Annotated in this window: 187 protein-coding genes, 2 tRNA genes, 3 rRNA genes, 1 pseudogene and 2 riboswitches (2 of these 195 only partly in view); of the genes and pseudogenes, 111 read left to right on the top strand and 82 right to left on the bottom strand. The window is 60.8% G+C overall.

Going from position 1 to position 230,686, the window contains the following annotated elements; genetic code table 11:
• Positions 1–604 carry the start of a type II toxin-antitoxin system HipA family toxin gene (locus ACOSV0_RS31370; protein ID WP_434111234.1) on the bottom strand. It extends 737 nt beyond the left edge of the window, so only the first 604 of its 1,341 coding nucleotides appear in the window; its start codon is at positions 602–604; the stop codon falls past the left edge of the window.
• Between the two features lie 2 nt (positions 605–606).
• Entirely contained in the window at positions 607–861 is a 255-nt protein-coding gene (locus tag ACOSV0_RS31365; RefSeq protein WP_434111232.1) for a helix-turn-helix transcriptional regulator, read from the bottom strand.
• Positions 862–1,068: 207 nt separating this feature from the next.
• Here ACOSV0_RS31365 and ACOSV0_RS31360 point away from each other — a divergent pair, with 207 nt between their 5' ends.
• From ACOSV0_RS31360 to zwf, 3 genes are all read left to right on the top strand, one after another.
• Positions 1,069–1,701: a C39 family peptidase gene (locus tag ACOSV0_RS31360; protein WP_434111231.1), complete on the top strand. Its 633-nt coding sequence runs from the start codon at positions 1,069–1,071 to the stop codon at positions 1,699–1,701.
• A 69-nt stretch (positions 1,702–1,770) separates the two neighbouring features.
• Positions 1,771–2,706: a bifunctional Delta(1)-pyrroline-2-carboxylate/Delta(1)-piperideine-2-carboxylate reductase gene (gene lhpI / locus ACOSV0_RS31355; RefSeq protein ID WP_434111230.1), complete on the top strand. Its 936-nt coding sequence runs from the start codon at positions 1,771–1,773 to the stop codon at positions 2,704–2,706.
• A 198-nt stretch (positions 2,707–2,904) separates the two neighbouring features.
• Positions 2,905–4,392, top strand: coding sequence for a glucose-6-phosphate dehydrogenase (gene zwf, locus ACOSV0_RS31350; protein ID WP_434111228.1), 1,488 nt, complete (start codon positions 2,905–2,907; stop codon positions 4,390–4,392).
• A 123-nt stretch (positions 4,393–4,515) separates the two neighbouring features.
• Here zwf and icmH read toward each other — a convergent pair whose 3' ends face one another.
• The 3 genes from icmH to tssJ all read right to left on the bottom strand — a co-directional run bounded on the left by icmH (position 4,516) and on the right by tssJ (position 7,373).
• Entirely contained in the window at positions 4,516–5,295 is a 780-nt protein-coding gene (gene icmH / locus ACOSV0_RS31345) for a type IVB secretion system protein IcmH/DotU (RefSeq protein ID WP_434111225.1), read from the bottom strand.
• Complete coding sequence (tssK, locus tag ACOSV0_RS31340; RefSeq protein WP_408230263.1) at positions 5,292–6,638, bottom strand: type VI secretion system baseplate subunit TssK; 1,347 nt, start codon at positions 6,636–6,638, stop codon at positions 5,292–5,294. The genes icmH and tssK overlap by 4 nt, the downstream gene beginning before the upstream one ends.
• Positions 6,639–6,746: 108 nt before the next feature.
• Positions 6,747–7,373 (bottom strand): type VI secretion system lipoprotein TssJ, encoded by a 627-nt coding sequence (tssJ, locus tag ACOSV0_RS31335; protein WP_434111223.1) that lies wholly within the window; start codon positions 7,371–7,373, stop codon positions 6,747–6,749.
• A gap of 364 nt (positions 7,374–7,737) precedes the next feature.
• On the opposite strand from tssJ, the gene ACOSV0_RS31330 reads away from it, so the two are divergent.
• The 9 genes from ACOSV0_RS31330 (at position 7,738) to tssA (ending at position 18,562) form a co-directional block, all read left to right on the top strand.
• Positions 7,738–8,424 (top strand): tetratricopeptide repeat protein, encoded by a 687-nt coding sequence (locus ACOSV0_RS31330; protein ID WP_434111222.1) that lies wholly within the window; start codon positions 7,738–7,740, stop codon positions 8,422–8,424.
• A gap of 34 nt (positions 8,425–8,458) precedes the next feature.
• The gene (gene tssB / locus ACOSV0_RS31325) at positions 8,459–9,007 is read left to right on the top strand and encodes a type VI secretion system contractile sheath small subunit (RefSeq protein ID WP_434111220.1); all 549 of its coding nucleotides are present in this window, start codon (positions 8,459–8,461) and stop codon (positions 9,005–9,007) included.
• Positions 9,008–9,025: 18 nt separating this feature from the next.
• The gene (tssC, locus tag ACOSV0_RS31320) at positions 9,026–10,516 is read left to right on the top strand and encodes a type VI secretion system contractile sheath large subunit (protein WP_434111219.1); all 1,491 of its coding nucleotides are present in this window, start codon (positions 9,026–9,028) and stop codon (positions 10,514–10,516) included.
• A gap of 72 nt (positions 10,517–10,588) precedes the next feature.
• The gene (locus ACOSV0_RS31315; RefSeq protein ID WP_054036475.1) at positions 10,589–11,092 is read left to right on the top strand and encodes an Hcp family type VI secretion system effector; all 504 of its coding nucleotides are present in this window, start codon (positions 10,589–10,591) and stop codon (positions 11,090–11,092) included.
• 80 nt (positions 11,093–11,172) lie between these two features.
• Positions 11,173–11,652 carry a type VI secretion system baseplate subunit TssE gene (gene tssE, locus ACOSV0_RS31310; protein WP_054036473.1) on the top strand — a complete coding sequence of 160 codons (480 nt, stop codon included), beginning with the start codon at positions 11,173–11,175 and terminating at the stop codon, positions 11,650–11,652.
• A 122-nt stretch (positions 11,653–11,774) separates the two neighbouring features.
• Complete coding sequence (gene tssF / locus ACOSV0_RS31305) at positions 11,775–13,613, top strand: type VI secretion system baseplate subunit TssF (protein ID WP_434111216.1); 1,839 nt, start codon at positions 11,775–11,777, stop codon at positions 13,611–13,613.
• Positions 13,577–14,671, top strand: coding sequence for a type VI secretion system baseplate subunit TssG (tssG, locus tag ACOSV0_RS31300; RefSeq protein ID WP_434111214.1), 1,095 nt, complete (start codon positions 13,577–13,579; stop codon positions 14,669–14,671). The genes tssF and tssG overlap by 37 nt, the downstream gene beginning before the upstream one ends.
• A 35-nt stretch (positions 14,672–14,706) precedes the next feature.
• Complete coding sequence (tssH, locus tag ACOSV0_RS31295; RefSeq protein ID WP_434111213.1) at positions 14,707–17,382, top strand: type VI secretion system ATPase TssH; 2,676 nt, start codon at positions 14,707–14,709, stop codon at positions 17,380–17,382.
• 67 nt (positions 17,383–17,449) lie between these two features.
• The gene (gene tssA / locus ACOSV0_RS31290) at positions 17,450–18,562 is read left to right on the top strand and encodes a type VI secretion system protein TssA (protein ID WP_434111212.1); all 1,113 of its coding nucleotides are present in this window, start codon (positions 17,450–17,452) and stop codon (positions 18,560–18,562) included.
• Positions 18,563–18,655: 93 nt separating this feature from the next.
• On the opposite strand, the gene ACOSV0_RS31285 is transcribed toward tssA, so the two are convergent.
• The 4 genes from ACOSV0_RS31285 to ACOSV0_RS31270 all read right to left on the bottom strand — a co-directional run bounded on the left by ACOSV0_RS31285 (position 18,656) and on the right by ACOSV0_RS31270 (position 25,600).
• Positions 18,656–19,606 (bottom strand): OmpA family protein, encoded by a 951-nt coding sequence (locus ACOSV0_RS31285; RefSeq protein WP_434111209.1) that lies wholly within the window; start codon positions 19,604–19,606, stop codon positions 18,656–18,658.
• Positions 19,607–19,610: 4 nt separating this feature from the next.
• Positions 19,611–20,603 (bottom strand): type VI secretion system-associated protein TagF, encoded by a 993-nt coding sequence (gene tagF, locus ACOSV0_RS31280; protein ID WP_434111207.1) that lies wholly within the window; start codon positions 20,601–20,603, stop codon positions 19,611–19,613.
• Positions 20,600–24,487 (bottom strand): type VI secretion system membrane subunit TssM, encoded by a 3,888-nt coding sequence (gene tssM, locus ACOSV0_RS31275; RefSeq protein ID WP_434111206.1) that lies wholly within the window; start codon positions 24,485–24,487, stop codon positions 20,600–20,602. Before tssM ends, tagF begins: the two co-directional genes overlap by 4 nt.
• A 267-nt stretch (positions 24,488–24,754) precedes the next feature.
• The gene (locus ACOSV0_RS31270) at positions 24,755–25,600 is read right to left on the bottom strand and encodes a M15 family metallopeptidase (protein ID WP_434111203.1); all 846 of its coding nucleotides are present in this window, start codon (positions 25,598–25,600) and stop codon (positions 24,755–24,757) included.
• A gap of 126 nt (positions 25,601–25,726) precedes the next feature.
• Here ACOSV0_RS31270 and ACOSV0_RS31265 point away from each other — a divergent pair, with 126 nt between their 5' ends.
• A complete protein-coding gene (locus tag ACOSV0_RS31265; RefSeq protein WP_434111202.1) occupies positions 25,727–26,689 on the top strand; it encodes a hypothetical protein in 963 nt (320 codons plus the stop codon).
• 123 nt (positions 26,690–26,812) lie between these two features.
• Here the strand turns inward: ACOSV0_RS31265 and ACOSV0_RS31260 are convergent, their stop codons facing one another.
• Positions 26,813–27,721, bottom strand: a complete 909-nt coding sequence (locus ACOSV0_RS31260) for a LysR family transcriptional regulator (RefSeq protein ID WP_434111200.1) — start codon at positions 27,719–27,721, stop codon at positions 26,813–26,815.
• Positions 27,722–27,845: 124 nt separating this feature from the next.
• On the opposite strand from ACOSV0_RS31260, the gene ACOSV0_RS31255 reads away from it, so the two are divergent.
• Both ACOSV0_RS31255 and ACOSV0_RS31250 read left to right on the top strand, forming a co-directional pair.
• Entirely contained in the window at positions 27,846–28,904 is a 1,059-nt protein-coding gene (locus tag ACOSV0_RS31255) for an SDR family oxidoreductase (RefSeq protein WP_434111199.1), read from the top strand.
• Between the two features lie 97 nt (positions 28,905–29,001).
• Positions 29,002–30,147 (top strand): nucleoside hydrolase, encoded by a 1,146-nt coding sequence (locus tag ACOSV0_RS31250; protein WP_434111197.1) that lies wholly within the window; start codon positions 29,002–29,004, stop codon positions 30,145–30,147.
• A gap of 37 nt (positions 30,148–30,184) precedes the next feature.
• Here ACOSV0_RS31250 and ACOSV0_RS31245 read toward each other — a convergent pair whose 3' ends face one another.
• Positions 30,185–31,141 (bottom strand): LysR family transcriptional regulator, encoded by a 957-nt coding sequence (locus ACOSV0_RS31245; RefSeq protein ID WP_434111196.1) that lies wholly within the window; start codon positions 31,139–31,141, stop codon positions 30,185–30,187.
• Between the two features lie 1,006 nt (positions 31,142–32,147).
• Complete coding sequence (locus ACOSV0_RS31240) at positions 32,148–33,200, bottom strand: NAD(P)-dependent alcohol dehydrogenase (protein WP_434111194.1); 1,053 nt, start codon at positions 33,198–33,200, stop codon at positions 32,148–32,150.
• A gap of 320 nt (positions 33,201–33,520) precedes the next feature.
• On the opposite strand from ACOSV0_RS31240, the gene ACOSV0_RS31235 reads away from it, so the two are divergent.
• Entirely contained in the window at positions 33,521–34,549 is a 1,029-nt protein-coding gene (locus tag ACOSV0_RS31235) for an AraC family transcriptional regulator (protein ID WP_434111192.1), read from the top strand.
• A gap of 27 nt (positions 34,550–34,576) precedes the next feature.
• Here the strand turns inward: ACOSV0_RS31235 and ACOSV0_RS31230 are convergent, their stop codons facing one another.
• The 3 genes from ACOSV0_RS31230 to ACOSV0_RS31220 all read right to left on the bottom strand — a co-directional run bounded on the left by ACOSV0_RS31230 (position 34,577) and on the right by ACOSV0_RS31220 (position 36,699).
• The gene (locus ACOSV0_RS31230) at positions 34,577–35,350 is read right to left on the bottom strand and encodes a molybdopterin-dependent oxidoreductase (protein WP_434111190.1); all 774 of its coding nucleotides are present in this window, start codon (positions 35,348–35,350) and stop codon (positions 34,577–34,579) included.
• Complete coding sequence (locus ACOSV0_RS31225; protein WP_434111189.1) at positions 35,347–35,979, bottom strand: cytochrome b/b6 domain-containing protein; 633 nt, start codon at positions 35,977–35,979, stop codon at positions 35,347–35,349. The genes ACOSV0_RS31230 and ACOSV0_RS31225 overlap by 4 nt, the downstream gene beginning before the upstream one ends.
• An 87-nt stretch (positions 35,980–36,066) precedes the next feature.
• Complete coding sequence (locus ACOSV0_RS31220; protein ID WP_434111188.1) at positions 36,067–36,699, bottom strand: hypothetical protein; 633 nt, start codon at positions 36,697–36,699, stop codon at positions 36,067–36,069.
• A 185-nt stretch (positions 36,700–36,884) separates the two neighbouring features.
• On the opposite strand from ACOSV0_RS31220, the gene ACOSV0_RS31215 reads away from it, so the two are divergent.
• Together ACOSV0_RS31215 and ACOSV0_RS31210 are read left to right on the top strand one after the other, a co-directional pair.
• Positions 36,885–37,556, top strand: coding sequence for a heavy metal response regulator transcription factor (locus ACOSV0_RS31215; RefSeq protein ID WP_408236167.1), 672 nt, complete (start codon positions 36,885–36,887; stop codon positions 37,554–37,556).
• Positions 37,553–38,953 carry a heavy metal sensor histidine kinase gene (locus ACOSV0_RS31210; protein WP_434111184.1) on the top strand — a complete coding sequence of 467 codons (1,401 nt, stop codon included), beginning with the start codon at positions 37,553–37,555 and terminating at the stop codon, positions 38,951–38,953. The genes ACOSV0_RS31215 and ACOSV0_RS31210 overlap by 4 nt, the downstream gene beginning before the upstream one ends.
• Here the strand turns inward: ACOSV0_RS31210 and ACOSV0_RS31205 are convergent.
• Positions 38,950–39,369 (bottom strand): VOC family protein, encoded by a 420-nt coding sequence (locus ACOSV0_RS31205; protein ID WP_434111182.1) that lies wholly within the window; start codon positions 39,367–39,369, stop codon positions 38,950–38,952. The genes ACOSV0_RS31210 and ACOSV0_RS31205 overlap by 4 nt on opposite strands.
• 134 nt (positions 39,370–39,503) lie before the next feature.
• Here ACOSV0_RS31205 and ACOSV0_RS31200 point away from each other — a divergent pair, with 134 nt between their 5' ends.
• The gene (locus ACOSV0_RS31200) at positions 39,504–39,827 is read left to right on the top strand and encodes a hypothetical protein (protein ID WP_434111181.1); all 324 of its coding nucleotides are present in this window, start codon (positions 39,504–39,506) and stop codon (positions 39,825–39,827) included.
• 140 nt (positions 39,828–39,967) lie between these two features.
• Here the strand turns inward: ACOSV0_RS31200 and ACOSV0_RS31195 are convergent, their stop codons facing one another.
• The gene (locus tag ACOSV0_RS31195) at positions 39,968–41,473 is read right to left on the bottom strand and encodes a diguanylate cyclase domain-containing protein (protein ID WP_434111179.1); all 1,506 of its coding nucleotides are present in this window, start codon (positions 41,471–41,473) and stop codon (positions 39,968–39,970) included.
• Positions 41,474–41,765: 292 nt separating this feature from the next.
• Between ACOSV0_RS31195 and ACOSV0_RS31190 the strand changes: the two genes are divergently transcribed.
• The 4 genes from ACOSV0_RS31190 to ACOSV0_RS31175 all read left to right on the top strand — a co-directional run bounded on the left by ACOSV0_RS31190 (position 41,766) and on the right by ACOSV0_RS31175 (position 47,709).
• Entirely contained in the window at positions 41,766–42,698 is a 933-nt protein-coding gene (locus ACOSV0_RS31190; protein WP_434111177.1) for a 2-hydroxyacid dehydrogenase, read from the top strand.
• Between the two features lie 145 nt (positions 42,699–42,843).
• Positions 42,844–45,765 (top strand): molybdopterin-dependent oxidoreductase, encoded by a 2,922-nt coding sequence (locus ACOSV0_RS31185; protein ID WP_434111175.1) that lies wholly within the window; start codon positions 42,844–42,846, stop codon positions 45,763–45,765.
• 235 nt (positions 45,766–46,000) lie between these two features.
• A complete protein-coding gene (locus ACOSV0_RS31180) occupies positions 46,001–46,747 on the top strand; it encodes a 4Fe-4S dicluster domain-containing protein (protein WP_434111173.1) in 747 nt (248 codons plus the stop codon).
• Between the two features lie 11 nt (positions 46,748–46,758).
• Positions 46,759–47,709 (top strand): dimethyl sulfoxide reductase anchor subunit family protein, encoded by a 951-nt coding sequence (locus ACOSV0_RS31175; RefSeq protein ID WP_434111171.1) that lies wholly within the window; start codon positions 46,759–46,761, stop codon positions 47,707–47,709.
• A gap of 173 nt (positions 47,710–47,882) precedes the next feature.
• On the opposite strand, the gene ACOSV0_RS31170 is transcribed toward ACOSV0_RS31175, so the two are convergent.
• Together ACOSV0_RS31170 and ACOSV0_RS31165 are read right to left on the bottom strand one after the other, a co-directional pair.
• Positions 47,883–50,447 carry an adenosylcobalamin-dependent ribonucleoside-diphosphate reductase gene (locus ACOSV0_RS31170; protein ID WP_434111169.1) on the bottom strand — a complete coding sequence of 855 codons (2,565 nt, stop codon included), beginning with the start codon at positions 50,445–50,447 and terminating at the stop codon, positions 47,883–47,885.
• 359 nt (positions 50,448–50,806) lie between these two features.
• Complete coding sequence (locus ACOSV0_RS31165; RefSeq protein WP_434115928.1) at positions 50,807–51,091, bottom strand: DUF3331 domain-containing protein; 285 nt, start codon at positions 51,089–51,091, stop codon at positions 50,807–50,809.
• 345 nt (positions 51,092–51,436) lie between these two features.
• Here ACOSV0_RS31165 and ACOSV0_RS31160 point away from each other — a divergent pair, with 345 nt between their 5' ends.
• Positions 51,437–52,519, top strand: coding sequence for an AI-2E family transporter (locus tag ACOSV0_RS31160; RefSeq protein WP_434111167.1), 1,083 nt, complete (start codon positions 51,437–51,439; stop codon positions 52,517–52,519).
• Positions 52,520–52,563: 44 nt separating this feature from the next.
• Here ACOSV0_RS31160 and ACOSV0_RS31155 read toward each other — a convergent pair whose 3' ends face one another.
• Together ACOSV0_RS31155 and ACOSV0_RS31150 are read right to left on the bottom strand one after the other, a co-directional pair.
• Positions 52,564–53,424, bottom strand: coding sequence for an alpha/beta hydrolase (locus ACOSV0_RS31155; protein ID WP_434111165.1), 861 nt, complete (start codon positions 53,422–53,424; stop codon positions 52,564–52,566).
• Between the two features lie 392 nt (positions 53,425–53,816).
• Entirely contained in the window at positions 53,817–54,926 is a 1,110-nt protein-coding gene (locus tag ACOSV0_RS31150) for an OpgC domain-containing protein (RefSeq protein WP_434111163.1), read from the bottom strand.
• 545 nt (positions 54,927–55,471) lie between these two features.
• Between ACOSV0_RS31150 and ACOSV0_RS31145 the strand changes: the two genes are divergently transcribed.
• The gene (locus ACOSV0_RS31145) at positions 55,472–56,644 is read left to right on the top strand and encodes a porin (protein ID WP_434111161.1); all 1,173 of its coding nucleotides are present in this window, start codon (positions 55,472–55,474) and stop codon (positions 56,642–56,644) included.
• 84 nt (positions 56,645–56,728) lie between these two features.
• On the opposite strand, the gene ACOSV0_RS31140 is transcribed toward ACOSV0_RS31145, so the two are convergent.
• Complete coding sequence (locus ACOSV0_RS31140; RefSeq protein WP_434111158.1) at positions 56,729–57,028, bottom strand: hypothetical protein; 300 nt, start codon at positions 57,026–57,028, stop codon at positions 56,729–56,731.
• Positions 57,029–57,714: 686 nt separating this feature from the next.
• Here ACOSV0_RS31140 and ACOSV0_RS31135 point away from each other — a divergent pair.
• The 4 genes from ACOSV0_RS31135 to ACOSV0_RS31120 all read left to right on the top strand — a co-directional run bounded on the left by ACOSV0_RS31135 (position 57,715) and on the right by ACOSV0_RS31120 (position 63,329).
• Positions 57,715–60,543, top strand: coding sequence for a xanthine dehydrogenase family protein molybdopterin-binding subunit (locus ACOSV0_RS31135; protein WP_434111156.1), 2,829 nt, complete (start codon positions 57,715–57,717; stop codon positions 60,541–60,543).
• Between the two features lie 56 nt (positions 60,544–60,599).
• On the top strand, positions 60,600–61,322 hold the full coding sequence (locus ACOSV0_RS31130) for a (2Fe-2S)-binding protein (protein ID WP_434115926.1): 723 nt from the start codon (positions 60,600–60,602) through the stop codon (positions 61,320–61,322).
• Positions 61,319–62,608: a c-type cytochrome gene (locus ACOSV0_RS31125; RefSeq protein WP_434111154.1), complete on the top strand. Its 1,290-nt coding sequence runs from the start codon at positions 61,319–61,321 to the stop codon at positions 62,606–62,608. The genes ACOSV0_RS31130 and ACOSV0_RS31125 overlap by 4 nt, the downstream gene beginning before the upstream one ends.
• A gap of 304 nt (positions 62,609–62,912) precedes the next feature.
• Entirely contained in the window at positions 62,913–63,329 is a 417-nt protein-coding gene (locus ACOSV0_RS31120) for a hypothetical protein (RefSeq protein WP_434111153.1), read from the top strand.
• Here the strand turns inward: ACOSV0_RS31120 and ACOSV0_RS31115 are convergent.
• Positions 63,326–63,529: a hypothetical protein gene (locus ACOSV0_RS31115; RefSeq protein WP_434111151.1), complete on the bottom strand. Its 204-nt coding sequence runs from the start codon at positions 63,527–63,529 to the stop codon at positions 63,326–63,328. The two genes, ACOSV0_RS31120 and ACOSV0_RS31115, sit on opposite strands and share 4 nt — an antisense overlap.
• Positions 63,530–63,951: 422 nt before the next feature.
• On the opposite strand from ACOSV0_RS31115, the gene ACOSV0_RS31110 reads away from it, so the two are divergent.
• On the top strand, positions 63,952–64,938 hold the full coding sequence (locus tag ACOSV0_RS31110; protein ID WP_434111149.1) for a peptidoglycan DD-metalloendopeptidase family protein: 987 nt from the start codon (positions 63,952–63,954) through the stop codon (positions 64,936–64,938).
• A 140-nt stretch (positions 64,939–65,078) separates the two neighbouring features.
• Here the strand turns inward: ACOSV0_RS31110 and ACOSV0_RS31105 are convergent, their stop codons facing one another.
• The 3 genes from ACOSV0_RS31105 to ACOSV0_RS31095 form a co-directional block, all read right to left on the bottom strand.
• Positions 65,079–65,897: an alpha/beta fold hydrolase gene (locus ACOSV0_RS31105; RefSeq protein ID WP_434111146.1), complete on the bottom strand. Its 819-nt coding sequence runs from the start codon at positions 65,895–65,897 to the stop codon at positions 65,079–65,081.
• Between the two features lie 461 nt (positions 65,898–66,358).
• Positions 66,359–66,757, bottom strand: coding sequence for a hypothetical protein (locus ACOSV0_RS31100; protein ID WP_434111144.1), 399 nt, complete (start codon positions 66,755–66,757; stop codon positions 66,359–66,361).
• A 125-nt stretch (positions 66,758–66,882) separates the two neighbouring features.
• Entirely contained in the window at positions 66,883–67,074 is a 192-nt protein-coding gene (locus tag ACOSV0_RS31095) for a hypothetical protein (protein ID WP_434111142.1), read from the bottom strand.
• A gap of 123 nt (positions 67,075–67,197) precedes the next feature.
• On the opposite strand from ACOSV0_RS31095, the gene ACOSV0_RS31090 reads away from it, so the two are divergent.
• Genes ACOSV0_RS31090 through ACOSV0_RS31080 form a run of 3 tightly spaced genes read left to right on the top strand, consistent with a single transcriptional unit; the run spans position 67,198 to position 71,193 of the window.
• Positions 67,198–67,653 (top strand): (2Fe-2S)-binding protein, encoded by a 456-nt coding sequence (locus ACOSV0_RS31090; protein ID WP_054036421.1) that lies wholly within the window; start codon positions 67,198–67,200, stop codon positions 67,651–67,653.
• A 1-nt stretch (position 67,654) separates the two neighbouring features.
• Complete coding sequence (locus ACOSV0_RS31085; protein WP_434111140.1) at positions 67,655–69,898, top strand: molybdopterin cofactor-binding domain-containing protein; 2,244 nt, start codon at positions 67,655–67,657, stop codon at positions 69,896–69,898.
• A gap of 14 nt (positions 69,899–69,912) precedes the next feature.
• Positions 69,913–71,193 (top strand): c-type cytochrome, encoded by a 1,281-nt coding sequence (locus tag ACOSV0_RS31080; RefSeq protein ID WP_434111138.1) that lies wholly within the window; start codon positions 69,913–69,915, stop codon positions 71,191–71,193.
• 133 nt (positions 71,194–71,326) lie between these two features.
• Here ACOSV0_RS31080 and ACOSV0_RS31075 read toward each other — a convergent pair whose 3' ends face one another.
• The 7 genes from ACOSV0_RS31075 to ACOSV0_RS31045 all read right to left on the bottom strand — a co-directional run bounded on the left by ACOSV0_RS31075 (position 71,327) and on the right by ACOSV0_RS31045 (position 77,924).
• The gene (locus tag ACOSV0_RS31075; protein ID WP_434111135.1) at positions 71,327–71,983 is read right to left on the bottom strand and encodes an amino acid ABC transporter permease; all 657 of its coding nucleotides are present in this window, start codon (positions 71,981–71,983) and stop codon (positions 71,327–71,329) included.
• Between the two features lie 2 nt (positions 71,984–71,985).
• A complete protein-coding gene (locus ACOSV0_RS31070) occupies positions 71,986–72,738 on the bottom strand; it encodes an amino acid ABC transporter permease (RefSeq protein ID WP_434111133.1) in 753 nt (250 codons plus the stop codon).
• A 119-nt stretch (positions 72,739–72,857) separates the two neighbouring features.
• The gene (locus ACOSV0_RS31065; RefSeq protein ID WP_434111131.1) at positions 72,858–73,682 is read right to left on the bottom strand and encodes a transporter substrate-binding domain-containing protein; all 825 of its coding nucleotides are present in this window, start codon (positions 73,680–73,682) and stop codon (positions 72,858–72,860) included.
• Between the two features lie 142 nt (positions 73,683–73,824).
• A complete protein-coding gene (locus ACOSV0_RS31060; RefSeq protein WP_434111129.1) occupies positions 73,825–74,898 on the bottom strand; it encodes an ABC transporter ATP-binding protein in 1,074 nt (357 codons plus the stop codon).
• Positions 74,899–74,947: 49 nt separating this feature from the next.
• Positions 74,948–75,835, bottom strand: a complete 888-nt coding sequence (locus tag ACOSV0_RS31055) for an ABC transporter permease (protein WP_434111126.1) — start codon at positions 75,833–75,835, stop codon at positions 74,948–74,950.
• Positions 75,832–76,824, bottom strand: a complete 993-nt coding sequence (locus ACOSV0_RS31050; protein WP_434115924.1) for an ABC transporter permease — start codon at positions 76,822–76,824, stop codon at positions 75,832–75,834. The genes ACOSV0_RS31055 and ACOSV0_RS31050 overlap by 4 nt, the downstream gene beginning before the upstream one ends.
• A gap of 5 nt (positions 76,825–76,829) precedes the next feature.
• Entirely contained in the window at positions 76,830–77,924 is a 1,095-nt protein-coding gene (locus ACOSV0_RS31045) for an ABC transporter substrate-binding protein (RefSeq protein WP_434111124.1), read from the bottom strand.
• Positions 77,925–78,482: 558 nt separating this feature from the next.
• Between ACOSV0_RS31045 and ACOSV0_RS31040 the strand changes: the two genes are divergently transcribed.
• Entirely contained in the window at positions 78,483–79,376 is an 894-nt protein-coding gene (locus ACOSV0_RS31040; RefSeq protein ID WP_434111122.1) for a LysR substrate-binding domain-containing protein, read from the top strand.
• 45 nt (positions 79,377–79,421) lie between these two features.
• Here ACOSV0_RS31040 and ACOSV0_RS31035 read toward each other — a convergent pair whose 3' ends face one another.
• Both ACOSV0_RS31035 and ACOSV0_RS31030 read right to left on the bottom strand, forming a co-directional pair.
• Positions 79,422–80,504: a calcium:proton antiporter gene (locus tag ACOSV0_RS31035; RefSeq protein ID WP_434111120.1), complete on the bottom strand. Its 1,083-nt coding sequence runs from the start codon at positions 80,502–80,504 to the stop codon at positions 79,422–79,424.
• Between the two features lie 184 nt (positions 80,505–80,688).
• On the bottom strand, positions 80,689–81,057 hold the full coding sequence (locus tag ACOSV0_RS31030; RefSeq protein ID WP_434111118.1) for a BON domain-containing protein: 369 nt from the start codon (positions 81,055–81,057) through the stop codon (positions 80,689–80,691).
• A gap of 391 nt (positions 81,058–81,448) precedes the next feature.
• Between ACOSV0_RS31030 and ACOSV0_RS31025 the strand changes: the two genes are divergently transcribed.
• A complete protein-coding gene (locus ACOSV0_RS31025) occupies positions 81,449–82,096 on the top strand; it encodes a DNA-3-methyladenine glycosylase (protein ID WP_434111116.1) in 648 nt (215 codons plus the stop codon).
• A gap of 280 nt (positions 82,097–82,376) precedes the next feature.
• On the top strand, positions 82,377–82,721 hold the full coding sequence (locus ACOSV0_RS31020; protein ID WP_434111114.1) for a DUF4148 domain-containing protein: 345 nt from the start codon (positions 82,377–82,379) through the stop codon (positions 82,719–82,721).
• A gap of 368 nt (positions 82,722–83,089) precedes the next feature.
• On the opposite strand, the gene ACOSV0_RS31015 is transcribed toward ACOSV0_RS31020, so the two are convergent.
• On the bottom strand, positions 83,090–83,533 hold the full coding sequence (locus ACOSV0_RS31015) for a CBS domain-containing protein (protein WP_434111112.1): 444 nt from the start codon (positions 83,531–83,533) through the stop codon (positions 83,090–83,092).
• 270 nt (positions 83,534–83,803) lie between these two features.
• Here ACOSV0_RS31015 and ribA point away from each other — a divergent pair, with 270 nt between their 5' ends.
• Entirely contained in the window at positions 83,804–84,454 is a 651-nt protein-coding gene (ribA, locus tag ACOSV0_RS31010; RefSeq protein ID WP_434115922.1) for a GTP cyclohydrolase II, read from the top strand.
• 412 nt (positions 84,455–84,866) lie between these two features.
• Here the strand turns inward: ribA and ACOSV0_RS31005 are convergent, their stop codons facing one another.
• Positions 84,867–85,787, bottom strand: a complete 921-nt coding sequence (locus tag ACOSV0_RS31005; protein ID WP_434111110.1) for an NAD(P)H-binding protein — start codon at positions 85,785–85,787, stop codon at positions 84,867–84,869.
• Between the two features lie 208 nt (positions 85,788–85,995).
• On the opposite strand from ACOSV0_RS31005, the gene ACOSV0_RS31000 reads away from it, so the two are divergent.
• The 3 genes from ACOSV0_RS31000 (at position 85,996) to ACOSV0_RS30990 (ending at position 89,188) form a co-directional block, all read left to right on the top strand.
• Entirely contained in the window at positions 85,996–86,931 is a 936-nt protein-coding gene (locus tag ACOSV0_RS31000) for a helix-turn-helix domain-containing protein (RefSeq protein WP_434111108.1), read from the top strand.
• Between the two features lie 105 nt (positions 86,932–87,036).
• Positions 87,037–88,131 (top strand): triacylglycerol lipase, encoded by a 1,095-nt coding sequence (locus ACOSV0_RS30995; protein WP_434111107.1) that lies wholly within the window; start codon positions 87,037–87,039, stop codon positions 88,129–88,131.
• A 4-nt stretch (positions 88,132–88,135) separates the two neighbouring features.
• Positions 88,136–89,188 (top strand): lipase secretion chaperone, encoded by a 1,053-nt coding sequence (locus ACOSV0_RS30990; protein WP_434111105.1) that lies wholly within the window; start codon positions 88,136–88,138, stop codon positions 89,186–89,188.
• Positions 89,189–89,216: 28 nt separating this feature from the next.
• On the opposite strand, the gene ACOSV0_RS30985 is transcribed toward ACOSV0_RS30990, so the two are convergent.
• The 3 genes from ACOSV0_RS30985 to ACOSV0_RS30975 all read right to left on the bottom strand — a co-directional run bounded on the left by ACOSV0_RS30985 (position 89,217) and on the right by ACOSV0_RS30975 (position 91,430).
• Entirely contained in the window at positions 89,217–90,047 is an 831-nt protein-coding gene (locus tag ACOSV0_RS30985; protein WP_434111103.1) for an anti-sigma factor family protein, read from the bottom strand.
• Positions 90,044–90,562, bottom strand: coding sequence for a sigma-70 family RNA polymerase sigma factor (locus ACOSV0_RS30980; protein WP_054036380.1), 519 nt, complete (start codon positions 90,560–90,562; stop codon positions 90,044–90,046). The genes ACOSV0_RS30985 and ACOSV0_RS30980 overlap by 4 nt, the downstream gene beginning before the upstream one ends.
• A gap of 142 nt (positions 90,563–90,704) precedes the next feature.
• The gene (locus ACOSV0_RS30975) at positions 90,705–91,430 is read right to left on the bottom strand and encodes an anti-sigma factor family protein (protein ID WP_434111100.1); all 726 of its coding nucleotides are present in this window, start codon (positions 91,428–91,430) and stop codon (positions 90,705–90,707) included.
• A 259-nt stretch (positions 91,431–91,689) separates the two neighbouring features.
• Between ACOSV0_RS30975 and ACOSV0_RS30970 the strand changes: the two genes are divergently transcribed.
• The 3 genes from ACOSV0_RS30970 to ACOSV0_RS30960 all read left to right on the top strand — a co-directional run bounded on the left by ACOSV0_RS30970 (position 91,690) and on the right by ACOSV0_RS30960 (position 93,701).
• Positions 91,690–91,959 (top strand): DUF4148 domain-containing protein, encoded by a 270-nt coding sequence (locus ACOSV0_RS30970; RefSeq protein WP_434111099.1) that lies wholly within the window; start codon positions 91,690–91,692, stop codon positions 91,957–91,959.
• Between the two features lie 114 nt (positions 91,960–92,073).
• Positions 92,074–93,165, top strand: coding sequence for a catalase family peroxidase (locus ACOSV0_RS30965; RefSeq protein ID WP_434111097.1), 1,092 nt, complete (start codon positions 92,074–92,076; stop codon positions 93,163–93,165).
• Positions 93,162–93,701, top strand: coding sequence for a cytochrome b (locus ACOSV0_RS30960; RefSeq protein ID WP_434111095.1), 540 nt, complete (start codon positions 93,162–93,164; stop codon positions 93,699–93,701). Before ACOSV0_RS30965 ends, ACOSV0_RS30960 begins: the two co-directional genes overlap by 4 nt.
• Here ACOSV0_RS30960 and ACOSV0_RS30955 read toward each other — a convergent pair.
• Entirely contained in the window at positions 93,698–96,202 is a 2,505-nt protein-coding gene (locus ACOSV0_RS30955) for a GcvT family protein (RefSeq protein WP_434111093.1), read from the bottom strand. The genes ACOSV0_RS30960 and ACOSV0_RS30955 overlap by 4 nt on opposite strands.
• Before the next feature lie 166 nt (positions 96,203–96,368).
• Between ACOSV0_RS30955 and ACOSV0_RS30950 the strand changes: the two genes are divergently transcribed.
• The 5 genes from ACOSV0_RS30950 (at position 96,369) to ACOSV0_RS30930 (ending at position 102,373) form a co-directional block, all read left to right on the top strand.
• Complete coding sequence (locus ACOSV0_RS30950) at positions 96,369–96,665, top strand: type II toxin-antitoxin system MqsR family toxin (RefSeq protein ID WP_434111092.1); 297 nt, start codon at positions 96,369–96,371, stop codon at positions 96,663–96,665.
• Positions 96,666–96,667: 2 nt separating this feature from the next.
• Positions 96,668–97,069 (top strand): type II toxin-antitoxin system MqsA family antitoxin, encoded by a 402-nt coding sequence (locus ACOSV0_RS30945; RefSeq protein WP_434111091.1) that lies wholly within the window; start codon positions 96,668–96,670, stop codon positions 97,067–97,069.
• 104 nt (positions 97,070–97,173) lie between these two features.
• Positions 97,174–97,968: a DeoR/GlpR family DNA-binding transcription regulator gene (locus tag ACOSV0_RS30940; RefSeq protein ID WP_434111089.1), complete on the top strand. Its 795-nt coding sequence runs from the start codon at positions 97,174–97,176 to the stop codon at positions 97,966–97,968.
• A 233-nt stretch (positions 97,969–98,201) separates the two neighbouring features.
• Positions 98,202–101,690 carry an SNF2-related protein gene (locus ACOSV0_RS30935; RefSeq protein ID WP_434111087.1) on the top strand — a complete coding sequence of 1,163 codons (3,489 nt, stop codon included), beginning with the start codon at positions 98,202–98,204 and terminating at the stop codon, positions 101,688–101,690.
• Between the two features lie 380 nt (positions 101,691–102,070).
• Positions 102,071–102,373: a hypothetical protein gene (locus ACOSV0_RS30930; protein WP_434111085.1), complete on the top strand. Its 303-nt coding sequence runs from the start codon at positions 102,071–102,073 to the stop codon at positions 102,371–102,373.
• A 339-nt stretch (positions 102,374–102,712) separates the two neighbouring features.
• On the opposite strand, the gene ACOSV0_RS30925 is transcribed toward ACOSV0_RS30930, so the two are convergent.
• The 12 genes from ACOSV0_RS30925 to arcD form a co-directional block, all read right to left on the bottom strand.
• The gene (locus tag ACOSV0_RS30925) at positions 102,713–103,087 is read right to left on the bottom strand and encodes a DUF3564 domain-containing protein (protein ID WP_434111083.1); all 375 of its coding nucleotides are present in this window, start codon (positions 103,085–103,087) and stop codon (positions 102,713–102,715) included.
• 46 nt (positions 103,088–103,133) lie between these two features.
• On the bottom strand, positions 103,134–103,460 hold the full coding sequence (locus tag ACOSV0_RS30920; protein WP_434115920.1) for a c-type cytochrome: 327 nt from the start codon (positions 103,458–103,460) through the stop codon (positions 103,134–103,136).
• Between the two features lie 468 nt (positions 103,461–103,928).
• Positions 103,929–104,711 (bottom strand): fumarate/nitrate reduction transcriptional regulator Fnr, encoded by a 783-nt coding sequence (gene fnr / locus ACOSV0_RS30915; protein ID WP_434111081.1) that lies wholly within the window; start codon positions 104,709–104,711, stop codon positions 103,929–103,931.
• Complete coding sequence (locus ACOSV0_RS30910) at positions 104,704–105,135, bottom strand: response regulator (RefSeq protein WP_434111079.1); 432 nt, start codon at positions 105,133–105,135, stop codon at positions 104,704–104,706. Before ACOSV0_RS30910 ends, fnr begins: the two co-directional genes overlap by 8 nt.
• A 182-nt stretch (positions 105,136–105,317) precedes the next feature.
• Positions 105,318–105,965 (bottom strand): response regulator, encoded by a 648-nt coding sequence (locus ACOSV0_RS30905; RefSeq protein WP_434111077.1) that lies wholly within the window; start codon positions 105,963–105,965, stop codon positions 105,318–105,320.
• A complete protein-coding gene (locus ACOSV0_RS30900) occupies positions 105,962–108,106 on the bottom strand; it encodes a sensor histidine kinase (protein WP_434111075.1) in 2,145 nt (714 codons plus the stop codon). Before ACOSV0_RS30900 ends, ACOSV0_RS30905 begins: the two co-directional genes overlap by 4 nt.
• 301 nt (positions 108,107–108,407) lie before the next feature.
• The gene (locus tag ACOSV0_RS30895; RefSeq protein ID WP_434111074.1) at positions 108,408–109,244 is read right to left on the bottom strand and encodes a universal stress protein; all 837 of its coding nucleotides are present in this window, start codon (positions 109,242–109,244) and stop codon (positions 108,408–108,410) included.
• Positions 109,245–109,327: 83 nt separating this feature from the next.
• Positions 109,328–109,474 carry a hypothetical protein gene (locus tag ACOSV0_RS30890; RefSeq protein WP_434111072.1) on the bottom strand — a complete coding sequence of 49 codons (147 nt, stop codon included), beginning with the start codon at positions 109,472–109,474 and terminating at the stop codon, positions 109,328–109,330.
• Between the two features lie 28 nt (positions 109,475–109,502).
• Complete coding sequence (gene arcC, locus ACOSV0_RS30885) at positions 109,503–110,414, bottom strand: carbamate kinase (protein WP_434111070.1); 912 nt, start codon at positions 110,412–110,414, stop codon at positions 109,503–109,505.
• 9 nt (positions 110,415–110,423) lie between these two features.
• Positions 110,424–111,422: an ornithine carbamoyltransferase gene (argF, locus tag ACOSV0_RS30880; protein ID WP_434111068.1), complete on the bottom strand. Its 999-nt coding sequence runs from the start codon at positions 111,420–111,422 to the stop codon at positions 110,424–110,426.
• A gap of 36 nt (positions 111,423–111,458) precedes the next feature.
• Complete coding sequence (locus ACOSV0_RS30875; protein WP_434111067.1) at positions 111,459–112,676, bottom strand: arginine deiminase; 1,218 nt, start codon at positions 112,674–112,676, stop codon at positions 111,459–111,461.
• Between the two features lie 25 nt (positions 112,677–112,701).
• The gene (gene arcD, locus ACOSV0_RS30870; protein ID WP_434111066.1) at positions 112,702–114,183 is read right to left on the bottom strand and encodes an arginine-ornithine antiporter; all 1,482 of its coding nucleotides are present in this window, start codon (positions 114,181–114,183) and stop codon (positions 112,702–112,704) included.
• A 161-nt stretch (positions 114,184–114,344) separates the two neighbouring features.
• On the opposite strand from arcD, the gene ACOSV0_RS30865 reads away from it, so the two are divergent.
• The 10 genes from ACOSV0_RS30865 (at position 114,345) to ACOSV0_RS30820 (ending at position 121,315) form a co-directional block, all read left to right on the top strand.
• Positions 114,345–114,590, top strand: a complete 246-nt coding sequence (locus ACOSV0_RS30865) for a hypothetical protein (RefSeq protein ID WP_434111064.1) — start codon at positions 114,345–114,347, stop codon at positions 114,588–114,590.
• Between the two features lie 110 nt (positions 114,591–114,700).
• Positions 114,701–116,176 carry a F0F1 ATP synthase subunit beta gene (atpD, locus tag ACOSV0_RS30860; protein WP_434111062.1) on the top strand — a complete coding sequence of 492 codons (1,476 nt, stop codon included), beginning with the start codon at positions 114,701–114,703 and terminating at the stop codon, positions 116,174–116,176.
• On the top strand, positions 116,173–116,631 hold the full coding sequence (locus tag ACOSV0_RS30855; RefSeq protein WP_434111060.1) for a F0F1 ATP synthase subunit epsilon: 459 nt from the start codon (positions 116,173–116,175) through the stop codon (positions 116,629–116,631). Before atpD ends, ACOSV0_RS30855 begins: the two co-directional genes overlap by 4 nt.
• Entirely contained in the window at positions 116,628–116,945 is a 318-nt protein-coding gene (locus ACOSV0_RS30850) for an AtpZ/AtpI family protein (protein ID WP_434111058.1), read from the top strand. Before ACOSV0_RS30855 ends, ACOSV0_RS30850 begins: the two co-directional genes overlap by 4 nt.
• A complete protein-coding gene (locus ACOSV0_RS30845; protein WP_434111056.1) occupies positions 116,938–117,219 on the top strand; it encodes an ATP synthase subunit I in 282 nt (93 codons plus the stop codon). Before ACOSV0_RS30850 ends, ACOSV0_RS30845 begins: the two co-directional genes overlap by 8 nt.
• The gene (locus tag ACOSV0_RS30840) at positions 117,216–117,914 is read left to right on the top strand and encodes a F0F1 ATP synthase subunit A (protein WP_434111054.1); all 699 of its coding nucleotides are present in this window, start codon (positions 117,216–117,218) and stop codon (positions 117,912–117,914) included. Before ACOSV0_RS30845 ends, ACOSV0_RS30840 begins: the two co-directional genes overlap by 4 nt.
• Positions 117,911–118,159 (top strand): F0F1 ATP synthase subunit C, encoded by a 249-nt coding sequence (locus ACOSV0_RS30835; RefSeq protein ID WP_054037454.1) that lies wholly within the window; start codon positions 117,911–117,913, stop codon positions 118,157–118,159. Before ACOSV0_RS30840 ends, ACOSV0_RS30835 begins: the two co-directional genes overlap by 4 nt.
• Before the next feature lie 9 nt (positions 118,160–118,168).
• Entirely contained in the window at positions 118,169–118,918 is a 750-nt protein-coding gene (locus ACOSV0_RS30830) for a F0F1 ATP synthase subunit delta (protein WP_434111051.1), read from the top strand.
• Between the two features lies 1 nt (position 118,919).
• Positions 118,920–120,473 (top strand): F0F1 ATP synthase subunit alpha, encoded by a 1,554-nt coding sequence (locus ACOSV0_RS30825; RefSeq protein WP_434111049.1) that lies wholly within the window; start codon positions 118,920–118,922, stop codon positions 120,471–120,473.
• Positions 120,470–121,315, top strand: coding sequence for a F0F1 ATP synthase subunit gamma (locus ACOSV0_RS30820; RefSeq protein ID WP_434111048.1), 846 nt, complete (start codon positions 120,470–120,472; stop codon positions 121,313–121,315). Before ACOSV0_RS30825 ends, ACOSV0_RS30820 begins: the two co-directional genes overlap by 4 nt.
• A gap of 37 nt (positions 121,316–121,352) precedes the next feature.
• Here the strand turns inward: ACOSV0_RS30820 and ACOSV0_RS30815 are convergent, their stop codons facing one another.
• Positions 121,353–122,654 carry an NRAMP family divalent metal transporter gene (locus ACOSV0_RS30815; RefSeq protein ID WP_434111047.1) on the bottom strand — a complete coding sequence of 434 codons (1,302 nt, stop codon included), beginning with the start codon at positions 122,652–122,654 and terminating at the stop codon, positions 121,353–121,355.
• 91 nt (positions 122,655–122,745) lie between these two features.
• Positions 122,746–124,359 (bottom strand): oleate hydratase, encoded by a 1,614-nt coding sequence (locus tag ACOSV0_RS30810; RefSeq protein WP_434115918.1) that lies wholly within the window; start codon positions 124,357–124,359, stop codon positions 122,746–122,748.
• A gap of 384 nt (positions 124,360–124,743) precedes the next feature.
• Between ACOSV0_RS30810 and ACOSV0_RS30805 the strand changes: the two genes are divergently transcribed.
• The 7 genes from ACOSV0_RS30805 (at position 124,744) to ACOSV0_RS30775 (ending at position 130,247) form a co-directional block, all read left to right on the top strand.
• The gene (locus ACOSV0_RS30805) at positions 124,744–125,577 is read left to right on the top strand and encodes a potassium channel family protein (protein WP_434111045.1); all 834 of its coding nucleotides are present in this window, start codon (positions 124,744–124,746) and stop codon (positions 125,575–125,577) included.
• 313 nt (positions 125,578–125,890) lie between these two features.
• Positions 125,891–126,145 carry a hypothetical protein gene (locus tag ACOSV0_RS30800; protein ID WP_434111044.1) on the top strand — a complete coding sequence of 85 codons (255 nt, stop codon included), beginning with the start codon at positions 125,891–125,893 and terminating at the stop codon, positions 126,143–126,145.
• Positions 126,135–126,881: a beta-ketoacyl-ACP reductase gene (locus ACOSV0_RS30795; protein WP_434111042.1), complete on the top strand. Its 747-nt coding sequence runs from the start codon at positions 126,135–126,137 to the stop codon at positions 126,879–126,881. The genes ACOSV0_RS30800 and ACOSV0_RS30795 overlap by 11 nt, the downstream gene beginning before the upstream one ends.
• Positions 126,882–127,144: 263 nt before the next feature.
• The gene (locus tag ACOSV0_RS30790; RefSeq protein WP_434111040.1) at positions 127,145–128,185 is read left to right on the top strand and encodes a zinc-dependent alcohol dehydrogenase family protein; all 1,041 of its coding nucleotides are present in this window, start codon (positions 127,145–127,147) and stop codon (positions 128,183–128,185) included.
• 82 nt (positions 128,186–128,267) lie between these two features.
• The gene (locus ACOSV0_RS30785; RefSeq protein WP_434111038.1) at positions 128,268–128,918 is read left to right on the top strand and encodes a BON domain-containing protein; all 651 of its coding nucleotides are present in this window, start codon (positions 128,268–128,270) and stop codon (positions 128,916–128,918) included.
• A 73-nt stretch (positions 128,919–128,991) separates the two neighbouring features.
• Positions 128,992–129,261 carry a UDP-glucose 4-epimerase gene (locus ACOSV0_RS30780; RefSeq protein WP_434111036.1) on the top strand — a complete coding sequence of 90 codons (270 nt, stop codon included), beginning with the start codon at positions 128,992–128,994 and terminating at the stop codon, positions 129,259–129,261.
• 296 nt (positions 129,262–129,557) lie between these two features.
• Complete coding sequence (locus ACOSV0_RS30775) at positions 129,558–130,247, top strand: CBS domain-containing protein (RefSeq protein WP_434111034.1); 690 nt, start codon at positions 129,558–129,560, stop codon at positions 130,245–130,247.
• A gap of 147 nt (positions 130,248–130,394) precedes the next feature.
• On the opposite strand, the gene fabI is transcribed toward ACOSV0_RS30775, so the two are convergent.
• From fabI to ACOSV0_RS30755, 4 genes are read right to left on the bottom strand one after another with little or no spacing between them, the layout of a single operon-like run.
• Positions 130,395–131,156 (bottom strand): enoyl-ACP reductase FabI, encoded by a 762-nt coding sequence (gene fabI, locus ACOSV0_RS30770; protein ID WP_434115916.1) that lies wholly within the window; start codon positions 131,154–131,156, stop codon positions 130,395–130,397.
• Between the two features lie 8 nt (positions 131,157–131,164).
• Positions 131,165–132,358: an acetate/propionate family kinase gene (locus ACOSV0_RS30765; protein ID WP_434111032.1), complete on the bottom strand. Its 1,194-nt coding sequence runs from the start codon at positions 132,356–132,358 to the stop codon at positions 131,165–131,167.
• Positions 132,355–133,758, bottom strand: a complete 1,404-nt coding sequence (locus ACOSV0_RS30760; protein ID WP_434111030.1) for a bifunctional enoyl-CoA hydratase/phosphate acetyltransferase — start codon at positions 133,756–133,758, stop codon at positions 132,355–132,357. The genes ACOSV0_RS30765 and ACOSV0_RS30760 overlap by 4 nt, the downstream gene beginning before the upstream one ends.
• A 9-nt stretch (positions 133,759–133,767) precedes the next feature.
• Positions 133,768–135,579: a PHA/PHB synthase family protein gene (locus tag ACOSV0_RS30755; protein WP_434111028.1), complete on the bottom strand. Its 1,812-nt coding sequence runs from the start codon at positions 135,577–135,579 to the stop codon at positions 133,768–133,770.
• 221 nt (positions 135,580–135,800) lie between these two features.
• Between ACOSV0_RS30755 and ACOSV0_RS30750 the strand changes: the two genes are divergently transcribed.
• From ACOSV0_RS30750 to ACOSV0_RS30735, 4 genes are all read left to right on the top strand, one after another.
• Positions 135,801–135,992, top strand: coding sequence for a hypothetical protein (locus ACOSV0_RS30750; RefSeq protein ID WP_434111027.1), 192 nt, complete (start codon positions 135,801–135,803; stop codon positions 135,990–135,992).
• A gap of 217 nt (positions 135,993–136,209) precedes the next feature.
• Entirely contained in the window at positions 136,210–136,674 is a 465-nt protein-coding gene (locus ACOSV0_RS30745) for a hypothetical protein (protein ID WP_434111025.1), read from the top strand.
• 308 nt (positions 136,675–136,982) lie between these two features.
• Complete coding sequence (locus tag ACOSV0_RS30740) at positions 136,983–137,258, top strand: DUF1488 domain-containing protein (protein ID WP_434115914.1); 276 nt, start codon at positions 136,983–136,985, stop codon at positions 137,256–137,258.
• 172 nt (positions 137,259–137,430) lie between these two features.
• Positions 137,431–138,417 carry a zinc-dependent alcohol dehydrogenase family protein gene (locus ACOSV0_RS30735; RefSeq protein WP_434115912.1) on the top strand — a complete coding sequence of 329 codons (987 nt, stop codon included), beginning with the start codon at positions 137,431–137,433 and terminating at the stop codon, positions 138,415–138,417.
• Positions 138,418–138,584: 167 nt separating this feature from the next.
• On the opposite strand, the gene ACOSV0_RS30730 is transcribed toward ACOSV0_RS30735, so the two are convergent.
• Positions 138,585–139,097: a universal stress protein gene (locus ACOSV0_RS30730; RefSeq protein WP_434115910.1), complete on the bottom strand. Its 513-nt coding sequence runs from the start codon at positions 139,095–139,097 to the stop codon at positions 138,585–138,587.
• Positions 139,098–139,517: 420 nt separating this feature from the next.
• Here ACOSV0_RS30730 and ACOSV0_RS30725 point away from each other — a divergent pair, with 420 nt between their 5' ends.
• Complete coding sequence (locus ACOSV0_RS30725; protein ID WP_434111023.1) at positions 139,518–139,952, top strand: Hsp20/alpha crystallin family protein; 435 nt, start codon at positions 139,518–139,520, stop codon at positions 139,950–139,952.
• Between the two features lie 113 nt (positions 139,953–140,065).
• Here ACOSV0_RS30725 and ACOSV0_RS30720 read toward each other — a convergent pair.
• Positions 140,066–140,173: pseudogene (locus tag ACOSV0_RS30720) on the bottom strand (SagB/ThcOx family dehydrogenase); the annotation flags it as partial.
• Positions 140,174–140,448: 275 nt separating this feature from the next.
• On the opposite strand from ACOSV0_RS30720, the gene ACOSV0_RS30715 reads away from it, so the two are divergent.
• Complete coding sequence (locus ACOSV0_RS30715; RefSeq protein ID WP_434111021.1) at positions 140,449–140,853, top strand: VOC family protein; 405 nt, start codon at positions 140,449–140,451, stop codon at positions 140,851–140,853.
• An 869-nt stretch (positions 140,854–141,722) separates the two neighbouring features.
• On the top strand, positions 141,723–143,282 hold the full coding sequence (locus tag ACOSV0_RS30710) for a hypothetical protein (protein ID WP_434111019.1): 1,560 nt from the start codon (positions 141,723–141,725) through the stop codon (positions 143,280–143,282).
• A gap of 105 nt (positions 143,283–143,387) precedes the next feature.
• Here ACOSV0_RS30710 and ACOSV0_RS30705 read toward each other — a convergent pair whose 3' ends face one another.
• The 4 genes from ACOSV0_RS30705 to ACOSV0_RS30690 all read right to left on the bottom strand — a co-directional run bounded on the left by ACOSV0_RS30705 (position 143,388) and on the right by ACOSV0_RS30690 (position 147,510).
• On the bottom strand, positions 143,388–144,329 hold the full coding sequence (locus tag ACOSV0_RS30705) for a hypothetical protein (protein WP_434111017.1): 942 nt from the start codon (positions 144,327–144,329) through the stop codon (positions 143,388–143,390).
• Between the two features lie 18 nt (positions 144,330–144,347).
• Positions 144,348–145,460, bottom strand: a complete 1,113-nt coding sequence (locus tag ACOSV0_RS30700) for a glycosyltransferase (protein ID WP_434111016.1) — start codon at positions 145,458–145,460, stop codon at positions 144,348–144,350.
• Between the two features lie 74 nt (positions 145,461–145,534).
• On the bottom strand, positions 145,535–146,542 hold the full coding sequence (locus ACOSV0_RS30695) for an ATP-grasp fold amidoligase family protein (protein WP_434111014.1): 1,008 nt from the start codon (positions 146,540–146,542) through the stop codon (positions 145,535–145,537).
• A gap of 53 nt (positions 146,543–146,595) precedes the next feature.
• On the bottom strand, positions 146,596–147,510 hold the full coding sequence (locus ACOSV0_RS30690) for a GlxA family transcriptional regulator (protein WP_434115908.1): 915 nt from the start codon (positions 147,508–147,510) through the stop codon (positions 146,596–146,598).
• A gap of 1,357 nt (positions 147,511–148,867) precedes the next feature.
• Here ACOSV0_RS30690 and ACOSV0_RS30685 point away from each other — a divergent pair.
• From ACOSV0_RS30685 to ACOSV0_RS30660, 6 genes are all read left to right on the top strand, one after another.
• Entirely contained in the window at positions 148,868–151,204 is a 2,337-nt protein-coding gene (locus ACOSV0_RS30685) for a polysaccharide biosynthesis tyrosine autokinase (RefSeq protein ID WP_434111012.1), read from the top strand.
• Positions 151,205–151,266: 62 nt separating this feature from the next.
• Entirely contained in the window at positions 151,267–152,382 is a 1,116-nt protein-coding gene (locus ACOSV0_RS30680) for a glycosyltransferase family 4 protein (RefSeq protein ID WP_434111010.1), read from the top strand.
• Positions 152,383–152,403: 21 nt separating this feature from the next.
• Positions 152,404–153,846, top strand: a complete 1,443-nt coding sequence (locus tag ACOSV0_RS30675) for a hypothetical protein (protein WP_434111009.1) — start codon at positions 152,404–152,406, stop codon at positions 153,844–153,846.
• A 121-nt stretch (positions 153,847–153,967) separates the two neighbouring features.
• The gene (locus ACOSV0_RS30670; RefSeq protein WP_434111007.1) at positions 153,968–154,978 is read left to right on the top strand and encodes a glycosyltransferase family 2 protein; all 1,011 of its coding nucleotides are present in this window, start codon (positions 153,968–153,970) and stop codon (positions 154,976–154,978) included.
• A 28-nt stretch (positions 154,979–155,006) separates the two neighbouring features.
• The gene (locus tag ACOSV0_RS30665; RefSeq protein ID WP_434111006.1) at positions 155,007–156,323 is read left to right on the top strand and encodes a lipopolysaccharide biosynthesis protein; all 1,317 of its coding nucleotides are present in this window, start codon (positions 155,007–155,009) and stop codon (positions 156,321–156,323) included.
• Between the two features lie 53 nt (positions 156,324–156,376).
• Positions 156,377–157,567 (top strand): glycosyltransferase family 4 protein, encoded by a 1,191-nt coding sequence (locus ACOSV0_RS30660; RefSeq protein ID WP_434111004.1) that lies wholly within the window; start codon positions 156,377–156,379, stop codon positions 157,565–157,567.
• Between the two features lie 15 nt (positions 157,568–157,582).
• Here the strand turns inward: ACOSV0_RS30660 and ACOSV0_RS30655 are convergent, their stop codons facing one another.
• Together ACOSV0_RS30655 and ACOSV0_RS30650 are read right to left on the bottom strand one after the other, a co-directional pair.
• Positions 157,583–158,182 carry a phosphatase PAP2 family protein gene (locus ACOSV0_RS30655; RefSeq protein WP_434111002.1) on the bottom strand — a complete coding sequence of 200 codons (600 nt, stop codon included), beginning with the start codon at positions 158,180–158,182 and terminating at the stop codon, positions 157,583–157,585.
• Between the two features lie 41 nt (positions 158,183–158,223).
• Positions 158,224–159,471, bottom strand: a complete 1,248-nt coding sequence (locus ACOSV0_RS30650) for an O-antigen ligase family protein (protein WP_434111000.1) — start codon at positions 159,469–159,471, stop codon at positions 158,224–158,226.
• A gap of 649 nt (positions 159,472–160,120) precedes the next feature.
• Between ACOSV0_RS30650 and ACOSV0_RS30645 the strand changes: the two genes are divergently transcribed.
• The 4 genes from ACOSV0_RS30645 (at position 160,121) to ACOSV0_RS30630 (ending at position 164,672) form a co-directional block, all read left to right on the top strand.
• The gene (locus ACOSV0_RS30645; protein ID WP_434110999.1) at positions 160,121–161,635 is read left to right on the top strand and encodes a mannose-1-phosphate guanylyltransferase/mannose-6-phosphate isomerase; all 1,515 of its coding nucleotides are present in this window, start codon (positions 160,121–160,123) and stop codon (positions 161,633–161,635) included.
• 41 nt (positions 161,636–161,676) lie between these two features.
• On the top strand, positions 161,677–163,059 hold the full coding sequence (locus ACOSV0_RS30640; protein ID WP_434110998.1) for an undecaprenyl-phosphate glucose phosphotransferase: 1,383 nt from the start codon (positions 161,677–161,679) through the stop codon (positions 163,057–163,059).
• Positions 163,060–163,129: 70 nt separating this feature from the next.
• A complete protein-coding gene (locus ACOSV0_RS30635; RefSeq protein ID WP_434115906.1) occupies positions 163,130–164,188 on the top strand; it encodes a sugar-transfer associated ATP-grasp domain-containing protein in 1,059 nt (352 codons plus the stop codon).
• 160 nt (positions 164,189–164,348) lie between these two features.
• Entirely contained in the window at positions 164,349–164,672 is a 324-nt protein-coding gene (locus ACOSV0_RS30630) for a hypothetical protein (protein WP_434110997.1), read from the top strand.
• A 33-nt stretch (positions 164,673–164,705) separates the two neighbouring features.
• On the opposite strand, the gene ACOSV0_RS30625 is transcribed toward ACOSV0_RS30630, so the two are convergent.
• Entirely contained in the window at positions 164,706–164,885 is a 180-nt protein-coding gene (locus ACOSV0_RS30625; RefSeq protein ID WP_434110995.1) for a hypothetical protein, read from the bottom strand.
• Between the two features lie 806 nt (positions 164,886–165,691).
• Between ACOSV0_RS30625 and ACOSV0_RS30620 the strand changes: the two genes are divergently transcribed.
• The 4 genes from ACOSV0_RS30620 (at position 165,692) to ACOSV0_RS30605 (ending at position 171,092) form a co-directional block, all read left to right on the top strand.
• Complete coding sequence (locus ACOSV0_RS30620) at positions 165,692–166,429, top strand: response regulator transcription factor (RefSeq protein WP_434110993.1); 738 nt, start codon at positions 165,692–165,694, stop codon at positions 166,427–166,429.
• On the top strand, positions 166,426–167,880 hold the full coding sequence (locus ACOSV0_RS30615) for a FecR domain-containing protein (RefSeq protein WP_434110991.1): 1,455 nt from the start codon (positions 166,426–166,428) through the stop codon (positions 167,878–167,880). Before ACOSV0_RS30620 ends, ACOSV0_RS30615 begins: the two co-directional genes overlap by 4 nt.
• A 66-nt stretch (positions 167,881–167,946) precedes the next feature.
• Complete coding sequence (locus ACOSV0_RS30610) at positions 167,947–170,451, top strand: CHASE2 domain-containing protein (protein ID WP_434110990.1); 2,505 nt, start codon at positions 167,947–167,949, stop codon at positions 170,449–170,451.
• Positions 170,452–170,486: 35 nt separating this feature from the next.
• A complete protein-coding gene (locus ACOSV0_RS30605; protein ID WP_434115904.1) occupies positions 170,487–171,092 on the top strand; it encodes a DUF4136 domain-containing protein in 606 nt (201 codons plus the stop codon).
• A gap of 16 nt (positions 171,093–171,108) precedes the next feature.
• Here ACOSV0_RS30605 and bluB read toward each other — a convergent pair whose 3' ends face one another.
• The 5 genes from bluB to cobA are packed head-to-tail and all read right to left on the bottom strand — an operon-like array spanning position 171,109 to position 175,043.
• Entirely contained in the window at positions 171,109–171,768 is a 660-nt protein-coding gene (gene bluB, locus ACOSV0_RS30600) for a 5,6-dimethylbenzimidazole synthase (RefSeq protein WP_434110988.1), read from the bottom strand.
• Positions 171,752–173,161, bottom strand: a complete 1,410-nt coding sequence (locus tag ACOSV0_RS30595) for a cobyrinate a,c-diamide synthase (protein ID WP_434110986.1) — start codon at positions 173,159–173,161, stop codon at positions 171,752–171,754. The genes bluB and ACOSV0_RS30595 overlap by 17 nt, the downstream gene beginning before the upstream one ends.
• 3 nt (positions 173,162–173,164) lie before the next feature.
• Entirely contained in the window at positions 173,165–173,767 is a 603-nt protein-coding gene (gene cobO / locus ACOSV0_RS30590; protein ID WP_074287655.1) for a cob(I)yrinic acid a,c-diamide adenosyltransferase, read from the bottom strand.
• Positions 173,764–174,285, bottom strand: coding sequence for a cobalamin biosynthesis protein (locus ACOSV0_RS30585; protein WP_434110984.1), 522 nt, complete (start codon positions 174,283–174,285; stop codon positions 173,764–173,766). Before ACOSV0_RS30585 ends, cobO begins: the two co-directional genes overlap by 4 nt.
• A complete protein-coding gene (gene cobA, locus ACOSV0_RS30580) occupies positions 174,282–175,043 on the bottom strand; it encodes a uroporphyrinogen-III C-methyltransferase (RefSeq protein WP_434115902.1) in 762 nt (253 codons plus the stop codon). The genes ACOSV0_RS30585 and cobA overlap by 4 nt, the downstream gene beginning before the upstream one ends.
• A 231-nt stretch (positions 175,044–175,274) precedes the next feature.
• Positions 175,275–175,502: riboswitch (cobalamin riboswitch) on the bottom strand.
• Positions 175,503–175,581: 79 nt separating this feature from the next.
• Positions 175,582–175,861, top strand: a riboswitch (cobalamin riboswitch).
• Between the two features lie 203 nt (positions 175,862–176,064).
• Here cobA and cobW point away from each other — a divergent pair.
• From cobW to rrf, 9 genes are all read left to right on the top strand, one after another.
• Complete coding sequence (cobW, locus tag ACOSV0_RS30575; protein ID WP_434110982.1) at positions 176,065–177,165, top strand: cobalamin biosynthesis protein CobW; 1,101 nt, start codon at positions 176,065–176,067, stop codon at positions 177,163–177,165.
• 6 nt (positions 177,166–177,171) lie between these two features.
• Positions 177,172–180,972, top strand: coding sequence for a cobaltochelatase subunit CobN (cobN, locus tag ACOSV0_RS30570; RefSeq protein WP_434110980.1), 3,801 nt, complete (start codon positions 177,172–177,174; stop codon positions 180,970–180,972).
• Positions 180,969–182,036, top strand: coding sequence for an ATP-binding protein (locus tag ACOSV0_RS30565; protein WP_434110979.1), 1,068 nt, complete (start codon positions 180,969–180,971; stop codon positions 182,034–182,036). Before cobN ends, ACOSV0_RS30565 begins: the two co-directional genes overlap by 4 nt.
• Positions 182,037–182,167: 131 nt before the next feature.
• Positions 182,168–182,707, top strand: coding sequence for a vWA domain-containing protein (locus ACOSV0_RS30560; RefSeq protein WP_434110977.1), 540 nt, complete (start codon positions 182,168–182,170; stop codon positions 182,705–182,707).
• Positions 182,708–183,853: 1,146 nt separating this feature from the next.
• Positions 183,854–185,384: ribosomal RNA gene (locus ACOSV0_RS30555) — 16S ribosomal RNA — on the top strand.
• Positions 185,385–185,461: 77 nt separating this feature from the next.
• Positions 185,462–185,538 (top strand) — tRNA-Ile (locus ACOSV0_RS30550).
• Positions 185,539–185,607: 69 nt separating this feature from the next.
• Positions 185,608–185,683 (top strand) — tRNA-Ala (locus ACOSV0_RS30545).
• 340 nt (positions 185,684–186,023) lie between these two features.
• A 23S ribosomal RNA gene (locus ACOSV0_RS30540) occupies positions 186,024–188,902 on the top strand.
• Positions 188,903–189,098: 196 nt separating this feature from the next.
• A 5S ribosomal RNA gene (gene rrf, locus ACOSV0_RS30535) occupies positions 189,099–189,211 on the top strand.
• The 16S, 23S and 5S rRNA genes sit together here with 2 tRNA genes alongside, the layout of an rRNA operon.
• A 269-nt stretch (positions 189,212–189,480) precedes the next feature.
• On the opposite strand, the gene ACOSV0_RS30530 is transcribed toward rrf, so the two are convergent.
• The 3 genes from ACOSV0_RS30530 to ACOSV0_RS30520 form a co-directional block, all read right to left on the bottom strand.
• Entirely contained in the window at positions 189,481–190,557 is a 1,077-nt protein-coding gene (locus ACOSV0_RS30530; protein ID WP_434110975.1) for a lipocalin-like domain-containing protein, read from the bottom strand.
• A 260-nt stretch (positions 190,558–190,817) separates the two neighbouring features.
• Positions 190,818–193,388 (bottom strand): FtsX-like permease family protein, encoded by a 2,571-nt coding sequence (locus ACOSV0_RS30525; protein ID WP_434115900.1) that lies wholly within the window; start codon positions 193,386–193,388, stop codon positions 190,818–190,820.
• Entirely contained in the window at positions 193,378–194,130 is a 753-nt protein-coding gene (locus tag ACOSV0_RS30520; protein ID WP_434110973.1) for an ABC transporter ATP-binding protein, read from the bottom strand. Before ACOSV0_RS30520 ends, ACOSV0_RS30525 begins: the two co-directional genes overlap by 11 nt.
• A 686-nt stretch (positions 194,131–194,816) precedes the next feature.
• Between ACOSV0_RS30520 and ACOSV0_RS30515 the strand changes: the two genes are divergently transcribed.
• The 5 genes from ACOSV0_RS30515 (at position 194,817) to cyoD (ending at position 200,596) form a co-directional block, all read left to right on the top strand.
• Positions 194,817–196,370, top strand: coding sequence for an NADH-quinone oxidoreductase subunit M (locus ACOSV0_RS30515; protein ID WP_434110971.1), 1,554 nt, complete (start codon positions 194,817–194,819; stop codon positions 196,368–196,370).
• Between the two features lie 372 nt (positions 196,371–196,742).
• Positions 196,743–197,642: a ubiquinol oxidase subunit II gene (gene cyoA / locus ACOSV0_RS30510; protein WP_434110970.1), complete on the top strand. Its 900-nt coding sequence runs from the start codon at positions 196,743–196,745 to the stop codon at positions 197,640–197,642.
• A 3-nt stretch (positions 197,643–197,645) separates the two neighbouring features.
• Positions 197,646–199,634: a cytochrome o ubiquinol oxidase subunit I gene (gene cyoB, locus ACOSV0_RS30505; RefSeq protein ID WP_434110968.1), complete on the top strand. Its 1,989-nt coding sequence runs from the start codon at positions 197,646–197,648 to the stop codon at positions 199,632–199,634.
• Positions 199,634–200,239, top strand: a complete 606-nt coding sequence (gene cyoC, locus ACOSV0_RS30500) for a cytochrome o ubiquinol oxidase subunit III (RefSeq protein WP_434110966.1) — start codon at positions 199,634–199,636, stop codon at positions 200,237–200,239. Before cyoB ends, cyoC begins: the two co-directional genes overlap by 1 nt.
• Positions 200,240–200,596, top strand: a complete 357-nt coding sequence (cyoD, locus tag ACOSV0_RS30495) for a cytochrome o ubiquinol oxidase subunit IV (RefSeq protein ID WP_434110965.1) — start codon at positions 200,240–200,242, stop codon at positions 200,594–200,596.
• 78 nt (positions 200,597–200,674) lie between these two features.
• Here cyoD and ACOSV0_RS30490 read toward each other — a convergent pair whose 3' ends face one another.
• Both ACOSV0_RS30490 and ACOSV0_RS30485 read right to left on the bottom strand, forming a co-directional pair.
• A complete protein-coding gene (locus ACOSV0_RS30490; RefSeq protein ID WP_434110963.1) occupies positions 200,675–202,753 on the bottom strand; it encodes a capsular polysaccharide biosynthesis protein in 2,079 nt (692 codons plus the stop codon).
• Positions 202,754–203,902, bottom strand: a complete 1,149-nt coding sequence (locus ACOSV0_RS30485; RefSeq protein ID WP_434115898.1) for a glycosyltransferase family 4 protein — start codon at positions 203,900–203,902, stop codon at positions 202,754–202,756.
• Positions 203,903–204,368: 466 nt separating this feature from the next.
• Here ACOSV0_RS30485 and cysC point away from each other — a divergent pair, with 466 nt between their 5' ends.
• From cysC to ACOSV0_RS30450, 7 genes are all read left to right on the top strand, one after another.
• Positions 204,369–205,007, top strand: coding sequence for an adenylyl-sulfate kinase (cysC, locus tag ACOSV0_RS30480; RefSeq protein ID WP_434110962.1), 639 nt, complete (start codon positions 204,369–204,371; stop codon positions 205,005–205,007).
• A 556-nt stretch (positions 205,008–205,563) separates the two neighbouring features.
• A complete protein-coding gene (locus tag ACOSV0_RS30475; protein WP_434110960.1) occupies positions 205,564–206,730 on the top strand; it encodes a polysaccharide biosynthesis/export family protein in 1,167 nt (388 codons plus the stop codon).
• A gap of 749 nt (positions 206,731–207,479) precedes the next feature.
• On the top strand, positions 207,480–210,227 hold the full coding sequence (locus tag ACOSV0_RS30470; RefSeq protein WP_434115896.1) for an FkbM family methyltransferase: 2,748 nt from the start codon (positions 207,480–207,482) through the stop codon (positions 210,225–210,227).
• A complete protein-coding gene (locus ACOSV0_RS30465; RefSeq protein ID WP_434110959.1) occupies positions 210,228–214,526 on the top strand; it encodes a glycosyltransferase in 4,299 nt (1,432 codons plus the stop codon).
• Between the two features lie 16 nt (positions 214,527–214,542).
• A complete protein-coding gene (gene gmd, locus ACOSV0_RS30460) occupies positions 214,543–215,577 on the top strand; it encodes a GDP-mannose 4,6-dehydratase (RefSeq protein ID WP_434110957.1) in 1,035 nt (344 codons plus the stop codon).
• 21 nt (positions 215,578–215,598) lie between these two features.
• Complete coding sequence (locus ACOSV0_RS30455) at positions 215,599–217,326, top strand: Wzt carbohydrate-binding domain-containing protein (RefSeq protein ID WP_434110956.1); 1,728 nt, start codon at positions 215,599–215,601, stop codon at positions 217,324–217,326.
• A 304-nt stretch (positions 217,327–217,630) separates the two neighbouring features.
• Entirely contained in the window at positions 217,631–218,743 is a 1,113-nt protein-coding gene (locus tag ACOSV0_RS30450) for a glycosyltransferase family 4 protein (RefSeq protein WP_434110955.1), read from the top strand.
• A 1-nt stretch (position 218,744) separates the two neighbouring features.
• Here the strand turns inward: ACOSV0_RS30450 and ACOSV0_RS30445 are convergent, their stop codons facing one another.
• Genes ACOSV0_RS30445 through ACOSV0_RS30430 form a run of 4 tightly spaced genes read right to left on the bottom strand, consistent with a single transcriptional unit; the run spans position 218,745 to position 222,635 of the window.
• Positions 218,745–220,034, bottom strand: a complete 1,290-nt coding sequence (locus tag ACOSV0_RS30445; RefSeq protein WP_434110954.1) for a glycosyltransferase family 4 protein — start codon at positions 220,032–220,034, stop codon at positions 218,745–218,747.
• 22 nt (positions 220,035–220,056) lie between these two features.
• The gene (locus ACOSV0_RS30440; RefSeq protein ID WP_434110952.1) at positions 220,057–220,710 is read right to left on the bottom strand and encodes an ABC transporter ATP-binding protein; all 654 of its coding nucleotides are present in this window, start codon (positions 220,708–220,710) and stop codon (positions 220,057–220,059) included.
• Positions 220,707–221,456: an ABC transporter permease gene (locus tag ACOSV0_RS30435; protein ID WP_434115894.1), complete on the bottom strand. Its 750-nt coding sequence runs from the start codon at positions 221,454–221,456 to the stop codon at positions 220,707–220,709. Before ACOSV0_RS30435 ends, ACOSV0_RS30440 begins: the two co-directional genes overlap by 4 nt.
• A gap of 54 nt (positions 221,457–221,510) precedes the next feature.
• The gene (locus ACOSV0_RS30430) at positions 221,511–222,635 is read right to left on the bottom strand and encodes a hypothetical protein (protein WP_434115892.1); all 1,125 of its coding nucleotides are present in this window, start codon (positions 222,633–222,635) and stop codon (positions 221,511–221,513) included.
• A gap of 490 nt (positions 222,636–223,125) precedes the next feature.
• On the opposite strand from ACOSV0_RS30430, the gene ACOSV0_RS30425 reads away from it, so the two are divergent.
• The 4 genes in view from ACOSV0_RS30425 to ACOSV0_RS30410 are tightly spaced (each overlapping or abutting the next) and all read left to right on the top strand, a layout consistent with a single transcriptional unit that may run on beyond the window.
• Positions 223,126–224,334 carry a capsule biosynthesis protein gene (locus tag ACOSV0_RS30425; RefSeq protein WP_434110950.1) on the top strand — a complete coding sequence of 403 codons (1,209 nt, stop codon included), beginning with the start codon at positions 223,126–223,128 and terminating at the stop codon, positions 224,332–224,334.
• A complete protein-coding gene (locus tag ACOSV0_RS30420) occupies positions 224,327–225,112 on the top strand; it encodes an SDR family NAD(P)-dependent oxidoreductase (RefSeq protein WP_434110948.1) in 786 nt (261 codons plus the stop codon). The genes ACOSV0_RS30425 and ACOSV0_RS30420 overlap by 8 nt, the downstream gene beginning before the upstream one ends.
• On the top strand, positions 225,113–226,648 hold the full coding sequence (locus ACOSV0_RS30415) for an LTA synthase family protein (protein WP_434110946.1): 1,536 nt from the start codon (positions 225,113–225,115) through the stop codon (positions 226,646–226,648). It begins immediately after the preceding gene.
• A protein-coding gene (locus ACOSV0_RS30410; protein WP_434110944.1) for an SDR family NAD(P)-dependent oxidoreductase crosses the window boundary here: on the top strand, positions 226,645–230,686 show its 5' portion. Its footprint extends 3,605 nt past the window's final position; only the first 4,042 of its 7,647 coding nucleotides appear in the window; it begins with the start codon at positions 226,645–226,647; the stop codon falls past the right edge of the window. The genes ACOSV0_RS30415 and ACOSV0_RS30410 overlap by 4 nt, the downstream gene beginning before the upstream one ends.

Genomic DNA, 230,686 nt, shown 5'->3' with positions numbered 1-230,686 from the left:
CGGCGAGCTTGTTGCCGACCAGCCCGAGCGGCAGCTTGAAAATGTGCGTGGTGGGCGTGGCGCCATGCGGACGTTGCCACTTGCCCTCGTGCCACAGCAGGGCGGTTTTCTCCTGCGCGCCGGCGAGCGAGATGCGGAAATCGTCCGCTTCGTCGCGTGCGCCCAGGGCGGGGCTGCTGACGGTGCGCGCCAGCATGGCCTCGATCTCGCTGTCGGAGAGCGGTGTGCCGTCGATGCGTTCGACGCCGTCCGGCGTGTCGTCTTCGGCCAGCAGTTGAACGGCGCCCACGCAATCGCGGCCGATGGCTTGCAGCAGGTCGAATGTATCGAGCGTATCGGTCTGGTAGCGCTGGGCGATGCGCTTTCTGATCGCCTCGCTGTCGGGCAGCAGATTGTCGAAGTAATTGAGCACCCGTGGCCCTTTGTGCGCCGCGTTGCTCGGTGTGAACGGCAGCGAGAGCGAAAGCGGCCGGCCCGCGGTCGAGGCGACCCACGCGGGATCGTAGGCGAACTCCATGGGGCCGCGGGTGGGCAGACGCCAGACGCCGACGCGTTCGCCGTTAGCCCATACCGAAAGCGCCCGCGAATGAGTTTGACGGCCCATGCTTACCACTCGATCAAAGGCGCCGGCTCAGGCACCGGCTGGTTCTTGTCGCGTACCTGCAATTGCAGGCCGTAGGCGCCGCACAGCGCCAGCAATTGTGCGAGAGTGAGGGCGGTGGCGTCGGTTTCCAGCGCCGAGATGCGGCTCTGGCTGACGCCGATGCGCGCGGCGGCTTCGGCCTGGGTGAGACCGGCCTGACGCCGGCCGGCGGCAAGCAGTTGGGCCATCTGGTTCGGCGTGGCGACGAAGTGGATCATGGCGAATTATCCGCGAGACGAATAAATGCACTTTATGCGTCTCACAGATATTTGTCAAATATTCGTATGACGCATATTTCCCAAATATCTGTCTGGCGAATAAATGCACAATATCTGTATTGCGAATAAATTCCGTCCGCCTGCGCTTCCGCCAGGATGGCCGTGTAGCATGTTGTGAAAACATGTTCTACCGACTCCGCCCGACTCATGAATCCACCGACGCTACGCCACACCGCTGTGCCGTACTACACGCAATGGGGCAGCCCCGACTGGGTGCGCCACATCGTCGAACAACAGGGCGATCCGTGTGACGATCCACACTGGCAACGCAGCGGTTTTGCCGACCCGGAACGTTACCGCTTCTGGGCCAAACGCCTGTGCGGTCTGACCTGCCTCGAATCCGCGCTCGACTACTGGCGCATCGAACATGCGCCGCGCGCCGCGCTGCTCGATGAAGCATTGCGTCACGGCGTATACCGGTTGCGCGACGACGGCGGCGTCGACGGTTTGATCTACCGGCCGTTCGCCGACTGGGTTGGCGAGGCATTCGGCATTCAGGTCGAAGTGCGGCCGCAGGTGCTGCTCGAAGAGATCGCTGTACGCATTGACGGCGACACGCTGGTGATCGTCTCGGTAAGCCCCGAGATCCGCTATCCGGAGCGGCCGAATCAAAGCCAGGGCGGTCATCTGATCCTGTTGCACGGGCGCGATCGCGATGGCGCATGGTTTCATAACCCGTCGGGCATTGCGCCTCACCAGGCGGACGCCTATTTGCCGTTCGCAACGATGGCGCGTTTCTACGCGGGGCGTGGCATGACGCTTACCCGTATCGTGCGTTAGGGCAGGTAGCGCGCGAGTCCACACATTGAATCGAACGCATCATTTCGCAAGGACAGGAAAAGCCCGCTTATGACTCACCCGACCACGCAGATCTTCGACGCTGCCGCCACCGCGCGGCTGATCCCATACGCGACGCTCGTCGACGCGTTGAAGCGCGCGAGCATTGACTACGCGCAGCAGCGCATTACGAGCCCCGAACGGCTTGTCGTGCCGCTCAACGAAGGCGGCATCATGCTGTCGATGCCGGCCACCGCGCCTGATCTCGCGATTCACAAACTGGTCAACGTGTGCGCGAGCAATCGACCGCGCGGCATCCCGACGATCCACGGCAAGGTGATGGCTTTCGACGCCGATACCGGCGAGACGCTCTTCATCCTCGACGGCCCGACGGTAACCGGACGGCGCACGGCGGCGATGTCGATGCTCGGCGTACACACTTTCGCGCCGGCAGGGCCGCGCGAATTCCTGCTGATCGGCACCGGTACGCAGGCCGTGAACCATCTGGAAGCGATTGGCGAATTGTTCCCCGACGCACGCGTGTGGGTGAAGGGCAGTGCGCCCGCGCGGGCCGAAGCGTTTTGCGCCGCGCACCGCGGCAAGGCGCACGAGCTGCGAGCGCTGCCGCAGCCCGACGCTGCGCTGCCCGATTCGATCGACGTGGTAATCGCGCTGACCACCAGCAAACAGGCCGTCTACGACGAAGCAGCACGGGCGGACCGGCTCGTGATCGGCGTTGGCGCGTTCACGCCGGCCATGGTCGAGATCGGCGCGCACACGATTGCAGGCAGCGCGCTGTTCGTCGACGACGAAGCCGGCGCGCGGCATGAAGCCGGCGATTTCATCCAGGCCGGCGTCGATTGGGCACAGGTCGGCGGAATTGCCGCAGTGGTGGAAAACGTCGCTTTGTTGCCGCAGGAAAAACCGGTCGTCTTTAAAAGCGTCGGTTGCGCGGCCTGGGATCTGGCGGCCTGCCGCGTGGCGCGCGAAGCCTTGTCAGGCGGCTGATCGCGGACCGTTTGTAGCGCCCGGCGCCCGCCGGTTCGCCGGTCCTGGTTGGCATCTTGCGACAACCTGCGGCACATGTTGCCGTGCAAACAATCTCAAAACGTTGCACCATAGGCGTTTGCCAGAAAAAGCGCCGGTCCGCCGGCGTTTTTTGCCCTTTGTCCTTGACGACGCCTATCACCACGCTGCGACCGCGCTATGACGACCCACCACGCTTCTGCCACCCCCGACCTGCCGCTCGACATGATCATCTTCGGCGGCACCGGCGATCTGTCGTTCCGCAAGCTGCTGCCCGCGCTTTACATGGCGCATCTGCACTGCAATCTGCCGCCGGACACCCGCATTCTCACGATCGGCCGCAAGCCGTGGTCGCGTGAGGAATACATCAACGAATTCATGGAAGCGAAGGCGAAGCCCTTCATCGAAAAGAAAGCGTTCGATAGTGCCGCCTGGGACAAATTCCTGGCGCTGTTCGAGTACGTGCGCATGGATGTCGACTCGGTCGAGGACTACCAGCGTCTGAAGGACGTGTCGCGCGAAGGTGTGCGGCGCGTGTTCTATCTCGCGACTTCGCCGGATCTGTTCACGAACATTTGCGACAACCTGTCGGCGGCGGGCCTGGTCGACGGGAATTCGCGGGTGGTGCTGGAGAAACCGCTGGGTCACGATCTGGCGTCCGCGCAGGAGATCAATACGGCGGTCGGCAAGCATTTCAGCGAAGCGCAGATCTACCGGATCGACCACTACCTCGGCAAGGAAACCGTGCAGAACCTGATGGTGCTGCGCTTCGGCAATCCGATTTTCGGCCCGCTGTGGCAGGCGCCGTATATCAAGAGCGTGCAGATCACGGTGGCGGAAACGGTCGGCGTGGGCAGCCGCGCGGGTTTCTACGACAAGACCGGCGCGCTGCGCGACATGGTGCAGAACCACTTGCTGCAATTGCTGTGCATCGTTGCCATGGAACCGCCGGTATCGCTCGATCCGGATGCGGTGCGTGACGAAAAGCTCAAGGTGCTGCGTTCGCTGCGGCCCATGACGCCCGAGGACATCGCGCGCGATACCGTACGCGGTCAATACACCGCGGGCGCCGTGGACGGCGAGGCTGTGAAGGGCTATCAGGAAGAAGACAACGTGCCGGCCGGCAGCCGCGCCGAGACTTTCGTCGCGTTGCGCGCGCATATCAACAACTGGCGCTGGGCCCACGTGCCGTTTTTCCTGCGCACCGGCAAGCGGATGCAGAAGAAGGTGTCGGAGATCGTCATCGAGTTTTCCGAGTTGCCTTTCTCGATCATCCCGAACGGCAATAGCGGGCGCAACTACGGCAACCGGCTCGTGATCCAGTTGCAGCCCGAAGAGTCGATCCAGTTGCAGGTGCTGGCGAAAGAACCGGGCAGCGGCATGCACATGTTGCCGGTGAATCTGAATCTGGACTTGCAGCAGGCGTTCACCGAGCGTCGCGCGGAAGCGTACGAGCGTTTGCTGATCGACGTCATTCGCGGACGCCTCACGCACTTCATGCGCCGCGACGAACTCGAAGCGGCATGGGCTTGGGCCGAACCGATTCTGGAAGGCTGGAGCAAGTCGGGCGATAAGCCGCGTGCTTATACGGCAGGCTCGTTTGGCCCGGCTGCGTCGACGGCGCTGATGGCGCGTGAAAACGCCGTGTGGGCGGAAGAATCGCAGTAAGCGGAGCAGGCAGGCAAGTCAGGCGTCGGCGGTATGTCGACGCTTCGGAGTGTTTGTCCTGCACGAAAAAAGGCGGCCCGTTTTCACGGGCCGCCTTTTTTCGTTACGCGTTGCCGTTCTGATTTACGGCAACGAAATCGTCAGCGTGGCCGATTGCGGGCCGAGCTTGACCACTTGCGAATATGGCGCGAGCGTGCGCAATGTTTGATCGCGCAGATAGGTGTTCAGACCGAGATAGGCGAGCAGCCCGACCAGCGCGAACACCGCGCCGATCGACCACAACGGCACCTCGCGCTTGAGCCGGTGAGCGACCTGGTCCGGCAGCGGCCAATGCGGCGCGAACGGGGCGCGCTTGCCCTTCATATGCGCGATTTCATCGCCGATCCGCGCGGTCAGATAGGCGAGCTTCTCCGGCCCTTCGAGCAGATACTTGCCCTGGAAGCCGAGCAGCAGGCACATGTGGAACACTTCGAGCGACTGCAGACGCGCAGCGCCCTGGGCGCGGCACTCCTCCAGATACTGGAAGAACTTCTCGCCCGCCAGTTGCTCGCCGAACAGCACCAGTTGCAGCGGCCGGCGCTCCCATTCAGTGCGAATCTTGAACGTGGACGACAACACCGATTCGTCGATGGCCGCGCAAAACGCAAACTTCGACGCGTAGACGTCTTCCGCCGACGCGTTCAGCTTTTTCGCACCGCGCTCGAAGTCGCCGAGAAACTGCTGGATACGCTGACTGAATTCGTTCGCGTCGCCGGGCTCACGGCCGTTCTTCAACAGAAACAGCATGAAGAAACCGTCGTACAGCAGATCGAGCAGCGAGCGGACCTGGTAGGTCGGCTCGGTCATGGGGGCGGGCGTCGCGGCAGGCGTGCTGCCGCCAAACAGGGAAGGCGCGTAGCTCATGATGTGACGGCGATCAGTTCGAGTTGAAGATCGTTGATGCCCGACGGCGCGTAGATCATTGCCGATTGGGCCTGCAACATGCGGTCATACAATGCGCCGCGCGATTCGCACGAGAAGTAGCATGCGCCCGGCCGAACCGGAATGGCGGGCGGTACCTGCGGCGTGTAAACGAGGCGCACGCCCGGCATGGCCGAGAGCACCAGCTTGTCGACGTCGTCCGGCGCGCCGACCTTGAAGCGCGCGGGTACGGCTTCGACGAGTTCCGCGGTCGGCATGTCCGCGGAGACGGCGATGTAGAACATGGTCTTGTCGTCGATCTTGCCCGAGTCGAGACGGCCGGCATGGAACGACGGACGCACTTCTTCGAGCGCGATCGCGAAGTAACGCGTGGAGATTACGGTTTCGAGCAGATCGCGCAGGATCGTGTCGAGGCGCGCAAAGCCGGGCCCCGGATCGTCATGCCGGTAAGCTGGCAGGTCGGACAGTGCATAGCCCTTCGAAAACGTCATCAACTGGCCGGCCAGACGCAGCAATTCCTGAAACAGACGTTCAGGATGCAGCGCCGAATGCTGATAGAGATGCGCAAGCGAGGCAAACGCGGCGCTCGCGGTGTGCAGCAGCCAGAACGACGCGATGTCGCCCGAACGGAACTCGATGATGTTCTTGGTCGGCTCGCGGTGAAAACCGTACAGCGCGTTGACCTTGGCCTGCAGTGCGTCGATCAGTTGACGCAGGCGTTGATGCAGGATCGGCGACGCGTCGATCGCGAGGCAGGGCGGCACGAACGTGTCGTCGATTTCAAAACCCGAGGTGGCGGTGCGGCGCACGCGTACGAGCGGCACCGACAGCAACTGGTCGCGCGGCTCGCTATGCGCAATGAGTTTGACGCTGGTCTTCAGGAAGGTGATGTCGGCTTCGGCGGCGTCCGTGAAATGATCGGCCACCGGCGTCTGCTCGCTGACATAGCGCGACACGAAGCCCGCGTTGCTGTCTTGAGAATAGTTTGCGCCGGCTTCCCGCAGCGGATGCAGCGCCAGATAAAAGGTGAATTCATTGATGCCGTCGGGCAGCGTGTCGAGCGCGATCGGCGGGGGCAGGTCGTCGGCTTGCGGCGCGGAGTAGAGCGCGCCATCCGGAAACACCAGCGAGAGCTCGCTCACACGCAGCACGTTGCTGCCGAGCGCGTCGCGGTCGAAACGCGCCGAACGCACGCCCCAGTTGTATGGCTGGATCGCCTGAATCGATTCGAACAGGCGCGCCTCATGATAGGCGTCCTGACGCTGAAAATGCTGCGGCCTCAGAAACAGGCCTTCCCCCCAGAGCACTTTTGCCGAATAACTCATCTCAAACCTGTTATATACGTTCAGCGTGTGGCGCGCCCGGAGATAACCGATTCGAACGCCGTATTGTTAATTCTCTAAAAACTGTTAAATCGTATTTGACCGGCATCTTTAACCACAGCTTACCGAAGAAAGCATATTCAACGGCTGGGCGGGCAGTCCCTGTTCAGGTGGGATCACAGTGCCGTTGGTCACCGTCATTGCACAGTTATGCAGGCCGATCATTATGCCGGATTTCTCCGACTTCGCCGGGTCGAAGGCGAATTTCCAACGCTGCATGGCCGGGTCGCGGAATAGAGCGACGATACCGAATGCCTGAGCTTCACGCGAGACTTTTTCGGTAACGACGTAACGTTGACCGGGGATCAGCGTCACTTCGCGCACGCCCAGCAGATCACCGCCGAGTACAGTCTTTTCCTTGGCCGGATCGGTAAAAGCGTCGAATGGCGCCTGCTGGAATGAAGTGGGGTCTTTCAGAACGTAAAGCCGCACGACCAGTGCCAATGGGCGCTGGTCATTGGCGGCATTGAGATTCTGTGCGGCGTATAACGTGAGGCCGACATTACGGGGTGGCTTTTGCGCATCCGGCACGTCGGGCTTGCCGAGGCCGCTCGCCTGCAAAACCGCGTTGGCAGCGGCTCCCAGCGCCGGCACGGCGGCCGCGCAGCCGCCCAGCAGCGCGCCCACGGCGGCACTTGCAATCAATAGCGATGCATAGCGAACAAGACGCGAATTCATATACATCGATCGGCTTGGCGCCGTCCCCCGTCAAAACATCAATAACGAAATCAATCAGGAAAATTTTCAGCAACGCTATGCCGCGTAATGCCGCTTTATGCAAAGCGCATTGCTCTCCGGTACTCGCCTGTTTGTGGCCTCGCGTGCGGAAATTTTTTCCGCTCTCCGCATTACGGCTATTGCACCAGGAAACAATTTCTGCATGTTTCGTTTAAATCATCCACATGCATTTTTTTTTGTGCAATCCTTCTTCACACGAAAGTTGAATTATCGAAAATTGGCCTGTACTATACCCGCGCAGTTGAAGCAAAGCAAAACTCCGGTTTTCCCTTGAATTAAAAAAATCGCACGTCGGTGAAAAACGATGAATGAGCGTCTGTTAGTAAAACTATCTGGGGTAGTGTTGGCATGCGGCGTGATTGCCGGTTGCGCGACACAGGGCAACAACACAGCGACCACACCGGAGGCTTTTAATAAGCAACTCGCGGACGCGGATACCGTCGCCAAGGGCGGTGATCAGGATCGCGCGATCTCGCTTTATCAACAATTGTCAAAATCCGATCCGACCCGTGAAGAGCCGTGGTCGCGTATTGCACAGATCCAGTTCACACAGGGTCATTACGGTCAGGCCATTGTCGCCGCGCAAGAAGCGTTGCAGCGCGACCAGACGGATCGTCAGGCCAAGAGTGTGCTGGCTGTAGCCGGCCTGCGCGTGGCCACGCAATCGCTCGGCGAATTGCGTCAGGACGCGTCGCTCGCGGGTGACGCGAAGTCGGACGCACAAGCGCTCGCCAAGCAGTTGCGCGACACGCTCGGCGAAGCCACGTTGTTCCCGCCTGATCCGAACGACAAGCCCGTCGTGAAGAAGAAGCGCGTTATTCACCGTGTCGTCAAGGGCAAGCCAGCGGATACGCCGGAGGCAACCACCAGCGCCGCGGCTCCGGCCGCTACGCCGGCTGCGGCTCCCGCAGCGCCCGCGCCGGCGCCCGCAGCACCCGCCAAAGCCGCACAAAGCGGCGGCGCGTCCGATCCGTTCAGCGCGCTGCGCTAATCAGGCCTGATTCATCTGCATCCGGGAGCCGACGATGGCGAAGAAAGAAAGTATTCAAAAACGTTTGCAAAAAGTGCGACCGCCACGCGTTCAACTGACGTACGAAGTTGAGCGTGGCGATGCGATCGAGATCAAGGAGCTGCCGTTCGTCGTCGGTGTGGTTGCCGATCTGGCAGGGCAGTCCGAAGTCGAGCAGCCGAAGTTGCGCGATCGCAAGTTCGTCAATATCGACCGCGACAATTTTGACGACGTGATGAAAGCGATCGAACCGCGCGCCGCATTTCAGGTGGAAAACCGCCTGAGCGAGGCCGGCGGCAAATTCGCTGTCGATCTGCGTTTCAAGTCGATGGCCGATTTCAGCCCGGATGAAGTGGTTGCACAGATCGAGCCGCTGCGCCGTCTGCTCGATGCGCGTTCGAAGCTGGCCGACCTGCGCAACAAGCTGGCCGGCAACGACAAGCTCGAAGACCTGCTGAGCGAAGTGCTCAACAACACGCAGCAGTTGCAGACGCTGGCGAAAGATCAGGGCAACGCAGCAGACCAGCACGCCGGCGCGCCGGATCACGACAAGCAGGGCGAATAAGTACGTACGGGGTGTGAGATGAACCAGCAAACGGCAGCAGCCCAACTCGCCAGCGCGCAGAGCGGCACGGAATCCACGCTGCTCGACGAAATCGTCGAGAAAAGCCGCGTGGCCAAATCCGAGTCCGAACACGCGCGTGCGAAAGACCTGATCGGCGAACTCGTACACCAGGTGCTCGACGGCACGGTGGTGATGTCCGACAACCTGTCGGCCACTATCGACGCGCGCGTCGCGGAACTCGACCGCCTGATCTCCGCGCAACTGAGCGCGGTGATGCATGCACCGCAATTCCAGCGCATGGAAAGCACGTGGCGCGGTCTGGACTACCTGTGCAAGGAAAGCAATACCGGCTCGACGGTCAAGATCAAGGCGCTGCACGCGCCGAAGCGCGACCTCGTGCGCGACTTCAAGAACGCCATCGAATTCGATCAAAGCGCGCTCTTCAAGAAGGTTTATGAAGAAGAGTTCGGCACGTTCGGCGGCGCGCCGTTCGGCACGATCATTGGCGACTTCGAAGTGACGCGTCAGCCTGAAGACGTGTACTTCATCGAGCAGATGGCGCACGTCGCGGCCGCGGCGCACGCGCCGTTCATCGCATCGGCGTCGCCTGAACTGATGGGTCTCGAAACGTTTGCCGATCTCGGCAAGCCGCGCGATCTCGGCAAGGTGTTCGATACCGTCGAATACGCAAAGTGGAAGTCGTTCCGCGATTCCGAAGACTCGCGCTATGTCGGCCTGACTTTGCCGCGTTTCCTCGGCCGCCTGCCTTTCAATCCGAAAGACGGTGCGACGGCGGAAGGCTTCAATTTTGTCGAAGACGTAGACGGCACCGATCACAGCAAATACCTGTGGTGTAACGCAGCGTGGGCCTTTGCGGCGCGCCTGACGGCCGCATTCGACGACTTCGGCTGGTGCGCGGCGATTCGCGGCGTGGAAGGCGGCGGTCTGGTGGAAGATCTGCCCACCCACACGTTCAAGACGGACGACGGCGAAGTCGCGCTGAAATGCCCGACGGAAATCGCGATTACCGATCGCCGCGAAAAGGAACTGAGCGACCTCGGCTTCATTCCGCTCGTGCACTGCAAGAACTCGGATTACGCCGCGTTCTTCGCCGCGCAATCGGTGCAGAAGCCCAAGAAATACAGCACCGATAGCGCGAATGCGAACGCCGTGCTCTCCGCGCAGTTGCAGTACATCTTCTCGGTGTCGCGCGTGGCGCACTACCTGAAGGCGATGATGCGCGACAAGATCGGCAGCTTCGCATCGGCGCAGAACGTTGAAGTATTCCTGAACCGTTGGATCTCGCAGTACGTGCTGCTGGACGACAACGCGACCCAGGAGCAGAAAGCGCAGTTTCCGCTGCGCGAGGCATCAATACAGGTCTCGGAGATTCCGGGCAAGCCTGGTGCGTATCGTTCGGTCGCGTTCCTGCGCCCGCACTTTCAACTGGACGAGCTTTCGATCTCTTTGCGGCTTGTCGCTGACCTGCCGAAACCGGCAAATTCATAAACGAAGTCAGAAAGCCCGTGCCGGCCGCACGGGTTAGCTGTTAAAACCACCTCTTTGGGGAGTCGATGAGTTATGAAGGACATCTATTTAAAATTCGGCAATCCGGCGATCAAAGGCGAGTCTGCCGATAAAGATCACGCTGGCTGGATCGAAATCGATTCGTGGAGCCACTCGATTACGCAACCGCGTTCGGCAACCGCTTCGACGGCGGGTGGTCACACGTCCGAGCGTTGCGAGCACGCCGACATGCAGTTCACGAAAGATATCGACGTGGTCAGCCCGCTGATCTATCAACACGCGTCGGGCGGCACGACGTTCGACGAAGTGACGATCGACTTCATGCGTTCGGACGGCGAAGGCAACCGCATCAAGTACCTGGAAGTGAAACTCAAGTACGTGATCATCTCGAGCGCCACGCCGAGCGTGGTGGGCGAAGGCCTGCCGACCGAACAGTTCTCGCTGAAGTACGCTGCCGTGCAGTGGAAGTACACGCAGCAGAAGATCGGCGGCAACCAGGGCGGCAACGCGCAAGGCGCGTGGAGCCTGACGAAGAACGACAAGACGTACGCGGTCTGATGCCGGGGCGCACGCGGCGTGCGGCCTGAAAAGGCCGGCACCCGCGCGTGCCTCGCGTCGAACCGGTTCTTCGGACGCTGATGAAACGCTTCGAACCCAGCTTTCTCGACAAGCTGTTCGACGACGAACCGCATCTGCCGGCTTCCCCGGCGATGCGGCAATTGTCGTTGGATGAGCTGAAGGCCACCGTCGCGCGCGATGTCGAGGCGATCCTGAACACGCGGATCGCCCTGACTGAGCACGAGCTGGCGGCGCTGCCGGAATGTCAGCGCTCGGTGCTCACATACGGTCTGAACGATTTCGCCGGCCTGAGTCTCGCGAGTCACTATGACCGCACGTTTATCTGCAAGTCGATTCAACAGGCAATCGCACGGCATGAGCCGCGTTTGCAGCAGGTGGCGGTTACGCTCGAATTGAACGAACAATCCACCAATGCGCTGAATTTTGCGATTCAGGCCTTGCTGGTTGTGCACCCGGCAGAAGAACCGGTGAGTTTCGATGCAATGCTGCAGCCTTCTACACTGCAATATTCGGTGACGCGCGCACGCGCGAAGCTTTAGTACCTGATTTTGGCGGCTGAGTTTTAGTACCTGCGTTTAAGTGTTTTTAGTACCGCTTTGCCGCCGTTAACGCGCAACGGTGGCATGGATTGGGCGGAGAGGATTCAGGTCCGGGGATATCGATGGAAGAATTGCTGCCGTATTACGAGCGCGAATTATCATTTCTGCGGCGCTATTCGCGCGATTTCGCCGAACGCTATCCGAAGATTGCGGCGCGTCTGGCGATGTCCGGCGAGCACTGCGAAGATCCGCACGTCGAGCGGATGATCGAATCGTTCGCGTTGCTGGGCGCGCGCATCAACAAGAAGCTCGACGACGATTACCCCGAGTTCACGGAAGCGCTGCTGGAAGTGCTGTATCCGCACTACCTGCGGCCGTTTCCGTCGTGCTCGATCGCACAGTTGGGCACCTCGGCTGCGCTCAGTCACCTGACCGAACCGGTGCTGGTCGAGCGCGGTACCGAACTCAAATCGCGCCCGATTCGCGGCGTGCAATGCCGTTTCCGAACCGCGTACGACGTGACGCTGGCGCCGATCCGCATCTCGGAGGCGAAGTACACGTCGGTGGCGATGGCCCCGAGCGCGACCGTCCTGCCGGGCAATGCCACGGCGATCGTGTCGATCACGTTCGAATCGACGGCCGCGCAGCTCGATCTCTCCGCATTGAAAGTCGGCACGTTGCGCACGCATCTGCACGGCGAGCAATCGTTTATCGCGGCGCTGGCGGACTGCCTGTTCGTCAACGCAATGGCCACCTATGTCGAAGCCGACCGCCGCGGCGTGTGGACGCAACTGCGTGAATCGCCCGTCGTACAGGCCGGTTTCGATGAAGACGATGCGCTGATCGACTATCCGGCCAAATCGCATCCGGCCTACCGGTTGCTGACCGAATACTTCGCGTTCCCCGAGAAGTTCAATTTCACCGATTTCGATCTGGCGGCAATGACACGCGCGAGCGGCCGCTGCCAGCGTCTGACGCTGCACGTCGTGCTCAAGGAAGTGCGCAGCGATTCGCACATCGCGCGTTTGCTGGATTCGTTGTCCGCGCATCATTTCCGGTTGTTCTGCACGCCGGTGGTGAACCTGTTCGAACAGCACGGCGAGCCGATCCGCGTCAGCCATCAGGCGGTTTCCTACCCGGTGATCGCCGAGGCGCGTCGTGCATTCGCGTACGAGGTCTATTCGATCGACTCGGTGAAACTCGTCCGGCAGAAGGCGCATGAAGAATCGGTGATCGAATTCCGGCCGTTCTATTCGCTGCATCACGGCGAAGCGGCGCGTGCGGGGCACTACTGGTTCGCGCGGCGTAACGACTGGGTTGCGCAGAAAAGCCCGGGTTACGAGACCGAGATATCGATCGTCGATATCGACTTCGAACCGGCAGCCCCGCAAACCGATACGCTGAGTCTCGATCTGACGTGTACCAATCGCGACTTGCCGGCCGGCCTCGCCGTGGGTCTCGAAGGCGGCGACCTGTTTCTGGAAGGCGGCTCGCTGACCGGCAGCATTTCGATGCTGCGCCGGCCGACGCCGAGCGTGCGTTTCGAACGCGGGCGCGCCTCGCACTGGCGGCTGATTTCGCATCTGGCGTTGAATCATGTGTCGCTTGCCAATAGCGGTCTGTCGGCGCTCAAGGAAATGCTGGTGCTGTACGATTTGCGGCGCACGGCGGTGTCGGCGCGGCATATCGACGGTCTGGTCGGCATCGAGCAGCGCGCAGCGGTGCAGTGGCTGCCGGGCAAGCCGTTCGCGACCTTCGTGCGCGGCATCGAGATTCGTTTGACGATCGACGAAGAGCACTTTGTCGGCACGAGTCTCGCGTCGTTCGTGCGGGTGATCGATACGTTTTTCGGGCTGTACGTGCATCTGAACAGCTTTGTGCAACTGGTCGTCGTGTCGAAGCGCACCGGCGAGGAGATTCTGCGATGCAAACCGCGCAGCGGCGAATCGATCCTGGCGTAGTCGAGCAACTTCTCGACGAACCGCATCGCTTCGAATTTTTTCAGGCGGTGCGGATTCTCGAGAAGTGGTTCGCGCAACAGGCGCCATCGAGCAACGGACGCCCAGGCGAAATCGTCGCGCAGCGGATTGCTTTTCGCAATTCACTGTCGATGTCGTTTCCGCCGAGCGAGATTCACAGCGCGCAGCCGTACGACGATGACGGCGCGGTGCTGAAAGAGAAGCCGCAGCGTACCGCCGCGCTCGAAGCGGGTTCGCTCCACAAGGTCGATATCACGCCGGCATTTTTCGGTTTGCTCGGCGGGCAGGGTGCATTGCCGCTGCATTACACCGAGCAGATCATCGCGCGCGAGCAGATTCAGCGTGACCGGGCCGCGCGTGAATTCTTCGACGTATTTTCGAATCGCGCGACCGCGCTGTTCTACGCGGCGTGGAAGAAATACAGGCTGCCGTTTCATTACGAACTGGATCGCGACGAACGCTATCTGCCGCTGTTGCTCGCGCTGGCCGGCGTCGCCGACGACGACACGCGCAACAGTCTGCAAAGCGGCGACGGCGCGCTGTTCGACGAAGCGATTGCCGGTTACGCGTTGGCCGCACGGCACCGGCCGGTATCAGCAGCCTATTTGCAACGCACGCTGTCCGAGTACTTCAAGGTGCGAGTGCGCGTCGAGCAGTTCGTCGGCAAATGGTATGACGTGCCGCGCGATCAATTGACGGTGCTCGGCGGTGTCAACGCGACGCTCGGCGCCACGGCGCTGGCGGGCGAGCGTGTCTGGCAGCGCGACATGCGCGCGCGGCTCGTGATCGGACCGCTCAACAAAGCCGACTACGAAGCGTTTTTACCTGGCGCCGACCGCGCCGTGGCGCTCGAACGCATGTTGACGCTGCTCGCCGGCGTGACGCTCGAATACGAGATCTCGCTGGTGCTGCGCCGCGCGGAAGTGGGGCCGAGCATGCTGAGCGGCGGCGCGCGCCTGGGCTGGGACGCCTTCCTGTGCACCAAGGCAGCCGACCGCGACCGCGCGGATGCCCGCTACGAATTGCACGTGATTCACTGACCACAACGATAGAAACTGGACCCGGATCGCACGACATGAGCACGTCCCTCAATACCCTGATCGCCAAACTGAATCCGACCTGCCGGCAGGCGGCTTTGCTCGCGGCGAACAACTGTCTCGCGCGCGGTCACTATGAGGTCGACCTCGAGCATCTGTTGCTGGCGCTGCTGGAAGAACCCGCGAGCGACGTCACGCTGGCGCTGCGCGCGAGCCGGGTCGACGCGCATGCTTTGCGCGCGGATGTCGAGCGTGAATTGCAGCGGTTGAAGACCGGCAATACGCGCACGCCGGTGTTTTCGAAGCATCTGATCGACCTGCTCGAACAGGCGTGGCTGATCGCATCGCTCGATTCGCAGATTGGACGGATTCGTTCGGGGCATTTGCTGCTTGCGCTGTTGACGGCGCCGGATCTCGCGCAGTTTGCCGAGCGCATGTCGCCGCTGCTGCGCGATGTACGGGTGACGGATCTGAAGCACAAGTTCGACGAATTGACCGCGGGCTCGCGTGAAATCGAACGGAGCAGCGCTGCGGAGAATGCAGCGGAAGGCGTGAGCGATACAAGCACGGCCGAATCGGCACCCGGTGCGCCTTCCAAAACCCCCGCGCTCGATACGTACACCAGCAATCTCACGCAGCGCGCGCGTGAAGGCAAGATCGATCCGGTGATCGGCCGCGAAGGCGAAATTCGCCAGACCATCGACATCCTGATGCGCCGCCGGCAGAACAATCCGATCATGACGGGCGAGGCGGGCGTCGGTAAGACGGCCGTGGTCGAAGGTCTCGCGCTGCGCATTGCAGCCGACGATGTACCCGCGCCGCTGAAAGGCGTCGCGCTGCATGTGCTCGATATGGGGCTGCTGCAAGCCGGCGCCAGCGTCAAAGGCGAGTTCGAGAACCGCCTGAAGAACGTGATCGACGAGGTGAAGAAGAGCCCGCATCCGATCATTCTGTTTATCGACGAAGCGCATACGATCATCGGCGCCGGTGGCCAGGCCGGGCAAAACGATGCAGCGAATCTGCTGAAGCCGGCTTTGGCGCGCGGCGAATTGCGCACCATCGCGGCGACCACGTGGAGCGAGTACAAGAAGTACTTCGAGAAAGACGCGGCGCTGGCGCGGCGTTTCCAGGTCGTCAAGATCGAAGAGCCGAGCGAGACGCTCGCGGCGGCGATGTTGCGCGGCATGGCCGCGTTGATGGAAAAGCACTTCAATGTCCGCGTGCTGGACGATGCGATCACCGAAGCGGTGCGCCTGTCGCATCGCTACATTAGCGGCCGTCAACTGCCGGACAAGGCGATCAGCGTGCTCGACACCGCTTGCGCCAAAGTTGCGCTCGCCCATAGCTCGACACCGGCCGCGATCGACGACACGAAGAAACGCCTCGAACGCATCGACGCCGAAATCGCCGCGCTGGAGCGCGAAGTGGCGAGCGGCGCGCTGCACGATGAGCGGCTCGCGGAATTGCGCAGTCTGCGCGAAGAGGATGTGAAAGATCTGGCCGAAGATGAGGCGCGCTACGACAAGGAACGCGCACTGGTGACGGAGATCGTCGGCTTGCGTGCGGAAATCGACGCCGCGCGCGTGAGCAGCGCGGACGCCGCGCAGGCCGACAAGGCGCAGCAGGCGCGCGAAACGTTGGCCACGCGCGTGGCGGAATTGCATGCCTTGCAGGGCGGTCAGCCGATGGTCCCGTTGCAGGTTGACGGCCACGTGGTCGCTGAAATCGTCGCTTCATGGACCGGTATTCCGCTCGGCCGCATGATCAAGGACGAAATCCAGACCGTGCTGAATCTGCAGCCGCTGCTGGCCGCTCGCGTGATCGGACAGGACCATGCGCTCGATGCGATCGCACAACGTGTGCGTACCGCCAGCGCGAGTCTCGAAGACCCGAATAAACCGCGTGGCGTGTTCATGTTCGTCGGACCGTCGGGTGTCGGCAAGACCGAAACCGCGCTGGCGCTCGCCGATGTGCTCTACGGCGGCGAACGCAAGATGGTCACGATCAACATGAGCGAGTATCAGGAAGCGCACAGCGTGTCGGGCCTGAAGGGTTCGCCGCCGGGCTACGTCGGTTACGGCGAGGGCGGTGTGCTGACCGAGGCGGTGCGTCGCAATCCGTATTCGGTGGTGCTGCTCGACGAAGTGGAAAAGGCGCACCCCGACGTGCTGGAAATGTTTTTCCAGGTGTTCGACAAAGGCACGATGGACGACGCCGAAGGGCGCGAGATCGATTTCCGCAACACGCTGATCATTTTGACCTCGAACGTCGGCTCGCAGGCGGTGATGCAGGCCTGCCTGAACAAGAGCGCCGAAGAACTGCCGGATGCGGACGAGCTCGCGGAGACGTTGCGCCCGCAGTTGTACAAGACGTTCAAGCCGGCGTTTCTCGGCCGTCTGAAAGTGGTGCCGTACTATCCGATTTCCGACGACGTGCTCGCCGAAATCATCGAACTGAAGCTGGAGCGGATTCGCCGCCGCATCGAGTCGAATCACAAGGCCGTGTTCGAGTGGGACGAGTCGCTGGTCGATGCAGTGCTCGCGCGCTGTACCGAAGTGGACTCGGGTGCGCGCAATGTCGACCACATTCTGAACGGCACATTGTTGCCCGAAGTCGCGCAGCAGGTGCTGGAGCGCATCGCCAACGGCACCACGATCGAACGCATCGCAGTGCGCGCGAGCGAAGCGGGCGAGTTCGAATACACGGTTGCGTGAACAGGCAAGTCCCCGCCTGCTTGCCAATCTGTTTTAATGCCGTACCGGACACTTATTGCTTTCTGTCATGCCGACTAATCTGAACACGCTGCTGGCCCCGATCAGCGAAACCTCGCCTTGCGGCGAAGACCTGCTGTTTTCAGCGGATTTCGACGCGATCCAGCACGCGCGTCGATTCGAAGACCCGTCGCTGGATCAGGGCGAATGGGTCACGGATATCAAAGAGGCGGACTGGCCATTCGTGGTCGAACGTTCCAGCAGCCTGCTGCAGACGCAGACGAAAGACTTGCGCCTCGCTGTCTGGCTCACCGAGGCGCTTGCCATTGAAGAGGGCGTGACCGGTCTCACGCAAGGGTATGCGCTGTTGACGGGGCTGTGCGAAAAGTACTGGGATTACGTGCATCCGCTGCCGGAAGGCGATGACACCGAGTATCGCCTCGGCAACGTCGCGTGGCTGGTCGGCCGCACCGGCGATCTGCTGCGGGCCATGCCGCTCACGTCGTCGCAAGGCAACTCGTACAGCACGATCGATTGGGACGTGGCCACGCATGTCGCGCAAGCGGTCAAGCGCGATCCGGATCACGCCGACGATATCGCGCGCGGCAAGCCTTCCATCGAGCAGATCGAGGCGTCGAAACGCGCCACGCCGCCGGCGTTCTATTCGACGCTGCTGGTCGATCTGAAAGCGTTCGAAGCGGCGATGCTCGCGCTCGAACAGGAACTGGACCAGCGTGCTCCCGATTCGGCGCCGAGTTTCCGGCAGGCGAAAGATGGGTATGAAGGCGTCTACCGGTTGGCGGAACGCTTTGCACGCGAACTGGGCGTAAGCGCTGAAGCGTCGCCGCCAAAAGCGCCGAATCCGGTTGAGCACGAACGCGCCGAGCCTACCTTCAAGACTTCACCGCAACGCGAGGAACCCGTGTTGACGACCAGCCAGACTATCCCGAGCGCTCCGGTTGCAGGAATTCAGAGCCGTGCGCAGGCCGTCGCGCAATTGCGCGCAGTGGCCAAATTCTTCCACAGCACCGAGCCGCACAATCCGGCTGCGTACTTCGCCGAGAAGGCGGCGGAGTGCGCGGATATGCCTTTGCATCAGTGGCTTTCCTCGGTAGTGAAGGACGATGGCTCGCTCGCGCATATTCGCGAGTTGCTGGGCGTGAAGCCTGACGAAAAGAGCTAAAACTTCCATCGTGCAAACAGAAAAGCCTGGCATCGACGATCGGTGCCAGGCTTTTTTTTGATCACGCTACGGTCAGGTCAGGCAAGCAACGACTCAGGACCCTGCACGAAACTCGATACGCCGGTTACGCGCCCGCCCATCGGTCGTGTCGTTCGACGCGATCGGCTGATCCGGACCCACGCCCGTCGTGGTCATCTGCTCGGGCGGGATGCCCTTGGCGACCAGATAACCCTTCACTGCATCCGCACGCGCCTGGCTCAGCGCGATGTTCGAGGTGCGATTGCCCGAGTTGTCGGTATGGCCGATGATCGCCACCGTCTTCGTCTGCATCTTCGACAACACGGCCGCCATCTGATCGAGAATCGCGCGGCCTTGCGGCGTGAGCGTCGCGCTACCGGTCTCGAACTCGATCGTGCGATTCGCCAGCGTCTGGTCGAGCACGCCCTGTTCGGACGCACTCACGCGAAGGCCGTTCTTGATCGTGTAGGTCGGATTCAGTGCGTTCGCCATATCGCTTGCGAGCTGCTGACGCTGCGATTCGTTGTGCACTTCACCCTTCACGTCGATCTGCGTGCCGTCGATCTTCAACTGGCCCTTGCTGATCTGCTTCAATTGCGGGCCGATCAGCTTTTGCACGTTGGCGGACCAGTTCGGCGGCGTCGCGACGTCGGCGACTTCGATCTGATCGACCACGTTGGACGCACCGTAGGTGTCTCGCAGACGCGCCAGCACGGCGGCCTTGGTCGCTTCATCCGGCACCTTGCCGCCCACGACGACCTGGCCCGGCATGGCATTGGCGGGCGGCGGCGATGCGCTGATCGCACCGGTGCCGGCGCCCGTGGTGCCGCTGGCGAGCCCGGCCGTGCTGACCGCAGGGCCGCCTGCATTGCCCGGCTGCGCCGAAGGCAGAACCGTCGTGCGAATCGCCATGCCGCTGTTGTCGACCGGCGTGACGCGTGCCGGGCCGTCATTGTCCGCATGGGCGAGCGTGCCGATCAGAAGACCGGCCAGCAGCGAGGCCATGCGCGTGTGTTTGCTCAACATCGTGTCACGCTCCCGTGAAGGCTTCGCGGAACGTGTCGATGCTGACACGCAACGACAGTTGCGGTTGGTCGAGGTAGCTGACGAGCTTGCTGATGCCATGGTCGTTTTGTGCGTGTTCGTCGATCCACTCGGGATCGTCGATATCGATGTTATGCGCCGCGTACGCCTGCGGATCGACCACGCTATGCAGCGTTTTTGCCGAGGCGCCGTTAAAGCCGATGATGAGCCGCTCGCGCTCGGCAATCGTGCCGATAAAAATCGCCAGTTCGAAATCGGCCTGCGAGACGAACGGTGCGATCAGTTCGAGCCAGAATGCGGCAACGAGCGAGCGATAGAACGGATCGTTCGGCAGCGGCAGGGTCAGTCCGCGTTCCAGATGCGACGAACCGCTTTGCATCACCGGACGCAGCAGCGAACCGAGCGCCAGCATCGCGCCGCGCAGACGCACCGGATGACCGCTTGCGAGCAGCATCTGTTCGAGGCCTGAGAGGGTCTGATGCTCGACGAAGTCGTTGAAGGTGCCGTCGTGCGGATTGCCCGGGCCGCCGCCGATTTCGATCTGCACTTGTGTTTCACCGAGCGCCTGAAGCGCGCCGGCCGGCTCGCTCACACCGAGCAGCGGCTTCATCTGTGAGGCGACGCGCGACCACAGGCGCGCGAAGGCGAGCGGACTGCGCGCGAGGAACGTCAGCGGCTTTTCGACTTCCAGCGCGGTCGCGGCAAGAAATGGAAAGCGCCGCGACGACTGATCCTGACTCGCCACCATATGCCCCGCGATCGCCAGCTTGCTGCGCGAACCGAGGAACGCGAAGTGCATCGGCTGGGCGCTTTCGTAGACGATCTTCCAGCGCGGGTCGTCGGTGAGCAGTTCCATCGCCTCGGCGATCCAGCGGTCGAGCGTGGCCAGCAACTGCGGGTTATGCGGGCTTTTGACGAAGTCGCCGCGCGACGGAATCTTGCCGAAGTAGGCGATCTGCGCCTGCACGGTTTGTGTCATTGCGCACCCCCTGTGTTCGAAACCGCGGCGGCGGCCGTTGCCGGCCGTGCCGTTTGCAACGCCGGCGTGGCGGCGGGCACGGCGCCCGGTGCTCCACCCGCGGCCGTCGCATTGACTGAATTTGCCGCCGCGCTCACATCCGCCACCGAAGAAGGCAGCCGCAAGCCGCGCAGGCTCTGTTGTTGAGGCGCATCGCTGCTGGCGCTGCCCGACGCCTGCGACGTGCTGATGATGCGCATGCTGACCGCCACCGTCACGTTGCCTTGCGTCCACGACAGATCGAAGGTGCCGTCCGGACGGCGCTTGCGTTGCGCCGAGTTGATCAGCTTCTCCAGACCGTAGCGGCCCGGCTCGTTGACCAGTTGCAGCGTGCGGCCGTCGAAGGTCGTGGCATTCAGCGTCGCGCCAGGCGAGCCCGACGGGTTCGGCCACACGAAGTTGGTCCACTGCGGCGGCGTATTGCGGTAACGCATCTGCTGGCCGTCGATGGCAAGCGTGTATTCCGTGGTGCCGCTACTCGGCTGCGGCAGGATCTGGAACACGGTCTGCGGTTCGGCCGAGCTTTGACCCGACGAGGCCGCTGCGCCGCCGGCAAGCGGCGCCACCCAGCGCGCGAAACCGCTGGTGAAGTCAGGCGTCAGCGCGAGACCCATATCGCCCCAGGTACGTGAGGTCAGCGTGTCGCCGCGACGCACCGCGAGCGGCCCGAGCGTCGTGCCGACGAACTTGGCGATCGCGCCGTCCGGCCCGAACACCTGGGCGATTTCGCCGGCGCCGGCTTCGACCTTCGCGTCGCCTGCAAACGGATACTTGTTCGCGAGCGAGCTCTGGAAGGTCTGGTAGACCTGCGCATTCCACACCTTGTTGACTTCGACGCTGGCCGGCTGGATCACCACCGCATACGCGGCCATCAGCGGACGCACCAGCAGCGGACGCAGCGCCTTGCGTTGCGAATCGGTGAGGCCCGTCAGCATCTGCTCGTCGACGTACTTCAGCGAATCGGCCAACTCGGACCCGCTGCCGTCGAGCGTTTGTTGCATCAACTGACGCGCGCCCGGTCCCGGATCGCCCTGGTTCTTGATCACGTTAAAGCGGGTACGGACCTTCGAGAGCGTATCCATGTAGCCCTTCAACATCGAGCCGTTGTCGCCGGAGACGACGATGCGGCCCAACGCCGAGAACTCCTGCCCGATCGGGCCCATCGGCACTTCGGCCGGATTGCCGTTGATGTCGATATTGGCGCTCAGCTGGCCGGTCGGCGCACGCGAGAACCAGTTCTTGAACCAGCTGGTCACGCCGGTTTGCGCGCGCTTCAGGTTCGCGTTGAAGAGCGAAGGGTTGTCCCACGAGGTCTGGTCGTACGCGGTTTCGAGCACCTTGCGGATCGGCGAGTCTTGCGGATCGCCGAGACGGTTCATCGCATCCACCGCCTGGCCGAAGCTGCCGAAACTCTGCACGGCAATGCCCTGCATGAACTTCTGCCAGTGCATTGCGTACTCGGTCTTGTACATCGCCACGAGCGCTTTCTGGATCTGCTCGGGGCTGCCTTCCAGCGTCAGATCGTCGTGCGCGGAGGTGTTGAGCACCCAGTCCTTGGCCTGCAATTCCTTGGTGGCGGCGTCACGGATTGCCGGCTGCACGTACTGGAACCACGCTTCACGCGTGAAGGTGCCGGGAATCGCGTAGCTGCCGGCCACCAGCGCCGTATTGTTTTCGCCGACGATGCGCGCGATCGTCATCGGCGCGAAGCGGGTCGACGCACGCGCCTTGATTTCTTCGTAGACGCGCTGGCGGGCCGGCATGCCGCGCACCACGCGGCGCAGATTTTCACGCGTCTGGTCGACGAGGCCGAGGTTCTGGTCGATCATCGGCCAGTCGTTGTCGGACACGCGCGACAGATAGAAGGTGATCATGCGCTCGGCGCTGCGGATCATCTCGTCGCGGGGCATGTTGCCACGATTCGTTTCGAGCCAGCCGCGCCAGAAGCGGGCGACCTGATCGGTCAGGTGAGCGGTTTCCACGTGACGCTTGTCGCTGAGCATCAGGTAGGTCTTGAGCGCGTTGTAAGCATCTTCGACATTGGTCGGCGACGCGTCGCTATACAGGCCGCCCTGGCTGTTCGCCGCCATCGCCGCGTGCGCCGACACTGGAATCGCAGCGGCGTCCGGTGTGCGGTTCAGCGGCGCGAGCTGATCGGGGTGCGCGTTGACGTCTTTCAGGAACGAGGCGAGATTCTGCGAGACCGGGTCGAGCAGGATCTGGCGCACACCGTTGTAATACTCGGTGAGCAAGTGCTGCTCGAGACGGTCGCCTTGATACAGCCCGAGCGACACTGCCAGCGGCTTGTCGCGGCGGAACTGCTCGAGCTGGTCGATGCGGTCTTCCAGAATGTCCATGGCCTGCAAACGCGATTGCAGGTCGTTGCGGTTCTGCTGCAGGCGTACCACGTTGTCGAGGTCGGCCTTCACATTCTCGGCGAGCTGCTGATTGCCGATCGTCGACCACGTCCAGCCGCCGAGCGCCAACGCAAGCACCGCGACGAAGCCGAAGAACGTCGCATAACGCATGCGCGTCTTGGCGGGGCTGGCGAATTGCTTGACGGTCTGCCGGTCGGCGAAGATCACCTTGGAGAACAGATCGCGCAGGAAGAAGCCGTTCTTCGAGAACGCGCTATGCGGCTTGGGCAGGCTATCGGCGGAAAGGCCGAAACGGTTGGCGATGCGCGTAGCGGCGGCGCTGTTGGTTTCGCCTTCCTGCAATGCGCTGGTGAAGTAGAAGCCGCGGAAAATCGGTTTGTGCTGGAACGGGTTGGTTTCGAACAGCGTGGCGAGAAACGCGCGCAACGCGGGCTTGATCGTCGAGAATTCGAGCGGGAAGCTCAACTGACCCGGCGAGAGCTTGTTGCCACGGTTGATCGACATCTGCGCGACGCTGATTTCTTTCAGGCCGTCGTAGAGCTCTTCGAAGTGCTCGTCAAAGAGGCCTACCACATCGCGCTTTTCGTCCGGCTCGTAGGGCAGGGTGGCGCCCCACACGCGGTCGTATTCCTGACGATCGCTGCCGCTGAAGAATTCGGTGAAGCCCGTGATCAGGTCGGCCTTGGTGAACATCACATACACCGGCGCGAACACTTCGAGCTTCTCGGTCAGTTCCTGCACCCGTTGGCGCAGATTCTTCGCGAGATTGATCGCGAATTCGGGCTTGCTGCTGGTCAACTCGGCAATGCTTGCCGTCACGATGATGCCGTTGATCGGCGCCTTCGGCCGGAAACGCTTGAGCAGGCCGAGGAAGCCGAGCCATTCGGTGCGGTCCTCTTCGTGTACGGAATAGCGGCCGGCGGTGTCGAGCAGAATGCCTTCGGTTGTAAAGAACCAGTCGCAATTCCGCGTACCGCCGATGCCATGAATCACCGCATTGTTCTTGTCGGCGAAAGGAAACTGCAGGCCCGAATTCAGCACGGCGCTGCTCTTGCCCGCAGCGGGGTTGCCGATCACGATGTACCAGGGCAATTCATACAGTGCCGAGCCGCCGGACATCTGGCCGATCTTCGAGGTCTTGATCGTTTTCACCGCGTCGACGAGGCGCGTGCGCAGCACGTCGAGTTCGGCCTGGCGCGCGGGCGTCGGGGCGGGGCCGGTTTCGGTCTGCTTTTCGGCCTGCTGCTCGAGCATCTCGCCGAGCTTGTTGTTCGCGCGCCGCGCGCGTAACCGGCGCACCACCCAGACCAGCAGCCAGAGTGCGATCACCGCGCCGAGCACGATGGCTGGCCACATCAGGTCGATCTGCAGGGTATCGGCGCCGATGAACAAAACAGCAGCGAGCGCGAGCAAGCCGATGATCGAGAGCGTGCGTGTATGGGTCAACACGTTAAGAATGCGTCGCATAAGCCGTTCAGGTCTTGGTGATGTGTGTTGTGGCGCGTGTGTGGCAAACAGCATGACGCGAGCGCGGGCAAAGTCTGCCTATGCCGCGTTTGAAACAAAACGAAAGCATATTCAGGTAGAGGTGAATGCGGCTGGATTGTTAAATCCGCCATGAAATGGCGCGCCAATGGCGATTGGGCGAATGCCGTTATGCATATGACATTGCCGACTTTTGCCAGAAAATTTGATTGAACGCCCCATTGCAACCTCTTTATTGCCCACTTCGTCTTAATGACCACGCCCCATGACGAAGCCCGGTTTGTGATATTCAACGTGCCCGAGATCCATCATTTTCCAGCGCCCACCCCACGTCAGGCCGACCTGTTCGGCCGTCTGTCCGTATAGCTGATAACCTCGCATGGCCCAGGGATCTTTTTCTGAAATGACGAGCTTGCCGTCGCGCAAAAACGCGTTATCCGCGGCAAGACCGTATTGGTGATAGCTCTGAAACGCAGCGGCATTGGTGACGTTACCCCCCATTTGCGCAAGCCGGTTTTGCCGCTCCGGACTGCGATAACCTTCCAGCAATGCCATCTCATACCCGTATTGCTCGTGCATGATTTTGTAAACGAGCAATAAACGTGTTCTGAAATCGGCGTCGAGCAAATTCCAGTCGCGGCTCGCGTCTTTCAGCGCGGGCCGAATCTGCTCCACTTCCTGCGTTGCAAATACTTCGGGCGGCAGCGGCGGCGGGGGTACGAGCTGTTCGCCATTCAATAATGCGGCAATTTTCTCATCCGGTACCCGTGCGGTGTCATCGAATTGGAATAATTGCCGGCCGCGTAAAGCCAATGCCACCAATGGCGGCGTCGCAAGAATACCTGTGGTGGTAAAAATCAGCAAGCGCCGCTTTGCCAGTAACTTTTGCATATCGACTGCAGTCGATTGCGAAATTTTTGCCGAACGCGCTAATTGACCACGAGCGCGAGAAGCACCCTGCGATGCCCCGCGCATAACGCGGCCATGAATAGCGAGTGCGGCGCCCAATAAAGAGGCGCGTACCGCCGGCAATAGCAGCATTGCGGCGATCACAACAGCGATGGCGAAATAGGCGAGAAGTACTACGGCAATCAAAGTCGACCCCGGAAAATTGGAAACAATTGTATTTTGTAATGCTTGCTCTTAGAATCAGGCCTGCTCGGAGAGGAGCCGGAACGGTATTATCACGGCGAAATAATCCAGGATTCAATGAGACAGTGAATGAGTGCGCCGGAAAATTCGAATTCCAAAGCCCCGCCTAGCCTGTTATCCGATAAGGCTAAGGGCGCCGATGGCAATGGTTCGCGAATTCTCGCGAACCTGGAAGGCCGCGTCGAGCAGCCTGCAGATAAACCACGCCGGTCGAAGGCACCGCTTGTGCTGGTTGCGTTGTTAGTGATCGCAGCCGGCAGTTGGGGCGCGTGGCATATGCAGCAGCGTGTGAAGACAGAGGCGTTGGCGTCAACCGCGCCCGCCAGCGCGGAGAAAGTTGCCGTGCCGGCGTCCGCCGCCAGCGGTGCGCCGCAGGTCACCGCGAAAGCGGAGGCCCCGGCCGCGGCGTCGTCACAAGCGGCTACGATCGTTGCCGACGACAGCGACAGCAAGTCACCCGCGGCATCCGCGACATCCGCGACATCCGCGAGTGCGCCCGCAAGCGGTGATGACAACCGCTTGTCGCGTGCGCTCGCCGATGGCGCCGAGCCGAGCAATGCTTCGGCACCGGTTGCGTCCGCAACGGCTGCGTCGGCGGTAACGGTGCCGGCGGAAAAGCATGGCAAAAGCGCGACGGCTGTCGCCAGCAATGCGAAACGCGACACGGCGGCTCACGGCAAGAAGGAAAGCGTGGCCGCAAGCAATCGTCACGCAAGTGCACCGGCCACGGTCGCGCAAACGAAGAAATCGCGTGCGCCCGGTAATGCTTCGAAAGATGATTCGGATGCCGATCTATTGGCCGCGCTCGTGGCGCGGACCAAACCGGCCGACGCGAAAGCGGCGGACGGCAATACGGCGACCAAGGTCAGTGCATCGGCTACCCCCGGGGACGCCAAGCTGGCCGAACGCGTGAAAGAGTGCGGACAACGCGGCTTCTTCGAAGACCAGTTGTGCCGCTGGCGCGTGTGCGACGGACATTGGGGTAAAGACCCCGCCTGTCCGGGTTCGGCGCCGCAGGCACGCCAGCCGTAAGGTCAGGTAAGGCGCGGCGTGTTCGCGTCGCGTGATTCGCATCGCGATGCCGCGTGGTCCGTGGCGACTGCATCCGCAGTCGCCGTGTTCACGGATCTGCGGTTGGGTCGCTAGCCATGCGCGTCAATCGACGCGCATCCGCTCCACCAGAAAGTCGAGCAACGCGCGCACACGGGCGGGCAGGTGGCCGCCCTGGCCCAGATAGAGCGCGTTGACCGGCTCGGTCTCGCCGGAATCGAACGCGTCGAGCAGCACGATGAGGCGGCCGGCGGCCACGTCTTCACGCACCTGAAAGGCGGCGAGCCGCGCCAACCCCACGCCCGCGAGCGCGAGTTCGCGCAGCGTCTCGCCATCGCTGACTTGCGCATTACCTTCCACCGGTACCTCGATCCTGCGTTGCTCCGCGTCGAGCAACGGCCAGCCGCTCGTCGCCCTTGCAAAGCCGAATCCGAGCCGGTTGTGCGCGGCAAGATCCGCGGGCGTTTGCGGCGTACCGTTACGCGCCAGATAGGCAGGCGCGCCGACAATCATCATTTTCGCATCGCCCAGCTTGCGTGCCACCAGTTGCGAATCCTTCAGCGGGCCGCTGCGCAGGGCGATATCGGTGCGCTGCTCGAGCAGGTCGACTACCTGATCCGTCAACACGATATCGAGCGTAATGTCGGGATGGGCGGCGAGAAACTCAGGCACCAGTGGCAGCAGATAGTGCCGTCCGAGCGGCACGTTCGCATGCACGCGCAGGCGGCCGCGTGGCACCGCACCGGTGGCCGCGCCGCGTTCCGTTTCATCGAGTTCGGCGAGCACGCGTACGCCGCGCTCGTAGAACACGCAGCCTTCCGGCGTGAGTTGCAGATTGCGCGTCGAGCGGTTTACCAGCCGCGCGCCCAGCCGGGCTTCGAGACGCGCCACCAGTTTGCTGACTGCCGACGGTGTCATTCCCAGCGCGCGTGCCGCTGCCGAAAACCCGCCTAGCTCGACCGCGCGCACGAACACTTCGAGTTCACCGGAACGGTTCACATCCAGACGTGCCATCGTGAGTTCAATTCACAGGTGATATGCCATCCGGCAGTCTACCGAAAGCACTGTCGCGCCGATATCTTTCAGTTACCGAACGGCGTGGGCCGTCGCAACGAAAAGAGTGATTGGGAGCATGGCAATGGACGCAGCGAAGAAGGTGGCTTTGGTTGTGGGCGCGCAGGGCGTAATCGGCCGCAATCTGGCCGATCATCTGGCCACGCTCGACGATTGGACAGTCATCGGCCTCGCGCGCCGCGGCGGTGAAGCAAGAGGACGGGTGCAATACATCGCGGTCGATCTGCTGGATCCGGCCGACGCCCGGTCGAAACTGCGCACTCTGGATCACGTCACGCATGTGTTCTATGCCGCGTATCAGGACCGTCCGAGCTGGGCCGAACTGGTGCCGCCGAATCTGGCGATGCTGGTCAACGTGCTCGATGCCATCGAGCCGGTCGCAGCGGGCTTGCAACATGTGAGCCTGATGCAGGGCTACAAAGTGTACGGCGGTCATCTCGGCCCGTTCAAGACGCCCGCACGTGAGGACGACGCGCATTTCATGCCGCCCGAGTTCATGTTCGATCAGCAAACTTTCCTCGAGTCGCGCCAGCAGGGTAAGCCGTGGAGCTGGTCGGCGATCCGGCCTTCGGTGGTGGGCGGCTTTGCGTTGGGTAACCCGATGAATCTGGCGATGGCGATCGCCGTGTACGCATCGATGTCGAAAGAGCTCGGCTTGCCCTTGCGCTTTCCCGGCAAACCCGGTGCTTACGACAAGCTGCTGGAAATGACCGATGCCGGCTTGCTTGCGCGCGCAACCATCTGGGCCGCGACGGAGCCGCGCGCCGCGAATCAGGCGTTCAACATCAACAATGGCGACCTGTTCCGCTGGAACGACATGTGGCCGAAAATTGCCCGCTATTTCGCACTCGACGTGGCGCCGCCGCTGCCCATGTCGCTCGATACGATCATGGCTGACAAGGCGTTGTTGTGGAAGGCGATGGCAGCCAGGCACGGCCTGCAGCCCGTTCCCTATCAGGACGTTTCTTCATGGCGGTTTGCGGATTTCGTGTTCTCGTGGGATTACGATATGTTTGGCGACGGCTCGAAGGCGCGGCGCTTCGGCTTTCATGAATTTACCGATACGGAGACGATGTTTATCGGCATTTTCGACGATCTACGGCGCAGAAGGATAATTCCATGAATTACGCATTAAATCTGACAATTTTATTTCGTTAGGTTTACGTCTATGATGAGCCTCCTTATTCGAGCAATACGATTGCACATAACGGGAGATATCGGTGAAGAGGCTCTTCGTGGCATTGACATATGCAGCAGGCGTGGTGGCCGTCTCGGCCTTGTCGGCGTGCGGCGGCAACGATCTCAATGCGCAGACCGATCCGCCCAAAGTGATTATCGACAGCGACTACAACACGCTGAGCGACGACGGCCAGCTCGGCGTAATGGCCGCGCAATTGCAGGCGCAAGGTTCGCTGAAAGTATTGGGTATTACGGTGGTCTCCGGGAATCAATGGTTGAAGCAGGGCGTATCGGACGCATTGAAATCGGTTGAGCGCCTTGGCGTTGAAAAGCAGATTGGTGTATATGCGGGCGCCAATTATGCGCTGTCGCACGATTTCGCCACTATCCAGGCCGAGCAGAAGCAATTCCCCGGTGGCGACGGTTATCTCGGCGCATGGGGTACGCCTGAGCCGAAATCGGACAGCGACCTCGTTGCACCGCCGGACGGCTTTGCCACGCACACCAAAGTGCAGAGCAAAAGTGCGGTGGACTTCATCGTCGATTCGGTGAAGCAATATCCCGGGGAGGTGACGATTCTCGCGATCGGCCCGCTGACCAACATCGCGCTCGCCACGCGCCAGCATCCCGAGATCGTGCCGCTGATCAAGCAGATCATCTACATGGGCGGTGCGATCGATGTGCCTGGCAACACTACGCCGACAGCCGAATTCAACTGGTGGTTCGATCCGGAAGCGGCGAAAACCGTGTTGCGTCTGCCGATCAAACAGGTGGTGATCCCACTCGACGTGACCGACACCGTGAAGATGGACAAAGCGCTATACGACCGCGTCGCGCATGATCCGGCGAAGCAGACCATCATCACGCAACTGTTCAAGACGCTGAACGGCTATGGTTTCGACGGCAAGAACGGTTTCGAAACGAATCCGAACTACACCACGAACATCTGGGACACGTTGACGCTGGCCTATCTGATGCGTCCGTCGTTTGCCACGCAGACGGTGGATGAGTGGGTGGATGTGGATACGAGCTTCGGCGCCAATGACGGCAAGTCGACGGGTTACACCAGTTCACCGCCGGCGGGTTTGCAGAAGATGACGATCGTCAAACGCTTCGACAACCCGAGTTTCTTTAATTTTTACGTTGACCTGCTGACGCGTCCGGTGCCGGTGACGCTACCGAACTAACGCGCCCTTTGCGTTGCGCGACTGCACGAAACCCGCCTCAGGCGGGATGCAGGCCGCGCAACAGTTGACGGACTCGCGACAGGTCCTGATCGACGTGTTCGGTCTGCTCGAACAACTCCGCGAGCCAGTCGACGAAGGCTCGCACGCGGGGCGACACCCGGCGGTTCTTCACGTACGCGACCGAGACCGGCATCGGCACGGGTTTCCATTGCGGCAGCACTTCGCGCAGCAGTCCTGAATCGAGGTAGGGTTGCGCGGCGATCCGCGCCGGTTGAATCAGCCCGAGGCCTTGCAATCCGCAGGTGAGATAAGCCTGCTCGTCGCTGACTTTGACGAAGCCTCTGACCTTGACGTTCTGCGCTTCGCCGTCCACTTCAAAATCGAAATCGACTTCGCGGCCGTTATGCGGCGACATGCAATTGACGGCTGCGTGTCCGCGCAGGTCGTCGAGGTCGAAGGGTGTGCCGTGGCGGGCCAGGTAGGCCGGGCTTGCGCATGTCACGTGCTCGAGCGTGCCTAATTGCCGCGCGACCAGATTTGAATCCGGCAATTCGCCTAGCTGGATACTGCAGTCGATGGCATCCGAGACCAGGTCGACTGCCCGGTTGCTGATGCCGATCGCCAGGTCGAGATTCGGATAGCGGGTGTGGAAATCGTCCAGTGCCGGCAGCACGATGGCGCTCGCTACCGCGCCGGGCATTTCAATGCGAAGGCGGCCGGTCAGGTTATCCGTCGAGTGACGGAGGCTGGCTTCCATCTCGTCGATGTCGGCGAGGATTTGCGCGCAGCGCTCGTAATAGGCTGCGCCTTCTGGCGTGATGCTCAGGCGCCGCGTTGTGCGGGTCAGGAGGGCGGTGCCTAGCAGGGCTTCCAGGTTCTGGACGATCGTTGTCGCTGTCGCGCGAGGGATGTCGAGGGATTCCGCTGCACGGGTGAAGCTGTTTGTGTCCACGATTCGGATGAATGTCCGCATTGCCGTTATTCTGTCAATCACGATTCAAACTCCAGTTGGGGTTGGGGGCTGCTTTTTTTTTGCCTACGGCGTTGGTGGTTTTTTTGGGGCTTGTTTGTCTTTGTGGTGCTCGTTTGTTTGTGTGCTTAGGGTGTTGGGCTTTCCTTGATCTGGGTTCTTTGGTCTTTGGCCTTTCCTTGAATTCTTATTGGTTTATTAGCGTCGCCCCTGTGCGGGGCGGGCACCTACTTTTCTTTGCATGCCGCAAAGAAAAGTAGGCAAAAGAAAGCGGCTCACACCGCTAACTCTTAAGCGGGTCCCTCGCGCAGCCACGGTAGTGGTGCATCTGGAATCTGTGTTTTCGCAGACTCGACGCTAGTGACAAGGGCGTCATACTTCCGGCGGCGCTGCGCGCGCCGAAGAGTGATTCATAAAACCGTGTGATGGCACGACCCGCCAGCAGTTTCAGAGTCAATGCAGCATCCTGGACGCAGGGCACATTTCGACATTCCGCCGGGCGAAGCCGAGGGTTCCCACTGTGTCCACACGAAGCCGTTGGTTTTTCATGCAACTCCGTCATCGCCGAGGCGAAGCCGATGGCCCCCACCGCGCTCAAACGAAGCCTCCAGGTTTCCTTGGCGGACCCGTCCGCGACGCACGTAGTGCGGAGTGGGGGCTGATGAGTGCGTTGTCACTTACGCGAAGTGTGCGGGGGCACGGATTCCAGATGCACCACTACCGTGGCTGCGCGAGGGACCCGCTTAAGAGTTAGCGGTGTGAGCCGCTTTCTTTTGCCTACTTTTCTTTGCGGCAGGCAAAGAAAAGTAGGTGCCCGCCCTGCACAGGGGCGACGCTAATAAACCAATAACAAAACAAGGAAAGGCCAAAAACAAAAGACCAATGACCGAAAAATCCAGATCAAGGAAAAACACCAAACCCCAATCGGACAGAACAAAAAAACACCATAGCTGCAACCAGCAAAACCAAAAAAACAGCCGCCTGCAAGGCACCCAAAACCCTCAGCGCCTCACAGGCAAAAAAACCAAAATCACTTCCGCATGGAATCCAGATCAACCACAAACCGATACTTAACATCACTCTTAAGCATCCGTTCATAAGCCTCATTAATCCCCTGCATGGGAATCACTTCAATATCCGAAGTAATCCCGTGCTCGCCGCAGAAATCGAGCATCTCCTGCGTCTCGGCGATTCCGCCGATCAACGACCCAGCCAGACGGCGACGTTTGAAGATCAGATTGAACACCTGTGGCGACGGATGATCATGCTCCGGAGCACCGACCAGCGTCATCGTCCCATCACGCTTCAGCAGATTCAGAAACGGATTCAAATCATGCTGTGCAGCCACGGTATTCAGAATGAAATCGAAGCTATTGGCATGCGCGCCCATCTCGTCAGCATTCTTCGAGATGACAACTTCATGCGCACCCAGCCGCTTCGCATCTTCAATCTTCGACGGCGAAGTCGTAAACAACACCACATGCGCGCCCATCGCACGGGCCAACTTCACACCCATGTGACCCAGGCCGCCAAGACCGACAATCCCGACCTTCTTGCCAGGACCGGCACCCCACGTGCGCAGCGGCGAATACGTCGTGATACCCGCGCACAGCAACGGCGCCACACCCGCCGGGTCCAGATTCTCCGGTACCCGCAGCGTGAATTCCTCATCCACGACCAGTTGCGTCGAATAACCGCCGTAAGTGATCTGACCGTCAACCCGGTCCACACCGTTGTACGTGCCGACAAAACCGTTTTCGCAATACTGCTCGAGACCTTCCTCGCAACTCGCACACGTACGGCACGAATCGACCAGACATCCCACGCCTACCAGGTCGCCTGTCTTGTACTTCGTCACGTTCGGGCCGACTGCAGTCACACGGCCGACAATCTCATGGCCCGGCACAACCGGAAAAACCGTGTTCTTCCATTCGTTGCGCGCCTGATGCAAATCGGAATGGCACACGCCGCAAAACAGGACTTCCATCTGCACGTCATGGGCGCGCAGTTCGCGGCGCTGGATTTCGAACGGGGCGAGCGGCGTGGTAGCGTCGGTCGCTGCATAGGCATAAGTCGTGCTCATGGGTAGCTCCAGCAAAGAGGGTGATGTCGCAAGGCGCCGACGATGGGCAACGCGCGTTACCGATGCAGGCAAACCTCGTTGTGAACCGGGATCTCGGCGCAGGCGGTGGTCGACGTTTTCACCGACATGGTGAACAGGCAACCGAGCCCGGCGCAGCGCGGAAAAAGATGATCCGGAAGGGTTCCCATAGTAGGAGCCGGGAGCGAATGGGGGAATACCTGAATATCTTGAAGGTTTGCCTAAAACTCCTGGCGATGAGCGCAGTAGTTCGTTTGATGCTAAATTTCAAGCATTATTCTCTTGTGCGTCACTATACCGTCATGTCAACCCGTTCTATCGAACCCGTGTCTGTCGAACGCGACCCGGTCGAACGCGACCCGGTCGAGCGCGCCCCGGTCGAGCTTGCCCCGGCCGATGCGGCCCAGCAACGCCTGATCGAATTGTTCGACGCGCTCGCGCCCAATCCCGGTTTCACGCACTCGAGTCTGGAAGGTGTCAGCCTGATGCGGGCCAACCAGCCAATGCCACGTATGCCCGTGATGTACGAGCCGAGCATCGTGATCGTGTGCCAGGGCCGCAAGCGCGGGTTTCTCGGCGGTCAGGTGTTCCAGTACGACGCGCAGCAATACCTGGTGCTATCGGTGCCGCTGCCGTTCGAATGTGAAACGGAGGCGAGCCCGGAAGAGCCGTTCCTCGGCATCTCGGTGCGTGTCGATTTGAGCATGGTGGCCGAGTTGCTGATGGCGTTGAATGAAACGCAGGGCACCACGCACGACGAACCGCTAGGCATCTATTCGACGCCGCTCGATCCCGCCTTGAGCAATGCCGTGCAGCGTTTGATGGAAGCGTTGGCCTCGCCGCTCGACGCACGCATTCTCGCGCCGAGCGTGGTACGGGAAATCTGCTATCGCGTATTGACGGGCGAGCAGGGCGATGCGATTCGCGCGGCGCTCACGCATCAGAATCATTTTGGCCGCATCGCCAAGGCGCTACGGCGTATCCATGCCGACTATCACGGGCAACTCGACGTCGATACGCTCGCCTCCGAAGCGGGCATGAGTCTCGCCGTTTTTCATGCGCAATTCAAGGCGGTGACGGCGACCTCGCCGATGCAATACGTGAAGACCACGCGTTTGCATCACGCGCGTTTGCTGATGGTGCAGGACGGTTTGAGTGCAGGCGCGGCCGCGGCCCGCGTCGGTTACGAAAGCGCGTCGCAATTCAGCCGCGAGTTCAAGCGTCTGTTCGGTCTGAGCCCGGTCGATGAAGTCAAGCGCATGCGCGCCATATACGATGCGCCGCCGCCGCGCGTGGTGAAGCCGGTCGCGCGTTACGTGACCGCGGTATGAGCGCGCGTGCCGCAAGCTCGCGGCAGCTTATAGACCGCTAAACCAGTTGTATCCCTGGTCTTCCCAATAGCCTCCGGGGTTCGTGTTGGTCACGAAGATCGCCGCGATGTGCTTCGGATTCTTGAAGCCGAGTTTGGTCGGTACCCGCAGTTTCAGCGGGTAGCCGTATTTGGCCGGCAGCGGCGCGTCGCGGAAGTCGAGCGTCAATTGGGTCTGCGGATGCAAGGCTGTCGCCATGTCGAGGCTCGAGTAATAACGGTCCGCGCATTTGAAGCCCACGTAGCGTGCGCTCAGATCTGCGCCGATGCGCTCGAGAAACGTGCGAAACGGCACACCGCGCCATTGCCCGATCGCGCTCCATCCTTCAATGCAGATGTGCCGCGTAATCTGTGAAGCCTGCGGTAAGGCGCGCAGTTGATCGAGATTCCATGTGCGCTTGTCCGACACCAGGCCCGATACTTCCAGTTGATACGTCGAACCGTCGATATCCGGCGCGTCGAACTCCGGATAGAACGCGTTGAATGGGAACGGGTCGGTGATCTCGCTCGCCGCGTAGGTCGGCGCGAGTTTGTTTCGATCGAATAGCCATCCCTGCACGCGATCGTTCCAGCGCGACATGGCCCACAGCACCTTGTCGACCGAATCGCCGTCCTGCATGTTGCAACCCGAGAGCATCGCCAGCGCGCCGATCGAAAGCGACGAACGCAGGAACAGCCGACGCTGCAGGCGTTCGATCTGCGGTTTATGGTCGGCGAGGACAATACGGGGGCCGCGCGAGTCCTTGCGTTTTGATTCGCTCATGCCTCGCTCCTTTCGTGCGTGACATGCCGGGCGCGGCCGGTCAACATGGGCAGCAGCGTGCGCGGCACCAGCAGCACCAGGGCCAGATGCACGGCGACAAACCCCACCACGCCGGCCATGGCGGCAAAATGCACGCGGCGCGCGAAATCGAAGCCGCCGAATAGCGCGGTAAGCCACGAAAATTGCACCGGCTTCCAGATCGACAGCCCTGACGCGACCAGCAGCACGCCGAGGAACAAGACGAAGAGATAGAGCGCGCGCTGCACCGCGTTGTATTTGCCGGTATCGTGCGGCAGCCTGAACTGCATGGCTAATCTGGCATCGTGTACGACATCGCGTGGAGAGACAGGCAATAGCTTGCGACGAAAATGCCCACGCCCGATGCCATACGCCAGATACAGCAGGCCGTTCGCGCACAGCAGCCACATCGCCGCGAAATGCCATGCAATGGAACCGCCCAGCCAGCCGCCGACAGTCGCCCACACAGGAAATCTGAATGGAAAGAAGGGCGACGCGTTATAGATCGCCCAGCCGCTCATTACCATACAGACCATCGCAAACGCGTTGATCCAGTGCGTGATGCGGACGACGAGTGGGTGAACGATGAAACGTGCTTGCGGTTCGGGCATGGTGAGCGGAGTCGAATCGAGGAACAACAATCGGAAAGCCGCGTCATTGAGGCACGCGGCTGTTCGAACGGCTGAAAAAATGCCGTATTACATTGGCGGCGTTACGCCATGCTCGCCTGCCGAGATGAAGTTCGCCGCCATCGAGCCGTCGGTGTCCTTGTGGGCGAACAGCACGACCTTCGCGCCCGGCACCAGCAGCGAACGGTCACCCGATTCGAGGGCGACGATAGGCACGTCTTGCGGAATCACGATCTTCTTCTCGCCGTCCTTGTACTTGACGGTAATCGTGCGGCCGTTGCTGACCACGAGCGAGCCGACCGTGCCGTTGGTCATCGTGCTGTTCGAGCCCAGATCCCACGGGCGGTGGCCTTCGCCCGAGCCGCGCATGCTGGCGGGGAATACGTGCACTTCGAGCGCTTTCAGCGTGCCGTCGGCCTGCGGGATCGCGGCGGTGCCGACATAGCTGTCCGGCTTGATGTCGTTGACATTGGCGATTGTGACGCCGCGAATCGGCGTGTCCTTGCTGAGCTTCACATCGACATCTTTGCCGTCGCGCGTGTGGACCTTGAGCAGATCGCCCGAGAACGAGGTCACGGTGCCGCGCACGCCGGTGGGCATGGCGGTTTGGGCCTGTACGGCGGATCCTGCGGCAAACAATGTTGCGGCGACGAGCGCGGGGGTGACGAAGGTGCGTATCGCTTTAGCTGAAACAATCTTCATGAGTTTGCTCTGGGTGGGTGAAGGATAGGGGCAGATTAGGCGCGTGAACGGCTCCGGCGGGTGACAGACGGATGACAAAAACGTCATGAACGGCGCGGCGCGGCCACGTAGAATGACCGCCATATCCACGTCCCCATCCATGACCCACGCCCGCGACGGCGCGCGGGATTGGAGCACCAGGCACCATGAGCATCCTCGTCATCGAAGACGACCCGAAAACCGGCGACTACCTGAAGAAGGGGTTGCGCGAGAGCGGCTATGCAGTCGACCTCGCGCGTACCGGCACGGATGGCCTGCATATGGCGCTCGAACACGCGTACGACCTCGTGGTGCTGGACGTGATGCTGCCGGGCATCGACGGTTGGGAAATCATGCGTGCGCTGCGCGCGCGGCGCGATCTGCCAGTGATTTTTCTGACCGCGCGCGATCACGTCAGCGATCGCATCCGCGGCCTCGAGCTCGGCGCCGACGATTACCTGGTCAAGCCGTTTTCCTTCACCGAGCTGGTGCTGCGCATCCGCACGCTGCTGCGTCGTGGCGTGATCCGCGAGAGCGATGTGTTCGAGATCGCCGACCTCAAGCTCGACGTCCTGCGTCGCAAGGTCACGCGCGAAGGTGTTGAGATTCCACTGACCAATAAGGAATTCATGCTGTTGCACTTGCTGGTGCGCCGGCAGGGCGAAGCGCTGTCGCGCACGCAGATCGCCTCGGAAGTGTGGGACATGAACTTCGACAGCGACACGAATGTGGTCGACGTGGCCGTCAAGCGGCTGCGCGCCAAGGTCGATCATCCGTTCGAGAAGAAGCTGATTCATACGGTGCGCAGCATCGGTTATACCTTCGGTGACGGCTCATGAAGCTGTGGACCGAACGTTCGTTGACGGCTCGCACCACGGTGCTGTTCGCTTCGATTGCGTGCCTGGTGATCGGCACGCTGGGCGCGTATTTCTATCATTCCGCCGAGTTGTCGCTGCAGCGCCGCGCGGACGTGGTGCTCACCGGCCGTGTCGAGCATTTCAGCCGCATCGTGCGCGATCTTTATTCGGTTAGCGAGTTGAAGAACCGGCCTTTGCTGTTCGAAAGCATGCTCGGCGCGGAGGAAGACGTGCTGCTGTTTCGCCGTCCGGGCGAAGCGCCGTTCATCGACGTGAATCCCGGCAACGTGGCGGTGCCTGCTGTGGAGGCCGGCACGGAGGACCGCTTGCCGACGCTCCAGGACATCCGCCAGACCATGTTGCCGGACGGTGTGCCGGTTCACTGGGCGATCGCCACAGTCAAGGCGCGCGAGGACGGCAGCGAGGTCGAAGTGATCGCCGCCCATCCGATGACTCAGGAAATGCAAATGCTGGCCGCGTACCGCAATCGCATCCTGCTGGCCACGCTGACCTGCATGCTTGCGGCCACGTTGCTCGCCTACTGCGTGCTGCGCCGCGCGTTCCGGCCGGTGCGCGAGATCGCCACGCGGGCGGCGCAGATCAGTCCGGCGAGTCTGTCGGTACGGCTCGACAGCGGGGCGGCGCCGGTCGAACTGCGCCAGCTTACGGACGCGTTCAACGCGATGCTCGACCGTCTTGCCGAAGGGTATCAGCGTCTCTCACAGTTTTCCGCCGATCTGGCGCACGAAATTCGCACGCCGGTGGGCGCCCTGATCGGCCAGACCCAGGTGGCGCTCACCAAACCGCGCGACGCCGATGAATATCAGCAACTGCTCGAATCGAATCTCGAAGAGCTGAACCGTTTGAGCCACATCGCGGAAAACATCCTGTTTCTCGCGCATGCGGATCATGCGGCGCTGTCCATCGACCGTGAGCCGGTCGATCTGCACGGCGAACTCGTCAGGATCGCAGACTATTTCGAAGGTCCCGCCGACGAACGCGGCATGCGTTTTGCCGTTGAGGCGCATGGCGTGGCGTCGGTCAATCCGATGCTGTGCCGGCGGGCGATCAACAATCTCGTCGTCAATGCCGTGCGATACGGTGCGGGAGATACGCTGGTGCGTTTGAGCGGCACGCAGGACGCAGAGGGCGCGACGGTGGTGGTGGAAAACGACGGCCCGCCGATTCCCGGCGAGCAACTGGACCGCCTGTTCGATCGCTTCTACCGTGGCGATGCGGCACGCAGCGAATTCACCGAATCAAGCGGGCTGGGGCTCGCGATTGTGAAAGCGATCATGCATCTGCACGGCGGCACGGCGCGCGTGGTGTGTCCGGTGCCGGGCGTGGTGCGCTTCGAATTGCGTTTTCCGGGCACCTAGCGGATTGCCTGCGTGATTACTGCCGCGTCGGGCTCGTGGCAACACACGCAGAGCTTGTTGCCGTCGGGGTCGCGAAAATACGCACCGTAATAGTCGGCGTGATAGTGCGGGCGCAAACCGGGCGGCCCTTCACAGGCGCCGCCGTGAGCGAGCGCCGCAGCGTGTGCACGATCGACGGTCAGACGGTTCGGGGCGAGCAGGGCCAACATCTGACCGTTGCCGACGGTGGCGGGTCCACCGTCGTAGGGCTTGCTGATCACGAACAGCGGCCGCGGTGCATCGGCCGCCATCCAGCCGGCCCAGCACGCATCGCCGTCGCGGAACTTGAGCCGCAACCCTAATGTGTCCATCAGCGCGCTATAAAAGTTGAACGCGCGCTCGAAATCCGAAATGCCGACGAATACATGGGAAAGCATTCGTTTCGCTCCTCGTCTGAAGAGGGTTTAACGCAAACCGGTAATAGCGATACCGGGATGATTGCGTAACTGGTTGCGGCGGTGCTTCGTCGATACGATGAAAACACCTCGTTCCAACTGTCAGGACAATCGCCATGAAACGCTTCCATATCGCCTTGGCTGTCGCCAGCCTCGATGCCTCGATCGAAGATTACACCCGCCGTCTCGATCAACCGCCCACTGCGGTGGTACCCGGCCGTTACGCAATGTGGCGCACCGATCTGCTCAATTTCTCGATCAACGAAATGCCGGATAAAGCCGGACAATTGCGGCACGTCGGTTTCGAAGATGACGAGGTGGACGGCTACTCGAGCAGCAAGGACGTCAACGGGCTCGAATGGGAGCTGTTTTCGGTGGAGGAGCAGGATCGGCGGATCGTCAGCACGTACGGCGAGGCGGTGAGGACCGACAAGGGCTGAGGCTTCTGTTTACTTCCGACTACCGCCAACACGTGGCAAGAGTGCTTGCGCCTGCCTTTATCTCGCGTGGCACGGTGTTTTCAACAATCGAAAATTCAACAATCGAACAACACCGCGCCGATATACGACTTGCACAGGCATCACTCGCCCGGCGCGTCCGCAGCCGGACGGTTCGCATAGTGCGCGTGTTTTTCCTCGTACATCAGCAAGTCGGCGCGTTGCACGCCGGCTTCGAGCCGGTCGCCACGCTGGCACGTCGCCGCACCCATCGAAAGACTCAGCAGCGAGCCCGGATAAAACTGGTTGTTCAGTTCGACCAGTTGGCGGATCGCGTCGACCATCGCGGCGCCGCCGCGCTCGTCGGTGTTGGGCAACAGGATGGCGAACTCGTCGCCGCCAATGCGCGCTGCATGAAAAGGTGCGTCCGTCGCCTTGGCAAGGACTTCGCCGGCCCGCCGTAACAAGGCGTCGCCGGCTGCGTGGCCGAGCTGGTCGTTCACGCGTTTCAGGCCGTTCAGATCGGCCATGATGATCGTCACCGGCCACGGACCCTTGCGCTCCAGCCGGTTCAGTTCGTCCACGTAGAACGAGCGGTTGCGCAGCTTGGTCAGCACGTCATGCTTGCCCAGGAACTCTAGGTAAGCCTCCGCTTTCTTGCGTGCCGTGATGTCGGTGAGGGCCACCAGCACCAGATCCCAATTGTGTTCGTGGCCCGGCAGGACGGAGAACTGCAGGTGCACGTGCACCTCGTTGCCGTCGAGCGAATAGTTGAGCACCTCGCGCTGCTGGAACAGCTTGCCGTCCCACAGATCGATCAACTGCTCGCGAAAATGCGCGCGCATGTCGTCGCGGAACACCTCGGACAAGCGCGACAGCAGCATTTTTTTGTCTTTCGCCGCGAACATCTCCAGCGTGTGCTGGTTCACGTCGAGCACGTGAATTTCCTGCATGCAGCGCTCGACAAACTCGGGATGCACGTCGGTGAACACGCGAAAATCGCTGATGCCGGCCGCCCGCGCTTCGTCGAGCAACCGCTTGACCGCGCTGAAATCTTCCACCCACAGCGACACCGGTGAATATTCAAACAGGCCGCGCACATACTGTTCGGCCAGTGTCACGCGATGCCGCGCGCCTTCCAGTTCGGTGATGTCTTCGACGGACACGAGCACGCGATCCCAGTGTGCTTCATGGCCGGGCAGTACGGCGCCCTTGAGCAGCACGTCGAGCCGGCGCCCGCCGAGCGTGTAGTTGACCGTCTGGCTCGTGAACTGGGCTTGCCCGGCCCACAACTGGCATAGCTCTTCGAGGTGCGTCTTGAGCATATCGTCGCGGAACACCGAGGCGAGATTGCCGGTGAGCGCGTCGAAATCGGCGGCCTCGAACTGCGCCAGCGTTTTCTGATTGACCTTGATGACGCGGATGCTATGCGCGCAATCGGCGACGAGGCCCGGATTCGCAGCGAAATGGGCGCGCAGATCCGTCACGCCTTGTTCCCGCCATGCCTCGAATAGCGTGCGCACGCCGCTGAAGTCTTCGAGCCAGAGCGAGACAGGGGCGAGTTCGAACATTTCGGAATCGTCCCGCAACGGGACTGCCTGCGAGGCGTCGTGGGCGGCCGCTGAGCCGCGCGGGAGGGTGTCCTGCATGAGATTCCCGTGGTCGGAGTTCCGGCTATTCTAAGACGGCTTGGGTTTGACGAGGAAGAAAGACGTGCGACGCGTTCGGTTTGCGTCGGTCCATTCAATAAGATAACGGCGTGGTTCAGATGGACTTTAGGCAGCATGGCCGGCGGCGGTTTGCCGCAGGGCGTGCTCGCCCGCCGGTGCTTCCGACGCTTTGAGACCGCCGGTAACCGGCTCCCAGCAGGGCTGCGGGAGGCTTGCTACACTGGCTCGTCGTGTCTCCCGTCCGTCACCGTCCGAAGAAAAAACGCCCGCTATGAAGCCATCCCTGCTGGTTTTAATCGCCTTGAAAGAGGCAAACCGCGCCAATGTCGAGACGGTTTTCGACGTCGTCTATGCGCCCGACGCCACCCAGCGGGCCGCCGCGATCGCCGAGCATGGCGGGACGATCCGCGCCGTGCTGACCAACGGCACGAACGGGCTGACGGCTGCTGAAATCGACCGGATGCCGCAGCTTGAGTTTGTCAGCGCACTCGGCGCGGGCTATGAAAACCTGGCCATCGACCACGCCCGCTCGCGTGGCATCGTGCTCGCCAATGGCGCGGGCACCAACGATCATTGCGTGGCCGATCACGCGTTCGCCTTACTGCTGGCGGCGGTGCGCGACGTGCCGCAACTCGACCAGGCCACCCGCGAGGGCGTCTTGCGCGACACCTTGCCGATGCGCCCGAACGTTTCCGGCAAGCGGCTCGGCATCGTCGGGCTCGGCCATATCGGCGAGAAGATCGCGCGGCGCGGCACCGGCTTCGATATGGAAATCGGCTATCACAATCGCCAGCCGCGGGAAGACTCGTCGCTGCGCTATTTCGACAGCGTGCAGGGTCTTGCGCAGTGGTGCGATTTTCTGATGGTGGCGACGCCCGGCGGCGCCAGTACGCGTCATCTGATCGGCCGGGCAGTGCTGGACGCGCTCGGGCCGGGCGGTTTCGTGGTCAACGTCTCGCGCGGCAGTGTGGTCGATACCGCCGCGTTGGCCGAAGCGCTCGCCGCCGGCACGATCGCCGGTGCGGGCCTGGATGTCTATGAGGGCGAGCCGGAGCCGCCGGAAGCCTTGCGGACGCTGCGCAATGTGGTTTTGACGCCGCATGTGGGCGGCCGCTCGCCGGAGGCGATCACGGCCTCCGTGGGTAATTTCCTTGCCAACGCCCGGCGCCATTTTGCGGGCGAGGCCGTGTTGACGCCGATCTGACATCTGAAGGCAAACCGAAACCATCGGCGCAGCGGATAGTTTCTGTCACAAATCGCGATTTCCCTTGTGGACCCACGGCGGATAGGATGGCCGGTATCGAACCCACACCGCTTCGGCACAGCCGGAGCCGCGACGGAGATCCCGCATGGAACACCACGCCCGTACGCAGGACGAACGGCTCGAGATCAAGACGACCACCTGCTATATGTGCGCCTGCCGCTGCGGCATTCGGGTGCATCTGCGTGAAGGCGAGGTGCGCTATATCGACGGCAACCCGGAACATCCGCTGAACCAGGGCGTGATCTGTGCGAAGGGCGCCTCGGGCATCATGAAGCAGTACTCGCCCGCGCGCCTGACCCAGCCGTTGATGCGCAAGGCGGGCGCGGAGCGGGGCAGCGCGCAGTTCGAGCCGGTGTCGTGGGAGGTCGCGTTCGACATGCTCGAAAAACGTCTGGCCACGATTCGCGCCACCGACCCAAAGAAATTCGCGCTCTTCACCGGCCGCGACCAGATGCAGGCGCTTACCGGCCTCTTCGCCAAACAGTTCGGCACGCCCAATTACGCGGCGCATGGCGGCTTCTGCTCGGCCAATATGGCGGCCGGCATGATCTATACGATCGGCGGCTCGTTCTGGGAGTTTGGCGGCCCGGATCTCGACAGCGCCAAACTTTTCTTCATGATCGGCACGGCGGAAGATCACCATTCGAATCCGCTCAAGATCGCGATTTCAAAATTCAAGCGCGCGGGCGGACGCTTCATCGCGATCAATCCGATTCGCACCGGTTACGCCGCGATTGCGGACGAATGGGTACCCATCAAGCCAGGCACCGACGGCGCGCTGTTCATGGCGTTTCTGCACGAACTGATCGCGGCCGACGCCTGGGATCACGAGTTCGTGCAGCGTTATACGAACGCGGCGGAGCTTGTCGATCTCGACGAAGCCAGCGAAAACTTCGGCCTGTTCGTGTGCGATCCGGATCGGCCGGTCGGCAATCCCATGTTTCCGCAAAACCATCTCTGGTGGGACGCCGCAACCGCGCGCGCCGTGCCGCATCATGCGCCCGGCGTGACGCCCGCGCTCGACGGCCGCTATACGCTCGCGGACGGCACGCCGGTCACACCGTCGTTCGCCCTGCTGCGCGAGCGCGTGGCCGACTGCACACCCGAGTGGGCCGCTGGGATCACCGGCATTGCAGCGGACACGATTCGCCGCCTCGCCGGCGAAATGATCCAGACCAGCCGCGACCACCGCATCACGCTGCCGATCCGCTGGACCGACGCATGGGGCGAAACGCATGAGACCGTCACCGGCAACCCGGTCGCTTTTCACGCGATGCGCGGGCTGGCCGCGCATTCCAACGGTTTCCAGTCGATCCGCGCACTGGCCGTGCTGATGTCGATGCTGGGCACGATCGACCGCCCGGGCGGCTTTCGTCACAAGTCGCCGTTTCCCCGCGCGGTGCCGCCATCGGCCAAACCGCCGAACAGCCCCGACGCCGTCAAGCCGAACACGCCGCTTGCCACCGGGCCGCTCGGCTGGCCCGCCGCGCCCGAAGATCTGTTCATCGACGAACACGGCGGCCCGGTTCGCATCGACAAAGCCTTCTCCTGGGAATATCCGCTCGCCGTGCACGGCCTGATGCATAGCGTGATCACCAACGCGTGGCGCGGCGATCCCTATCCCATCGACACGCTGCTGATTTTCATGGCCAACATGGCCTGGAATTCGTCGATGAATACGGTGAAGGTGCGCGAGATGCTCGCCGACAAACACGCGAACGGCGAGTACAAGATCCCGTTTCTTGTGGTGTGCGATGCGTTCCAGTCGGAGATGACGGCATTTGCCGATCTGATCCTGCCGGACACGACGTATCTCGAGCGGCACGACGCGATGTCGATGCTCGACCGGCCGATTTCCGAATTCGACGGTCCGGTGGATTCCGTGCGCATACCGGTCGTGCCGCCGACGGGCGAGTGCAAACCGTTCCAGGAAGTGCTGATCGAACTTGCCTCGCGCCTCAAGTTTCCCGCCTTCACGACAGCGGACGGCGCGCGCCGCTTTCGCGACTATCCCGACTTCATCGTCAATCACACGACGACGCCCGATTCCGGCGTGGGCTTTCTGATCGGCTGGCGCGGCAAGGACGGCGACAAGGCGCTGGTGGGCGAGCCGAATCCGCAGCAGTGGGAACAGTACGCAAAGAACAACTGCGTGTTCCATTACCGCTTGCCGGAGACGCTCCAGTACATGCGCAACTGTAATGGGCCGTATCTCGACTGGGCGGTGGAAAAGGGCTTCCGCAAATTCAGGGAGCCGATCCTGATCCAGTTGTACTCCGACGTCATGCAGAAGTTCAGACTCGCCGCGCAAGGCCGCACGAGCGGCAGGCAACCGCCGGCGCACCTGCGGGCACGGGTCGAAAAATATTTCGATCCGCTGCCGTTCTGGTATGCGCCGCTCGAAAGCGATTCCACCGATCTCGCGCGTTTTCCGCTCGCCGCCGTGACGCAACGGCCCATGGCGATGTATCACTCGTGGGATTCGCAAAATGCCTGGCTGCGGCAGATTCATGGCGAGAACTATCTCTACATGAACCCGCTGATGGCGGCCGAAAACGGTATCGCCGACGGCAGCTGGATCTATGCCGAATCGCAATGGGGCCGCGTGCGCTGCATGGCGCGCTTCAGCGAGACCGTTGAGCCGGGCACGGTGTGGACCTGGAATGCGATAGGTAAGGCGTCTGGCGCATGGAACCTTGGCGCGGGTGCGAACGAATCGCAGCGCGGCTTCCTGCTCAATCACCTCATCACCGACGAGTTACCCGGTCGCGACGAGGCGGCCGCGTGCCTCTCGAATTCGGACCCGGTGACCGGGCAGGCCGCATGGTACGACGTGCGCGTGCGCATCTATCCGGCGGAAGCGGACGCGCGTCATACGCTGCCGCAGTTCGACGCGATGCCGGCGCTGCCGGGATCGAACGGGGTGATATCGAGAATCGTGCAGACCTATTTCGCGGGGCGTGGCGAATTCGCGGCGCGGCTGCGTGGCTCGGCTGGACGCAAGTGATGCAGGATTCGCACGCGAGCAAGGCGAAACCTGGGCACCGCAGAACCGCGGGTAGTGCGCGAGCAGAGAACAGGCAGCACGCGAGCGGCGCGCACATAGCGTAGAGATAGCGCAGAAGGGGCGTGCAGAAATAGCGAACACGCAGGCGAGTAACGCACCAGCAGCGCACCCGCAACGCACCCGCAACGAATAGGTAGTGGGCAAATCACACAAGGAAAGCAGCAAGGAGCAATTCATGACTCAGATGGCCTTAGTGATCGACCTGAACGTGTGTGTGGGCTGTCAGGCTTGCGTCACGAGTTGCAAGGAGTGGAATACGTCGGGCGAATCGGGCAGTCTCGCCGACCTGAATCCGTACGATGCCGATCCGTCCGGCACGTTCTTCAATCGCGTGCAGAGCTTTGAGGCCGGCAGCTATCCGGACGCCGAGACGATCCACTTCCCGAAGTCGTGCCTGCACTGCGAGGACCCGCCGTGTGTGCCGGTGTGTCCGACCGGCGCCAGTTACAAGCGCAAGGAAGACGGTCTCGTGCTGGTCGATTTCGACAAGTGCATCGGTTGCAAATACTGCGCCTGGGCGTGTCCATACGGCGCGCGCGAACTCGACGAAGCGCGCAAGGAGATGACCAAGTGCACGCTGTGCGTCGATCGTATTCACGATGAAAACCTCTCCGAGCGCGATCGCCAGCCGGCATGCGTGCTCGCGTGCCCGACCTCCGCGCGGCTGTTCGGCGATATCCACGATCCGGAGTCGGTGGTGTCGAAGGCGATCGAGGAGCGTGGCGGCTATCAGTTGATGCCCGAGTGGAACACGCGGCCGGCGAACCATTATTTGCCGCGCGTCACCACCTCGGCATCGGGTTGCGGCAGCGGCGCCTGCTCGTGCAAAGGCGCGGATACGGCGCTGAAGACACCCGAATCGGCCGATGCGCAGCTCGAGCGCGGCGAACTGCATCTTGCGTCGATGGCGACGCGTATTTAAAGGACCTCGCGATGAATCCGGCTTTTTCGGTGGTTTTTCTCACGACCTTAAGCGGCGCGGCACAGGGGCTGCTGATCGCGCTCGTCGGCGTGGAGACGGCTGCGCATCTGGGACTCGTCACGGCGCCTGCGGATGTGTTCTATGTCACGGGCGCGGGCTTGTCGGTCGTGTTGGGCGGCCTCGGGCTGATCGCCTCGTTCTTCCATCTCGGGCATCCGGAGCGCGCATGGCGCGCAGTCGCAATGTGGCGGACGTCGTGGTTGTCGCGCGAATGTTTGTGCCTGCCGGCGTTTCTCGCCTGTGCTTTTTTCTACGGTGTCGCGCACGGGTTCGGCTCGCCGTGGTCGCTCGCGATAGGCTGGCTCGGCGTGGTGGCGAGCGCGCTGTTGTTCGTTTGTTCTGCGATGATTTACGCGTGCCTGCGCTTCCTGCAGGAATGGGCCACGCCGCTGACGCTGGTCAACTTCGTGCTGCTCGGCTGCGCGTCCGGCTTTACGCTGGCGACGGCGCTGACCGCGTGGTTCGCACCCGCGCTGACAGTGGGGCTCGCGATTTGTGCCTGCGTGTTGACGCTCGCGGGCTGTGCGAGCCGCTCGGCATCACTCGTGCGTAATGCGCGATTGCGGCCGAAGTCCACCGTGCAGAGCGCAACGGGTATCAGGAACCCCAAGCTCGTGCAGGTCTCGCGCGGCTTCACCGCCGGCGCGTTCAATCTGCGCGAGTTCTTTCACGGCAAATCGGCGGGGACGCTGCGTGGTGTCAAGTGGGGATTTCTTGCAGCAGCGTTTGTTGCGCCTGTCGTGTTGATCGTGCTGGGCGCAGGCCTGCATTCCATTGGCGTTTCGCTCGGCTTGCTGGCGGCTGCGTGTCTCGTGCAATACGCGGGTTTGGTCGCGGAGCGGTGGTTCTTCTTCGCTGAAGCGAAGCATCCGCAGAATCTGTATTACGCGCGAGTGGGGTGATAAGCCGGAAGCTGCACGGGTTCGCGAGGCCGTGCGGCCGTGCCTCGCACGATCAAGTTGACCGGCAGGCGTTGGTGCGGCGGCGTGTTGCCGTGCGCGAGCCAACCTGAAGGGGAGTCGGGTGAGCTTAACCGCCCACCCGGTCGCCGCGGAGGGCTGCTCTCATTAGTCGCTCACCCACACGCGCCGACCTCGCCACACGCAGTACAGAAGTCGCACCCATCCTTGCGAATTACCGCATTCGCTCCGCACGAGCCGCATTTGCGGCCGAGCATGGTGTGCAAGCCTTGCATACCGCCGGGTTGCAGCAAAGCGGCTTCGTCAGCCTCGCCAGGCGGCGGCCGGATGCCGAAATCCGCCGGCAACGCCGTCTCGGCCTTCATCTGACCGCGCGGCAAACGCGCCAGCATGCGCGACGGCACCTGGTTGCCTTCGGCGTCGAGAAAACCGCGCCGATGCAAAATCTGCTGGATCGCAAAAGCGAGCGCCGCCACTTCGGAATCGTGCCAGCGCGGCGTGCGATGACCGTCGAGACGCTGCACCTCGCCGAGCCGCACCTGCCCGCGATCCCACGACACCTTGCGCATATCCTGCAGGTTACGCGCGACAAAGCCACCGCGTGCCGCGAGCGACAGCGAACGCATCGTCGCCGTGATCCATTGCTGCGATTCGTCGCGCTGGCCGGTCGGAATGAAGAACTCGATGGGGCGCTCGATCGTGACTTCTTCACCGCCGAGGCGTCCCGTCACCTCGATGAACGACACCGCCACGTAAAGCGACTTCTTGCCGGCTTGCGTCAGGTATTCGACCTTTTCGATAATCGCCGGCAACTCGCCCTTGGGCCGATGGTCGATCGCAATGCGCAGCGGATCCTGATCGGTTTCGGCCAGCGTATCGTCTGCTTGCGGCGGCGGGCTCACGCTTAGCACTGCGCCGAGCGTTTCGTTCGGGCGGTACGTGGCGAGACCCTTGAGGCCGTTTTTCCATGCATCGAAATAGAGGCTCTCGAACGCTTCGAACGGATAGTCCGCCGGCACGTTCACGGTCTTCGAGATCGACGTGTCCACGTAAGGCTGTACGGCGGCCATCATGTCGAGATGGTCGCGTGCCGACATTTCGAGCGCGCTAACGAAGTAGTCGGGCAGATTTTTCACATCGCCACCGAGCTCGCGGTAGAGGCGATATGCGTAGTCTTCGACATCGAACGATTCGCGGCCGCCGTCGGCCATGACCTTCATGCGCGTGTAGGTCCACGAGAAGGCCGGTTCGATGCCGTTCGACGCGTTGTCGGCGAATGCGAGGCTGACGGTGCCGGTCGGCGCGATCGACAGCAAATGACTGTTGCGGATGCCGTCCTGCCGGATTGCATCCTTGATGTCGTCGGGCAGGCGCGAGGCGAAGGTGCCCGCTTCCAGATAACGCGCGGCGTCGAACAACTCGAACGCGCCGCGCTCGCGCGCCAGTTCCACCGAGGCCCGGTAAGCTTCGTCACGCATCAGACGGGCAATGCGGACCGCGAAGTCGCGACCTTCCTGGGAGTTGTAGCGCAGGCCGAGCATCACGAGCGTGTCGCCAAGGCCGGTAAAGCCCACGCCGATCCGCCGTTTGGCGCGCGACTCGTCATATTGCTGTTGCAGCGGCCATAGCGTGACGTCGAGCACGTCGTCGAGAAAACGCACCTGGATGCGGGTGCGCCTGGCGAGACCGTCCCAGTCGAACGAAGGCTTGCGGCCTTTCATTTGCGCGAACGGATCGAGCACGAAACGCGTGAGGTTCAGCGGTCCGAGGTTGCAGCAGCCGTAGGCCGGCAGCGGTTGCTCGCCGCACGGATTGGTGGCGCGGATCGTTTCGACCGCGCGTAGGTTGTTGTCCTCGTTCATGCGCGAGATGAACACGATGCCGGGTTCGGCGACATCGTAGGTCGAGCGCATGATGCGATCCCAGATCTCGCGAGCGGGCCGTTCGCTGTACACCCATAGACCGTCTTCGCGTTGCCGCACATCGCCTGCCGCGCGCAGCGCCGGCGACGGCTCGGCGCGGTGCACGAGCGGCCAGGGCTGATCGTCTTCGACTGCGCGCATGAATTCGTCGGTGACGCCTACCGATACGTTGAAGTTGTTCCAGCGGCCTTTCGAATGCTTCGCCTCGATGAACTCGATCAGATCGGGGTGGTTGCAGTCGAGCACGGCCATTTGCGCGCCGCGCCGCGAGCCGGCGCTTTCGACGGTCCGGCACGAGGCGTCGAACACGTCCATATAACTGCACGGTCCGGATGCCGACGAACTGGTGGTATGAACGCGGGCACCCTTAGGCCGGATCGCGGAGAAGTTGTAGCCGACGCCGCCGCCGCGGCGCATTGTTTCGGCGGCTTGCAGCAGCGCCACGTAGATGCCGGGCAGGCCTTGTTCGTCGACACCCTGAATGGCGTCGCCAACCGGTTGCACGAAGCAATTGATGAGTGTGGCGGCGATGCCCGTGCCGGCCGCGCTCATGATGCGCCCGGCGCCGAGCGCGCCGTGCCGCAGATTGTCGGCAAAAAGCGCTTCCACCGATTCGCGCAACGCTTCCGGCTCCGCCTGGGCAACGCCGCGGGCGACACGCTGGAAGACATCGTCGGCGGATTGCTCGTCACCTTTCGCATATTTCTCGAGCAGGACGTCCAGCGAGAATTGTTGCGGTGCAACTAACTGGACGGGCGGAACCGCTGCGGCGCGGGTTTCCGGGGTGTCTTCTGCCATGGTGTCGCCTCTCGTTTGCCGCCAGACGGGCGCGGCGCGTTCGAATGGGATGGAGGACATGCATTTAACAGTGCGCGTCTGGCAGGTGTGGTGACCGGGCGCAACGGGAATCACCTTAACGCACGTGGCGAAGGGCCGCAATCAGGCTTTTGGGGCTGGGATACCAATCGGCTGTTCGCCGGCCGCAGCGGCCTTTTGCCGTGGCGTGTAGGAGGCAGGAAGTGGATGAGCGGCGCCGGGCGGCGTGCAGGTGCGGCGGGGAAAGGCGGTCCGCAGAGAATCAGCTGAAAATAATAAAGGGGGCAACGACGGCAACTGCCCTAAGCGCACATCGGCAAATTGCCGCCCAGGCAAAAACCTCAGGCCTCGACCAGCTCGCAAAAGACCTCGGCGCAAATCATCGCGGAAGCATTCGAAGGCGCCGGCCGTTCAGCCGGTTTGAAGACCGCATCGCCGCGGCGAATCTTGCGCCGCGTGACCGCACACGTTCCCGACGTATGCGCCGAGCGCCGCCGCCACCGCTGCTCGCCGTAATGACAACGCCCCGGTTCGACCCAGCGGATCACCAGCGTGGTGTCGGAGCGCTCGAGAATTTCGATGCGCACGCCATTGGTACCGTCAAGGGGGATGGACTCTAAGGTCATCATCGTCGGCTCCGTATTGTGGTGTGCCGAATGTAGTCCCGCGCGCGCTGGATAGCCATTGTGCCGGAGTTGAAACACTGTTCTCGAATTAGCAACAATGAAACTTGACATTCACGCTTACACGAAACGGCGGGGCTTTGCGGGCCATATGCGATGTGAATTTGCGATAGCGTGGATTTTTGCAACGCAGTGTTGTACGCAGCGCGACGAAAATGCCGACTGCAAAGGGCTTCGGCGCTTCCTTTAAGATGTGGTTATGGTTGAGCGACCGTGCGATGCAAGTGTAGCGGGTTTGCATTTTTCAGGTCGGCTCGCGCGCATATCCTCAAGACCCCAAGAGCCCACATGATTTCACGCCCCCCCGTAGCGCCGCCGGAATCGCCGACACCGCCTGATTGCCTGAAAAAGCAGAAAACGGCTTCGCTCGTCCTCTATATCGGGCTCGTGCTGCTCGCGCTGTGGGTCGTGCGCGATTTCATCGCGGTGGTGGCCTGGGCCGGCGTCATTGCAATTGCACTGTGGCCGTTTTTGAAGAAGGTGGAGGGTAGCCGCTGGTTCACGGGCCGCACGACGCTGATCGCCGCGGTGCTGACGCTCGCGATCGCGTTGCTGGTGGTGCTGCCGGTCGGTATCGGCATTGCCCAGGCGCTGCACGAAGCTCATGACATGAACGAGTGGTTCAAGACGGCGCAGGAAAACGGTATTCCGATGCCGGACCTCGTCGAGCGCTTGCCGTTCGGCGTGCAACAGATTTCCGCCTGGTGGCAGGCCAATCTCGCTCAGCCGCTGCGCGATTCGGCGGCCATGAAGGGGCTGCACAGCACCACGGTCATGACGCTCGGCCGCCACTTCGGCGCGCGCGCGGCGCACGGCGTGATGGTGTTCGCCTTCATGCTGGTCACGCTGTTCGTGATTTTTCAGGCGGGGCCGCTTCTGTCGGGCTCGCTGATGAAAGGCGTGCGGCGCGGCTTCGGCGACGACGGCGCGCAGCTGCTCGAGCGCATGGCCGCGGCAGTGCGCGGCACGGTGTCGGGGCTGGTGGTGGTCGGACTCGGCGAAGGCGTCTTGATGGGCGTTGCCTATTTCGTGACCGGCTTGCCGCACGTCGCGCTGCTCGCGTTCATCACGGCGATCGCCGCGATGCTGCCATTCTGCGCACCGATCACGTTCGGTCTCGCGGCCTTGTGGCTGTTTTCGCAAGGTTCGGTTGCGGGGGCCATCGGGCTTGCGGTTTTCGGCTCGATCGTGGTGTTCGTCGCCGAGCATTTCGTGCGGCCGGTGCTGATCGGCAACTCGACGCGATTGCCTTTCCTGCTGGTGCTATTCGGCATTCTCGGCGGAGCGGAGACGTTCGGTTTGCTCGGCCTCTTCATCGGGCCCGCGCTCATGACCGTGCTGGTGGTGCTGTGGACCGATCTCGTGCAATAGTTGCACGTAAATTTCGGTGCAATCAGGACTGCTGATTCGCCGGCTTACCTGTCCCGATCGTGCGCGGACTGTTTGACGCAACCCAGCGTGTATTTCAGCGCGGCGGGCAGTAGCGCGCTCCAGACATCCCAGGTGTGACCGCCGTCGATGATGCGCAGCGCCGCCGGATTGCCCGCCAGCCGAAGATGCGTGTAAAGCGATGACGCATCGGCCTGGATTGCGAGGTCGTCGTCACCGGCGGCGATGAACATCGGCAGGCGGTACGGCTGGTTCATGTACCGTTCCCATTGCGCCGGATAGTTGAGCGCGTGCCAGACATGCGGATCGAACTGACGGTCGCCGAACACACCGACGCGGCGCGCCGCTGAAGCGAGCGGCGGCTCGTTGGCATAGATCGCGGGGCTTAGCAGCAGCGCGCCGCAAAAGAGATCCGGCTGTGTCATGGCGTAGCGCAGCGCGCCGAAACCGCCCATTGAAACGCCGCCGATCATCCGCCCGTCGCGCTGCGACGCGACCGCGTAGCGCGTTTCGATCTCGGGCAGCAGATCGCGGAAGAACGCGGTCTCCATTTTCTCCTTGCGATCGACATACCAGTCGGTGCCGCCCTGCGGCATGACGATCGCGACCGGTGGCATGTCCTTGTGGTCGATCAGTGCGTCGGCAGTGGTTTGCAGGTGGCCTTGCGTGAGCCAGTCGTTGGCGTCGCCGTTATTGCCGTGCAGGAGGTAGAGCACGGGAATGCGCGCGGCGTCGTGGCGATAGCCGGTGGGCAGATAGATCGTGTAGGCCCAGTCGCGGCCTAGCGCTTCGGAATGGAAGCTTCGGCTGATGACGGTGCTGGCGCTCGCCGGTACGCCGACAGCAGCACACAGCGCGAGGAGTGCGGAATGGAGGAATAGACGCATGTCAGGGTAGGAGGCCGCCGCGCAGATCGCGCGCGGTCGTCATGCTATCAGTATCGACGGTGGAAATTGGCAGGTGAGAGTGGGGCAAGCGAGAACGCGGTAACTTAGTAGGGATGCAAGCGACAACGCGGCAACTGAGCGACCAGGCAACTGAGCGACCAGGCAACCGAGCAACCCGGCGATCCGGCAACTGGCAAGCGACAACCGGCAAGTGGCGATCCGCCAACCAGCAACCAGCAACCAGCAACCAGCAACCAGCAACCAGCAACCAGCAACCAGCAACCAGCAACCAGCAACCAGCAACCAGCAACCAGCAACCAGCAACCAGCAACCAGCAACCAGCAACCCGGCAACCCGGCAAAAGCTCGCGCGTGCATGCGCACGCTGCTCACTCAGGGCGAGGTTCTGAGCCGCAAGCTCCAGAGGCGCGCCGTGACACGCTTCAGCGGCTCCGACGCCCTGGCCACGGCGAACAGTGCGCCGACCGCAAATGCATCCGCCACGAGGCCGAGGGGATAGTTCAGATAGCCGTCGGTCGCGGCATACAGCACCGAATCGACAACCAGCGAAATCACGGCGCCCGCGATAAAACACAGCAGCCCTTTGCGCCCGATCATGCCGACCCACGGCATCCATTGAGCGAGCTTTCGTGCCCAGCCGAGCTGGATCAGGTTCGCGACGAGCCAGGCAATCGCCAGAAAATTGACCGCGCGCAGATAGGAGAGGTTCTGCTTGAAACTGCCATCGAGCGGCTCGCGTTCGATAAACAGCTTGTAGTAGGCCGCGGCGGCGACCACGGCGAACGCCAGTAGGCTGACCAGCCAGCCGAGACGGTGCGTGCTGATCCGCTGATAGACCGGCTGGCAACGCGCCAGCGCGCCGAGCACGAACAGCAGCTGCCAGGCAAACGGGTTGAAGTCCCAGTGCATGTCCGGCGCGGCGGGCAGGTAGGCGTCGATCGCCGGTGCGCCCGCCCACAGCGCGACGCTGCCGGCCAGCAGCAGCCACGGCTTGCTGCGCGCGAGCGGCAGGATCATCGGCACCAGCAGCGCGAAGAACGCGTACATCGGCAGCACGGACGCGAGATACGGCTGACGGCGGAACAGCAGGATGTCGCGCAGGGCGGCCACCGGGGCGTCCATCAGATCGTCGAGGTCGGTGGTGGCAAGGTTCGGGCCGTCGATACTGAACGCAGTCAGCACCGCGCTGACCAGCAGCATCAATCCGGCAGTGATGAGGAAGGCGCGATAGATTTCCAGCGAGCGCCGCAGGAAACGGCTGCGCGCGCTCGCCTCGCTACGCCGTTCGGCGAGCGCCGCGTAGGCCGTCGCGGTGGCGAAACCGCCGAGGAACACGAAGACCTCAGCGGCGTCGCACAGCGCATAGGCATGCAGCGTGACGCGCGACAGAATGCTGCCGCCAATGTGATCGACGACGATGATCAGGAGGACCAGCCCGCGGAAAAAATCGAGCTCGATCAAACGGGATTGCGACTTTTGCATTGTGTGGTGCCAAAAGCAGCCCCGTGTGACGGCGCGCTAGTCCAGCGCGGCAGGCGTCTCACAAAGCTTTTTGAAATTGGATCGGGTTGCGGCGGGCGGCCGCTCTGCGAAAGGCCTTCCGCGGGGCGGCCAGCCGCGTCACCGCTTGAAACGGCCGCGCGATATGCGGTTGTCGAGGCCAGTAAAAATGACCCGTTTGACGCCGGGGAGTTCCGCTGCGGCGCCGCAAAAGCTTTCGATTATATTTCTTTCTATGACAAAGCCACTACGAGACGTGCAGGGCTGACGCGTCCAATGCGGCAGCCGGCTTAAGTCCGGGTAACGCGGCGCCGTTTACCTGAATAAGCGTCGCAAAAAAAGAGGGGCCCGATACAGTGGAGATTTCGCAACGTTTTGACCTATGGACGCGACACCTGATAGACGGCGACGTAACGGCGTGTGAGGATTTCTTCAAAGCGCGTCGGGGTCGATAAACGCCTCGAGAAGCGTTAAGAAAAAAGCGGTCGGATCGAGTTGTCCCATTACTCGAGTTCTGGGAGATCTTCATGAACAAGCAAGTGTTCGCGCTGGCTGTCTCCACCGCTTTGTCCGCCACCTCGTTAGCCCTTTTCTCCGCGCCTGCTTGTGCCCAGACGAGCGTGACGCTGTACGGCGTGCTCGATGAGGGTATCAACTACACCAACAATGTCGGCCGCGGCCACGTCTATGAACTCGCCAGCGGCGATGTGCAAGGCAGCCGCTGGGGCTTGAGGGGCGCCGAGGAACTCGGCGGCGGCCTGAAGGCGATCTTCCAGCTGGAAAACGGCTTCGACGTCAGTTCCGGGCGGCTCAACCAGGGCGGCCGGATGTTTGGCCGCCAGGCGTTCGTCGGCTTGAGTTCGGAGTCCTACGGCACATTGACGTTCGGCCGCCAGTACGACTCGGTGGTCGACTATCTGGCGCAGACCACGGCCAACGGCAACTGGGCCGGCGCGTTGTTCTCGCACCCATACGATAACGACAACACCGACAACTCATTCCGCCTCGATAACAGCGTCAAGTACGCGAGCCCGTCTATCTCGGGTTTCCAGTTCGGCGGCGTCTACAGCTTCAGCAACGATACCGGTTTCGCCAACAATCGCGCATACAGTTTCGGCGGACAGTACGCCTATGGTGGACTGCTGGTGGCCGCGGCATATTTGCAGGCCGATAACCCCGGCAACGGCACAATCGGCGCGATCACGGCGAACGACGCCAGTTTTATCGCCGCCCGCATGCGCGTGTTCGGCGGCGGCATCACCTATACCTTCGGGCCGGCCACTGCCGGCTTCGTGTACACCAACTCGAACTACCTGGACCCGACCGGCAACGGCTATCTCGGCGTGACGCCGCTTGTGCCGCCAGGGGTGTTGTTGAACTCGCTGAAGTATCAGAACTTCGAGGTGAACGGCAAGTATCAGATTTCGCCGATGCTGTTCGTCGGCGCGCAGTACGTGTACACGATGGAAACCTACGACGCCTCGAGCGGCGGCGTGAAGCCGAAGATTCATTCGTTCGGCCTGATGGCGGACTACAACCTGTCCAAACGCACCGACGTGTACATTCAAGGCGAGTATCAGCAGGTGACCGGCGACGCTACCTATTCGATTCTGGACGATGCCTTTACACCGGGCACCCAGTCGCCGTCATCGACGTCGAAGCAGGTTGTGGTGCGCGCGGCGATACGGCATAAGTTCTAGAGACGGCGGGGCGCGCCGGTTGCGTGCTGAATGACGGCGACAAGGTCAGGCGCGACGGATGTTGCTTTCCCGTGCGAAGGGAAATCAGCTCACCACGTAATTCTGAATCAGAATCCCGATTATCACGCCGGCGGGAATGCCGAAGGTTCTGCCGCGAAGGGTCGCGCTCAGATCTTCATCGAGTACGAAGCTGCAACGGCGTTCACGCCAGACGGTTTTATAGGCCAATGGCTTTGCATCGACAATAACGAGGGAAACGAGTGCGGTCACGATGACCTGTTCCAAAGCATGCAGCTTCGCCATAAACGGCGAAAATTCACCAGCATTGCACAGCAATACCATGATGACTGCAGCGATCAGGGCGCCGAAAAAGAAGCCGCCCATGAATCTGTTTGCTGAATTAAGAGAGTCCACTTAAACCTCAAATCATCCGCCGGACTTTATCGGGCTGGCGAAGTAGAAAATATATTAACGGAAAGGGCTTTCCCGTTTAAAGACGCGCAACGCTCTGACTGCGAGGCAGGCGGACTTCAAAGGGACGCTTAAGAATATTTTCTTGACGTTCTTCAACATATCGTCCTTTTCCTAAACTCGTCTGAGAGTAGTCCGAAAACTTGGGCGCGCGATCAGGCTGCCGGCAGCATGCCGCCCACGCGTTCGAGGCATTGAGCAACGCAATCTTGCGCACGTGATCAAGCGTCATAAACCCGCTGTTACAACGATGCATACACAATCCGTTATTTCTGAGATAGCGGACAAAAATTGACGCACCGTATGTCTAAACAGCGAGATAATCCCGGCCCTTGCCCTTTGTAGGGCAGGGAAAAAGGCAACTCACGGTAGTTCAAGGTAGATCAGATCGACTGCGGCATCGCCGAAGTGATGGCCGCTGCTCGTCGCCGGTACGTCCGGGCGCATGCAAGCGCCCGCGGTTCGAACACCTCCCTCGTGGTTGACAGCCGTTCAGCGCAGGTCCGTCGCGTGTAAGCTCGTGTGTGGCCGCGCGCCGTCCTGTGTTCCGCGTTTGTCCTGCTATCGGGTTGCCGCTGTGTTCACTAAAGGAGAAGTCCATGGGGAAACTCGACCTTTCGCGTCGTAGTTTTCTGAAGGCCAGCGTGTTGGCGGGTGTGTCGGTGTATATCGCGCCGATGGGCAGCCGTGCATTCGCTGCGTTGTTCGAAGAAAAAATTCTGACGCCGGTTCAGTGGGACGCCGCCAACGGGCAGGCAAAATTCCGCATCGACGGGATCGCCAAAGTAACGGGCTCGAAAGTGTTCGCGCGCGACATCCGCGCCGCCGACATGCCGCACTGGCCGCAGCAGCAGTCGCACGCTTTCATCCTGCGCACGACGCAAGCCGACCGCAGCTATGAAGGCTTCGACCTGACGCTGCTCGGCGACGAGCTGAAGCCCGACCGCGTGGTGACGGCAGACGATCTCGCGCGCGACGGCCTGATTTTCCCGGCCTTCTACGGCGACGACATGTTGCTGCCGCCGGGCAAGACGCCCGCGTATCTCGGCCAGGCAGTCGCGATCCTGATTTATCACGACTTCGCGCGCTTCCGCTTCGCGAAAGACAAGCTCAAGTTCCAGGATCAGATCATCCGTTATGGCGCGCAGACCGGGCCGCTCGAACGCGATCCGTGGGGCACGTTCCGCTTCGTGCGCGTCGGCGGCAAGACGCCGTATGACGACGACATCTTCTCCAGTCTGAAAGACGCGCCGGTGTTCCCGAGCATGATGCGCAAGCATCAGCCGGTGTGGCCGGACGGTGTCGAACACGGCAAGCTCGACGAGCAGGGCATGTTCCACGCCGGGCAGATCCAGCAGGAGCTGGATCATCCGCCGGCGGACTGGCTGGTGATGGAACGCGAGTACAACACGCAGTCGATCGACACGGCCGCGCTCGAACCCGACAACGCGAACTGCTGGTACGACGCGGCGACGCAATCGCTGCATATGGTCGTGCCGACCCAGGCGCCTTCCGAGGTCGCCGACAGCGCGGCCGGCATGGTCGCGAAGTGCGCGTTCCCGGTGAAGAACCTGTTCATTCACCCGTGCTACACGGTGGGCTACGGTTCGAAGGACCACTTCAACGTGCCGTTCTACGGCCTTGTCTGCGCGATGTATGCGGACGGCCGTCCGGTGCGTCTCGCCAACGATCGCTACGAGCAGTTCCAGACGTCGTTGAAGCGTCACGCGTTCAAGATGCATTACCGGATCGCGGTCGATAAAAACACCGGTCTGCTGCAATCGTTCAAGGCCGAGATGGAAGCAAACGGCGGCGGGCGGTGCAACTTCTCGCCCTCGGTGGCAATGGTCGGCGCGACTGCGGCGCAGTCGATCTACTACTTCCCGAAGAACGATCTGTCGGCGGTGGCGGTCGCCTCGCGCGCAATCGACGCGGGCTCCGCGCGTGGCTACGGCACGCTGCAAAGCATGGCCGCGACCGAGATGATGATCGACGAAATCGCCGCGCAACTGAATGTCGATCCGATCGACTTCCGCCTGAAAAACGGGCTGCGTTCGGGCATGAAGAACACGCAGGGCGCGGTGCCCGCCGGTGCGATTCGTGTCGACGACGTGTTGCAGAAGGCGAAGGGTCATCCGCTGTGGGTGAATCGCGCGAAGCGTAAGGCCGAGTTCGAAGCCGCGCATCCGGGCAAGCGTTACGGTGTCGGTTTTGCCTGTGTGCAAAAGGACTTCGGCACGGGCGCGGAAACCTCGTTCGCGAAGGTGGAGTTCAGCGCCGACGGCAAGGTCAGCCTGCAACACACGGCGGCTGAAATCGGCACGGGCATGTCGACCTCGCAGGCGATCGCGGTTGCGAAGTGGCTCGGCAAGCCGGCCACCGACGTGCACGTCGCGATCACCGATTGGCCCGATCTGCCGGTCGTCACGAGCGGCGATCCGTACATGATGTCGCAAGCGGACCAGGACAAACTGGCCGCGAATCCGCGCTGGTCACCGGGTTATGCGTCGCCGTCGAGCGCGACGAACTCCGCGTTCTATTTCACGCACAGCACGCGCGAAGCGGCGCGCGTCGTTTTCGCGCACGGCTTGTGGCCGGCGGCGATGGCGATCTGGAGTCAGGGCAGCGGCGGTGGGCAAGCCGCGCCGCTCGTGGTGCGTATCGAGGACGCGCGTTGGGTCGACGGCAAGCTGTCCGCGGCGGGGCTCGAGGCGTTGCCGTTCGAACAGCTCGCGAAGAAGGCGCATGAGTTGGGTCTGGTCACCGGCGCGACCGTGCACGTGTTCAATCGCTGGCAATGGACCGAGTCGGACTTCGAGATCGACGGCAGCGTCGAGCGTCTGCCGCTCGATGGGCTCGCGCTTCGCTATGGCGACAACGCTTCCGCCGATAAAAAGAAACTGCAAACCACGCCGAACCATTATCGCGTGCTCGACCGTCAGCGCGTGTTCATTCCGCCGGTTCAGCGTAACAACGCGGCGGTGACGTATTACAGCGCGGTCGGCACGCTGGTCGAGCTGTCGGTGCATGAAGCGAGCGGCAAGGTCGACTTGCTCGCGCATCACTCGATCATGGAATGCGGCAATCAGATCTCGCCGCAACTTGTTTCGGGCCAGTTGCAAGGCGGTCTCGCCATGGGTATCGGCCATGCCTTGCACGAGTACCTGCCGCTATACGAAGACGGTCCGGGCAACGGTACGTGGAACTTCAACCGGTACCGCCTGCCGCGTGCGACCGACGTCGCCGTCTGGAACCAGACTGGCGAAGTGCTGCCGCCGCTCACCGAAACCGATCCGCCGAAGGGCATTGCCGAAGTGGTGATGATTCCGGTGGTCGGCGCTATCGTGAACGGTATCGCGCACGCGATCGGCCATCGCTTTACCGACCTGCCGGTCACCCCGCAACGTATTCAGGAGGTGCTCGCATGACGGCCCCCACTCAAACTTCCGCTAATGCGGCGAGCGCCGCCGTTGCCTCAGGCAAAATTTCTGGCGCTTCCGCTTCCGCTTCCGCTTCCGCTTCCGCTTCCGCTTCCGCGGCGGCATCCGCTACCACCAGTGCCTCGGGCGCTGCAGCCGCCAACCCGGCTTCCGCTGCCTCGGGCGTGACGGCATCCGCCGGCGCCCCGGCCGCTGCCGTGGTCGAACATCCGTTGACGCATTTCCGCACGCTGCCGGTGTCGGTCAAGGTGAACGGCGAGATCGTCGGCCCGACCGACGTCCCCGCCGGTCTGATGATGATCGACTTCCTGCACGAGTACCTGCACCTGACGGGCTCGCGGCTCGGCTGCGGCCAGGGCATCTGCCATACGTGCGTGGTGATCGTCGACAAGCCCGACGGCACCAGCGAAGAAGTGCGCACCTGCATCACGGGCGCGAATTTTTTCCACGGCAAAACGATCCGCACGATCGAAGGCCACGCGAAGCGCAACGAAGCCGGCGAAGTCGTCGAACTGTCGCCGATCCAGCAGAAGTTTCTCGAGCACTTCAGTTTTCAGTGCGGCTACTGTACGCCCGGTTTCGTCAACGCGGCGACCGTGCTGATCGAACGTCTGAAGCGTCAGCCGATCGCGAAAGACCAGGTGGAGCAAACCATCACCGAAGGGCTGAACGATCACATCTGCCGGTGCACGGGCTACGTGCGCTACTACGAAGCCGTGAAGGAAGTCGTGATGACCACGCCCGGCCTCGTAAAGGATGCCGCATGATGAGCCTCTCGATGAATGTGCGGCGTGCGCTGCTATTGCTCGGCACGGCCGCTTTGCTGAGTGCTTGCGGCAAACACGACGACTCCGCTGCTGCGATGCAGGCAGCCGCCGCGTTGGGGCCGCAATCCACCGCCGCCGATCCGCTCGCGCGTGGCCGTTATCTCGTCAAAGCCGCCGATTGCGCCGCCTGCCACACCACGGCAGATGGCGCGCCGTTCGCCGGCGGCGTGAAGCTGGCCTCGCCGTTCGGCACCTTCTACGGCACCAACATCACACCGGACAAGGATCACGGCATTGGCAACTGGAGTGCGGACGATCTGTACAAGGCGCTGCACGACGGCGTCACGCCGGCCAAACAGTTGTATCCGGCCATGCCGTACACGTCCTACCGTCAGCTGTCGCGCGCGGATAGCGACGCTATCTACGCGTATCTGATGGCGCAGAAACCGGCAGCCGTGGCGAACCACGAACCCGAACTGTCGTTCCCGTTCAACATGCGTTTCGGCGTGCGCTTCTGGGACTGGATGTTCCTGACGGACACGTTGCCGGATGCATCGAAAGGGCAATCCGCCAATGGGACTTCCTCCGGAGCATCCGCGGACTGGAATCGCGGACGCTATCTGGTGAGCGCGCTTGGCCATTGCGCCGAATGCCATACGCCGCGTGGCAAGTTCGGCCAGCTCGACGGTGCGAAGCCGTTGACGGGCGCGGCGCTCGGCCGGATCGCCGCGCCGGACATCACGCCGCATGGTCTTGCGGCGCGTGGCTGGACGGCCGCCGACCTGCAGACGTTCTTCGCCACCGGCATCGCGCCACAAGGCTCGGCGTTCGGCGAGATGTATCCGGTTGTGCATCTGAGCACGCAGTACCTGACGCATGACGATCTGCGCGCGATGTCGACGTATCTGCTCGGCGACCAGGCGCCGGCGCCGCAACCATTAGTGTCGGTCTCCGCCGATGCCGCGCAACTCGAAGCGGGGCGCAATGTGTATCTCGCGGTGTGCGCCGGCTGTCATGGTTCTGGTGGTGAAGGCAAGCCGCACGTCGCGGTGCCGATGCATGCCAACTCGACGGTGCGTCAAAGCGATCCACACAACCTGATTGCGGTAATGCTCGACGGCATTGGCGCGCAGGATTTCCCCGGTCTCGAACGGATGCAGGACATGCCGGGATTCGCTACGCAACTCAGCGACACGGAACTCGCGCAGCTCGCGAATTATCTGCGCGCGACGTATGGCGGCCAACCTGCCGACGTGACGGCCGACGCGGTGAAAGCACTGCGTTAAAGCGTGTCACGCGCCGGGCGCTGCAAGTCCGGCGTCAAGGGGGATGTAAGGAGGAGCCGGTGCCGCCAAAGGCATCGGCTTTTTTATGCGCGGGTTGCGATGCGCAATATCAGCACACGTCAGCCGCGCGCGATATGGACGCTGACGATTTGCGCTTGTGAAGGCGCGGTCATTGTGTCTCCTGTGAATGGCGCGTAATGAACTCGCGCGCATAGGTCCGCTCAAAGGGTATCGCGCCGCTGCCGCCTAGCGGCGCGGCCTACGTTTCGCCGTAGACCACTCGGATTCCCTTCACGGAGACTTCATGAATAATCTCGCGACGCAGACTCTGCCTCATCATAGTTCCCCTCATTCGCTGGGTGCGCCGCTCGCCTGTGTGCAAGCCACGATCAGCAAGGTGTTCCTCAGCCCGGAATTTCACCATACCGCCGATCATCAGCAATTCGTCATCAAGATCGACACGGTCGTGAAGTTCGAAGGCGGCACGCAGAACCTCGTCGGCACGGAAGTATTCGTGGCGGTGCGCTTCGGCGACAGCGAGGGGCTTGCGCAGCAGATCCCCGGATTGCAGGTGGGGCAACCAATCGAAGTGCAAGGCGAATACATCTCCGAAGCCAGCGCCTATCCAACCGCGGATAACAGCAACCCCGTTCTGCCGGTGCTGCACTTCACGCATCATCCGGTCGGCTATGTGAAGTATCAAGGCCACACCTACAGCTAGTCGGCTGCTGTCTTATCGAGCGGGTTGGGCGAAGGCCCGTCCGCTCGCCAACGCATTTTTTCCTCCACGCTCACCGCTGCGGCGACCGCCGATTCAAGTTTTGGTGACGTTTTGCCGTTAAAGAAAACGTTATCGTCCGGCCGTTCGGCGGCGTAGCCATTACGGTCTTTGCGACGGCGCGTGTAGAGGCTGCCGCGCATGAGGCGCGAACGGATCCGGGGCGCGAGGCTATACCGCCAGGGTAGCGGTAAGCGGGCCTGCGCGGAGCAGTGGTTGCTCGAGCGCGTGCCGCGCTGGACAGGTTGCACGCGCAACCGTGTCCGCAACACCGTACGTAAGGTTTGTATCAGATTGTGTGTGGCAGTCCGTTTTTTGCAAAACGCACTTTACAATTCCGCGTGAATTTTAATCGGCAATCTGGCCCTTTTCACGGAAGATAGCCTGTTATCGCGTATCAGGCATCAGGCTGCGCGTAAGGGATTGGGTTGCACGGCAGGGCATGGGTGGGCGTCGCACGAGGCGGCCTCGCCGTGTCGCGAAAGAAAGCAGCGCTTCATAAGAATGCGCGCATCGCACGCGACAGGGCAGCACTCATCCCGCCAATAAAAAGCAGGAGTCGAACATGTTGGGAAAGCGTTTCGACAGAACGATGATGGCCAGTCTGGCTGGCGTGTGGGTCGCGCTGGCGGTCAGTGGTTGTGCGAATGTGGGGCAGCAGGACGCGCAGACCGGCGCGGCCGTGGGCGCATCGGGTACATCGGCCGCGTCGGCTGTGCCGGCGGTGGCCATAGCGTCGGCTTCCAATGTTGTTGCAGGTACGTCGGTTCCGCCGGCGGCTGACGACGGCACGCCGCTGAAAAAGGCGCCGCCTTTGGTGTATCGCGTCAAGCGTGGCGACACGTTGGCTCGTGTCGCGCAGCGTCATCATTGCAGTGTCAGGCAGTTGCAGGCGTGGAACGGTCTGAAGCCTTCCTCGCGGTTGAAGCAGGGGCAGGTGTTGCACGTCGCTTCGCCGGAGACGGTGCGGGCAGTCAATGCGGCCAACGCTGCAGCGGCCGCTGCAAAGGCTGCTTCGGCATCTGCGCCCGCTGGTCCGCTTGCAGCGCAGCAGGCGTCGGCGGCAACCGCATCGCAGGCAACCACTTCGCAGGCAACGGCGCAGTCCGCCACCTCCTCACCCGCGCCTAACGCTGCCGAGGTGCGCGAAGTCACGCAAGAGACTTCCCGGCATGCGAACGGAATGTCGCTCGCATGGCCCGCGGGCGGTCGCGTAGTCGAAGCTTTCCAGCCGGGTGAAACGCGCGGCATCGAAATCGGCGGCAAGGCGGGCGATCCGGTGCGGGCCGCGGCCGACGGCAAGGTGATGTACGCCGGCACCGGTCTGAATAGCTATGGCAGTCTGATCATCGTCCAGCACAACAAGGACTTTCTGACCGCGTACTCGCATAACCGCAAGCTGCTGGTCAAGATCGGCGACATCGTGCGGCAAGGTCAGCAGATTGCCGAGATGGGCGACGAAAACAACTCGCGCGTTTCCGTGGGCTTCGAGTTGCGCCGCGACGGCAAGCCGATCGATCCGATGCCGTATTTGCCGCAAGGCCGCGGCTAGCGATATCAGCGCGTGTTTCGTTTCTATTGCGTCTGTACAAACAGGCAGCGATCCCGGTAAATCATTTGCCGGGGCCGCTGTTTTTTCACGTCCTGGCGTCCGCATCCTGCACTGAATCGATCCCGCTAACGGGCGCGCTTTCAGTCGAGCCAGCGCAGTGCCGCCGCGACGATCGCTTCGGGCGCATCTTCCTGCATCAGATGCCCGGACGCAGGCACTGCCTGAAAGCTGGCCTCGGGTACGGCCGCCGCCAGGTGCCGGCCGCGTTCGAGCGGAATCCACTGGTCTTCTTCACCCCACAGGATTTGCGTCGGGCAACGTATCTGCGAATAGCGTGCTTCGACCTCGTCGGTGTAGCGCTGATCCATTTGGGCGATCTGGCGGTAGAACGCGGCTTGTCCCGTCGCGCCGAGCCATGGCGTCACATAACGCGCGAGTTCCTCGTCCGGAATGTTGCGAGCAATGGCGCCACGCACGTATGCCTTCACCACGGCTTCATGGATATAGGGCGGCAGCCCGGCGAACGCCGCGCCGTGTTCGCGCACGTGCCGCACAAACGGCGAACCCCACGGCGCGACGGCGACTGGATCGATTAGCGTGAGGCTGCGATAGTCGCACCCGTCGATGAGATGGGCGCGCAAGGACGTTGCACCGCCGAAATCGTGCGCGATGACGTCCGGATTCTTCAGTTGCCAATGCGCGAGCAGTTCCGCCAGCAGCACGTTCTGTACCCCGAGCGAGACGTCCTGAGCATCGCGCTGCTCGGATTGGCCGTAGCCGAGCAGATCGTAGTAATAGACGGTGCGAATTTGCGCGAGATGCGCGGCGATGCGATGCCACACATACGAAGAAAACGGTGTGCCATGAACCAGCACCAGCGGCGGACCGTCACCGGTCACGCGAAAGCGCACGGTCTGATCGCGGAAGGTATAGCTTTCGGGAAGAGGCCAGTTTTTCATGACGGCGAGTGTCGTGAGAGAACCTGCTTACCTTAGCAGGGTGCTCCAAAGCGTGCTGACTGGTTTTTCGTAGCATCCGCTGAAGGCGTCCCGCAAAAGCTCACCTTTGTTTTATTCAGCAAAGCCAGGCAAATTCAAAAAATTGTGGCCGACGGCATCGCTGGATTGAGCAGTGAATGGAGCACTATTACGAATCGAGCATAAATCACCTTGAAATAAGGTGTTGTTGCGTTAGCTGGATGCGGAAAGCCTGGTAATCGTCGTGGACGCGCCGACCCGGTATTCAACGGGACGACGCGTGATTGACCAAAATACGCGTCTGGCAATGGTGAGTAAATTCGGGAGCCCAAGGCACAACCATCGCCGGCACGTCGCGCTGCCGCGTTCAGCTACAGCGACGACGTTTCATCTTGCGCCAACGAAGCACCAACGAAGTACCAGGCGAAATAACGCGCCGCCGGCTACTTCGATTCAATGCCGCGTAGCAACTGCGAAACCTGCCCATGGTGATGCAGGATCGCCGGGTCGGCTTGCAGAAGCGGCAGATAGCGCGGCAGGAATGCGTTGTCGGGCTGGTCGGGAGAAAAGAGGCCGGTGATTGCTTCGGCCGCGGCGAGCCGATCGGCTGCGTCCGCTTCCTTGTCGTCGAGAATTTCGTCGACGTTCGCGATCACCGTGGAGAGCGGCGTGAGCCAGCGGAACCCCGAGCCGTTGATCAGCACTTGCAGGAAGGCCGCCGGCGTCACGGGGCCGAATTCCTTTTCGTACGATGCACGCTCGTGATCGAGAATCGACTTATGCAGCGCCAATAGCGGTCTGCGAATCTCCGAGAGGAATTGGGTGCATTGCTGGTCGTTCATCTTGCCGCTCCTTCGGATAGTCATGCCGGATCAGGCCGGGCGATCGGGTCAAGCCAGATCCATGCTAACAAAATCGCTCGAGGTTGCACCAATAAGAATGATGCGCGTACACGAAGCACGTCGGATCAAATCAATGCGGCAATGGTAACGCATTGATTTGAATCCCGTTTCACTTCCAGAAAGGGCAGCGGCTGCGTCTTTTTCGGCGCGTGGGCGCCGTGGACATGCGCGCTTCGTCGGCGAACTTCTTTATCCGCGACTACAATTTCCAGGTCTTCTCCAGCGCACTCACGCGGCGCGTGATCCGCTGTCTTCATTGAACTGTAGCCGCATTGCGCATTAGCACGACCTGTTGAATAAACACGGCAAGTCTTTGCGTTTTGGTTCAACGTCTCTGCCTAAACAGCCTGACAAACAATAAACCCCACCCGGAGCCGCCCATGACAACGTTCAACATCAACGGCCAGACTCATACTGTCGACGCACCGCCCGACATGCCCCTGCTGTGGGTCTTACGCGACCTCGTCGGCTTGACCGGCACCAAGTTCGGTTGTGGCATTGCGCAATGCGGCGCATGCACCGTGCATCTCGATGGCGTCGCGGTACGCTCGTGCGTGCTGCCGGCCGCGGCTGTCGGCGACAAGAAAATCACCACCATCGAAGCAGTCGGCAGCACGCCGGCCGGGCAGAAGGTGCAGCAGGCGTGGCGCCAACTGGACGTCGTGCAGTGCGGCTACTGTCAGTCGGGGCAGGTGATGTCGGCGGCCTCGCTGATCGCGAGCAATCCCAATCCGACCGACGCGGATATCGACGCCGCCATGGCCGGCAACATCTGCCGCTGTGGGACGTACAACCGCATCCGCGCGGCGATCAAGCAAGCCGCGAAGGGAGCCTGACATGTCCCAGGGATTGCTCGATGCACAAAACGGCGCGCAGCCGCCGAAGGGCGGCAAGGGCGGCATCTCGCGCCGCACGTTCCTGAAGTTCAGCGTAACGGTAGGCGCGGCAACGGGCGGCGGCTTGCTGCTCGGCTTCAGCATGCCGGCCGCGAGTCAGGACCAGAAGGCCGGCAAATCGGTGATTGGCGGCGACGCCGACGAAGCGCCTCAGAACGGCGTGTTCGCGCCGAACGCCTTTATCCAGATCGACACGGCGGGCAAGGTCACGCTGGTGATTCCCAAGGTCGAAATGGGGCAGGGCGTCTACACGTCGATCCCGATGCTGATCGCCGAAGAGCTCGAAGTGCCGCTCGACTCGGTCACGCTCGACCACGCGCCACCGAACGAAAAGCTCTTCATGGACCCGCTGCTCGGCGGCCAGCTCACCGGCGGTTCGACGTCGATCCGCTTTGCCTGGGAACCGATGCGCCGTGCCGGCGCCGCCGCACGCACCGTGCTGATCGGCGCCGCGGCACAGCAATGGCAGGTCGATCCGGCAAGCTGTCACGCAGAAGCCGGGCAGGTGATTCATGCGGCGAGCAATCGCAGCATCGGTTACGGCCAACTGGTGAACGCCGCGGCGAAACTGCCCGCGCCGCAGAACGTCAAGTTGAAAGACCCGAAAGACTTCAAGCTGATCGGCACCGCGGTCAAGCGTCTCGATTCGCCGGAGAAGGTGGACGGCACGGCGATGTTCGGACTGGACGTGCGCGTGCCCGACATGGTCTACGCGGCCATCGCGAACTGCCCGGTGTTCGGCGGCACGCTCGCGAGCGTCGACGATACCAACGCGAAGAAAATTCCCGGCGTGCGCCAGGTCGTCAAAGTCGATAACGCGGTCGCCGTGATCGGCGATCACACGTGGGCCGCCAAACGCGGTTTGCAGGCGCTCGATATCAAATGGAACGAAGGTGCGGGCGCGCAGATCGGCATGAAGCAGATCGTCGACGATCTCGCCAATGCATCGCAGCGCAATGGCGCGGTGGCGCGTAAAGATGGCGACGTGAACAACGCGTTTTCAAACGCAAAGACACGCGTCGATGCCGTGTATCAGCAACCGTTCCTCGCGCACGCCACGATGGAGCCGATCAACTGCACGGTGCATGTTCGCCCCGACGGCTGCGATATCTGGCTCGGCTCGCAAGTGCCGACGCGAGTGGTGGACGCGGCGGTCGCCGTCACCGGCTTGCCCGCGGACAAGATCGTGGTGCACAACCATCTGCTCGGCGGCGGATTCGGCCGGCGGCTCGAGTTCGATATGGTCACGCAGGCGGTCAAGATCGGTAAACAGGTGTCGACGCCGGTGAAGGTGCTATGGACGCGTGAAGAAGACATCCAGCACGACATGTACCGGCCGTACTACTACGACAAAATCTCCGCCGGACTCGACGCGAACGGCAAGCCGATCGCGTGGCAGCACCGGATTGTCGGCTCCTCGATCATGGCGCGCTTCGCACCGCCCGCGTTCAAGAATGGACTCGACCCGGATGCGGTGGAGGTCGCCTCTGACCTGCCGTACGACCTGCCGAATCAACTGATCGACTACGTGCGCCAGGAACCGCATGCTGTTCCCACCGCGTTCTGGCGCGGCGTGGGCCCGACGCGCGGCACCTTCGTGGTCGAGAGTTTCATCGACGAACTCGCCGCGCAGGCGAAAGTCGATCCGGTCAAATACCGTCAGGATCTGCTGGGCAAGACGCCGCGCGCGCTGAATGTGCTCAACACCGCCGCGCAGGCGGCGAATTGGGGCAGCGCGGTGCCGAAGGGCCAGGGGCGCGGCGTCTCGGTGATGCATGCGTTCGGCAGCTTCTTCGGGATCGTTGTCGACGTCGCGGTCGATCAGGGCGAGGTGGCTGTCAAGCGCGTGGTGTGCGCGGTCGATTGCGGCATGGTGGTGAATCCGAACACGATCGAAGCCCAGGTGCAGGGCGGCATCATTTTCGGTATCACGGCCGCGCTCTATAGCGAGATCACGATCAAGGACGGTCGCGTCGAGCAGAACAATTTCACCGACTACCGGATGCTGCGGATCGATCAAACGCCGCCTATCGAGGTGCATATCGTGAAGAGCAGTGAGGCGCCGGGCGGCATCGGCGAACCGGGCACGGCGGCGCTCGCCCCCGCGCTGACGAACGCGATTTACGCGGCGACCGGCAAGCGGCTGCGGCAATTGCCGGTTGGCAGCCAACTGCAAACCGCTTAACTGGAGCCCCCAACATGAACAACACACTCAAGGGTTTCAGCGCGGCGCTGTGCGTGGCATGGCCATTCATGACGCAAGCCCCGGCGCAGGCAGCCGACCAGGCGCTGGTGCAACGCGGCGCCTATCTGGCGAAGGCCGGCGATTGCGTTGCCTGTCATACCGCGCCGAAGGGCAAACCGTTCGCAGGCGGCCTGCCGATGACCACGCCGATGGGCCGGATCTACACCACCAACATCACGCCGGATCAGCAAACCGGCATCGGCACATACACGGAAGAGGACTTTGCAAAAGCGATGCGTGAAGGCGTCGCGAAAGACGGGCACAACCTGTATCCGGCGATGCCGTATCCGTCGTATGCAAAGGTCAACGACGACGACATGAAAGCGCTGTACGCGTATTTCATGAGCGGCGTGGCGCCGGTGCAGCAGGCGAACCGCGAGCCGGACATCAAATGGCCGTTGAACATGCGCTGGCCGTTGAAGTTCTGGAACATGGTGTTCCTGGAGAAGGGCGTCTATCAGGACAAGCCGGGCAAGGATGTCGCGTGGAATCGCGGCGCGTATCTGATCCAGGGGCTGGGGCACTGCGGTTCGTGTCATACGCCGCGCGGTATCGCGTTCCAGGAGAAGGCGCTCGATGAAAGCGGCAGCGCGTTCCTCACCGGCGGCCTGCTCGACGGCTGGTTCGCAGCGAACCTGACCGGCGAGCATAACGTTGGCCTCGGCCGCTGGAACGATCAGGATCTGCAGGCGTTCCTGAAAACCGGCGCCAATCGTCATGCGTCGGCATTCGGTTCGATGACCAGCGTGATCAACAACAGCACGCAGGCCCTGAACGATGCCGACATCGCGGCGATGTCCACGTACCTGAAGTCGCTGCCGCCGGCGGGCGGCAACGGTGCGTCGCCTTATACGTACGATCCACAGGCGACGAAGGTGTCGCTGAACCGTCCCGCGAACGATGCCGGTGCGCGCGTTTATACGGCGTATTGCATGCACTGCCATGGCGTGGATGGACGCGGCTTTGCGCCGATGCTGGCGCCCTTGGCCGGGAATCCGAACGTGCTGGAGAAGGACCCGTCGTCGCTGATCAACGTGACGCTGAACGGCACGGAGGACCTGGTGATCGGCGGTATTCCCGCGCCGTATCCGATGCCGAAGTACGCGCCGGTGCTCAACGATCAGCAGATCGCCGATGTGCTGACCTTCGTGCGGGCCGGGTGGAATAACGGCGGGCCAGCGGTGACGCCGGGTGACGTGGCGAAGTTGCGGAAGTCGACGCAGGCGGCTCGATAGACGCATCGGGTCGGCAACAAAAAAACGGCAACCGTGCAAAACGGTTGCCGTTTTTTATGAATGCTTGTGAGGGGCCGCTAGGCGTTTTGGGCAGCGTTCAACGCAGTGCAGAACAGATCAAGCCAGCAGCAAGTCACCGGTGCTGCCCCACCTTCTGCCGCTTTTCCAGCACGCGCGCATACCACGTCAGCGGGAAACACATCGCGAAGTAAATCATCGCGACCATGCCGTAGATCGGGAACGGGCGGAATGCGGCGTTCGTGATCATCGTGCCGGTCTTGGTCAATTCCGTGAAGCCGATGATCGACGCGAGCGCCGTGCTCTTCACCACCTGCACGAGGAAGCCGACCGTCGGCGCCACGGCGATCTTCAGCGCCTGCGGCCAGATGATATAGCGCAACTGCTGGCTGAACGTCATGCCCAGACTCGCGCCCGCAGCCCACTGACCACGCGGCACGGCTTCCACGCAACCGCGCCAGATGTCGACCAGATACGCGCTGGTATAAAGCGTCAGCGTGACGGTTGCCGCAACCCACGGCGACACATCGACACCCAGCAACGGCAGGCCGAAGAACGCCAGAAACAGCTGCATCAGCAACGGCGTGCCCTGAAACACTTCCACATACACCACCACGATCCGCCGCAGCCACGGCAACGGCGACACGCGCATGGCGAGCAGAATCAGCCCGACCATGCCGCCGCCGACAAACGCGATCAGCGACAACAGCACCGTCCAGCGGGCGGCGAGCAACAGATTGCGGGCGATGTCCCACAGTGTGAATTCGACCATGATCAACGCTCCGTCGGCAGAGTGCGGGCGCCACGCCACATCAGGCGGGTGCGCCAGTTGCGCGGCGCGGCGTCGGTGCTGACGCTGCGAGCCGCGCGGCCCGCAAAGAGGCCGCGGCCGAGCCGGTTCATGAGTTGCCGCAACACGATCGACAACACCAGATACGTCGCGGTGATAATCACGTAGCTCTCGAACGAACGGAAATTGCGCGACTGGATAAAGTTGGCCGCGTAGGTCAGATCGGGCACCGAGATCTGCGAGACCACCGCCGAGCCGAGCATCACGATCAGCACCTGGCTCAGCAGCGCGGGAAACACATTGGCGATCGCCTGCGGCAGCACGACGAAACGAAACACCTGCCGACCATGCAGGCCGAGCGCTTGCGCCGCCTGCACCTGGCCGCGCGGGATCGAATCGATACCGGCGCGCACGATTTCGATCGCGTACGCGCCGAGATTGACGGTCATCGCCAGGATCGCGGCCTGCACCTCGTCGATATGAATGCCGAGGCTCGGCAAACCGAAGAAGACGAAAAACAACTGCACGATGAAGGGCGTATTGCGGATCAACTCGACGTAAGTCGCGACCACCCAGCGCGCCCACTTCGGCCCGGCCACCGCAATGCTCGCGCCGGCAATGCCGACGAGCCCGCCGAGCACGGTGGACACGGCGGTCAACCCCAGCGTGACGGCGACGCCGCGCGCGAGCAGCCCCGCATAGAGGCCGAAGCCGCTGAAATCGAACGCATAAGTCATGACGTGGCGCTCATCGTGAAGTCAAACTCCGGCGCAGACGCCCCGAAAAGTCCCCCTGGAGGGCGCCTCGCAGGACGCCCCCTTGAGGAACCGGCCTGGCCAGTCCGCGCAAAAAAGGTTTAGAGATCGGCCGGCAGCGGCGCACGCAGCCACTTCTGCGAAATGGCGTTCATGGTGCCGTCCTTGCGGGCCTTGGCAATCGTTTCGTCGACTTTCTGCTTCAGACGCGGCTCATTCTTGTTCAAACCGACATGATCCGGCGAGCTGAACAGCGAAAATTTCTGCTCGGGATCGTTCGCCGGATGACGCGCGAGAATGGTTGCGCCGACGTCGTTGCCGACTACCATCAACTGTACCTGACCAGAAAGAAACGCCGAAATTGCGCCGTTAGGATCGTCGAATCTTTTGATGGTCGCCGTGGGCGGGGCGATCTTCGTCACGCTCAGGTCTTCCAGCGTGCCGCGCGCCACCGAAATCGACTTGCCGGCAAGGTCGGCGGCGTTCTTCACGGGCAGCGTTTTCGGACCGAACACGGCGAGGTAGTAGGGCGCGTAGGGCTGCGAGAAGTCGATCACCTTTTCGCGTTCCGGCGTCTGGCCGACTGAAAGGAGCATGTCAGCCTTGTGATCGGCGAGGTAGGCCATGCGGTTGTCGCCGGTCACCTGCACGAGTTCGACCTTCGCGTTGAGCGCCTTGCCGATCAGGTTGGCGACGTCGATGTCGTAGCCCATCGGCTTCATGTCCGGACCGATCGAGCCGAACGGCGGATAGTCCTCGAATACGCCGATGCGTACCGTGCCGGACTTGGCGATCGTGTCGAGTGCGTCGGCGTGCGCGGCCGACGGAAACGCGCACAGTGCGCCGAGGCCGGTGAAGGCGAGCGTCGCGGCGAGGGTCGCGAAGACGCGGCGTGCGTTCGATTGAGCAACTTGGGGCTGATTCATGGTCTTTCCTCTGTCGAAAACTCGGTATTGGAATGGGTTTCTGTGAACGCCTCAGTGGCGCGGTTCAAGGGTGTGCGTCAGTGGCGTGCCTCGGTGACGTGCCTGTGAGCCATGGCTCGGCGGCGCTCTTCAGCGACGCGTTTCAATGTGCCGCGCGGGCGGCAATCAGTTTGCACGCGTGCGGTGGCAATTCCGCGAGCACCGGCATGCCGAGCGTCAATCCCGGCGTTTCACGCGGCGTAGTCGCGGCAGTCAGCGTGAAGCCCGCGCAATCGATCGTCGCTTCGAGCGACGCCCCCACGTCGCGGATAAAAGTCACCGTGCCGGCAAGCCGGTTCTGCCCGGCAGCGTCGGACGCCGATTTGACGCACACGTCTTCCGGCCGGATCAGCAGACGGATGTCGCTGTTGGACGCCGGCACCCGCGCCGGTTGCGCAACCGCAATGCGCCTGCCGCCCGGCAGACTGACGCCGCCCGTGCCGTCGTAAGTGACCGGCAGGATGTTGCCGAGCCCGATAAAGTCAGCGACGAATTCGCTGACCGGGTCGCGATAAATATCGAGCGGTTTGCCGACTTGTGCAATCCGGCCTTTCTCCATCACCACGATCTCGTCGGCCATCGTCATCGCTTCGCGTTGGTCGTGCGTGACCATGATCGTCGTGATGCCGAGGCGCTGTTGCAGCAGGCGGATTTCGACCTGCATCGCTTCGCGCAATTTGGCGTCGAGCGCGGAGAGCGGTTCGTCGAGCAGCAGCAGTTTCGGTTGCGAGGCGATCGCGCGGGCAATCGCCACGCGTTGCCGCTGGCCGCCGGAGAGTTGCGTGACCGGCCGGTTCGCCATATGCGGCAACTGGATCAGCTCCAGCAATTCAGCCACGCGGCGCGCCTGCGCGTCTTTCGCGGTCTTGCGCAGCTTGAGCGGATACGCGACGTTCTGCGCGACCGTCATATGCGGAAACAGCGCGAGCGACTGGAACACCATGCCGAAGTCGCGCTGGTTGGCGGGCAGATGCGTGATGTCGCGGCCGGCAAAATCGATGCGCCCCGAGCTCGGCGTTTCCAGCCCGGCGATCATCCGCAACAGCGTGGTCTTGCCGCAGCCGGACGGTCCGAGAAAGCACACCAGCTTGCCGTCGGGCACGCTCAGATCGACGCTGTCGACGGCATAGGCCGCATTGAAGCGCTTGGTCACGGCCTGCAAGGTCAGATGGGTCATCGAATGCTCCAGCAAGAAGGCGTCATCGCAGCGCGAATCGAACGGGTGGTCAAAGCGCCACCCCTTCGTCGCCGATCAGCTTTTCGAGCAGCCAGATCAGCGCGAAGTCGATCGCGACGATGAATACGGCGAAACAGAACACGGTCGGATCGAGCGACGACACTGTGCGGCTATAGAGCCACACCGGCAGCGTCATCGTGTCGATGCCGTACAGGAAGAAGGTCACCGTGAACTCGTTGAACGAGACGATGAACGCGAACAGCATGCCGGCGAGAATGCCGGGGCGCATCAGCGGCAGGATCACGTCGATCAGCGCGCGAGTCGGGCTTGCGCCCATCACGTAGGCGGCTTCCTCGAACTCCGGGCCGATCGAGGCCACCGACGCCGCGCAATTTTTCACGGTGAACGGCAGCGCCAGAATCACGTGCGCGATGATCAGGCGGAATACGCCGAGTTCGACCGGCAGCACGTTGAACACCAGCAGCAACGACAAGCCGAGCATCACCAGTGGATAGACGAGCGGCAACGCGACCAGTTGTTCGACAGCGGGTTTGCCGCGAAAACGGTAGCGGCTCAACGCATAGGCGGCGGGCACCGAGACGAGCGTGGCGATGACCATTGTCGAGAGCGCGACGATCAGGCTCGTGCTGAGCGCGGCGCCCATTGAGAGCGTGTCGCTCGCGTCCGGCGAGACGAAGCTGTGCCACGCCGCGCGGTACCAGTGCAGGCCGTAGGCGTGCGGCGGGAATTCGAGCGTGTCGGCCGCGCTGAACGACATCGTGATCATCGTCAGGATCGGCAACGCGGCGAGAAACAGCACGACGGCGGCGAGCAGCGCGGTGGCCTTGCCGAGCTGGCCGGGCATGGCCGTCGGCAAACGCGGCAGGCGCGGTGAACCCGGCGGACGCGTCAGGGGAGTCTGGATCGGCGTGCTCATGCGTGAGGCTCCTCGGCGAGACGTTGCGTACGGCGCACGAGGCGCTGCGACAGCGCCATCACGGTGAGCGTCGCGACCATCAAGACGACGCCCGATGCGGACGCAGCAGGCCAGTTCAGCAGGGGCGCGACCTGGTCGTGGACCAGCACGGCGAGCATCGGCACGCGGCGTCCGCCGAGCAGCAGGGGCACGGCGAAGGCGCTGGCGTTGTACGCAAACACCAGCAGCGCGCCGGACACGAGACCCGGCATGGCGAGCGGCAACAACACGTGACGCAGCGTTTGCCAGCGCGTCGCGCCGAGCGTGGCCGCGGCTTCTTCATACGAGCTCGAGACCGCGCGCATCGCACTCGACAACGGCAGCACGGCCAAAGGAAACGCCGTCTGAATCAAGCCGAGCAACACACCGTGTTCGCGATACAGCCACATCACCGGGCGCTCCACAAGGCCGCTGCCGAGCAGTGCGTGATTGAGCAGGCCGGCCGGGCCGAGAATGATCAGCCAGCCATAACCTTGCAGCAGCAGATTGACGAGCAAGGGCAGCAGCACGCCCGCGAGCAACAGCCGCCGCGCGAGCCGCGACTTGGTGCGCGCCATCGCCAACGCGACGGGAATGGCCAGCAGCACGGCGCAGATCATGCTTTGAAACGCGAGCTTCAACGTGAGCCACAACGACTTCATGAAATAGCCGTCGAGGAGGTCGGCGTAGTTCTGCAGCGTGAAGCCGTGCCATTCGTTGCCCTGGGTGCCGAAGCTCATGCGCAGCACGACGAGCGCGGCCGCGCCGAGTATGGCGAGAAATAGCAGGATTGGCGTGAGCAGAAGCCAGGGGCGCGCTTTCGCGAGTGCCGTTTTCACGGGCTCGTCCGGTTCCGGTGTGCCGGAAGTGCCGCCGGGCGAGCCGGAAGCCGTGCCCGGCGCATCACTCGGCGCGGTGTCGGACGCAGCGTCCGACACCGATGAGGCACGCCGCGAAAAGCGCGCGAGCATCGCGGTCATGCCGAGAAAATTTCGGTGTAGCGCTTGATCCACGCCGGTTGCACGACGGCGAGCGCCTTGTCGTCATGCAGGATCGCTTTCTCGGCGATCTGCTGCGGGCTCGGCACGAACGCGCGGCTCTCGGCGGGAATCACCGCTTTCGAATTGACCGGGCCGTTCAGCACGTCGGCAGCCATGCGGCCTTGCACGCCGGCATCGAGCGAATGGTTGATGAAGGCGTGGATCAGATCGCTTTCGGCGGGATGCGACTTCGGGATCACCGTGAACATCAACTGCGTGGCGAAGCCTTCCTTCATGCCGTAGGTCACGCCCATTTTGTACTCGGGCTTGCGGATCTGGTCAGGGAAAAAAGCCGGCGAATAGATGCCGCCGATATCGAGCGAGCCGGTGCGAAACAGATCGGCCACCTGATTCGGGTTCTCGCCGAGCGTCATCACGTGCTCTTTCAACTGCATCAGCTTCTTGAAGCCCGGCTCGATGTTCTGCTGCGAGCCGCCGTTCATTTTCGCGGCGATGATTGCGAGGTCCACGGCTTCGGCCCATTCGGGCGGCGGCAGGAACAGGCGTCCGGCGTACTTCGGGTCCCATAGTGCTTCGTACGACGACGGCGCCGTTTTGACCGTCGACGTGTTGTAGATCAAACCGTCCGACCACAGCAGATACCCCACGCCGAAGCCGTTCGCCCCGGTGCGGTATTGCGGCGCGACTTCCTTGAGGTTCGGCAGCTTGTCGAGATCGGGCTTCATCAGGAGACCCGCGTCGCCGAGACCCGCCGCGCCGACGCCGGCCAGCGTGATGACGTCGTAAGTGGGGCGATCGCCCGCGGCCTTGACCTTGGCGACCATGCCGGAGGTGCCGTCGGCGCGGTCGGCGATCACCTTGGCGCCGGTTTTCGCCGTGAACGTGGCGGCGATGTTGCGCAAGGCGGCGGCGCCCGTGTCGTCCGACCAGGTCAGCAAGCGCAGCGTCTTGCCGGAGAAGTTGTGCTCCTGCGCGCGCAGATTGATAAACGGCATCGGCAAGGTGGATGCCGCGAGTGCCGCGCCGATCGTCTTGATGGCCTGCCTTCTACCCCGTTTGATCTCTTGCATGGCGGTCTCCTGTGTTGAACGCCTGTTGCCTGATGAGTTTCGCTCTGACCGCTGCCGCTGCATCGCCCATGTGCGCTGCCTGTGGTGCCTGTGGTGCCCAATCGCACGCAATGCCCGATGCGTTGCGTGTGGATGCACTCTAGGTTTGCCAAAATCCTCCAACAAACGAAATATGCGCATGGAGCGCATGACAGAATCTCATGGCCCGGCTGTCGCGCGACGCTAGCGACGGCTTTGCTGCGGTCCGTGGGAACGCCGGGACAGTGGCGTATCGGGGTTAACGTCCATGATTTTTTGGTCTGGACGAGCGCGTGGGAGGTATGAGGAAAGCTCGGTTCTGGTGCGATGACCGGCGGGCTTTGCCCTGAATCGGTGCGAGCGGGTGCGGCCACGCTGGAATGGGAGCGCGCGTCATGAGCGAAATGCATGCGTGTTTGCCCGCGTGCAACTCGTGCAGGACATTCTGATCGCGTATCCTGTGGGCTTACCGGGTATGACGGCACGCAACGCCGCCTATCCGGGCAATGACTTTTTCTGATCCCGAACCGGACTACCCCGATGCGACGTCTTCCGCCGCTCAACGCGCTGCAGATTTTCGAAACCGTTGCGCGGCATCGCAGCTTCACGCGTGCCGCCGATCATCTATGCCTGACGCAAGGCGCGGTGAGCCGGCAAATCATCGCGCTCGAGGATTACTACAAGTTTCCCCTCTTCAAACGCCATGCAAAAGGCTTGACGCTGACCGCCGAAGGCGAATTGCTGTTGCCGGCCGTGAAGGAGAGCTTCGCGCGTATCGAGGAGATATCGCTGCGCCTCACGCGTCAACGCACCGACCTCGCACTGAAGGTGCCGACCTGCGTGATGCGCTGGATGCTGCCGAAGATCATGCGCTTCCAGTCCGAATACCCCGAGCTGCACGTCCAGATCACGACCACCTGGCAGCACGACGTCGACTTTCAGCTCGAGCCGTTCGATGCGGCGATTATCTATGGTTCGTCGCCGGGCGCGGACGTGCAGGCGGTGCCGCTATTCGAGGAGCGTTTGACACCGGTGTGCGCGCCGGATCTGCTGAAAGACAAACCGTTGAACGAAGTGGCGGATCTGGCGCGCCACACGCTGCTGCATCCCACGCGCGATCATCGTGACTGGAAGATGTGGCTCGCCAAAGTGACCGAAGTGGATGCCGCGAACACACACGGTATCGACGCCGGCCACGGCCCGAGCTTCGACACGCTCGACATGGCGACTAACGCCGCGTTGCAGGGCTTCGGTGTCGCCATCAGCGACCTTGCATTGATCGACGAAGATGTTGCGGCCAAGCGCCTTGTGCGGCCGTTCGATACGGTGCTCAAGACCGGCTGGCGCTATTACTTCGTGTATCCGGATTCGGTCGCGCATCAGCAGAAGCTGAATCTGTTTCGCGACTGGATCGCGGAGCATTGGGAAGAGTAAGAAGGGGGCCGTTGTTCCGGTAGAACGCGGACCCTTCGCTTATCGTCAGGGCGCGAAGGACAGAAACAGATACGCCGCGAATAACGACAGATGCACGGCGCCTTGCAGGATCGTCGTGCGCCCGGTACTGAGCGTCAGGGTGCCGACAACCAGCGTGAGCATCAGCAGCACGGTTTCCTTGCCGTCGATACCGAGGATGAGCGGCTGACCGGTCCACAAAAACACCGCGGCGACCGTTGGAATGGTCAGCCCGATACTGGCCAGCGCCGAGCCGAGCGCGAGATTCAGGCTGTTCTGCAAGCGGTCGGCGCGCGCCGCGCGCACGGCGGCGAGTCCTTCGGGCAGCAGCACCAGCGCGGCGATGATAATGCCGACCACTGCCGGTGGCGCGCCCGCGTTCTTCACCGCTGTTTCAACCACCGGCGAGAGCACTTTCGCCAGCAACACGACGGCAACCAGGCACACCACCAGCAAGCCGCCTGCGGCCAGCGCGACACCGACACTCGGCGGGGCGGCATGGACGTCCTCGTCGGGGACGCCGGCAAGAAAGTAATCGCGATGCCGCACGGTCTGGACGAACACGAACACCCCATACAGCACCAGCGACGACACCCCCGCGAACGCCAGTTGCGACGACGACAAAAGCGGGCCGGCGCTGGTCGTCGTGTAGTTCGGCATGACCAGCGTCAGCACGGACAATGACGCGAGCACCGCCAGCGCGGCCGCCGCGCCCCGGCTCTGAAAATCCTGCTCGCGATGCCGGATGCCGCCCACCAGCAGGCAAATGCCCACGATCCCATTGCAGACGATCATCACCGCGGCGAACACGGTGTCGCGCGCGAGACCGGCCTTCTCGGGACCGGATGTCAACATCACCGAAACGATCAGCGCGACCTCGATCACCGTCACGGCCACCGCCAGCACCAGGGTGCCGAACGGCTCGCCGACCCGATGCGCGACCACTTCCGCATGGTGCACCGCTGTGAACACGGCTGCGCACAGCGCCACGCCGATTAGCGCGAGAAGCAGTCCGTTGCCCGGCAGGGCATATGCCACACCCAGCACGATCCAGGCGACGAAGGGCGCGGCGATGGTCCAGCGGGGCAAAACGGTCGCGGGTGTGGTCATTCAGGGTTTCCTTTCGGTGCTTGTTCTGTTTGCGTGGGGCTGATGCGGACGGGCGCCGCCGAAACCTGGGCGCTGGCGCGAATGCTAACAAATCAAGGGGAAGAAACCGGATGTTCCGGTCCGGACGCGCCGCCTTCTGATGAAGCGTTGCGCCCGGATGTAGCGCTACGACTGGCTGATGCGGTTACTGTCCGACCGGACGGATCGTCAGGGCGTTCTTGACCGAGGTCACGCCCGCCACGCCTTGCGCGGTCTGGGTTGCCAGGTCGATTTGCGTTTGCTCAGGCACCGTGCCGGCCAGCGTCACCGCGCCGCTACGCGAGCGTACGGTGATGTTGGCCACGCTCAGGCCCTTGGTCTTCGCCAGTGCGGTACGCACTTTACGTCCCAACGCACGGTCGGCTTTCTTGACCGCCTTGGCACCGGCAGGCGCCGACGCAGCGGCCATGGGCGCTGCCGCAGCCGCCGCATCGCTGCTTTGGGCGTATGCATTGACGGACGCCAGAACGATCAGCGCGCCGCCGACCATCTTGATTGCCTGGAATGCTTTCATTCAACTCTCTCCTATTGTCATGAATACGACGGCCCCCGGATGGGGCCGGTGTACTACACCAGCGGGTACTTCGGGATCAAATCTGAATGGAACGCTGCTGCGGGTCGTGCAACTTCTCTCGATCTGCAAGATGATGGGCGGGCCTGAGCACACCACACCGGCAAAGGCTGTCCTGCAGACCGGAAACACACGATACTCCAATTAGTGCCATGGTGAATGCAACCCTGCCCGGAAATGAGGTTCAGGTACAACGAATGGGCGTGGAATACAGGTGCGATGGCGCTTTATCGCTTGCCGCCGCATGTCGACGCATGGGGGGTATGTCTGTTCATGCGTCCGCGGCGCATCCCCCGAACCCTGCGCGTTGCGCTTCACAACCAGTCCGGACCGCATGCCGACCCAGCCATTGCCCATCCTCCCCTTGCTTCGTGACGAATTGCCGCTCGATACGGTCGCGCTGGCGCGCTTCATGGTCGGCAAATACCTGGTGCACGATCTTCCTGAAGGGCGCATCAGCGGCCGGATTGTCGAAACCGAAGCCTATCCGCTCGGCGATTCGACCAGCCACGCGTTTTTTGGGCGCCGCTCCTATAACGGCTCGATGTTTCTCGCTCCCGGCCACGCTTATGTCCGGCTGACCTACGGGCTTTCGTACATGCTGAACATGTCCGCGGAAGCCGAGGGGATTGGCGCCGGCATTCTGCTTCGCGCTATCGAGCCGCTTGAAGGCTTGCCCCTGATGGAGGCGCGGCGGCCTGGTGTGCCGCTGCGCGACCTCGCGCGCGGTCCCGGCCGGCTCACCATGGCCTTGGGCATCGGTCCGTCGTTCGACGGCCTCGATCTGTGCGCCGGGCGCGATCTGTGGATCGGTGTGATAGAGCGGGGGGACGTGCCGATCGGCGTCACGACGCGCATCGGCTTGTCGCGCGAGATGCATCGGCCGCTACGATTTTTCGAACCGGGCAGTGCGTTCGTCAGCGGGCCGCGAAAACTGCTGCTCCCACCGCATACCGACGCTGTGGCGAGCGCGAAAATCTGACTACCGGCGGCAAAGCGAAGCAATTCGGTAAAACGTGCTCAGTGACGCGCATTTTTTAAACGTCAGACACAAAGGGTTACGATCCCGACAATTATTACGGTAAAGATATCCCTTCAATCTATGCAAGCCGCAAATTCCGATGCACTCTTGCGATTTCAACAATTATGTATCTCCTAATTAAGGGTTTTCCCTCGACAATCGGGTGACTAGACTGAACTCAATCGCTTCCCACATGGTGTGGCTAGCGAATGAAAAAAACCAGGTCTGGAGGTAAGTCATCATGAAATCGATTATCAAGGCAGTCGCTATTGCAGCCATTCTCGCCGCCCCTGTCGCTTCGTTCGCTCAATCGAGCGACCAGCCTGCGACCCGCGCGGAAGTTCGCAATCAGTTGATCCAGTTGGAGCAAGCCGGCTACAACCCGGGCAGGAGCAACGACACGAGCTATCCGGCTGACGTTCAAGCTGCCGAAAGCCGTGTCCAGGCGCAAAATCCGGCCGTCGCACAGACGCAGGAACCGGTCGCGGATACCAGTGGTTACGGTGGCGCGGTCAACGGCTCGTCGCAGGCGGGTGGCGTAGTCCAGCCGATGTCCGGCCCGAAGTCGGTTTATTTCGGTAACTGATTTCGACGATAGCCGGTGAGTCTCGCCGACAGTTGATCGAAGCGGGGCGTGTGAGGAATATCCCGGCGCACGTTTCGCGATCAGCAAGCAGTTTTGATGGAAGCACGGAAATGCGCACCTTATGCGGTGCGCATTGAAGAACGTTGTGTTTTACCGATGGCTGTGGCGGGCGGTTTGTGCCGTTTATGCCGCCAGTTGAACGAATCCGCCGTGCCGCGCAGGGTTGCGGCTCACAATTCAGGAACCTCCGCTGCCGCAAGGTAGCTTCGCCCAACCTTTTTCAAGGATTGGGCTTTTTTTGCGCCCTGTTTCGACCGCGTCGCGTACGGCGCCCGGCATGCAGCGCGGCGTGCGATAGGCGGCGAAGCTCAGGGCCGTTCGCCGTGGATATAGAACTCCAGTTGCTGAATCGTGAACTGCTGTTCGGCGATGATGTTCTTCACCAGATCGCCGATCGATACCATGCCCACCAGGCGGTCGTTTTCGATCACCGGCAAGTGGCGCATGCGCCGTTCGGTCATGAGGGCCATGCAGTCGTCGGTGGTCTGGTCGGGACGGACGAAGCGCACGGCCTTGCTCATGATGTCGCGCACCGGCGTGTCCTTCGACGAACGGTCCATCAGGACGACCTTACGCGCATAGTCGCGCTCCGTGATGATCCCGGCGATGCTGTCGCCGTCCGTTACGACCAGTGCGCCGATGCCCTTTTCGGCCATCAGCTTGATCGCCTCGTAGACGGAATCGTCGGCCCTGACCGTGAAGACGACGGTGTGATCGGGTTTCGTTTTAAGAAGTTGTGCAACGCTTGTCATGGAGCGGCTCCGTTTCGCAGTGCAGCACGCCGATGCGGCGCGCTGTCGTGAGGGACAGGCCATTCCAGTATAGGCGCGACGGCGTAGCCAAAGTACCTCGGGAATACCTGTGGCGCGCGGCACGTTGAGTCCGGATACGGCGCGGCGCCGCACCGGTTCCGTGCGCGGCGCATGGACATCCGGGTGCATCGCGCCGATTAGCGGTAAACTCCCAGTCCGTACCTTATTCCCGGTTTGATCGGGTTCATGTCAGCACCATTGTCTAAAGCCATGCTCACGTCTCACGATCCGTCGCCCGCAGCAGACGGCGCAATCAACGGCGAATGCGTCATCCTCGACGCCACCGCCACGCTCCCCACGCGCTACGGCACGTTCACGTCCTACGTGTTTCGCGTGTGCGAAAGCGGCGCCGAACATCTCGCGCTCGTGATGGGCGACGTCGCCAACAAGTCGTCCGTGTTGACGCGCCTGCACTCCGAGTGTCTGACGGGCGACGTGCTCGGCTCGTATCGCTGCGATTGCGGCGAGCAGCTCGATCTGGCGCTGCGCTATATCGCGGCCGAAGGCTGCGGCGTGCTGCTTTATCTACGAGGCCACGAAGGGCGCGGCATCGGCCTGTCGAACAAGATTCGCGCGTATGCGCTGCAGGAGCAGGGCCGCGACACCGTCGAGGCGAATCTCGATCTCGGCTTGCCCGACGACTCGCGCGAATACGATTCGGCGGCGGGCATTTTGCGCACGCTGAAGGTTACCTCGGTGCGCCTGATGAGCAACAATCCGGAGAAATTCGACACGCTGTCGAAGCACGGCATCCCGGTATGCGAGCGGGTCGCGCTAGCGATTCCGATGCGCGAGGAAAACGAGCGCTATATCCGCACCAAGCAGGTGAAGTTCGGGCATTACTTCGACGAGAACGAATAAGCGGCGTGTAGGCGCAGGCCGCCTTTTGCAAACGGCGGCCTGGGCTGAAGCGTCGATTTCGGCAATTTATTGAATGGTTGTGCCGGCGGGCTTTGCTGTGGGTATGGCGAATCTGCGGCGGATCTATGGCGAATTCATGATGTATCGAAGCCAAGTCACGTCACGCCAGGCCACCCCGCGGCGAATCAGAACAAGCCAAAATCGTCGTTGCTGTCGGGAATCGCGTTGAGCACGTCCCGAAGTGCTCGCCAGCCGATCCGTTCCGCAAAACTTGCCGGGATTGCCATCCAGTAGCGAGCGCTTGTATTCGCGCGCGCTGGCGGCGTTCGACGCGCCGCGGTTTTCCGCGATTCCATCGATACGCGCAGTAAAGGGCAGGTATGCATGCCGTTTCTCCTGTCACGAGCGCTGCTTACTGCGCAGCTGAAGTTGCAGTTGCGCTCGACATTACCGCAGCGCGCGCCAGGATCGACGCAAACACACCCGCTAGCGGGGTCGCACCGAAGCGCCGTTCGCTGATCTCCGTTTCCACGTCGATGCGGCCCGCGTTGTGCGCGTCGTACAGATCCGTGATGAGTCGCGCGTGGTTCTCGCCGAGTCCCGCGCCCTGGAGCATGGCGGCCCACTCGCTACGCGGTACTTCGTAGGCCGTGATCTGACGGTGTGCCAATTCACCGAGCGTGCGTGCGACATCCAATGCGCTGACGCGCGTCTCACCTTCGATACTCACCACCCGCGGTGACACTTTTGGCGGTCTGTCATCGAGTAATAGTTCGGCCGCCAGCAGGCCGACGTCCTGCGCGGCAACCGTCGGAAACAACTTGCTCAACGGATGATGCAGACTCGGCAGCACGCCCTTTGCGAGCGCGATGGGCAACACGCGAGCCCAGTTGTGCATGTGTTCCGCTGCGCGCAGAAACGTCAACTGTGAGGCAATGGGCGCGAGCTGCGTTTCGAGCGTGTGGAACAGCGTCGTGATGCCCGTGCCGCTCGCGTGTTCGGCGCCATAGTCGGAGAGGGCGAGTACACGTTGCGGCGGGTTGGCGCGTAAGGCGTCGGCGCTCACGTCGATCATGCGACGCATCGTGTTCGCGGGATCGGCATCTGCGTGCGGCACCGGACACAGTAGTTGTACCGCGTACGCGCCTTCGATAGCGCGCGCTACCGAGATTGGATCGAGCAGATCGGCGACGGCGATTTCACAGCCGATTTCCGCTAGCACCGCACCTTGCTTGCCATCGCGCACGACCGCGCGCACTTCACGGCCCGCCCGGCGCAAGGCCGCCGCACTCACTCTGCCTACATTGCCTGCTGCTCCAAAGATGACGAACACGTTGGGCTCCTTCCCGGGTCTGTATGTCGCCATCTTAGGGAGGCGAGGTTAGGGAAACGCGCGGGCGTGGATTGTCGTGCGCAGATTTGGATGATTGTTTTGCTTTGTGGCGGCGCAACATGCGGGTTGAGGCGGTGCGAGCCCAAGCAAAGCCAGGAAAAACGCAGCACAATGCACACACATTGGCCGCCATCCACGAGGGGAAGCAATGAATGCCGTGACACCGATTCCGCAGCCGCACAGCGGTTCCCGCATTGCGTTGCGCTCAAGCAAGGCACTCGGCTGGCGAGGCTTTGGCGCGGAGCTGGTCAACGTGTCGGCAGGATTGCACCGGATTCCTGCGTTCAAGCATCATCGCGTGGGCGTGCATGTCGGTGCGCCGGTCAAGGCGCGTTGCATGTGCAACGAGCGCCGCTATTCGCGGATTCAGGCGCATGGCGACGCGGATGTGATTCCTGCCGGTGTGGACGGGCAGTGGACCGACGAATCCGCCTGCACGATTTTCAGCGTGTGGATCGCGGAAGAGTTTGCGCAACGGACTATCGAACAATTGGAATTGAAGACGGGCGACGCGCAGCTTCGCCCGCAATTCCAGATGCGCGATCCGCGCTTTCAGCATCTGGCCTGGGCTTTACGCGCCGAACTCGAAGCGGATGATGCGTCTGATCCGCTGTATGCAGAGAGTCTGTGTACGGCGATGGTGGTGCGGCTGATTGGCGGCGCGCCGGTGCTCGACAGGCTCGAGAACAGGCGCCGTACGCTTGCGCCGAAGACCGCCGCTCGCGTGATCGAGTTTATCGAAGCGCACCTCGATCAACGTCTCACACTCGATGAACTGGCCGCGCTCGCCGAGTTGAGCGTGCCGCATTTCAAGGTGCTGTTTCGCGAGACGCTGGGTATGCCGGTGCATCGGTATGTGGTGCAGCGGCGCGTGGAGCAGGCGAGAGCGCTATTGCTTCAAGGCAGGCTGAGCGCGAGTCAGATTGCGCTGGAAACAGGCTTCGCGCATCAGAGTCATATGGCGCATTGGATGGGACGATTGCTTGGCGTTACGCCGCGGGAGCTGGTCAGGTCAAGCTCGAATCCAGATAGCATTGTCGAACTCGAGACCTTCAATGCTCACCGCATTGCAACACTGCGATAAACCCTCAACTCGCACTGCAGCATAAGCTGTTTGGAGTTCACGCTCTATTGCCCTTCATCGATTTGTATAGCTAAATACGCGGACTTCGCAACCGGAGGCCGTTACATGTCGAAATCGAAGGGTTCTCGCATCGTTGCCTGGGCGATCGCTGCTGCTGTTGCCAATGCTCCGCTCGCCGTTCTTCTGACGCTCGCCACACCAGCCGGTATCGATCGCGCAGTCGCCGCGACCTCGAACACCGGCACCGACGATTACGCGGCAACCCGTTATCCGATCATCCTCGTACATGGCCTCACAGGGACCGACAAATATCTCGGCGTGCTCGACTACTGGTACGGCATTCAGTCCGATCTCCAGCAGCACGGCGCAACCGTGTATGTGGCGAACCTGTCGGGCTTTCAAAGCGACGACGGTCCAAACGGCCGTGGCGAACAGTTGCTTGCTTATGTGAAGCAGGTCATGGCCGCAACCGGCGCGCAGAAAGTGAACCTGATCGGCCACAGCCAGGGTGGCTTGACCTCGCGCTACGTCGCGGCGGTGGCGCCGGAACTCGTGGCTTCAGTCACCACGATCGGCACGCCGCACCGTGGCTCGGAGCTCGCCGACTTCGTGGAGGACGCCTTGCAAAAAGATCCGACCGGTCTGTCGACACCGATCATCGGCGCTTTTGCGAATATATTCGGTATCCTGACGAGTAGCAATCACAACACCAACCAGAATGCGGTAGCGGCGCTGCAAACGCTGACCACGGCGAACGCCGCGGCATACAACTTGCGCTATCCGAGCGCCGGTCTCGGTGCGCCGGGTTCGTGTCAAACCGGCGCGGCGACTGAAACCGTCAACGGTAACACGCATCTGTTGTACTCGTGGGCAGGCAGTGCGATCCAGCCGACTTCCGTGCTCGGCATTCCGGGCGCCACCGACACCAGCGTCGCGCCAATCGATCCGGCCAACGTTCTTGATCCGTCGACACTCGTTCTGTACGGCACCGGCGCGATCATGCTGAGCCGTCAGTCGGGACAGAACGACGGCCTTGTCTCGGTGTGCAGTGCGCTCTATGGCAAAGTGCTAGGCACCAGTTACAAGTGGAATCACCTCGACGAGATCAACCAGTTGCTCGGTGTGCGCGGCGCGAATGCGGCGGACCCGGTGGCGGTGATCCGCACGCAGGCCAACCGGTTGAAGACACAAGGCGTGTGAACGGATGTGGCAATGGGATCGGCAGCGCGGCAGCGCACGGAGTCAGTGGCTGATTTTTGTGGCGGTGGGCGCGGTGTCGGCCGGGGCTGCGTTGTGGCTGAACCGGCCGCCGTGGGCGCGTGATGCGTCAGCGCTGCACGCGGCGAATGCAGCGGGTTCCGCACAAACCACGCTCGCTTCGAACAAGGACCCGGCCGCGAGCATGTCGATGGCCGGTGCATTGCCCGCTTCGCTCGACGGTTCGTCGCCACCGCATCTGCCAACCGATGGCCACGGCCACCTCGCGCGCACGCGTGCGGTCCGCGACTTCTTCGATTATTTCCTGACGACGCAAAACGAAATCTCCGCGGCGGCGCTCGATGCATTGGTGCGACGCCAGATCGCCGCGCAACTCGACGGCACACCGGCCACCGATGAAGCGATAGCCGTCTGGCAGCGCTACAACGCGTATCTCATGGCGCTTGCACAAGTGCCGCAAAACGCTCCGGCTCAAAGCGGCGCAAAGCTGGACCTCGACGCGCTGCAACTCTCGCTCGACCAGCGCGACGCGTTAGGCACCCGATTGATGGGCGAATGGAACGAACCATTTTTCGGCGCTGAATCGCAGCAGCAACACACGGATCTGGCGCGCTTGCGCATCGCATCGGATGGCTCGTTGAGCGGTGCGCAAAAAACGGCGCGTCTTGCTGCACTAGACGCGGCATTGCCGCCGGAAACCCGCGCGGCTCACGAGCGCGCGCGCCAGCAACAGGCAGCACTCGATGCGATCGGTCAGGCGCAGAAGCAGGGCGGTTCGCTCGATACGCTGCGCGCGCAGATCACGCAGACACTTGGGCCGGAAGCGGCCCAACGCGTCGTACAGATGCAGCAAGCCGACGACGCCTGGCAAGCGCGCTATGCGGACTACTCGAGCCAGCGCGCGCAGATCGACAAGCAGGATTTGCCGCCTCAACAACGTGACGCGCAGATCGCGCAGCTACGCCAGCAGTTCTTCACCAATCCGAGCGACGCAATGCGTGCAGCGTCGCTCGATCGCGGCAGCGGTTCGGCAAACTGAACGCGCTGGCGCGGCGCGATGTGGCATCTCAACCCGGTGCTGCACCCGTCAACTGCGAATACACGTCATGCGACAGTTGCAACAGCACCTTGCGATCGATACCGCCTGACACCGCATAGCCAAAATCGCCGTCCACCCAGTAGAACACGTTCACTGGCCCGTCCTGATACAGCTTGAACGCGGTGGTATTCGAGTTCACCTGACGATGCGAAATGCACAGCGTCACGCGTTCGCCGTTCGGCCCGCGATACATGAATTGCGCGGTCGGCCCATCGGCGCCGGGCAAGAGGCGGCCGCCCGACAAATTGAAACCGCTCTTCGAAAGAATCGGCGGATGCACGTTCGTGCCGAGCCGGTTGGAGAGCCACTGCACGAAATCCTGTTCGTGATCGGCATTCATGTCTGCCGGACGGTCGACGGCAGGCATATAAACCACATGCGCCAGCGCGGCTTGCCGTGCGAAACCTTCCGAGCTATCCGCGCTAACGGGCCGCGTGTCCGACGCGTGGCTGGCGACCGGCGCAATGACGTCCTGCCCCATGTGCGTGCCCACGCCGATGCCCACGCCCATCACGAGCGCGGCAGCCATTCCCGCGAACTGCGGCCAGTTGGCGGCAATGCGCCAACGGCGCCCACGGGCTGGGGATGCCTGCAGGCGTTTCGGCACGGGCTCGCTCAGCACGCGGTCATAGCGTTCATGGAACATGTTGTTCAGCGAGAAATAATCGCTGACGCGTGCGGCCAACTCGGGGTTCTGTTCGAGCGCGCGCTCCACCTCGACGCGCCGTTCGTCGGACAGCGTGCCGTCCACGTATGCGTGCAGGTCTTCTTCGCCGATCGGCGTGTGTTGGTCGCTCATCGCACCACCTGTAATTTTGCACCGGGCTGCGTGCCCGCCATCAATGCCCGAAGCCGCTCGCGTCCGCGCGAAAGGCGCGACATCACCGTGCCGATCGGAATGTTCAGCGCAAGGGCCACGTCGGCGTAGCTCATTTCCTCGAGACCGACCAGCAGCACGACTTCGCGCTGTTCCATCGGCAGCCGCTGCAACGCGTAGTCGAGGTCGCGCATTTCCAGCGAACGGGTCTGATCGGACGGCACGGCAAATTCGCTTTCGTGGACGCTGTCGTCGTCGACCGCTACGTGGACGGCACGCGCCGACGCTTTGCGCGCCTGATTGGCGAACACGTTGTGCATGATCGTGAACAGCCACGCGCGCAGGTCGGTGCCGGGCTGAAACATGCCGGTGCGGCCGAGCGCGCGTTCGAGCGTGTCCTGCACCAGATCGTCGGCGAGATCGCGATTGTTGATCAGCGCTCGCGCATAGCGCCGCAAGCGCGGCACATGCTCCATCAACTCGTCACGGACATCCATTGTTTATCCCAATCGTGGGGCTTCTCGTGGGCGCCGGGTGGGCGGCCGTCGATTGAACCACCACGCGCATTCGAAGTGCAAACACACGTGGGCGCATTTTATTCCGTTGTTTTTTGCCGCGTTGCGGAAATCTGGAGAGGGCCTACCGCATGGTCATCACGTCGGCGGCGCGCATCAGGCCGTGAGTGCGGGCGTTGCCGGCCACCACGAAGCGCTGCCACCGGGCCGTCCAGGTCAGCAAGCGGATCTCGCCGATGCGATGAGCGGTCCACTGCGGCTGCGCCGGCGCCAGCAGCGCCAGCGTGGAAATCAGCACCACCGGACGGTTGTCGCCGTTCAGATAGACGAATTCGCTGGCGCGTTGGAACGGCCCGAGCGATAGCACCCTTTGATCGACCAGTCGCAAGCCGATTGCAGCCAGGTTGGGCGCGGACACGTCGGTTCGCGTCGGCGATGCGGCGGAAAACTGTGCGTCGGCGGTTTCTGCCAGCGCCATCACGGCGGCATTGTCGAGTGCCTCACGGGACACCTGGGTGGCGGCAAGCCAGCCGCTCGCGGCTGCCAGCGTCAGAACGAGCGCCCCGAATGCCTTCACCGCTTTGCCGGGGCGCCTTGCGGCCTTCAATCGGTCGAGTGCGCCGCGCCATCCTTCGGCATGGCTCGAGACGGGCTCCTCCGTGGTCTGGAAGGCTTGCTGCATCTGCGCGTTCAGCCTGCCATAGAACGCCACGCGGCGCGCCTCCGCCGGGTCTTTGCCGAGGTAGTCCCGCAGAAACGCGGCGCGTTCCGGGGTCAGCGTGCCATCGGCATAGGCCTGAATGTCGGCTTCGGAAAGCGGCGAGTCGGAGGGGGCGTCGGTCGAGGTCATGGTGTCGGCGGTCGTCGGATTTCAGCTATCGAGTGGCGAACACGCGCGGGTGTGGGTTTATTCCATATTGTCGAAGCGCGATTTACGGCGCTGTCGTCACACCGCCATGACACCGCTGAACGGCCAGGCAAACCCATCCGCGCGCTGCTTTATTCCGGGTTCGAAATATGTTTTTTCTGAGGCGGGAAAGCAGGAATAAAAGCCGCCGACTCGTGGTTTTCCTTCATGCAAACCCGCACAAAACTCTCTGGAGTTCATCATGAAGAAGATCGCTTTTGCCGCATTGTCCGTCATCGTTCTGGCCGCTTCGTCGAGCGCTTTCGCAGAAGGCAAGACACGTGCTCAGGTCTACCAGGAATTGATCGAGGCACAACAGAACGGACTCAATTACGTGACCGATTCATCGTATCCGGATGTCAATCCCGTCTTCGCACGGCAGGTCGAGCAGCACAAGCAGGCGCTCGCCGCGCAGGCGGCCGCAGCGAGCCACGTCGCGAGCGGCAGCACGACGGCAGGCAGTGCCAATTGACGATGCCGATATCCGGCGCGCACAAGGAACGGACGCGCCGGATATCGAATGGAATAGATCGCTGAATTGGGTGTTAGCCGATGAGTGCATCTTTCCGAGAGTCGAGGAGCCGTTGTGACAAAACCATCCGTTCCCAATACCGGGCCTATATGCGTGCCGTGCCGGCTCGCCGCGATCGGCGCGGTCGTGGCAGTCCTGGCAGGCGGCTTTGCTTATACGGCGGGCTGGCTGACACCGGGGCGGCTCACTGCACCGCGTTTCATCAATACGTTCGAAGCGGTGGCTGGCCAGCCGCATCCGGGCTATCGCCGTAACCACGCAAAGGGCCTGTGCGTAGCGGGCTATTTCGACAGTAACGGCGACGGTGCAGTGCTATCGCGCGCCGCGGTGTTCGCCACTGGCCGCACGCCGGTCACGGGCCGTTTTGCTGTGCCGGGCGGCAACCCGTCGGCACCCGACACCAGTTCTCCGGTGCGAAGTATGGCCTTGCTGTTCCAGTTGCAGAACGGCGAGCAATGGCGCACTGGGATGAATTCGACGCCTGTTTTTGCCGTGCATACGCCCGAGCAGTTTTATCAGCAACTGGTTGCGGCCAAACCCGATGCCGCGACCGGCAAACCGGATCCGGCGAAGCTGAAAGCGTTTTACGCCGCGAATCCGGAAACCAGGCCGTTTCAGACATGGGTGAAAGCGCATCCGCCGTCATCGAGTCTGGCGAACGCCGCGTACTACAGCATCAATGCGTTTCGTTTTACCGACAGCGCCGGCAATACCCGCGCGGTGCGCTGGGCGATGGTGCCCGAAACGCCGTATGCGCCGATCACCGACGCGCAAAAGGCCGAGAAGAATTTCCTCGCGGCCGACCTCGATCAACGTCTGCAAAGCGGGCCGTTGCGCTGGCATCTGATCCTGACGGTCGCGCAACCCGGCGACCCCACCGACGACGCAACGATGCAATGGCCCGACGATCGTCAGCAGATCGACGCGGGCACGCTGGTGATTGACCACACGACGTCGCAGGAAGACGGCGCCTGCCGCGATGTCAATTTCGATCCCACCATTTTGCCGGCCGGGATCAAACCGTCGGACGATCCATTGCTCGCCGCGCGCTCAGCGGCCTACGCGCTGTCGTACAAGCGCCGCACGCGAGAAGAAGCGCTGCATCCGGCGATTCATGAAATGCAAACAAACGGAGGTCGGTCATGAAGCCGGCGCACGCACATTTCACCCCGCTCGCGCGCATCCTGCATTGGGCGATGGCGCCGCTGATCATCGCCATGCTGTTCATCGGCGTGGGCATGGTTACGACCGTGGCGCATGCGCATAACACGCTGATCGCGATTCACAAGCCGCTCGGCATTGCGCTGCTGTTGCTGGTGATACTGCGCGCGAGCGTGCGGATCCAGCGCGGCACGCCGCCGTTGCCGGACGATATGCCGGCGCCGCAACGCATCGCTGCCAAGGCTTCGCATCTTGTCCTCTACGCGCTGATGGCGGCCATGCCGTTGATCGGCTGGGCGATGCTATCCGCAGCGGGATATCCGATCACGCTATATGGCCCGCTGCATTTGCCGCCGATCGCTCCGCATAACGTCGAGTTGTTCGCGATACTGCGCGCATTGCATACCTGGCTCGCATTCGCGCTGTTCGCCACGGTGCTGTTGCATCTCGCGGCGGCGCTGTTTCATGGTTTGATCCGCCGCGATGGCGTGTTTTCGAGTATGGCGCGCGGCGGACGTTAGCGCTTCACCCGTTCCGAGCGCGGATCGTAGGGCGCTTTGAGATGTACGGTGGCCGGCAGCAGGTCGCCGGCCACGTCGAACTCGTAGCGGCCGCTGCTCAAATATGCGGTGTCCGCCGCGCCTTCCGGATTGTTGATGTAGCCCATCGCCACCGGGCAGCCGAACGTATGGCCGAAGGCCGCCGAGCTGACGAAGCCGACCGGTTTGCCGTCGCGCAGGATCGCCTCGCCGCCCCACAGCATGCGATCGGCGGCGCCGTCGGCGGTGAGCACGACCATGCGTCGGCGCAGCGGTTCCGCGCGCAGTTTCAGCAAGGCCTCGCGGCCACGGAACGGAATGTCTTTATCGAGCTTGCAGGCGAACGAGAGACCCGCTTCGAACGGGTTCGAGTCCGGCGTCAGTTCGCGGCCCCATGCGCGATAGCCTTTCTCGATACGCAGCGAATCGATGGCGTAATAGCCCGCATTGACGAGGCCGAACGGTTGGCCCGCTGCCTGCAGCGTCTCGTAGACGCCCGCCGCGAACTCGACCGGCACGTACAGTTCCCAGCCTAGTTCGCCGACGTAAGTGAGCCGCGTGGCGCGCACCGTTGCATAGCCGATGTCCACTTCACGGCTCTGGCCGAACGGAAATGTCGCATTGTTCCAGTCTGCCTTCGAGACGCTCTGCAGCAGTTCGCGCGAGCGCGGACCCATCACCGCCAGCACCGCGGTTTGGCCGGTGACGTCGACCAGCGTGCAGTGCTTGTCGTGCGGGATCGATTTTTCGATGTAGTCGAAATCGCGTGTGGTCTGGGCCGAGCCGGAGACGATGAGGTATTGATCGTCGGCGAGGCGGGTCAGCGTGAAATCGGACTCGTAGGTGCCGCGTTCGTTGAGCATGCCGGTGTAGACGGTGGTGCCGGTCGGCACGGCCACATCGTTGGTGACGATGCCTTGCAGCACGCTTTGCGCGTCACGTCCCTTTACGAGGAATTTCGAAAACGAGGTCATGTCGAACAGCGCCACGCCTTCGCGGCAGGCACGATGCTCGGCGCCGCTCCACGGCAGCCAGTTCTGCTGACCGAAGGCGTAGTCGATCTTCGCTTCAGCCACGCTTGGCGCGAAAAAATTCGGACGCTCCCAGCCCATCTTGCTGCCAAAGCTCGCGCCCTGGTCGCGCAGCATCGGGTAAAGCGGCGAGCGGCGAAACGGGCGTGCGGTATCGAGTTCGCGGTTCGGCCAGGGCATGGCGTAGTGCAGACCAAGCGTTTCCTTCACGCGGTCGTGTAGCCAGGTGTCGTTGCCATTGAAGCGCGCGAAACGGCGAATGTCGACCGGCCACAGGTCCATGGTCGGCGTGCCGGCCACGATCCATTCGGCGAGCGCCATGCCGGCGCCGCCGGCCGACGCGATGCCCATCGAATTGAAACCCGCGCCGACGAAAAAGCGCCGCAATTCCGGCGCTTCGCCGAGCATGAAGTTGTTGTCCGGCGTGAACGACTCCGGGCCGTTGTAGAACTGCTTCACTTGCGCGGTTTCGAGTGCGGGCACGCGCCGAAGTGCATTTTCCATCAGGATTTCGAACTGATCCCAGTCGTCGGGCAACAACTGGAATTCGAAATTGTCCGGAATGCCGTTCATCCCCCATGGCTTCGCGTTCGGCTCGAAACCGCCCATCACGAGGCCGCCCACTTCTTCCTTGAAATAGATGAAGCCGTCCGGATCGCGCATCACCGGCAGGTCGGGATGCACGCCGGCAATGCGTTCGGTGACGATGTAGTAGTGCTCGGCCGAATGCAACGGCACGGTCACGCCGCACAGGCGGCCAACCGCTTTGGCCCACTGGCCTGCGCAATTCACAACGATATCCGCGCCGATCGTGCCTTCTTCGCTGTCCTTGTTGCGCCACGCGAGGCCGCTGACTTCGCGTGCGCCGGTCGTGGCGTTTGTCTTGTCTTCGAGGGCGGTGCGCGTGTGAATTGCCGTGACGCGGGTGTTTTCGACGATGCGTGCGCCGCGTGTGCGGGCGCCGCGGGCGAGGGCTTGAGTCAGATCGGTGGGATTCGCTTTGCCGTCGCCCGGCAGCCAGACGGCGCCGAGCAGGTCGTCAGTGCGCATCACCGGCCACAGGTCGCCGGCTTCCTGCGGGCTGATCACGTCGCACGCCACGCCGTACGCGCGTGCGACGGCGGCGGTGCGCTTGAGCTGCGTCATCCGCTCGGCCGTGCGGGCTACCGAGAGCGAACCGCATTGCTTCCAGCCGGTTGCGAGACCGGTATCGGCTTCGAGTTCGGCGTAGAGGGCGGTCGAGTAGCGGATCAGTTTGGTCATGCTTTCCTGCGCGCGCAGCTGGCCGACGAGGCCGGCCGCGTGCCAGGTCGTGCCGCATGACAACTGGCCCTGTTCGAGCAGAACCACATCGGTCCAACCCAGCTTCGTGAGGTGGTAGGCGACCGAGCAACCAATGATGCCGCCGCCAATGATGACGACGCGGGCGTGGGTAGGAATGGACGTGGACATTAGTGGAAATATGTTGAATTAGCGTGTGTAGATTGCGACAAAATTTGGCAAAAAGCAACGATCTATTTGGTTAATACCCGATCAAAGGACAGGCGGATCTGTTGGCAGCAGATGGCACCACTACCTTTTTATAACCAAGTAGGTTAATATCGATCGGGGGATAAGGTTGGAAAAAAGTACACCTCACTGCACATTGGCAGATGCCCAGGACCTGGCGCGAGCAGGGAAGATCAGGATCACGAAATCGGCTGTGATTGGCGCTGCAGCCCTTGGTCTCGGGCCTGCTGCAATCGTGGAAACATTGATGTCGCTTGATCGGCGGAGCTTTCGAAAAAGCATGACCACGTACGCAGACCATCGGGTCTGGCAGGACGTCTATTGCGCCATGACCGAAGCAGGCATGGTCTATCTGAAATTGACGGTGGTCGATGACGTCCTCGTCGTGTCATTCAAGGAGTGTTGAGCATGAAATGCCCAAACTGCGGAGCGGCCGAACTGGTGCGCGATACGCGCAATATGCGCTATGTCTACAAGGGGGAGACGGCCGTCTTCGAAGCCGTCACGGGCGACTATTGCCCGGCGTGCGAAGAAGCGGTGCTCGACATGGATGAGGCGACCCGTACCGGTCAGATGATGCTGGCCTTCAACAAGGAGGTGAATGCATCGCAAGTGGATCCCGCATTCATCGCCGCCGTACGCAAAAAGCTTGAACTGGACCAGCGCGAAGCAGCGGAGATTTTTGGCGGCGGTGTGAACGCTTTTTCGCGGTATGAGAATGGCAAAACCCGGCCGCCGCTCGCGCTCATCAAACTGTTGAAAGTGCTGGACCGGCATCCGGAGTTGCTGGCGGAAGTGAAGGCCGGTTGAGCTGTGTTGTACAGTGTGTGGGTTTGTATGGAAATGCGTTGGGTTTTATTGGCGCAATATGAGGGTGTTTGCTAGACTGAGGCCGTCATCCCGGTCTCCAGCCTATGTTCTCCACTCAACGCCAAGCCGAAATCCTGCGACTCGTCCACGAGCAGCGCACCTGCACGATCACCGATCTCGCCGGCCGCTTCGAGGTTTCGGACGAGACCATCCGCCGCAATATCAAGCCCCTGATCGCCGATGGCCTGCTCATTAAAGTCCACGGCGGCATCATGCTGCCCGAGCGGCTCGACGAGCCGCCGTTCCAGCGGCGCATGGTGGCAAGCCGCGAAGGCAAACAGGCCATCGGCGCGCGCATCAGCGAACTCGTGCGGGACGGCGACTCGCTGATCCTCGAGGGCGGTACGACCTGCCTGCATATCGCCCAGGCGCTTGCCGCTCGCTCGCGGCTCACGGTGGTGACCAATTCGATCGAAGTTGCCCGCGTGCTGGCGCCGCGCAACGGTAATCGGGTGTTCATCGCAGGGGGCGAACTGCGCGCCGACGACTCGGCCGCATTCGGCGACAGCGTGCTTGCTTTCCTGCGGCAGTTCCACGTGCGCTACGCGATCGTCTCGGTCACCGCAATCGACATGCAGGGCCGTTTCATGGACGCATTGCCCGCCGACGTGGCGTTTTCACTCGCCGCCTTTGCGCAGGCCGAGCGGCGCGTGGTCGCGGCGGATCATGCGAAATTCGGGCATAGCGCGCTCGTCCACGCCTTCGGTCCAGATGCGGTCGATCTGCTGGTCACCGACCGGGCACCGGTTCCCGCACTTGCCCAGGCGTTTGCTACAGCGGGTCTGGAAGTCAGCGTCGGGGAATCTGCGCAAGGTGGCGCCGAGCCGGAGACACGGTAGTCGCGTCGCCCATCTGCTACCGCTCCACACTAGCCCAGGCCACGTTTTTCGCGTCTTACGCCGCCTTCAACGCCGTCGTCACAACCCATTGCGTCCAACGCGTAAAATGGCGGGTTACCACGGGCAATCTATGCAAGACCGTACTACGCGGGCAGTTGCCATTCATCGCCTGCCGCGTCGTTTCTGCGTCCGCGCATAGTCGCTTTCGCCGGCTTGAAAAGGAATGGACCCTGATGTCGTCAGTTTTCTTCGATCGGGAACGGATTACAGAATGGCTGGGTGACCACACCGTTGCCAAGGCGCGCTCAGTCGGCGCGGTCACGAAGGTGGAGTGGCGCGGCGATACGCTCAGCGGCGACGTACAAGGCACACAACCCCAACCCTACCGTGCGCGGGTCCGATTTCGTACCGATGGCGGTTCGCCGTGGGCGCAGAGCGACTGCAGCTGCCCGGTTGGCCGCAACTGCAAGCATGTCGCCGCGCTGCTGCTCGCCGAGCTCGAGTATCACGACGAGATGGACCACATCACCAACGTCGACATTGACGCTGATGAACATCCGTCCGCCGATTACCGGCAAACTCAGCAAACTCAGCAGACGCGCTTCGGGTCGGCAGCGCCGCCGCAGTCCGGCGTGCGTCCCGAACTGGTGAGCTGGCTCGAGCGTTTTCGCGCGCGTGCCGAGGCGGCCGATGCGGTGGCCCAGCAGGCAGGTTCCGTACGGACGCAAACGCTGGCCTATCTCCTGAACTGGTCCGACTTCCACATGCGCCACGAGGTTGTGCTGTACCGGGCGCGCTGCAATCCGGACGGCACGATTGTCGACATCGACGAGCCGTGGGGCAATGTGGAAGCGGCGCTGCTCAAGCAACCCCGATTCGTTTCCGACGAAGACCTGTCGATCCTGCGCGGTCTGTGGCTGGGGCGCTCGCGCGAGGACTTCGGCCAGTTCATTCTGCGCGGCACGAGCGGCGCGGAGATGCTGCAAAAGCTGATCGCCACGGAGCGCCTGTTCTTCGAGTTCAAACCGGCGCCGGGTTACGAGGGGCCGACGCCGCTGTCGCGCGGCGCCGACCGGCCCGGCCGGATCGAATGGGAGCCGCTGGCGGACGAACGCCTGCGGCCCGTGCTGTGCACCGAGCCGCGCGCCACCATGGTGCTGCCCACCGAGCCGGTCTGGTATGTGGATGGTGTCGCGAATGAAGCGGGCATCGTCGAGTCTTCGTTGCCGTTCCAGCAGTTGCCCGATTACCTCGCCATGCCGCCGATCTCGCTCGCCGAAGCGCCGCTCGTCGCCTCGGTGTTGCGCGAGATCGCGCCCGATCTGCCGCTGCCGCCCACGCAGGATGCGTCCTCGATCCGTGTGATCGACGTCGATCCCGTGCCGGTGCTCACGCTCAACAGCCATGCGCTGCCTTCTACGGTCAAGACGGGGCAGCGCAAGTCCGAGGCCGTCGAGCTGGCCGGCGTGAGCTTCGATTACGACGGCGTCAGCATCAATGTCGACAGTAGCGTCACGCTTGTGCCGATGCCGGGCGGCGACGTCATCCATATTCGCCGGCGTTATGAAGCCGAAAAGAAGCGCCTGCTCGAACTGCGTAAGACCGGCTTGCAGAAAGTCCCGACCAGCCGCGTGATCGCATCGCGGCTTCTGCCCGACACGATGCTCGGCCTGCCCGATGCCGAAGCCTGGTCCGCGTTCGTCAACGACGCGGTGCCGGACCTCGTGAGCAAAGGCTGGCGTGTGACGATGGCGCCGGCGTTCCGCTACAACATCATCGAAATCGACGCGATCGACGGCACTGCGCATCAGGCGGGCGACGGCTGGTTCGATCTGGAGATGGGCATCCGCATCGGCGAGCGCAATGTGCGGCTCGAACCGCTGCTCGCCGATCTGTTCCGGCGCGACCGGCGCTGGCTTGGCGGCGCGCTTGAAACCATCGCCGACAATGAACCGATCGAGCTGAAGACCGAAGAAAACAAACGTCTGCGTCTGCGCGCCGACCGGTTGAAACCGGTGGTGCGCGTGCTGGTCGACCTGTTCGACGCACTGGGCGGCGCGTTAGCCGACGGCGCGCCGCTGCGCGTGCCGTCCGTCGATGCAGGCCGGCTCGAAGCGCTGAACAGCACCGGCCGCTGGCAATTCCAGGGCGACGACTCGATCCGCCAGTTGGCGCTGCGTTTGCAGGCCGGCCCAGGCTTGCACGAGGTGCCGGTGCCGCGTGGCCTGAAGGCGGAGCTGCGCGCGTATCAGCAACAGGGTCTGAACTGGATGCAGTTCCTGCGCGAACACGATCTGGCCGGCGTGCTCGCCGACGATATGGGTCTCGGCAAGACCGTGCAGACGCTCGCGCACATCCTCGCGGAGAAAGAAGCCGGACGGCTCGACCGTCCCGTGCTGATCGTCGTGCCGACCACGCTCGTGCATAACTGGCGCGAGGAAGCGCGGCGCTTCGCCCCCGAACTGAAAGTGCTGGTATTGAACGGCCCGCAGCGCAAGGAGCGCTTCGAACAGATCGGCCAGCACGAACTGATTCTCACGACTTACGCGCTGCTGTGGCGCGATCAGAAGGTGCTCGCCGAGCACGACTATCATCTGCTGATCCTCGACGAGGCGCAGTACGTCAAGAATGCCTCCACCAAGGCCGCGCAGGCGATTCGCGGATTGCGCGCGCGGCATCGGCTGTGTTTGACGGGCACGCCGCTGGAAAATCATCTTGGCGAACTGTGGTCGCAGTTCGACTTTCTGTTGCCGGGTTTTCTCGGCAGTCAGAAAGACTTCACGAGGCGCTGGCGCAATCCGATCGAGAAGAACGGCGACGGCGTGCGCCGCGCGCTGCTGGCACGCCGCATCCGGCCGTTCATGCTGCGCCGTCGTAAGGACGAGGTCGCGAAAGAGTTGCCCGCCAAGACCACGATCGTCTGTTCAGTCGACCTGGAAGGCGCGCAGCGCGATCTATACGAAACCGTGCGTACGGCGATGCAGGAGCGGGTGCGCGCGGCGGTCAGTGCGCAGGGCCTCGCGCGCAGCCACATTATCGTGCTCGATGCCCTGTTGAAACTGCGTCAGGTCTGCTGCGATCCGCGCCTCGTGCGGAAAATCAGGGTTGACGAGAATCAGGATGACGAGGGCGAGAAGCGCTACAAAGTGGAAAAAACGGAGCGAGCCGAAAAGAGCGCGCGCGTCACGCGGTCGGCCAAGCTCGATTTGCTCCTGTCGATGCTGCCTGAACTGATCGAGGAAGGACGGCGCGTGCTGCTGTTCTCGCAGTTCACCGGCATGTTGTCGCTGATAGCCGAAGCGATCGAGGAAGCCGCGATCCCCTATGTGATCCTGACCGGCGACACGACGGACCGCATCACGCCGGTCGAGCGCTTCCAGCAGGGCGAGGTGCCCTTATTCCTGATCAGTCTGAAGGCGGGCGGCGTGGGCTTGAATCTCACCGCCGCGGATACGGTGATTCACTACGACCCGTGGTGGAACCCCGCCGCCGAGAATCAGGCAACCGACCGCGCGCACCGGCTGGGGCAGGACAAACCGGTGTTCGTCTACAAACTGATTGCCGCGGGCAGCATCGAAGAAAAAATCGTGGAGCTGCAGGAGCAGAAGGCGGGTCTCGCCGACAGCATTCTCTCCGAGGACGCCGCCGGTGCGACCAAGTTCTCGGACGACGATCTCGACGCGCTATTCGCGCCGATGCCCGAAATTGAGAACGGCAGATAAGCCAATCGCGCTACGCACGCCCAGAAAGACGCACTCGATATACGTCTGAGGCGTACACCGTGCCTCAGACGGACGTTGCCAACTTGCCGGGAGTGAGACGAAACGCCGGCAGTGCGTCATCGCATGTGTGGTGGCACTGCGGCGGGACGGTTGATCTACCCGGTTAGCCGCAGCCGCGAAACGTCGGATTCGCAGCCAGGTACGACAGCGGCAGCGTATTCACCGTTGATACAAATCAATTCACGCGCGAGGAATGCGCTGATGATTAATGTGTGACTGCCGTCAGTCCAGGTGGGACGCGTCTTCGCGTAGTTCCGGACGAGGTCGGAATTATTGCTTGACGCCTGACTTTCCTGCGGAGGCGACCTATGGGAGTCGGCATGAAAATTACGTATCTCGGTTTTGCTGGCTCTCCAGCCATCGAAGCCGAGGCTGGCGTGCGGTTAGTGCGTCTGGAGCGATTCAGGGAATTCCTTTCCGGTTGCAACCTGACCGTCGAAGCGATACGCAACAGTCCGTTGCATGGCAATCCGGTTGATCTTCTCTATGACGCGCGTCTCGATCTGATAATCCGCACAAATGACCTGATTACGGTTGAGCACTGCCTCAATGAGAACCCGGGCATAGCGCTCAGGGCAGCATTCGACGCGGCAGAGCGGAGACTCGAACAGATGTTGCACTGACTGAGCCGCTAATCCGCCATGAGGCCTGCCATGCGGAGGACATTCGCAACCGGTTTAGGAGAGGGGGCATGTACAAAGATATTCTGGTTCTCCGCTTGTGGGCTGGCTCCTGGTGGTCATGGTGCGTATACCGGCGCGTCCGGACTCTGGCGCGAGAACGGTGACTGCCGCAAGGCAGACACGACGGAACGGGTGTCTGCGATGAATCGGCGTGGGTGTGTATGACGACTATGACGGCCAGGCTGACAGTGCACTTGATTCACAGTGTGCCTGACGCCATCGGGATTGGCAGTCGTTTCCACAGTAGCGCCTCATGCCGATGGCAATGCCGGACAGTGTTCACAGGTTGTCGTCGGCTGCGAAGATGCCGTTTTCCGGCTCCATGTTCTCGTTGTCAACGCATTGCACGTGCCAATGGCCCGTCTTCGGCGATCTGCCCGCATCGGGGCACCATTGTGCGCGTCCGGTTTCGCCCTCGAACGGTCCAGCCGTGGCGTTCAGGTCGAGCCCTTCGAGTACGCAGCAGGGCGTCGAATTATGCGGGCCGCAAACCAGCGTGTTGCCGCAGTCGACGTGCAAGGCGCCCCATTCGGGCAGTTCGAGCCCCATATGACCCTCGCGTGACCATTGACGTTTTTCGTTGTCGAGCCACAGGATGGCAAACGCCATCGGATTGACACGGTCGAATGTGTCGAGGTGAATGGTGAGGCGCATGAGGTTCTCCATACATTCCACTAACATGTGAAAACGAGCCTGGAGGCTATTGACTCAAAACCCAGCGGATCAACGTGTGAGCGTCTTCGGGTGTCAACGGGCCGCCGCGATCCGCCGGTAGCGGCATGGCCATGTCGCCCCAGTGGGCCTTGCCGCCGAGTCTCAACTTGTGCTCGAGCATCACGCTGGCGTTTGGCACGTCGCGATAGCGTTCCGCGATCTGCTGAAACGAAGGCGCGAGGAAAGGCGCATCACGGGTGTGGCAGAACATGCAATGCTGCTGATCGACCAGCGCCGTTGGCTCGGACTGGGCAAGCGCTGCGCCGCTTGCCGCCAGCAACAGCGCAAGTGTGCTTGCGGTGAGATAGCGCAGGGGCGGGGCATTCACGATACACACTCCAGGACAGGTTCTAGGCTCAGTGTAGAGCCGCCGCCGCCGTTGCGATTGACTCACGTCAAACCGATGTTTCGCGTTGCGTTCATTCAGGGTCTCCTGCGCGTTTTCAGGATCGGCCGAACCGTGCATGCACTGCCGGTTGTCGGATCACGTGTCGTCAAGCCATCGTGTCAGACAGCCTTATGCGTGGCTTGACTCAGATCAAGCGCTGGCGGTCCTGTTGCGGTGACATGACTGGACGGGTTTAATGCGCTGCCTGTTGTCCGGCCCGCTGTCGCGGTCCTGCGGTGCGCGCCACGACCTGCTAAAACGCAGCGTGCGCCGGCATAAAAAAGAGGCGGCTAACAACGCCGCCCGAACACGCTTCCGCTTTCCACGGATCGCTGTTAAAACTCCGTGCGGCTGAAGCTGCGCCGCAGCACGCCATGCATCTCATCTTGGGGACTAGACGCGCGCGAGGCCTTCGAGATCAAGAATCCTGATCTGCTTGCCGCGCGTATCGACCAAACCGTCTTTCTGGAACTTCGAAAACATGCGGCTGACAGTTTCGAGTTTCATCCCGAGGTAGCTGCCGATCTCCTCGCGCGTCATGCGCAAATTGAATTCCGCCGGCGAATAACCGCGTGTTTTGAGCCTTTCTGACAGGTTCAGCAGGAATGCGGCGACCCGCTGGTCGGCGGACATCGTGCCGAGCAGCATCATCAGTGTTGCCTCGCGAACGATCTCGCCGCCCATCAGACGATGGACGTGCTGCTGCACCACCTTCACCTCGCGGCACATGACTTCGAGCAGGTGAAACGGGATGATGCAGACGCTGCTGTCCTCGATGGCGATCGCGTCGCAGCTGTGCCGGCCCGAGCAGATACCGTCGAGACCGAGCGAATCGCCGGCCAGATGAAAGCCGGTGACCTGCTCCCGGCCGTCCCGATGCATGACAACGGTCTTGAATGAGCCGGCACGCACCGCGTAGAGGCTCTGGAACGAATCATTGGCGCGATATAGCGATTCCCCATGTTTGATCGTGCGCGAAACGCACACCATCGATTCCATGCGCTCCAGTTCGGCTTGCGTCAGGCCTTGTGGCATGCAGATCGAGCGCAGCGCGCAACTCGAGCAGCGTGCTGCCGAGCGGCACGGGACTGGCGCTGCGAGTACGGAATGGCCTGACGCGGGGAGCGGGACACGTTGAAGCGGTTTGATTTCCGAATATTCTGCGACGTCAGACATGGTGTGCTCCTGTGTAAGTGAGGCCACGTGTGTTCCGTTCGTGGGCGATCTGCTTGATCGCGTTGCATGCAAGATCAAATTCGCTCGTCTTGTCGAAGAAGTACTGCGCGCCGGCCGCGAGGCACGCCTGCCTGAACCAGGCACTCGAATGATTCGTCAGCACGATCGTGATCACCGGCGGCGTGCTGCGTGCGAGGCTATGCAGCAGTTCCAAACCGGTGCCGCCGGTCAGGCGAAAATCCACGACCACGACATCGGTTCCGGTGGCGTTGATACCGGCGAGGGCGGTACCTGATTCCTCGGCTTCGCCGACGATCTCGACACCGTCGATTGCGCGGAAGCGCGTCGCCATCCGCCGTCTGATCGGGATCGTGTCTTCAACGAGGAAGACGCGCAGTGTTTGCTGGGACGGGCTTGAGTTCATGGCTCGAAGTATCGGCCGCGCTGTCTCAAAATAAAATCGGCGGCGAGCGAACTTCGGGTAGGCGAGCGTGAAGGCGTGTAGGGAATTTCCTACACGCGGCGAACGCGAGGACGGATATTGCGGAACCGGCGAATTGATGTGACGACTGGATTAAACCTGGTGGCCTGTGCGCCGCCCCGGATCTAGATTTCGTCGTCTTCCCCAAGCAGCTTGTGGCGCAGCGCGTAACGCACCAGCGCGGCTTCGTGCGGCATCTGCATTTTTTCGAGGATGCGCGTTTTATAGGTACTCACCGTCTTGCTGCTGACACACAACTCCGTGGCGATTTCGGTGAGGGTCTGCCCTGCGGCGATGCGGCGGAACACATCGAACTCCCGATCGGACAGGCGTTGATGAGGCAACGTGTCGGCAGGCTCGTTCAGGCTCTGCGCAAAACGCTCGGCCATCGCGAGGCTCACATAGACGCCCCCGGATGCGACTTTGGTAACCGCGGCGACCAGTTCTGCGCTGGCGCTTTCCTTGGTTAGATAGCCGGATGCGCCCGCTTTGAAAGCGCGTACGGCGTATTGCTGCTCAGCATGCATGGTGAGCACGAGGATTCGCAGTGCCGGCTTTTCGTCCTTGATCTGCTTGACCAGTTCGACGCCGTTTCGGCCGGGCATCGACAGATCGAGCACAAGCACGTCGGCGGCGTTGGAGCGCGCCAGTGCAATCGTGCTGACGCCGTCATTGGCCTCGCCGACCACCTCGAAACCGCTTGCGCCTCGCAGAATATGCCGCAGGCCATCGCGCACCAACGTGTGATCGTCTGCGATCAGCACTCGAATCATGTTTGCATCTCCTGCTGTTGCACCGCCAGTATCGGAAACGTAACGGTCAGTACAAAGCCCTTGCCATCGGACGTGTGGATTTCGACTGTGCCGCCCAGCATATGTGCACGCTCGCGGATACCGAGCAGGCCAAACGATTTCTCGCCGGGGGTGGGCGAGCGGTTCGCGCCATGGCCGTTGTCCGCGATCTGCAACACGCAAACGTCTCCTTCGACGCGCACCGTCAGCGTGACAAGCGTCGCTTCCGCATGGCGGGCGACATTGGTCAGTGCTTCCTGCACGATACGAAATAGCGTCGTCGCGCCCGTTGGCGTGAAGCCGGTATCGCCGACTTCGATCCGGCGCTCCACATCGATGCCGTAGCGGTTTGTAAAATCATTGGCGAGCCATTCGATCGCCGGAATCAGACCGAGATCGTCGAGCATGACCGGGCGCAGATCGGCGGCGATCCGGCGCACCGATGCGACGGTTGCGTCTATTAGCCGGCGCATCCCACGCAGTTGCTGCAGCAGGTGCGGTTCAGCAGTGGTTTCAAGTTCCTGTTCGACCGACGAAATGTCCATCTTGAGGGCGGTCAGTTGTTGCCCAAGGTCGTCGTGCAGTTCGCGTGCGATGCGGGTTTTTTCTTCTTCGCGAACATTCTGCAGGTTCGCCGAGAGTTCGCGCAGCTCTTCGCGGGACTGCCGCTGCGCATTTTCCGCCTTTACCCGTTCTGTGATGTCGCGCAGCATGACCGTGTACAGCTTGCCCTCGCCGTCGCGGATCTGTGAGATCGACGCTTCAATAGGAAATTCTTCACCGTTGCTCCGCAAGCCGAACAGCACACGCTGCTTGCCCATCTTCCGGTCAGAAACGCCGGTTACACCAAACTGTTCGACATGTCGCTCGTGTCCCGCACGAAAGCGCTCGGGAATGAAGCGCGAGAGCGAGGCGCCGACCGCTTCCATTGCGGTGCATCCAAAAACCTGTTCGGCCATTGGATTGAAGATGACAATGTTCTGCCGTTCGTCGACGGTAATGATGGCTTCCATCGACGAACGGATGATTCCCATCATGCGTGCCTCGTTCAGGTTCAGCTGGCTGCGCGCCTCGCTCGTCGCGGCAGATCCGGCACCGCGCCCGCTGACGATCAGAAAGGCCATGGCACTGAACAGGCACGCTGCCGCAATGCCGGCGATCAGTACCGTGGTTTCTGCAAATTCGTCCTCGGCTCGCCGATAGCGGCCGTTCGCCGTGTAGGACAAGGTGATAGGTACACCGCCGATACGCAAGGTGTCAGTTTTGCGGATGACTGGCGCGGTTTCCACCAGGTCGTCGTCTGCCACGGCGGACGAATAGAGCAGTGTGGCAGGGGTTCCGCCGAATACCTGCAGATCGATGTGCCGTTGCCGGGCGAGGGCGTTGTCGAAGATACGGCCAGTGTCCAGCGCCGCGACCAGCAACCGCTTGATACCCGCGCGGCGCGCCTGGAGAGTCGACGGCAATTCGCCGTTCGAATACACCGGAAAATAGACGTAAAGGCGAGGGTGAGGGTTCGAGCCGGCGTCGCCGAACGGCGCTGCGTCCGCGTCGAGCGCGCTTGCCCCTGTATCGATGGCGCGCAGCAATGCCGTCCGGCTTGCGGGAGCGCTCGCCAGATCGTAGCCGACCGGCATCGCATCGACGGCGGCCGGCGCCATCTGGGTCACCGGCGCGACCGGTTGCGCCGCGGCAGCTTGCCCGGCCACGTTACCGGTGCCGCCAGTCAGGCGGGCGACACCGGCGGCGTCAACATCGGCATAGCCAAGCGCGCGTACCGCAGACGACGTTTCGTCCAGATCGAGTTGCGCGACATATCGGCGCCAGGCGTCGGCATCGGGCGCCGGCGCGACGGAGAGCAAGCCGCGCGCGCTGCGCAGCAGCGATTCGCCGGACGCGAACTCACCCTGCAGATCGGCGGTAATATGCGCAGTATTCTGATCAAGACGGCTGCTGGCGGGGCGCGCTGACTGCTCGCCGACCCAGCGCCACGCACCAAGCGCTGCCACCAGAACGATAGCGAACGTGAGCGCCGCGGCAAGGACGGGACGCTGCTCAGGCGGGACAACCCGCGTGGACGAAAGCGGCTGCTTGGCGAACGGCGTCTCACCGCGAAAGGGCATGTGCGCCTCATTGGATGTGGGCGATCCGCGGCGCTGGCCGATGGCGTATGCGCGAATCGGGAAAAGTCGCGAGGAGTTTCTCTAATTGCGACCAATCGGTATAGCCTGTGCGCTAGCTATTGTGCGCGATCCGCACGGATCGTGCCAGTATCGGAGAAGCGCTGAAAATCGCCCTTGCCGCGCAGGCAATGATGGTGCGGTGGTGCACCCAGGGAAGCGAGGCTCAAAAAAAAGCGCCCTGAAAGCCGGACGCTGAAAATTGCGCGAGGGGCCTTTTTCGCGTATTTGCTGGATTGTCGGATCAGTGCGACATCAGCACCGGCACGGTCATCGATTTGAGGATCGTGCGGGTCGCTCCGCCCATCACCAGTTCCTGCCAGCGAGCGTGCCCGTAAGCGCCCATCACGAGCAGATCCGCGCCGAGCGTGGATGCTTGCGACAACAGCGCGTCGCCGATCGATTCATCGCTCCCGACCTCAATATCTTTGATCTCGACGTTGACGCCATGCCGCGCGATGAGCGTCGCGATATTCGAGCCCGGAATGCGCGAGCGCTGCTGGCCATGCTCGCCGTTGACGGTGACGACCGTGGTGAGTTTCGCCGCGCGCATGAACGGCAGCGCATCGTGAACCGCGCGAGTGGCTTCGCGGCTACCGTCCCAGCCGACCATCACGTGCGCGCCGGGCGACGTGACGCTGCTGGCATACGGCACCAGCAACACCGGCCGGCCTGCGGACATGATCAGGTTTTCAGGAAAAAAATCGCCTACATACGATTCCGGATCATTCGGGTCGTCCTGACTGGCGATGATCAGATCGGCGCACCGGCCGTGATGCGGCACGGCGAGGTTGGCTGGAGCGTCTGTGGCGATCCATTCGCCGCTGACGCTCGCACGGCTCAGTTCCGCGTGAAAGAGCCGTTCGAGCGCGCCGCGGCGTTCCGCGCGCAGCTGTTCGTGCGTACGATAGTATTCGGCGGTTCCGGCCATGACGTAGAGTGGGCGCGGATCGGGCGTGAACACGGCAAACACGCCGGTCAGATGGGCGTCGAACTGCCTCGCGAGCTGCAGAGCGAGTTCGAGCCGGGGATGTGCGCGCTGGCTCGTATCCAGATGAACGACGATGGTCTTGTAGGTCATTGCAACGCTCCAGAAGTGAAGTGGGTGAGTGGCGCATGAACGTGCGATCTGAGTCTAGGAGCCGGGTGGACGCCGGCGTTGATTCAGATCAACGGCGCGGTAGTGGGCGGGACGCCGTCTGGATTCACCGCCCCTGTGGAGATCGCCCGGACGTGAATGCGGCGCCCGGCCAGATCGGCGGCGAGCTCGCAGACGTTCAGCACGAGCGCCACCTTCGCCGGTCCCATCACGGGCTACCCGATCGCTGCCGATCACTATTCACACACGCGTGACGCGCGTGCCTGCCGTACCGCTTGCCATATCTCCGATGCGGTCGAGCGAGCCGATCACCGCCGGTCGGCCGGTGCGCGAGACAAACTCGCACGCAGCTTCCACTTTCGGTCCCATCGAGCCTGGCGGGAAGGACATTGACCGAAGTCCCGTCACCGACACTTCACCCAGCACGCGTTCGCACGGCGTATGCCAGTCGGCGTAAACCGCATCGACATCTGTCGCGATCAACAGCAGGTCGGCGCCCACGTCCGAGGCAAGCAGCGCACTGCATAGGTCCTTGTCGATCACCGCCTCCACGCCGGAGCGAGTCTCTCCGTCGGGTGCGGCCGTGACCGGAATTCCCCCGCCGCCGGCAGCGATGACGACTACGTCGCGCTCGAGCAGCCATTCGATGGGCTTAAGGGCCATGACGCGTTGCGGTTTCGGCGACGCAACGACGCGCCGGAAGCCGTTCCCGTCCTGTCCAAAGACCCAGCCGTTGCGGATCGTCAGACGTTCCGCTTCCGCTTCCGTATAAACCGGGCCAATTGGTTTGGTGGGATGCTGGAAGGCAGGATCCCGGGCGTCGACTTCGACGCGTGTAAGCAGCGTCGCGACCTGCTTCCGGGCGGGCAGGGCATTGGCCAGTTCCTGCTCGAGCAGATAGCCGATCATGCCTTCCGACTCGGCGTCGAGCACATCCAGTGGCGCCGCGCCAGCCGGACCCGCGGCGGCGGCCTGCAATGCCAGCAGGCCGACCTGAGGACCGTTGCCATGCGCGATGACCAGCTGGTTGCCGTCGGCTAGCTGCGCGATCTGCTGTGCGGCGCGGCGGATATTGGCGATCTGGTGCGACATTGTCATCGGCTCGCCACGCCGAAGCAGCGCGTTACCGCCCAGTGCGATCAGAATGCGCATGATGGTTCCTCAAGCGAGCGTTGCCACGAGTACCGCCTTGATCGTATGCATGCGGTTTTCAGCCTGTGAAAATACAATCGACGCATTCGATTCGAAGACTTCATCGCTGACTTCAAGCTCGGTCAGACCGAAATGCTCGTGAATCTGCCGGCCGGTTTCGGTCTCCAGATTGTGATACGCGGGCAGGCAATGCATGAAGCGGGTGCGTTGCTTGCCGGTTGCTTTCATCAAGGCGGCGTTGACCTGGTATGGTCGCAACAGCTCGATGCGTGTCCCCCAGGCCTCCACCGACTCGCCCATCGAAACCCATACATCGGTATAGACGAAGTCGGCGCCGCTCACGGCCTCAAAGGGATCCTCGACGATCGTCACGCGAGCGCCAGTCCGTTCCGCAAGGCGCCGCATCTGCCCCACGAGTTCGTCGTCGGGCCACAGTTCTCGCGGCGCGGCAATACGTACGTCCATACCCATCTGCACGCCGCCGATCAGCAACGAATTTCCCATGTTGAAGCGGGCGTCGCCGAGGTAGCAGAATGACAGTTCGTGCAGTGGTTTTTCACCGAATTCCTGCATCGTCAGCAAGTCCGCGAGCACCTGGGTCGGATGGAATTCGTCGGTCAGACCGTTCCATACGGGAACGTGCGAATACAGCGCAAGGTCCTCCACCGCGCTCTGGTGAAAGCCGCGATATTCGATTCCGTCGTAGAGTCGCCCGAGCACGCGCGCGGTGTCTTTGAGCGACTCCTTGCGGCCAAGCTGTGAGCTTGCCGAGTCGATATAGGTGACATGGCCGCCCTGGTCGTGCACCGCGACCTCGAATGCGCAGCGCGTGCGGGTCGAAGTCTTTTCGAAAATCAGCGCAATGTTCTTGCCGTTGAGCCGCGCGACTTCATTGCCTGCATACTTCGCACGCTTCAGTTCGGCGGCGAGGTCGAGGAGAAAACGGATGTCGCGCGGGGCGAAGTCCTGCATGTTCAGCAGACTGCGGTTGCGCAGGTTGAATGCCATGGCGTTGTGTCCTGAAGTAGAGGAGGGATGGTGGTGTCAGACGGGATCGCGTTCGATCGGACAGGTCATGCAATGTCCGCCGCCGCGCCCGCGCCCGAGTTCCCCGCTCGGGATCGTGATGACCTCGACGCCGGCCTTACGCAGCAGCGTGTTCGTGTAGATGTTGCGGTTGTAGGCGACCACGACGCCGGGTGAAAGCGCGATCACGTTGTTGCCGTCGTCCCACTGTTCGCGTTCGGCCTCCCAGGTATCGCCGCCGGTGGCGACGACGCGGAGCGTTTTAATACCGAGCGCCTGGGCAACGACTTCGAGAAACGGTGCGGTTTCGGGCCGGACATCGAGCTTGCCCGGCTCGTGCGATGGCCGCAAACTGGTGCAGCGGATATCGTCGACGACATCGGGAAAAATCGTGACCAGATCGCGATCGCAGAAGGTGAATACCGTGTCGAGATGCATGGCGCCGCGCGAACGCGGCAACTGGGCGGCAATCACATGTTTCACCGATTCATGTGCGAAGAGGGACCGCGCGAGTTGTGCGACGCCCTGCGGCGAAGTGCGCTCACCCATGCCGATCAGTACGACGTCGCGTGATAAAGGCATGACGTCGCCGCCTTCCAGCGTGGCGCCGCCGTGATCGACTTCCGGGCCGCCCCACCAGATGCGCGTGCCGCCGCTGAAAAGCGGATGAAAGCGGTAGATTGCCGCGCTCAGCAGCGTCTCCTGGCGGCGCGCCGGCCAGTACATCGAGCCGAGTACCGCGCCGTCGTTGATCCAGCAGCTGTTGTCGCGAGTGAAGAGCGTATTGGGCAACGGCGGAAGGAGAAAACCGGAAGACTCCGTACATTGCGACAGCAGGCCTGCGGGATCGAACGGCAACTCGGCCCGCACGATGCCGCCGATCAGCCGCGTGGCGAGCTGGTCGGCTTTCATCTCGTCGAGCCAGGGCCGCAATTGCGCGGATAGTTCTGTGTCGACGGTGCCCGGCGTCAGCTTGCGTTCGAGCACCCAGTCACGTGCTTCCTGGCCTTGCAGAATGTCCGCGAGCAGATCATGCATCTCGAGCACTTCAATGCCGTGCTCCTGCATCGCGCTGACGAACGCGTAGTGGTCGGTCTTGGCTTGGGAGACCCACAATACATCGTCGAACAGCAGTTCGCGGCAATTGCCCGGTGTCAGGCGGGCCTGGGCGAGCCCAGGCCGGCAAACCATGACCTTGCGCAAGGTGCCGACTTCGGAATAGACGCCTGGTGCCATAGCGGTTCTCCTTATGATTGGCCGCTCACAGGCCTAGCGCGCCGCTCGAAAGCAGCCAGGCGGCGATGGCGGCGAGCACGACCAGCGCGGTCAGGATGACGGCTTCGAAGGGCTTGAAAAGACGTGCGCCGCGTTCGCGTTTCGCCCAGCCATACAGCAGGACGCCGGGCGCGTAGAGCAGGGCGGAAAGCAGCAGATACTTCGGGCCGGCTGCATACAGCAGCCAGCAGCAATAGACGCTCGCGGCCGCGCCGATCAGCATGTCGCGGCTGCGGACGGTGTCGGTCACCGCGTAGCCTTCGCCGCGCATGGCAATGCGGGTGGCGTACACCGCCGAGAAGAGATAAGGGACCAGGATCATCGAGGTCGCGAGCGAAATCAGCGCCTGATAGGTTGCGTTCGAGACCAGCGTGACGATCAGGAATAGCTGCACGAGTCCATTCGTCACCCACAGCGCGTTGGCGGGTACGCCGTGGCTGTTCTCGCGCGCGAGGAAGGCCGGCATCACGCCGCCGCTTGCCGGTGTGAAGAGCGTTTCCGCGGCCAGCAAGGTCCATGCGAGCAGTGCGCCACCGACCGACACCAGCAGTCCGATGCTGATCAGGACCGCGCCCCACGTGCCGACGGCTTTGTCGAGTACGCCTGCCATCGACGGGTTCTTCATCGCGGCAAGATCGGCCTGCGGCACGATGCCGAGCGACAGCAGCGATACCGCCATCAGCAACAACAGCACCACGGCGAAGCCGAGCATCGTCGCGCGTCCGATATCCTCGCGGTGTTGCGCGCGAGCCGAAAACACATTGGCGCCCTCGATGCCGATGAACACCCAGACGGTGATCAGCATCGTGCTTTTGACCTGCGTGAACACGCTGCCGAGTTTCGGACTGCCCCAGAAGTCCTGCGTGAAGATGTGGTTTCTGAATGCCGCGAGCGCGAGCAGGATGAACAGCACCAGTGGAACGACCTTGGCCACGGTGGTGATCGCATTGAGAATGGCCGCGCTGCGCACGCCCCGCAGAATCACCGCATGCATGATCCACAGCACGATCGACGCGCCCAGGATCGCGGCGCGTGTGTTGCCATCGCCGAACACCGGGAAGAAATAGCCGAGTGTGCCGAACACGATGACGAGATAGCCGACATTGCCGATCCACGCGCTGACCCAGTAGCCCCACGCCGAATTGAAGCCGACGAACTCGCCGGCGCTTGCGCGCGCATAAGCGTAGATACCGTTGTCGAGATCGGGTTTTCGCGTCGTCAGGGTCTGATAGACGAAAGCGAGCATCAACATGCCCGCACCGGTAATCAACCAGCCAATCAGCACCGCGGCGGCGCCGGCGCCCGAAGCCATGTTCTGCGGCAGCGAGAACACGCCGCTGCCGATCATCGACCCGATCACAAGCGCCGTCAGCAGACCGAGCCGCAAGGGCTTCGCCGCTGAGGCCTTTGTCTGGGTAGCCGCGCCGGATACCGACGGCCCCGGCAATGAATCCGTCAGATTCTTCATGACACGCCCTCGTCAGTTTTCAAGATAAGTTGATTAGGTCACTTCGGGATGGCTGGCCGATTGATCTGGATCATAAGAACCCACTCATGCACACCTATGCTCTCGGCATGCACCGCGAATCCCGCATGTGAACGCGGGATAGTGGATAGAGAGAGGCTGAAATGTCCGAAGCGAAAGTTCTTGTCGTCTATGACTCACGCACAGGTATCACCCGGCTGCTCGCTCTGGCGATCGCGAAAAATCAGGCCATGAGGGCAATGCGCGAGCGTGTGGGCCGGCCGGCAATTGCCGAATGCAAGGTCATAGCCGCTGAAGCGCGGAAAGATACAAACGGTACATTGGCCGTCTTTGCCCACGTGCTCGAAGGACACATCGCCAGATTCAAAGCGCTTGCATGGATGTGCTGATTCGTTGGGAGATTGAGCGCGGCATCTCTCACAGGTTTGATGGAAATCAGTTGATCGAGTGGCCGCAGCGGTATCTTGCGACTGTTCGAAACCGGCCGCATGGAGGCCCAATGTCGACTCATCTGGCAACCTCGTCCTCGCTAACCCCGTCGGCCGCAAGCGACGGGTATGTGGTCGCCGTACGTGGCGCCGTCGTCGACGTGAAGTTTGCCGATGTCATGCTGCCGCCAGTGAGCGACGCACTCATCATCCTTTCGGACGAACTCGCACCGGTGCTTGCCGAGGTGCAAGCCCACTTGAACGAAACAACGGTGCGGGCGCTGGCGTTGCAATCCACCGCGGGAATGCGGCGCGGCGCCCGCGTAAGCGTCTGTGGCGGGCCCATCCAGGCGCCTGTCGGCGAGGCCGTGCTAGGCAGGCTGCTCGATGTGACCGGCGCGGCGCGCGACGACGGTGCGGCGTTGTCCGAGCGAATCGAACGCCGCCCGATACACCGCGTCGCGCCACCGCTCGCTTCGCAGAAAGGCACCACCAGGCTGTTCGCAACGGGCATCAAGGTGATCGATCTGCTTGCGCCGCTCGCCCAGGGCGGCAAGGCTGCGATGTTCGGCGGAGCGGGAGTCGGCAAGACAGTGCTGGTCATGGAACTCATCCATGCAATGGTGGAGCGCTATCAAGGAATCTCCGTATTCGCGGGTGTTGGCGAACGCTCACGCGAAGGGCACGAAATGCTGCTCGACATGCGCACGTCCGGTGTGCTGGCGCGCACCGTGCTGGTCTACGGACAGATGAACGAGCCGCCTGGCGCGCGCTGGCGCGTACCCTTTACGGCGCTGACAATCGCCGAGTATTTCCGCGACGAACGCCATCAGAACGTTCTTCTGCTCATGGATAACGTCTTCCGCTTTGTGCAGGCGGGTGCCGAGGTGTCGGGCCTGCTGGGGCGCATGCCGTCGAGAGTCGGCTACCAGCCCACGCTCGCGAGCGAAGTCGCAAGCCTGCAGGAGCGCATTGTGTCGGTAGGCGACGTGTCGGTCACCGCAATCGAAGCGGTGTACGTGCCGGCTGACGATTTCACCGACCCCGCGGTGACCGCGATCGCCACGCACATCGACAGCATGGTTGTGTTGTCGCGCGCGATGGCGGCCGAAGGCATGTATCCCGCGATCGATCCGATCGCGTCGTCGTCGATCCTGCTCGATCCGCTCGTGGTCGGCGAGGAGCACGCGAACGTCGCCACTGAGGTGCGCAGGATCATCGAACACTACCGCGAGCTGCAGGACGTCATCTCATTGCTCGGTATCGAGGAACTGGGTGCCGAGGATCGCGCCCTCGTCGGGCGTGCCCGGCGCCTGCAGCGCTTTCTGACCCAGCCGTTCGCCGTCACCGAAGCCTTTACGGGTGAAGCGGGCCGTTCGGTGGCGCTCGCCGATACGATCGCCGGCTGCAAGGCGATCCTGGCGGGTGCGTGTGATACGTGGCAGGAAAGCTCGCTTTATATGATCGGCACCCTCGACGAAGGCCGCCTCAAAGAGCAGGCCGTCGCGCAAGACGGTGCGGCTCGGGCCACGGAGAACGCGAAATGAGCGCCGCTCACCTGACGCTGACGTTGGCCACGCCGTCGCGTGTGTGGTTCGACGCAGTCGAGATCGTGTCTCTTCGCGCGGAGGACGAAAGCGGCTCGTTCGGTATCCGGACCGGCCATGCCGACTTCGTGACGCTGCTGGTGCCCTCAGTGGTCCGCTGGACGTGTGCGGACGGCTCGCTCCGCTTTTGCGCGATAGATAGCGGGGTGCTGCTGGTCTCGCACGGAACCGAGGTGTCCATTGCATGCAGGGAAGCGATTCCGGGCGACTCTCTGGAAGGTCTTGAGGCCGGCGTTCGCCGCCACCACGCCAGCGAGGCCGATGCGGCGCGGCGTGCCCGGGTCGAGCAGTTGCAGCTGCATGCTCGCGCCGTGCGTCAGATGCTGCGTTATCTGCGACCGCGTGCAGGCGCCGACGGCGCGGCCGCAGATAGCGTTGGAGGAATTCTTCCATGAGCGGTCGCCATACGGACGGGCGCAAGCAGCGGAAAGAGCAGATCGCCGGCGCCGCCCGGCAGGCCGCCGAGCGCGATTTGCGCGGTCGCGAGGAACCGGAGCCCTCGCTCGGCAGCCGGCTCGGCCAGATCGGTATCCTCGGTTGGGCGATCGTGTTGCCCACACTGATGGGTCTGGCACTCGGCCATTGGCTGGACCGGACATTCGGCACCGGCGTGTTTTTCTCGGCGCCGCTGCTGATGATCGGCGCGGCAGCCGGCTTCTGGTCCGCATGGAAGTGGATGCATCGTCAGCAACGGAACCATCATGAATAGTCCATTGCCGTCGATTGCGGCACAACTTGCGACAGGACTCGCGGTCGGAATCCTGGCCGGCGCCTGGCACTTCCTTTCGCTGCGCTGGAACTGGCCGTTGTTCGCATCGGGCAAAGCGATGCCTGCACTGGCCTTGCAACTCGCCAGGTTCGCGCTCACCGGCGCGTTATTTCTGATGCTCGCGCGTGTCGGCGCTCCGGGGCTGCTCGCGGGCATGACGGGGTTTCTGCTTGCGCGTGCAGTGGCGGTACGGCGCTATGGAGGCGGCCGATGACCACTTCACCGCTAGCGACGGCGCCGCTGTGGCATATCGGCCCGCTATCCATTACTGCGCCGGTACTCGTGACGTGGGCGATCATGATTCTGATCACGGTAGGCTCAGTCCTGCTGAGCCGAAAGTTGTCGCTCGCGCCGACCAGACTGCAAACCGCGCTTGAACTGCTGGTCGTCACGATCGATCAGCAGATTCGCGACACCATGCAAACCGAGCCCGCCACATACCGCGCGCTGATCGGCACGCTCTTCATTTTCGTGCTGATCGCCAACTGGTCGGCGCTTGTACCCGGGGTGAGCCCGCCGACCGCGCACCTCGAGACCGATGCCGCGCTTGCGCTGATCGTGCTGGCCGCCACGGTCTTCTACGGCATTCGCACGCGAGGCACGGCCGCCTACTTTGCGGCATTCGCCGAGCCGAACTGGGTCATGATCCCGCTGAATGTTGTCGAGCAGATCACCCGGACGTTTTCACTCGTCGTGCGCCTGTTCGGCAATGTGATGAGCGGCGTGTTTGTGATCGGCATCATCCTGTCGCTCGCAGGGTTGCTTGTACCTATTCCGCTGATGGCGTTGGACCTGCTCACCGGCGCGGTGCAAGCCTACATTTTTTCCGTGCTGGCGATGGTTTTCATCGGCGCGGCGATCAGCGATACCCATAACCCGGTCAGTATAAAAAAAGGCGAAGTCTCATGAATAATCTCATCGAAGTTGTCAGCATTGCCGCCGCCGCGCTTGCCGTGTCGTTCGGCGCGATCGGGCCGGCGCTTGCAGAAGGCCGCGCGGTCGCCGCCGCAATGGACGCGATCGCGAGGCAGCCGGACTCGGCTGGAACCGTGTCGCGTACGCTCTTTGTCGGGCTTGCAATGATCGAGACGATGGCGATCTATTGCCTCGTGATCGCATTGTTGCTGCTCTTCGCCAACCCGTTCGTCAAATAGGCGGCGGCCATGCGAATCGATTGGTCCACACTCGTGCTGCAAACGGTCAATGCGCTTGTGCTCATAGGGTTGCTGGCGCGCTTCCTGTTCCGTCCGGTCGCGGGCATCATCGCCGAGCGTCAGAAAGTGGCGCAAGCGTTGATCGCGGACGCTGACGCGGCCAGGCAAGCAGCGACGCTCGAGCGCGATGCAGCGGTTCGCGAGACGCAGCAGCTTGTCGCCGCTCGCACCGACGCCATGAAAACGATCGCTGCGCAAGCCGAGAGCGAGAAGGCCGCGCTGCTGGATGCGGCGCGCGCCGACTCGGACAGGCTGCGCGCGGCCGCTGCCGCGGAAACCGAGGCGGCGCGCCTGGAACAGGGGAAACTTGTTGCAGCCCGGGCGACACAACTCGCCGTCGATATCGCGACAAAGCTGCTTGACCGGTTGCCTGAAAGTGCGCGGGTGAGCGGTTTTGTCGAAGGTCTCGTTGACGGGATCATGCAACTGCCGGCAGAGGCTCGCTCGGAACTCGGCGCGAACGACGTTGCGCTCTCGCTCGCCGCACCGCGTTCTCTTGGTGAGCAGGAGCAGGAAAGCTGCCGCGCGGTGCTGGCAGCCTGTCTGAACCGGCCGATATCCCTTCAGTTTGAGGTCGACCCTTCGCTGATCGCCGGCTTGGAACTGACGGCTGCGCACGCGGTGGTGCGCAACAGTTTCAAGGCGGATCTCGCGCAGATCAGCGCGGCGTTGCTGAGTGGCGACAATGCGCCCCGCTGACATGACCGACGATCCATGGCTCGCGGACCAGCGCAAAACACTCGCTCGAACGGTTGTGAAGCCGCACGCGCAGACGCTCGGCCGCGTTGAACGTTTTGGCGACGGCATCGCATTTGTCTCCGGACTGCCGGATGCGGCCCTCAACGAACTACTCCGTTTCGAGAGTGGCGCGACCGGCTTCGCGCATACGCTGGATGCGGACGTCATTAGTGTCGTGCTGCTGGACGACGGCGCCGTCGTTGAAGCGGGCGATTGCGTGACCTGCACCGGCACCGTGCTGCAGGTGCCGGTTGGAGAGGGGTTGTTGGGGCGGGTGATCGATCCGCTCGGGCGGCCGCTCGACCGCGACGATCCCATCATTGCCGAGATGCGCATGCCGGTCGAACGGCCGGCGCCGGCGATTATCGAGCGCGATCTGGTCAGTGAGCCGGTCGAAACGGGTGTACTTCTCGTTGATGCGCTGTTCGCGATCGGCCGCGGGCAGCGCGAGCTCATCATCGGCGACCGTGTCACGGGCAAGACCGCTTTGGCCGTCGACACGATCGTCAACCAGAAGCATTCGGACATGATCTGCGTCTATGTCGCGATTGGTCAGCGCACAACCGCCGTGCAGCGGGTCATCGAATCGGTGCGTCAGTACGGTGCGCCCGAACGCTGCATCTTCGTTGTCGCCGCCGCGGCGTCAGCGCCGGGGTTGCAATGGATCGCGCCGTTCGCCGGCTTCACGATCGCCGAGTATTTTCGCGATCGGGGACAGCACGCGCTGGTTGTGGTCGACGACTTGACGAGACATGCCGCGACGCATCGGGAACTGGCGTTGCTGACGCGCGAGCCGCCGGGGCGCGAGGCCTATCCGGGCGACATCTTCTATGTCCACGCCCGTCTGCTGGAACGCGCCGCGAAGCTGTCGGCCGGACTGGGCGGCGGTTCGCTGACCGCGCTGCCGATCGCGGAAACCGACATGGGCAATCTGTCCGCATATATCCCGACCAATCTCATCTCGATCACGGATGGCCAGATCGTGCTCGACGCAGCGCTGTTCGCGGCGAACCAGCGTCCGGCCGTCGATGTGGGCTTGAGCGTCAGCCGTGTCGGCGGCAAGGCCCAGCATCCGGTTTTGCGAGGCGTGTCGGGACGACTGCGCCTCGATTACGCGCAGTTCCTGGAGCTGGAGATGTTTAGCCGGTTCGGAGGGCTGACGGACGCGCATGTCGCCGGCAAGATAGCCCGCGGGGAACGGATCCGCGCATTGATCGCGCAACCGCGCTTCAGCGCGTTAAGCACGCTCGAAGAGATCGCGCTGCTGTCAGCACTGGCGGACGGCGTGTTCGATTCGGTGCCGAGCGGGATTGTCGCGCAGGTGCGAACGCAACTGGCAGGGCATCTGGAAACCCAGCGCCTGCAAATGCGATTTGCAGGAGGAGTCTCGCTGTCCTCGGCCGCGCCGTCGAGCGTCGACGTTCAAGCGGTGCTCGTCGACGCGGTTCGCGAACTGGTGCAGCAATTCACGCCCACCGTCGCTAGCGGCAAAGCAGGCAGCGAGAACCCGGCATGAGCGGCAAACTCACCGAAATCGAAATGCGCAGCGCGACCGCCCGGCAACTGGACGCCGTCATCGGGGCGATGCGCGGCATTGCGGCCGCACGTTCGCGCGAAGCGCAACGGCGGCTGCCGGGCATCCGTTCGTCAGCTTCGACCGTCGGCGCCGCGATCGGCGCCGTGCTGGCCCATGCTTCGGGCGAATCTGCGCGCATGCCGGAGCACGGCGCGCGGATCGTCATTGTGCTGTGCGCGGAACAAGGTTTTGTCGGCTCGTTCAACGAGCAGATCATCGACCACGCGTTGTCCCGTCTGGCGTCGGCGCAGTGCGAGTTGCTGCTCGTCGGCACGCGCGGCGAAATTGTGGCAGATGAACGCCGGCTGGCGTTCGCGTGGAGTTCTCCCGCGGCCTTCCATGCCGACGACGTACCGTCGCTCGCAAGCCGGATCACTGACGCGCTCTATACGCGTCTCGGCAATCGAGGCGTGACCCATGTCTCGGTCATTCACGCGGTACCGGGTAATGCCGCGCACTGCGAGATCGTCGAACACAGCCTGATTCCGTTCGATTTCTCGCGATTTTCTGTTGAGCGGCGCACCGAGCCGCCGCTGCTTACCTTGCCCGCTGACCGTCTGCTTGCGGGACTGGTCGAAGCCTACGTATATGTCGAGTTGTGCGAGGCATTGATGCTATCGTTCGCTGCCGAAAACGAGGCACGCGTGCGCGCGATGCTGGCCGCGCGCACCAATGTGAAGGAGACGCTCGCCGAACTCACGCAAAGCTATCGGCAGGTTCGTCAGGATGAGATCACGGCCGATATCGTGGAACTTGCAGCGGGTGGCGGGGCAAGTGTCTGATCAGGTTCGGAATCAGTCGCGACCGGGCCACCTGCGTCTACGATGGCAGCAGCATCAGGACGGCTGCCGCACCCATCACCAGCGTGGCGATCGAGCCCAGAACGATCAGTGGCCGGCTAGCGGTGAATGCGCCCATGACCGACTTTCTGGTCACGAGGATCAGAATCACGACCATCAGCGGAACGGCCACGACGCCGTTGATGACCGCGCTCCAGAACAGCGCCTTCATAGGACTGATCGGCGAATACTGGATGACGAGCGCCGCCAGCACGCTGACGGCGATGATGGCGTAGAAACCGCGTGCATCGCGCACCTTACGCTCCAGACCCTCGCGCCAGCCCATCGCCTCGGAGAGCGCATAAGCGCCGGAGCCGGCGAGCACCGGCACGCCGATCAGGCCGACGCCGAGGATACCCAGCGCAAAAAGGATGTAGGCAAAATTGCCGGCGAGCGGCCGTAGCGCGCTCGCGGCTTGCGCTGCCGTGGTGATGTCGGTCACACCTGCCACATGCAGTGTGACAGCGGTCGCCAGAATGATGAAATAAGCCGTGACGTCCGAATAGAACATGCCGGTCCAGGTGTCCCAGCGAATGCGCCGGAGCTCGGTGGGCGCCGCGCCCGCGTCGTTCACTAGCGCGGCACTACCGCCGTTAGCCTGCATCTCTTCGACTTCTTCGGATGCCTGCCAGAAAAAGAGGTAAGGGCTGATAGTCGTGCCGAACACGCCAACGATTACCGCCGCCGCGTTGGCGTTCAGCGTAAGGTGAGGCCACAGCGTGCGCAGCGCCGCTTCGCTCCACGGTACGTGAACCGTGAATAGCACGGCGGCATAGGCGAGCAGAGAAACGGTCAGCCATTTCAGAAAGAAGACGTACCGGTGGTATGGGACGAATACCTGCAACAGCAGTGTTCCAAACACGAAGCAGGCCGTCATCAAATGACGGTCGATGCCGCTCACGAGTTCCGCGACTTCACCCATGGCGGCGACGTCGGCGGCGATATTCAGGATATTGGCGACGAGCAGCAGCACCACCACGCCCTGAAGCACGGCCGGAGGAAAAGCGCTTTTGATGTTGGCGGCGAGTCCCTTGCCGGTCACCCTGCCGAGGTTTGCGCACATGGCCTGGACAGCTGCCATCAACGGGAAGGCGAGCGGCATCGTCCAGAGCATGTTCACACCGAACTGCGCGCCCGCCTGCGAATAGGTGGCAATGCCGCTTGGATCGTCATCGGCGACACCGGTGATGAGGCCCGGGCCGACGCGCGCCAGCGGATGCTCCTTCAGCCGTCGAAGACGCGCACGAAAGCTTTTAGCCTGCGATGGCCGGTCGATGTCCACAACGTTACCTCGCTGAAAGTTGCTGACACGGTTTTCTTCGAAAGCGGCGCACCTTGCCGCGGGATTCCGGCGGGAAGCAGTATCGCGGCCGCTAGTGGTCGCGCAAGGTTGAAAACGCCCTGTACACAACCCGTGGGTCATGCTGGCCTTTGTAGACGGCCGGCGCCGCGAGATCGAGTCCGAGTAGCGCGTACACCGCATTCTGCGCTGAACGGATCGAGTATTCGACGGTGAAGACGACGTCGTCGGGCAGCTCGCAGAATTGCCCCGTGAACGCAAGATTTTGCCAGCCGTCAGGCATTACGTCCGGCCGGTCGCCCTTGCGGCGCGGCATGAACTGGCTTGTGATGAACGGCATCAGACAGGGAATGCAGTTGGCGTGTTCGAGAATGCGCGATGCCTCTGCTTCGATCCGTAAATGGCCAAGGATTTCAGTCAGAATTTCGCGGCCGGTGCATGCCGACATGGGTTTTCCGACGAAGTCGCCGGGCTGGTCGACCCGCAAGCCGTAACCCCACAGCACCTGCACGTCCGCTGGTTGACCGATGAAATGCGGCTGATGCGGCAACACGATGGACGCGAGCCAGCTCGACTCGGCAAACGTAACCAGGCCGCCTTCACCCGGCACATTGCCGGTCAGGTCGCGGATCAGCCGGAACAGCACCGGGTCATGCAATGTCACGGTGAACGACAGCCACTTCGACTCGTCGATATGGTCCGCGAAAACAGACGGGTGGCCGAACTCGGGGCGCCCCGCAGCGATCGTTTTCCACAGGGGCCAGGCGCCCGTACTGTCGGCGGTATTCAAAGAGGCGGGATGATCCATGCTGCCAAGGCTGGAGCCCGCGGTCATCGATCCGAGCGTGACGATGACCTTGTCTGCTGCTCCGACCGGTATCTCCAGACGCCGATGTGCGGTTTCGCAGACGATGCCGCGGACCCGGTTTTCCGCGCCACTTTCGTCGAACAGCAGATCGGTGACCCGGGTGCGAGGCTGGAACGCAACGCCATGCTCGTCCAGCCAGTGGCGCAGCGGTCGGATCATCGAGTCGTACTGGTTATAGACTGTGCGCATGATGCCGTGCAGCTGGTTGAATCCGGAGGACATATGCGCGAAGCGCAGGAGATAGCGTCGAAACTCGACCGCGCTATGCCACGGTTGGAACGCGAACGTTGTACACCACATCAGCCAGAAATTTGTTTCGAAGAAAGAGGTATCGAAGTGATCGGCTATCCGGCTGTTGCCGAGCATGATTTCGGGTTCGATTGAGAGTCGGCCGAGCGTCAGCAGATGTTTTTCGCCGAGCTCGTAAGCGGGCGCATCTTCACGTTTGCCGTTTCTGACGAGCCGCGACCTGGACGAGGTGCTGATGGTTTCGTTCCATTCGAATATCTCCTGCGTCACGCTTTTGCTGCCGTCCAGAGTCGGTATGGACGAGAACAGCTCATAGGTGCACAGATACTTGCTTTCGAGCATACGGCCGCCGCGTACGACGTAGCCGCTTTCCGCCGAACCCGCGCCGTCGAGGCTGCCGCCTGGCTTGTCGAGCGCTTCCAGAATCGTGATGTCGCAGCCGCGCGCATGGCCGTCGCGAATCAGGAAGGCTGCGGCCGCCAACGAAGCGATGCCGCCGCCGACGAGGTAAAACTTGCCGTCCTCCGCATCATGGCAGTCGACTTCCGCCTTCAGGGACCGTTCGGGAATCTGGTCAGAATTTTGCACGTCGATATTCCTTTTAATGTTCGTCGCCATCCGAATGTCGCGGGCTGCCCGTATGCGCATGCCGGACGTTGATCCAACATACCCGCCGCGCCGGCGTTCCGGTTGCGTTGGATCAAGCATCGGCCATCGGCGTGCACCCGATAGCCTTACATCGCGCGATCCGGTTCGTGTGCTGCGGGCGTTTGCGGGCGTTGTTTAGGCACATCTCGCAACCTTATGATCCGTATCAAAGCCGGCCGGGGCCGAGCTCATACGCTGGAGCAGCAAGTGGCGTCATCCCGATTACCGCCGCCGCGATGTCATGGACGGGCGCGGGATGGGATTGGCGTCGCAATTGAGCGTCGTAACCTCGGAGGCGGTGGCGAAATGAACGATGGTTTTCGCGTAGCCGGCTTGGGCGGTGTCGATCCGCATGACAACGTGCAGGCGGTGCGCACATGGCGTTGGTTGCAGTGGATTCTGTTCGGCGCCTGTCTGCTCGCCATTCCCGCTTTTTATCTCGAACTGGCTGTTGATTCGCCCCTGCTTCATCAGATGGGCCGGGCGCTATATGTGTGCATGGTGGCCGGTTTCGTCGCTTCGCTGGGCTGGATGGCGCGTCTGAGCCGCAAACCGCGGCGGTTCCTCATGCGAAACCGCTACGACATTCTGATCGCGCTTGGCGCCGCGGCCAGCGTCGCGTGGGGCGTCGCCTCCTGGTCGTCACTCGAGTGGGTTCTGCGCATTCTGTTCATGGGCCTGGTGGCGGTGCGAATAGTGGTGTCGCTGCGCGGATTCTTTTCGCCCAACCGATTGTTTCTGCTGCTGGCAACGGCAGCGGCTCTGCTTGCCTCGGCGGGAGCCGGGTTTTACTGGCTCGAACCGGGTGTGCACACCTACGCTGAGGGCGTCTGGCTCGCATTCGAAAGCAGCGCAACAGTGGGGTACGGAGATATGGCGCCGACTACTCCGGCATCGCGCGTTTTTGCCGCTTTCGTCGTATTGCTCGGCTATGGTCTGCTGTCGCTGGTATTCGCCAGCATTGCAGCCGTCTTTGTCGAACAGGACGAGCGTTTGCTGCGCCGTGAGATGCATCGGGACATCAAGACCTTGCAAGCGGAAATCGCCTCGCTGCGCCGGGAAGTATGCAGCCTGAGCGCCAAAGCGCACGCCGATGAAGTTTCCGCCGAGCGAGATCCAACCTCCGGCGCACACGACTGATCCCCATGGATCGACGCGGGCAGCGTGATGCGTGTACCGCTGGCGCATCCACACGGAATTCACCTCAATGCGTTGACGCTACTCAATTGCTCCGCGCCGTTTGTGCCGATTATTCAATCATGCCGTTAGTTATACATCGCGCACTGTTGCGGCCTGCCTGGGAACAGATGCTCACCCGGCCGGCCACGCGCTTGATACACATCAATTGGTCTCCGTGAGCGTCGAGTAGATTGAACGGACTGCTGCCAGGAACTTGACCGCGAGATAACCGCGCGCAGCATACGCAATTCATGGACACGACTGGAGGGACACCATGGCAAACGAATTCACCACGCCGTTTGATGCGTATCGAGCGAAGCTTGAATTCGCACTCCGGATGCTCTGCTTCGGACACGAATTCCGGCAACAAGCATGCGAGTTCGAAATGCTTCGCATCAAACGCGATCTCGCCGCAATGAGATCCACTCGCGAAGCAGCGCTGGGCGCGCCGGAAGGGCGTGCGCTGCTGGCGGCGGCGTCGTTTGCGAAACTCAACGGTTCAGTGCAAGGAGAACACCATGTCGGCTAAGCGAGTTGCTTTTGTCACCGGAGGAATGGGCGGGCTCGGCGCTGCCATCAGTCGGCGTTTGCACGATGCCGGCATGATCGTTGCCATGTCGCATTCCGAGCGAAACGATCACGTTGCCACCTGGCTGATGCACGAACGCGACACCGGCCGCCGCTTTCATGCCTACGAAGCAGACGTGACCAGTTTCGACTCGTGCGCACATTGCGCCGAGCGTGTCCTGAACGAATTTGGTTCGGTGGACATTCTCGTCAACAATGCCGGCATCACGCGCGATTCGACCTTTGCGAAGATGAACAAGGACGACTGGGATGCGGTACTGCGCACCGATCTCGATTCACTGTTCAACATGACCAAGCCCTTGCTAAAGGGGATGGTCGAGCAAAGGTTTGGACGCGTCGTCAACATCGGTTCGGTAAACGGCGCCCGCGGCGCGTTCGGTCAGACGAACTATGCCGCGGCCAAGGCCGGCATTCACGGGTTCACGATGTCACTGGCACTGGAGGTCGCGAAGCATGGCGTGACGGTCAACACGGTGTCGCCCGGCTATCTGGCGACTGCGATGACCGCCGCGATTCCCCAGGACGTCATGGATGCCAGAATCCTGCCGCAAATACCCGTCGGCCGACTCGGCCAACCTGACGAGATCGCGGCGCTTGTTTCGTTTCTCTGTTCGGACGACGCGGGTTTTGTCACCGGCGCGGATTTCGCGATCAACGGTGGCATGCATATGCGATGACCTTCGGAAATCCGTTCGATGGTGCCCGATGGTCCGATAAGGGGCACCATCGGCAGATGCCGGTCTCATAGCGATTGTGTGGCGGCGCTCTGCATGCGCGCATGCCGCTTTCTGCGAAGCCGCCGCGTGATAGTCCAGCCGGGGCTGCGCTTTGCGCCGCGCTTCGAACGATGCTTGCCGCTTGATACATATCAATCGTCGCGGCGTCCATCATCCTAAAGTTCGTTATTGAGCATGCTCGTTTCGATCAACGGAGGCAGCACATGAAAGCACTCGTATATCACGGTCCTGGCAAGAAATCTCTGGACGAGCGGCCCGTTCCGCAACTCGTCGCTCCTACCGATGCGATTGTCAAAATGACGCGCACAACGATTTGCGGCACCGATCTGCACATTCTGAAAGGAGATGTGCCGACCTGTGAACCGGGGCGCATTCTCGGCCATGAAGGGGTCGGAATCGTGCAGCAGGTCGGCTCGGCGGTGTCGTCGTTCAAGCCCGGCGACCGGGTTTTGATTTCGTGCATTTCGTCGTGCGGAAAATGCGATTATTGCCGGCGCGGCATGTATTCGCACTGCACCACCGGCGGCTGGATTCTCGGCAACAAGATCGATGGCACCCAATCCGAATATGTGCGCATTCCGCACGCCGAGACCAGTCTGTACCCGATTCCCGCCGGCGCCGACGAAGAGGCGCTTGTGATGCTGTCGGACATTCTGCCGACAGGCTTCGAATGTGGTGTTCTGAACGGCAAGGTGCAACCCGGCAGCACCGTGGCGATCGTCGGGGCGGGACCGATTGGCCTTGCAGCACTGTTGACGGCCCAGTTTTACTCGCCGGCAGAGATTGTGATGATCGATCGCGATCCGAACCGTCTTGAAGTCGCGAGCCGCTTCGGTGCGACTGCATGTATCGACATCGGCCACGTCGATCCGGTCGCGGAAGTGATGAAGCTGACCGGGCAGACCGGTGTCGATTGTGCGATCGAGGCGGTCGGCATACCCGCGACATTCGAATTGTGCGAAGCGATCGTCGCGCCCGGTGGCGTGATCGCGAATGTCGGCGTGCACGGCGTAAAGGCCGATCTGCATCTGGAAAAGCTTTGGGATCGCAACATCGCGATTACGACGCGCCTCGTCGATACCGTGAGCACACCGATGCTGCTCAAGACCGTTCGCGCCGGCCGTATCGATCCGGCGAAACTCATTACACACCGCTTCCAGCTCGAGGATGTCGCCAGCGCTTACGACACATTCGGCCGCGCGGCCGAGACGCACGCACTGAAGGTCATCATTGAGGTCGCCTAGACCACGTCGCTTCGGCGCCACGTCAGACCGGTGGTTGCACGCAGAGGCGCGGCTGTATTTTCAAGCTATTCAGGAGCAGGCAATGAAGTCGGACACGGAATTGAAACGGCAGGTCGAGGACGAACTGGCGTGGGACCCGGCGGTTGACATCACGGATATCGGCGTCGAAGTGCGCGACCGTGTGGTGACGCTGTCTGGACACCCGACCAGCTACGCCGAGAAACTCGCGGCGGAAAAGGCCGCGCAACGGGTGGCCGGCGTGAAAGCGGTCGTCGTGGAGATGGACATTCGCTTGCAGCATACGGACGTACGGACCGATGAGGACATCGCCAACGCCGTTCGCACTATCTTGCGCTGGACCGTCGGCCTGTATGAAGACGCAGTCAAGGTTCAGGTCGAGAGGGGCTGGGTGACCTTGAGCGGCGAGGTGGATTGTGCTTATCACAGCTACGTCGCCACGCGGACCGTTTCGAACATGCGCGGCGTGACGGGCGTGTCGAACCTGATGCGGATAGGTGGTGCGGTTGCCGCGCAGGATATCGGCAATCAGATTAGCGAGGCACTGCAGCGTCATGCCGAACGCGAAGCGAAACACATCACCATCAAGGTGCATGAAGGCACGGTTACGCTGACGGGTAAGGTCGACTCCTTTGCCGAGCGGTCGGCCGCGCGCGGGGCGGCATGGTCGGCACCGGGCGTACATGCGGTCGTCGACAATCTGACGGTTGACTAACTTGCCGAGAGGGCCGGGCGTGTGGTCCTGGCGCAGCGAGGGCTTTGCCCGGCCGAAAAATCAGGAGTGGCTCATGGCACTTTCGGGTAATGTCTGCAACAGCGATTGGTCGGTATCGGCGGTCACGCATCAGACGACTGGCGGCTTCGACTGCACGATCCAGCTTAGCCACAATACGCCGAAGGGCGTCTTCAAACACGAGTTCACACACAGCAGTGTTTTCCCGACCGAGCGTGAAGCGGTGCTCGCCGGATTGCGCGAAGGCATGGTCTGGGTGCAGCTCAAGATGTCGAAGACGCTGTCGATTCAGGTGGGGGAACAGCATGCGCCGAACTTGCGTTGAATGGGCATTTGGCGGGCCACCCCGCTGCCAATACACCTATCTCCACGAGCGAATTCAATCGCGTGAAATGATCCATGTCAAATGGCAGAACCTCGTCAGCGCATAACCTGAATAAACATGAAGCCAAATCGCTTGTCGATTGTCACGTCGCTTGCGCGTGGCGTCCACGAAACGCGCGTGTGCCTGGGTGGCGTGCCTGTGCAAGCTGGCCGACAACTGCACTGCCAGTGCGACGCCCCGGCGATGATCTGGCTCCGTAGGGGAAACCGGGAATGGGACAGTTCAGGAGACTTGCTATGCGTGCATCCGATGTAATGACCAGCAACGTAATATCCGTCATGCCTGACATGACGGTGCGCGAAGTTGCGAAGATTTTTGTCGATAAAGGGATCAGCGGTGCACCCGTTATAGATGCGCAAGGACACATTGCGGGCATGATTAGCGAAGGTGATCTGCTGCGCCGGGTAGAGATCGGTACCGACGCACACCGGCGTCCGTCGTGGCTTGAGTTTTTTTCGTCGACTGATGACGCCAGGGACTACATCAAGACGCATGCACCGAAAGTTCGGGACGTGATGACCGTCGAAGTCGTTTCGGTGAGTGAGGACACGCCGCTGAGCGAAGTAGCCGGCATTCTGGAAACCCGGCGTATCAAGCGGGTTCCCGTGACAAGGGCGGGTCAGGTTGTCGGTATCGTCAGCCGTGCCAATCTTGTTCAGGCATTGGCCAGCATTCCCGAAGATCCGGCGGCGGACGTGGTCCTCTCGGATGCGGATATTCGCGCGACGCTAATGGGCGAACTGGCCGGGCATAAATGGGCCTTCGCCGGACGCAACATTGTCGTGAACGACGGTGTCGTGCACCTGTGGGGCATCTTTCACTCGATGGAGGCAGTCGAGGCTGTTCGCGTTGCGGCAGAAAGTATTCCCGGAGTGAAGCGGGTGGAGGACCATACAGAACCCTACCCGGTGATGCCGGGAATATAGACGGTCAAGCGCGAAGTGTCTCGATCCGGCAGTCTCGTGATCGAGGCACGCGATTCTCAGGGCATAAGATCGTGTATCGCAAGATCGATTACCGCAAAATCCGCGAGCTTGTGGTGGTGAGTTTGGTGGTGAATTCGTCCATCATGGTCACGCCATTACATGGAAGCCCGCATCTGCATAGATCGTCGAGCCCGTCAGCGTCATACCGGCCTCGCTAGCAAGGACGGCAGCGATCCGGCCGATTTCCTCGATCGTGATGAGATGCTGCGCCGGCGTGTGCGCACGAACGTCGTCGAGCAACGCATCGAAGTGGTCGATGCCGGTCGCGGCACGTGTCCTGACTGCGCCGGCGGAGATGGCGTGAACGTGAATACGGCGTGCCGCCAGGTCGGCAGCGAGATAACGCACGCTCGACTCGAGTGCTGCCTTCACCGGACCCATGACGTTGTAGTGTTCGACCGCGCGCTCGGCGCCGTAAAAACTCACCGTCATCAGGCTTCCGCCATCGCTCATGAGGGGCAGCGCGAGCCTGGCCATGCGGATGAACGAGTGGCAGGAAACGTCCATCGCGAGCGCGAAGCCTTCGGCCGAGCAGTCAGCCAGACTGGCGTGCAGATCGCCGGCCGGCGCGAAGGCGATCGAATGGAGCACGAAGTCGAGTCGCCCCCAGTCTTTCTCGATCCGCTCGAATACCGCTTCCAGTTGCCCGGGAATGCGGACGTCGCAGGGCAAAACGATGCACGACCCGAGCGCCTGTGCGACCGGACGGACAAACGGCTCGGCCTTGTCGTTCAGGTACGTGACCGCCAGCTCTGCGCCGGCCGCGCGAAACACGGTGGCGCAGCCCGTGGCGATGCTGTGCTCGTTGGCAATGCCGACGACCAGTCCACGTTTGCCGGCCAGATCGATGATCGGCTTCATGTTTTCGCCTCCTCTTGATGGAGTACCGAAACCGCCTCGTTGGCGATGATCTGCTCTTCGTCGGTTGGCAGTACGAGCACGGCCACCCGGCTGCGGGCGCTGCTGATGAGACGTGCGTTGCCGTTGTTCGCCTGGGGGTCGAGTTCGACACCTGACCACGCGAGCCGCTCGCAGACCGCGCGGCGTGTCTCGGGCTGGTGTTCGCCGATTCCGGCCGTGAACACGAGGCTATCCAGCCCGCCGAGGCTGGTCGCGAGCCGCGCTGTTTCGCCCGCAATACGAAACGCGAACAGCTCCATGGCTTCGCGGGCCTCCGGCCGGCCACTGGCCAGCAGTTCACGGCTATCGGCGCTGATACCCGAGACGCCGAGCAAGCCGGACTTTTCGTACAGCATTTTCTCGACATCCTTGATGCTGAGGCCCTGCTGCTCAACCAGGTGCAGCACGACACCGGCGTCGAGTGCCCCGCAGCGGGTGGCCATCGGAATGCCGTCGAGCGTCGAGAAACCCATGCTCGTGTCGCAACTCCTGCCAGCTTCGAAGGCGCACAGGCTCGCACCGCTGCCCAGGTGCGCCGCAACGACCTTGCCGCTGGCGAGTTCCGGAAACTGACGGGCGAGCTGGCCGATCACGAACTGATAGGACAGGCCATGAAAACCATAGCGCTTGACACCCTTGTCGAAGAACTCGCGCGGAATTGCAAAGCGGCGCACGAGATCTGTCTGCGTGCGGTGAAACGCGGTGTCGAAGGATGCCGACTGAACGAGATGAGGCCGCAGATGCCGGATGGCGCGGATGAGCCGGACACTCTGCGGTTGATGCAAGGGCGCGAGCGGCACGAGTTCTGCAATCGCCGCGAGCGTGTCGCCATCGATTGCAACCGGTCCGGCAAAGCGATCGCCGCCGTGCACGACGCGATGCCCGACCGAAACGAGATCGTCGAGCGGGAAGTGCGTGGCGAACCATCCTAGCGTCTCGTCGAGCACGTCGTGCAGATCTTCGGTGACAGCCGCTTGCAAGGGAATCTCGCTGGTTTTGCCGCCATTGGTGAGGTGGAGCCGCAGCGGCTGATGCCGGAAATCGATCAGGCCCTGGCCGATTCTCGTGGCTTTGCCGGTGACGACGCTGAACAACCCGATCTTGATCGTCGACGAGCCCGGGTTGAACGTAAGCAATAGCGGAGTGCTCATGACCGGACAGCTCCTCGTGAGTTGTGTTCGGCCACCAGCTTGGCGAGGGCGGCGGAAGCCAGACGCACGCGCAGGCTGTCGGCGCGGCTGGTGAGGATGATCGGAATGCGTGCGCCGAGCACGAGGCCCGCTGCGTCGGCGCCGGCGAAATACATCAATTGCTTGGCCAGCATGTTGCCGGCTTCCAGATCGGGGACGAGCAGGATATCCGCCTGACCGGCTACCGGCGAAGCGATGCCCTTGGTTTGTGCTGCGGCCAGACTGATTGCGTTGTCAAAGGCCAGCGGTCCATCGACCAGGGCGCCGGTGATTTGTCCACGCACGGCCATGACGGTGAGCGCGGCGGCGTCGAGCGTCGTCGGCATTCCGGGGTTGACCGTTTCCTCGGCGGCCAGCACGGCGACGCGCGGCACGTCGACGCCCAGCACATGCAAAAGATCGATCGCGTTCTGACAGATATCGCGTTTCTGTTCCAGTGACGGCGCAATGTTGACGGCAGCATCCGTGACGAGCAGCGGCTTCGAATACGCCGGCACGTCCATCGCATAGGCATGGCTGATCCTTCGTCCGGTTCGCAGGTTCGACGATGATGCAACCACTGCGGAAAGCAATTCGTCAGAGTGCAGGCTGCCCTTCATCAACGCGTCGACCTTGCCGGCGGCGCCTAGCTCGACCGCGCGGGCAGCAGCGGCATGGCTGTGTTCGACGGCTTCGATGTCCACGCCGTCGAGGCTGACGTGAGCGGCCTCAGCCGCCGCGCGGATCCTGGCTTCGGGGCCGATCAGGAGCAGATCGAGCAAGCCTTCATCGCGTGCTTCGATGGCGGCCTTGATCGCATCCGCTGAACACGGATGCACGATCGCCGTGCGTAACGCGGGGCCCGATCGTGCGTCGCGAATGAATGCCGCGTACCGGTCGTGCCGGCGCACCGCGACATCCGGACGGAGCGTCCGTGGCCAGACGACCGGCGCGTCGGGTGCGATCACGGTGGCGGTGCCGAGCAGCACGACTTGGTCCTTCTGGTTGGTGCAGCGTGTGTCGAGCAGGACGATGTGCTTCTCGACGCGTTTCTCCCTCACGGTAACCGTGGTGGTGATGACATCGCCTGGCACGACGGGACGCCGGAATTGCAGATTCTGGTCGAGGTAGATGGTGCCGGGACCAGGCAGTTTCGTACCGAGCACGGCGGAAATGAGGCTGGCCGTCCACATTCCCTGCACGACCACGTGTCCGAACAGATCGCCCGACGCAAAGGCAGCGTCGGTATGGGCCGGATTGACATCGCCTGACATGGCGGCAAACAGGTCGATGTCGTCTTGTCCGGCGAGCTTGACGAGCGATGCGGATTCGCCGATCTCAAGCTGGTCGAAGGTTCGATTGCGCAACAGGATGTCGTCCATATGAGCTCCTCAGTGCTGGAAGACATAGGTGCCGGGCGCAGCGCCGAGCGGCTCCCCGCGCGAATCGGACGCGGCATCGGACGCAGCATCGGACGCGGCAGCGGGCGGCGCGACGCGCTGCGGGCCGGAATGCGCCTTGAGCCAGTCGGTCCACGCGGGCCACCATGAGCCTTGCTGCGATGCACTCGCAGCGAGCCATTCGTCAGGGCTTACGCGCAGATCGTCCGTCGCGGTCCGGTAGATCCGGAAATAGCGATGCGCGTGCCCGGGCTCACTGACGATCCCGGCATTGTGGCCGCCACTGGTGAGAACGAACGTGATCTCGGTGTCCGACAGGTTGTGGATCTTGTAGACCGAATGCCACGGTGCAATATGGTCGCGCTCGGTCGAGACCACGAACAGCGGCGCGCGAATGTTGCGGATCGAGACCAGACGGTTGTCGACCTCATACCGGCCGCACGCCAGATCGTTGTTCAGGAAGAGACGGCGCAGGTACTCGGAATGCATCCGGTACGGCATGCGCGTGGTATCGGCATTCCACGCCATCAGGTCGATCATCGGCGCGCGCTCGCCCAGCAAATAGTCGTGGACGATACGCGACCAGATGAGGTCGTTCGACTGCAGAAGCTGGAATGCCCCCGACATCTGACCGGCGGAAAGATAGCCCTGCGACCACATCATGCTTTCGAGGAAATACACTTCGCTGTCGTCGATGAAAAGCTGCAATTCGCCTGGCTCGGCGAAATCTGTTTGCGCGGCAAATAGCGTGACCGAAGCCAGCCGGCCGTCGCCCGAACCCGCCATTGCTGCTGCAGCGATGGACAGCAAAGTACCGCCGAGGCAATAGCCGGTCGCATGAATCCTGCAATCCGGGACGATGCCCGAGATGGCGTCGAGTGCCGCCATCACGCCGAGTTGCCGGTAATCCTCGAGGCTGAGTTCGCGGTCTTCGGCATCCACGTTGCGCCATGAGATACAGAACACCGTGTGTCCCTGTTCGACGAGATAGCGAATCAGCGAGTTGTGCGGCGAGAGATCCAGGATGTAGTACTTCATGATCCACGCCGGCACGATCAGGACCGGCTCGGCCAGCACCGTGCTGGTGGCGGGGTTGTATTGAATGAGTTCGATCAGGTGATTGCGAAACACGACCTTGCCGGGCGTGGCGGCGAGATTGACCCCGACCTTGAACTGATCGAGTCCTGCCGGTGGCTGACCGCCCGCTTGCCGGGCCGCGTCGTCGAATGCGTTGCGCATCCCGTCGATGAGGCTCAAGCCGAGTGTCGAAACGGCACGCTGCGAGACCTCGGGATTGGTGAACGGGAAATTCGTCGGCGCGACCATATCGAGCAATTGGCGGGCGCTGAACGACACGACATCCTCATGATGGCGAGTCGCGCCCGGCACGTTGCGGGTCGCGACATTCCACCATTGTTCGGTCAACAGAAAGGCCTGTTGCCAGAACCGGTAAGGTTCGGTTTGCCACGGTTCGGCGAGAAACCGGCTATCGCCCGCAGACGGTTCTGCCAACGGCTGGGCGTAGCAGCCGAGCGCGGTCCGAACCATGTATTCGCCGATGCGCCGCGCGTTCTGGGCGCAGAGTGAGGCCAGTTCCAGTTGCTTGCCAGGCGCCTCCGCGAGATGAATCAGCCAGTCGGCAAGCGCTGCTCGCAGAGACGCGGGCGACAAACCCCCGGTCATGCGCGCGATCATGGCTTCTTTTGCATGATCGAACGTACGAAAGGATTGGGTGGCGGATACCGCAGTCCTGTCCAGAAGCGTGGGATTTTCAGCGATGACCGGCGTGGAGCGGGTGTCCATTTCAGGTTCCTCAGGGTTCTACGGCGCTTGGCTTACGATGAAACGGCGGTATCGGCGTGGTCGCTGCTGGCATAGAACGCGTCCCCGATGCGACGACCTCTATAGGGTCGCAAGGTGCCGACGAAGTGTTTCAGCGCACGGACTTGATGCATTCTTGTTGCCGCGCCCCGTCTGGATTGTGCGAAGCAGCAAGATATTCCGTAGAGGACTGTAGCTTTCCGATGACCGCCGTGATTGATCTGAGTCAATCGAACGAGTGCGGCAGCGTGCCGAACACAAAGAACGTCGTCATCGGATGGCGGTTGATCTCGCTTGCCAGTTCGGCAACTTCTCCCTTGGCAGCAATGTCCGCGACAAGCCTGGAGGTGTTCGCGGCGCTGTTGACCGCAGTTGACCTTGGTCAATTCTGGTGACGAACCTGTACGTAGACTGGTTTCCACGATATGTGCAGGCGGGTGGTCCTTTACATAGTTATATGGCCCTCTGGCAAGCGATAAAGAACCAGGACTATTCGGCCATGCCGCAGCCGGATGGTGTCGTCTGTCCGGCTGTTTTCCCGGTAGTCATTGTTGCGCCGGCGAGTGTCAGCGCGAAAACTCGATTCATACATTGTGCGTTGAGCGAGCTGATATGAAATGCATGCACCTGCCGATCGATCTGCTCAAGACCTTGTTCCTGTTGATGGCAGCCAGTCTTGTGGCCTGTACCACGGCAAACCAGATGATTGCGTTCCGGAACACCGAAACGCAGCTTCAGGAGGCACGGCAACAGGCATGGGTGACCTGTAGTTCACGCACGGCATGCGATCAGATCTGGAATAGCACGCGGCTTTATGTGGAGCTTTATTCGAGAACACGGATCAGCCGCCTCAACGATTCGTCGATTGAGACAGAAGCGCCTCACGAGTCGGGCATTGCCTATTTCTGGGCCGAGCGGGCCACTGACGATAGCGGGACGACGACGGTCCGGCTGAAGGGCATGTGCCGCGGCATGTACACAAGTGATGGCGCTCCGGCATGGACTTACGGAATATGTGCGGAGCAGATCATGCGTGCGGAGATGAACTTTCGCGGAGTAGTCGGCGACGTGCAGTGATGTTCGTGACATTTCCGGAAGGTGGACCTTTTGTGTGCCGTCACGTGCCGTCGCGTGCCGTCGACATAACAGACCCCATCTGTCCGGTTGCCACACCTGAAATGGCCGTTCAGGAGGCCGCGAGACGGCACGCCGAAAACCACATTGGCGGCAGGTCCGTGGTCGCAGCTTGCCATCGGGCGCCAGCGGACTATCCTGATCGAAAGCCGGTCTTTCGCGTGGGGCGCCGGCCGATTGTTTACGCTGCCTGAGTCTGGCTGTACCGGGTAAATGAGCACAGAAGTCCACACGCGCTGAGGTACGACATGATGCATATCACCTTCCCGCAGGAATGTCCCGAGTATTGCGGGCGGGACCTCGTTCTGGCGTTCCCCGCAGTGGTCAATGGGGCGCGCATTCAGTGCGCGATTACCGCTGAAGCGCTGGAAGATCATTTCGGCGCTGCATCGCTACGCGAAGACGATCTGATCGGTGCGTTCGATGTTCATCGGCAGGCGATTGAACACGCTGCGCGGCGCATGCTGGCTGAAGTCGGCGGCAAACCGGTACTGTTGCACAGCGGCTATTTCCGCTTCTGCGAGTGATCCGCGACCATCCACGCGCCTGTCTGCCGGCACGTGCGTTCACAACTATATTCAGGCGATCAGGCGATCAGGCGATCAGGCGATCAGGCGATCAGGCGGGTAGGCGACAAGGCGAGGCAGAGCGCCTCCCATGTCCGTGCCAAAGGCAACCATCACGCAAGCGAGGTGTGAAATGCGGGCAATGGTATTCGACGATACCGGCGGTGCCCTGCGAGACGTGCAGGTTCCGGATCCTGTGCCTGCTGCGGGCCAGTTACTGATCGACGTCCACGTATGCGGTATTTGCCGTACCGACCTGCATCTGATCGACCGCGAGTTGCCTCATCCCAAGCGGCCGGTGATCCCGGGCCATGAAATCGTCGGCACCGTTGCGGCGGTGGGGGCGGGAGTAAGCGGATTCAGTATGGGAGAACGGGTCGGCGTGCCATGGGTAGGTCATACCTGTGGCCACTGCCGTTTCTGTCTCTCCGGTCGCGAGAATCTGTGCGATGAGCCGGGTTTTACGGGGTATACGATCGACGGCGGTTACGCCGAGCGTACGGTCGCCGACAGCCGTTACTGCTTTCATCTGCCGGACCGATATTCGGACGTGGAAGCGGCGCCATTGCTATGTGCGGGTCTCATCGGCTATCGCACGCTGGCCATGGCAGGCGACGCACAGCGGATCGGCATCTACGGCTTTGGCGCGGCAGCGCATATCGTCGCCCAGGTCGCGCGTCATCAGGGGCGCACAGTTTATGCCTTCACGCGTGAGGGCGACGTGGCGGCTCAACAGCTCGCGCTGCGGCTCGGCGCGACATGGGCCGGCAGTAGCCGCGAAACGGCGCCGGACGACCTCGACGCCGCGCTGCTCTTCGCTCCAGTCGGTGCGCTCGTGCCGATCGCTCTGAAGGCGGTGGCGAAAGGCGGCATTGTGGTGTGCGGCGGGATTCACATGAGCGACATTCCTTCCTTTCCGTATGACTTTCTATGGGGCGAGCGTCGCGTGGTGTCGGTGGCCAATCTCACGCGCGAAGACGGTCTTGCGTTTATGCATCTTGCCGCCGAGATTCCGCTCGACATCGAAACGACACGTTATCCGCTGGGCGAGGCCAATCAGGCGCTTGCCGATCTGCGGGAGGGAAACCTGACGGGAGCCGCGGTGCTGGCAATCCGCTAACCGGATCGTGAGGCGCGAATGCCTACGTGCCCCTGGGGCGTCGCATCGCCGGGCGGATCACAGCTTCGACGCGCGGCAGGCTCGAGCATGTCCGGAGCGCAGTTTGCGCGCGACACGGGCTTTGCCGTGAGCGCGGAGGTCGATATGAACGATCTACGACCTGCAGATCAGGTCGATTCTTTTTCACGTTCGACTGCGCCGTTGGTCTTGGCGGTGATTTCGGGGGCGCCGTGCACCGAGATCATCAGGACCGGGCATTGTGCAATCCGCAAAAAGCGCTCCGCGACGCTGCCGAGCACGAGTCGCCGGACTCCGCGCCGTCCATGCGTTCCCATCACGACGAGGTCGGCTTTGAAGTCCGCGGCCGCGTGAAGGATGCAGTGAGCGATATCGTATTCGCCATCAACCAGATTGGTCTCGACGATTCGCGGCGCCCCCTGGACACCGTCTCGCTTCATTCGTGCGAGCGCGTTGTCGGCCACATGTTTGCCTTCCTCCAGGAGCGCGTCGCGTACGATGCCTGGATCGTAGCCGGGAGCGTCATAGACCATCGGTGGCACGTCGACGACATAAAGCGGCTGCAATTCAGCACCGGATTCGCGGGCGAGTTGCAAAGCTGCGTCGAGCGCCTGTGCTGATGTTTCACTGCCGTCGATGGCGGCAAGAATGTGTCGATACATGTCAGACCTCGTCGATGGGAACGGTATGCATTCATCATGGGCAACGAACGGGTGGGGAATACTGATATGGATCAAGCCGTTTCGGTTGCCCTGCGACCGCCAGCAGATTCAGGCGGCGCTCCGGCAACCGACCGCGTTTCAGCCGCTCGTTTGCCAGCGGGGCGTGTTGCTGCGAACGGCGTGTGGTTGATTGGGTAAGCATGCACGACCTCACGGATTCAGGAAGGCATGCCCAGCATAAGCAGACGCCTGCTCTGGAAATGGGTGGACATCGGTGTTTTTCGAACCGCGCAGGTTACGCGCGTCAATTGATACATATCAACGGACCTTCTACGTAGAGACCTAAAGTCGTTAATGCAGTGGTTATTTGAAGCAGTGGGACATCCACGGCGATCATGGACTTTTTGAGGAGTAGCTACGATGAGCAACCTGACACGTTATGACCCGTTTTCGATGGAACCGGTATCGGATCTGTTTCATGGTTTGTTCCGCCCCCTGCGCGGCATCGCGACGGGTGATGACGCATCGCTGGCGGACATGAAGCTCGATGTGACGGAAAACGACACGGCGTACATGGTCAAAGCAGAACTGCCGGGCGTCGATAAAAAAGATATCGACGTGAAGATCGACGGCAATACCGTATCGATCAGCGCGAAGGTGGAACGCAACAAGGAATTGAAGGAAGGCGAGCGGGTGCTGCGACGCGAACGTTATTCGGGCGCTATCAGCAGATCGTTCTCGCTGGCAAACGACGTCGATGAAGCGACGGCGGCGGCGCAATATCAGGACGGGGTGCTGTCGCTGACCCTGCCGAAGAAGGCGCCTTCGGCGCAGAAGCGCCTGCAGATCAGTTAGCTAAACGGGGGCAGGGTGCGCGTAGGATTGCGCACCCTGCCTATTGACGGCTATCTCACCGACTCCTGGGTTGGCAATTCCAGATGCCACGAGGCGGCCCCCCAATCTGGATCTCAAGCGTGCCGCCCGTTCGGGAAACCGACGGTTTGCGCAAGCATCGGTGGCTCATCTTCGTTGAGCCGCAACGCGTCGGCGAGGAGTTGATGATTGATCCAGCCGCGGCCTTCCGCGGCCAGCATCCGGTACGAGCGCAGCACGTTGAACGGGTCGAGTCCTTTGCGCTCGCTGTTCTCGATCAGCGAAATGGCCAAGGCTTCGGGTGTGCCGAACGGAAGAAGGGGATCGATAGCACGCGTTCGCCTAAGCACCGGACAGTCGCCACCACTTTCTATCAATGGTGCAAGATAGTGAAATCTTCCGCTTCCGCATTATCGCAAGTGTGCGGAAGCGGGTTTCAGCGGAATAACCACACAACGCAACGACACGGATAGAGGCAATGGATCTTCTTGTAAACGTAGACGTTGACAGCATCGAAGAGGCAATTCGCTTCTACGGCGCGGCGTTTGGATTGACGGTGGGCCGGCGTTTCGGCGCCAGCGGCGTGGAGATGCTGGGAAGCTCGGCGCCGATTTACCTTCTGGTCAAAGCGGAAGGAACGCCGGCTTCGAGCACAATTGCTCAGCGCCGTACCTATGATCGCCATTGGACGCCGGTCCATCTCGACTTCGTGGTTCAAGAAATTGAATCTGCTGTTCAGAAGGCCCTCTCGGCCGGAGCGCGCCTTGAGGAGCCTATCGCCACGCACAAGTGGGGACGACTCGCGCTCATGGCCGATCCCTTTGGCAATGGCTTTTGTTTCGTTCAATTTCTCGGCCGGGGCTATGACGAGATTGCAGAGTGACCGTGGAGCGATGTAGTCGATCTCTATTCCTGCATTCATCCGCTGCCTATTCAAAGTCGCGCCGATTTTCTCTGTCACTGCGACGAATTAATTGTCGATGTTATCGAGAACCCTGGGAAGTGACGCCGCGATGGCGCCTCCCAGGAAGTTGAGGATGTTGCTCGAATTTCGCAACCGCTGGCTCTCACGCCTGGACAAAATTCGCGTGCTTCTGGCCACGTTTGTTATCGATGCGTAAGCGACAATGCGCGTCTAAACAGTACATCGTCCGCTGACCTGATACCACCCCCGAATTCGCTGTGAAAAATATGAGGTTTTTCTTGGGGTCGAAGTCAGAAAGATGGCGATCATCCAATCCTATGATCATCATGAGAAAGCAGGGATCTTGGCGATGCGACAAGTTATTAGAAAGATTCTTACTATTTGTCCGAAAAGTACTATTTCTTGTGGGATAGAAAAGGTATTCCTGGTACGATTTCCCCGGTCGCGATGAGTGTGCGGAAGAAATTACGAGCGGCAGCCGGAGCACTATTTGTCTGATGAAATGTTTGTGTATCGCGTGGCAGCAGAATTTTGAGCAGCAGTGGGTATCGTAGTCCCGTAGTCTCCCATCGTTTTTAAACGCAGTAGGACGCGCAAGTCGGTTCGCCATGGAAATCGGTGACGCTCGTCCGATGGATTGTCGCATCTATTCGAGCTTCACTTCGAAACGTTTAATCTGACTTTGAGCTGCATCCAGAACAGGTAAGAAGATCTTTTTTTAATAATTAGGATCTCGAATCAATCAGAGTTACCCGTAAGCATTTACTCATTCGAAAACTTTAAAAACCAGTATTTGGATTTTTATCGACAGTGGAAAATACTTAGCTATGGTAAAGCGACGTCAATTTATTAGTGGGCTAGCAGCCCTCAGCGGAAGTTATCTTTTGAGCGCCTGCGGTGGAGGCTCGGAAGACGGTAGCAGCGGCACTGCTGTATCTGCCGCCAGCAAAGCAACGGCACATGCAAGCACCGCATCTGCGAGCGGCACGTCAATGCCGCCGGCCACCTCGATTACAGACAGCACGGGCGCCGTATGGACGCTGTCGGGCGGGGTTTTATATAAAAATGGTGCGGTAGCCGGGAATAACTACAACGTGATGCTCGCGCTCTGGTACAACGGGAGCATCTATCACGAGAACACCGCCGGCAACTTCTATCAGTGGAACGGCTCGACGTGGGTGAGCTCCATCGATCCGCGTCTGGGCAGCATTTCCGCGGACGGTACTACGCTGCCTTCCGCGCCGTACATCCTCGATAAGTCGGGCGCGAAATGGACCCTCGTTAATGGTGTCATTTACAAGAACGGCACGGTCGTAGGTACCAATTTCAACGTGTCGCTTGTACTCTGGTACGGTGGCAAGGTCTATCATTGCAACTCGAGCGGTCACTTTTACGCGAACGCGGAAGTTGCCGCTCAATGGTTGGCGTGCACCGATCCACGTATCGCCGTCGCTCCGACCGCGGGTAGCTTCTATGGTGTCAACGGGCACTACGACTACACTTACACGCCGGCGCAACTGGTCACGATTCTGAAGGCGATGGGCTGCACCAGCTATCGCGTCGGCTGCACGTCCGACCCGACCCAGATCAATGCGGTAGTCAAACTGGCACAAACCTTCCAATCGGCTGGGATTCAGTTGCTTGTCCTGATCAATCAGGGTCTCTACGACAGCAGCGGAAAACTCTTCAGTGGCGAGTCGACAGCCTACAGCGCCGGATACTCAGCAGGCTCAGCGGTTGCACGTGCGCTGACATCGTATGGCGTGACCATCTATGAGTGCGGCAATGAGCTGACACGCGATGGCGCCATCATTCTGGATTCCACCAACGCAGGGACGAAGGCTCTCGATTTCAACAATGCGAACTGGCCGGTCTTGCGAGGCGTGATGCGTGGGATGATTGACGGGGTGAAATCGGTTCAGTCTTCTCTGAAGTGCGGCATCAACTTCTGCGTGAACGATGTTGGCGCGGCCGACGCGTTGTGGGAGGGGACTCAACCGGATGGAAGCAGCGGCTATTCCACAGTGCGCTGGGACGTCACGACCTGGCACAATTACGAAGTCTACGGCGATATCTTCAACATCGGCACCGACGGTGCGGGTCCGGGCTTCGATCTGCCGACGTATTGCAAGGCCAGATATGGTGTGCCTTTCATCATCACCGAGTGGAACACGGGCCCGGAGCAAACGGAGACTTATCGGGCAAATTACATTACCACGCAACTGGGCGGTTTCTATCAAGCGAGAAAGACGCACAACATCCAGTCCGTGATGTACTACGTGCTCGATAGCGGAAACGATACCTTCGGTATTATGATGAATGGCTCGCCAATCAACCCGTCATACAGTGCATTTACCAGCTTCACGGCGGGCAACCCGGACAACTAGGCTGGGAAGGCAAGCATCCGAATGCGCTGCGGATCTGGTCTCCTTTTCGATGGCGAGAGGGAGACCAGATAAGTCTCAGGGATGGCCGCCAAAAGTGTTCAGTATTCAACTCAATTCCAACAGCCGCCCGATATCGATCTCATTGAACTGCGCGATGATCGCCTCCGAATCGTTGGCACCAAATCCGACCGCTACGGTTCCATCGTGAACCGCCAACCCGCAACAGAACTCCACGCCATATTCTTTCCAGTAGAACGGTTCGGAAAGCACCACATTCCAGCTCCGATCAAAATAAACAAATCTGTGTTTATAAAGATGCTTTTTCCCTCGGCTGCGCTCGTGTACGACGCACAGCCAACCGTCCTTCCATTCAACTAGCTGGGATGATCCCAGCAGATCTTTCGGCACCTTCAATGGCTTCTGAAGCGACACGGTTGTGCCACGCTCGCTGATCTCGACAATGGTCAACGGATTCATTGTGTGTATCGCCTGGAGCTTCCCATCGGAAACGAATGGCATCCAGTTCTTCTCACGACTCGAACCAAATGGCGACTCGATAAGGTAACTCTCCACAACACGTTTTCCGGATATTTTCTGAAGAGCCATCGTGTTAGTGTCGTCAGAGTTGCTGCGCGCACTAGCCAGGCACCACAAATCTTCTTTCCAGAAGAAGGTTCGTAGATCTTCGAATCCGTCGCCCGATTTACTCGATACGCGCCTGAAAGCGGCGTCTTCCAGAGAGCTCATGCTCAGAACACTCAGGTCTGTGGACAAGTTACCAATATGGTTGATGGTGTCGTAGCCTTCGCCATGCAACTTTACGCCGCCGCTCTCCATCAATTCATAGTTAACAGATCTGACGACGACGGCATAGCCATTTCCGTCAAAACACAATGTTGGATTACAGGGGCGGTAATCACCCGGAATCTTGATCGAAACGAATTTGGGGCGAAGTGTATGGAACAGTCTTTCTTCCCGAGGGCGTTCGGCAACATATCTATACAAGAGAGTCTTGAGTCGTCCCGGGACCAGTTGTGAAGTTAGCATTCAGTTCTTTCTCCTGCACTAGGCAACCGGCTTCTCAACCGCGTTCCGATGACCCTCAACGGCTTCAAAGAACCGCTCGTAGCGCCGACGACAGGCATTCCAGCCGAATTCATCGATAGCCAGATTGCCCGCATTGCGAGCGATCGTCGGCCACGATTCGTTAATCGCATGAACAATCTTTGGGATCTCGGAGATGTCATCGAACAAAATGACATTGTCGAACTTCCTGGCAGCCGACACCATGAACGGTGTTGCGCGCGAGATCAGCAACGGCACGCGTCCGATGGCCTCAAAAAACGCGCCACTCACCAGCATCGAATCGGCCGCGTGCGGCAGAATCAGCACGTCGCTATCGACAATGTTCTGCTCAAACTCCGCGTCGGATAGGAACTTGGCGTTGAGGTGCACGACGTTCCGGAGCGATCGCTTGTCGATGATTTCATTCAGCGTCGCGATGTAGGCTTCAGTGCCGTGCCCGGCAATATGCAGCTTGCACCCGCTCGGCCAGACATCGAGCAGCGCGTCAATCTGCTTGTATGGGCGAATCACGCCGAGCAACGAATACAGTGGCGTTGCGCTTTCTGTTTTAGGCGTGGTGGGCGCCTGTCCAGGTGTATCCCAATAGAGTGGATGCGGCAGATATTGCGCGTTGTACTGTGCCTGAAAATCCTGAGCGTGGACCACGCGGAAGTCCGCCAGGCGGCGCACGAGTGCAATAATCCGCATCGACAGACGTCTGTTGAAGCCAATCGTATCGTGGACCGCGTGATCGTGTATGAAATAAACAACCTTCGCCCGACCGATCAGCATGAGTGAACAGTAGAACGCGAAGAGCAGGGACCCAGGCAAGCTCAGCCGGGCAGTGCCTTTATCTCGCTTGAATGGCCGGTACTCAAGCCAATGAAAAACGAGAATGTTGCCGGGTTTGAGCAGCTGCGAGAATCCGCCATTCAGTAAGCCCTTGATGGAAAGGGGCACGACTTCATAACCGATCGAGCTGTAGAGATCTTTCTGAATCTGAATATAGCGATTCGTGGGATTGGTGAAGGGACACATCATCACCCGGGGCCGCGGCTCTTCTACCGCCTTGTCGTCAATCGTGCTGCGCGCTTCCTTGGTAGTCTGCGTCATTTGTACTTCTCCGGTCGAGTTGCTGGGCGCAAAGACATTGGGTGAAACACGCGCAGAAGTTAGAAAATGCCCGCTCAACTCAGTAGTCTTCCCCACTCGTAGTCAATGCTGTCAGGCGTAAAAGGCAGCACACCCGCTCCCGGCGTGAAGGTAAGCTCGCCGAAGAAAACCTGGTTATCAGGCGCATATAAGTCCACGCGGACATAGTCGAAGTCTTCGCATAGGGTGACTGCGGTGTCCAACACGGATTCCAGGTTCTTCGGGCGCGGAGCGGGCGCGGCACTCCGCTTGTAGTAGCCGATGGCTACATCGAGATGATTCCAGTCGACGTCGTACACATCGCCGTGCGTCGCGCTCCCGAACCTGTCGGATATCACCAGTATGTAGATGACGGGACGTCCCGGCCGGCCGCCAAAACAATGCAACTTGTAATCGGCGGGTATCTGGCCGGATTGGTCCAGAAGGAGCTGCTCAAAGAAGATGCGCGGCTTGATAGTGCGGTAATGCCTCTCGCGTGCGATGTAGTAGAAGTCGGTGGACAACCACCGTGCGGCGAGAAGTTGCAATGTCTTGAACGAGGTCTCGGACTTGTTTCTGACCACCTCGACGAAACTGCTGCCGTGATTCGCCTTCATGACGAAGGAATCCGGCAGCGCGTCGAATACTTCACGCGTAAACGCATCCGGCGCCGATATCAACGGTATGAGGCGCTTCTCTCCTATCTTGGCCGCAACATATTCGCGTACTGAAAGTTTGTCGGTCAGGCTGATGTAGCGGGGATCCGGGCTGAGGCTCCGTTGCAGGATCTTTTCGTTGAAGGTGGCTGGGCGGAGAAGATTCGGATAGCGGCCAATACACTTGTGATGCAGCAGACTCACGAAGACGGAATCCGGCAACATACACTTTGCCGCCTCCTTGAGCCGCCTGACTACGGAAACTGGCTGCTGCGTTGACCGATATGGAACTCCCGGCGTGGAGTTCGCGCGTTCGGCCAGGAAGGTTTCAGATGGTTGCGTTTCCCCGGGCCGTGGCGTAGATGCGTCAATCTCCTGCTCGAACGGTGCGGACTTGGTAGTGGGCATGTTTCGATCCATGGCAGGTGGAGCCGCGAAGCTGAAGTCGGGGAGCGGGGTGTTTATCGCAGGCTGTCCGTCGTGCTATTCCACGCTTCTTCGGGCGTCAGCCATCGTTCCTCGGACTTGATGTGCTGCTGCGCGCGGTATTGAGTGGGCGACACGCCGTAGCGCTCCTTGAACAGCCGGCCGAGTCGATTGCCGTCGCCCATTCCGCACCGTCTTGCGATTTTATCGACAGGCAGATCGGTATTTCTGAGCATCGTGCGAACAACTTCAAAGCGCGTGCGCAGCAGATACTCGAGCGGAGTGATGCCAAATTCGCATTTGAAGCGTCGCTGAAAATTGCGTTTGCTCATTGCGGCGGATTCGGCTGCCTGGGCCACCGAGATGGCCTTGCTGTAGTTCTCTCTGATCCAGCGTGCCGACTCGCGGATTTTTTCGGTCGTAGTGACGATGCTCGCGTCATCCAGTTCCGACTTGTTCTGCTCGACGTAATTCGTTTGCAGTTCACGGGCGATCTTTCGCGCAGTGTCCGAATTCATGTCGCGTTCGATCTGCGCAAGGGCCAGGTCGGTCGGCGTCACACTGCTGCCGGCGCTTGCACCAACGCTGCCGTCGTCGAAGAAAAAGATGGGCACGATTGATTGCAACGGGTTCTTGCAAACGACAGCCAGACTCGCGCCTTGCTGAATACCACGAGATGCGATCGACCCGTGGCGCGAGATCCACGAGAGAAAGCGGCCGTTGGACTCCATCGTTTCATCGCCGTCACGGCAAGCAACAAAGAACGCATGGAAATCGGTGAGGCTATATCGTTCGAGATTCTGCGTCCAGATCAAGATACTGGATGAGCTTGGCACCAGACCGCCTTCGTCAGACAGCACTGAGAGCCGATAGGGAGGCTCATCGCCCCCCGCTTTTCCAAACTCGTTGGCAAGCCGGAAAGCATCTCCCACCGCGCCGGTGGTCAACATGGAACAGTTCTGGAAAATCAGAAGGCCAATGTGTTTCACCTCTTTCCATCCACTTTGACGGTCATTGACGCACGACGTAAGAAAACCAGTGGAAGTCATCACGCTTGCTTCTCCCAACACGTATTCCCGATACGCACCGAGATTAACGCATTGAAAATTTCAGAACCGGTTTGGCTGTATTCCAGGGTGTTTTGGCGTAATTGTCATGATCAGGGAAATTATTACCTTGAAAATCAAAGATAATATGTTTAAATGTCAATTCTGTTCAGAAACTTTTTCCGTAAGCAAGGAGCAAGATCGCGCCTGGCCGGATCGCCGGTTGATGGCGCTTCTTTCCGTCCCGTCAAGGGATTCAGGCAGTCACCTCTATTCAAACGTGCGTTTTCATCGCGTGAACTGTCACTAAAGTTTTGTTGCAGCCCCGCCGGCGAACTGTACGACTCTGTTACAGCGGTTACAGATGGCAACAACGCTTTCTAGATTCACCGCATTGGTAATGCGTTCAACTTAATCGGCCATTAACACCCGAATTTATGCCGCCGACGATATGATGCGTTTTTTGCGGGCTATGCTTCACCGCAACATGAATAGATAAATTCGCCTGGCGATTCGGCGAATTTTGAATCCGTTCGCAGAGTAATTGGCGTGCAGATGCTGTCCGGCCGCTGTGGCAAAGACGTACCCATTACCGCTTTGCGAGACCGCTGAAAGCCTCGTGGGGTTGCCGTGCCCGATTGCGTGACGCTGGTTCACCCGGCTCCAACGGTGATGTGTTCGTCGTATGGCGCTGGATGTCCACGACTTCGGGTATCTGGCCTGCCACACGTGCGTACAAAAGATTGACCTTGCAAGTCTGGATCGGCAGGAGAGAGCCGTCCGTGGTAAAGCTCGGGCAGCTCCGATGGCAAGGCTTTCTCACGACATGTCCGCGCAACTGGGCCGACATCGTCGATATCAGGTAGATCAAAAAAATCCGTCCGTTCGAGAGACAGCGTGACCGCTTGTTCGTCATGCGCAGTGAGGCCGGGTTCCAAGTCTGTTGTTTAAACATGTAGTAGTACGAATGCATAGGAGCTTCATATGCAAAGAACTGACTATTCCAGCGCCGACAGTAATGAGGTGTTTCCGGGCGAATCGGCGAAACCGCTGACGAAAGATCACAGGCCGTACCGCGCTGTGTCACCCACGAAGTCCTGAATGCGGGCTCTTCGAGCCAACCTGACCCAGCACGTAACTCCGAGGTGCCACCGGCCATGTCACATCCAGGTCCGGCGGCGGTTCCAGATCTCGAACGGGTGGTGCAGCAGAGCGGCAACGCGTCGTTACTCTGCCCATCGAACATGCAAGGATCAAGCCGGTGGACTATTACCCTGCAAATTCGTACTCTCCCGCTCCCAGCACGGAGCGTGGTCAACTCAGCGCGGGTGCGATGTTGACGCTGATGCGGGATCACATTTGGGAAATCGTGGGTACTGCAGTCGTCGTGCTGGGCCTGGCGGTGGCTTATCTACTCGTTGCAACGCCGATCTACTCCGCCGATGTGCTGTTGCGTGTCGATCCACCAGAACCTAATGCGCTCGGTCTTGCCCTGCAGAATCAGGAATCTCTTCCGCCGCCCTCGCCATCGCCGGTGACTGAAATGGCCGTGATACGCAGCCGCGCGGTACTCGAGCCGGTCATTGAAAAATTCCGCTTTGACGTGTCGGTGACGCCGCACAAGGTTCCTTTACTGGGGGACATCGCGGATAAATTTGCCACGCCGGGAGAACCGGCGGCGCCCTGGCTCGGTTTGACGTCGTATGCGTGGGGCGGAGAGCGCGTTCAGATCGGTTCGCTGGATGTGCCGCAGGATCTCGAGGAAGAAAAACTGACGCTGGTCGCCCTTGCAAATGGCGCGTACGAGTTGCGTGGTCCGTCGGATCATCTCCTCATAAAGGGCGTAGTAGGTGCGACCGTCCGGGGCAATGGGATTTCCATGCTCGTTAAGCAGTTGGACGCGCGACCGGGCACGAAATTCCAGGTCATTCGCTGGAACGAACTCGATGCAATCAAACGATTTGGCACCCTGGTGAAGGTTGGCGACAAGGTGAAGGACTCCGGCCTTATTCAGATCGAGTACGCGGACAGGAGCCAGGACAAGGCCACCGAAGTCGCCAATGCGTTGGGAGAGCAGTACCTTACTTATGCCATTGCCGCCCGGCAAGCCAATGACACGACCACGCTGGCCTTCATTAATGGCGAGCTTCCCCGTTTGCTTGCGGATCTCAGGAAGGCTGAGGATGCGCTGAAGCATTTCCGTGGAGCGTCGCAGTCCATGCAGCCGACGAGCGAAGCACAAGCGTATCTCCAGGGCGGTTTGGACATTGACAAGCAGATCGCGAGCCTGCAGATACAACGTACGCAACTTCTGGATCACTACACGGCGGATAGCCGCTGGGTGCAGACTGCCGACCGGCAAATTGCGCAATTGCAGGATGCGAAGGCGCAATTCGACGGCCATTTCAATAATATGCCGTCGTCCGAACGTCAGAGCGTCGATCTGCTCCGCGCGCAGAGAGTGGCGGAGACGATCTATCTCGGGATGGTCCAGAAAGCCGAGCAATTGCAGGTCCGGCGCGCCAGCACGACAGGCGGTGCACATATCCTCGACAGTGCGATCAGACCTCATCGTCCGGTCAAGCCGCAGCCCGCAATCGTGCTGTCGGGAGGCGTGGTACTCGGACTCCTGGCCGGCGTCGCGCTGGTCTTCATGCGCCGCCATGTGATGACCGGAGTGACCGATCCGAGGTACGTGGAAAGTCGCATGAGCGTGCCGGTTTTCGGCGAGATCCTGTTCAGTCAGCAGCAGTTACTGCTTGACCGCTACGGCACAGCGCGCAAGGCATTGCCAGGCTCGGGAGGACGTACCAGTCAGCCGTTTCCGCGCAGTGCGGACGATATTCAGTTTGTCGGCGGTGCAGCCGGAATGGGGGCAGCCGCGTCTCACATGGCCGACAACACCAGAGTTCTCGCCGCACGGTTTCCGAACGACACGTCGGTCGAGGCACTTCGCGCCGTGCGCACAGCGGTGGCACGCGATCTTGCGCATGCGCGCAATAACCTTCTGATGGTTATCGGCCCGACCCCTTCCGCGGGAAAGAGCTTTGTTGCGGCGAACCTGGCGATCCTGCACGCGGAGATCGGCTCACGCGTCCTCCTGATAGATGCCGATATGCGCCGGGGCCACCTCGCCTCGTTGTTCGGCGGAAGCAACCGTGGCGGTCTTTCGGAGGTGCTCGCGGGCCGGTTAGCTGTGCGTCAGGCATTGCGCTCGACAGGCATCGACGGTTTGACGTTCCTGTCGTGCGGCATACGACCGGAGAATCCTGCCGCGTTGCTCATGAAACCGCACTTCAAAGAGCTATTGGCGCGACTCGCCGGCCAGTACGACATGGTGATCATCGATACGCCGCCATTTCTCGCAGTCACCGACGCTTCCATCATCGCGATCGAAGCGGGCTCGTCATTGCTGGTCTTGCGCTCGGGGATGCAGAGCGAGCAGGAAATCGCGGACACGGTCAAGAAGATGGAGCGCGCCGAAGGGCGCATTGCCGGTGCCGTATTCAACGGCATTCCGCTACTGCGAAGCACTCGGAATTACGACTACGTGACGAACTATGCCAGCGATTTTGGCGATCTCGAAGCAATGCATTGATCGTACCGGCCGCCGGCGATTTGCGGCCAGATGTTGCGTGACGCCGTCAAACGGAGAAGCCGATGTCCTTTGCAATTAACGGAAAGTTCACCTCTCAGGCCGTTACCGGCGTTCAACGCGTGGCGTATGAACTCACCCGGGCAATGCAGATGAGCGCAACGCCTGAAGGCGAACTGGACGTTTTCGTGCCTCAGAACGTCGTCGAACCTGGCGCGTCGCTCAAGCGGAAACGGTGCTTCCCGTGGCTGCGCGGTACGCTTTGGGAGCAGATCACGCTGCCCATCGCTGCGAGAGGAATGACGCTTCTCAATCTGTGCAATACCAATCCGCTTTTCAAGCACGGGCAGGTCGTGATGGTTCATGACATGGCGATCTACGATGTACCGCAAGGTTTCTCCAGGAAGTTCCGGCTCTGGTACCGCGTTTGCTTCGCCATGCTGCGGCGAACGGAGCCGATGATTCTGACGGTCTCCGCTCACTCGAAGATGCGGATCTGCCATCACCTGAAAGTTGATGAGTCGCGTGTCACGGTTATAACGCCTGGTGCGGATCATCTGGACCGGGTCATATCGAATCCGGCAGTCATGAGGCGTCTGAACCTTGTAAAAGACGCGTACTGTGTCGTCGTCGGCAGCCTTGATCCGCGAAAGAACCTGCAGCGTGTTCTGGATGCGACCGATAGGCTTGGGCATTTGAAGGACGTGAAATTCGTCATTGTTGGCGGCCGGAATAAACGTATCTTCAATAGCGAGGAAATAACGCTTCGGACCCATCCAAACCAGATTGTATGGGCGGGTTTTGTGTCGGATGGCGAGTTGAAATCGCTGTATCAGAACGCGGCTTGCCTCGTTTTCCCCTCGCTGTACGAAGGATTTGGACTGCCGCCTCTCGAAGCGATGTACTGCGGTTGTCCGGTGATCGCTTCTTCGCGGACCTCCATACCGGAGGCGTGTGGCGACGCCGCTATGTATTGCGACGCGACCTCGGCGGACGATATCGCGGCGAAGATTTCCCGCATGATGGCCGATTCGGAACTGCGGCAGCGTTACCGAACAATGGGCGTGGCTCACGCACGTGAGTTTCGCTGGGAATACTCCGCGAGCAAGGTGCTGCAGGTTCTGTACGGACATGCCGGCGGTCACTTGTCGGATCTGGCGCCCAGCGCGTCGGTGGGTTAGTCCATGTTCGTGGCCAGGCGAATGGACCGAGTCTCGCGCGTTGCCGGCAGACGGCGGGCGTTGCGCACGCTCGCTGCACTCGCGGGAGCGGTGATACCGCTCACGGCTAGCAGGACCGCGCTGTCATTGACGCACGAGTCGAGGTCGCTGAGCGCTCGTGGTCGCCGGATGACGGAGCTGATCGGCTCGAATGGTTGGGCTGGCGCAGCCAGCGATGTTCAGATGTGGCGTGCAATGGGCATCAGTTGGGGGCGCGGCTCGGTTGGCCCTGGCCAGCCGGATGGGCCGCAAGACGTCATGCGCATCGACAAGACCAGTTCGGCGTTCGATAGCGAGTTGCCGCCGGCCTTGATCGCGAATGACCGCAATGGGATCGGCTCGCTCCTGCAACTCGGTTATACGCCGGCGTGGAATGCGAGTGTGCCGGGCGACCCCAATTCGGCGCCGGTGGACGTGGAGGTGTGGGAGCGATATGTCGATGCCGTGGTTCGTACGTACTCCGCACCACCTTATAACCTGCGCTATTTCCAGATCTGGAATGAAGCGGCGGGCAGGTTGTCGGGCGGACTGGCTCAAGCGACGTTCTGGCATGGCCCGGATGCCGACGGGAACGAAAAGAGCTCGAAGCCGTATGAGCGCGCAATGCAGGATTACGTCGAGCGCATCCATATCCCGGCCGCGCGCATCATCCGCCGTTATCACGCGTACATTGTCTACGGCGGATGGCCGGACCAGGGCGGTCTCGACAACTTCCGGAGATGGCTTGAGTACAGGAGCCCGGTGCTGAAGGAGCGGATGCTGGATTGGGTCGATTACATCGACACGCACTATCTCCCCGTCGCCGATCTGGATTCCCTGTATCAGCAGTACGTCAGGAACGGGCCCGCGCGAGGCATCTGGCAAACGGAAATCGGTGACGGGTACATGAAGGATCCGCACTATTTGCCGAGCTATTTCTTCGACTTCGCCGTGTGGGCGCTCGACAGAAACTGGGACGACCCGAACAAATATCTGTCCATGGTTTACCACTGGGATGGTTATGAACCTTTCCGTTTGACGCACCGTGGTCCGCCCACGCGGACTTACAACGTATCCGGGCGAAGCCTGGTCGTTCTGAATCGGACGGCGAACGGATCGTTAGCCAGCTTTTCGAAACCGCTGCAGTTCGATCCAGGGGCGTCTGGAAGCGCGTTGCTTTCGGGCCGTGACGTCGTGATGCAGGTCAGCGCGGACCCGGGGTGGAAATCCGTCACCGTTGGCGGACTCAAACCGCCGTCTTCAAGTCATGCACTGGTGGAGCTCATCGACGCGTTGAACGGTACGGTAAGTGCTCGCGAGGATGTTGCCCTGGCGTGGAACGACCAGAGCCTGAAAATTCGCTTCAAGGTGCCGGATCGGGTCAATGGAGTCGAAAACAAGCCGCCTAAGCACCTTGCCTATGTCGTTGTTCGTGGAGTCGCGTAGCGAATCGGATCAATCAGGGTGCGCCTCAACGCGTGTGCATTTACGTGCTTGCAGCGTGAGTCGGTAGTTTCACGGTCGTCGAATCTCGATTGATCGAACCTTTGGATGGCGTCGAAATATCATGAACCACGTCACTGTTGTGATTTGCAACTACAACTACGAGCGTTATCTGGCCACGGCGATCGAATCGGCGCTCGCGCAAGACTATCCGGCGACGCACGTTGTGGTCATCGACGACGGTTCGACCGACGGGTCGCGCGCGATCATCGAGAAGTTCGGGACGCGCGTCTCTTCGATACTCAAGGAAAACGGCGGGCAGGTGTCCGCTTACAACCAGGCGATCGAGGTGCTCGAAACGGAATATGTGATTTTTCTCGATTCCGACGATGTTCTGTATCCGGAGGCAGTCTCCGAAGTGATGCGGCGCTTTGCAACCGGTGATTGGGCAAAGGTGCAGTTTCGCCTGGACGTCATGGATAGCACGGGAGCGCTGACGGGCGCCTATGTGCCCCACGTCGAGCCCCCCGCCGATTGCGGAAAGCTGTTGCAGGGCGGCTGGCTCTATCCGTCGCCGCCTGCCTCGGGTAATGCATACAGGGTGAGTGTACTCAGACGCATTTTTCCGGTTCCCGAAGCGGACATCAATCGCTACGGCGCGGACTTCTACGCGATCTACGGCGCGGCACTGGTAGGTCGTGTCGCGGCGGTGCGAAAGTCGTTGGGGGGGTATCGCGTGCATAACGCGGGCAGCGCGACGGTGTCGTTCGCAAACTCGGAACAGCTCAACAAAGCGCCGGAAGCCGTCAACCTGAGATGGGCAATCTTGCGGAATATCGCAAGAACCCGGCTCCAGATGGAGCTTGCACCGACTTTTCACGACTTTGCACTCGAGAAGGCGCGCTTCTGTTCAGGCGTCTATCGGGCGACGCTCCAAAAACGGTGGCGCTGGATGATGCGGGATTCTCGTCACTATTTGCACACTATCGTTGCGAATCCATTCTGGAGTCTCAAGAAAAAGCTCGGCACGCTTGTACTGTCGAGTTTGTGTCTCGTCCCTTACTCGCCACTTTCTGACTTCGTGGTGCGGTATATCGCCAACCCGCTTGCCCGCCGTCGCGTGGCTGGGCGCTGAAGTCCGGAACGCGTGCATGGAGGGCGGCATGGATAGACGAAAGAGCGTTCGGATTATCGGATTTGTCTACGGCGGCTATTTGATGAGGTACGTGTACCTCATTATCGTGGTGCCGTTTTACGGCAGGATGCTCGGTGTAGCCGGGTATGGCCGGGTACTGGCGTCGATGTCGCTCATGAACGTGATATGGATGCTCGTCAACTACGGCTTTAGCCCCGTCGGCATGCGCGACATATCGAAAGCGCAATCGGAGCAGGAATGCAACGACATCTTCTCGTTGCATGTGAGCGCGCGCATTGTGCATGGCGTGGCGGGCGGCTGCATAGGCCTGGTTGCCACGCTGTGTTCTCCGGTCATGTCCGAACGTCCTCTGATCGGTGTGCTGGCTACGCTGCTTGGGATCGTGTCCGGCATGAATCTCGGCTGGCTGTTTCAGGGACGTCACCAGTTTCGAACCCCGATCATCATCGAGGTGTTCGGCTTTCTCCTGAGTCTCGTGCTGGTCCTGACGCTCGTAAAAGGACCCGACGACGCGGTATGGGTGCTTGCGAGTCTTCTGATCGCGGGGGTGGCGTCCTCGATCGTTTCCTACGGTCTCACGATCTATCAGCTGGGCTGGCCGCGTCTCCGGTTGGCAGGCATCGTTCCTCTCGTGCGAAATTCGACGATGCTTTTCCTTTACTCGTCTGGGTCGGTCGTATTCACGGCATCGTCTACCTATCTGTTGACCTTGTTGTCCACGCCCGATCAGGTTGGTTATTTCGGCGCGGCTGAACGCTTCGCGACGATCGCGCTCGCGCTGATGGGACCGGCAGCGCAGGTGTTCATTCCCACCATTACGCGGCAGCTCGCACAGGGCGACGCGCAAGGCGCGCATGAAACGACCCGGCGTGGCGCGACCCTGCTGATGGGATACGGATTGCTTATCTTCTGCGGTGCGCTGGCGCTGTCGCCTTTCGTGCTGCCTTTGATCCTTGGCGCCTCATTTGAACCCAGCGCTCACGTCCTGCAGATTTTTGCGTGGATGTTCCCGTTCGCTGCGTTTAACGAGTTCGTGGCGGGTTACGTATTTGTGCCGCGCAGGAAAGATCGTCTGCTTGCCGCCGTGGGTATTGCGTCGGGCGTGATCAATCTTGTTGCGGCACTCGTCCTGGCGCCTCGGTACGGCGCGATTGGCATCGCACTCGCCCGGGTGATTGGCGAGGCGGTGTTATCGGTCATGTTGATGGGCGTCGTGATTCGCCTCGAACTGGTCGGTCTCGTACCGGGCGGCGAGCGGGCGCTAGGAATGGTTCGGGGTGCATGCGGTTTCCGGCCCCCGACGGGTGCTGCAAAGGACGAGTGAGTCTTGGGGGTGGAGGGGGAAGGATGTTGGTCGCAATCTCACAGGAGGTCGAAGTGAAAGTCGCTATTGTTCACGATTGGTTAGTGGTTTCGGGCGGTGCGGAAAAGGTGCTGAAAAATATTATCGAGTGTTTCCCGAAAGCGGACATCTTTTCAATCGTCGATTTTCTGGAGGACCGGGATTGCGTGAAAGGGAAATCCGTCAAGACGTCCTTCATTCAGAACATGCCTCTAGCGCGTAAGCGTTATCGCGCATACCTGCCGTTGATGCCGATCGCGATCGAACAAGTCGACCTGTCTGGCTACGATCTTGTCATTTCCAGTTCGCACGCGGTTGCGAAGGGCGTGCTGACCGGACCGAACCAGATCCACATCAGCTACGTCCATTCGCCTATTCGCTATGCCTGGGACCTGCAGCATCAATATCTCAACGAATCTCATCTGAACACGGGCATCAAATCCGTGATGGCGCGCATTCTGCTTCACTACATTCGTGGATGGGATTCGCGCTCGGCCAATGGCGTGGATCATCTTCTGGCGAATTCGCAGTTCATCGCCCGGCGGATCAGAAAGGCCTACCAGCGCGAAGCAACCGTCATCTACCCGCCGGTCGATCTGGCAAACCTGACGATGGGCACGCAGAAGGATGATTTTTACGTGACGGCGTCACGTATGGTGCCGTATAAACGTATCGATCTGGTCGTACGGGCCTTTTCACAAACGCCCGAACGCCGGCTCGTTGTGATTGGCGACGGCCCCGACATGAAGAAGGTCAGGGCGGTGGCTGGCGAGAATGTGACGATCCTGGGCCACCAACCGTTCGAAGTTCTTGTCGATCATTTGAGGCGCGCCCGTGCGTTTGTGTTTGCAGCGGAAGAAGACTTCGGTATCTCCGTGGTGGAAGCTCAGGCATGCGGAACGCCGGTCATCGCATTCGGCAGAGGCGGTGCGCTCGAGTCTGTTATCGGTCTACCGCTTGAACGGCCAACCGGCGTGTTCTTTGGCGAACAGACGCCCGAGTCTTTGTTGGCAGCGGTCAGCCGGTTTGAGCGCAATGACAATCTGTTCGATCCTCGGGCATGCCGTAGAAACGCAGAGCGTTTTTCGTCGGAGAACTTCAAGACGGCGCTGACGAACTTCATCGACTCCCGGCTCCCATACAGGGGCCTCGAACACTTTCTCCCGTATCCGGTCATGGGCCAGCTACCCGTCAATCAGCGTCATCATGCCGACGTTGTGTCATGAGCGAAGAAGAATGCGCTAGCGGATCTGACCCAGAATGGCTCTGACAGACGGCATATGGCGATGGATTGCTGGCGAGTGAGCATCGATTAAGTCCTGAAGCGGCGCCTCGTGCCCATAGGCAAGCGTTGAGACCAGCAAAAGGCTGAGCGTGAATCCGACCGGCCTGAAGCGTTCAAACTCGACGTTGATGGCGGCCCGCAAGAAGAATACGGCGACAAGCGTGCCGAGAAACCAGCCGGCAATCGCTTCCGGAAACGAATGGGAGTGATCCACGACCCGGGCGAAACCGGTGAGTGCGCCAATGGCCATGCCGGCGCCGACGCCTGGGAGCGGCGGCAAACGCCACCATTTCATCTGGAGGGTAATCGCTACCGTCCACACGGAAGTCGACAACATCGTGTGCCCGCTAATCACGCGGAAATCGGTAGCAGGGATGGATACGCCCCAACCGGCATAAATAATCTTGGTTGCACCGACGATAGCCATTCCCCCGGCGAGCGCACCGACCAACCGCCATGCCAGGCGGACGTTGAACCGCGCCAGCCAGCCGATACAGATAGCGGCGACGGGCAACGTTACGGCGGCATCGCCTATGTTGGTGAACAGGGTCCACATGGGATTTTCTCTTCTGCGTTTTCGCCGGCGCGTGATTGCGCTCAGCGTGGTGCGCGGCCGTCTGACTTCTGCTGAAGATGATTGATCGCGGCGGTGTTGACCGACCGCGCTGCCAGCAACAGGGAGATAACGAGAGCAAGGATCAGTACATTCGACGGCGAGACCAGGCGATGTTCGGTCGCGGCCATGACAAGCAGGCAAACAGATGAAATTTCAACAAACCTGAAGGCGGCGAAGTTCTGTCCACCGCCAAACAGGGCAGCGGCGGCTGCACCGTGTTTGCTCCATTCGATGAGTTTCCAGTAGAAGCTCAGCATCAGGGCAAGACCGACTACGCCGAGTTCCGCAAGGAAGTTCAGGTAGGAGTTATGAGCATGCGAGTCGCTATGTTCGATGATCATGTCCGACGGTACGCCCAATAGATGAAAGTAAGAAGTCACGCTGCCGATATGATCGTCGAATGAGCCGAAACCGAGACCTACGATCGGGCTCTGTTCGAAGTACGTAAGAGCGCGCGGCCATAGCCATTCATAGCGAATGTCCAGATTGGCGACTTTGGCATCCTGATTCTCGATGGTGAAGGTGTAGCCCATATAGTCGACTCTGGGATCCGTATGGTAGATCGCCATGGCGATGGACCCGGCGATAAGGCCGGCAATGAGCGTCGCCAGCATCCAGCGTTTGCGACCGAAGTAGAGGTAGGGAAGAATGACAAGTGCACCCAGCAACGAACCCCGGCTATAGGTGGAGAACAGCATGAGTGCATTGCCGGCGAGCAACGCAAGTAGCAGCTTGCTGCGCCTGTGCAGGTAGCATGCGATACCCAGGCAGAACAGCATGGCGAAGAACCCGCCTGCCGCATTGCGTGCAATGAAGTAGCTTCCAAAACTGTCGTCGGGACGCGCCAGGATGCTGAGCAAGCCATTGTGGATGACGTAGTAAGCGTAGGGCGGCAGGTTGATCAGCACCGCGAACACGAAAAACGTGCGAAGAACTTTATTCAGATCCCAACGGTGCGTGTACAGGCAGCCGGCAAAAATAGGTGCGTACGAGATGAAAAAATTGCCGTCGCGCCGATAGAAATCGAATTCCAGGAACGACCTAGGATCGTAGAGCAGCGTGGAGATCACGACCAATAAAGTGAACGCGGTGAGCGGCGTCATGAACGTGGGATAGCTGCGTCCAAAAAAGCGCCACGGAAAAAAGACGAGCGGGACCAGTCCGGCCGCGCTTACGGGGACCAGATTGGTGACCGTCAGGAACAGTGCAAGGAGCGATATGTAGGCCATTGCGGCTCCAGAGAATTGTCCAGATAAGCGTCAACGTGAGCGTCCGGATAAGCGGACGGCGTGCGGTCTTTGAAGACCACGCCAGGCCCGTAGCACAAACAGGGAGTCGGACGCCAAAAGCCAGCATGTTACGGACAACAGACAATATGGGTGCTCTACCTTTCACACCAAAGCATCAACTCGTTCACATGAACGGTATCACGGCTATAAATTGATTTCCAACCCGCTCGTCTCGCGAAGCATATAAATCCAGCCTGTTTGGTGCGCTTGCGAAAGCAGGTCCAACGACCACGGCCAAAACCTCCACGGTTCGCGCCAGAAATGTTGTGGTGCAGCGAAGCCTGACTATGATGAAACACATCGAGTACTGCTCTGTGGCGCCAGCTTGCCGGTAGAAAGTCGATGCGTGGCGTTACTGTTGAACGTCATGCAGTTGCGGCCGGGCCGCGATGCTGACCACACTTTCCGGTCGGGCCAGATTGACGGTCAACGTGTGCACCTTTGTCACCGCGCACTGAACCGATGGCTTTGTCCGCCTGTTCTGTCATTGATCACACAAGAAGCCAACGGCGCGGTTGACGATGCAAGGTATCGCGCGTGGACGTGAGGATTTCGTTCGCCAGCTGGTTTCAATGTAAAGGAGCTTTAAATGAGCAAGGTTACGGTAAGTGCTGGCGAGATAGATAACGAAGAGATCGATCAGGTTGTGGCGGACTATCCGCCGCTCGTGCAGGTGATTCTTGCGGGTGGCTCAGGTACTCGTCTGTGGCCGGTGTCGCGTGAGCAGTTTCCAAAGCAATTGATCGACGTGATCGGTAACCAGACGTTGCTGCAGGCCACGATGGGACGAATGGCGGGCTTCAGCACGACGTGGGAGATCGCCGCGGATCCGCTTATCGTGTGCGGGGCAGAGCATTACTTTGCGACTTACGAGCAGGCCCGGGAGATTGGGGTGAACGCGCGCATCATCGTGGAGCCGGCCCGTCGGGATACGGCACCGGCTCTCACGCTTGCCGCGCTGGCGGCATGTACCGACGGGCAGGATGCCATTCTGGTCGCCATGCCCGCGGACCACGCGATTGCCAATCTGGATGCGCTTCATCAGTCTATCGACATCGCAGCACGTCATGCGTTGAATGGTGAGATCGCCACGCTAGGCATTCCGCCCAATCGTGCCGACACGGGATTCGGTTATATCCGCCTCGGTGACGCATTGCCGGATGAGGCGCACCGCATCGAGCGTTTTGTCGAGAAGCCGGCCGTGGAACTCGCTGCCCAATACGTTGAATCCGGCAATTACTGGTGGAATAGCGGCATGTTCGTGGTTCGATCGTCCGTCTGGCTAGCTGCTATCGAGCGGTTCCAGCCCGAAATGCACGCTGCGTGTGTCCAGGCTTATCAAGGTGCCAGGAAGACGGACGAATGCGTTATTCCCGATGCCACCGAGTTCCTGCGTTCGCCGTCCGATTCGATCGACTACGCTGTGATGGAGCAGGTTGGCAAGCCTGATTCGCCATTCAGCGCAATTGTGGTGCCGCTCGAAGCGGGCTGGTCGGATCTCGGTTCGTGGGACGCGGTCTGGCAGGCGATGGAAAAGGACGAGTGCGGCAACGCTTCAAATGGGCGCGTGGTGTTCGAAGGCGCAACCGCCACGTATGCGCGCTCGCAGGGTGGCAGGCTGGTTGCGTGTGTCGGCACGAACAATATGATCGTGGTCGATACCGACGACGCCGTGCTGGTTGCAGACCGCTCACACGTGCAGGACATCAAGGGGCTGGTGTCGCGCATCAAGCGCGAGAAGTCGCCGGAAGCCGACACGCATAGAAAAGTCCGTCGGCCATGGGGTTTCTACGATTCGATCGACCACGGCGACCGTTTCCAGGTGAAGCGAATCGTCGTGATGCCGGGCGCGCGCCTGTCCTTGCAGATGCATCACCACCGCGCGGAGCACTGGGTCGTCGTGTGCGGCACGGCACTTGTCACCCGCGGAGAGGAGCAGTTTCTTCTCGGCGAAAACGAGTCGACTTATATCCCTCTTGGCATACGCCACCGTCTGGAAAATCCTGGCTGCGTACCGCTTCAGATCATCGAAGTTCAGTCGGGCACGTATCTCGGCGAAGACGACATCGTCCGGTTTGACGATCAGTACGGACGGTGCAGCTGAATCAGCTCGGGTGACTAGGTGCGTGTCTTTAGGGGGCTGCGATGCGGTTGATTACTGGTCTAATGGCAAGACTGTTCGACGTGGCGATGATCCTGACCGGCGCACTCGTGGCCTCGCGGATCCGCTTCGACGATGCTTCTCAACGCGGTTTCTATTTTGCATTCGTCGCTTTCGCCGCGGCGTTCTCGTTGGCTGTGTTTCCGGCGCTCGGTGTGTATGAATCCTGGCGCGGGCGCTCCAAAAGGACGCTGGTGGGGCAAGTCGCGCTCGGCTGGCTAGTCGTGCAGGCCTGCGCGATGGTGCTGATGTTCTCGTTACATCGCATCGACTTTGTCTCGCGTCTCTGGTTTGCATACTGGACGGGAATTTCCGGCGGGTTGATGGTTGCCGGCCGCATGGCGACACACGCGCTGCTTGGCCGGGCGCGCAATGCGGGCCTGAATTTGCAGCAGGTTGCCGTGGCAGCGTGCGGGGAGCATTGCAATGAGATCATTCGCAAGATGGAGATGAATCCGGCGGCTGGTTTTCGGCCTAATGCGCTGTATAACGTGCGGTCCGATACCGCGGCCGCAACCACGAACGCGGTGCGTGTCTTTGACGAGCATGCAAGCTTTGCTCGACACGTTCGTGAAAAACAGATCGGCGAAGTCTGGCTGGCATTGCCACTGACCGAAGAGCGCACGATTCTCAAGCTGGTCAATGAGTTTCGCAATGATCTGATCAACATACGTTTCATGCCCGACGTGCGTACGTTGGCTCTGTTTGAAGGAAGCGTGACCGACCTGCTGGGCGTGCCGACCATCAATTTGGCCGCCTCGCCGTTGCCGCCCAATGCAATAGTGCAAAAGGAATTGTTTGACCGCCTCTTTGCACTGGGCGCGCTAATCGCCGTATCGCCCATTCTGCTTGCTTGTGCAATTGCCGTTAAGCTAAGTTCGCCCGGGCCGGTATTTTTCAAACAGCGCCGCAAAGGCGCGGACGGACGCGTCTTCACCATCCTGAAGTTTCGCACCATGCGTCTGCATAAACAGAAGCACGGCGTACTCGAGCAGGCTACACGCGGCGACCCGCGTATTACCAAAGTGGGTGGATTTCTTCGCCGCACGAGCCTTGATGAATTACCGCAGTTCTTCAACGTGCTACGCGGCGATATGTCGGTAGTGGGGCCTCGCCCTCATGCGCTTGAACACGACGATCTCTACCAGAACATTGTCTCCGGCTACATTCATCGCTACCGCATCAAGCCTGGCATTACTGGATGGGCGCAGATCAACGGTTTTCGCGGCGAGACCGATCGCCTCGAAAAGATGGAGGGCCGTGTCGCCCATGATTTGTATTACCTCAGGAACTGGTCATTCAGACTTGATGTGAAAATCATTTTCGCGACTGTATTCAAGGGACTTCATCATCCTAACGCTTACTGAGCTTAGATCGAGGTCCCAGTAATACAGTACAGGAAGTAGAAATGAGTCGAATAGCAGCGGGATCGAAATGATGTCATTCGATGTTGAGCACGTAGTCAGACGGTCGTTAAAAAGGGCCGCGCAATTCAGATTTCACCGGAATCATGGCGCTCAGGCCGGGCGGGTTCTGCAATTTCTGGAGCAGAAGTACGGAAAGGTCGACCCGGCGAATCTGAAGCTGGCCGATACCTACGCGCGCGACGTATTTGGGAACGCCGTCTACGCGCCGTGGCTTCGCGTCTACACGGCGTTCAGTGGAATGTTCAAGGAAGGGTGGATTCCGGATAACTACTACGGAAGCGTAGTGGTGCCGAGCATGAAAGGCTCCTACGGCAAGCTATCCGACCTGAAGTCGATATCACGGCTGATCTTCGGCAGCGACGCGTTTCCAGACGTCGCCTATTTCGCCAATGGCCTGTTTTTCACGGAAAAAAACGTCGTGATTCTGGAGCGTGAACTCGAGAGCGTCGTGTTCGGACAGTGCGACAGAGTTGTGTTCAAGCTGGACGGGTCCGGGCAAGGCAAAGGTGTGTACATCTTTGATAGAGGGAATTTCGACCGCGCAACCATCAAATCGCTTGGCAATGGGGTTATTCAGAGATTCATCACTCAGCACCGCGTGTTCAATGCTTTTGCTTCAAAGCCGGTTGCCACGTTGCGCTTTACGACGGTCGTAGACAACGCTGGCGACATCTCGATTCGAGCCTGTTTTTTACGACTGGGAAGAGCGGAAGACACGCACGTTCAGAGTGATCGCGACATCTGTGTGCCGGTCGATCTGGCCACCGGCGAACTGGGGCGTGAGGGTTACATGAATGACTGGGGTGCGACTGAAGCACATCCAGATTCCGGAGTCCGGTTCTCCGGCGTGAAAATCCCCGCATTTGCGCAATGCATTGCGACGGTCCTCGATCTGCATCGGAAGATTCCTTTTGCTCGATGCATAGGGTGGGATGTGACCGTCGATGCGGACGAAAACGTTCAGGTAATGGAATGGAATGGCGAACACAACGACGTGAAGTTCAGTGAAGCCACGCAAGGCCCCTGTTTTTCCGACTTGAAGTGGGAGCGACTAAGCGCTGTGGTTTGAGTGAGAGCGTCGCTGTCCGGTTGGATAGAGCGACGGGAAATTTGCGCAGGCACGGGCAATCTGTCTGATCGCGGCGCGGGTCATGCGTGACATGAACCTGGTTTGCGCACGCCGCGGGGAGCGGTCGCCCGCGATTCGGAGCCCCATACGGAGACATGACGTGAGCGAACAGTTATGGTGCGTCCATATCGAAGGGCTTAACGACTTCATTGTCGTCGATTCTCTGCGGGCGGCTGAGCGAGAAGCGTCGACGATTAACGCGTACATAGAAAGCACCGAGACGGGCCAGCGCGCGGCGGTCCTGAGAGCGGTGGTGGTCGAATGGCCATTTGACGCCGCCGATCATGCACGTGCGCTGCAAGAAGACTGGAATGACCTCCGGCATATGCCGCACAGACGACCGCCTGTGAACAAGTCCGATGGCGTGCTCGTGAATATGGCGCAACATGTAAAAAAACTGATGTCGGTGGCGCGTGGTAAGTAACGGCGGGTGTCTCGTCAATTGCCCAGTTGTTCATCATCCCAACGTGACACGCTCACCGTTGCGACCGCGGCCCTTGCCGCGCAGCCGCCCGTGCACGATCCGGCGCCACCCGTTCGGCGTATTTTCGGGAAGCCGGCCGGCATCGAGCGCGTAGTCCCACGCCGCGCCGAGTTCCATCTTGATGTGGTTCGCATAGGCTGGGCGATCTCGCAACCTTTCCAGCAGGTCGAACGCTATATATTGGTTGCGGCTAGAGGAGCTTGGTCCGTCTGGCGTCAGAACCTCATCTGCGGTCCGATGTCGGTTTCCCGGACTACTTTCCGATGCAAAAAACCTGCGCTAAATGTCACGCCGGCCGCGAAGTTTTGCAGTGCGATAGCGCTCGCCGCGACTACGTCGATTGCTCCAGTGCTTGTCTTAAGTAATTGTTTTATAAGTTATTTTTATTGTGTTCGTGTGTTTCGATGTATATCTGCGATCGCATCCTCAAATCGGTTTGACAATCTTTAAACGATTTATTTTGAGACTGTTTCTATACTGAGTCGCAATTGTCAAATCGCTGTTACCCGAATGCGGGCCACGGCCACCTATGACAAAGGCAGACGGGGCCAATCACCGTGCGTGCGAGACCAACCGATCCAGATAACGACCCGCAGAGATCGATTTCAATAACAGGCAGAGCCTGAGAGACGTTGTAGAAAATCTATAGAACGGTCCCCAGTGGCCGAGCCGGGCCGGATAGCCGCATAATCGCATCCGGGAAAGAGAAGGGCCATTTTCGATTATGATGATCTGCCCCCTCGGTAATCAGCGCACTAAAGCCAAAATACGCGCCAATTTCGAGATAGAGGGGTGACAGAACTGAACGGGGCACGAGGCGAGGGACCTTTAATCGAAAAGCGAGTGCAGCCGAATACGAAAACAGGACGCTGGATCGTCGGTGCTAGCGCCGTCATCCTGGCCAACTGCCGGCTCACCGGCCATCAATTACGAAGGACGACGTCGCGTTGTGGGGTTTTATGAGAATTGCAGTCCTGGATGACGATTCGGCTCAGGCCGACCTTGTTTGCCAAACGCTTTCGGCGGCCGGGCACGTCTGTCACGCTTTCGGCGCGGGCCGCGAACTGGTGAGGCAGTTGCGGCGCCAGACCTTCGACCTTCTCGTGCTCGACTGGAACGTACCCGACATGTCGGGCGAAGAGGTGCTGCGCTGGGTGCGCGAAAGCCTTTCCGAGCGCTTGCCGGTCCTGTTCATGACGAGCCGCGGCCGCGAAACAGACATCACCTCGATCCTCAACACCGGCGCGGACGATTACGTCGTCAAGCCGGTTTCCGCGGCGGTTCTGCTGGCGCGCGTCGGCTCGCTGCTGCGCCGGGCATATCACCTGAAACCGCCCGCGGCGAAGGAAGTCTTCGGCGAATTCGAATTCGATCTGGGCGCGAAGCATGTGGTGGTGCGCGGCGCGACTGTCGCCGTGACGCAGAAGGAGTTCGAGCTCGCGCTGCTGCTGTTCCAGCACCTGAGCCGGCCGCTTTCGCGCGCGCATATTCTCGACGTGATCTGGAAGCAGGCGACGGACATTCCGTCGCGCACGATGGACACCCACGTGTCGATGCTGCGCAGCAAGCTCGGCTTGCGCCCGGAGAAGGGCTATCGTCTGACGCCGATCTACGGCTATGGGTACCGGCTCGAGCGGATCGACTCCGGCACACCGCCAGTGGCGGCCGAAAACCGCCCCGAAGCGGGGGATGCGTGACGGTTTCTTTTGCTGTGGCAGCGCCCGGCTGCACAGGTTCACCGGGTCGCCGCGCCGGCGCAGTGATGGCGCTGGCCGGTCTGATCGCGATGACGTGCTTCGCACCGGTATCGGCGGATGCGCAATCGTCCCGCGCGCCGAAGCAACGCACCCGGACGGCTGCGCCCGCCTATGTGTCCTACGTGACCCACGAGGGCGACACGCTGTATGAAATCGCCGGCCGCTATCTGCGCGACCCCGGCGATTGGGCCATGCTGAGCCGCCTGAATCACGTCCCCGCGCCACGCCGCATGCCGGCCGGAATCGCGCTGCGTCTACCGGCCGACAGGCTCAGACAGGACGCCGAGTCGGCACGCGTGATCGCGACGAGCGGTCCGGCCGAGCACGCTTTCGGCACGAATCCTTACACGCCGCTCGTGCCGGGCACGACGCTCGGCGAGGGCGATCGCATCCGCACCGGCGACAACGGCTTTGTCACGCTGGAGTTGCCGGACGGCTCGCACGTCACGGTGTCGCAAAACGGCCAGCTCGACATCGGCAAGCTGCGGCGCACCGTGCTGACCGGCGCGGGTGATCGCGTGCTCGATCTGCAGCATGGCGAAGTGGACAGCGAGGTCACGCACGCCACCAAAAAGGACGACCGCTTCCAGATCCGCTCGCCCTCGGTTGTAGCGGGTGTGCGCGGGACGCGCTTCAAGGTTGCCTACGATGGCGAAGAGCGAACCACGGCGGTAGAGGTGCTGGACGGCGCCGTTGGCGTCGACCCGGCCGCGGTCGGCGGTCAGGCCTCTGCGCCTCCGCCTGGCGTGCCGTTGCAGGCCTCGGCGCAGCTCATCAAGGCCCGCTTCGGCAGTGTCACGCGGGCGGGCAGCGCGATCGGCAGTCCGGTGGAATTGCTGGCCGCGCCGTCGCTCACGGAGCCGGCGAAAGTGCAGGACGGCAAAACCGTCGCTTTCGACCTCGTGCCGGCGGAGCGGGCCGTGGCCTATCGCGTGCAGATTGCGCGTGACGCCGATCAGCTCGACCTGATCCGCGATCAGCGCGTAAGCGTGCCGCATGCGGACTTCGGCGATCTGGCCGACGGCACGTATTTTGTGCGCATCGCCGCGATCGACGCGAATGGGCTGGAAGGCGTGCCCCAGGTCTACGGTTTCGAGCGGCGCCAGCTTGGGCTGGCCGCGTCGGCGGGGCCGCGCGCCGGCAGCCGCGACTACGAGTTCCGCTGGTTCGTCAGCCGCTCCACGGTCGAGACGCGCTTTCGCTTCGTGCTGGCGACGACCGCGGATCTGAGCCATCCGCTCGTCGATCGGACCGATCTGAAGGACGGTCAACTCGTGGTGAGCGACTTGCCCGGCGGCGTCTACTATTGGACGATCGTCGCCGAGCAGTTCGAAAATGGCCGTTTCTATGAGAAGAGCAGCGCGGTCCGGTCGTTTACGCTTGCACGCTGACGCTGGTAGATTCACGGGGCCGAGCCACCAAGCGGCCCGCTCCTTAGCTCTCGACCACGCCACGCCTTGCCGAACACACACACGCGCCTGAGCCTCGACCCGCGCGCCCGCCTCGGCAGGCGTGCCGGCCGCCGCTTCCTGCTCGAATGGGTGGCGATCGGCTGCCTCGGTATTGTGGTGATTCTGCTCAGCTCGCTCGGCCGGATGACCGCCAGCGTCGACCACCTGGTCTACGACCGCTTTCTGAGCCTGCGCACTCCGCCCTTGCTGCACGACATTGTCGTAGTCGAAATCGACAACGCCAGCGTTGCGCAGCTCGGCCGCTGGCCGTGGCCGCGCAGCGTCCATGCCAGGCTGCTCGAACAGGTGGCGAAGGCGAAGCCGGCTGCCGTGATCTACGACGTGCTCTTTACCGAAGCCAATCCGGAAGACGCCCAGCTCGCCCGCGCGATCGCCCTGAGTCCCACCTATCTGCCGATGCTGCTGACTCCGCCGGACAGCGCCGGTCAGCGCGTGGCGGTCGAACCGGTGGCGCCGCTCGCGCGTGCCGCGGCCGGACTTGGGCATATCAATCTCGAAGTCGACAGCGACGGCATCGTGCGCAGCGTCGCGCGGTTCGAGGGCGACGCGAATTCGCGCTGGCCGCAATTGATGGTGCCGGTCGCACAGGCCATCGAGCGTGGCGCGCTGCAATTGAGCGGGGGGCCGCGCCGGCAACCTTCCGGCAGGGCGGCGACCCAATCCAGTGACAACGACGAAGGCGAAGACCGCTTTCTGATTCCCTTCGGTCTGAATGCGCAGAACTACACGAAGCTGAGTTTCGCCAGCGTGCTCGCGGGCGATGCCCCGACGGACAAGCTGCGCGGGCGTATCGTGCTGATCGGCGTGACCGCATCCGGCTTGTACGACCGCTTTGCCACACCGGTGTCCGGCGAGCTGGGGCCGCTGCCCGGTGTCTATATCCATGCGAACGTGCTCGATACGCTGCTGACCGGTCGCGAGCTCGAGCCCGCGGAGCCGTGGGTGCTGTTCATCGCGTCGCTGGCGCCGCTTGCTGCGCTGCTTGCCGGTTTCCTGGTGCTGTCGCCGCGCCGTTCGTTGCTGTTGACCGTCGCGTTGGGCGTGCTCGCCACGGCTGGCAGCGCGATCTTGCTCTACGGCGCGCGGCTCTGGATGTCACCGGTGCCGGCGATTTTCAGTTTGATCGTGGTGTATCCGATCTGGAACTGGCGGCGCCTCGAAATGACGATGGCCTATCTGCGCGAAGAGCTGCAACGCCTCGCCGACGAGCCCCACCTCCTGCCGGAAACACCGCAGCGCCGCCGCGAGTTCGGCGGCGACGTGCTGGAGCAGCATATGGCGCTGATGGCGCAGGCCGCGCAGCGCGTGCAGGACATGAAGCGCTTCGTGTGGGACAGCCTCGACAGCATGCCCGAGCCGATTCTGGTGAGCGACGTGGAAGGCATCGTGCTGATTGCGAACCATGCGGCCAAGGCGCATTTCGCCCGCCTTGGCGCGCCACTGCCGGAAGGCCTGCCGATGCGGACGGTGCTGGGCGGCCTGACGCTGGTCAAGACCATCGACAGCGGCGCGCCGTCGGACGCCGAGAACAATCTGCTCGCGCATGCCCAGTGGCCCGCGCTGCTCGATCCCGCACGCCGCGAGTTCGCCGCGCTGATGGAGCAGGGCGTAGAGGTGCGCGACGCCCACGAGCGCGACCATCTGCTGCGCTATGCGAATTGCACGAACGAGCAAGGTGAGACGACGGGCTGGATCGCGGGCCTGGTCGACGTATCGGCCTTGCATGCCGCCGAGCGTCAGCGGGAAGACGCGTTGCGGCTGCTGTCGCACGATATGCGCTCGCCGCAGGCTTCGATACTGGCGCTGGTGGAGATCGAGCGGGCGCGCAGCGAGCCGGTGCTCGCGCGTGGCCTGCTGGAGCGTATCGAGCGCTATGCACAACGTGCGCTGACGCTCGCCGACGACTTCGTGCAACTCGCGCGAGCCGAATCGCAGACCTATGTGCTCGAACCCGTGAGCATGACCGAACTGATGATCGACGCCAGCGACGAGGTCTGGCCGCAGGCCCACGCCAAACGCATCACGCTGCAAACCGATACGGAAAATGAAGCCGATGCCGGGGACGAGGGCCATTGGATCTGCGCCGACCGTTCATTGATGACGCGCGCGCTCGTCAACATTCTGAACAATGCGGTCAAGTACAGTCCGCCGGATACGCGGATCACGTGCAGCCTGAAGAGCATCGGCAGCTTTGCGCAGACGGGCGTGCCTGGCGCGGCAAAGCGCGTGTCGTGCACGATTCGCGACGAAGGCTACGGTATTCCCATGGAGCAGCAGGCGGGTCTGTTCGAGCGCTTCAGGCGCTTTCACGAAACGGAGCGGCCGGACGTGGGCGGCGCGGGGTTGGGGATGGCGTTTGTCAAGACGGTCGTGACGCGCCATGGCGGCGACGTCGAGGTAGTCAGCGCGCCTGGCAAGGGAACGGCGTTCACGATTTTCCTGCCGGCACTCGACGACGCGCAATCCGATGCCGCTGCAACCGCACGCTGATAACCTATGAACACTCATCTTATTGAAGCGAGGAGCTGGTGAAAGCGATATTGATCTGTGCTGCGCTAGCCGCGGCGAGTCTGACCGGATGCGCGGGTTTGAGCGCCGACGTGCACACGGCGAACCCTTCGGCCGCGCTGCAGGGCGAGCGCACCTATACGATTGCGCGCCTGCCTTCGCAGGATGCCAGCGCGGATCATCCGCAATTTGAAACCATGCTGCGTGACGAGCTGACGAAGAACGGCTTCACCGACACGGCGGGCAAGTCGGCGCACTATTTACTGTCGATAGCGTATGACACGCGGCCGGCCACGGTCGGCGTGAGCGTGAAGGATTGCGCACCAGGCGCATGCGAACGCGCGCCCGAACCCCCGTTTGCGCTGTTCGGCGGACGCGCCTATCAGCATTCGTTGACGCTGCGGTTTTTCGAGCAGTCGAGCGGACAGGAAGTCTATAGCGTGAAAGCGGCCAGCAGCGATCGCGACGCTGACCCACTGCACGCGATGCCGGCACTCGTTAAAAGCGCCCTGGCAAAATTTCCTTTCGAAGCGCCGCCCGACTGGCGCGTGAAACTGCGGGCCGATCAGGCGAGCGGCGTGCCGGATGTGGTTTCGCTTAAACCCGTTCAGCCGCAGCAGTAAGAACCCCGCGCCCGCTCTATTCGGGTGCTTTGTTTTCTTCCGGCCAGCGGTTTTCGAACACGCAATCGGCGAGCGGCATACGGTTTGCCCAGCGCTCGGTTTCCAGCATCGGCTCGCTGTAGAACTGATCGACGTGGCCGAGACACAGGATCGCCACCGGCCGCGCGCCTTCGGGCATATGCAGCAGCGTACGGACCGTGTCGACGTCGAATAGCGACACCCAGCCCATTCCCAAACCTTCCGCGCGCGCGGCGAGCCACATGTTCTGGATAGCGCACGCCACGGACGCAAGGTCCATCTCCGGCAAAGTGCGGCGTCCGAAGATGTGCCGCTCGCGACCGTCCATCAGCGCCATCACCAGCAGTTCGCCGCAGTCCAGCATGCCTTCCACTTTCAGCTTCATGAACTCTTCGCGCCGCTTGCCGAGGGCGTCGGCGGTGGCGAGGCGTTCGCTTTCGACCGTTGCGTGCAATGCCGTGCGTAAAGCCGGGTCGGTGATGCGCGCAATGCGCCAGGGCTGCATGAAGCCGACGCTCGGCGCGTGATGCGCCGCGTCGAGCAGGCGTTGCAAGATGGCAGGGTCGACCGGCTCGCGCACGAAGTGGCGCATGTCGCGCCGTTCGTAAATGGCGCGGTAGACGGCGTCCCGCTCGGAATCGTTAAAAGGCTTCGCCATGGAACAGGGCGGCCGTGAAGGCCGGGTTGGAGGGCCAATAAGCGTGCATGTAGGTTGCCACAATCGAACCGGCACGGAACACGTTTTCGCCGGGGGCATCGCCGTGTGGCCGGGTGGCTGAACGCAGCGGCGTGAGCGGCGTAGTCAGTCTGGAGTAGTGGAAGGTGTGACCGGTCATCGGACCGTGCAGGCTGTCGATCTGTTGCATGCCGAGCGCGGTGAAGCGCGTTTGCATCGTGGCGTGACCGGGTAGCAGGCCGAGCATCGGCGTGGTGGTGCCGCTCGTGTCGGTCAACTGTTCAAGCAGGTACAGCATGCCGCCGCATTCGGCGACGATCGGTTTGTTCGCGGCGGCATGTGCGCGAATCGTTGTGGCGCTTTGCGTGTTGCTTGCGAGCACTGCGACATGCAGTTCGGGGTAGCCGCCAGGGAGGTACAGGGCGTCGGCGTGCTCTGGCAGTGGATCATCGGCGAGCGGGGAGAAATAGTCGATGTGCGCGCCGAGTGTCTCCAGCAGCGTGACGTTGGCCGGATAGATGAACGAGAACGCGGCATCGCGCGCGATCGCGATTCGTTTGCCTTCCAGAAGACGCGGCAGAGCCTCAGGCGCGGGCGCTCCGAATTCGACCGGCGGCGGCAATTCAGCCAGCGTGGTTTGCGCGAGCGCATCGGCGGCGCGATCCAGGCGCGTTTCCAGGTCTTCGATCTCTGCGGCTTGATGCAGGCCGAGATGGCGATCGGGCAATTCGATTTCGTCGTTACCGGCAATGTGCCCACACCAGCGCAGGCTCGGCGGTAGCGCTTCGGCGAGCATCTGCGCATGTCTTGGGGAGCCGACACGATTGGCGAGCACGCCATAAAACGGCACGTGCGGCCTGAATTGCGCCAGGCCGAAAGCGACCGCGCCAAAGGTCTGCGCCATCGCTTTCGCCGAAATCACCGCGAGCACCGGTACGCCGAACGTGGTGGCGAGATCGGCGCTGCTCGGCGTGCCGTCGTACAGACCCATCACGCCTTCGATCAGGATCAGATCCGCTTCGGCTACTGCTTGCGCCAGCAGGTTGCGGCAGGCGGATTCGCCCACCATCCACAGATCGAGCGACAGTACCGGCGCGCCGCTGGCACGCGCGAGGATCATCGGGTCGAGAAAGTCCGGACCCGTCTTGAAGACGCGCACGCGTCGCCCGAGCCGCCGATGGTAGCGCGCCAGACCCGCGGTAATCGTGGTCTTGCCTTGGCCCGACGCAGGCGCGCTGATGAACAGGGCGGGGCACGCTCCTCCGGACGAAGTCCGCTCAGGGGATGCCCCGAAGGACGCCTTCTGCCCCGCAGGAAGCCCCCTTGGGGGATTGACGGACGCTTCGAACGAAGCCCCCTTGGGGGACGCTGACATCGCTCAGAACTCCACGCCGCGCTGCGCTTTCACGCCTTGCTCGCGATACGGGTGCTTGACGATGCGCATTTCGGTGACGAGGTCGGCGGCTTCGATCAGTGCGTCCGGCGCGTGGCGGCCGGTCACCACCACGTGCAGCATCTCCGCGCGCGCGTTCAGGACCGACAGCACTTCGTCGAGCGGCAGGTATTCGTACTTCAGCACCGTGTTCAGTTCGTCGAGGATCACCATCTGATAGTCGCCGCTCTCGATCATGCGGCGCGCTTCGTCCCAGCCTTTGCGCGCGGTGGCGATGTCGGCGTCACGATTCTGGGTGTTCCAGGTGTAGCCGTCGCCCATCGTGACGAAATCGCAATTGGCGATCGCACCGAGGAAATCGCGCTCCGAGGTATGCAGCGCGCCTTTGATGAATTGCACGACGCCCAGGCGCATGCCGTGCCCCAGCACGCGCACGGCCATGCCGAACGCTGCCGTGGTTTTGCCTTTACCGGTGCCGGTGTTGACGATCAGCAGACCTTTTTCGACCGTGGCGCTGGCCTGTTTTTTCTCGTGGCCTTCGCGCCGGCGCTCGGTCATACGTTGATGCGATTCGGGATCGGTCTTCATGGAAGATCCTGTTCTTGAGGGTCGTTGTTTGTCTGTTCGCCGACGGGGTGGGCGGTGGTTGAGGCTATCGCCACCGTGACGCCGTTGTGGATGGTTTTGCGCACGAGTAGTTGTGCGTTGCGGGTATTGGGTGTGATCGATGCGACGGCGGCAGTGGCCGATGCAACTGATGCATGAACCGCACGAGGTGCGCTGGCCGTATCGGATCCGGCCGTCGCCGCAGCAGCGAGCAAGGCGCACGGTTCGCAGACGCCGTCTACACCGAGATGCTCGCGTGCGGGCGACGACGGATCGTCCACCGCTATCGCCGCAATCTGTTCGCGGCTGAACAACTTCAGCGGCAGCGCGTGACGTGCGCAGAATTCGAGCAGACCGGCTTCGTGGGCTTTGGTGTCGATCGAGGCAATCGTGCCGATTTCATCGAATGCATGCGAGCCGAGTGCAGCGCGCACGGCCGCTTCGATCTGCTCAGCCGGGCTGTGCAGGCGGCAGCCGATGCCGATGGCGAGTGTTTTCATTGCGTGTCCAGCTTGCTCGCCATACTGGCTTTCGCGGCATTCCGCGCCAAAGCCAGCGACGCCACGCCGCCGATCACCACGATCGCCGGCGATCCGAGTCCGGCATGTGAGACCGCCTTCACGAACTCGCCGAGCCGCGCGAGCACGTGCCGTTGCTCGGGACGCGTCGCCGATTCGATCGCCGCGCACGGCGTATCGGCGCTCATGCCGGCCGCGAGCAACGCGCCGGCGATATCGCTCAGGCGACGCATACCCATATAGATCACCAGTGTCATTCGCGTGGCGACGAGCGCGGCCCAATCCGGCTCGCCACTGCCGGCGCCGTGCCCGGTAACGAACACCACGCCCTGCGCGTAATCGCGATGCGTGACAGGAATACCGATTGCCGCGGGCGCTGCAATCCCGGCGGTGATGCCGTTGATCACGTCCACGCTGATGCCCGCTGCGTGCAGCGCCTGCTGTTCTTCGCCGCCACGGCCGAACACGAACGGATCGCCGCCTTTCAAACGGGCGACGCTGCGCCCAGCCTGCACATGGTCGAGCATCTGCGCGACGATGCCGGCCTGCGGCGTCGACGGATGCCCGCCACGTTTGCCGACGTACACGACCTGCGCGTCGGCGCGTGCGAACTGCAGCACGTCGGGGTTCACCAGATCGTCGACCAGCACCACATCGGCTTGTGCCAGGGCGCGCGTTGCCTTGAGCGTCATCAGTTCGACGTCGCCGGGACCGGCGCCGATCAGCCAGGCGCGGCTCATCGCGGCGTGCATGGCGCGCGCCATGTCGTGACAAGCGGGAACGGGTGGGACGCGAAGAGGCCCGAGGCGGCGGAAATCGAGGTCATGCGGTATGACAGAGTACGCGCGACGAACAACGCTGCCCGCCGCGTTCCCCGTTCACTATGGGAAAACGCCAACGGCCGCGCCACGTCGTGCTTCAGCGCCTTCACATCCGTCCCTCGCGGATTCCGGCGGCCGGCAGCGTGACGTTCACTGCCTCCGCGTCTGGCCGGTATCCGGGCTGGCGGCCTCATGCGTTTTGCCTTCCCGTCCGGATTCGTCAGACAGTGGCATCAAAAACGCATGCGCGATGCGCAAGCACCGCAGGTCGCTTACCGTTGCGGGGACAGCACAGGTTGCGCGCAGCGAGCGCGGCCTGTTTCCCGTTTAACTGCACATGCGAACGCATGTGCGGGCACCAAACGCGCGCATACGATAGCACACGGCAGGCCGCGCCGGCACTGCGGAAAGGCCCTGTCAGCCCCTGCGTTTCCTTGACGGCACGGGGCTCCCGGCCTAAACTCGCACGCACTTTGGTGCTCGCATGCGCGCTCGTGCGCATGCAGTTAAACGGGAAACAGGGTGCCCACCTGCAATGGACCGGGTCAACCTGTGCTGCCCCCGCAACGGTAAGCGAAAAGCGGTTCCAGGCTGTTTGCCTGGCGCCGCGGAGCCGGCTTCGATGTCCACGCGCAAGGCCGCGTCGGCATATAACCACTGGGCGAGAAACCACTCGTCCGGGAAGGGGAAGCGGCGCTTTCGCCAGCCCGGATACCGGCCAGACTACGCAGAATGACCACCGCGGGGATGCGGCGGCGCGTTCATGACCTCATTCCCGTTTTCTGTTTTCTGTTGCCCCGGCAACGCCGTTATTCGTCCTCGTGTCTGGTTAGTGTGGTTATGTCGTGGCTGGGTGCATCTGCCCCGTTTGCCCGGCCTATACAGCCAAATGCGCAGGCGCGCCGGCGTGCTCATGCAACTCCTACGGATGGACCTCACGATGCAAACTCAAATGCGCAAGATCCCCGTCACCATCGTCACGGGCTTTCTCGGCAGCGGCAAGACCACACTGCTGCGGCACATTCTTCAGCATGCGGGCGGCAAGCGCATCGCGGTGATCGTCAACGAATTCGGCGAACTCGGCATCGACGGGGAAATCCTCAAGGGTTGCGGGATCGGTTGCGATGAAAACGGCGTCGAAACTGAAGGGCAACTGTATGAACTTGCGAACGGCTGCCTGTGCTGCACCGTGCAGGAAGAGTTTTTCCCGGTGATGGAAAAGCTGGTGGAACGCCGCGAGCAGATCGATCACGTGCTGATCGAGACGTCCGGTCTCGCGTTGCCGAAGCCGCTGGTGCAGGCGTTCAACTGGCCGCAGATCAAGAACAGCTTCACTGTCGACGCGGTCGTCACCGTGGTTGACGGCCCGGCCGCTGCGAGTGGCCAGTTCGCCGACAATCCGGTCGCCGTGGATGCACAACGCAAGGCCGATCCGAATCTCGATCACGAATCGCCGCTGCACGAGCTGTTCGAAGATCAATTGTCGGCGGCCGATCTGGTGATTCTGAACAAAACGGATTTGCTCGACGATGCGCAGCAAGCGTCTGTCGAAGCCGCCATTCGTGAGGAAATTCCGTCGCAAGTGAAGATCGTGCGTGCGCAGATGGGCCAGCTCGATCTGCATACATTGCTCGGCCTGGAAGCGGCTTCTGAAGAAACGATTCACCTGCGTCACGATCACCATGGTTCGGCCGAAGACGCCGATCACCATCACGACGAATTCGATTCGGTGGTGGTGCACGCGAATGTTTCCTCGCGCGAGGCTGTGATCGCCGCGTTGCAAGGGCTGGTCGAAACCAACACGATTTACCGCATCAAAGGCTTCGCGGCATTGCCGGGCGCCGCGATGCGCCTGGTGATTCAGGGCGTGGGCCGTCGTTTCGATAGTTACTTCGACCGGCGCTGGCAAGCGGGCGAAACAGGCGCAGGCCAGCAAAGCCGCTTCGTGCTGATCGGTGAAGACCTCGACCAGGCCGCGCTGCAACAGGCATTCGACGCCGCGTTGGGCGCCGTGGCAAGCGCTCAGCCGCAACAGGCGTAACCGGTCATGCATCTGCTGCGCACCACGCCGGGTGGTTTTGTCGACGATACGCAAGGCGTGATCCGTATCGATCAGCAGCCTGCGGATATCGTGGTGCTCAGTTCCGCCGATACGACACTGTCGCTGCTGGCGAGCGTGGTGCCTCGTTTGGGTGAAGGCTTCCCAAGCTTACGGCTCGCGAACGTCACGTATTTGCGGCAGCCGGCTTCGGTCGATTTCTACGTCGAAGACGTGTTGCAGCATGCGCGTGTCGTGGTGGTCGATCATCTGGGCGGCGAGGCGTACTGGCCGTACGGAATCGAACAGGTGGTCGCGCTCGCCGAGCGCAAGCAGCAGACGCTCGCGATGTTCTCCGGCGATCTGCAGGAGGACCCGAACCTGCTCGCGCGCAGCACCGCCGACGCCGATCTGTGTCATCAGCTATGGCGCTATCTGCGTGAAGGCGGGCCGCAGAATGCAGAGGCGTTCCTGCGCGCGATCGCGTATCGCGCGCTTGGCTGGGGGCGCGAGCCTGCGCCGCCGCGTGCGTTGCCGGCCGCGACGCTCTACCATTCCGAACGCGATACGCCGACTGTGGCCGATTGGCAGGCGCGCTGGGTCAAGGGCGCGCCGGTCGCCGCGATTCTGTTCTACAAGGCGCATCTGCAAGCGGCCAACACGGCTGTGTTCGATGCGCTGATCGATGCGCTCGAAGCACAGGGCCTGAATCCACTGCCGATCGCGATTACCTCGCTGAAAGATGCGATGAGCCGCGAAGTCGTGCAGCAGTTGTGTGCGCAACACGATGTCGCATTGGTGCTGAATACGACTGCATTCGCCGCATCTGCCATCGACGACCCCGAGCCGCTTGCGCTCGCCGGTGACGCGCCGGTCATGCAGGTGATTCTGAGCGGGGGCAATCGCGAGGATTGGCTCAAGGACAATCAGGGCCTCAACTCGCGCGATATCGCCATGCATATCGCGCTGCCGGAAGTGGATGGACGCATCATCACGCGGGCGATCAGTTTCAAGGGGCTCGCGTATCGTTGTCCGCATACCGAAGTCGATGTGGTCCGCTACCAGCCTGACCTCGAACGTGTCGGCTTTCTGGCCGAACTGAGCCGCCGCTGGTGCCGCCTGCGCACGCTCGATAACGCGGACAAAAAACTCGCGCTGATCCTCGCCAACTATCCGATGAGTGAAGGGCGCATCGGCAATGGCGTGGGGCTCGATACGCCGGCCTCGGTGGTCGGCATTCTGTCGATGTTGCGCGCTGAGGGATACCGTCTCGCCACATTGCCTGCTGATGGCGACGCGCTGCTGAAGGCATTGACCGAAGGCGTGACCAACGATCCCGTGGTGCGCGATTTGCGGCCCGCATTGCAAAGCCTTGCGCTCGACGATTACCTTTTGTACTTCAACGCGTTGCCGGCGGAAGCTCGCAATGCATTGAACGCGCGCTGGGGCTCGCCCGAACAGGATCCGACCTTGCGGCGCGGCCGTTTCATGATCGCGGGCTGGCGCTGCGGGCAAGTGTTCGTCGGCATTCAACCGTCGCGTTCGCGTGAGCAGGGCGATTACGCGAGCTATCACGACGCTGAGCTCGTGCCGCCGCATGCGTATCTGGCGTTCTATTTCTGGTTGCGTCATCAGTTCGGCGTCGATGCAGTTGTGCATGTCGGCAAGCACGGCAATCTTGAATGGCTGCCCGGCAAGAGCGTCGCGTTGAGCGATGCCTGCTGGCCCGATCTGATTCTCGGACCGATGCCGCATCTGTACCCGTTCATCGTCAACGATCCGGGCGAGGGGAGTCAGGCGAAGCGCCGCGCGCAGGCCGTCATCATCGATCACCTGATGCCGCCGCTCACACGCGCCGAAACTTACGGGCCGTTGCAGGACCTCGAGCGTCAGGTCGACGAATACTATGAAGCGCTGATGGTCGACCCGCGCCGCTCAAAGCTGTTGAGGCGCACCATTCTCGCGACCATCGTCGAGCATAAGCTGCATGACGAACTGAGTCTTGCGGAGCCGAATGGACAGGACGCCGAGGACGCGCTGCTGACGCGCGTCGATGCATGGCTGTGCGAGTTGAAGGAAGCACAGATTCGCGATGGTTTGCATACGTTCGGGCAATCGCCTGACGGGGTGCAGCGGCGCGATACGTTGCTGGCTTTGGGGCGCTTTCCGGTTGGTGATGGCCATGGCGGCAAGGCGGGTTTGATCGATGCATTGGCGCGCGATCTGCGGATGGATCATCTGTTCGATCCGCTGTCGGTAGATTGGTCGGCGGCGTGGGATGGTCCGCGTCCTGATGTATTGCAGCAGGTGAGCGATGCGCCGTGGCGGCACTGCGGCGATACACGCGAGCGCCTGGAACTGCTGGCAGCCGAAATGTTGCGCGAAGTGTGTGGTGACGGAACGTTCAATGCGGCGCCCGTGAACGGGAGCTTGCCCCAGGCGGAGCGAGTGATCGAGCGACTGCGCAACGACGTATTGCTGCGACTCGACGCCTGCGGTCCAGAGGAAATGAGGCATCTGAAGCGCGGGCTCGAAGGGCGCTTCGTGCCGCCGGGGCCGAGCGGGTCGCCTTCGCGTGGACGGCCTGACGTGCTGCCCACCGGTCGCAACTTCTATTCCGTCGATACGCGCGTCGTGCCGACTCAAGCGGCATGGTCGCTTGGTTTGAAATCCGCGCAGCAGTTGATCGAGCGGCATCTGCAGGAAAAGGGCGACTACCCGCGTGCAATTGGCCTTTCCGTTTGGGGCACCGCAACCATGCGCACCGGTGGCGACGATATTGCCCAGGCGCTTGCTTTGCTCGGCGTGCGGCCGAAATGGGCGCCAGGCAGTCACCGTGTGACCGACTTCGAGATCATGCCGATCGAAGTATTCGACCGGCCGCGTATCGACGTTACCTTGCGCGTGTCCGGTTTTTTCCGCGATGCCTTTGCGAACGTGATGCATCTGTTCGACGCCGCCGTGCAGGCCGTGGCTGAACTCGACGAACCCGAAGACCTGAACCCGATTCGCGCACGCGTGCTGCGCGAACGCGACGCGCTGATTGCGCGCGGCATGGATGCCGCCGAAGCGCGCAAGCGCGCCGGCTGGCGTGTCTTCAGCGCGCGGCCCGGCGCATATGGCGCGGGTCTGCAGGACATGATCGACTCGCAGCCGTGGCAAACCGACGCCGATCTCGCGAACGCGTATCAGGCGTGGGGCGGTTATGCCTACACGCAGAAAAGCGCCGGCGAAGAGGCGCGTCACGCGTTCGGCACACGTCTTGCCGCAATGGACGTGGTGCTGCAGAACCAGGACAACCGCGAGCACGACCTGCTCGATTCGAATGATTACTATCAGTTCCAGGGCGGCATGGTCGCGGCGGTGCGGCATCTGGCGGGCCAGCAGCCGCAGATCTATCACGCGGACCACAGCAACCCGGCTGCGCCGCGCGTTCGCACGCTGCATGAAGAAATTGCGCGAGTGGTCCGGTCACGCGTGGTTAATCCGAAATGGCTCGATGGCGTGAAGCGCCACGGCTACAAAGGCGCCGCGGAAATCGCGGCGACGGTCGATTATCTCTACGGCTACGATGCCACTGCGCGAGTGGTCGCCGATCATCAATATGCGCTTGTCGCCGATGCTTATCTGAACGACGCCGATACGCGCGAGTTCTTGCAGCGGCACAATCCGCACGCCATGCATTCGATCTGCGAGCGTCTGCTCGAAGCGATGCAGCGCGGTTTGTGGCAAGCGCCCGGCGATTATCGCGCGCAAGTCGAACAGCATTTGCTCGCGAGCGAGCAGCAGATCGAAGGAATGCAAACATGAATGCAGCGACCCAACGGCCCGCTTTTCCATTTGCTGCGCTGATCGGTCAGGCACCGTTGCAGCAGGCGCTTCTGTTGGCCGCGATCGATCCCGGTCTGGGTGGCGTGCTGGTGAGCGGGCCGCGCGGCACGGCCAAATCGACTGCGGCGCGCGCGCTCGCCGAATTGTTGCCGGAAGGGCAATTGGTGAATTTGCCGCTCGGCGCGAGTGAAGACCGCTTGATCGGCACGCTCGATATCGAAACGGTGTTGCGCGACAGCTCGGTGCGCTTTTCGCCTGGTTTGCTCGCGAAAGCGCATCGCGGCGTGCTGTACGTCGATGAGGTGAATCTGCTGCCCGACGCGCTCGTCGATGCATTGCTCGATGCGGCCGCCAGCGGCGTGAATACCGTCGAGCGCGATGGCGTCTCGCATAGTCACGATGCGAGCTTCGTGCTGATCGGCACGATGAATCCGGAAGAAGGCGAGTTGCGGCCGCAACTGATCGACCGCTTCGGTTTGATGGTCGAGTTGCAGAACTGTTTTGAGCCGCAGGTGCGTCAGCAGATCGTCAAGGCACGTCTCGCGTTCGATCTCGATCCGCGCGGCTTTCGCGCTGGATATGCGCAGCAACAGGAAACGTATGTTCAGCGGATTCGTGCGGCGCGTGAAGTACTGCCGCAACTCGATTTCGACGACGCTGTGCATGCGCATGTCAGCGCGTTATGCATCGACGCGGCGGTCGATGGCTTGCGCGCCGATCTCGTGATGTTGCGCGCGGCGCGGGCATTGGCGGCACTGGAGCAGGCGGCTGCGGTCACGACTGAGCATGTCGGGCGGGTCGCCGAGGCGGTGTTGATGCATAGGCGTCACGATCGTGAGGCACGTGCGGAGGGTGACGTGCGTGGGAATGAAGCATCGCGGCAGGCTGGTGACGATGCGAATGCTGCGTCTTCACAACCTTCGCACGAGACAACGCCCGGTGCTGCTGCTGCCGGCGATAGCGATTGGGGTTACTTGCCACCGCAGCCTACGGGCGTCGCGCAGGTGAAAGGCGTCATTCCGCTCAACGCAAAAAAACGCTGAGCCATCGGAAGGGCGCCGCCGCTGACTCGCGCAGCGGTTTTCGATGGCGGCAAGGTGCCGGTGCAGGTTCGCGTGGCCGTTTGCAAGGCGCGCCGGGTAAGCGTATCGCCTGGCTGCCGACGTTTGCCGCGATGCGTCAGGATGCCTTGCGTGCAGAGCATCTGCGGTTCGTGCGCGAGGTGCCGCGCGGTGGTGTGCTGCACTGTTTCGTGCTCGATTGTTCGGGTTCCATGCTGGGTGGTCAGCGTCTCGCACTTGCGAAAGGGTTGCTGAGTGCGTTGTTCGATCGTGCGAGTACTGCGCGGGCCGAGGCGGCGCTGGTGTGTTTTGGTGGGGCGGGTGCGGATTTGCGGTTTGGTCCTGCTGTGCCGCGTTGGTGGAATGAGCGGTGGCTAAGGCCGGTGGGTGGGGGCGGGGGGACGCCGCTTGCGTCTGGCGTGCGGCTGGCCGCGCAGGTGCTGGAGCGTAGCGCTCGACGTAAGCCTGCGCAGCAGCGCTGGTTGTGGATTCTGACTGATGGGCGTAGTGGTGATTGGCCGGTGCGGCCGCTTCACGCGGATGAGGTGGTGTTTGTTGATTTTGAGCAGGGTGCGGTGCGGTTGGGGCGTTGTGGGGTGATTGCCGGGGCTTGGGGGGCGGTGGTTTTTGAGCCGGAAGGGTTGATTGGATGAGGTGGTGGTGGAGTCGAGTCGCGCGCGACATGCCGAGTTTGCTCATGCGTGTTGGCCGCGCTCAGGGCTTCATGTTAGTCGCCAGTTTCGGCGATGCTGAAGCGCACAGTGAAGTGTGCGCGCGCGGATTGGGTTTTTGTTTGTTCTGTGCGGTTTGTTTTGTTTGCCTTGGGGTGTTGGCCTTTCCTTGCTTTCTTATTGGTTTATTAGCGTTTGCCCCTGTGCGGGGCGGCACTTACTTTCTTTGCCGCCGCAAAGAAAGATAAGCAAAGAAAGCGGCTCACACCGCTAATTCTGAAGCGGGTCCCCCGCACAGCCACGGTAGTGGTGCATCTGGAATCTGTGTCCTCGCACACTCCGCCCTGGTGACAAGGGCGTCATACTTCCGGCGACGCTGCGCGCGCCGAAGAGTATGTCGTGGGACCGCTCTGCGCGTTCGCGCTTCTCGTTTGTTCTTTGTCTTCTTGGCTCGCGCGCAGTTTCCACGGTTTCTATTGCGCGTCCTCGATTCGCTCGTTCTCGCTGCATCCCCTCATCTTCCCGATCTCCCGATCTCCCGATCTCCCGATCTCCCGATCTCCCGATCTCCCATCTCCCATCTCCCACGTCTCCCACGTCTCCCACGTCTCCCACGTCTCCGGTTGCGCGGGATCGGTCGATAGAGTTGGTGTTTCTCGCTTGCAAAAAATTGCAATTGCTGGTATTTGGCAAAAAATATCTCGGATAACTAAGTATTTTCGTGGTGCGCGAACTAGCGCTGGTTCGGTGCTTCTCAACTTTTTGAAAATAATTGCATGGGAGGGATTGACGACATGCCGACCGTTCTCCATAATCTCGTTTCTCTGCTGCAGATGCAGCGACGCAGAACGAAGCGGTGCCGGTGGTTGCGAGGTGTGCGGCGCGGTGCGGTTTCGGTAGTGAATGCGGATCGATCTTTAAAAATTAACAGCCGATAAGTGTGGGCGCTTGATGCGCGACGCGAGCTGGATCTTTCGGGGTCTGGCATAAGCGAAAGTATCAAGTCTCACACTAGTATTAAAGGAAGGTTTTCCTGTCGGGGTGGATTCACGCCGATGGGATGATCATTCGTCAGTACGTTGAGTGAGCGACCGGGTTCGAAAGAGCCCGAAAAACAGTAACAGGTTTGAACTGAAGAGTTTGATCCTGGCTCAGATTGAACGCTGGCGGCATGCCTTACACATGCAAGTCGAACGGCAGCACGGACTTCGGTCTGGTGGCGAGTGGCGAACGGGTGAGTAATACATCGGAACGTGTCCTGTAGTGGGGGATAGCCCGGCGAAAGCCGGATTAATACCGCATACGCTCTACGGAGGAAAGGGGGGGATCTTAGGACCTCTCGCTACAGGGGCGGCCGATGGCAGATTAGCTAGTTGGTGGGGTAAAGGCCTACCAAGGCGACGATCTGTAGCTGGTCTGAGAGGACGACCAGCCACACTGGGACTGAGACACGGCCCAGACTCCTACGGGAGGCAGCAGTGGGGAATTTTGGACAATGGGCGCAAGCCTGATCCAGCAATGCCGCGTGTGTGAAGAAGGCCTTCGGGTTGTAAAGCACTTTTGTCCGGAAAGAAAACCTCCGCCCTAATATGGTGGGGGGATGACGGTACCGGAAGAATAAGCACCGGCTAACTACGTGCCAGCAGCCGCGGTAATACGTAGGGTGCAAGCGTTAATCGGAATTACTGGGCGTAAAGCGTGCGCAGGCGGTTCGCTAAGACAGATGTGAAATCCCCGGGCTTAACCTGGGAACTGCATTTGTGACTGGCGGGCTAGAGTATGGCAGAGGGGGGTAGAATTCCACGTGTAGCAGTGAAATGCGTAGAGATGTGGAGGAATACCGATGGCGAAGGCAGCCCCCTGGGCCAATACTGACGCTCATGCACGAAAGCGTGGGGAGCAAACAGGATTAGATACCCTGGTAGTCCACGCCCTAAACGATGTCAACTAGTTGTCGGGTCTTCATTGACTTGGTAACGTAGCTAACGCGTGAAGTTGACCGCCTGGGGAGTACGGTCGCAAGATTAAAACTCAAAGGAATTGACGGGGACCCGCACAAGCGGTGGATGATGTGGATTAATTCGATGCAACGCGAAAAACCTTACCTACCCTTGACATGTATGGAACCCTGCTGAGAGGTGGGGGTGCCCGAAAGGGAGCCATAACACAGGTGCTGCATGGCTGTCGTCAGCTCGTGTCGTGAGATGTTGGGTTAAGTCCCGCAACGAGCGCAACCCTTGTCCCTAGTTGCTACGCAAGAGCACTCTAGGGAGACTGCCGGTGACAAACCGGAGGAAGGTGGGGATGACGTCAAGTCCTCATGGCCCTTATGGGTAGGGCTTCACACGTCATACAATGGTCGGAACAGAGGGTTGCCAAGCCGCGAGGTGGAGCCAATCCCAGAAAACCGATCGTAGTCCGGATCGCACTCTGCAACTCGAGTGCGTGAAGCTGGAATCGCTAGTAATCGCGGATCAGCATGCCGCGGTGAATACGTTCCCGGGTCTTGTACACACCGCCCGTCACACCATGGGAGTGGGTTTTACCAGAAGTGGCTAGTCTAACCGCAAGGAGGACGGTCACCACGGTAGGATTCATGACTGGGGTGAAGTCGTAACAAGGTAGCCGTATCGGAAGGTGCGGCTGGATCACCTCCTTTCTCGAGCTAACGTGTCAATGCGTTGAGCGCTCACGCTTATCGGCTGTGAATTAGGACAGTAAGTCAGACAGACTGAGGGGTCTGTAGCTCAGTCGGTTAGAGCACCGTCTTGATAAGGCGGGGGTCGATGGTTCGAATCCATCCAGACCCACCATTGTCTTGTCTGCGATGGCTGCGCTAGTCGATGAACCCTGAAGTGTGATGATGCTATCTGTGCATGACTGGGGGATTAGCTCAGCTGGGAGAGCACCTGCTTTGCAAGCAGGGGGTCGTCGGTTCGATCCCGTCATCCTCCACCAATCTTCAATGCCGGTTTTACTGCGGCAAGCCCTGAAAGGGGTTTGCGGTGTAGTGAAACAGGCATTGGCGATTGAGCCAGTCAGAGTGATACGCGGTTATAGCAATCGTGATATCGGCTGTCGTTCTTTAACAATCAGGAAGAAGTAGTAAAGAGATTCACGAAAGCATACTTAGAGATGGGTGTGTGAGTAGGTGAATCAGGGTTGTGATTGTATCAATGTATTTTTAAGTGATCGAAAGATTGCTTTGGAATACGGCGCAACACGAATACTCAACCTGTAGCGATTGTGGCGAAGGTGGCATTCCCAGTGAATGACACATGAGACACACCCGTTATAGGGTCAAGCGAACAAGTGCATGTGGTGGATGCCTTGGCGATCACAGGCGATGAAGGACGCGGTAGCCTGCGAAAAGCGACGGGGAGCTGGCAAACGAGCTTTGATCCGTCGATGTCCGAATGGGGAAACCCACCTCTTTTGAGGTATCCGTAACTGAATACATAGGTTACGTGAAGCGAACGCGGTGAACTGAAACATCTAAGTAACCGCAGGAAAAGAAATCAACCGAGATTCCCAGAGTAGTGGCGAGCGAAATGGGATCAGCCTGTACTCTTTATTCTTATTGTTAGTCGAAGGCTCTGGAAAGTGCCGCCATAGCAGGTGATAGCCCTGTAGACGAAAACAGTTTGAAAGAACTAGGTGTACGACAAGTAGGGCGGGACACGTGAAATCCTGTCTGAAGATGGGGGGACCATCCTCCAAGGCTAAATACTCGTGATCGACCGATAGTGAACCAGTACCGTGAGGGAAAGGCGAAAAGAACCCCGGGAGGGGAGTGAAACAGATCCTGAAACCGCATGCATACAAACAGTCGGAGCCTCGCAAGGGGTGACGGCGTACCTTTTGTATAATGGGTCAGCGACTTACATTCAGTGGCAAGCTTAACCGATTAGGGCAGGCGTAGCGAAAGCGAGTCCGAACAGGGCGTTCAGTCGCTGGGTGTAGACCCGAAACCAGGTGATCTATCCATGGCCAGGATGAAGGTGCGGTAACACGTACTGGAGGTCCGAACCCACTAACGTTGAAAAGTTAGGGGATGAGCTGTGGATAGGGGTGAAAGGCTAAACAAACCTGGAAATAGCTGGTTCTCTCCGAAAACTATTTAGGTAGTGCCTCGTGTATCACCTTCGGGGGTAGAGCACTGTCATGGTTGTGGGGTCCATTGCGGATTACTACGCCATAGCAAACTCCGAATACCGAAGAGTGCAATCACGGGAGACAGACATCGGGTGCTAACGTCCGGTGTCAAGAGGGAAACAACCCAGACCGCCAGCTAAGGTCCCCAAATATTGCTAAGTGGGAAACGAAGTGGGAAGGCTAAAACAGTCAGGAGGTTGGCTTAGAAGCAGCCATCCTTTAAAGAAAGCGTAATAGCTCACTGATCGAGTCGTCCTGCGCGGAAGATGTAACGGGGCTAAGCAATATACCGAAGCTGCGGATGCACATTTATGTGCATGGTAGGAGAGCGTTCCGTAAGCCTGCGAAGGTGCACTGGAAAGTGTGCTGGAGGTATCGGAAGTGCGAATGCTGACATGAGTAGCGATAAAGGGGGTGAAAGGCCCCCTCGCCGTAAGCCCAAGGTTTCCTACGCAACGTTCATCGGCGTAGGGTGAGTCGGCCCCTAAGGCGAGGCAGAAATGCGTAGCTGATGGGAAGCAGGTTAATATTCCTGCACCATTGTTAAATGCGATGGGGGGACGGATCGCGGAAGGTTGTCCGGGTGTTGGAAGTCCCGGTCCTTGCATTGGAGAAGGCGCTTTGGCAAATCCGGGCGCGGAATTCAAGGGTGCGAGGCCATTCACTTAGGTGAAGAAGCAACTGGAAGTGGTTCCAAGAAAAGCCTCTAAGCTTCAGTTTAACAGGACCGTACCGCAAACCGACACAGGTGGGCGAGATGAGTATTCTAAGGCGCTTGAGAGAACTCGGGAGAAGGAACTCGGCAAATTGGTACCGTAACTTCGGGATAAGGTACGCCCCTGTAGCTTGACTGGCCTGCGCCAGAAGGGTGAAGGGGTTGCAATAAACTGGTGGCTGCGACTGTTTAATAAAAACACAGCACTCTGCAAACACGAAAGTGGACGTATAGGGTGTGACGCCTGCCCGGTGCCGGAAGATTAAATGATGGGGTGCAAGCTCTTGATTGAAGTCCCGGTAAACGGCGGCCGTAACTATAACGGTCCTAAGGTAGCGAAATTCCTTGTCGGGTAAGTTCCGACCTGCACGAATGGCGTAACGATGGCCACACTGTCTCCTCCCGAGACTCAGCGAAGTTGAAGTGTTTGTGATGATGCAATCTCCCCGCGGCTAGACGGAAAGACCCCATGAACCTTTACTGTAGCTTTGCATTGGACTTTGAACCGATCTGTGTAGGATAGGTGGGAGGCTATGAAGCGTGGACGCCAGTCTGCGTGGAGCCGTCCTTGAAATACCACCCTGGTTTGTTTGAGGTTCTAACCTTGGTCCGTTATCCGGACTGGGGACAGTGCATGGTAGGCAGTTTGACTGGGGCGGTCTCCTCCCAAAGTGTAACGGAGGAGTACGAAGGTACGCTAGGTACGGTCGGAAATCGTGCTGATAGTGCAATGGCATAAGCGTGCTTAACTGCGAGACCGACAAGTCGAGCAGGTGCGAAAGCAGGTCATAGTGATCCGGTGGTTCTGTATGGAAGGGCCATCGCTCAACGGATAAAAGGTACTCTGGGGATAACAGGCTGATACCGCCCAAGAGTTCATATCGACGGCGGTGTTTGGCACCTCGATGTCGGCTCATCTCATCCTGGGGCTGTAGCCGGTCCCAAGGGTATGGCTGTTCGCCATTTAAAGAGGTACGTGAGCTGGGTTTAAAACGTCGTGAGACAGTTTGGTCCCTATCTGCCGTGGGCGCTGGATATTTGAAGGGGGCTGCTCCTAGTACGAGAGGACCGGAGTGGACGAACCTCTGGTGTACCGGTTGTCACGCCAGTGGCATCGCCGGGTAGCTATGTTCGGAAGAGATAACCGCTGAAAGCATCTAAGCGGGAAACTCGCCTTAAGATGAGATATCCCCGGGGCTTCGAGCCCCTTGAAGGGTCGTTCAAGACCAGGACGTTGATAGGTCAGGTGTGGAAGCGCAGTAATGCGTTAAGCTAACTGATACTAATTGCCCGTAAGGCTTGATCCTATAACAGGTGTGTTTCGTTTCGGGTTGCGCTTTAGCGCTTAGCCGAAACAACCCCCGCAGGGGGCAGCACACAGGTTGAGATCAGTGTTGTGCCGGAAACAACACAACCCCCGAATCTCCCTCTGGTGAGCATCACCAGAAACTACTTCTTCCAGATTGGCTGTCTTGCCCCAAGGCACTACAGCAACAAGTCATGCCTGATGACCATAGCGAGTCGGTCCCACCCCTTCCCATCCCGAACAGGACCGTGAAACGACTCCACGCCGATGATAGTGCGGATTCCCGTGTGAAAGTAGGTAATCGTCAGGCTCCCCTGCAGCAACAGAAACCCCACCCCAAAAAGGTGGGGTTTCTGCGTTTACGGCGCCAAGGAACAGCTCGGCAAAGCAGACCCGGAAAGCAGATCCGGGAAAGCAGACCCGGAACAGGCCTTCGCCTTCTGCCTTGCCATCACGGCGGCCACGCCGCGTCCACGCCAGGGCCGTGCGCAGCCCGGCAGCCGGTCCGTCGGCCACGGCTGGACCGGAAAATCCCCGCCGGCGCGCACCCTGCCTGCTACGCGCCGGTTCCTCCGGCGCTCACTCCTTCCCGATCCGCAGCGCGTTCGCGTAACCCGTCAGTTCCAGATACGCGCGCCCAACGTCCACCCCTTCACGGCTCACCCGCACCGCACCTTCCCAATACACCGCGCCGGTCGATTGACGGGAATCGAGCTCCTGGTCGTCCATCAGCGGATCGAGGCGCCACATCAACGCACCGGTCTTGACCGTCATCGAGATGGGATACGACGTGTTCGTGCGTGGCGAGCGCCATGTGCGAACCGGAGTGAAGTCGACCTCATCGTGGCCAAATGTCTTTACCTGACCATCGCGATTTCTCAGTGCTGCGTGAGCCCATACCGTGTGTCCATCGCGACTGCGGACCTTGAAAGCCATCAAAGCCGAGCCATCCGTCAGGTTGGCGCCAAGCCAATCCCATCCGACCGCGTCAGTATCGAGCAAGGTGCTCGACCATTCGTGATCGAGCCATGCCGCCCCGGTGACGGCCGTTTCGCCCCTCGAATTACCGCCTGCCGCGATCGGCCGAACCACGCTGCCGCTCACGCGTAATTGCGGCTCGCTGTAGTAATAGCTCGCCTGTTCAGGCCGTGGACCTTTGCGCGAGTAGCCGTGTTCGCCCTGGACCAGCGGTGTCTGTGTCGGCGTCAGCGCGAGATGTAGCGCGAATCCGTTCGCGTCGACTGTAACGTCGTAGTGACCATCGGCGGCACGGATGATTTTCCATGCATCGAGTTTGACGTCAGTGTTGTCCGGCTTCGCGTACGCGAGCCCGAAACCTTGGCGGGCAATACGCTGATCGTGCGCGAGATGACCGAGTGCGGGATCGCTTAAGGCGGCATGAGCAATGATCAATTGCGACGGCGCGAATGCACTCGGATCGGCCGCATCATGGTCAGTCGCCGAGCGGAAGAACGTGATCTGGAAACCAAGCGGCTGATTGTCCGGTGTCGTGAGCCAGCCTGTCGCATACCACCATTCGGTGCGAAAAGCCGGGTGTGCGCCGGTGTCTTGCGGAAGGGCGATCGGATGATCCGACGTGACCGCCGCGAACTCGGCGGTGGCGGTGAACGCAGGCGCGCCAGCTAGCATGCTCATACAAAGCAATGCGACACGAGCCTTGGCGCTTAGCCGCCGCGCACTCACAACGCGAGACAACGCCACGGGTAATGTGCGCGATAAGGCCGCGGCGAGCCAGAGGCGCTTCGTGCAATAAAAACGAGCCACTCGACCAACACGCTTAGGTCGACAATTTTGCCCAACGCCAACGCCAACGCCAACGCCAACGCCAACGCCAACGCCAACGCCAACGCCCTCATGCATCAATGCCCGAACCATCTCGCGCGACAACCCCACCATCACCAATCCTCCTTCACCGCGCGCACCGCATCCACCGATACGGCGCCGCGCCCCGCAATCACGGCCGTCGAACACGACGAGGCGAGCATCACCAACGCCACCGTGCCGAGCACCGTCCACGGAACGTGCAGCGACATGCTCCAATGAAACGACTGCGGATTGACGACGAACACCAGGATCAGACTAATCGCGAATCCGAGAACGAAGCCCATCGCGATGCCGCAAGCAGTGAGCATTCCGCCTTCGAGCGCGAGAATCGAAAGAACTTGCGAGCGGGTTACGCCCACATGCCGCAGCATGCCGAACTCCCTCGCTCGTGCGAGTGTTTGCGCAGAGAACGTCGCAGCGACACCGAACAGCCCGATCACAATCGCGACACCCTCGAGCAGATAAGTGACGGCAAAACTCCGATCGAAGATAACCAGCGTACGCGCGCGAATTTCACCCGGCAGCGAAAGATCGAGCGACGCACCGTAAGGCAGTGCACGCAGTCCGGCAATCACGTGGTCGACGCTCACTCCAGGTTGAACGGTGACAGCCACATCCGTCGCGCTTGTATCGCCGGTTAAGCGCCGGTAATCCGAAAGCCGTATCTGGATCGCCCCGGTCTGACGCACGTAATCGCGCCATATGCCGGCCACAACGAACACGTGACCGCGCTCGCCGAGCGGCAACTGCACGCGCTGACCGAGCTTATATCCATACAGATCGACCATTGCTTCGGATACCCAAACAGGTATCTCACCCTCATGCAACGAGGAGAGGGGCAGCACCGCCCCAGTCATCTGCAGATTCGCGCCTGGATCGCCGGCGTCGATTTCACGCGCGAGCACGGCGACGTCCGGTCGTGCAGGATCGAGCGTGAGATGCGAAGTGCGGGCAAACGCGGCGGTCCTGATGCCGGGCACGGCGGCCAGCAGCCCCTGTTCGTCAGGGCGCAAGCCGCCGGTGTCACCGTTCGGTGCAACGCGAACGTACAGATCGGCCGAAAGCAGATGGCCCAGCCAGTCTTCGACGGAAACGCGGAAGCTGGCCACCATGATCGCCATCGCGACGATCAGCGCGAAGCTCGACAGCACGCCGCCCATCGCGATCGACGCATGGCCCGGGGCATTCGCGAGACGCGCGAGAGCCAACGTGCTCGCCGCACCGGCGCGACGTCGCGCGCCGAGTGCTCGGCACGCTGCGCCAAAGATCAGCGCGGTCACACGCGGCATCAGCGCAATTCCGCCGACCAGCAACAGCGCAACGGCCAGATAGCCGCCGATAGGCGCATCGAACAACGGCGGCGCCTGCGTGAGCACGGCGGCAACCAGCAGACATGCCAAAGCGGGCCACGGCGTAGCGAGTCGCGCCAACGCGCCTTCTTCGGCGCCGGCTTTGAGCGCCGCTGCGGGCCGCGCACGCGCCGCTTCCAGTGCGGGTGCAAGACTGCCTAATACCGACACTACGATGCCGAGCGCCAGAAATAGCGCGGTCGCCAGCGGTTCGAAACCGACGCGCGGCTGCACGCCGGGAAAGTAGCCGCCGCCCAGATCGCTGCCGAAAAAGCGCAACGCGCCGCTCGCCAAGGCATAGCCGAGCGCAAGTCCGGACAGCGAACCGAGCAGGCCGAGCAGCGCGCCTTCCATCAGGATCTGCCGTAACAACTGGCCACGCGTCAGACCAAGCACGCGAAGCATGGCGAACTGCGCACGGCGTCGCACGACACCCAGCGCCTGCGTCGAAAACACCAGAAAGGCGCCGGTGAAAAGCGCCACCAGCGCGAGCACATTCATATTGATCCGGTAGGCGCGCGACAGACGATCGGTCCGGCTTTCGGCATCGCGCGTCTCGGATATCACCCACTGCCTGCCGAGTCGCGCTTGCAGGTCACGCTTGAAGCGTTCCCGGTCGACGCCGCGTTCGAGTTGCACGTCGATACGCGACAGCTTGCCCACCTTGCCGAACTTCCACTGAGCAGCGGCGATATCCATGACCGCGAGCCGCTGACCCGGCCGCGTTCTCACAAGCCCGCCCGCCACGCGAAAATGCACGGTGGACGTGCCGCTTCGCAGCGCCACGTCATCGCCAATTTTCACCTTCAGCCATTGCTGCGCGGCCGGCGAAAGAAACACCGTATTGGCCGCGAGCGTATCGAACGGTCGCTCCGGGGAAGGCACGCCGATCAGATCAGGCGCAATGCGGCTGGCCTTGAATACATCGATGCCGAGCACAGGCAGCGCGGCGTTCTGATCCGGCACGGTGACATCGAGAGCGAGTACGGGGCTCGCCAGCACCACACCGGGCTCGTTCGACAAACGCGGATAGATGGACTCGTCGAATAAAGGTTGTGCGCCGCGCACCTGCAGATCGGCCTGGCCCGACAGGCTGCGAGCCGCCGCCGAGAATTCGTTGAAGGCCGCGCTGTTGATCAATTGAACGGCGTAGCCCAATGCGACGCCGAGCGCGATCGTTGCGATCGCGACCAGGGCGCGTCCGCGATGGCTGCGCCACTCCGCGCCCAACAGCCAACGCGCAAGCATGCGATGACCGCGCATTCGTTGCAGTGGGTGTGGATCAGCGTGCATCATCGGCCGAACGCGCAATGGATCGAGCGTCGGGTGACGAACCGGAAAACGCGGTACGTCCGGACGACGATGCGTGCAAGCCGCCTTCGCTCAGAATCAGAATGCGATCCGCCACGGCCGCGGCTGCTTCCGAGTGCGTGACCATGATGGTGGCCGCGCCGGTTGCCTTGCTTTGCGTGCGGAACAGGCCGAGCACGTCGTGAGCGGTATCGGGATCGAGGTTGCCGGTGGGTTCGTCGGCAAGAATCAGTTTCGGGCGATGCACCAGCGCCCGCGCAATGGCGACGCGCTGTAACTCGCCGCCCGACAACTGCCGCGGAAAATCGTCGCCTCGGCCGCTCAGGCCGACGGCCGCGAGCATATCGAGCGCGCCCGCCGTGGGTAGATCGTTGAGCAGCAGCGGCAGAGCGACATTCTGCGCAAGTGTCAGATGCGGCAGCACGTGAAACGCCTGGAACACGAAGCCGAGTTTTTGCCGGCGCAAGCGCGTTGCCGCGTTGTCATCCAGGCGCGAGACCGCGCTGCCGTCGATGATCACGTCGCCGCTATCCGCGCTGTCGAGCCCTGCAATAAGGTTCAGCAGCGTCGATTTGCCGACGCCGGAGTCACCCATGATCGCGACGAACTCACCCGGCGCGAGTGTGAAATCGAGGTGTGCCAGCACGATGCGCCCGGCGCCGTAGGTCTTGCTCAGCTCGCGGCATTCGAGCGCGGGAACGACACCTTCATCACGAAGCACCATGCGGAATCCGATAAGTCTGGCTGGTGAGGGCGGCGTCTAACCGTGCAGGAAACTACCATGCTGCGCACGAGCGTCGACCCTTGAACCGCCGAAGTATATTCGGGTTTTGTAAGGCTCGCAGATACATGCGACCGTTGCCCGATACGCATCTGGAAGCAGGCGGGTGACTGGATAACGCGGGTCTTTTTCGGCGCGCACGGACGCTTCTTTAGAGTGCCGGATCAAAAAAATTTTCTGCGCGCGGACGCGCTAAATTTTTGCCAACTCCCCGAAACCGCCCCTGATGGTGTGTCATGCACCAGCATGATCTATTTCAATTCAATCGTTGCGTGGAAGCGTTTGTGCAAGAGTGCTTAAATCCCGCTCAACTGCTTTCTTCTCCATGCAAAAAGCATGGTGAGAATCCCTCGACGACGAATTTGTGCGTTTGCACATTTTCTGGCGTTTCGCAAGGGCAGGCGTGGCAACAATGCATTGTGAAAGGCGTCGCAGCATTGTTGCGCTGCAAAAGTATTCTTATCTTGGTAATCTCCCACCCTTGGTCATTCGACTGCGGGTAAACGTGGAGCAGGCAGCACCGCTTCGACGTCAATTTCAGCGAAATCCAGCCTACATATCCATTTCAATGCTTTCGTTTTTGAAGGCATTGATGCGGCGTTTTGTATTTCAAGTTTTCAACCGAACACATGCCATTGCCTCCGCTTCTTAGCCTACTCATCTGGATCCCTATTGTCGCCGGCCTGGTGGTTTTGCGTGCCGGATCTGACGCGGCACGTAGTCGCACGCGATGGCTTGCGCTGATAGGCGCGGTGGCGGGCTTCCTGCCGGTGATTCCGCTCGTGTCGAATTTCCGCAACGATGTGACGTCGATGCAGTTCGTCGAGAACGTCCGCTGGTCGCCTACGTTCGATATTGCATGGCATGTCGGGGTGGACGGGATTTCGCTGTGGCTCGTCGCGCTGACCGCGCTGACCACGATCATCATCGTGGTCGCCTCGTGGGAATCGATCACCGAGCGCACCGCGCAGTACTTCGGCGCGTTCCTGATGCTGTCGGGCTTCATGCAGGGCGTGTTCACGTCGATGGACGGCATGCTGTTCTTCATCTCGTTCGAAGCGACGCTGATTCCGCTGTACCTGCTGATCGGCACGTGGGGCAATTCGAACCGCTCGTATGCCGCGGTGAAGTTCTTCTTCGTCTCGTTCCTCGGCTCGCTGATGATGCTGATGTCGATGCTGTACCTGTATGCGCAGACGCATAGTTTCGACCTCGCGCTGTGGCGCGAAACGCATCTCGGCACCTGGCCGCAAGTGCTGATCTTCCTCGGCTTCCTTGCTGCGTTCGGCGTCAAGGTGCCGATGTGGCCGCTGCATACGTGGCTGCCCGACGTTCACCTCGACGGCCCGACCGGCGCCGCTGTGATGATCGGCATGCTCAAGCTGGGCGGTTACGGTCTGCTGCGTTTCGCGCTGCCGATCGCCCCGCAGGCCAGCCATTTCTTCGCGCCGATGATGATCACGTTGTCGCTGGTCGCGGTGATCTATTCGAGTCTGCTGGCGCTCGTGCAGACCGACATGCGCCGCCTGCTCGCGTACTCGACGATTGCGCACATGGGGCTTGTGACACTCGGCCTGTTCGTCTTCAACCGCATCGGCCAGGCCGGCGCGATCGTGCAGATGCTGTCGTACGGCGTGGTGTCCGGCGCAATGCTGTTGTGCACGGGCATGCTGTTCGATCGTACGAAGACCGCTTCGATCGCCGAATACGGCGGCGTCGCCAACACCATGCCGCGCTTCGCCGCGTTCGTGATGCTGTTCTCGATGGCCAATATCGGCCTGCCGGGCACCTCGGGTTTTGTCGGCGAGTTCATGGTGCTGATGGGCGCGATTCGCTTCAATTTCTGGATCGGCGCAATCGCCGCGACCACGTTGGTCCTGAGCGCGGCCTACACGCTGTGGATGTACAAGCGCGTGATTTTCGGCGCGATCGCCAATGCACGCGTCGCGAAGCTGCAGGACCTCGGCAAGCGCGAGTTCGTGTTGCTCGGCGCGATGGCTTTGCTGGTGCTGGCCATCGGTATCAATCCGAAGCCGTTCACCGATGCGATCGACCCGTCGGTCGGTACGCTGCTGGCTCAGTCGGAACGAAGCACACATCCTTCGGATTCCGTACCGGCTGACGGTGGCGAGCATCTGCAGGCGGCGGCGCCAGCTGTCGTCGCGGCACGCACGCCGGGCTAACCGGAACGCAGTACAGTGCAGGTGCAGCATTCTTCGCACGGATGCAGCGCCTGCCGACGTGATTTTTCGCATCGACGCAGATCCATTTCAAGCACTAAAGCGCAGCGTAACCATTCAGGCTGCGCTGCGTTTTAGTGCTTGTTTAACGGGATTTTCGTGATCTGGCGAATACGCCGACGCTTTGCAAGAGTGCATTGCAGATTCACACATGCGCACAGCCGTGCGGCAACGTGTCGCACGGTGTTGCGACGCAATAGATTGTTGCTGAATCGGGTGTTTATATCCCCTTGACGTCCCCCTATTATGCGATCGCTTACTAAGGGAGAGCGGTCGAATGACGTTCGTTGAAGTCGTAAAAGAAGGGCAATGGATATGAAAGGAAAGACTCTGCGTGGGTCGATAAGTTTCCTGTCCACCGGCCTCGTGTTGTTGCTCTCGGGTTGCAGCAATCTCGATATTTTGAATCCGAAGGGGAGTGTGGGGCTGGCCGAACGTGAGCTGATTGCCACGTCGGTCTGGGCCATGCTGATCGTGGTCGTTCCGGTTATCGCGCTCACGCTGTTTTTTGCATGGCGCTATCGCGCGTCGAACAGGAATGCCGAATACAAGCCGGGCTGGGTGCATTCCACCGGCATTGAAATCGCCATCTGGACGATTCCGACGCTGATCATTCTTTTCCTCGCCGTGTTGACGTGGAAGAGCACGCACGAACTCGATCCGTATAAGCCGCTCGAGTCGCAGGTCAAGCCGATCAACGTCGAAGTCGTCGCACTCGACTGGAAGTGGCTCTTCATCTACCCCGACCTCGGCATTGCATCGGTGAACCAGCTGGCGTTCCCGGTCGGCACGCCGGTGAACTTCCTCATCACGTCCGACACGGTGATGAACTCCTTCTTCATTCCGCAACTCGGCGGCCAGATCTACGCAATGGCGGGCATGCAAACGCGTCTGCATCTGATCGCCGACGAAGCCGGCAACTACGCGGGCACTGCGGCGAACTTCAGCGGCAAGGGTTTCTCGGACATGAAGTTCCGCGCACTCGCTACGTCGCCTGACGAGTTCAACGCGTGGGTCGCCAAGGTACGCGGCTCGTCCGACCGCCTCGACATGGACCGCTATCACGCGATGTCGGCGCCTACCGAGAAAGAGCCGGTGCGCTACTTCTCGTCGGTCGATCCGAAGCTCTTTCACAACATCATTGCCCGATACAACAACGGTAACGTCATCGACAACATGAACGACGCTAACTGTGCGCCAAAGGGTAAGGGGTAAGGCATGTTCGGAAAACTTACACTCGATGCGATTCCGTATCACGAGCCAATCATCGTGGGCGCGGGCGTCTTCATGGCGCTCGTCGGGCTGGCCGTGCTGGGCACGGTCACGTATCTCGGCAAATGGCGCTACCTGTGGACGGAATGGCTGACCTCCGTCGACCACAAGAAGCTCGGCGTCATGTACATCATCGTGGCGATGATCATGCTGCTGCGCGGCTTCTCGGACGCGATCATGATGCGTTTGCAGCAGGCGCTCGGCTATCTGAGCCCCGGCTATCTGCCGCCGCATCACTACGACCAGGTGTTCACGGCCCACGGCGTCATCATGATTTTCTTCATGGCGATGGCGTTCATGATCGGCCTGATGAACCTGATCGTGCCGCTGCAGATCGGCGCGCGCGACGTCGCGTTCCCGTTCATCAACTCGTTGAGCTTCTGGATGACCGCGGTTAGCGCGATTCTGATCAACGTGTCGCTGGTGATCGGCGAGTTCGCGCAAACGGGCTGGCTGGCTTATCCGCCGCTATCCGAATTGCAGTTCAGTCCGGGTGTCGGGGTCGACTATTACCTGTGGAGTTTGCAGCTCTCCGGTATCGGCACCTTGCTCACTGGTGTGAACTTCTTCGCGACCATCGTGAAGATGCGCGCCCCGGGCATGACCTGGATGAAGATGCCGGTGTTCACGTGGACCGCGCTCTGCACCAACGTGCTGATCATGGCCTCGTTCCCGATTCTGACTGTGACGCTCGCGTTGCTCGGTCTGGACCGCTATCTCGGCATGCACTTCTTCACGAATGACGGCGGCGGCAACGCCATGCTGTACCTGAACCTGATCTGGGCATGGGGTCACCCGGAGGTGTACATCCTGATCCTGCCGGCGTTCGGTATCTTCTCGGAAGTCGTGGCCACCTTCGCCAAGAAGCCGCTGTTCGGCTACAAGACGATGGTATGGGCAACCTGCGCGATCATGGTGCTGTCGTTCCTCGTGTGGCTGCACCACTTCTTCACGATGGGGTCGGGCGCTGACGTCAACGCGTTCTTCGGTATTGCGACGATGGTGATTGCGATTCCGACCGGCGTGAAAGTGTTCAACTGGTTGTTCACGATTTACAAGGGCCGTCTGGAATTCACCACACCCGTGTTGTGGACGATCGGCTTCATGATCACGTTCACGATCGGCGGCATGACCGGCGTGATGATGGCGATCCCGGGCGCGGACTTCGTGCTGCACAACAGCCTGTTCCTGATCGCGCACTTCCATAACGTGATTATCGGTGGCGTGCTGTTCGGTTATCTGGCCGGTTTCAACTACTGGTTCCCGAAAGCATTCGGTTTCAAGCTGAATGAAAAGCTCGGCAAGGCAGCGTTCTGGTTCTGGCTGGTCGGCTTCTATGTCGCCTTCATGCCGCTGTACGTGCTCGGCTTCATGGGCATGACGCGCCGTCTGAATCACTACGACAATCCGGCATGGCATCCGTGGCTGATCCTCGCTGCGTTCGGCGCAGGGCTGATCGCTATCGGCATTGCTTGCCAACTGGCGCAGTTGTACGTCAGCATCCGCGACCGCAATCTGCCGGAAAACCGCGACGTCACCGGCGATCCGTGGAATGGCCACACGCTGGAATGGGCAATGAGCTCGCCGCCGCCGGTGTACAACTTCGCGCTCATCCCGACGGTACGCAAGCTGGACGCGTTCACCGACATGAAGTCGCGTAAAGCGCCGCAAAGCGAGCCGGTGTATCGCGACATTCATATGCCGTCGAATACCTCGGCGGGTCTGCTGGTCGGGCTGTTCTCGCTGGCGCTCGGGTTTGCCGGTGTATGGCACATCTGGTGGCTGGCGATCGTCGGCCTGGTCGGTGCAATCGGCACGGTGATCGTCTATAGCTTCCAGGACAACGACGGCTATTACATTCCGGCCGACACCGTTGCGCTGATCGAAGAGAAGCGCGCCGGCGCGGGTGCCCACATTGCGGTTGAGGTGGACTGATGCTACAGAAGACTATTGCGGTTCAACCGCATCTCGCGCCGGACCATGTGCCGTCGCAATCGGTATTCGGTTTCTGGCTGTACCTGATGACCGACTGCATCATCTTTGCCGCGTTGTTCGCCGTATTCGCGGTGATGGGCCACCAGTTCGCGGGTGGTCCGAGCGGCAAGGATCTGTTCGAGATCCCGGGCGTCGCGCTTGAAACGTCGATGCTGCTGCTGAGCAGTATCACGTACGGCTTCGCGATGCTGGGCGCGCACAAGAACAGGAAGGGCGTGCTGCTCTTCTGGCTCGGCGTGACCTTCCTGCTGGGTCTCGCGTTCCTCGTGCTGGAAATGCGCGAGTTCTCGCACCTGATCGCAGAGGGCGCAGGCCCGAGCCGCAGCGCGTTCCTGTCGTCGTTCTTTACGCTGGTCGGCACGCACGGTTTGCACGTGACGTGCGGCCTGATCTGGATGGTGGTGCTCGCGATTCAGGTGATGCGTCATCGCGATCTGACCGAACGCGACATGATTCGCCTGACGTGCCTGAGCCTTTTCTGGCACTTTCTGGATGTCGTGTGGATCGGCGTCTTCACCTTTGTCTATCTTGCGAGCGTGATCTAAATGGACCATAGCCATCACTCACACCTGGCGCACCCGGACGAAGGACATGGGGGCGAAAGTCACGGCAGCTTTGGCAGCTATACGATGGGTTTCATTCTCTCCGTCGTATTGACCGCCGCAGCCTTCGGCCTCGTGCTGAACGGCACGCTGACCGGCGAGAACGCCTTGCTCGCGATCGCGGGCCTCGCGCTCGTGCAGATCGTCGTGCACCTGATTTTCTTCCTGCACATGAATACGTCGTCGGCGCAGCGCTGGAACGTCATGGCATTCGGCTTTACGGTGCTGACGGCCGTGATTCTGATTGTCGGGTCATTGTGGATCATGCATAACGTCAGCATGCACATGATGTCGCGATAGGCGGAAAACGTAGTCGCTTGAGAAAAAGCCCCGCAAGGTGAAAGTCTTGCGGGGCTTTTACGTTTTCTGGCGCGGCGGCTACGCGCGGGGCGTGAGCTTTTGCCGGAAACGCCATGACGCATGGCGGATTCCGTTGCGGGTCCAGCGAATTGCTTTGAGCAGCGGCCGCATCCGGTTGCCGCGAACCTGTTCGAGCGGTCGTGCAGCCTGTGGCGCGAGTTGTTCGACTACCGCTTCCGGCGTGGTGAAAAGACGCGTGCGCCAGTCCCAGTAGAGCGGGTAGCGCAGCAGCACGCCTGCGCACAACATGTCCAGCGTCAGCGTGCGATGGCGCCATGGTAAGGGCGCGAGTGCGTCGTGCGTCAGGCCCCAGCCTGCATAGAAAGGCAGCCCGTAGGTGAAGACCGCTTTGCCGCGCAACAACGCGTCGAAGCCCGCGAGCGACGACAAGGTGTGCACCTCGTCCGCCACGTCGACGAGCGATAGCAAGTCCGCTTCCGTGTCGACGATATCCGCGAGTTGCTGCGCGTCGATCAGTCCATTGCGATTGCCCGACAGAACATCCGGATGCGGCTTGTAGACCACGAATGCATCGGGACGCAGCCGGCGCACTTCGCGCAGCAGTGCGTCGGCGGTGCTGATGGCACGCGTGCCGAGGCGGATCGATGCGTCGTCGGCGACTTGCCCTGGAACCAGCACGACCCGCTTGCCTGCCGGCGCGGTCCACGCAGGACGACGCCGGCCGAGGTTGTATTTGGTGACGCCGAGTTTCGCCACGCGTTCACGCAACGCCGCAGCACGCGCCAGTTCGGTGGCGCTGAACTCGGTTTCGTTGAGCAGTACGCTGAGATCGCTCGGCTGGCTTGCGTCGAAGTAGAGGCCGCGGCGGTCGATCACCTGGCTGCGCGGCGCGATCATGTCGGAGCCGAGGCCCGTCGAATGAAAGAAGCCGTCTTCGATTCTGACGCGGCGAACCTCGGGTGCAAGACCGTCCGCGCTGCGCGCGCCCCACAGTACCGCGCATTCGTTCGCCTGCACGGACTGCGGCTCGTGCGTCCAGCGTAACGTTGCGCCGCCTGCGCCTATGTAAGGCGTCGCAAATGGGCGCTTCCACCACTGGAAGCGAATCGCCGCGGCGTGCTGCACATCGGCGAAACGGTGCTGGACTGCTCGCTGCAGCTCGATGCTGTCGAGCAGATCGTCGAGCGTACCCAGCGTGTGCGTGAACGGATTCAGGTAGCGCGCAAAACGCAGGAAAACCACGTCGAATAGCGCGGCGAGTGTGGGGCGTACGCTGCGGTTCGGTGGTTGCAGGTCGTCGTCGGTCAATCCCCAGCCCGCGTAATAGGGGGCACCGAATACGTGCACGGGCACGCCGGCCAGCAACGCATGCATGCCCTCCGAGGCGCCTAACGTATAGACGTGGTCGACATGAGGCAACGCGGCGCACAGCGATTCGTGATCGGCGAGTTGTCGGGCGCCGGCTGGCATACCGTCGGCCGACGTAGAAAGCCAGCGCCCCGCGCCTTTGTCATCCGATCGGGCGATCCAGAATTCGGCTTGCGGATGGGCAGAGCGCGCGGTTTGCACCATCCGCGCGAAGGCTCGACGTGAATTGCGGACCGGGACCGCACCGAGCCCATGAGAGCGGGCGCGCTCGTCGATCAGCATGACGCGGGTTAGGCGTTTGGTTTCGAGTAACGCGGCGGGGCAACTGGCGTGCTGTCGACGCTGTGTCGAGGCATGGTTGTGTGCGAAACGCTGCATCAGCCGCTCGACCCCGCCTCCGACTTCAACTTCGGCCTCAGCCTCAGGCGAGGCGCCGACGCTCCGATCGTGTTCGAGGGCCACGATAAGTGCCGAATTGATCGCGGCAGCGAAAGCATCGGCGCTGGCACCCGTCACCGGCGCGCTGAACCACGACAACAACGGCGTACCCGACGCGCCCTGCGACCAGACCGGACCCGGCCAAGCCGCGTTGACGTGTCTGCCGCCCAAGCGGGCGACGCGCAATGCGACGCGCCCGAACCACCGGTCGATCCACAGATGTTCCGCGCGTCCGGCAAGCCAATTTAGCGAGCGGAAGCCGCGCGTGATGCCGAGTAGATTGATCGCCGGGATTTCCGGAGCCGGTTGCCCAGTGACGCGTTGCTTCATCTAGCGCAGCGTCTCAAGAAAGCCGTCGACATGCTCGAAATGCTCCGCCCATGTCGGCTCGCGAAAGCGTTCGATGCGGACCAATTGCGCGTCGCGCGCCGGACTGTTGGCCTGAGCATAGGCCTGAATCTGAGCGAGCCAGCCCGGACCGTCGAGCGGGTCGAGATAGTCCGGGATGTCGCCGGCGATTTCGTGAAAGACGTCGAGGTCGCTGGCGAGCACCGGCACCTTGAGCGCGAGCGCTTCGGCGAGCGGCATGCCGTAGCCCTCGACGAATGACGGGAACAGCAGCGCCTGAGCATGCTGGAGATAGGCATGAAGCTGCTCGTCGGAGCAGTGCGCTTCTTCTATCACGACGTTTTTCAGGCTCTGGCAGCGCTCCAGCATGTCGACGACGTTTTCGCATTCCCAGCCGCGCCGGCCGATCACGACCAACTTTGGTGCAGCTGCGCCGAGTTGCTCGACCAGACGCCGCCACACGTGCAGGACGAACCAGTGGTTCTTGCGCGGCTCGATGGTGCCGAGCATGACGAAGTAGGGCGTGGGCAGCGGGCGCGGGGCGAGCGGCTGCTGGGTGACGCCTGAGGCGAGGCGCGCGACCACGCTCGGCGGGAGCGGCAGATTGGCCTGGCGTGCTTCGGCAGCGAGCGAATCCAGCGTGGCTTGCGAATTGGCGATCAGACCGCTCGCGTGTTTGAGCGCTGTATGTATGCGGTGCCGATGAGTCGTCTCGACTCCCGGGCGGCAGTATTCGGCATGAGTCAATGGAATTAAATCGTGAACCATGAATACCGGGCGGATTTCGCGCTTTGTCATAGCCCGGTAATAACGGCCAAATTCCATCCCGTTGTGACTGGTATGCAACAGCACTCCATTAAGTCTTGTTTCTCGCACACGATTAAGGCACGCGCGCACGACTAAAGCGCGGATTGCGTTCCGATTGCGGACGGATGCAAGAAGCATTGCAAACGTTTGCTGTGAATCCCGCTCGGTCAAAACCGTGGAGAAGCCGCGTTCGCTAAGGATTGCGCGCGCTTGAGCACCGTATTTTTGAATATATGCGAGGCCGACGCGATCTACGCCCGTGGGCAAAAGCCCGTCGTAAAGGCGCGTAAGGAGGCGCGTGACGTCCAGGAATAGAGTTGACACTAGGGTGTGCTTTTTGGGCTGTCGTTCGGACCTTTTTGGTCCTTCGAGTGTGGCTTTTTTTTTACAACGAGCCATTTTACCCGAGTGCGTGAGAGAATTTGCGTCGACGTTTTGTAACTCTGCGGTAAGGCGTTAGTCGGGTGGCTGCGCTAAGTGCTGCTTTCCGGCGGCAACAGCAACTCCGGCTTTCATGGCTGCGTTTAGTGTCGGGCAGGGATGGTTTTTCCCGACATGAAGTAACACCTTCGCCCGAAGTAGATCCTGAGCGGCGGTGTGCTAACCAGATGGTAAAGAGAACTGGCGGCTCGAGTGCAGCCAGTTTGGCGTGTCTTGTGCCGGCAGCGCTTTGCACTTAAGTGCGGGCTCGCCGATGCGTGGGCGGTTTGATTCGGCGCGACGATTGGGTTGAGTTTCTACCCGCTATATGCGCGTCGGATAGTGGTTACTACATATATATCTGAGAGTGATGGACAGAAGTTATACCGATCCCGTGGTTCCGCCGGTGGCCCAGATTACTGTGAGCAGTTGCGCGTCAACGAAACAGCAGCGTCCGCTGGTTATCTGGTTTACCGGCATGTCTGGCGCCGGCAAGTCGACGTTGGCGGGCGTGCTCGATAAAGAATTGCAGGCCCGCGGTCTTCGCACGTACATTCTCGACGGCGATAATCTCCGCCAGGGTTTGAATAACGACCTCGACTTTTCCGATGCCAGCCGCCACGAAAGCATCCGGCGAGCCGCTGAAGTGGCTCGATTGATGGTCGATGCGGGTATTATCGTTATTGCCTCATTCATTTCCCCGTTCCGGGCGGATCGCGACGCGGCCAGAGCATTGTTCGGGGCTGGGCAGTTCATCGAAGTGCATGTGGACGCGCCGTTTGAGGTTGTCGAGGCGCGGGACGTCAAAGGACTCTACAAAAGAGCGCGAGAAGGTTCGCTGCCGAAATTCACCGGGATTGATTCGCCTTATGAGGCGCCGATTAATCCGGAATTGCGGTTGAATACGGCCGAGCTTAATCTGCAAGAAGCACTGCAACGGATTCTCCTTGTGGTGAGTTCGCTCGACGCTGATGGCGGCGAGATGTCGGCGCAACGGCTCGACGCATAAGTCGCGTACTTGTGGTTTTGCGTGGCGCTCGGTAGAAACGGGGCGCCCATGGAAAACGAGAAGTGTCGCGTCGACTGATGGATTCGGGTTGGCCGGAATGCGGAAATCCATCGGTTATCGGGCGCGTTCCAGGCAGGCGCGCAACGTAGCTTTCACTGAGGCTGCGACGCGGGCGTATACCAGAACTTTATGTAAGGATTGGTATTGGCTTGTTGAATGGTGGGAAATAAATTGCCATCCACAGAAGCTGAATAGATGTTCTTCATCGCGTCACTTGCTATGCAAACGTTTGGCGTTGGAGGGTATTTTGTTAAACCCTGGCTTTTCCGCAAGGATCGCGAGCCAGTTGCTTCGCCCTGTTAAGCGCTTGATCCTCCGCAGTCCCTGTCTGATATGCAGTTACATAGCTTGCGTTTGAGGTGAAGCGCAAGCTATGTGCGCTTGCGAAGAGATTTTTAGCCTCCGGAGTGTGGATTTTTTTTCACACCGTGCCATTTCCCCCAACAGCATGAGACAATTCGCGCGAACTCAAATTCCTTACTAAATCCTGCAATAAATGTCGCGTCTGTCTCCTGGTGTTATTTTTACCGCGGTTGTCTTTGGCGCGCTTTCGTTTAGCGGTTGCTCGAGTATCCCTACGTCTGGGCCTAGCAGCTCGCAGATAAACCGCGCCGCAGCCCCTGCCAATCCGGCGGGCATCCAGATCGTCGATGTAACGGATGATGTCGCGCGCAAGCTGTTCGCTGAGCGCAGCGTTGGCGATTTCTCTGCCACGTTGGGTAATAGCACGACGTTCCAGCAGCAGCTTGGCGTGGGCGACACGATCGAAGTATCGATTTGGGAGGCGCCGCCCGCCACGCTGTTTGGCGCTGCGCAATTGGACTCCAAGGCCGGCACCAGCAATGCGCGCGTGACTGTGCTGCCCGATCAGACGATCGACGGCAGCGGCAAAATCAATGTGCCTTTCGCGGGGGACTTGATGGCGGTGGGGCGCACGCCGACTCAACTGCAGCGTGACATTGCTGCCCGCCTCAAGAATATTGCCCACGACCCGCAAGTACTGGTGAAGCTCTCGCGCAACGCGACCTCGTATGTGACGGTTGTTGGCGACGTGGCCAGTAGTAACCGGATGCCATTGACCGCGCGCGGCGAACGCCTTCTTGATGCGCTGGCTGCGGCCGGCGGTGTGAAGCAACCTGTCGACAAGATCACTATTCAGGTGACGCGTGGCGACACGGTGGCTTCTCTGCCGCTTGAAACGGTCATTCGGGATCCGCGCCAGAACGTGCCGCTGCATGCCGGCGACGTGGTGACAGCGCTGTTCCAGCCGTTCAGCTTTACGTCGCTCGGTGCGACTGGCAAGAATGAGGAAATCAATTTCGAGGCGCAGGGGATTACGCTTGCTCAAGCGTTGGCGCGCTCGGGTGGCCTGCAGGATTCCCGTTCGGATGCGCAGGGCGTGTTCATTTTCCGTCTTGAAGATGCGAAGGCATTGCCGTGGCCTAACTCGCCGGTGCGTACAACTGCGGATGGCAAGGTGCCGGTTGTTTATCGCGTGAATCTGCGTGACCCGAACTCTTTCTTCGTCGCGCAGAGCTTCATGATGGATAACAAGGATCTGCTGTATGTGTCGAATGCGCCGATCGCCGAGGTGCAGAAGTTCTTGAATGTGGTGTTCTCGGTGGCGTATCCGGTGATTACGGGGGTTCAGACGTTTAGGTAAGCAGGAAGAGGGCTGTCGCCCATTAGGGCGACATGGCCAATCTTTTTGTTAAATGAAAGCGCCTTTTTTAACATCGATTGGCCTATTAATTGGCTGACGGTGTCCCCGAGCTTGGTGACCGAATCGAGGCAGTTGCGCGAGGATCTGACTTGTCTCAAGTTGTCGTTCAATAAGCCGGGCGCGCGACCAGGGCGCTATATCAAGTGCGATTCTGGCCGGGGATGTTGGATTTTTGTTTGTCACGCACAGGTGACGCTAAATAAAGCAGGCCGCCGCAACGCGGAGTGCGTCCTTTGACGCCTCGCCTCGGAGCGTTGAGCCTAATAACGAATGGATTGCTGGCGCGTGTCGTCGAGTGCTGCGGCGCTCCGATGCCGCCGCACTCGATGGCCGTCGAAGAGAGAAGTGAAAATCGTGCTTTATCTTTATTCTGGAATACGGAGAGGGGGGCGGGTGCGCGCGAGATTCGACAACGCTGGCGCTGATTCGCTCGCGTGCCGTTACATCCGCTGCGCGTCGATCTTTCTGTCTTCGAAGCGTCTGACCGTCTTTCCGGCAATCGACGCGGGATCACTTTTCGGCTTCAACGCCTAGGGCGATTTCAATGGGTCTCGCATCTGTCATCCAGCGCGTAAGGTTTTCGTTTTCGGTTAAACCCGATGTTGCGCTTCGTCCCGACCCTGCACTGCCTCTGATTCGGAAGTCATAACGTGAGTATTACCTCTTATGCTCAGAATTTCGAAGATGTCATGCTTTGGCGTGCGCTCGCGCATGTCGAGAAGGGTTCGTATATTGATATCGGCGCCCAGGATCCAGTAATCGACTCTGTGAGCCTCGCATTTCATGAGCGCGGATGGCGAGGTATTCACGTTGAGCCGACACCGCATTATGCTGAATTGCTGAGGCAGCAGCGGCCGGGGGATATGGTTATTCAGGCGGCTGTTTGTAATGGACCAGGCGTTCTACAGTTCTTTGAAATTCCAAGCACTGGGATTTCTACCGGAGACGCGAGCATAGCGGCACAGCATCGTGAACGCGGTTTCGACGTGCATGAAATAGTTGTGCCCTGCGTTACTCTGGCAGAGATTTTCGCCGCATCGACACGGTCTGAAATACATTGGCTCAAGATTGATGTAGAGGGACTTGAGCACGAAGTGCTGTCCACTTGGGGAGCATCTGCAGCTCGCCCCTGGATTGTTGTGGTCGAAAGCACGCTTCCCATGACTCAGATTGAAACGCATGAGAGCTGGGAAGCAATACTTGTCTCGTATGGATACTCTCCAGTCTATTTCGACGGATTGAATCGCTATTACGTGTCAGAAGGGCATCCAGAAATTAAAGGCGCGTTCCAGTCACCTCCGAACGTGTTTGATGGATTCGTCCTCAATGGCACATCCAGCGCTCCCTTTCATAATTTGATCAAGCAGCGCTACGAAGAATCGGTGAGTGAGGCTTTCGCCGAAGTCGAGCGGCAAAGGCAGTCCGTCAGCAGTGAGATTGAAGGCCTCAATCGAAGCGTCGCCGCGCTCGAGACAGCACGCGGCGAACAGAATCAGAATTGGGTCCGGCGTGAGCAGGAGTTCGTCACGCAACTGTCGGTAGTTCAACGTCGGGCATCCGATGAGAGCGCCGCGCAGGCTCAGATGCATGTCGAACGGGAGCGTGAACTACACCGTCTGCAAGTCGATCGCGAGAACGCTTTCACTCAGAGATTGCAAGCCGAGCGCGATGAATTGCGCAGTGTTCAGCAAGACTGGGTGAAAAGAGAGCAGGCGCTGTCGGAGCGCGCCAGCCAGGTGCAGGAACGGTTGGAAAGTGCCTTACTTGCTCGGACTCAACGTGAGCAGGAAGTCGCCGCGCAATTGTTGGCAATTCAAGAGCAAGCCGCACGGGAAAAGGGTGAGTTGGCTCGGAGCCAAGTAGATCGCGAGCAGGAATTGTTTCGGCAACATGCTGCCCGGGAACAAGTGCTTAACTCGCACCTCGAGGCGGAACAAAAAGAGCGTCGACGGTTGGAGCAAGAGATTGGCCGGCGTGAAAAAGAATACGCCGAACAAATTGACCAATCACGACAAGCACTTGAAGCGCTGCTGCGGGAAAAGGTAAAGCGTGAGCAGGAGATAACTGCGCAACTGCTGGAGAGCCAGCGACAGACGGCCCGGGAAAGGGCCGAGCTGGTACGCAGCCATAGCGAGCAGGAGCATGCGCTTCAACTTAAGCATGCAAGGCGAGAGCTGGTTCTTGTCGAACAGCATCAAGCCGTGCAAGAGGCCGCTCGCCTGCAAGAGCAGGAATGGGTTAGGCAAGAAAAGGCGCTCGGTAAGACAATCGTAGATTTACAAGGTGAAACGCAGACTCTCCAATTCAATCAGCAATTGGAAGCACAACGACATCACGCCGAACTCAATGCAAGGGTTGAAGAGCATAACCGCCTTGCTGCAGAGAGTGCGTCGGCTGCGGCACGGCTCAAATCCGAAATACTAGCTGAGCAACAAACAAGCATGCGGCTACGTCAATCGCTCGCGCATGTCCAGGAGAGTCTGGCTGCGACGCAAGCTTCACTGACGTGGCGAATGACTGCGCCGTTGCGCAGGTTGGCCGCGCTTGGTGCGCCTAAATCGAAAGCGAATAGTGGCGGAGTATCTGTTTCATTGAGCGAACCCGATCAGTCAATGAATGTCGCTGAAGAGTCGCAATCCAGAAAAATACAAGCAGCAAGCGGGGAGTCCGACATTCCCGTCTTTTCCGATGACGCCGTCCTTCCTGTGCCTACTTTGCAAGCGAGTGAAGGCGAGGTACATCACGCACTCATGTCATCGAATTTAGAATCAAACGCGATCAACGTTCGCGACGCATCCATTGAGTCCATCATGATTTCTTTCACGCAAGCGGTTGATCCGATTGCTCCGGCCGTTGCGTCCACGCTGGAGGAGTTACTCGCCCATCACGATCAGCAGTTCGTGCGCTGTGCCTATCAAACGTTATTGGGGCGAACGCCGGATTCCGAGGGTTTGGGATACTACCTGGGTCGGATCCGCGCCGGGATATCCAAAATCCGGATCTTGGCGCAAATAAGATTTTCCGCTGAAGGAAAGGCGCATGCAGCCAATCTTCCTGGGCTGGACGCGGCTATTCGGCGATACGAAAGTGGGCAATTGCCGCTGATCGGTTGGCTATTTAGGTGGTCCAACGGCGGGGAAGGTAATCGTGCAAGTGAACGTAATCTGCGAGCGATTGAGAACCAACTTCGCCTGATGAGTGATGAGAGTAATTATCGCTTTAAGAAACTGGAAGGTGCGCTTACCGATTTGCGCAACCTGGTCCTTGAAAACAGGACACTCGGTGCGACTGCATCGGGTAGCAGGCATGCGGCTGTCGAAAACATCCCCGTCACCACATCGATTTCACCGACGGTGTCGGACGGGGCAGTGCAGCTTTCGACACGTGCCAGAACTATCTATAAACAAATCAAATCGTCTGCTGAGAGGGGCGCCTAAATGCGTATCGTGATTGATCTACAGGGAGCGCAGAGCTCGGGTTCTCGGTATAGGGGCATCGGTCGTTACACGATGTCGCTGGCGCAAGCAATCGTCCGCAACAAAGGTGAGCACGAGGTCTTTCTTGCGCTCAACGGGCTCTTTCCTGATTCGATAGAACCGATTCGAGCGGCTTTTCAAGGATTGCTTTCGCAAGCGAATATTCGCGTCTGGCAGGTCCCGGGGCCGGTAGGCCACATGGATACGAACAATGACTGGCGTCGTCAGTCAGCTGAGTTAGTGCGGGAAGCTTTTTTGGCCAGTTTGAAGCCCGACGTGGTCTTGATCAGCAGCCTGATCGAAGGGCTCGGAGATGACATCGTAACGAGCGTGGGCTTGTTGAGTAGCAACGTGCCAACGGCGGTGATATTGTATGATTTGATTCCGTTAATTAACCCTCATCTTTATTTCCAGAACCCAGTCGTTGAGAAGTGGTTCGAATACAAATACGGAAATATTCGTCGAGCTGATTTGCTGCTAGCCATCTCGGAGTCGTCGCGTCAGGAGGCTATTGATTATCTCGGGTTCCCGGGGGAATTGGCTGTCAATGTTTCGACTGCCGCTGAGCCGCAATTTCAGCCTATAGTTGTTAGTGCCGAGAAAGAGCACGATGTCCGTCAAAGACACAATTTGCATCGACAATTTGTGATGTATACCGGCGGGATCGATTTCCGTAAAAATATCGATGGTCTGATTCGCGCCTATGCCAGGCTGCCAAAACGTATTCGAGCAAAAACTCAGCTAGCTATAGTCTGTTCGATTCAGCAGCACAACAGGGACGAGTTGTTGGCCTTGGCGAAGAAACATGGTCTTGCTACTGATGAACTCGTACTTACGGGTTTCGTTTCGGAAGATGACTTGCTTTCGCTATATAACCTTTGTCAAGTGTTTGTTTTCCCGTCGTGGCATGAAGGTTTTGGCTTGCCAGCGTTGGAGGCCATGTCTTGCGGTCGTGCCGTGATCGGTGCGAATACGTCGAGTTTGCCTGAGGTCATCGGCCGAGACGACGCTCTTTTTGACCCACATAGCGACGAGTCAATTGCCAAAAAACTCGAGCAGGTTCTTACCGACGGACAATTTCGTCGGCAATTAGAGATCCATGGCTTGGAGCAATCGAAACGTTTTTCCTGGGATGCAAGCGGGAAAGCCGCCATTGCTGCATTTTGCTCGTGGAAAAAAAACGAGGCAACCTCGCGCGCGCTCGTTGCCCCGTCCAATCGACGCCCTAAGTTAGCGTATTTTTCTCCGCTTCCTCCAGAACGCAGCGGCATTAGTGACTATAGTGCGGAGTTACTGCCTGAGTTGGCCCGTCATTATGATGTCGATGTTATCCTGGCTCAGGGCGCAATCTCTGATCCTTGGATTTCCGCGAACTGTGCTCAGCGCAGCATTGAATGGTTTAAGGCTCATTCAAATCGTTATGAGCGAGTGCTCTATCACTTTGGCAACTCGCACTTTCATGAACACATGCTGGATCTGTTGGAGGACTATCCTGGGGTAGTCGTTCTGCACGATTTCTTTCTGTCCGGGATGACGCAGTGCATGGATGTACACGGTATTCGCCCATCCGCGCTAGTCAAAGAGCTTATTCATGCACATGGTTACGCTTCTGTGCAGCGTCGCTTCCAGATAGCAGATATAGAGGAAGCGGTTTTATGGCAATACCCGTGTAATCTGAGTGTGCTCCAAAGTGCGCTCAGCGTGATCGTACACTCCAATCATTCAAAGCAATTGGCGAAAAAGTGGTACGGCGAAGGGGCAGGCGACGATTGGTCTGTTTTACCTTTGCTCCGGACGCCGCCGAAAGATATTGGTCGAAAGGAAGCTCGCCGGGCGCTCAATCTCGACCCTGATGATTTTGTCATCTGCAGTTTCGGTATTCTGGCTCCTACCAAGTTGAATCACCGGTTGCTAAAAGCCTGGCTTTCCTCGGCACTCTCAAAAGACTACAAATGTGTCTTGGTGTTTGTTGGCCAAAATCACGGCGGTGACTATGGCGCTCAATTGCTGGAAGTCATTGCAGACAGCGGAGTGCAAAAGAATATTCGCATAACGGGTTGGACCGATGCCACCGAGTTCCGTCAATATTTGGCTGCGGCCGATGTTGGCGTGCAGTTGCGCACGCTTTCGCGTGGAGAGACATCCGCGTCAGTGCTGGACTGTATGAACTGGGGTATGCCAACTATCGTAAATGCAAACGGCAGTATGGTGGATCTGCCTGACGAAGCGGTATGGAAACTCCCTGACGAGTTTGAAGATGAGCAGCTCGTTGAAGCTCTGGAAACACTTTGGAAGGATGCGTCGCTTCGCAAGCGATTGGGTGAAAGTGCTAGTCATATCGTCCGGACTTACCATGCGCCGCGAACGTGCGCGGATCAGTATGCGGAAGTGATCGAACGCACTTATCGTGAGGCGGCCGCTGGTGTTGGTGCATTGGCGCGTGCGTTAGGTACCCTGGAACCAGCACCAAATGATGCTGACTCATGGATGAATTTGGCAACCGGCGTGGAAAGATCCATCGTTCCAACGATAGGTCTGCGTCAGCTACTAATTGACGTTTCTGGTTTGATCGAAGAAAGCGACAGGAACGAAACCAGCGATGTGGCGCGTAGCCTTCTGAGAGAGTTGTTTGCTAATCCTCCACATGGCTATCGAGTTGACCCAGTGTACGCGACACCGGATCAAGGGTATCGCTACGCGCGTCGATTTTCGCTGCGCTTTCTGGATTGTCCTGATTCAGTGTTGGCCGATGAGCCGATCGAATTTCGGGCCGGTGACCAATTCCTCGGTTTGGCTGTCCAGAAGCAAGTTGTTCTGACTCACGATTCGTTTTATCAGACGATACGAAACTGCGGAGTACAGGTCAATTTTGTTGTTTATGACATGCTTCCTGTCTTGCAGCCTCAGCGATTTGAGTCGGATGTAACCGACCAATTCCAGGAATTTCTGCGGGTAATAATGCGTTGCGACGGCGTGCTATGCCCATCGCGTACAGTTGCCGACGAAATGCTGGATGCGCTATCTGTCGGCGCTTTGGATCGGCTAAGACCTTTCAATATTGGTTGCTTCCAACTAGGTGTTGATGTCGAGTCGTCCGTGAAGACTGATGCTGCATCTTCAGTTGTGGATGCTTCAATGCAGGCCATTGCATCTAAGCCTAGCTTCTTGATTCCTGGTGAGTTGACGAATGGGAAAGGACATGAGCAGGCGTTGGAAGCGTTTGAGGGGTTGTGGGCACAGGGCGTCGAAGTCAATTTGGTGATAGTAGGAAAAGCCGGTCAGATGGCAGGGACATTGGCCGAAACAATTCGCAGCCATTCGTCTTTCAATCGTCGATTGTTCTGGTTGGAGGATGCCGACGGTTCGCGCATTCAGAAAGTCTACGAGACGTCAGCGTGCCTGATCGCAGTTTCCGAACGAGAGGGTTTTGATTTATCACTTATTGAGGCCGTGCGGTACAAACTGCCCGTGATTGCTCGGGATATCCCGCTGTTTCGTGAGTTGGCCGGTGAGCAAGCTATGTACTTCTCGGGGCGCTCTCCTGAAGCGCTGGCCGACTCAGTTCGGACTTGGTTAGCACTCGGCAAGGCAGCGCGTGCTCGCCGATTGGGCGCCGCGTCCTGGTTAAGTTGGAAACAGAGTGCAAAGAACTTAATGGATGTCGTTCTTGGCGGACAGTGGTATCAGGAGTGGATGCCCGACGACGTGAAACGCTTTTGGGGCAGCGATAAACGCCTTCTTACGCAGGTGGGGTTGCGCAGTGGTCGGACCGTACGAAGCACGGGCCAATCGGGGTATTTGATATTTGGCCCGTACATTGCATTGGCTGCAGGCGAGTATCGTGTAGTTATTCACGGTTTCGCAGGAAAGGGTAATCGTGCGGGGGCGAAATTTGATGTGTCCGTGAATCAGGCTTCGCTGATCCTTGGTACGTCCGATCTCGGTGAAGCGGATAAGGACGGCGTGCTGGTCACACAGACAATAACTCTTGATGCCGCGTGCAAGGACCTTGAAGTCAGGGTATGGGTGCAAGACCATTCGGACGTGACTATTTCGTTACTCGAGATACAGCCAGTGCCTGTGTCCGATCAAAAGTATTCGGATATATCGGTTCCGCACCAGCAATCACACGTAACTGCATTGCATTCGGGGCGAGCGGGAGCGCAGGTAGCAGTGGCGAAGCATGCGGACACGAGCATCCAGTCAGTTGGTGTGAGCGAACGAAAGAAGCGGCATCAAATTAAAAATATTTTTTATTGATAACGAGATTTGAACTATGAAATCAGCAATCATCACGGGTATTACGGGGCAAGACGGCGCATATCTTGCAGAGCAGTTGCTCGATAAGGGCTATGCCGTGTATGGTACTTACCGTCGTACGAGCTCGGTAAATTTCTGGCGTATTGAGGAGTTGGGCGTTGACAAGCACCCCAATCTTCATTTGGTTGAATATGACCTCACCGATCTGGGGGCCAGCATCCGTCTTTTGGAGACCACTGGCGCAACAGAAGTTTACAATCTGGCCGCGCAGAGTTTTGTCGGGGTCTCATTCGATCAACCCGTCACGACTGGTCACATTACGGGCCTTGGGCCGGTGAATCTGCTTGAGGCGATCCGAATCGTCAATCCGGCAATTCGCTTCTATCAAGCCAGTACTTCGGAGATGTTTGGTAAGGTTCAGGCCATTCCGCAGATTGAAAGCACACCATTCTATCCGCGTAGTCCGTACGGGGTCGCAAAACTCTATGCACACTGGATGGCAATTAACTATCGGGAAAGTTACAACATATTCGCTAGTAGCGGGATTCTGTTTAATCACGAATCCCCATTGCGCGGCCGCGAGTTTGTTACCCGTAAAATCACAGATAGCATCGCGAAGATCCGTTTGGGAAAGCTTGATGTGCTGGAGCTCGGAAATATGGACGCCAAGCGCGATTGGGGTTTTGCCAAAGAATATGTGGACGGCATGTGGCGCATGCTGCAAGCCGATAAGCCGGACACTTATGTGTTGGCAACTAATCGCACGGAAACTGTGCGAGATTTCGTCTCAATGGCTGCCCGTGCGGCTGACTTTGATCTGATCTGGGAAGGCTCAGCAGAGAATGAGGTGGCCATTGATCGCAAGAGCGGCAAACCGCTCGTCAAGGTCAATCCCAAATTTTACCGACCGGCTGAAGTCGAATTGCTAATTGGGAATCCAGAGAAGGCGATGCGGGAGTTGGATTGGCGGCCCAAAACCACCTTGGAGGAATTGTGTGGAATGATGGTGGAAGCCGATATTCGACGAAATCAGGCTGGGTTCTCGTTTTAATATAGTGGGTGATGAAATAAAATGATAACTGGAGATGATGTATTCTCCGGTCGGGTGATTTTCGACCATCTTCCCAAGACGGCTGGCCAGGCGATCAATGCCTGGCTCGTCGAGGCTTTGGGAGCCGGTTGCGTTACTACCAACCTGATCGGAGATCATCGCGATTTAATCCGAAAATATGGCGGACTTTATTCAATTATTAGTGCGCACGTTTTTTTTCATAACGCGGAGCAGCTGGATCCTCGTTATCAATATATGACGTTTTTCCGGGATCCCATTGATCGGGCCATTTCCTGGATTTTTTATCTGTCAAACAACGTTGGTATTGTAAGGAAAACCGTTGCTCACAAAGACGGCGCGAGCCGGTTTCTTGCGAGTGACGGCTGTGATGCGTCCCCTGAGTTTATTGAATCGATTTCGAACCCGTACACTGAGCATTTTTGCAGAATTTTGGGTGACGGTACCGAGTCGGACGAAGTGAAGGTCGCCAATGCCTTCGCTGCGATTCAGAAGTATGCGGTTGTTGGCATATACGAAAATATGTCAAATTTTCTCGAAGAGGCTGCTGCCTTGATCGGGATTAATCCGCCGATTGAACTTGCGCAGGTTAATGTGACTAACCAGCGGCCCGCGGTAGAAAAAGTATCTCCAGTATTAAGAAAGCGCATTGAGGAACTTAATCAGCTTGACCTACGCCTTTACGCAGCGGTGGTCGCCTGGAAGACGTCGGCTGAAAAAACAAACGTGGCAAAAATTTCCCGCCAGACTGTATCGGGATGGCGGAAATATGAGCCAACGTTGGCTCGCACCTTTAGTGCACCGGACATCACAATTCACTCCGCGATGCTGCAACAAGGTTACGATATCCGGCATGGCCAGCCGATAACGTTCGACGTCGATTTCTCCCTTTCGCGAGACGTGAAGGGGCTTGAGATGGGAATCCATCTGTTCGACAGTGATGGACAGTGGGCGTTTGGCATCAATAGCACGTTGTTGGGTCAGACTCACCAGTTCGTGACGGCAGGCCGGTATTGCGTAAGTCACCACCTGATCCCGAATCTCCCTGCCGGCACGTATACGGCTGGTTTTGCATTTACCGAGCGATCACCTGAAGGTGCGCAGGAGCTCGCATGGCATGATGCTATGTGTGAATTTCAGATTTATCACGAAGTTAGTCGCACCTTTGCCGGTTACTCCTATTTGCCTGCTGAAATCAGCCTTAGAGCTATCGATTCTGCCGAGAATATAGCTGCCGATGGTATTGCGCAGGGGTATCGCTTTCTTGGTATTGACGACCGCGTGTGCACGCAGGTTGGCATACGTGTAGGGCACGAGATCGCTTGCACAGGAAGGGCGGGATATCTAACGTTTGGTCCTTATATTCCGCTGGCCGCCGGTCGATATCGACTGGCGATTCGCGGTGTACTGGGCAAAGCTGGGTTCGCCGGGGCATATATGGATGTCGTAGTTGATAAGGGCGATCGCGTGATTGCAGAGCGACACCTTGTCGAACGAGACAGCGAGGAATGCCTCGTCATCTTGCCAATATTATTGGCTGCTTCATGCGTTGACCTTGAAGTTAGGGTTTTGGTCACTGATAGCACAGACTTGCGACTCTCAATGATCGAGATCTGGCCTTGGGAGTCTGAGGAGGTACATATCCATGTGCCAACGGCAATCCTGGACGGAAGCGATGAATTAGTTGAATGCAGTGTGAGCTCAAACGCAACGGGCGATTCAAATGAGTAGCCTTCCTGACTGAAGGTCTGGGCCGGACGTCTTGAAAGCGTCAAGCAGATTTGTAAGCGGGGAGGGTAAACCTCCCCGTATGTTTGAATGCTGTACAGCTATCACTGGCTCAGAGTGTAACGATGAAAAAACTGACTGTGCCATCGAGATTTATCTCCCCCCAGTCTGCTCTCGTATCAATCGATCGTACGGACAATGAGTTGCGACCGTTCCTCCGGAATATCGCCATGGCGGTTAATTCTATCTTTGTTCTTCATCTGACTCTGCGACGGAACGGTTTGCGTCATCTGCCTGAGAACGTTGTATGAAATTGATCCTGGCTGTAGATGCGCTGGTTCCTCCCCTAACTGGTATCGGTCGGTACGCATGGGAACTGGCATCCCACTACCACGGCATGCGTCACGAACTTGACTCGATGCGTTTTTTCTTCGCCGGCCATTGGATCGGCAACCCGGCGGACCTGCTACAGGTAGCCGCACATACTCAGAAGCATAAGCGCCGTCTTTTGCGCCCTCCTAAGAGTTGGCGCCAATGGCACTTGAGGCGTGAAATGCGGGGACACCTGTTCCACTCTCCGAATTACTTCTTGCCGGAGTCTGTGGACAGCGGAATCGTGACAGTGCACGATCTGTCAGTCTTTAAATATCCAGAGATGCATCCCGCCGCGCGCATCAAACACTTCGAGAGCAGTTTTGCATCGACACTGGCACGCGCCGCTCATTTAATTACGGATTCTGATGCGACCCGCAATGAAATCATTGATTATTTCGGCTGGTCCCCCGAGCGTATTACAGCCATTGCTTTAGGCGCACGAGCGGAGTTTCGCCGTCGTGACGCGCCGGAGGTTGCATCTGCCTTGAGTAGCTACGGTCTTGTTTATGGTGGCTATGCGCTGTGTGTTTCCACACTCGAACCCCGCAAGCGAATTGATCATTTGCTGGCGGCCTACCTTGATTTGCCACGATTGGTGCGTGCACGTTATCCATTGGTTTTGGCTGGTAGCGCAGGGTGGCTGAACGACGCGTTACGTGAGCAGATCGAACGGGGAGAAAAAGAAGGCTGGTTGCGGTATTTGGGATTTGTCGACGAAGCATTCCTGCCGTTGCTCTATGCGGGAGCGCGGGCATTTCTTTATCCATCGGTCTACGAGGGATTTGGGCTTCCTGTGCTCGAAGCAATGGCAAGCGGAGTACCCACTTTAACCTCAAACTCTTCGTCGTTGCCGGAAGTCGCCGGCGGTGCGGCTTTGCTCGTCGAGCCCGATAATCACGAAGTGCTGCGTAGCGGTATAGAACAAGTGCTGTGCGATGACGCGTGGCGTGATACCGCTGCGGCACGTGGGTTGCGGGTTGCCAGCGTGTTGACATGGGAGCGCTGTGCCAAAACAACCTTTGAGGTGTACCGTCGTTTTAGTTGAGCTAACGCGGGCAGTCTAAATTCGCCAGCAATGCTTTTAGACGGTCAGCACTTGCGGACCACGTCAGCGGCTTTATGGTTTGGCTGGTGGGTGCCGTGCCGTTCTTTAACCGGTCCAGCCATTGGGCTAATTGAGGCGCTAGTTCAACGCCACTTTGTGCCGAGAAATAGGCCGCGTGTTCGCCAGCCACTTCGCGAAACACGGGGATGTCTCGGACAAATAGGGGCATTCCGTATTGAGCAGCTTCCACTAACGGTAGTCCGAAACCTTCCGCCTCCGATGCCACTACGAGTCCGTCGAGCTCCGCATACAACCGCATCAATTGGACATCGTCGATATCCGGGCACCAAAGTAGACGCTTACCTATTTCGGGGTGACTTTTCAGGCGCTCGATAAATGATTCGACATGCCAGCCTTGTCCACCCACAATAATCAGTTTACTTCCCACACCATTGCGCCATAGCAGTTCGAATGCGTCGAGTACTTGCGCGTGGCCTTTACGCGGCTCGATTGTGCCTACCATGAGAACGGCGCGCTGCCTTGAGCTGGGATTCACGCAGTCCAACTGCGCTGTGTCGACAGCAACTTCGGTGTCGGTGATCGGTAGGTTGGCTCCGAGATGAAACCATTCGATTGCAGGTTCGTTTCCAACCAGATTGAAACGACGCTCCATGCAACCGCGCACCTCGTTGGAAACCGCGTTGGAAATGCAAAACAGTGCGTCTGCATGTACTGCCAGTGTGGATAACCAATCACGGAACGAGCGATATGCGCGAGGCGTGAACCAATGGCGATGCAGTAGCGGCAATAAATCGTAAACCACGAAGGCACAGCGCACACCCTTTGCACGCCACTTGAGCAGGTCGATCTGGCGGCGGGGCGCGATTCGGCTGGCTAAGTCGAGTCCAAGGAAAATGTCACCGTTGAATACTTGTACTTCCGAGTCTTCCTGAACGAGTCCCGACGAAGTCAACGATGCAAGGTAGCTATTGGCGTAACGATAGGACCGCTTTCTTGTCGCACGCACAGGCCTGATTTCGAAACCAGAGGGGGGCGATTCCAGAAGTTGCAGTAGTAAGGACCGAACTGCGCGCTGAATTCCCGTGCCTGCATCGTGCGAAGCGATAATTGAAACATCAACGAGTAGCTGTCGGGCCGGTTGCGGGGCGCCGATGGCTGTTGGTTGAAGCGCCATGACTGCACTTCGCGCCGCTTTGACGAGCCGCGGCAACCACCAGATCGCGGCAAACTGGAGCGCTCCGGCTTTGAGTTTGTTAATCAGTTCGGGCAATTGTATTGCTGCGCGATGAACCTCAATTCACGCTTTCCTGGTAGAACGTGTAGGCATCCTGGACTTGATCGAATGCGTGAAGCTTGCCTTGAACAAGCACGGCGGCACGATCGCAATGTTCTCTGATGTATCCGGCATCGTGACTGACGATGATCAGTGAGCGATCCCGGCGGCGATCGAAAAGCTCGTGATGGCACTTCGCGTGAAAACGGCTGTCACCGACAGCCACGATTTCATCGATCAGAAAGCAGTCGAATTCGACTGCCATCGAAATGGCAAAGGCGAGGCGCGCGCGCATACCGGCTGAGTAACTCTTGACCGGCTCGCGTAGGTAATAGCCGAGCTCGGAGAATTCCTGAACAAACGGCTCGGCGGCCTTCGCGTCGGCACCATATACCCGGCAGATAAAACGGAGATTGTCCATTCCAGTCAAACTGCCTTGAAAGGCGCCGCCGAATGCGAGAGGCCAGGAAACACTCATGCTGCGACGGATCTTTCCCGACGTCGGCAACTCGGCTCCGCTGATCATGCGAATCATCGTCGATTTGCCGGCGCCATTGCGCCCAAGGATGCCGATTTTCTCTCCGGCATTGACGCGCAGATTGATCCCGTCAAGGACGCGACGGCGGCCTTGACGCGTGTGATAGTCTTTGCAAACTTCCTTGAGTTCGATCATTCGGGTTCGACTCGCTTGCTTGCGTCTTTTACGAGAAATAGGCCGATGAACATCAGGACCAGGTCGCACGTAATCATGTAGCTAATATCGTAGTGAGGCTTAACGAGCGATCCGAAATAGCCGCCACGCAACATTTCAGTACCGTGGACCATTGGTAGAAGCAAAATGATCTTTTGGAACTTCTCCGGCAACCAGTCGACCATGAAGAGGGCGCCGGAGAGCGGAAACAGCAGGTACGCAACAGTATGCCAAACGCGTTCTACGGTTTCGCTTCGTTCGCTCAATGCGCCAATAGCAAATCCCAGCGAGCTACCGAATAGAGCCAGGTAGACCCACGCACCGATAATCAGTGTAATGTCTTGCGGAGGGGGCATTAACCCGATCGTCACGAAGAAAACTGTTAAGAAGACGAAGGATATCGTAGCCCCGGTGATCTCCAACAGCACCCGCGCCATGAACAAGTCGATTACGCGTACATTCCGGTGGTAGAGCAGCGCCTGATTCGGCAGGATGGCAAGCGCACAACGATTTGCACAATTTCGCCAAAGTAGAACGGAAGAATATCCGGTGACGGCGAACGACGTGATCGGAAGCGTTGACCCGTGCGTCGCTTTGGTAGCGGTCCACAGGCCGAGAACCCCCAACGTAAACATCATCGGCTCAAAAAAAATCCACAAAAAGCCGACGTTATGCCGCCCGTATCTCGTCAGGATCTCTCGCATCAAAAGCGCGCCTACCACGCGCATTTGAATTTGCAGCGATCTCAGGAAGGGTGTGTCGTGATGCACGTTTTCCAGTCCTTAGTCGTGGTGCTCACGTACGCCCGCGAGCAGCAGACTCAACACGCCCCAAACGATCATCCCCAGCGCGAACACTTCAAAAATCGACTTCAATCGCTTCGGCTCAATCGCCACGTCCGGCGTATTCGGCTGAACCAGCCTTTCCAGATACAGTTGTTTGCGCTGCGCTTCAGCCCGCGCGCTTTCTAGCGCAGCCATGGCCGAGGCCAATTGCTTGTCCGCAAACTGCGAGTCCAGTTGCAGACGTGCGTATATGGCCGCCTTATTCGACAACGAATTTTTCCCGCCAGTCACCCCGCCATTCGCACCCTCGATCTGCTTTTCAAGCGTCTCAATGCTGGTCTTGAGTACAGGAATCTGCGGGTTCTGCGGAGCGATCGATTGCAACTGGATCAGTTGCGTTTGAGCGGCGAACAGTTGCGTTTGCAGCGCAGTGACCTGCTGCAATTGAAGCGCGGACTGCCGGTCAGGATCGAAAACCGTGTACGAGTTACGATAGGTCGCCAGCGCTGCGGCTGCATCTTTGGCTTTGCCCGCGGCGATATCGACCTGGGCCTGTGCGAACTGAACCGTGTCGGCCGCAGCTCTCGAATTCATGCGGTTGACCAGCCGCTCGCTCATCTCGAGCAGCTTTTCGTTGATTTTTTCAGCGTCGTCGGCGGTATAGCCGCGGACCTGAAGCGTTGTAATCGCCGAGGTGGAGTCCAGATCGACAGTAACGATATGTTTGCCGTAATACTTCCACAACGCTTCGAAGCTGCCATCGAGGTGTCGTGAAAAATGACTCAGCAAGTCACCGTGATTACCATAGGCATCGGCAATATAGTCACTCTGATTTAACTCTTTCAGCGCGTCGCGAGACTGAATGTAGTCGATCACGGGATACGTATCGTCTTGCGCCCGTGAGAAGCCCGTACCTTGCAGCAGCGCACCCACCACGCTGGTCTGACTCTGCCTTTGCGCACTCCGCACCACAAAGCGCGACTCCGAAACATAAATATCGGATGCAATCAGCCCGAAGTACAGCACGGCGATTGTTGTCGGCACAACCACAGTCAACGCAAAGAGCCGGTTGACCCCCTTGATGCGCTCAACCAGGCCTTTCTTCTTCCCCGTGGGCGGCAGTGCCGCGTTGTTACTAGATGCAGTTTCCAACGTCTTATCCAACTTTGAATAGTTCTTTCAATTCCGCTGGCGCCCATCAGGCGAATCCAGAGGAAGAGGGAAAGCACCCACAAAAGTGTGCGGCCACGATAGGCGCAAACGTTTTGCGTGAGCCAATACAAATCCTTACGCAACGTTTTTCCCCGGGTTTACAAATGCAAGCTGAGCGTTGCAATCCTTACGGGGAAAATAACGGCGCATACCCAGCCAATAGACCAGGGCGGCCGATTATAGCCACCCGATAATCCCGGCGCCATCGACCTTCGTGTCATTCCAACAAATTTCTTAATTTTTCCTAGTGTTTCTTATTTTTCATCGCGTAATGTTGTATTCTTCGATCCTTGCTTAAGACCAGCAGCAACTATTCAAACGATTCCAAGGTCTTCGGGGGAAGAGCGCATGGGTTCGGCGTTCTATCGGTAGAGCCCGGGCCGCTTTTCGACGTTCCAACATGCACCGTTCCTTTCTCGCCCTGCAAGGCACGGCTTCCCCGTTCTTTAGCCGACTTGCCACTGCACTGCGCGAGCGTGGTCACGCGGTACGCCGAGTTAATTTCTGTGGTGGCGATCTGGCATACGCCGGTAATGGCGATGCGTGGAATTTCCGTGGTCAAGCGAGCGATTTAACAGATTGGTATGTCAATCGAGTGAAAGCAAGCAGCTTTACCGACGTCATAATGTTCGGCGACTGCCGCGAAATTCATCGTTATATGCATCCTGTTGCGCAAGCTAATGGGATGCGCGTTCACGTCTTCGAAGAAGGCTATGTTCGCCCGCACTGGCTGACACTGGAAAAACACGGTGTAAACGGCCGTTCGCAATTACCCCGTGACCCCGCGTGGTATCGGGATCAACGCCGTGTCACGCCGCCGAGCCCGGCAGGGCAGCCCACTGGCTACAACCTCTACGAACGCGCCTTCCACGACATTCGCTATCGCGGCGCCAACACATTATTCGCCACGCGTTTCCCGCATTACCGCAGCCATCGTCCGAGAAACGGTTTTTTCGAATACTCGGGGCTTGCCGTGCGCGCATTGCGTCAACGCCAGCATCATCGCGATTCCGATAATGTCACGCGCGATCTGCTCGAAGCCGGCCACGCGTATTACATCTTCCCGCTGCAACTGAACTCGGACGCGCAGATCGTCGTCCATTCGCCGTTCGACGGCGTGCGCGAAGCAATCACGAAAGTAGTCAGGTCGTTTGCGCTGCACGCCCCGGCCGATAGCTGGCTCGTGATCAAAAACCATCCCCTCGACACCGGCCTGATCGACTACCGCCGTCATGCCGAGCAGCTTGCACGCGAGCTCGGTATCGCGGATCGCCTGCGTTTCATCGACGCCGGTCATCTGCCGACGCTTCTCGATCACGCACGCGGCGCCGTGGTGGTGAATAGCACGGTCGGCTTGTCGGCGCTGCATCACCGCCGTCCGTTGATCGCGCTCGGCACGGCGATCTACAGCATGCCGGGTCTGACCTGGCAAGGCTCGCTTGACGATTTCTGGCTGCATGGCGAGCAGCCGGACATGCATCTGTATCAAGCCTTCCTGGACTACGTCGTCCACCACACGCAGATCAACGGCGACTTCTACACCCGCTCCGGCATTGCCATGGCAACCGCCGGCGCCGTGCGTCGTCTCGAGGCGGCAGCACATGCCTAGCGCCGCCCCGCGCCATATCGTGATCACCGGCGCCAGTGCGGGGCTCGGCCGTGCGCTGGCGTTGGCGTACGCGGCGCCAGGTGTAGTGCTCGGTCTCATTGGCCGTGACGGGAAAAGACTCGAAGAATCGGCCGGCGCCTGCCGCGCAAAAGGCGCGACGGTGGAAACGGGGCTGATCGACGTCCGCGAAGCGCCGGCCATGCAATCCTGGCTGCACCAATTCGACGACACTCACCCCATCGACCTCCTGATCGCCAACGCCGGCGCGGCCAGCACGCTCGCGTCCGCCCAGGACTGGGAAGAGCTGGCGCGCACCGCCGCGATCGTCGACACCAATTTCTACGGCGCGATGCACGCGGTCCTGCCGGTTATCGCCCGCATGCGCCCGCGCCGCAGCGGCCAGATCGCGCTGATCAGCTCGCTCGCCGCCTTGCGCGGCATGGCCATTTCGCCGGCCTACTGCGCCAGCAAGGCGGCCATCAAAGCCTACGGCGATTCCGTCCGCCCGATCCTGTCGCGCGACGGCATCCGCATGTCGATCGTCTTACCCGGCTTCGTGAAGACGGCCATGAGCGACGTTTTCCCCGGCGACAAGCCGTTCCTCTGGTCGGCCGACAAAGCCGCAGAGCACATCCAGCGCAAACTGAACGCAGGCCGCGCCGAAATCGCGTTCCCCGGTTTGCTTGCGTTCGGCATGCGTCTTCTGCCGTTGCTGCCGGTGGTCATGGCCGATGCAATTCTGGGCGGGCTGTCCTATTTGCCCCGCGAGGAGCGCTGATTGGAAACGACGCTCGCGCTCAGCTTCACGGTCGCCGCTGGCCTCGCGCTTCTGCCGGAAGCGATCGCGGTGCCGCGCGCGTCGTTGCGCCGTTCGCCGGTTGCCTTTGCTTTGCACGTCGCTGCAATCGTGTTCGTTTGTCTGTGCCTGTTGCTGGTCACCGGGCGCATCAGATTTTCCGCATTTGTCGCCATCGCGCTGGTCGCGCTGCTTGCCGGCGTGAGTAATGCCAAATATGCGTCGCTGCGCGAGCCGTTTGTCTTCACGGATCTGAGCCTGTTCAGCCAGCTGTTCGCGCATCCCCGTTTGTACTTGCCGTTTCTCAGCTTAGGCACGGTCGTGGCGATCGTCGTCGGTATCGCGGTGGTGATCGGCGGTTTCGTTGTGGACACACCGATGGCCGGCAGGCCAATCGGGGCTATCGCCGTCGCTGCCGCCGCTTGTCTCGCCGCCGGCTATCTGCTCGCCGCACGTCTGCCGCTCACACTGAATCCATCCGACGATCAGAAGCGTCATGGCTTTTTCGCGGTTTTCGTCGCCTATCTGTTGAACGGCATGAAGCCGGCCACGCCGCGCCAGTTGCGCGACGCACTCGCCGCTGGTCCGTTTGCCTCAGGCACGCCACGTTCGACGCCCGACGTGATCCTGATCCAGAGCGAATCGTTCTTTGACGCCCGTCGCCTCACCGAATCGATCGCCCCGGCCATCCTGCATCACTTCGACACCGCGCGCCGCGAGTCCGTCCAGCACGGCGAACTGACCGTCCCGGCGTGGGGCGCCAATACCATGCGCACGGAGTTCGCGGTCCTGACCGGCGTCGAAGGCGCGCAACTCGGTTATGCGCGCTTCTATCCGTATGCGTTCGTGCGCCGGGCCTGTGCATCGCTCGCCTCGTGGTTCAAACACGGCGGCTATCAGACCCGGGCGATTCACCCGTACTACGCGGATTTCTTCGGCCGTGAGCGCGCCTTCAGGCATCTTCAGATCGACCGCTTTCTGGACATCGAATCGTTCGCCGATGCCCCACGCGCCGGCCCCTACGTCGCCGATATGGCGGTGGCCGAGTCGATCATCCGGGCGCTGGACGAACCGCGCGACAAGCCCGCCTTCATCTTCGCGATGACGATGGAAAACCACGGTCCGCTGCACCTCGAACCGGTGCAGGCAGGCGAGGGCGCCGCGTTTCACACGCTGGGCGACGACGCGCGCTGGCGCGATCTGACCGCGTATCTGCGCCACCTTGCCAACGCCGACGCGATGCTCGGCCGGCTGCTCGCCGCACTGCGCGCACGCCGGCGCGACACGGTGCTGTGTTTTTACGGCGATCACGTGCCGGCACTGCCGCGCGTATTCGGCGAACTCGGCTGTGAGCCGGCTCGCAGCGATTACTTTATCTGGCGCAATTACGGCGACGCGCCCGCCACGAATGAAGCTTTGCGTGCCGAGCAACTCGGCCTCGCCCTGATTCGAGCACTCGAACCAGGTTTGCCGAGCGGTGAACCGGCGCGCACGTTGCACCCAACAACAGAACGATGACTAAACCGATTGCTATTGTGGGGATGGCCTGCCGCTTCCCCGGCCATGTCCAGGGCCCCGACGATTTCTGGGCGCTGCTGCGCGACGAAAAAGATGCGGTCACGCAGGTACCGGCCGACCGTTTCGGCACGGAGTTCTATCAGCACCCGTCCAAGCGCGAAGCGGGCAAGAGCTACACATTCTCAGCCGGCGTGCTCGACGACGTGGCCGGTTTCGACGCCGCCTTTTTCGGCATTTCGCCGCGCGAAGCGCAACAGATGGACCCGCAGCAGCGCCTGTTGCTCGAACTCGCATGGGAAACCTTCGAAGACGCGGGCGTGCGTCCGCGCGACATGGAAGGCAGCAATTGCGCGGTCTATATCGGCGTCGCGAGCCCGGACTACGGCAATCGTTTCGTCGACGACCTGAACGCGGTGGATCCGTATTCGGCTACCGGAAATACGCTCAGCATCGCGTCCAACCGTCTGTCCTATCTGTTCGATCTGCGCGGACCGAGCGTATCGGTCGATACGGCGTGTTCGTCGTCGCTGGTCGCCTTGCATCAGGCGTGTCAGGCGTTGCATTCGGGCGACGCCGAAATGGCGCTCGCAGGCGGCGTAAATCTGCTTCTGCATCCGTTCGGTTTCGTGACGTTCTCGAAAGCGTCGATGCTGTCGCCCCGCGGGCGTTGCCGCGCGTTCGACGCGACCGGCGACGGTTACGTGCGTTCGGAAGGCGGCGCGCTGGTGATGCTCAAGACACTCGAGCGCGCGCTGGCGGATGGCGACACGATTCACGCCGTGATCGCCGGTTCGGGCGTCAACTCGGACGGCTACTCGCAAGGCGGGATCAGCGTGCCGGGCGCGGCGACGCAAGCGGCATTGCTGCGCACGGTCTACGAACGCGCAGGTGTCGATCCACGCTCGCTCGCCTATGTCGAGGCACACGGTACGGGCACGGCGGTCGGCGATCCGATCGAAGCGCGCGCCTTGATGGAAGTCGCATCGGCCGGGCGTCCGGTCGATCAGCCGTTGCTGATCGGTTCCGTGAAAACCAACGTCGGCCACCTCGAAACGGCTTCGGGTATGGCGGGGCTGATGAAGGCGATTCTCTGCCTGAAGCACCGCGCTGTGCCGAAAACCTTGCACTTCGAAACGCCGAATCCGGCGATCGATTTCGTCGGCGGCCGCCTGCGTGTCGTGGACCGGCTGACTTCGCTCGATGGCGGCACGGAGCCGCTGGTGATCGGCGTCAATTCGTTCGGTTTTGGCGGCACCAATGCGCACGTCGTGTTGCGGGAAGCGCCGCTAGTCGTCACTACCGCGCGAAGCGGAAAAGACCCCCGGGCACTGTCGCCGCTGATTCTCTCGACGCGCACCGCAGCCGCGCTGCCCGCGCTGGCCGCCCGCTATCTGTCGATGCTCGACGACGGCACGCCGTGGAACACCCTGGCATCGAACGCGGCGCATCGCCGCCAATGGCTCAAGCATCGCGCGATCATCGCGCCGGCGACACGAGCCGAGGCGCGCACCGCACTGGCCTCACTCGCCGACCCGGCGCGGGATCGCACGGAGCCGGCCTTCGTGCAGGGCGAAGCGCCGGGCGACGATACCCGTCTCGCCCTGGTGTTCTCCGGCAACGGCTCGCAGTGGGCCGGCATGGGCAAGCAATTGCTCGAACAGGAACCGGTGTTCCGTGCCGCGCTCGACGAACTCGACGCGCTGTGGCGCGCCGACGGCAGCGCCTCGCTGGTCGAGGTGCTGCGCGAAGGCGTCACTGCCGTCACGCTGCAAGCCACCGAACATGCGCAGCCGCTGCTGTTCGCGATCCAGGTGGGTGTGGTGCGCGTCATTGAAGCACGCGGCGTCGGCTATGACGTGTGCCTCGGCCACAGCGTCGGCGAAGTTGCCGCGGCGTGGGCGTCGGGTGCGCTGACGCTGGCGCAGGCTGTCGATGTAATCAAGATTCGCAGCCGCGCTCAGGCAAGCACGCGCGGCACGGGCCGCATGGCCGCCGCCGGACTCGGCGAAGCCGCCATGCGCGCGCTGATGGCGCAACTCGGCGTGGATACCGAGGTGGAAGTGGCCGGTGTCAACAGCCCGCAGGCGGTCACGCTGGCCGGCCCGCTCGGCGCGTTGCAGGTGCTGGAAGCGGCAGTGAAGGAAAGCGGCCGTTTCTTCCAGATGCTGGAACTGGACTACGCGTTCCACAGCCGTCAGATGGACCCGATCGAGCCCAGCGTGCTGCAGGGCCTCGCGGATCTCGCGCCGAATGCCGCCACGCGCAGCTTCGTTTCGACCGTCACAGGCGCTGAACTCGCGGGCACCGAACTCGATGCGCACTACTGGTGGCGCAATATCCGCGAACCGGTGCGTTTCGGCGACGCCGTTGCGCAGATCGCCCGGACGGGCGTGCGCCTGTTCCTCGAAGTCGGCCCGCATTCGATTCTGCGCAGCTATGTGACGCAAACGCTCGACGAGGCCCGCATCAGCGGCCGCTCGCTGGCGACGCTCAAGCGCAATCACGACAGCGCGCAGATGCTTCACCACGCGATCTACGCGATGCTCGCAAACGGTGCGCGCGTCGACGCCGAACGTTTTGCGCCAATGAGCACGCGCGTGGCGCTGCCGTCCTATCCGTGGCAGCACGAACACTATTGGCTCGGCCCGACCGCCGAGGCGTACAACCTGGTCAATCGCCGCCGCGAACATCCGTTGTTGGGCTACCGTCTTGGCGAGCACGCGCTCGCCTGGGAAAATCAGCTCGATCCGGCCGGCTTGCCCATGCTGGCCGATCACGTGGTGGATGGCGGCGTGGCGTTCCCGGGCGCAGGCTACGTCGAAATGGCGCTGGCGGCCGCGCGCGTGCATTTCGGCACACCGGACTGCGCGGTCGAGAACCTCGAAATCCGTCTGCCGGTCGTATTCCAGCCGCAGCATTCCAAGCTGTTCCGCTTCACCGTCGACGTGCGCACCGCGAGCTTCACGATCGAAACACGCGACCGCATGTCCGACGAAGCGTGGTCGCTCAACGTCACCGGCCGTTTGCTGGCGAGCGGTTGCGCGCTGGGCGCGGAAGACGGCGCGAGCACGCTGCCGGCCACCACGCTCGCCGAATTGTTCGCGCGGCCGGCCATGTCCGGCGCAACGCTGTATGCCAACACCACCGCGATCGGCCTGAGCTACGGCCCGGCATTCCAATGGGTGCGCGCGGTGCACGTCGATGCGGACGCCGACATTGCGCTTGCCGAAGTGGAAGTCCCCGCCGTACTCGCGCAAACCGAAGCCGCACTGAGCGCCTATGCGCTTCATCCGGCCTTGATGGACAGCGGTTTCCATCCGCTGTTCGCCTTGCTCGCGTCGGCGGATCAGGCGGAGATCGAACACGCAGCCTATGTGCCGGTGCAGATCGGACGTGTCGACTATCTGCGCGGCGACGCGATTCGCTACGTGGTCGCCCGCATCGAACGGCGCAGTCCGCATTCGGTGGTGGCATCGTTCGAATTCGCCGACGAACATGGCGCGATCGTCGCGCGGCTCGGCGCGTGCCGTTTCCGCCGCGTCGATCTGATGGGGCGTCGCCAGCATGCGCCGGCACGTTACGCGTATATCGCCGAAGCCAGGCCGCTTGCCGCCGACCTCGACGCACACATGTTGCCCGAACCGGCCGCACTACTCGAAGATGGCATCGGGGCATTGGCGACACAGGAAGATCATCTGCGCCGGCAGTCACACCTGACTGAAATGCTGCCGCTGCTCGACGTGCTCGCAAGCGCTTACGCATTGAATGCGCTCGACGCGATGAACGTTTTTGCCCACGCGACGCTGCCGGACTGTGCGCATCCAGCCCTGCTGGCGCGTCTCGTGCAAATCGTCGTGGAAGACGGGCTGGTGCAGCGCGACGGCACGCGTCTCGTGCGAGAGGCAGCGGCCTGCGAGATGCTGCCGGGCATCGACGAACTGTGGCGCGACCTGCTTGCGCAATCGCCCGCGCACGTGGCCGAACTGACGCTGCTCGCGCATTGTGGCGCGGCGCTGCCTGCCGTGTTGCGCGGCGAAG

The sequence above is a fragment of the Paraburkholderia caffeinilytica genome, assembly GCF_051027425.1.
GTDB lineage: Bacteria > Pseudomonadota > Gammaproteobacteria > Burkholderiales > Burkholderiaceae > Paraburkholderia > Paraburkholderia caffeinilytica_A.
Note: the sequence above shows the minus strand (reverse complement) of the source record. Positions and strands in the feature narration are given on the sequence as shown.

Coding starts and splice junctions, on each gene's coding strand:
- ACOSV0_RS31365 (WP_434111232.1), bottom strand. CDS start 861: ATGATCCACTTCGTCGCCACGCCGAACCAGATGGCCCAACTGCTTGCC.
- ACOSV0_RS31360 (WP_434111231.1), top strand. CDS start 1,069: ATGAATCCACCGACGCTACGCCACACCGCTGTGCCGTACTACACGCAA.
- lhpI (WP_434111230.1), top strand. CDS start 1,771: ATGACTCACCCGACCACGCAGATCTTCGACGCTGCCGCCACCGCGCGG.
- zwf (WP_434111228.1), top strand. CDS start 2,905: ATGACGACCCACCACGCTTCTGCCACCCCCGACCTGCCGCTCGACATG.
- icmH (WP_434111225.1), bottom strand. CDS start 5,295: ATGAGCTACGCGCCTTCCCTGTTTGGCGGCAGCACGCCTGCCGCGACG.
- tssK (WP_408230263.1), bottom strand. CDS start 6,638: ATGAGTTATTCGGCAAAAGTGCTCTGGGGGGAAGGCCTGTTTCTGAGG.
- tssJ (WP_434111223.1), bottom strand. CDS start 7,373: ATGAATTCGCGTCTTGTTCGCTATGCATCGCTATTGATTGCAAGTGCC.
- ACOSV0_RS31330 (WP_434111222.1), top strand. CDS start 7,738: ATGAATGAGCGTCTGTTAGTAAAACTATCTGGGGTAGTGTTGGCATGC.
- tssB (WP_434111220.1), top strand. CDS start 8,459: ATGGCGAAGAAAGAAAGTATTCAAAAACGTTTGCAAAAAGTGCGACCG.
- tssC (WP_434111219.1), top strand. CDS start 9,026: ATGAACCAGCAAACGGCAGCAGCCCAACTCGCCAGCGCGCAGAGCGGC.
- ACOSV0_RS31315 (WP_054036475.1), top strand. CDS start 10,589: ATGAAGGACATCTATTTAAAATTCGGCAATCCGGCGATCAAAGGCGAG.
- tssE (WP_054036473.1), top strand. CDS start 11,173: ATGAAACGCTTCGAACCCAGCTTTCTCGACAAGCTGTTCGACGACGAA.
- tssF (WP_434111216.1), top strand. CDS start 11,775: ATGGAAGAATTGCTGCCGTATTACGAGCGCGAATTATCATTTCTGCGG.
- tssG (WP_434111214.1), top strand. CDS start 13,577: ATGCAAACCGCGCAGCGGCGAATCGATCCTGGCGTAGTCGAGCAACTT.
- tssH (WP_434111213.1), top strand. CDS start 14,707: ATGAGCACGTCCCTCAATACCCTGATCGCCAAACTGAATCCGACCTGC.
- tssA (WP_434111212.1), top strand. CDS start 17,450: ATGCCGACTAATCTGAACACGCTGCTGGCCCCGATCAGCGAAACCTCG.
- ACOSV0_RS31285 (WP_434111209.1), bottom strand. CDS start 19,606: ATGTTGAGCAAACACACGCGCATGGCCTCGCTGCTGGCCGGTCTTCTG.
- tagF (WP_434111207.1), bottom strand. CDS start 20,603: ATGACACAAACCGTGCAGGCGCAGATCGCCTACTTCGGCAAGATTCCG.
- tssM (WP_434111206.1), bottom strand. CDS start 24,487: ATGCGACGCATTCTTAACGTGTTGACCCATACACGCACGCTCTCGATC.
- ACOSV0_RS31265 (WP_434111202.1), top strand. CDS start 25,727: ATGAGTGCGCCGGAAAATTCGAATTCCAAAGCCCCGCCTAGCCTGTTA.
- ACOSV0_RS31260 (WP_434111200.1), bottom strand. CDS start 27,721: ATGGCACGTCTGGATGTGAACCGTTCCGGTGAACTCGAAGTGTTCGTG.
- ACOSV0_RS31255 (WP_434111199.1), top strand. CDS start 27,846: ATGGACGCAGCGAAGAAGGTGGCTTTGGTTGTGGGCGCGCAGGGCGTA.
- ACOSV0_RS31240 (WP_434111194.1), bottom strand. CDS start 33,200: ATGAGCACGACTTATGCCTATGCAGCGACCGACGCTACCACGCCGCTC.
- ACOSV0_RS31235 (WP_434111192.1), top strand. CDS start 33,521: ATGTCAACCCGTTCTATCGAACCCGTGTCTGTCGAACGCGACCCGGTC.
- ACOSV0_RS31230 (WP_434111190.1), bottom strand. CDS start 35,350: ATGAGCGAATCAAAACGCAAGGACTCGCGCGGCCCCCGTATTGTCCTC.
- ACOSV0_RS31225 (WP_434111189.1), bottom strand. CDS start 35,979: ATGCCCGAACCGCAAGCACGTTTCATCGTTCACCCACTCGTCGTCCGC.
- ACOSV0_RS31220 (WP_434111188.1), bottom strand. CDS start 36,699: ATGAAGATTGTTTCAGCTAAAGCGATACGCACCTTCGTCACCCCCGCG.
- ACOSV0_RS31215 (WP_408236167.1), top strand. CDS start 36,885: ATGAGCATCCTCGTCATCGAAGACGACCCGAAAACCGGCGACTACCTG.
- ACOSV0_RS31210 (WP_434111184.1), top strand. CDS start 37,553: ATGAAGCTGTGGACCGAACGTTCGTTGACGGCTCGCACCACGGTGCTG.
- ACOSV0_RS31205 (WP_434111182.1), bottom strand. CDS start 39,369: ATGCTTTCCCATGTATTCGTCGGCATTTCGGATTTCGAGCGCGCGTTC.
- ACOSV0_RS31200 (WP_434111181.1), top strand. CDS start 39,504: ATGAAACGCTTCCATATCGCCTTGGCTGTCGCCAGCCTCGATGCCTCG.
- ACOSV0_RS31195 (WP_434111179.1), bottom strand. CDS start 41,473: ATGCAGGACACCCTCCCGCGCGGCTCAGCGGCCGCCCACGACGCCTCG.
- ACOSV0_RS31190 (WP_434111177.1), top strand. CDS start 41,766: ATGAAGCCATCCCTGCTGGTTTTAATCGCCTTGAAAGAGGCAAACCGC.
- ACOSV0_RS31185 (WP_434111175.1), top strand. CDS start 42,844: ATGGAACACCACGCCCGTACGCAGGACGAACGGCTCGAGATCAAGACG.
- ACOSV0_RS31180 (WP_434111173.1), top strand. CDS start 46,001: ATGACTCAGATGGCCTTAGTGATCGACCTGAACGTGTGTGTGGGCTGT.
- ACOSV0_RS31175 (WP_434111171.1), top strand. CDS start 46,759: ATGAATCCGGCTTTTTCGGTGGTTTTTCTCACGACCTTAAGCGGCGCG.
- ACOSV0_RS31170 (WP_434111169.1), bottom strand. CDS start 50,447: ATGGCAGAAGACACCCCGGAAACCCGCGCCGCAGCGGTTCCGCCCGTC.
- ACOSV0_RS31165 (WP_434115928.1), bottom strand. CDS start 51,091: ATGACCTTAGAGTCCATCCCCCTTGACGGTACCAATGGCGTGCGCATC.
- ACOSV0_RS31160 (WP_434111167.1), top strand. CDS start 51,437: ATGATTTCACGCCCCCCCGTAGCGCCGCCGGAATCGCCGACACCGCCT.
- ACOSV0_RS31155 (WP_434111165.1), bottom strand. CDS start 53,424: ATGCGTCTATTCCTCCATTCCGCACTCCTCGCGCTGTGTGCTGCTGTC.
- ACOSV0_RS31150 (WP_434111163.1), bottom strand. CDS start 54,926: ATGCAAAAGTCGCAATCCCGTTTGATCGAGCTCGATTTTTTCCGCGGG.
- ACOSV0_RS31145 (WP_434111161.1), top strand. CDS start 55,472: ATGAACAAGCAAGTGTTCGCGCTGGCTGTCTCCACCGCTTTGTCCGCC.
- ACOSV0_RS31140 (WP_434111158.1), bottom strand. CDS start 57,028: ATGGGCGGCTTCTTTTTCGGCGCCCTGATCGCTGCAGTCATCATGGTA.
- ACOSV0_RS31135 (WP_434111156.1), top strand. CDS start 57,715: ATGGGGAAACTCGACCTTTCGCGTCGTAGTTTTCTGAAGGCCAGCGTG.
- ACOSV0_RS31125 (WP_434111154.1), top strand. CDS start 61,319: ATGATGAGCCTCTCGATGAATGTGCGGCGTGCGCTGCTATTGCTCGGC.
- ACOSV0_RS31120 (WP_434111153.1), top strand. CDS start 62,913: ATGAATAATCTCGCGACGCAGACTCTGCCTCATCATAGTTCCCCTCAT.
- ACOSV0_RS31115 (WP_434111151.1), bottom strand. CDS start 63,529: ATGCGCGGCAGCCTCTACACGCGCCGTCGCAAAGACCGTAATGGCTAC.
- ACOSV0_RS31110 (WP_434111149.1), top strand. CDS start 63,952: ATGTTGGGAAAGCGTTTCGACAGAACGATGATGGCCAGTCTGGCTGGC.
- ACOSV0_RS31105 (WP_434111146.1), bottom strand. CDS start 65,897: ATGAAAAACTGGCCTCTTCCCGAAAGCTATACCTTCCGCGATCAGACC.
- ACOSV0_RS31100 (WP_434111144.1), bottom strand. CDS start 66,757: ATGAACGACCAGCAATGCACCCAATTCCTCTCGGAGATTCGCAGACCG.
- ACOSV0_RS31095 (WP_434111142.1), bottom strand. CDS start 67,074: ATGAAGACAGCGGATCACGCGCCGCGTGAGTGCGCTGGAGAAGACCTG.
- ACOSV0_RS31090 (WP_054036421.1), top strand. CDS start 67,198: ATGACAACGTTCAACATCAACGGCCAGACTCATACTGTCGACGCACCG.
- ACOSV0_RS31085 (WP_434111140.1), top strand. CDS start 67,655: ATGTCCCAGGGATTGCTCGATGCACAAAACGGCGCGCAGCCGCCGAAG.
- ACOSV0_RS31080 (WP_434111138.1), top strand. CDS start 69,913: ATGAACAACACACTCAAGGGTTTCAGCGCGGCGCTGTGCGTGGCATGG.
- ACOSV0_RS31075 (WP_434111135.1), bottom strand. CDS start 71,983: ATGGTCGAATTCACACTGTGGGACATCGCCCGCAATCTGTTGCTCGCC.
- ACOSV0_RS31070 (WP_434111133.1), bottom strand. CDS start 72,738: ATGACTTATGCGTTCGATTTCAGCGGCTTCGGCCTCTATGCGGGGCTG.
- ACOSV0_RS31065 (WP_434111131.1), bottom strand. CDS start 73,682: ATGAATCAGCCCCAAGTTGCTCAATCGAACGCACGCCGCGTCTTCGCG.
- ACOSV0_RS31060 (WP_434111129.1), bottom strand. CDS start 74,898: ATGACCCATCTGACCTTGCAGGCCGTGACCAAGCGCTTCAATGCGGCC.
- ACOSV0_RS31055 (WP_434111126.1), bottom strand. CDS start 75,835: ATGAGCACGCCGATCCAGACTCCCCTGACGCGTCCGCCGGGTTCACCG.
- ACOSV0_RS31050 (WP_434115924.1), bottom strand. CDS start 76,824: ATGCTCGCGCGCTTTTCGCGGCGTGCCTCATCGGTGTCGGACGCTGCG.
- ACOSV0_RS31045 (WP_434111124.1), bottom strand. CDS start 77,924: ATGCAAGAGATCAAACGGGGTAGAAGGCAGGCCATCAAGACGATCGGC.
- ACOSV0_RS31040 (WP_434111122.1), top strand. CDS start 78,483: ATGCGACGTCTTCCGCCGCTCAACGCGCTGCAGATTTTCGAAACCGTT.
- ACOSV0_RS31035 (WP_434111120.1), bottom strand. CDS start 80,504: ATGACCACACCCGCGACCGTTTTGCCCCGCTGGACCATCGCCGCGCCC.
- ACOSV0_RS31030 (WP_434111118.1), bottom strand. CDS start 81,057: ATGAAAGCATTCCAGGCAATCAAGATGGTCGGCGGCGCGCTGATCGTT.
- ACOSV0_RS31025 (WP_434111116.1), top strand. CDS start 81,449: ATGCCGACCCAGCCATTGCCCATCCTCCCCTTGCTTCGTGACGAATTG.
- ACOSV0_RS31020 (WP_434111114.1), top strand. CDS start 82,377: ATGAAATCGATTATCAAGGCAGTCGCTATTGCAGCCATTCTCGCCGCC.
- ACOSV0_RS31015 (WP_434111112.1), bottom strand. CDS start 83,533: ATGACAAGCGTTGCACAACTTCTTAAAACGAAACCCGATCACACCGTC.
- ribA (WP_434115922.1), top strand. CDS start 83,804: ATGCTCACGTCTCACGATCCGTCGCCCGCAGCAGACGGCGCAATCAAC.
- ACOSV0_RS31000 (WP_434111108.1), top strand. CDS start 85,996: ATGAATGCCGTGACACCGATTCCGCAGCCGCACAGCGGTTCCCGCATT.
- ACOSV0_RS30995 (WP_434111107.1), top strand. CDS start 87,037: ATGTCGAAATCGAAGGGTTCTCGCATCGTTGCCTGGGCGATCGCTGCT.
- ACOSV0_RS30990 (WP_434111105.1), top strand. CDS start 88,136: ATGTGGCAATGGGATCGGCAGCGCGGCAGCGCACGGAGTCAGTGGCTG.
- ACOSV0_RS30985 (WP_434111103.1), bottom strand. CDS start 90,047: ATGAGCGACCAACACACGCCGATCGGCGAAGAAGACCTGCACGCATAC.
- ACOSV0_RS30980 (WP_054036380.1), bottom strand. CDS start 90,562: ATGGATGTCCGTGACGAGTTGATGGAGCATGTGCCGCGCTTGCGGCGC.
- ACOSV0_RS30975 (WP_434111100.1), bottom strand. CDS start 91,430: ATGACCTCGACCGACGCCCCCTCCGACTCGCCGCTTTCCGAAGCCGAC.
- ACOSV0_RS30970 (WP_434111099.1), top strand. CDS start 91,690: ATGAAGAAGATCGCTTTTGCCGCATTGTCCGTCATCGTTCTGGCCGCT.
- ACOSV0_RS30960 (WP_434111095.1), top strand. CDS start 93,162: ATGAAGCCGGCGCACGCACATTTCACCCCGCTCGCGCGCATCCTGCAT.
- ACOSV0_RS30955 (WP_434111093.1), bottom strand. CDS start 96,202: ATGTCCACGTCCATTCCTACCCACGCCCGCGTCGTCATCATTGGCGGC.
- ACOSV0_RS30945 (WP_434111091.1), top strand. CDS start 96,668: ATGAAATGCCCAAACTGCGGAGCGGCCGAACTGGTGCGCGATACGCGC.
- ACOSV0_RS30940 (WP_434111089.1), top strand. CDS start 97,174: ATGTTCTCCACTCAACGCCAAGCCGAAATCCTGCGACTCGTCCACGAG.
- ACOSV0_RS30935 (WP_434111087.1), top strand. CDS start 98,202: ATGTCGTCAGTTTTCTTCGATCGGGAACGGATTACAGAATGGCTGGGT.
- ACOSV0_RS30930 (WP_434111085.1), top strand. CDS start 102,071: ATGAAAATTACGTATCTCGGTTTTGCTGGCTCTCCAGCCATCGAAGCC.
- ACOSV0_RS30925 (WP_434111083.1), bottom strand. CDS start 103,087: ATGCGCCTCACCATTCACCTCGACACATTCGACCGTGTCAATCCGATG.
- fnr (WP_434111081.1), bottom strand. CDS start 104,711: ATGTCTGACGTCGCAGAATATTCGGAAATCAAACCGCTTCAACGTGTC.
- ACOSV0_RS30910 (WP_434111079.1), bottom strand. CDS start 105,135: ATGAACTCAAGCCCGTCCCAGCAAACACTGCGCGTCTTCCTCGTTGAA.
- ACOSV0_RS30905 (WP_434111077.1), bottom strand. CDS start 105,965: ATGATTCGAGTGCTGATCGCAGACGATCACACGTTGGTGCGCGATGGC.
- ACOSV0_RS30900 (WP_434111075.1), bottom strand. CDS start 108,106: ATGCCCTTTCGCGGTGAGACGCCGTTCGCCAAGCAGCCGCTTTCGTCC.
- ACOSV0_RS30895 (WP_434111074.1), bottom strand. CDS start 109,244: ATGACCTACAAGACCATCGTCGTTCATCTGGATACGAGCCAGCGCGCA.
- arcC (WP_434111070.1), bottom strand. CDS start 110,414: ATGCGCATTCTGATCGCACTGGGCGGTAACGCGCTGCTTCGGCGTGGC.
- argF (WP_434111068.1), bottom strand. CDS start 111,422: ATGGCATTCAACCTGCGCAACCGCAGTCTGCTGAACATGCAGGACTTC.
- ACOSV0_RS30875 (WP_434111067.1), bottom strand. CDS start 112,676: ATGGCACCAGGCGTCTATTCCGAAGTCGGCACCTTGCGCAAGGTCATG.
- arcD (WP_434111066.1), bottom strand. CDS start 114,183: ATGAAGAATCTGACGGATTCATTGCCGGGGCCGTCGGTATCCGGCGCG.
- ACOSV0_RS30865 (WP_434111064.1), top strand. CDS start 114,345: ATGTCCGAAGCGAAAGTTCTTGTCGTCTATGACTCACGCACAGGTATC.
- atpD (WP_434111062.1), top strand. CDS start 114,701: ATGTCGACTCATCTGGCAACCTCGTCCTCGCTAACCCCGTCGGCCGCA.
- ACOSV0_RS30855 (WP_434111060.1), top strand. CDS start 116,173: ATGAGCGCCGCTCACCTGACGCTGACGTTGGCCACGCCGTCGCGTGTG.
- ACOSV0_RS30850 (WP_434111058.1), top strand. CDS start 116,628: ATGAGCGGTCGCCATACGGACGGGCGCAAGCAGCGGAAAGAGCAGATC.
- ACOSV0_RS30845 (WP_434111056.1), top strand. CDS start 116,938: ATGAATAGTCCATTGCCGTCGATTGCGGCACAACTTGCGACAGGACTC.
- ACOSV0_RS30840 (WP_434111054.1), top strand. CDS start 117,216: ATGACCACTTCACCGCTAGCGACGGCGCCGCTGTGGCATATCGGCCCG.
- ACOSV0_RS30835 (WP_054037454.1), top strand. CDS start 117,911: ATGAATAATCTCATCGAAGTTGTCAGCATTGCCGCCGCCGCGCTTGCC.
- ACOSV0_RS30830 (WP_434111051.1), top strand. CDS start 118,169: ATGCGAATCGATTGGTCCACACTCGTGCTGCAAACGGTCAATGCGCTT.
- ACOSV0_RS30825 (WP_434111049.1), top strand. CDS start 118,920: ATGACCGACGATCCATGGCTCGCGGACCAGCGCAAAACACTCGCTCGA.
- ACOSV0_RS30820 (WP_434111048.1), top strand. CDS start 120,470: ATGAGCGGCAAACTCACCGAAATCGAAATGCGCAGCGCGACCGCCCGG.
- ACOSV0_RS30805 (WP_434111045.1), top strand. CDS start 124,744: ATGAACGATGGTTTTCGCGTAGCCGGCTTGGGCGGTGTCGATCCGCAT.
- ACOSV0_RS30800 (WP_434111044.1), top strand. CDS start 125,891: ATGGCAAACGAATTCACCACGCCGTTTGATGCGTATCGAGCGAAGCTT.
- ACOSV0_RS30795 (WP_434111042.1), top strand. CDS start 126,135: ATGTCGGCTAAGCGAGTTGCTTTTGTCACCGGAGGAATGGGCGGGCTC.
- ACOSV0_RS30790 (WP_434111040.1), top strand. CDS start 127,145: ATGAAAGCACTCGTATATCACGGTCCTGGCAAGAAATCTCTGGACGAG.
- ACOSV0_RS30785 (WP_434111038.1), top strand. CDS start 128,268: ATGAAGTCGGACACGGAATTGAAACGGCAGGTCGAGGACGAACTGGCG.
- ACOSV0_RS30780 (WP_434111036.1), top strand. CDS start 128,992: ATGGCACTTTCGGGTAATGTCTGCAACAGCGATTGGTCGGTATCGGCG.
- ACOSV0_RS30775 (WP_434111034.1), top strand. CDS start 129,558: ATGCGTGCATCCGATGTAATGACCAGCAACGTAATATCCGTCATGCCT.
- ACOSV0_RS30765 (WP_434111032.1), bottom strand. CDS start 132,358: ATGAGCACTCCGCTATTGCTTACGTTCAACCCGGGCTCGTCGACGATC.
- ACOSV0_RS30760 (WP_434111030.1), bottom strand. CDS start 133,758: ATGGACGACATCCTGTTGCGCAATCGAACCTTCGACCAGCTTGAGATC.
- ACOSV0_RS30755 (WP_434111028.1), bottom strand. CDS start 135,579: ATGGACACCCGCTCCACGCCGGTCATCGCTGAAAATCCCACGCTTCTG.
- ACOSV0_RS30750 (WP_434111027.1), top strand. CDS start 135,801: ATGACCGCCGTGATTGATCTGAGTCAATCGAACGAGTGCGGCAGCGTG.
- ACOSV0_RS30745 (WP_434111025.1), top strand. CDS start 136,210: ATGAAATGCATGCACCTGCCGATCGATCTGCTCAAGACCTTGTTCCTG.
- ACOSV0_RS30740 (WP_434115914.1), top strand. CDS start 136,983: ATGCATATCACCTTCCCGCAGGAATGTCCCGAGTATTGCGGGCGGGAC.
- ACOSV0_RS30735 (WP_434115912.1), top strand. CDS start 137,431: ATGCGGGCAATGGTATTCGACGATACCGGCGGTGCCCTGCGAGACGTG.
- ACOSV0_RS30730 (WP_434115910.1), bottom strand. CDS start 139,097: ATGTATCGACACATTCTTGCCGCCATCGACGGCAGTGAAACATCAGCA.
- ACOSV0_RS30725 (WP_434111023.1), top strand. CDS start 139,518: ATGAGCAACCTGACACGTTATGACCCGTTTTCGATGGAACCGGTATCG.
- ACOSV0_RS30715 (WP_434111021.1), top strand. CDS start 140,449: ATGGATCTTCTTGTAAACGTAGACGTTGACAGCATCGAAGAGGCAATT.
- ACOSV0_RS30710 (WP_434111019.1), top strand. CDS start 141,723: ATGGTAAAGCGACGTCAATTTATTAGTGGGCTAGCAGCCCTCAGCGGA.
- ACOSV0_RS30705 (WP_434111017.1), bottom strand. CDS start 144,329: ATGCTAACTTCACAACTGGTCCCGGGACGACTCAAGACTCTCTTGTAT.
- ACOSV0_RS30700 (WP_434111016.1), bottom strand. CDS start 145,460: ATGACGCAGACTACCAAGGAAGCGCGCAGCACGATTGACGACAAGGCG.
- ACOSV0_RS30695 (WP_434111014.1), bottom strand. CDS start 146,542: ATGCCCACTACCAAGTCCGCACCGTTCGAGCAGGAGATTGACGCATCT.
- ACOSV0_RS30690 (WP_434115908.1), bottom strand. CDS start 147,510: ATGTTGACCACCGGCGCGGTGGGAGATGCTTTCCGGCTTGCCAACGAG.
- ACOSV0_RS30680 (WP_434111010.1), top strand. CDS start 151,267: ATGTCCTTTGCAATTAACGGAAAGTTCACCTCTCAGGCCGTTACCGGC.
- ACOSV0_RS30675 (WP_434111009.1), top strand. CDS start 152,404: ATGGACCGAGTCTCGCGCGTTGCCGGCAGACGGCGGGCGTTGCGCACG.
- ACOSV0_RS30670 (WP_434111007.1), top strand. CDS start 153,968: ATGAACCACGTCACTGTTGTGATTTGCAACTACAACTACGAGCGTTAT.
- ACOSV0_RS30665 (WP_434111006.1), top strand. CDS start 155,007: ATGGATAGACGAAAGAGCGTTCGGATTATCGGATTTGTCTACGGCGGC.
- ACOSV0_RS30655 (WP_434111002.1), bottom strand. CDS start 158,182: ATGTGGACCCTGTTCACCAACATAGGCGATGCCGCCGTAACGTTGCCC.
- ACOSV0_RS30650 (WP_434111000.1), bottom strand. CDS start 159,471: ATGGCCTACATATCGCTCCTTGCACTGTTCCTGACGGTCACCAATCTG.
- ACOSV0_RS30645 (WP_434110999.1), top strand. CDS start 160,121: ATGAGCAAGGTTACGGTAAGTGCTGGCGAGATAGATAACGAAGAGATC.
- ACOSV0_RS30640 (WP_434110998.1), top strand. CDS start 161,677: ATGCGGTTGATTACTGGTCTAATGGCAAGACTGTTCGACGTGGCGATG.
- ACOSV0_RS30635 (WP_434115906.1), top strand. CDS start 163,130: ATGTCATTCGATGTTGAGCACGTAGTCAGACGGTCGTTAAAAAGGGCC.
- ACOSV0_RS30620 (WP_434110993.1), top strand. CDS start 165,692: ATGAGAATTGCAGTCCTGGATGACGATTCGGCTCAGGCCGACCTTGTT.
- bluB (WP_434110988.1), bottom strand. CDS start 171,768: ATGGCGAAGCCTTTTAACGATTCCGAGCGGGACGCCGTCTACCGCGCC.
- ACOSV0_RS30595 (WP_434110986.1), bottom strand. CDS start 173,161: ATGTCAGCGTCCCCCAAGGGGGCTTCGTTCGAAGCGTCCGTCAATCCC.
- cobO (WP_074287655.1), bottom strand. CDS start 173,767: ATGAAGACCGATCCCGAATCGCATCAACGTATGACCGAGCGCCGGCGC.
- ACOSV0_RS30585 (WP_434110984.1), bottom strand. CDS start 174,285: ATGAAAACACTCGCCATCGGCATCGGCTGCCGCCTGCACAGCCCGGCT.
- cobA (WP_434115902.1), bottom strand. CDS start 175,043: ATGAGCCGCGCCTGGCTGATCGGCGCCGGTCCCGGCGACGTCGAACTG.
- cobW (WP_434110982.1), top strand. CDS start 176,065: ATGCAAACTCAAATGCGCAAGATCCCCGTCACCATCGTCACGGGCTTT.
- cobN (WP_434110980.1), top strand. CDS start 177,172: ATGCATCTGCTGCGCACCACGCCGGGTGGTTTTGTCGACGATACGCAA.
- ACOSV0_RS30565 (WP_434110979.1), top strand. CDS start 180,969: ATGAATGCAGCGACCCAACGGCCCGCTTTTCCATTTGCTGCGCTGATC.
- ACOSV0_RS30560 (WP_434110977.1), top strand. CDS start 182,168: ATGCGTCAGGATGCCTTGCGTGCAGAGCATCTGCGGTTCGTGCGCGAG.
- ACOSV0_RS30530 (WP_434110975.1), bottom strand. CDS start 190,557: ATGAGCATGCTAGCTGGCGCGCCTGCGTTCACCGCCACCGCCGAGTTC.
- ACOSV0_RS30525 (WP_434115900.1), bottom strand. CDS start 193,388: ATGCACGCTGATCCACACCCACTGCAACGAATGCGCGGTCATCGCATG.
- ACOSV0_RS30520 (WP_434110973.1), bottom strand. CDS start 194,130: ATGGTGCTTCGTGATGAAGGTGTCGTTCCCGCGCTCGAATGCCGCGAG.
- ACOSV0_RS30515 (WP_434110971.1), top strand. CDS start 194,817: ATGCCATTGCCTCCGCTTCTTAGCCTACTCATCTGGATCCCTATTGTC.
- cyoA (WP_434110970.1), top strand. CDS start 196,743: ATGAAAGGAAAGACTCTGCGTGGGTCGATAAGTTTCCTGTCCACCGGC.
- cyoB (WP_434110968.1), top strand. CDS start 197,646: ATGTTCGGAAAACTTACACTCGATGCGATTCCGTATCACGAGCCAATC.
- cyoC (WP_434110966.1), top strand. CDS start 199,634: ATGCTACAGAAGACTATTGCGGTTCAACCGCATCTCGCGCCGGACCAT.
- cyoD (WP_434110965.1), top strand. CDS start 200,240: ATGGACCATAGCCATCACTCACACCTGGCGCACCCGGACGAAGGACAT.
- ACOSV0_RS30490 (WP_434110963.1), bottom strand. CDS start 202,753: ATGAAGCAACGCGTCACTGGGCAACCGGCTCCGGAAATCCCGGCGATC.
- cysC (WP_434110962.1), top strand. CDS start 204,369: ATGGACAGAAGTTATACCGATCCCGTGGTTCCGCCGGTGGCCCAGATT.
- ACOSV0_RS30475 (WP_434110960.1), top strand. CDS start 205,564: ATGTCGCGTCTGTCTCCTGGTGTTATTTTTACCGCGGTTGTCTTTGGC.
- ACOSV0_RS30470 (WP_434115896.1), top strand. CDS start 207,480: ATGCTTTGGCGTGCGCTCGCGCATGTCGAGAAGGGTTCGTATATTGAT.
- ACOSV0_RS30465 (WP_434110959.1), top strand. CDS start 210,228: ATGCGTATCGTGATTGATCTACAGGGAGCGCAGAGCTCGGGTTCTCGG.
- gmd (WP_434110957.1), top strand. CDS start 214,543: ATGAAATCAGCAATCATCACGGGTATTACGGGGCAAGACGGCGCATAT.
- ACOSV0_RS30455 (WP_434110956.1), top strand. CDS start 215,599: ATGATAACTGGAGATGATGTATTCTCCGGTCGGGTGATTTTCGACCAT.
- ACOSV0_RS30450 (WP_434110955.1), top strand. CDS start 217,631: ATGAAATTGATCCTGGCTGTAGATGCGCTGGTTCCTCCCCTAACTGGT.
- ACOSV0_RS30440 (WP_434110952.1), bottom strand. CDS start 220,710: ATGATCGAACTCAAGGAAGTTTGCAAAGACTATCACACGCGTCAAGGC.
- ACOSV0_RS30435 (WP_434115894.1), bottom strand. CDS start 221,456: ATGCGCGTGGTAGGCGCGCTTTTGATGCGAGAGATCCTGACGAGATAC.
- ACOSV0_RS30425 (WP_434110950.1), top strand. CDS start 223,126: ATGCACCGTTCCTTTCTCGCCCTGCAAGGCACGGCTTCCCCGTTCTTT.
- ACOSV0_RS30420 (WP_434110948.1), top strand. CDS start 224,327: ATGCCTAGCGCCGCCCCGCGCCATATCGTGATCACCGGCGCCAGTGCG.